The sequence below is a fragment of the Gordonia sp. NPDC003424 genome, assembly GCF_053588655.1.
Genome location: NZ_JBSFQJ010000001.1, coordinates 168,395 through 399,080, shown reverse-complemented (window position 1 = coordinate 399,080; position 230,686 = coordinate 168,395). Strand labels below are relative to the sequence as shown.

Below are 230,686 nucleotides of genomic sequence, written 5' to 3'. Positions count from 1 at the left end.
CGGGCACGATGGCCTCGGGGGCGAAATCGTTGCGTAGCCAGTCGCTGGACCGGACGTGGGAGAAGACGTAGGCGATCGACCATCCGGCGGCCGTCCCCACCAGAAACGGCCACAGCGTCTGCAGGACGCCGAAGATCGCGAAACCCTCGTCGTGACTCGACCGACCGATGAGCACGAAAACCGTGACCGCGATCACATCGATCAGCCCGGTGACAGCTGTCGGAATCCGGGTCTGCGACGTCGGGACGCCGGTGACATCAAGCGTTTGAGACCTCGCCATGACCTTCACGGTAGCGGGTCGTCGCGAGATCGGCCGTCGACGCCACCCGTGTCCGGGGTATTTTCGGTCCGCGCATCCGCCTCGCGTTCGGCCTCGAGGGTGTCGTGGCGCTTGATGCGGTGGCGGAACCTGGTGGCGACCACCACCCAACCGATCGTCGAGATCAGCACGTAACTGATCAACCGGTAGAGCAGCACGGCGGTGATCGCGTCCGCGGCCGGCATGCCGGCGCTGGTGAGCGCGGGCACGAGCACCGCGTCGACGACACCGATCCCGCCCGGCAACAACGGCAGTGCTGTGCCGACCGCCTTGCCGGCGGCGTAGGCCACCATCAGTCCGGCGATGCCGGGGTGGGCCCCGACGGCCCAGCAGGCGAACGCCAGGCATGCGACGTCGGCGACCCAGTTCCACATGCTCCACAGAAACGACACGGTCAGGTCGCGCTGACGCATCTGCACCGCTCGCAACTGTTCCAGCGTCGAGAGCACCCGGTCGCGGCCGGTGTCCTCGGCCTTGTTGCGAATCTGGTTGTACCAGGACAACATTCGTAGCAGGCTGCGCTGCAGGACCTCGGGGTGACCGGCCAGGTACTGGAACACGACGACGACCGCGATGAACCCGACCACCGAGAAGATCACCGAGAACGGGCTGGTCTTCGCGCCGGCGAGCACCGCACCACCGAACCCCAGCACCGCCAGACCGATTCCGGCGAGGAGCCCGGACATCACCAGCTGCCAGGAGGCCACCACGGGGGTCGCGCCCCATCGCCGGGTCTCCCGGTAGACGAACGCCGGTGACAGCACCGGACCGCCGGGCATGGTCTGGCTGACCGCATTGGACGCGAGAACCACCGACAGGGACTGCCATTGGCTGACCGGGACACCGGCCGACCGCAACAAGGTGCGCTGTACCTGCGCGAAACTGTCCATCGACAGCAGCGCCGCGACGATACTGGCCACCACCCACACCCAGTCGAGATCGCCGATCCGGTGCCACGCCTCCTCCAGGCTCGGCGCGATCAGGATCACCTCGACGGTCAGGACGACCACCACGACGGCGAGCAGCACCCAGCGAACCCACCAGAAGCGGGGCCGGGTGGCCGCGCGCTGGACGTTGGGCTCGTCCGACGACATAGCCCATACCCTAACGGCGATTACTCTGGCTGCCGTGAGCGATGCCGACACGGACCTGGCCACCCTCGACCGGGAAAAAGTCCATCCGTTGATTCGTGCGGCCGCCGAATGGACCTGGCGTCTCTTGGTCATCGCTGCCGGCGCCTACGTCCTGCTGACGGCGTTTCGCCACTTCGAGGAAGTGCTGGTGCCCGTGGCGCTGGCCATTCTGGCGGCGGCGATGCTGGTGCCGGTGGTCGACTTCATGGATCGCAACCGGATTCCCCGCTCGTTGGCCGTGTTGATCACCATCATCGTCGCGCTCGGATTACTGGCCTTGGTCATGACGTTCGTCGTGCAGGAGTTCATCCGCGGATTCCCGGAATTGACCAGACAGATCACGGTCACCGTCGACATCACGCGCGACTGGCTCGTCAACGGTCCGTTCGGCATCGACAAAGGCTCGGTCAGCAACCTCGGCAACGACATCACCGACTTCCTGCAACACAACCAGGACAAGGTGACCAGCGGGGCGCTGGCCACCGCGACGACCGCCACCGAGATCATCACCGGCGCACTGCTGACCCTCTTCCTGCTGATCTTCTTCCTGTACGGCGGCGGACAGATCTGGACGTTCGTCACCAAGGTGATCCCGCACCACACGCGGGGCCGGGTGCGGGCCGCGGGCACCGCCGGGTTCGGCACGCTCGTCGGCTATGTGCGGGCCACCGTCGCGGTCGCCTTCGTCGACGCCGCCGGCATCGGCATCGGCCTGGCGATCCTCGGTGTGCCACTCGCGCTTCCGTTGGCGTCGTTGGTGTTTCTCGGTGCGTTCATCCCGATCGTCGGAGCGCTGGTGACCGGGACACTGGCGGTGCTGGTGGCGCTGGTGACCCAGGGATGGCTCGCCGCAGTCATCGCGCTGGCCATCGTCATCGGTGTCATGCAGCTGGAAAGCCATGTGCTGCAGCCATTTCTGCTCGGACGGTCGGTGCGTCTGCACCCCGTGGCCGTGGTTTTGGGCATTGCGGCGGGGATCGTGACCGCCGGCATCGTCGGCGGCCTGCTCGCTGTTCCGTTGATCGCCTTCGGCAACACCGCGATACGGCACCTGTCGGGCAGCGCGCGCCGGCACGCGGCACGGACCGACACCCGCATGTATCCCGCCGATCCCGACGAGCCGCGTTGGGACCGGCTCGAGGCGGTCGACGACGCGCAGCGTGAACCCGATACGGACGAGGATGCCGCGCAAGCGGATTCCGATCACGACGGCGAGGCGCGCACAGAACCGGACGACCACGAGAACCCATGACCGATCGCACCGCACCGAGCGGCGCCACCGAACTCGCCCGCGAGGCCGACACCGACCCGGTCGGGCCGCTGTGGCGCGGCGCCCAGGTACTGCGGTTGCTGTCTTACCTGTACGCCTTGGGTTTTCAGATCGCGGTCAACAACGACCTGGTGCACCCCGAGATCACCTGGGCGCTCTTCGGATTCCTCTCGGCGTGGACGCTGGCCTGCGGTGTCGCCTACTACGTCGGCTTCGGTCGTAACCGATGGTGGGTGGGCGCCGAGATCGTGATCGCGTGCGCCCTCATGCTGTCGACGTCGTATGTCGCCAGCACGTCCTGGGCGGTGAACAATCAGTCCTGGCCCACCACCCTGTGGGCGACCAACGCCGTCATCTCGGCGGCGATCCTGGCCGGCCCGGTGTGGGGCGGCGCCATCGGTGTGTTGATCGGTGGCACAAGCACCTTCGTGAAAGGCGCCCTGAATCTCGACTTCGGACGCAACGCGACGATCATCGTCGTCGTCGCGACGGGCATGGCGGTGGGCCTGGCCGCCACCATCGCTCGTCGCGCACACGTCGCACTGACCCGGGCGGCCCGGATCGCCGCGGCCACCGAGGAACGCGAACGCCTCTCCCGTGAGGTGCACGACGGTGTGCTGCAGGTGCTTTCGATGATCGCCAAGCGCGGACGCGAGATCGGTGGCCCCACCACCGAACTCGCCGAGTTGGCCGGAGAACAGGAACGCGCGCTGCGCCGCCTGATCGCCGATTCGGGGACCGACATCGAGGTCGGGGGAGCGACCACGGACCTCGGCGCATTACTGCTCGCCTGCGCGGGCGACCAGGTATCGGTGAGCGCCCCCGCCACCCCGGTCGTCGTCGATTCGATTGTCGCGCAGGAGATCCGCTCTGCCGTCGGCAACGTCCTCGACAACGTCACCCAGCACGCGGGTCCCGAGGCGCAGGCATTCGTGCTCCTCGAGGACCTCGACGACACGGTGGTGGTGAGCATCCGCGACGACGGTGTCGGCATCCCGCCCGGCCGGCTCACGCAGGCGGAACGGCAGGGGCGGATGGGCATTTCGAAATCGATTCGCGGTCGGATCGAGGACCTCGGCGGGACCGCGGTGCTCGATTCCGGGCCCGGGTTGGGGACAGAATGGGAGCTGAGGGTGCCGGTGAAACGGGGAGGGATCATGACCAGCGACGAGGCGACGACCCGCGGACTCCGGGTGATGGTGGTCGACGACCATCCGATGTGGCGTGACGGAGTCGCACGCGACCTCGAGGAATCGGGGTTCGAGGTGGTCGCCACCGCCGACGGCGTCGGCAGTGCGGGGCGGCGGGCCGCAGCGGTGTTGCCCGACGTGGTGCTGATGGACATGCAACTGCCCGACGGCACCGGCGCCGAGGCCACCGCGACCGTCCTCGCGGCGTCGCCGTCGTCAAAGGTGTTGGTGCTGTCGGCCTCCGACGAACGCGACGACGTGCTGCAGGCGGTGAAGGCCGGCGCCTCCGGGTATCTGGTGAAGAGTTCGTCGAAGGCCGAGCTGGTGGCCGCGGTGCGTTCCACCGCGGACGGTCAGGCGGTGTTCACGCCCGGTCTGGCCGGACTGATCCTGGGCGAATACCGCCGCATGTCCGCCGAGCCCGACTCCGGTGCGGATCTGCCCAAACTCACCGAACGCGAGACCGAGGTGTTGCGCTACGTGGCAAAAGGATTGAGCGCCAAGCAGATCGCGTCGCGGCTGTCGCTCAGTCACCGCACCGTCGAGAACCATGTGCAGGCGACGCTGCGGAAACTGCAACTCGGCAACCGGGTGGAACTGACCCGGTACGCCATCGAGCACGGCCTCGACGACTGACCCACCCGCGATGACGGATTCGCCCCCACCGCTCCTCGGCGAAGCGGTGGGGGCGAAGCGGTGGGGGCGAATCCGTCGGCCGGGTTTTACTCCGCGGCGGCCAGCGCTCCGGTGGCGACCGGGCCGCTCACCGGCGTCGCCTGTCGCGACGGGACCAGCATGGTGGCCGTCGCGCCGGCCACTGCGATGGCCGCGAAGATGTAGAACGCCGCCGACGAGGAGATCCCGGCACCGATCAGCAGTCCACCGATCATCGGTCCGACGATGCCACCGAGGCGGCCGAACCCGGCGCACCAGGCCACACCGGCTGCCCGGGCGGTGGTGGGGTAGTAGTTCGAGGTGTAGCCGTAGATGAGGACCTGCGTGCCGATGGTGCCGGTGCCGGCCACCGCCACCGCGACCAGCAGCACCGGGAGGGGGAACCCGAAGGTCAGCAGCAGCAGCGCGAACGCGGCCAGGCAGAACGAGGTCGCGACGATGCGCTGCGGTCCGCGGCGGTCGGCCAGGCGGGCGGCGATCAGACCACCGACGATCGCGCCGCCGTTGAGCACCAGCAGGAACGCGAGCGAGCCCTTGGCGTTGAAGCCCGCGGACTTCATGATCTGCGGCAGCCAGGTGTTCAGGCCGTAGGTGAGGAGCAGGCCGGCGAAACTCATCATGCCCAGGAGCAGGGTCGGCACCAGGAACCGCTTGGAGGCGAGCGCGGCGAACCCGACCTTCTCCGCGGCGTCGTCGGCGTCGAGGACCGTCTGCGGGTAAACCGGATGCAGGTCGACCGGGATGCCGGTGCGGTCGCTGATCGCGCGGGCCTCGTCGATCCGGCCGCGCGAGACCAGCCACTGCGGCGACTCGGGCATCTTCGCCAGCGCCAACGGCAGCAGGACGACCAGCGGCAGGGCGCCGATCCAGAACATGCCGCGCCAGCCGATGTGATCGGCCAGCACCATCGCCAACACCGCGGCGAGAACACCGCCGGCGGGCACGCCGCTGTAGACGATGGCGTTGAACAGGTTGCGCTTGGCCGACGGGGCGAACTCCGCGACCATCGCGCCGGCGGTGGCGACCAGGCCGCCGATGCCGATCCCGGTGACACAGCGGAGGATGCCGAAGGTGAGCAGGTTGTGGGCCAGCGCCGTGGCACCCATGCCGACCGAGAACCACACGATGTTGAACAACATCATCCGTCGACGTCCCACCCGATCGCCGAACGATCCGGCGATGAACGCGCCGATCATCATCCCGACCAGCGCATACGATCCCAGCGCCCCGGCCGTGCCGGGCGTCAGGTGGCCCAGCTGGGTCGGGTCGGCCAGCAAGGTCGGCAGGACCGTGCCGTAGACGACGAGGTCGTATCCGTCGAAGACGATGGCGATGGTGGCGAGGGTGACGATCCAGAGCACACTTGCGCGGTGCTCGGGTCCGGCCCAGGTGGACGGGTTGCTCATAGGGGCTGCCTTCCGACAATTCCGACATTTGCGGTGTGGATGACAATCCTGCGGCACTGTGCGGGTGATCACATCGGGGCTTTGCCCAGTGTTGACCAAGCCGCCATTGATATCCGGAATGTCCGGATTGATCGCGGCCGTCGTGTGGTCAGGCCGTCAGTGGTCGCTGCGGCTGCGGCGCAGCAACTCCTGCACGCTGATCTGGGCACGCTCACCATCGGCATCCGTCCGCGCGTGGCGGTCCGAGCGCGACCGGGTCCGCGGTGCCGGATCGGGGTCGGCCGGGGGTGCGGGTGCGTCCGAGTTCGGGGCGGCGGGTGCGTCCGAGTTCGGGGCGGTGGGCGCGGGCGCGGGCGGTGATGCGGGCGCGGCCGAGTTCGGGGGAGTGGGCGCGCCCGACGGTCCTCCGTCGCCAGGCCCGTTGTCCTTCGGAGATGCCTCCGGGCGGGGCGCTTCCGGCGGTCTGGTCGGCTGCGCCTCCGGGGCCAGCGAGGCGGCCAGCGGCCGCTTCCCGGTGGTGTCCAGTGCCGGGCGACGCCCCATCAGGGGGGCGGCGTCGGGCGCCGGTCGCTGCGTCTGGCGTTCGGAATTGCTTGTGCCCAAACGGATTCCGCTGGCACCGAGCTTCCAGCCGCCGGTGTCGGGGCCGTCGGACCGGCTACGGCGCCCGGTGGGCGGACGCGGCGCCTGCCGAGGCGGATTCTGTTGCGGGCGTCCGGGGTTCGTGACCGGAGGATTCGGGGCGCGCGTGGCGGCCGGTTGGGGCGGCGCCGGGGGCTGTGGCGACCTCGGTTGCGGCGACCTCGGCTGTGGCGACATCGGTTGCGGCGCAGGCGGTTCGGAGGTTCGGGTTGGGATCGGTCCGGTGCGTTGGGCCATGCGGGACGGGCCGCGATCGGCGTCCGGGCGCAGCCCGGGACGTGCCGCACCCGGCATCGCCGCCATCGCCAATGTCGGGGCGTCGGCGGCCAGGCTGCCGGCAGATCGGGCGGCGTGTGCGCGCGAGGCGTCGCGGAGTTCGTCGGGTTCGTCGTCGAGCACCGTCTCGCCCAGGCCGATCTTGCGCTGCAGTCGCTGCGCCCAGCGAGGGGCCCACCAGCAGTCGTCGCCGAGGAGTTTCATCACCGACGGCACCAACAACATGCGGATGATGGTGGCGTCGAGGATGAGGGCGGCGATCATGCCGTACGCGATGTACTTCATCATCACGATCTCGGACAGACCGAACGCGCCGGTCACCACCACCAGGATCGCCGCGGCCGCGGTGATGATCCGGCCGGTGTGTGCGGTGCCGATCCGGATGGCGTCGGTGGTGCTCGCGCCCTTCTGCCGCGCTTCGACCATGCGGGACAGCAGGAATATCTCGTAGTCGGTCGACAGACCGAACACGATCGCGATGATCAGGACCAGCACCGCCGCGAACAACGGTCCGGGGGTGAAGTTGGCGATGCCCGCTCCGTGGCCGTCGACGAAGACCCAGGTGAGGATGCCCAGGGTGGCGCCCAGACCCAGCGCCGACATCAACGCCGCCTTGATCGGCAGCACCACCGAGCCGAATGCCAGGAACATGAGGAATCCGGTGATCAGCACCAGCATCACCGCCATCAGCGGCAGTCGCGACATCAGTCCGTCGATGGAGTCCTGCACGAGCGCGGGGGTGCCGGCCACCCACATGGTCAGGCCCTGCGTGTTGATCGCGCGGAGGTCCTTGATCGCCTCACCGGCGGTGTCGCGGTCGACCAGGCCGGCCGACATCTGCATGATCTGCGGGCCGTTGTCGCCGTACTGGCCGCCCAGCGCCCCGTCGTCGGACGACGTGCTGAACTTCTTGGTGAAGCCGGGGATCTTGTTCGCCTCGTCGGCGATGGCCTGCAGTTTGTCGCCGCTGTTGTTGTCGTTGGGGTCGTAGGCGATGACGAGCTTGACCTCTTCGGTGCGCTCGGCCGGGAAGATCGTGTCGAAGTTCTCCTGCGCGATGCGGCTGGCGTTGTTCGGGGGCAGGTATGCCTCGCTGATGCCGCCGAACTTGATGCCGCCGAAGGGGATGGTCAGGACGAGCAGCAACCCGACGGTCGGGACCGCGGTGGCCACCGGGTGCTTCATCACCCAGCCCGACAGGCGGCCCCAGAAACCGCTCTCGATCTCCTCGCGCGTGCGGGTGCGGCGCAGGAACTTGAAGCCCAGGGCGTCCACGCGGGGACCGAGGATGGACAGCACGGCCGGCAGGACGGTGATCGACAGCAGCGCGGCCAGCGACACCGACGCGATCGCGCCGTAGGCCACCGACTTGAGGAAGCCCTGCGGCATGATCAGCAGACAGGCGAGCGCGGCGACGATGATGGTCGCCGAGAAGACGACGGTCTGTCCCGACGTCATCACCGATCTTCGGACCGCGGCCTTCGTCGAGTAGCCCTCGGCGAGCTCTTCGCGGAACCGGCTGACGATGAACAGGCCGTAGTCGATCGCGATGCCGAGGCCGATCAGCGTGACCACCGACTGGGCGAAGATGTTGAGTTCGGTGACCTGCGCCAGGATCTTCATGATGCCCAGCGACCCGGCGATGGTCAGACCGCCGATGAACACGGGGAGGCAGGCGGCCACCACCCCGCCGAAGATGAAGAACAGCATGATCGCCACGAGCGGGAGCGCGATCACCTCGGCGCGCCGGATGTCGTCCTCCATGCCGCGGGCCATCGCCCCCGCGACCGGTTGCAGTCCGGCCAGCTCGAATGTCGTGCCCTGCAGGTCGAAGCGTCCGGGTATGTCGTCGAAGAACGGTTCGATGGTCTTGTAGTTGTTGAGGACGGTCGTGTCGTCGTCGCCCTTGATGCCGATACTGATGAACGCGTGTTTCTTGTCCGGGCTGAACGTGCGCGCGCGGATCGTGTCCAGGGCGGCCTTCCCGGCCGGTGAGGTGTCGCTCGCGTAGAACGGATCGATGATGCCCGGGTCCGCGCGGTTCACGACATCGCCGTGCTCGGAGAGCAGGGCGTCCATGAAGTTCTCGACCTTGGCGCCGAACTCGGTGTCGTCGACGGTGGTGCCGGCCGGCGGTGTGACGAGCAGGATCACGTCGGACTTGTGATCGCGGCCGAGCGCGGTGTCGGCGACCACCGATCCCTTCGACGACTGCGAGGTCGGGTCGAACCAACCGCTCTGACTCAGGTGCTTGCCGAGGTCCAGCCCGTACAGTCCCAGGCCGGCCATCAGTGCCACGAGCACTGCGATGACGGCAAAGCGCATTCGATAGACGAATGTGCCGATTGCTCCGAACACGCCTGTTCCTTCCTCGGTCGGCGGGCGACGGTTGATTCTTACAGCCCGTCCTGAGGGATCCCTAAGTCAAAGACCAGGTAGCCCCCGGTTGCGGGTCAGTCCAGCAATGCCCGCAGTGGCCGGAACGGTGTCAGCCACGCGCCGTCGTCGGGCAGCGAGTCGAGGCTGATCCGCGGCAGCGGCTCCCGGAACACTCCGGCGATGTCCTCGAGATCGATGAACTGCAGTTCCTCGGTGGACAGGGCCCAGCTGGCATGCTCCCGGAAACCGATCACGGTGACCGGCGTCCCTTCGCGTGCCACCTCGATCAGGGGCTCCCGGAACGCCTGCCCGTCCGCGGACGCGACGATGAGTCCCGCCAGTCCAACAGTGTGCCTGCGAAGTTCGATGTGGTCGAGCATGTCGGCGTCGACGTCGCTGTCCTCGGCCAGTTTCGGCTTCGCGAACACGGCGTACCCGACGTTACGGAGCGCATCCACCCACGGACGCACGACATCGGCGCTACCAGGCACGATGTTGGTGAACACGGTGGCTTCCGGCTCGATGGAGACCCCGGGATCCGCGTCACGTTCGACGGCCGTCGTGAGCTGCAACAACCAGTGCCCCAAAGCGTCGAATCGGGGCCGGTGCGCGGCCGTGGGGCGGCCTCCGAGCAGTGCGCCCAGACCCATGTCCATGTTCGGGGCGTCCCACACCAGCAGGACCCGCTTGGCACTGCTCTGCCCGGACACGACCTCGCCGAATCGTCCGTTCGCGTCGCTCACGCGTCGCCCCCTTCGTTCTCCGGCCCATCCGGTTTGACCCGGTCGGGTTTCACGTAGACGAACTCGTTCACCCCGCGGCCCTCGCGTTCGGCGCGGCCCTCGAACTTCGTCGTCGGACGATCGAGCAGGATCGGTGCGTCGCCGGTCGCCTGGATGACATGTGGCCGGTCGGGACGCTGCGTGGCCAGCCGCTCGGCGACCCACTCGGCGTATCCGGCGTGGTCGGTGGCGATGTGCAGCACGCCGCCGGGGACCAGACGATCGGCCATCAACTCAATGGTGCCGCTCTGCAGCAGCCGGCGCTTGTGATGGCGGGTCTTGGGCCACGGATCGGGGAAGAACACGCGGATGCCGGTCAGGCTCTCCGGACCGAGCAGCTCGCGCAGCACCACCACGGCATCGCCGCGGACCATCCGCACGTTGGTGAGCCCGTTGCGGTCGACGAGGCCGAGAAGCTGCGCGAGTCCCGGGCGGTAGACCTCGACGGCGACCACGTCGACGCCGGGCTCGGCCTCTGCCATCGCCGCCGTCGACACCCCGGTGCCGCTGCCGATCTCCAGCACGCGCGGCGCCCGCCGACCGAACCAGCCGTCGAGATCCAGGGGCGGTTCCTGTTCGGCCGAGCCGACCAGATCGCGTCCGAGCCGGGGCCACAAGGTCTCCCAGTTGCGCTCCTGGCCGGTGGTCAGCGTGCCCCGCCGGAACCGGAAACTCGTCACCCGCGGGTACAGGCGTGACTGATCGACACTCTCGCTCACTTGACCCATCGTTCCTCATGACACCGACTGAATGACAGGCGACACGGGTTTTCCGCCGGTCAGAGCGACGACACGGCACCCCGAACGCTACATTGCCCTCTATGTCGCACGCCCTCGCCAGCGCTCCGCCGAGCGTGCTGATCCGGGCCGCCGACGACGGTCGGCTCGGTGAGGTCGTCGCCGAGTCGTCGCCCGCCCGCGTCGACCTGGAGGCGGCCGCGCGGCGCTACGCCCGGCCGCTGCACGTGCAGGTGTGCGGGCGGCCGGGAACCGGTCGCGACACGCTCGCCCGAGCGCTGCGGGAACATCTGGCGGTGACCGCGATCGGCCCCGGCGAGGCCGCCGAGGGCCGCGCCGACGCCGACCTGTGGGTGTATCTGTTGACCGGCCCACCGCGCGCCGACGATCACCGGGCGCTCGTGGATCTGCCGAACGATCGGACGATCGCCGTGCTCGGCAAGGCCGACATCCACGACGACCCGGGGGTGGCGGCCGAGATCGCCGCCGGCTGCGCGGCCCGTCTCGGGCGGCCGGTGTACCCGGTCTCGCCGTTGCTGGCGTGCGCCGACCTGCGTGACGACGAGTTCGACTTCCTGCGCCGGCTCGTCGCGGCCGGTGAAGAGATGCCGTCGATGGCGGGACATTTCCTCACCGGCAGCCTCGCCGGGCGGCCCGCCCCGTCCGGTGCCGAACCATTTCTGGGTGACGAACGGGCGCTGCGGGCGGCGTTGTTGCGCCGCGTCGACCGGTCCGGTGTGGAACACGCGCTCGCGCTGATCGCCGACGGACATCCCGCCGGCGCCGATGTGGCCGGCGTGAACCGTGCGCTGCGTGCGCGTGGTGGGCTCGACGCGCTCGTCGCCCCGGTCCGCGACCGGATCGAGGTGGTACGGCATTGGCGTGCGGTGGAACTGCACGCCCAGGTGACGCGGATCGCCGCCCGCGGCGCCGAGCGGGACGCCATCGAGCACCTCCTGCAGAGCGAGGCCCAGTGAGCGAGACCCGATGAGCGAGGCAGCGCGATGACCGCCACGGCGGCGGGCACCGACATGGTGACCCGGGTGGCCGCACTGACCGGATTCGACGCACGCGCCGTCGACGGCACCGCCACCGGGGTCGCGGTGTTCGGGATCGGCGGCACGGGCGTCACGAGCCTCGTCGAGGCGTGCCACGTCGTCGACCCGTCCGTGCCCATCGTGGAGGGGCACTGGGGACGGCGAGATCCGCTGGGGATCGCGCTGATGGTGCTCGACCCGTCGTCGTCGATCGGCGAGGAGGAACGCCAGGCGGTCGAGGATCTGCGGTCGCGCTACGGCATCGTCGCGCTGGTCTGCACCAAGATCGACGCCTTCTGGGAATGGCCGCGCATCCTGCGGGCCCATCGTGGGGTGCTCGACCCGCGGGAACAGTTGCCGATCTTCGCGGTCTCGTCGGTGGCGGCGCTGTCCGGTGCGCCCGACGAATCCGGGGTGCCGGCGATTCTCGACTGGATCCGTGAGCATCTCGCCGCCCCGACCGACCTGCGCGTCCAACGGGCCCGGATCGCCGCGGCCCTCGGTGCCGTCGAACACACCGAGCGCCGGATCCTCGACGCCGCCGACCCCGACGTCACCGCGGACACCATCGACCGCCTGAGCGGACGGCGACGCATCCTGCTCGAGTCCCGGGACCGCGGCCGCGCCGATCGTCTGTCGGTGGCCCGGACCGGACTCGCCCGCGCGCGCAGCCAGTCGCTCGCCGAGGTCGCCGCGGGCTGCCGGGCGCTCGCCGCCGCGGCGACGACGCGCTGTGCGGCACTCACCGCGGGCGGGGTCGACGAGTACGTCCGGTGGCTCACCGATGAGACCGTCGGCCTGCGTCAGCGGACCGACCGTGCCGTCGACGACCGCATCGACGAGGTCCGATCCGTGACGACGGTCGGCGTCGACGGTTCCCCGGCGGACGCCGAGCTGCCGCCGCAGCCCGCCGACGCCGACTCGGTCCAGGCCTTGCGTCGACCCGTCCCCACCGGTCGGCGCGGTGCCGAGGACGCGCTGCTCGTCGTGATCGGTGCATCCACCGGCCTGGGTATCGGGCGGCTGATCGTGGCCCCGATGGCGTCGGTGCAGACCCTGCAGTGGGTGAGCATGCCGCTGACCCTGCTGCTCGGGGTGGCGGTCGCCGCCCTGGTCATCCGGGTGCGGCGGACCGCGGCGCTGCGCGGCGAGATGCGAGGCTGGACCACCGAAGTGCTCGGCGAGACCCGAGGCCTGCTCGATCAGCGGGTCGGGCTGCGGTTGGCGGCCGCGGAACCGCGTCTGGCCGGCCAGATCACCCGTTTCTACGAGCGCAGGGCCCGGCAGGCGGCCGCCGATGTCGCCGACATCGACAATCGGTTGCGCAAGCTGCGCGGATCCGGCGCCGATGACACCCGCGACCGACTGGCGAAGGTGCGTGCGGCCCATCGAGAGCTCGCCGCCCTGTCCACGGCACTGATGGGGGAGGATTGAACGGAACCGTCGGGGTTCGTCGTGCGTCTAACAGTCACGGCGACGTGTGACGCGAGCGTGGGTCATCCGACGTGCGCGAGCAGGTGGCCGGGACGCAGGTGACCGGGACGGTAGTGACCAGGACGTGGGGAGAGCAGGTGGACATGTCGTTTCTCGGTGGCGAGGCGCTCGATGGTCACTCGGGTGACGATTCGTTCGGCCCCGACGACCGGATCTCGATCGACGCCGCCTACATCACTCCCGACGACGCGTCCGGGGACACGTCACCGGCCGATCACCTCTGGATGCACACCGACGGGCGGGTGTGGGACCTCGGCCCGGCCGATGTGGACACCGACAACGACGGTGTCCGCGACTCGCTGACCCGCAGCGGACCCGACGGACTGACCGTCTACACCGATTCCGACCACGACGGTCAGGTGGACAAGATCACCGAGATCGACGCGCACGGAGCATTCTCCTCGCGCTCGCTCGACCCGCTCAGCGGTACCTGGGTGCCCACCGATTCCGGACGCCTCGGCTGAGCCCGCTCACCGTAAGCGCATCGTCGCCGCGCACACCAGGGTCCTAGGTTGCATCTTCACCGAGTGTGGGATATACCGCATCTCGATCACCTGGCTACCTCATGCGTGCACGGTGAAAGTATCCTGTGGTGACGACGACATCGCCGACGGCTTTGACCCGGCCGTCACCTCGGAGGAGATACCCACATGACCGCTGCCGCCATTCCTGGACTCGACCCGAACACCGCACCCACCAAACATGCCGCGCTGCTCGCCTGGGTGGCCGAGGTCGCGGAACTGACACAGCCGGATCGAGTGGTGTGGTCGGACGGCAGTGACGAGGAGTGGAGCCGGCTCACCGATGAGCTCGTCGAGGCCGGAACCCTGGTCAAGCTGAACGAGGAGAAGAAACCGAACTCGTTCCTGGCCAGCTCGGATCCCGCCGATGTCGCCCGCGTGGAGTCCCGGACCTACATCTGCTCGAAGAACGAGGCCGATGCCGGCCCCACCAACAACTGGGTCGATCCCGCCGAGATGCGGGCCACGATGACCGAGCTCTATCGCGGCAGCATGCGGGGCCGCACGATGTTCGTCATCCCGTTCTGCATGGGTCCCCTCGGCTCCGATGACCCGAAGCTGGGCGTCGAGATCACCGACTCCGAATACGTCGTCCTGTCCATGAAGATCATGACCCGCGTCGGCCCCAAGGTTCTCGAACTCCTCGGCGACGACGGCTTCTTCGTCAAGGCATTGCACTCGGTCGGTGCGCCGCTGGAGCCCGGTCAGGCGGATGTGCCGTGGCCGTGCAACCCGGACAAATACATCACCCACTTCCCCGAGGACCGCGAGATCTGGTCCTACGGCTCGGGGTACGGCGGCAACGCACTGCTCGGCAAGAAGTGCTATGCCCTGCGCATCGCTTCCGTGCTGGCGCGTGACGAGGGATGGATGGCCGAGCACATGCTCATCCTCAAGCTCACCAGCCCCGAACAGAAGGTCTACTACATCGCGGCCGCGTTCCCGAGCGCTTGCGGCAAGACCAATCTCGCGATGATCCAGCCGACGATCGAGGGCTGGAAGGCCGAGACCGTCGGTGACGACATCGCCTGGATGCGGTTCGGCCAGGACGGCCGCCTGTACGCGATCAACCCCGAGTTCGGCTTCTTCGGTGTCGCACCCGGCACCAGTGACGAGTCGAACCCGAACGCCATGCGCACCATCGAGGCCGGCAACACGCTGTACACGAACGTCGCACTGACCGACGACGGCGACATCTGGTGGGAGGGCATCGGCGGCGAAACCCCGGCGCACCTCACCGACTGGCTCGGCAACGAATGGACCCCCGAGTCCGATCACAAGGCGGCACACCCGAATTCGCGCTACTGCACCCCCATCTCGCAGTGCCCGTCGCTGGCCGACGAGTGGGACAACCCGCAGGGCGTGCCGATCTCGGCGATCCTCTTCGGCGGGCGCCGCAAGACCACCGTCCCGCTGGTCACCGAGGCCCGCGACTGGCAGCACGGCGTGTTCATGGGCGCCACCGTCGGCTCCGAGCAGACCGCCGCCGCCGAGGGCAAGGTCGGCACCGTGCGCCGCGACCCGATGGCGATGCTGCCCTTCCTCGGCTACCACGTCGGTGACTATTTCGCCCACTGGATCAACCTGGGCAAGAACGCGGACGCGACGAAGCTGCCGAAGGTGTTCTACGTCAACTGGTTCCGCCGTGGCGACGACGGCCGCTTCCTGTGGCCGGGCTTCGGCGAGAACAGCCGGGTGCTCGAGTGGATCGTCGGCCGGATCGAAGGGAAGAACGAGGGCATCGACACCCCGATCGGTATCGTCGCGAAGCCCGAGGAGATCGATGTCGACGGGCTCGACGTCCCGGCCGACGACGTCGCCGCCGCCCTTGCCGTCAACGAAGAGGAGTGGCGCACCGAGATCCCGTCGATCGAGGAGCTCTTCGAGTTCGTCGGTGACCGGCTGCCCAGCGGACTGCAGGACGAACTGGCAATCCTCAAGCAGCGTCTCGGCTGATCGTCTCGGAGCGGTCTCGATCTCGCTGCAGGACAATACCGCACGCCCCGGCACTTGCCGGGGCGTGCGGTATTGTTGTGGCCTATGAGACTTCGCTTGTGGGGGGCGGCGCTCGTGTCCGCTTGCGCCGTAGGACTTTCCGGAGCGAACGCAGGTGGCGCGGTTGCTGCGCCGGCAGCCAATCCCGCTGAGTCGCAGCAGGTGCAGTCTCGATACCTCGACAGCACCGTGGTCGGTGCGGTACCCACCTTCGGTGGTATCTCCGGCATGGATCGCATGGCGAATGGTACGTACGTCTTTCTCTCCACCGATGTCGGCCGGTACGGTCCCGCACGGTTCTTCACCGGCACGGTGCCGTTCAACTCGGCGGTCGGTTTCCTGGGACAACCGTCGATCACCGGTGGTGGCACCGTGTTGGGGCCCGGGATCCTGCCGATGCTTCCCGGCTCGGCCCAGTTCGAGGGCATCCGTCGACTCAGCTCCGGATACGTGGTGGCCAGTTGCGGTGCGCACGAGTTCGTACGGGTCATCGGTGATCTCGGCAACCAGGTACGCGATCTGCCGCTGCCCCGGGCCTACGTCCCCGCCGCGAAGACCGGTCTGTCCGGCCAGCTCGGGCTGACCGGTGTCGCCGTCGCGGCCGGTGACCGGATCAGCACGCTGACCGCCGGTGGCCTCAAACAGGATCCGCCGCATTCCGCACGACTGCTCACCTGGGCGGGACGCGGCACGTCGGAGTACGTGTACCGCACCGACGGAGACAAGGTTGCCGCAGATGTGTTGTCGGTGAACAACACCGACTATCTGGTTCTCGAACGGGGCCGGGGTCGGGTGACACGCATCTATTGGACGACCACACGTGGGGCGCAGCCGGTGACCGGCGCGATGAAGCTCCGTGGCACCGAGACCGCCATGCCCAAGCGGCTCATCTTTTCCACCGACCCACTCGTCGACCTGCCGACCGGCAACATGTCCGGACTGTCCTGGGGCAACTGGCTGGCCGACCTGCCGTGGCTGAACTACCGATCCCGGGTGCTGTTCATCGTGAGCAACAACGCGTTTGCCGGTCCCACCCGCATCCACGCGATCGAGATCCGCTTCCCGAAGCACTGACCCGTGATCAGGGTGGTGTCAGGGACAATCCCGATGGCGAACCCGCCGTGTTTTTGGCACCGTTGACACCATGACATCGGCTCAGACAGACAGCCTGCCTCCCGCGACGGCGATCGCAGCCGGGGCGGAGAACCTCATCAAGACCTACGGCACCGGCGACACGGTCGTGCACGCCCTTCGGGGCGTCACCGTCGATTTCCACGCCGGAGAGTTCACCGCGATCATGGGACCCTCCGGTTCCGGCAAATCGACGCTGATGCACTGTCTGGCCGGTCTCGACGTCGCCACCGGGGGAAGTGTGCACATCGGCGACGTCGATCTCACCGGGCTGTCGGACAAAGCGATGACGCTGCTCCGGCGCGACCGGATCGGCTTCGTCTTCCAGTCGTTCAATCTGGTCCCCACCCTGACCGCCGCCGAGAACATCACCCTGCCGGTCGACATCGCCGGTCGCGACATCGACCGCGAGTGGTTCGACACGGTCATCGCGCGCCTCGGCATCGCGGACCGGCTCAATCACCTGCCGAGCGAGCTCTCCGGTGGTCAGCAACAGCGGGTGGCGTGCGCCCGCGCGCTCGTCGGCAAGCCCGACATCATCTTCGGTGACGAACCCACCGGAAACCTGGACTCCCGGTCGTCGGGCGAGGTGCTGGCGATTCTGCGTGCGGCCACAGACGAATTCGGACAGACCGTGGTGATCGTGACGCACGATCCGCGGGCCGCGTCCTACGCCGACCGGGTCATCTTCCTCGCCGACGGGCAGATCGTCCGGGAACTCGCACATCCGAGTGCCGACGACGTCTTCGAGGTGATGCGCACCCTCGACCAGCCGGCGGAGGCCGAGCCGGTGCGCGGCGAGCAGGTTGGTGCCGAGCAGGTGCGCGGCGAGCAGGTGGGTGCCGAGCCGGTGCGCGGCGAACCGGTGCGCGGCGTGCAGGTGGGTGCCGAGCCACTCGACGAGAATCCCTACGAGGTGCGGTGAGGTCATGGCCTCCTCTGTGATGCGGCGTGTCTCGCTGCGTAACCTGCGGGCACACAAACTCCGACTGTTCCTCACCGTCTTCTCGATCGTCCTCGGCACCGCGTTCGTGGCCGGGTCGATCGTCTTCACCACGACCATCTCCAAGGCGTTCAACGACATCTTCTCCAGTGCGGCGCCCGGAGTCGCGGTCGAAGTCACGCCGGCGGACCGGCAGTCGCCCGGCGTGCCACAGAGCGTCGTCGACGAACTCACCACGCGCAAAACCGAACTGGGCATAGATCGCATCACCAGCGACTACTCCGGACTCGTCACCGTCGCCACCGCCGACGGCAAGGCGCTGCAGACCGGTGGCGCCCCGAGTATCGGAACCGCATACCTGCCACCGGACAAGGCGCTGTCCCCCGACACCAGCAAATTGCTGCCCGGCGGTCGCGGACCGGAGAGCGCCACCGAGATCGTGCTCAATTCGTCGGCCGCCGAGAAAGCCGGCCTGAAGGTGGGCTCGCCGACGAAAGTCGTTCTCGGGCAAGGGTCGGCGCGGCCGCGTGACGTCACGGTGGTCGGTCTGCTCGATCTTCCGGGGTCCACCGGCGGGTACGTCAATGTGCAGTTCGATCAGGCCACGGCGCGCGAATTGTTCTCGGACGGAACACATGTCGCACAGGTCGACATGTCCGCGGTGTCCGGGGTCAGTCCGGAGGAACTGCAGAGCCGGGTCGAGAAGGTCCTGCCCGCCGGTACCTACAAGGTGCGGACCGGCGATCAGGTCCGCCAGGATCAGAAGGATCAGGTCAACCAGTTCCTCACCATCTTCACCGGAATCCTGTTGGCGTTCGCGGCAATCGGGCTGATCGTCGGGACCTTCATCATCTACAACACCTTCTCGATGATCGTCGCGCAACGCAATCGCGAGTTGGCGCTGCTGCGTGCGGTCGGGGCGAGCAGGCGGCAGGTCTCGCGGTCGGTGTTGTTCGAGGCGCTCGTCGTCGGACTGATCGGCGGCGTCGTCGGATTGGGTATCGGCATCGGTCTGGCCGCCGCGCTCAAAGCCATCACCGCTTCGTCGTCGGGATTGCCGCAGGCCCCGCTGCAGGTGGGTGGCTCCGCCGTGCTGGCCGCGCTGTTCGTCGGTGTGGTGGTCACCATGATCAGCGCCTGGGTGCCGGCCGTCCGCGCGTCCCGGGTTCCGCCGGTCGAGGCGATGCGCGCCGGCATGGCCGAGGGATCGGCGTCGCTGGTGCCCCGGACCGTCGCCGGAGCGGTCATCGGTGTCGCGGGCGTGGTGATCATCGTCGTCGCCGCGATGGGGGTGGGAGTGGGACCCGCGGTCGCCGTCGGCGTCGGTGCCGCGGCCTGCATCATTGCGGTCGTCCTCGCCGGTCCCGCCCTGTCCCGGCCGGTCGTCGGGGCGTTGGGCACCGCGATCGGCGCGCCGTTCGGCAAGATCGGGCGACTCGCCCGCACCAACGCCGTGCGCAACCCCCGCCGCACGTCTGCCACGGCCTTCGCCCTGACCCTGGGGTTGATGCTGGTCGCGGTTATCGGGACGCTCGGCACCTCGTTCAAGGGGACCATCGACTCCACGATCGACGCCGGACTGAAGGCCGACTTCATCGTCGCCGGCAGCAACAACCTGCCGATCCCCGCCTCGGTCTACGACTCGGTGGCCAAGGCGGACGGCGTCGGAACGGCGGTGAGCCTGGGCATGGTGGCCGCCAAGGTCGGTGACGACGACGTCACCGGCTACGCGGCGGTCGGTGGTCAACCATCGGAGGTCGCCGTCCTGACGATGAAAGACGGCGCGTCCGACCAGCTTCCGGCAGACGGCATGCTGGTGAGCGAACGCGCGAGCACAAACCGGGGCTGGCATCGCGGCGACGTCGTCACCTTCACCGGCGCGACCGGTGAACAGGTCCCGGTGACGGTGGCGGGGGTCTACGCCGACAACGAGGCCCTGCAACCGTGGTTGGTGGGTCCGTCCGTCTACGACAAGCTCATTCCGCCGGCGGCGCGGGTCAGCGTCGGCATCTTCGTGACACCCAAGTCCGGCGTCGCCGCCGACGACCTGCGGCGCAGCCTGGAGGGCGCTACCGACTCGTATCTGACGGTGCAGGTGCAGGACCGCCAGCAGTTCAAGAACTCGGCGTCCAGTCAGATCGACCAGATGTTGGCCACCCTGTACGCGATGCTGGGTCTCGCGTTGCTGATCGCCGTGCTCGGGATCGTGAACACGCTCGCGCTGTCGGTGGTCGAGCGCACCCGCGAGATCGGGATGTTGCGCGCGGTCGGCATGCTGCGGTCACAGGTGCGGCGCAGCATCTATCTGGAGTCGGTGCTGATCGCGATCTTCGGCGCCATCATCGGCGTCGTCCTCGGCTGTCTGATCGGCTGGGCACTGGTGCGGACGCTGGCGAAGTGGGGGCTCGGCGAAGCGGTGTTGCCGTGGAACCTGATCGTCATCACGCTGATCGCGTCGGCCGTCGTCGGTGTCCTCGCCGCGCTGTGGCCAGCGGTCCGAGCGGCCCGCACTCGCCCGCTGGAGGCGATTGCGGAGGCGTGAGATGGGCGGATGACACAATCGGTCCCATGACCCGACCTCCTGACGACCGCTGGGACCCGAACCGCGAGAACCCGGAGACCCGCCGTTTCGATCCGGCCGACGACACGACCTACCAGTCCTCGCAGGAGCCGCCGGCAGCCCACCCACCGGCTGCCGGCGACCCGCCGCCCACGGCCGCCTACCCGGGTCCCTATGACGCCCCGCAGGCCTATACCGAGGCACAACGCGGCCAAGCCGACTACGGTCAAACCTCCTACGGCCAGACCTCCTACGGGCAGCCGGCGTACGGTGACCCCGCCTACGGGGAGCCGCCGCGGCCGCCTTCCAACAACGGTCGCACGATCGCGCTGGCGCTCACCGCCCTGGCCGCGCTCGTCGTGTTGGCACTGGTCGGGGTCCTGATCGCCCGCGGCAACGGCAACGACGACAATGGCACCGCTGCCGGAGCATCGTCGGCGACATCGGCCGCGACCACCACGACGAGGCCCAGCCCGACCACCACGACCACCACCGAGGAGACGCCCACCACGACGACACCGACGGTGCCCTCAGGCGCGGTGGTCTACCAGTTGACCGGCAACGGCGACATCGTCGGTATCCGGTACCGCAGCGGCGACTCGTTCACGCTTGTCGCGGCGGCGGGATCGCCGTGGTCGCAGGCGACCACCGTGACCGGCGGCACCGCCGAGATGACCGCGATCGTCCTCCGCGGTCCGGTCACCTGCAACATCCTGCACGGCGAACAGTTGCTGGCGTCGTCGACCAGCAACGGCGGGCCGTTGAGTTGCAGCGCGTCGGTGCCCTGATCGCGGCTGGAGGGATCGGCTGACTCGGCGCTGGGGGCGGGGCGGGTAGCTGAGCTGTTGCGGAGTTTCGGTGGCCCCTGGTGACACGCGCTCGTTTGCGGGCTCGTCGGCTGGTCAGGGGTGTTCGCCCGAGGCTCGCTGGCTCCTCCACGAGGTGGCGGGGGGATAGTCGACGCACGCTTTCGGAGGTGCGGGGCGCCGGCCGAGCGGTGCTTTCGGAGGTGCGCGGCGGCCGAGCCATGTTCGCTGAGGTGCGGGGCTTTAGCCGACCTGTGAAGGCCCGAACCCATCCAGCCCTTGCCTCTGGCCAGCGCACCCGATAGACTATCGAACATCAGTTCGAGTGACTTGGGGAGGGGGCTCGATGCCAGCGACACCGCAACTCGCGACTCGGAGATTGTCGGGCTCTACCGCGAACTCGACGATCTGCTCGATCGGATCGCCGCCGTCGATGCCACCCCGGCCTCCGCCGACGACATCGTGGCGGTCGCCGAAACCCATGAGCGTTCGGCGCGGCGGATGAGTTTCTTCGGGTTGCAGCGGCTGCTGGAGTGTTCGGACCGCAACGTGGTTGCCGAGGAAGGCTACCGCTCCCTCGGTGATTTCATGGTGGACCGGTTGCGGATCACCGACCCCGGCCGGCGCCGTAAGCAGATGGCCGCCCTGCTGGCCCTGCACTCCCTGAGCGGCGAGAAGCTCGACCCACCATGCCCGACCCTGGCCGAGGCGTACGCCGAGGGGGCGATCGGTGTCGATCACGCGGTCACGGTGATCACCGTGCTCGACAAACTCCCCACCACACTCGACGCCGAGCAACGCACCGCAGCCGAAGAGTTGATGGCCGACTACGCCCGCGTGCACACCCCGAAAGAATTGACCACCCTGGGTGCCCGCCTGCTGGCCCACCTCGACCCCGACGGCGCCCTGACCGACGAGAAGGATCGAGCCCGGCGACGCAGCCTGCACCTGTCCAAGCAGGACGCCCAACTGATGAGCACCCTCGAAGGGCAGCTCGATCCGGTGACACGCGCCCTGTTGGATGTGGTGCTCGACGCATGGGCGGCCCCCGGCATGAACAACCCGGCCGACGAACTGTCACCGCGGGGCAGCAAGGACGATGCCGACCTCGACGTGCTCAAGCAGGCGGCCGAGCGGGATATCCGCACGCCGGGGCAACGTAACCACGACGCTCTGCATGCCCTGCTGCAGACGGTCGCCGACGGCGGGCTGTTGGGCAAGAGTCACCGCGGCCTGCCGCCGCATCTGATCATCACCATCAGCGAAACCGAACTGCGCGAGCGTGCCGGGGTGGCGACTACCGCCGGTGGGGCCCTCCTGCCGATCGCCGATGTGATCGAGTTGGCGGCCGAGGCGCAGGAGCATCTGGCGGTGTTTGCCGACCACAGTGCCCAACCGTTGTATCTGGGGCGGGCCAATCGGTTCGCCAGTCAGGCCCAGCGGATGATGTTGCTGGCCCGTGACGGCGCCACCTGCACCTGCCCGGGTTGTAGTCAGCCGTTCACCCGCACCGAAGCGCATCACGCCGAACAAGATTGGGTCGACGGCGGGTTCACCGACATCCAGGATCTGGCTGCCGCGTGCCCGACCCACAATCGGATGGTCGGCGACCGGCCGGGCCAGTGGTCCACCCACATCATCACCGACGGGCCTGACGCCGGCCGGCCCGCCTGGACGCGTAATGGCCGACGTGGGAAGGGTCGGCCGCGGGTCCGCGTCGACCGCACCAGGGAGGTCGCTGAAGCCCTCGCCCGCCGCCACCCCGACCGGCTGCGGCCGCCCCAGAACCGTTCGGGCGCAACCCAACCCAAAACCCCGACCGGACCGCCCGGCCACCCTGAGGAACGCCGGCGAGTCGGCTGGCTGATCGCCTCGGGGTGGTCCGTGAACGTCGTCGAGCTGGGGTGACCCTTCGCGTCGCACGCGGTTGCTGAGCAAGCGGCCCTGCGGGCGTGTCATAGGGGCGCTACGCTCGCTCGCTCCTCCGGGAGCAGGACGAGACGTTCGCGGTTCCCTGAGTAAGTGAGCCCGCGAGCGCACCGAAGGGCGTTCCTTGCTCGCTCCTCAGGGAGCGGGCGTCACGCACGGCCGCCAACCGGACCCTTCGTGACTCGGCTGGCGCCTCAGGGGGCGAGAGTTCGCTGGCGCCTCGCACCCTGGGAACGGGCGCTCGCCCGCTACCCGGGGCCCACGACCTGCAGCACCATCAAGAGATTGGTGCCGAGAACCTCACGCAGGCCGGGCACCCGCATCACCCACCACAGTCGGTGCGGGAGATAGCGGGGGAATGCCGCGACCAGCCTCGCTCGACCGGAGACCGAATGCGCCCACCGGAGGCCGGCGGCCGCGGTGACCGGGAAAAGGGACGTCCCGAACAGGTTCTTCGGTGGGTGACCGTGCCGCCGTTCGTACCACCGCGCCGCCCGGCGACCTCCGAGGTAGTGGGTCAATCCCATCTCGTGTCCGCCGAACGGGCCCCACCACAGCGTGTAGCTGAGGATCACCACGCCGCCGGGCCGGGTCACCCGCAACATCTCGTCGGCCATGTCCCAGGGCGCTGCGGTGTGTTCGACGACGTTCGACGAGAAGGTCACGTCCATCGACCCGTCGGCAAACGGCAGGTGCTGTCCGGAGCCGCGGACCGTGGCGCGATGCTCGAGTCCGCCGGCGTGCATCTCGGTCGCGTCCGGCTCGACCGAGATGTAGTGGGCCCCTAGGTCGTCGAAGGCGTCGGCGAAGTAACCCGGGCCGCCCCCGACGTCGAGGATGACGGCGCCGTCGATCCGCGACGGATACCAGTCGGCCACCAGGCGGGCGGTGTCGTCGGCGATGGCGCCGTAGAAGCGCGCCGGATCACTTTGCTCATAACGAAAGTCGTTGAGCAGCTTGGCTGCTCGGGCCAGGGTGGCGTGACGGGCGAACGGGTGGCGGGATCGGGCCGACATCTCAGTTCGTCACCATCGCCCGGAGTCCGCGAATGAACGTGCGCACGGCGAAGTCGAACTCGTTCCGCAGGTCCGAGGGGTCCTCCGTGGCGGCATCCACCGGTATCTGGAGCGCGTACCCGACGATGAGCCGGGCCAGCGCGTGGTCGGCGGCGATCGCATCGCTCGGCGACAGCCCGGCATCCTCCATGATCCGGAGCGAGCGTCGATAACGAACCAGCCCCATGGGACCGAGCGAGACCTGCCCGACGAAGAGCGCGGCCGCGTTGGGGTGCCGACCGAGGACGTCGAGCGCGATGACTGCGGAGCGTTCGAGGACAAGGGCCCAGTCGGCGTCGTCGCGGGTCACGTCGGCCTCGCCGATGGCCTCGACGACCTCGCGCATGATCTGCTCGGCGAGCAGCGTGCGCAGTTCGTCCATGCCGCCCGGAAGTTGGCGGTACAGGGTGGAGGTCGAGCTGTGCAGGCGCCGGGCCAGTGCCCGAATGCCGAGTCCCTCGAGGCCGCCCTCGGCGAGCAGCGCCATCGACGCCGCGCTGATCTCCTCGAGCGGCAGTCGTGGACGGCCTCGCGGGTTACGTGGCCGGTCGGTGTCGGTCATGGTGTTCGTCGGCCATCCTCACGCCATTTACAACTCACGTTGTAAATTCTGAATGATACAACTATCGTTGTAGACATCCGGGTTATTTACGGCTACAGTGTAGCTGCAACGGGGTTTCCCGGATACGGAGAGGTCTCCGGAGGTCAGACGCGGTATGGAGGGGATACCACGTAGGAAATCCGGGGACCTTTCTTCTGTCATCGCCTACCCTGATCTGGCGATGCCCTCGACACCGAGCCACCCCACCCGAGTCCTGCTGCTGTGCTGGCGCGACACCGACCACCCGCAAGGTGGTGGCAGTGAACGCTATCTGGAGCGAGTCGGTGCCGAGTTGGCGCGCCACGGCATGCAGGTCGTCATGCTCACCGCCGACTACCCCGACGCACTCGGCACCGAAACTCGCGACGGTATCCGCGTGCTGCGCGCCGGCGGCCGTTTCTCGGTCTACCCGCGTGCACTGGCCACGATCCTCGCCGCGCGCATGGGCCGCGGCCGCCTGGCCGGCTTCCGGCCCGACGTCGTGGTGGACACGCAGAACGGCATCCCGTTCTTCGCGACGCTCGTGTCGTCGGCTCCGGTGGTGATCCTCGTGCACCACTGTCACCGCGAGCAATGGCCGGTGGCCGGACGGACGCTGGGCCGCCTCGGCTGGTTCCTGGAATCGCGGGTGTCGCCGTGGATTCATCGGCGTAACCGCTATGTCACGGTGTCCGGGCCGTCGGCCACCGAACTCGTCGGCCTCGGCGTCGACGCCCGGGCCGTCACGGTGATCCGCAACGGTGTCGACGCGTTGCCGGCGGGCATCGTGGACGCCGGGCACACCGACCAGACCGCGACCCGGCTGTGCGTGCTGTCGCGGTTGGTGCCGCACAAGCAGGTCGACGACGCACTGGCGGTGGTCGCCGAACTCCGGCACGCTCGCCCCGACATCCATCTCGACGTCATCGGGGGCGGCTGGTGGTCGGACGAATTGCGTCGTCGTGCAACCGAACTCGGGGTCTCCGAGCACGTCACCTTCCACGGGCACGTCGACGAGACGGAGAAACACCGACTGCTCGCGCGTGCACACGTGCACCTGATGCCGTCGCGAAAAGAGGGGTGGGGCCTCGCGGTGATGGAGGCCGGCCAGCATCAGGTGCCGACCATCGGCTACCGCAGCTCGGTTGGCCTCGTCGAATCGGTCGAACACGGCGAGACCGGTCTGTTGGTCGACGGGCTCGACGAATTGGTCAGTGCGACCAGGAAACTCGTCGACAACCCGGACGAGGCGGCGCGGCTGGGACGCAACGCGCAGCGCAAGGCCGCCGGATATTCGTGGTCGGCAACCGCCGCCGGCTTCATCGACGTGTTCGACGACGTGCGCCGATCAGGGCGATGAGTACGCCGGCGGCCAGCGCGGCCGCCCACGCCGCGTGCGCCGCGATCACCGTCACCCGCACCGTGGTCGACGACGGTTCGGCCGCGATGATTCCGGGAATCCGGTAGAGGGTCAGATCCGGGCCGCGATAGGCAACGGTCGCGGCGCGAGCCAGTTGCGTTGGCGGCGAATAATTTTCGACGACCACCCAGCCCACGCCGAGCCGGGCGAGATCCGACGGTACGCCGCCCGCGGTGAGAACGTCGTCGACCTGTGCTCCCCGGCCGGCGGGCGGGTCGACCTCGACGCCGTCGACGGTCAGCCGGCCCGAATCGGTGACGGTGGCGCGCACCATGCGGGGCAACGGATTCAGCGAGGGGGAGTCGGTGAATCGGTACTGGCGTACCGTGCCGACCGGCCAGACGGCGACGGACCCCTGATCGGGCGGGATACGCCCGGCCACCGCCGCCCAGTCCGCGGGATAGTCCACCGTGCGGATCTTTCCGCCGACACCCCACGCGAGGTCGGGCAGCGGCGCGATCACAAGGAGTGCGACCGCGGCAACGGCGAAACCCGCCGGTACCCAACGCCGCATCGCCACGACAGCGGCCGCGGCGGCCATCGTGAACGCCGGGAGCAGCAGCACCAGATATTTCTGGGTGTCGCGGAACAGACCCACGCCGGGAACGGACTGCGCGATGTCGGAGAGCCCGACGGCGACCGGCGGGATCGCGGCCACCGTCACCGCGACGACCGTGAGCACCGCGAGCGCGGCCAGCGATCCGACCATCGGGTCCAGCGCGGACCGTTGCCGGGCCAACCACCACGTCCCGATCGCGACCAGCAGCAGCAGTGCCGCGGTGGCGACCGCCGCCCACCCGATGGTGCGGCTCGACGGCACGGCGTCGGCGTTCCAGATGCCACCGAGGCCGAGTGCGGTGCCGAGAGTGCCCAGCCACGGTTCGGCGCGTAGCCCGAACACCGTGAATCCGGACTCCCCGCTCGTCGCGGCCGCGGAACCGAGGAGTGCCGCGGTGAGCCAGGGCAGGGCGCCCAGGATCCAGACGCCGACGACGACTCCGATGTCACGCACGCGGCGCGACAGGATCAACGGTGGCAGTAGGCAGGTCACCATCACCGCGGCCGCCAGCAGGGAACCGGTCGGGGTGAATCCGGCCGCACAGACCGCCGCCACCAGGGGCGCCCATCGTCGAGGGGCGGGATCGTCACGCAGGTCGAGTGCGGCCACCGCGACCCAGCCGAGCGCGGCGCAGGACACGAGGAGACTCCAGTGACCCTGCAGGAGGCGTTCTGCCACATACGGATTCCAGATGGACACGGTCGCTGCGGCAACCGCCCCGCTGGTGCCGGCGCCGGGCACCAGCCGTGCGGCCAGCCGGCCGTATCCGACACCAGTCAGGGTCAGTGCGCCGAACAGGACAACCGCGACGAGCCATCCGCCGTCGACCCACCGGCTGAGGACCGCGATCACCCAATCCTGGGGCACCGCACGGGGTGCCACGTCCCCGAGGCCGAGTGCGGGATCGGTCACGAACGACCGCGGCGTCGACACCGCGTCCCGATACAGCAGATACCCGGGCCGCAGGATCGTGGCGAGAATCAGCGCCGCCAAGCCGGCCGACACCACGGCCACGACGAGCAGCCGGACACGGGATTCGCCGACATCGGCGTCTTCACCCCGGGTCGGCAACTGTCGGCTCGGCTCAGTAGTGATAGGTGTCCGACGGCGCCTGCGCGTGGACCGGGTCGTCTTCGTAATCGGACGCCACGATCCCGTACGCCCGTGCCAGATCCAGGATCTTGGTCGCGCGGGCGATGCGGGGCAGATCCGAACCGTTGCGGATCTCGCCGCCATCACGTTCGAACTCGGCGAAGAACTCCTTGGCCCAACTGATCTCGTCCTGCGACGGCGACAGTCCCTCGTTGACCGGATGGCATTGGTCGGGGGTGAGGCAGATCTTGCCCGTCATCCCGAACTCCGCGCTCACCGCGGTCGCCTCCGACAGTTTGAGCGCACTGGATCCGACCGTCGGGCCGTCGATGGCGCTCGGCAGATGAGCGGCCTTGGCCGCGATGGTGAATCGGGAGCGGGCGTAGGCCAGCGTCGCCGGGTTGTCACCGAAGCCGGTGTCCCGCCGGAAGTCGCCGATACCGAACGCGAGACGGAAAGTGCCCTTGGCCGAAGCGATCTCACTGATCCGTTCCAGGCCCCGCGCGGTCTCCACCAGCGCCACGATCGGTACGTCGCGCAGACGCTTCGCCGTCTCGGTGACGTGATCGACCGACTCCACCATCGCCAGCATCACGCCACCCACCGGCGTTTCGGCGAGCGCGTCGAGGTCGTCGGCCCACCACGGTGTCCCGAACCCGTTGACCCGCACCCAGTCCCTGTGTCCGTCCGCGCCATCCGGTCCGCTCGCCGCGCTCCCGGCGGTCAGCCAGCTCACCACGTTGTCGCGGGCCGCGAGCTTGTCCTTCGGGGCGACGGCATCCTCGATGTCGAAGACGACGATGTCGGCGCGCGATCGGGACGCCGCGTCGAACTTGTTGCGCTGCGCACCGTTGACCAGCAGCCAGCTGCGGGCGAGCACCGGGTCGATGCGGAACCCGACGATGCCGTCGGATTCTTCTGGGCTGTCGTGGTCGTACATGCGGCTTTCTTCGGGGTCTTCGGTGATGGGCCTGTCCATCGTCGCCTATCGGCTCGGGGCGGTGCAAAGCGACCCTCCCGGGTTCCCGGCTCGATGACGTGCACACTTGATCGCATGGCACGGGCGGAGAGCGGCGCGCACGAACGCGTGGGCGTCTCGCTCGGCGCCGTGGCGGCGGGATCGATGATCGCCAACATCTGTTCCTACGCCATCCACCTGACGGCGACCCGATGGTGGTTGGACACCGCCGAGTACGGGGAGCTCGCGGTGGGGCTCTCCGTGATGCTCGTGCTCGGCGTGACCTCGTTGGCGGTGCAGGCGGTGGTCGCGCGGTCGGTGGTGCGCCATGTCGATCCCGCCCGGATTCTCCGGGTGACCTGCCAGACAACGGGTCTCGTGGCGGGGATCGCGGTGCTCGCCGCGCCGCTGGTCGCCTGGGTCACCTCGATCGGCGTGGGCACCGCGCTGGCGGCGCTGGCATCGGCACCGCTGCTGGTCCTGGTCGGCGCCGGTCAGGGGGTGCTGCAGGGGCGGTCCGCCTTCCGCCTGCTGGCCTGGGTGCTGGCGGCGGTTGGCGTGTTGCGGACCGTGCCGGTGATCGCGGCGCTCGCGGCGGGGGCGGGACCCACCGGCGCGTTGTTCGCCGCGGTGATCGGCACCGCCCTGGCGGCGGCGCTGGTGGGCGTGGTGCTGCGGTGGTCACGTGACAGCGCGACACCGCGATCGCAGTACGCCGGACTCGACGTCCTCGAGGTGCTCCGCGCGTCGGGTGTGCAGATGGTGCTCATCGTCGCCTCGTCGATCGATCTGCTGTTGGCGCGGACGGTTCTCCCGGCCGACGACGCGGGGATCTACGCGCTCGGCGCGATCGCGACCAAGGTCGCGTTCTGGCTGCCGCAGGCCGTCGGCGTCGTCGTCTACCCGAGGCTCGCCGACCCCGCGGAATCGGCCACAGCTCTGCGACAGGCGGTGCGTGTGGTGACGGGTATCGGGGTCGTACTCACCGCCGTCGCGGGTCTGTGCGGTCCGTTGGTTCCGGTCGTCATCGGCGATCAGTACCGCGCGCTGGTCCCGATTCTGTGGATCTTCGCCGCGACCGGCTCGGCCCTCGCCGTCCTGCAGGTCGTTCTGTTGTCGGCGATTGCCCGCGACCGGACCCGGGTGGCGCTGGCCACGTGGCTGCTGATCTCGGTGGAGGCGACGGTGATCGTGACCGTGGTGCACTCGATCATCGGTTTGGCGGTCACCGCCGCGGTGACCGCCGTCGTCGCCGCTACGGGTACCGGGTGGCTGTGCATGTCGGGCTACGGCGCGGCCCGTGCCCAGCGTTCCGGGTCTGTCTGATCCTGTATCGCGCGCAGTGTGGTGATCGCCTCGGCGACCTTCGCCGATCTCGCCCGGCCGCCGAGCGTGATGGCTATCGCCGGGTTGTTCACGTCGTCGGCGACCGGCCGATGGACCACCTCGAGACCTTCGAATGTCCGCACAGACGGATGCGGGACGGCGTTGACCAGGGAAAACCCCAATCCGCGCGCCACCAGGGACCGAATCGTCTCCGCGCTCGACGACCGCCACCGCACCTCGACGTCGAGCCCGTGCGCGCGGATTCGTTCGAGGAGCAGGTCGGCGACCGGGGGGATGTCGAGCAGGATCGCCGGCAGCCTGACCAGATCGGCCATGGCGACCTCGGGCTGCGCGGCCAACGGGGAATCCGCCGGCAGCACGGCATGCAGACGGACATCGCCGAGACGATGCGTCACGAGCTCATGCCGCACGAGCTGGCGGGTGTACACCATCGCGACGTCGAGGCGGCCGGTCGCGACGAGGTCCTGCAGGCGCGGGGACGTGTCCTCGACGAGGTGCAGATCGACCCGCGGCCACCGGTGCTCGAAGTGGGTGACCAGCCCGGGGAGCATCCGCGGACTGGCCGTGTGCAGACAGCCGACGGCGAGCGGACCACGCAGTTCCGCGGCACTCTCGTCGGCCGTCTCGACGGCGTCGTCGACCGCCGCCAGGATCGCCCGGGCCCGCGTGGCGAACTCTTCGCCCGCCGGGGTCGGACGCGCCCGGCGGGCGGGACCACGGGACAGGAGCGCCACACCGAGGCTCTTCTCGAGCTGGGACAGCGCCGCCGAGACGGTCGCCTGCGAGACGTGCACCGCCGCCGCTCCGGCGCTGACCGAGCCGTGGTCGAGCACGGCGATCAGGTACTCCATCTGACGGAGCGTGACGTCTTTCATAGTTACAGACTATGTTCTTCGACAATTATTCTTGCTTTTCCTGTCTTTATAGCTCGGAGCACACTCGTGGGCGATTGTTGATTCAGGTCACAGAGGAGGACCCACATGCTCTCGTCCAGCCCCACGATCACCGGTACCCGGGTTATCGCACTCGGTACCGCCGGCGGACCCCGCTGGTGGAAGGGCGACCGCAAGGACCGCGCCGGGATCGCCACCGCGGTGGCCGTCGGTGACCGGTTCTACCTGGTGGACGCCGGACACGGTGTCGGACGGCGGATCCGTCAGGCCGGCCTCGAGCTGGCCGATCTGGGCGGCATCTTCCTCACCCACCTGCACTCGGATCACACCATCGACCTCCCGTCGCTCGCCGTCGTCGGGATGCTCGAACTGCAGAACCGGGTGTCCGATCCGGTGAGGCTGTACGGGCCGGGGAACCGCGGCATGCTGCCGGCCGTGTCGCCGCACGCGACCGTCGCTCCGCAACCCGTGGCCCCGGACAACCCGACCCCGGGCACATCGGAGATGTTCGAGGCGATCGTGCGGGCCTTCGCCACCGACATCAACGACCGCGTGCTCGATTCGCTGCGCACGTCACCGCTCGACCTGTTCGACGCCCGTGACATCGTGATCCCCGAGGGCGTCGGCTACCACCCGAACACCAACACCACGCCCGCGATGGAACCCTTCGTCGTACACGAGGACGACCGGGTACGGGTGACCGCCATCCTGGTCGAGCACCCGCCGATCGCCCCGGCGTTCGCGTTCCGGTTCGACACCGACGGCGGGTCGGTGACCATCTCCGGCGATACCTGCGAGACCGACAACATGGTGACGCTCGCCCGCGACACGGACCTGCTGCTGCACGAGGCGATCGACTTCGCATGGGTCGAATCGCAATACGCCGGCACGACCGACGAGGCGGGCCGCGCATCCCGGGATCACCACTACAAGTCCCACACCTCGGTGGAAGGTGCGTGCCGCATCGCCGAGCGTGCGGGGGCCCGCCGGCTCGCGCTGCATCACCTCGTTCCGGGCTCGGCCGACGAAACGGTGTGGGCGCGTGGTGAACGACTGATGCCCGGACGCTTCCTCGTGCCCGAAGATCTCGACGTCATCGAGGCACGTCCTCATGGCAGCCGGATTCCGCTGGCCGACGACATGCTCGCGAGCTGAGGAGGGGACACCATGACCACCACCGATTCCACCCAACCTGCCCGCCAGACATCACTGAACACGTCGGAGATGCGCCGCATCCTGGCGTCGAGCTTCATCGGCTCGGCCATCTAGTTCTACGACTTCATGCTGTACGCGACCGCGTCGTCGATCGTGTTCCCGAAGCTCTATTTCGCCGGTCTGGGACCCGGCCTTTCCGTCGTCGCGGCGTTCGCGACGCTCGCCGCCGGCTACTTCGCCCGCCCGCTCGGCGGCGTGCTGTTCGGCCATTTCGGCGATCGCTACGGCCGCAAGAAGGCCCTGGTGGTGTCCATGGTCGTGATGGGCGCGGTCACCGTCGCGATCGGTCTGATGCCGACCACCGCGCAGATCGGGATCATCGCGCCGATCGCACTGCTTCTGCTGCGCGTGATCCAGGGCATCGCGGTCGGCGGTGAATGGGGTGGCGCCGCGCTGATGGCGGTCGAACACGCACCCAAGAACCGCCGAGGATTTGCCGCGGCATTCGCCAATGCGGGTGGACCCGCCGGTGCGGTGCTCGCCACCCTGGTGCTCTCGTTGATGACCGTGCTCACCGGCCCCGGGTTCCTCGTGTGGGGCTGGCGCGTCCCGTTCCTGCTGTCGGCGCTGCTGATCGTGGTCGGGCTGCTGATCCGCCTCAAGGTGTCCGAGACCCCGGCGTTCCAGGCGATGCAGGCGGCCAGCGACGCACGGCGACTGCCGATCGTCGCCGTGCTGCGACGTCACATGGGTGCGGTGGTCGCCGCGCTGCTGGTGACGATCAGCGTCTACACGACGCAGGCGATCGTCACGGTGTGGGGCGTGTCGGTGGCCGTCGCGGCCGGCGAGGACAAGACGGCCATCCTCAACTGGAAGGCGGCGGCGGCCGTGCTGACGATCGTGGTGACGTTTGTCTCCGCGCGCGTGGGCGACCGCGTCGGTCTGCGCCGCGCCCTGGTGTTCGGATGTCTCGCGACCGCGCTCTCCGCGTTTCCGCTCGTGTTCCTCGTGGGCAGCGGCGAGCTCGGTCCCTACGCGGTGGCCATCATGCTGGGCAACGGTGTGGTGCAAGGTCTGGTCTACGGTCCGATCGCCGGCTACGTCGTCGGACTGTTCCCGCCGGACGTGCGGTACACCGGGGCGTCGATCGGCTATCAGGGTGCCTCGGCGCTCGGTGCCGGCCTGACGCCGGTGATCGCCTCGGCGCTGGTCCTGCTCCCGGTAGGTGGCCTGTGGTGGGTCGGTGCCTACTGGGCGGGCCTGGCCCTGGTCAGCGCCGCGGTCGCCGCGTGGTACCGGCCGCGCACCGACCGGTCGTCGGGCACTACCCGGGCGCCGGGCGGCGTCGCCGTCGCCACGGTGTGAGTCCGATGACGATCGCCGCCACTCCGGCGACGGCTGCGATGATCGGGATCACCCGACCCCACACCGTCACCGGAGAGGCGAGCGCGGTGGCGCGGCGCACCTGGGCGCGCTGCGTCTTGTCGTCGTAGGCGAAGGTGGCCGACAGATAGGTCACGCGGTGGTCGGGCAGGGCGGTGTCGATGAACCGGTACTCCTCGACGACGGTGATGCGTTCGTCGAGGATGGTGCCGGTCGCGGTGTCCACCGCCAACACCCACCGGCCGCTGTGGTGCAGCGTGGCCGTGAGCATGCGCGCCGGGTCCACGCCGGGCACCCCGAACCACGACGCAGGACGGGTGATGATCGTCGGCGGCGTGGTCTGCGCGTCGCCGTTGCCGAGCGTGTGCAGATCGGTGTCGGGGACGTCGGCGGTGAATCGCGCGGCGTCGTGGCCGTGCACGGTGGTGTCACCGGTGAAGCGCAGCGGCACGGTACGGCGGGTCGTCACGTCGAAGAACAGGCGATCCGACGACGCCGTGTCGAACGGCAACAGGTAGGTGTACCCGCGGCGATCGGGTGCGGGGACCGGCGGGGACCCGCTGTCGTATTGGATCTCCGAACTGCCGGGTGTCCCCGACCCGCCGCCGGCGAGGGCGGGCAGCGCGGTGGTCCGGTCGAGGGTGACGCGGTCGCGGACCGCGCTGATCGTCGGATCGGTGCACGCGCCGTCGCCGTCGACCCGGACCGACGTGCCGGCCTGCAGGGTCACCCGGTTGGCGTCGGACGGCTGGACCGCGACAAACCGCTGCTGCCGCGTCAGTTCCGTCTGCACGACCCGCGCCGACGATTCCTTGAGTGAGCACCGGTCGAGGATGCGGGCCGGTGCGGCGTCGACCGTGGTGCTCGGCGCGGTGGTCGTCACGTCGGTGGACAGCGGGATGGTGCGCAACGTGTCGACGAACAGCGTCGGCAGCGCGATCGCCACCGCCAGCAGGAAACCGCCGAGAAAGATGAGCGCCGGGCCGATGAGGTCGGACGTCGACAGGCGCGGTGCGGACATAATCGGCGAGCGTACCGACCCCGGTACGCTGTCGAGCAGCATGACCACCCGTTTCTATCCCCAACTCGAGGGGATGCGCGCGCTCGCCGCCATCGGGGTGCTCACCACGCACGTCGCATTCCAGACCCGCGCGGTGCAGTTCCCGGTGCTGGGGCCGATGCTCGGGCGCCTCGACCTGGCCGTCGCGCTGTTCTTCGGGCTCTCCGGTTTCCTGCTCTGGCGGCCATGGGTCTCCGCCGCGCACGGCGCCGGTGACTCCGGTGGTCGGGCGCCGTCGGTCCGCCGCTACTTCGCGCACCGGATCATCCGGATCTGGCCGGCGTACGCGGTGGTCGTCGTCGTGGTCCTCAGCCTGTTGCCGGATGCACAGACCGCCGACCCGACGGTGTGGCTGGCCAACCTGACGTTGACGCAGGTGTTCGTGCCGCTGTCGCTGACCGCGGGGCTCACCCAGATGTGGAGTCTGTCGGTCGAGGTCGCGTTCTACGCGCTGCTGCCGCTGATCGGATATGCGCTGCTGCGGCTGCGTGGTCTGCGGGTCGGCTGGCGGATCCCGGCGCTCGGCACCCTCGGCGTGGTCAGTCTCGGGTGGGGTTGGCTCGCGGTGGTGGCGCCGCACGCCGAGGGGGTGGAGCCGAAGAACTGGGTGTTCGGGCACCTGCCCTGGTTCATCACCGGACTCCTGCTCGCCGAGATCGCCGGGGCGATCGAGATCGAGGAGCACCGTCCGGTCCCGCGGTGGATGCGAGCGGTCACCCGCGTGAGTTCCCGGCGCCGGCTGATGTTCGCGGTCCTCGTCGTCGCCTACGCCCTCGCGTGCACCCCGCTCGCCGGTCCGACCGGACTCGGTGACCTCGCCGCGTGGCAGTTCGCCGTCAAGATCCTGCTCGGCGCGGTGTGCGGCTACGCGATCCTCGCGCCGCTCGTGTGTGGCGACGGTCCGTTCCGGCTGCTCACCTCCCCGGTGATGCTGGCCCTGGGGCGCTGGTCGTACGGCATCTTCATCTGGCATCTGGCCGTCCTTGCGGTCGTCTTCCCGCTCTTCGGCATCGTCCCGTTCGACGGCGATTTCGTGCTCGTGTGGACCATCACGGTCGGTCTCACGATCGGCGTCGCGGCGGCCAGCTATGCGTTCGTCGAAGAACCGGCACGGCGGTGGCGGCGCAACCGCGAACGGTCCACGACCGAGAGCGTCGACGCCCACACGGTCAGCGACACCGCGACGAACGCGGGCAGCTGAACCCACCAGGCGAACCCGTGGTAGCCGCCCGACGCGTGCCACGGGCCGCTCGCCAGACCGACGGTTGCGCACAGCATCGCCACGAACACCACGACCACCACCGTCGGCGGCCGCAACCACCAGGCGATCGCCGCCAGCAGCACTGACACCATCAGTCCCCACCAACCGGTCAACAGCCATGATCCGGCCAGCCAGGCGACGCCGGTGCCGACGGTGGCCGCGAGCGGCAACTGGGCCTGATCGACGGCCGGGGCCGGCGGTGCGGGCCGGTCGGCGCGGGCGCGACGCGGCCACCACGCCAGGGCGAACAGAACCGCCACCAGCGCCAACCCCACACCGAGAGACCATCGATACAGCGAATCGAAACGATAGGTGAGAGTGAGGGTTCCGCCCGCGCCGACCGGTACCACCCATCCCTGCTGCCACCCGTTGACCACCACCGGCCGCAGATCGTGACCGTCGAGGGTGGCCCGCCAGCCCGGGTTGGTGCTTTCCGGCACCACCAGGACGCGTTCGTGCACAACGGGATCGATGCCGATGGACCGGTGGGTTGCCGACCAGTCGGACACCTCGGGCACGGTCATCGCGTCGGTCGACGACGCTGTCGGCGACGCCGTCAGCGACACCTGTTCGACGGAGAATGCGGAGCCAGGGTTGACCGACAGTTCCTGCTCGCCGGCCCCGAGCCGGACCGGCGTTGCCGAACACGGATGCGCCACCACGGGTTCGCCGCTACGGAGCGCGTCAGCGGTGGTGTCGACCGACAGTCCGACCACCTGGCCGGACACCGTCAGGCCGATACCCGCGTCGCAGCCGATCCGGACGGGCCGATCTGCTGCGGATGTCGTTGGCGCAGGCGTGATCTCGACCTCGCTGAGCCCCGCCGGTGCGGGCCGCGCGAACCCCAGACTGTTGACGTCGATGAGATCGGCGGTCTTGGTGACGGTCAGGGTGATCCGGTCGGTGACCGCGGGGTCGAGGGTGACGACACCGTCGCGCCCGACGTCGCGTGCCTGTCGTCCGGTACCGAGATCGACGGTCACCCGGCGCGCGGCGGCGGGATATCCGCGTGGCGCCACCAGTCGGAGGCGCTCCACGCGCTGGGCGCGGGGCAGGTGAATGATCAATTCGGGGTTGGACTTTCGTTTGCCCGCCACGGACTCGGGGGCGGTCCAGGTGGTGGCGACGTCGCCGTCGACGACGGCACCGGGATTGCCGCGGGGGTCGTCGACGGCAGTGGAACCGTCGGCCGTGATCCGACCGGGTGCCGACAACAGGGCGCGCAGCCCGTCGCCGGGTTGTGGTCGCAGGATCACCGTCGGCGCGACATCGACCGCGCCGGGCACCGACAGACTGCGCGTGAAGATCCCGGGCGTCTCCGGAGAGAGGCCGAGCCCCGGTGCACAGCGCACCCTGGTGTCGTCGTCCACACAGGCCGACCGGCCCGAGAGTTCCTGTGTGAGCAGCCATTCGGCGACGTTCGTGCCGGCCGGGAGTGTGGGGAGGGCAACGCGGTGGCGGATCGTCAGCGGACTGTGGGTCGCGAGGTCGGTCACCGACAGTTCGCCGATCGCGAACTGGTTGCCGCCCAACCCATCCGATGCCGAGATGGCACGGATCTGCACCCAGCGGGTGGGTCCGCTCGGTGCGGTGACCGTGACCGGCCGGCCGGGCCGCACACCCTGCGTGACGGCACTGCCGGCTTCGGTGGACACCAGGATTCCGGTGACGTCGGCCCCGATCGCCTTCGCGGTGGTGATGGTGAGCGCCAGATCCCTTCGGGGCTCGGTGAAGTCGAGACGCAGCCACTGTCCGACGGCGGAGTCCAATCCGCTGCTGACCCAGGCGGTGCCGGGATCGCCGTCGAAGGCGGCCGCCGGTGCGTTGGCCGGCGACGTCTGCCCCAACTGGGTTGCATCCGAGGCGGATCCGGATGCCGAGACGCGCACCTGGCCGGGCTGGTTGTTCAGCAGCCACTGGGCGGACACGAGGGGCTGACCGTCGACGGGGTAGTCGGCGGCGGCGTTCTGTGTGCGCCGGGGGTCGCCGGCCGCGCGGATGGCGGAACTGTGGTCGTCGACCCGACCGAAGTCGGTCTCCCGATCGGTGGGGGTGTCGGTGACGATGGTCGGCTGCTGGGCGAGTCCTGCGCGGCGTGCGTCGGCGTCGAGCACTGCCGGGCCCATGGGTGGGAGTCCGGCCCAACCACGTTGTGCCTGAACGTAGGCCAGCGCCTCGGGCCCACCGGCGATCCGCGGCATCGAATCCGTGTCTACGAGCGCCGGTCCGGTCCCGGGGAACCCGTTGACGGTGCGGACCGCATAGATCGTGATGGCCTGCATCGCGGGCCGTAATCCGTTGTCGCGCACCACTCCGGGTACCGTGGCCGGTCCGACGTCCGGCCCGAACCCGGCGACACGTACGAGTCCCGGGGAGGTGTCGAGCGCCTGCCGTGCGACCAGGGGCCGGGCGGATCGTGACGTGTCGGGATCGAGGTCGGCGCGCAGGACCACATACCCGATGCCCTGCTGCGCCAAAGTGGCAGCCAGACCGGGGGATCCGCGGCCGTCGGCGATGTCGCGCTGCACGGAGTCGAGGGCGCGGATCGCGCCGGGCGGCGTGAGCGGGATCGCGTCGCGCACCGCCCACGGCGTGTCGGCGAGGGGTTGGATGGGTTCGTCGCGGGTCAGCCCCCAGAGTTGATCGGCGAACGGCGCGCCCGGCACGACGATGCTGCGCACCGGCGCCGTGGCACCGGCCGGACGAGCATGCGCCGACAGCCATTTCGCCGTCGCCGACCAGTAGTCGGGCATTGCCCGGTAGGTACCGTTCGGCGCGATCTGGCCGGTCCACATCAGCGACCCCGCCCCGATCGCGGCGACGAGCACCACGATCGCCGCCGCCACCGGTCGCGATCGTTGCGGATGGGCGAACCCGCGCAGCGTGTCCGACACCGTCGCGCTGCCGGGCAACGGGACTCGCGCGAGCAGATGCGCGACGCCGAGCACCAGCGGGAGACGGATGAACGGTTCGAACTTGTGGATGTTGCGCAGCGCTGCGCCCGGGCCGTCGAGAAACACGCGTACCGATTCGGCGATCGGTGAACCGAGCTGGCCGGCGTACCCGAGGCACATGAGCAGCAGCCCGACCACCAGGATGGTGACGAAGCGTCCCCGAAACGGCATGTGCCGCATGCACAGACCGGCCAGGCCGGCGGCCGCCAGGACACCGGTCGCCAGCACGGCGGCCGGCTGGGTCACCAGCACCGCCCCCGCGACCCGTTCCGGGGAGACGAACGGCGTCCAGGAACTGGTGCCGCGCAACACCTCGGTCAGCGACGTCCATTCGGTCGTCACCCGCGACGACTCGATGAAGTCGAGGAACGGCGGCGACACCCGCGAAAGGATCAGCAGCGGCACCATCCACCACGCGCAGGCGAGCACGAGGCCCAGCGCCCACCATGCGCCGAACCGCCACCAGCGGCGCAGATCCTCGCCGGTGCGTCGTCGCAGCGGCAGAGCGAGGACCCACCACGCCACCGCCACCCCGAGCGCCGCCAGGGTGGCGACGGCATTGACCGCGCCCATCAGCGCCACCGCCGCAGCCGACTGTGCCGCACGGCGCCACACCGGATCGGCGTCGTCGCGCCGATCGAGTGCATACACCACCGGCAGCAGCACCCACGGGGCGAGCACCATCGGCAGTGTCTCCGACGAGATCGATCCGAGCGTGGTCAGCACGCGAGGACTCAGGACGAAGATCAGTGCGCCGATGACCCGGGAGCCGGGCGATCCGAGGCGTAACGCCTCGGCGAGGCGCACCACCCCGACGAAACCGATGACCAGCAACAACGCCCACCACAACCGCTGGGTGATCCACGGCGGGACGTGCAGGATGTGCCCGGCGGCGAAGAAGGTGCCGTGCGGGAAGAAGTAGCCATAGGCCTGGTTCTGGACCTGGCCCAGCGGCGCGTTCGGGCTCCAGAGGTGCGCCGCGCGTGCCAGGAAGCCGAGGGGATTGGCGGTGAGGTCGAGCTTGGTGTCGGCGGCGATGCGTCCCGGGGACTGCAGCAGCGCGACGATCAGGGCACAGGCGGCGACAACACAAACACCCCGACCGGACAGTCGCCGATCGAGATTCGGGTCAGTTGTTGGCTCCGGTGTCACCACGCGTGCCGTAGTCCACCGATCCCTGCACGAATCCGTTGTTCGCGTTGACGCTGTTGACATCGGTCGAGGGACTCGTCTCCGTGGACAGGAAGCCGCCGAGGAACACGGCGCCGAGACCCACCAGGACACCGGCAACACCGGCGATCGCTCCGGCCACGAGACGGTTGTTGGTCATGGCGACGAACGTACCATTCCGATCGGACTTTCCGATGTGGACGACCAGATCAGTGCGGCAGAACGGGTATCAGCAACCGCGACGAGCTGGCGATCGTGTTCCGGCTGGGTTCGCCGACGTCGGCGTGGCGGAAGCCGAGGATGGTCGGCGCGTCCTTGCCCTGGTCGGAACCGGCGACCACCAGTCGGAGGCGATGGCCCGACGCGAGGTGACGCGCGTTGGCGACCACCGGGATGCGATAGGTGACCTGTTCTCCGACGGGGATGGCCACCGGAGTGGTGCACGGAAGGACCGGCTTGCCGGGGCGACTGCGGTCCTCGTCGACGGTGCGCAGCGATGCCCGAAGCCAGCCGCCGGTGATGGGTGTGGCGGTGTCGTCGGGGGCGACGTCGTAGAGGATGGCGATCCAGGCGGTGTCCACACCGGTGATGGTGGCGTCGAGCCGCAGTTCGAAATCGCCGGCGAGGTCCAGTGGCGCGTCGGTGGCCGGGCTGTCCCAGACGAGTCGGTCGGCGGGGTTCTGATCGTGAGCCGGGTCCGCGGACCGCGGCATGCTCATGCCCAGCGGGACGTGGAAGTAGGTGCGCGTGCCGGGCTCTCCCTCGTCGGGGTCGAGGATCCCGTCGGCGCGCAGCGCATACTCGACGATCGTCGACTCGGCCGGCGGCCAGGTAGTCGCGGTGCGCCACTGATCGCTGCCGGGCATCGCATACCGGATGGGGTCGCCGTCCATGATGCCGGTGTCGGCGCCCTTGAGCCAGTGGTCGTACCAGGCCAGTGCCTCGATGTGCATGCTCTCCCACGGCCAGTTCAGGCCGCCCGCGGGCAGCAGGCTCATTCGCACATTTGGGTTGTGCGACAACGCTTCCCACGAGGTGAAGGTGCCGGGCAGGTGCATGATCACGTTGTCCCAGTCGCAGCCGAGATAGACCGGGATGTCGACGTCGGCCAGAGCCGCGCGGCAGTTGCGCTCCGCCCAGAAGTCGTCGTACGTCTGGTGCTCGACGGCCACGTCACGCCACAGCTGTCCGAACGGATCGTCGGGGTAGCGGGCCTCGAGCACCGGCTTCAGTGTGGCGGCAACCGCCTCGCCGTTCACGTTCGCGAGCCGATGATGGACGTGCTTCTCGCTGAGCACGCCGCTGAGCAGCTTGAGCGCCTTGCTGCGCCACAGTCGGTCGGTGCGCTGGCTGAGCAGCCCCACCGCGCTGATCCACGACCCCATGAACGACGACACGAACAGTCCGTGATGGGACACCAGGTCGAAGCAGTTCTCGTTGGTGCCAAGCGGGAGAATCGCTTTCAGTGACGGGGGCTTCTCGACGGCGGCCGAGATCTGCACCATCGCGAAGTAGCTGATGCCCAGCATCCCGACGTTCCCGTCGCACCACGGTTGTGCGGCCACCCACTCGATGAGGTCGTACAGGTCGTCGCGTTCCTGCTGATCGAAGAACGTCCATGTGCCGTCGGAGCCGCCGGTGCCACGCGCATTCGCGATCACATGGACGTAGCCGCGCGGGACGAAGAAGTCACTCGCGCCCGCCTCCACGAAACCCAGCGGGGCGCGGGTGTTCTGGATCTGGCGTGGGTAGGCGGAGAACGAGACGAGTGCGGGGGCCGGGCTCTCGGTGTCCGGCCGGAACAGGTCGGCGCGCAGATCGATCCCGTCGCGCATCGGCACCGCCACGTCGTCCGTCTCGGTCATCGTGTGGGTCGGTTCGCTGAGGTTTCGGAACTCGCGATCGGTGGTCTGGATGCCGTTGAGGCGGCGCTGGTCGGGGGCGATGCCGGATACCTGGGGCATGGCGGACTCCAAAGCTGAGGTGAGCATTTTAGTAGTGCAAAAAACAATTTAAGTGTCACTTAAAAGCATGGCATGATGGGTAGGACTTGGCAAGAGGGGAGAATGACCGGATGCCACGGACGACCCGGCAGCGAGAGGCCGGCGAACAGACTCGGCTGGAGACCCGGCGGCGGTTGCTGGTCGCCGCGCGAGAGGTGTTCGCGGAGCTCGGCTACGCCCGCGCGACGGTGGCGCGGATCGCCGAACGGGCGGGGGTCACCGTGCCCACCCTGTATTCCGCCTGGGGCAGCAAGCGCGAACTGCTGCGCGGGGTGATGGAGGCGGCGGTCAGCGGTTCGGACGACAAAGGGGTCGACGCGACCGCCCCACCGGTTCCGATGGCTCCGCCCGGTCCGACCGCCGAGCCCGAGGAGTTGCTCCGGTTTCTGGTACGGCAGTTCCGGATGCTGGCGCAACGATCGGCCTTCGGCTGGCGTACGTATCGCGACGCCGCGGCGATAGATCCCGAGGCGGCCGACGACTGGGCCACGCTGATGGAGATTCGCCGCACGAACTTCCGTCATCTCGTCGGCCAGTTCCCGGCCGAGGCGCTGCGTCCCGGACTGAGTCACGACGCGGCGGCCGATACGGCGTGGGTGATCGCGAGTCCCGACACCTACGACCAGCTGGTTCGGTTCGGCGGGTACTCGCTCGACGAGTTCGAGGAGTGGGTGGCGACCACGCTGGCCGCGGCCATCCTCGCTACAGGGTCACCGCCGGCTGCTTCTCGCAGCGCGCCGGAACGATGAACACCGGCCGGTGGCAGTGCTTGAGCACCCGCTCGGCGACGCTCGAGTGCAACAGCGCCTTGAGGCCGGATTCGCCGCGGGTTCCGGTCACCAGCAGGTCGACCTCCAGCGCGTCGGCCGCCGCCACCAGCGCCCCCCACACGGTCGACTCCACCTCGACGAGGTTGCCGCGCGCATCCAGGCCGACCGATCTGGCGAGTTCGACGCCCCGCGTGTTGATCTCGGTGGCCTCGGCCCGCAACTCGTCGTCGACGCCGGCTTCGAGGCGGGTGTCGATGAACGGCTGCATCCCACCGGTGAGCGAGGACAGTCGCGCCGGTGACATACCGCCGGGCTCCCATGCGGTGACGACGACGGCTTTCTCGGCGCGCAGGAATTGGCCGGCGTAGCGGATGGCGCGGTCGGCATTGGGGGAACCGTCGTAGGCGATCATCAAGACCTGTGTGGACCCCACGTCCATGCGCCAAGGGTACATGCCAGACTCGTGGCATGGGCTCATCTCGGCATCGTCTCTGGGTTCGTGGCGGCCTGACCCTCGTCACCGCGGTGACCACGCTGCTCGCGGCAGGCTGCACCAGTCCGCAGTCGGGCTCGACCTTCACCAGTTCGACATCGGCCTACGCCAGTCCGTCGAGCGCCGTGTCGTCGTCGAGCATGGTGCCCGCTGTTCCTGTATCGGCCTGTGGCGCACCGCAACTCGCGACCATGACGCTGCGCCAGAAGCTGGCGCAGATGATCGTCGTCGGAGTGACGGGAGCCGACGACGCCCAGGCCATCGTGGCGCGCGAACGCATCGGCGGGATCTTCGTCGGCAGTTGGACCGACAAGTCGATCCTGACCAGTGGCGCGGCGCGGCGGATCTCGGCCGGCAGCGCCATCCCGTTGATGGTCACCGTCGACCAGGAGGGTGGGCGGGTGTCGCGGCTGTCGTCGCTCGGCATCGACAGTCCGTCGGCCCGGCAGCTGGCGCAGACCCGGACGCCGGCTCAGGTGCGCGCGCTCGCCGCATCGATCGGTCGGCAACTGCGCGCCCTGGGCGTCACGGTCGACTTCGCGCCGGATGTCGACGTCAGCAACGAGCCCGACGACGAGGTCATCGGTGATCGGTCGTTCAGCAATGATCCGGCGGTCGTGACCGCCTACGCGGGAGCCTTCGCGGCGGGCCTCGCGTCGGCCGGCATCACGCCCGTCTACAAGCACTTCCCCGGCCACGGCCACGGATCGGGCGACTCGCATCTCGGCGTCGTCGTCACGCCGCCGCTGGCGTCGCTGCAGGGTAGCGACCTGGTCCCGTACCGCGCCCTGCTGCGGAATCCGGGGAACGCCGCGGTGATGGTGGGACATCTGATCGTGCCGGGGCTGACCGGACCCGAGACCCCCGCGAGCATCAGTCCCGCCGCCTACGGCATGCTGCGCACCGGCCGCGGCTACGGCGGTCCACCGTTCAACGGGGTGGTGTTCACCGACGATCTGTCCGGCATGGCCGCGATCAGCGCGCGCTACCCGATCACGCAGGCGGTGCCGATGGCCATCCGCGCCGGCGCCGACATCGCCCTGTGGCTGGCCACCGACCAGGTGTCGCCGGTGCTCGACGCACTGACGGCCGAGGTCCGATCCGGGAAGCTGTCGCAACAGCGGGTGGATCGCTCGGTGGTCCGCATCCTGCGGTCCAAAGGCGTGGTGCGCTGCTGATCCTCGCTGGCTGTTGATCCTCGAACGATCTTACTAGCTGGTAAGAACTGGTAAGCTCACACTCTGGCATACGCCAGGGTATGGGTCGAGGAGGTGTGTGATGGCCGGTGGCACCAAGCGGTTGCCGCGCGCGGTACGGGAGCAGCAGATGCTCGACGCGGCCGTCAAGGTCTTCTCCGAGAACGGTTTCCGCGAGGCATCGATGGACAACATCGCCGCGCAGGCGGAGATCAGCAAACCGATGCTGTACCTCTACTACGGCTCCAAGGACGAATTGTTCGCCGCCTGCATCGAACGGGAATCGGGCAAGTTCATCGACGCGATGAGCGCCGGATTCGATCCGACGCTGCGGCAGCGTGACCAGGCTCGCACCGTGGTCAAGGAGTTCCTGCGGTTCGTCGACGAGCATCGGCAGTCGTGGAAGGTGCTCTACCGCGTCGCCGTCGGCACCCAGTCGTTCTCGCATTTCGTGTCCGACAGCCGTGCGCGCGTGACCGAGATGGTCACCGACCTGATCCGCGCCGGCACCACCGTCGAGGGTGCCCGCGACATCGACTTCGAACTCACCGCCGTCGCCCTGGTCGGTGCGGGCGAGGCGGTGGCCGACCGGATCACCGAGGGCGACGTGGATCTGGAGACGGCCACCGACCTGCTGGTCGGCATCACCTGGCGCGGCCTGAAAGGCGTTGGCACCGGCGATCACTCGCTGCATACGGGGGATTAGGTGTCGCGCACCGCGCACCGCTCGGCCGGATCGCCGGGTGGCCGTCGGGTGCGCGACATCTGTTGCGCCGCAAGGCGTTCAACACTATTGAGTTCTCAAGGTACAGATGCGGTCCCGCGGACGGGTGCGTGGGAAGTGTGTGTCGGCAGCCGGGAAGTCCGTCGGTTCAGGCGGCTTCGTCGAGATGCATCGTTCGTCTATTATAGGCGGGCAACGGCTTTCGTTCAGGATCGACAGTCGCCGGCGGGATCAGCCACGGGTGTTTGTCCATGCCCATGACGACATCCCACCCGTTGTGGTGCACATCGGTATGACACGACGGGCACAACAGACAGCCGTTGGACAAGGAGGTCTCACCGCCCTGCGACCAATGGAGGATGTGGTGGCCGTGCGTGCGGCCGGCGGGTGCGCCGCACTTGATGCAGCACTGGTCGCGCACGTACAGCGCCTTGCGTTGAGGCCCAGAGAACAGCCGCTTGTTCTCCGCGATGTCCAGCGGCACCTTCTCGCCATCGACGATCATGACGGTAACTTCACAGTCGCAGGAGATGCGTTCCAGCGAGGCCTTGGTGATCGATCCCATGTGCTCCAGCGTGCCCAGATCGGGTGTGTCGAAGGGGGCTGTCACCAGCAGTTGCGTGCGTGGTGCTGAGGCTGTTTCCCCGCCGCGGGCGGCGATGTCGAGCAGGGCCTCCAGCGCATCGGCCTGCCTGCGTTCAGTCGACCGGACGTCGGCCGACCCATCGGGTTCCGGCCTGGGCGCGGCGAGTTCATCTATGGCGGCGCGGAACTTCTCGCCGACCTCAGAGTCGAGGTCGGCCCGCACCTGCAGCCGGCCGTCGCTGGTCGTCGTGTGCGTGAGCTCGTTGATGGACCGATCTTCGGCCGCGGGCAACCCACCCTCGGTCTCGGCGGCCATCTGATTGCCGAGTGCACGCGCCCGGTCGTTGATCTCCGCGGGAGTCGCACCAGAGAAGAAGTGACCGAGCAGGTCGGTGACCTGGTGGTAGCGATCTTCGTCGTCGACCGGCTCGGCCGAGCGCTGCGCAATGTGGTTGACGCCTCTGACAATTGCGTCGACATGCTCTCCCGAGACGGCTCCGTCGGCGGCGTGCGCGACCAGCGTGGGCAGTGACTCTGCGGCAGCTGCGATCCGCAGCAGTCGACTTGCGACCGCCGGCGCGAACCCCATCACGATCAACAACTCCCGGGTCTTGCGTCCCTGGGATGTCGCGACGCCGAGCCGCTCGAGGTGCCCGGCCAGGTCGGTCGCGAGATGGTGCGCCAGATTCAGCAGCGTCAACACCGCGCGCATCGCGTCGAACGTCTCGCGCCCCAGAGATGTCGTCTGGCGGGCGTAGTTCTCCGATGGCATCGCTGATTGTGGTGAGTTCCCCCGAAATGCTCATACCTCTCATTGTACTCGAACATATGTTCGAACACAAGGGCGAATATGGGTATTTACCTGCACGTTCCCCAACGAAGATGTGGACGACGTCGGTCGGCGACCAATGTCTGGGTTGACGTGGACACCGTCCCTATACAGTTCTGTTCGGGGTTCGTCAGCGACTGTGATGGAGTGCGATCAGTGATTACCGGTGAGCAGAAGAGCAAGGTCGACGCGGTCTGGGACGCATTCTGGTCGGGCGGGATCGCCAACCCGCTCTCGGTGATGGAACAGATCACCTACTTGCTGTTCATCAAGCGGCTCGACGACGAGCAGACTCGTGCGCTCAACAGAGCAAACCTCACCAAGAAGCCGATCGTGGACAACCCGTTTCCGGTGGAGCGGGAAGAGTTGCGATGGTCGGTGTTCAAGAATCGCTCTGCTGATGAGATGTTCGAGATCGTCGACAAGCAGGTGTTCCCGTTCATCCAGACGATGCGCGACGAGGATTCCACCTACGCGCACTTTATGAAGGACGCTCGTCTAGCCATTCCCGGCCCGGCACTGCTGGTGAAGGTCGTCGACCTCCTCGACAACATTAAGATGGATGACCTCGACACCAAAGGCGACATCTACGAGTACATGCTCGCCAAGATCGCCAGCGCCGGCCAGAACGGCCAGTTCCGTACACCGCGGCACATCATCAAGCTGATGGTCGAGATGATGGCACCGGAACCGGGCGACACCATAGTCGATCCCGCTTCGGGCACCTGCGGGTTCCTGGTCGCCGCGACCGAGTACATGCGCGACAATCATGCGGCCGAGATCAACTCAGGCAAGGGTGCCAAGCACTTTCACAATGAGATGTTCCACGGTTTCGACTTCGACACCACCATGCTGCGTATCGGGTCGATGAACATGCTGCTACACGGCGTGGAGCATCCCGACATCCGTTACCGGGATTCGCTGGCGGAGGCCAACACTGGTGACGCGGGGGCCTATTCGATGGTGTTGGCCAACCCGCCGTTCGCCGGCAGCCTCGACTACGAGAACACCGCCAGGGATCTGCAGCAGATCGTCAAGACCAAGAAGACCGAACTCTTGTTCCTTGCTCTGTTCATCCGGCTACTGAAACCGGGTGGCCGGGCCGCGGTGATCGTCCCCGACGGCGTGCTGTTCGGATCGTCCAAGGCGCACAAGACCTTACGCAAGATGCTGGTCGACGACCACAAGCTCGACGCGGTGGTCAAACTGCCGTCGGGAGTGTTCAAACCGTATGCCGGGGTGTCGACCGCGATCCTGTTCTTCACCAAGACCAACTCCGGCGGCACCGACAACGTCTGGTTCTACGACGTTCAGGCCGACGGCTTTTCGCTCGATGACAAGCGCACCCCACTCCTCGACGCCGACAAGCTCGGTCCGATCCTGGCTTCGTCCGCTGGTCGAGTCGCCTCTTCCGTTGATGGAGTCGCCCCTTCCGCTGGTCGAGTAGCGGCGACGAAGGAGCCGCGTATCGAGACCACTCCGCTCACCCCCGAAGAGCACGCCAAGAACAACCTCCCAGATGTCCTGCGTCGCTGGGCCGAACGCGATGGGTCCGAGCTCAAGCGCGAGCGCACAGAGCAGAGCTTCTGCGTTCCTCGGAACGCGATCGAGGAGCAGGGCTACGACCTGAGCCTCAACCGCTACAAGGAGATCGTGCACGAAGAGGTCGAACACCGGCCGCCGGCCGAGATCTTGGACGAACTCGAGAAGACCGAGCTGGACATACAGTCGGGGCTCGCGGAGTTGCGGCAGATGTTGGCTGGGGGTGGGGAGTGAGTTTCCAATCGGTGGACTTGGCTGAGGTGTGCGAGATCAATCCAAAGCTCAACGAGCGATTGGGGGACGATGAGATCGTGTCATTCCTTGGCATGGCGGATGTTTCGGAGGCCGGGACTACCACGGTCGGTGTGGACCGACCGTACACGGAAGTGAGAAAGGGGTATACGAGTTTTCGAGACTCCGACGTGCTGCTCGCCAAGATCACACCATGTTTCGAGAACGGAAAGATTGCACAGGCGCGGCTTGCACGCGCGCAAGGGTTCGGGTCGACTGAGTTTCACGTGCTGCGAGGGAATCAGGATGTACTAGACCAGCGGTACCTACTGCACTTCTTGCGGCGGATGCCCGTTCGGGTTGACGGTGAACGCAGGATGACTGGCAGTGGGGGTCAGCGTCGAGTGCCGGTTAACTTCCTTCAGTCACTGCAGATCCCACTTCCTCCCCTCCCCGAACAACGCCGCATCGCAGCCATCCTCGACCACGCCGACGCCCTCCGCGTTAAGCGCCGTGCGTCTGTTGTCGCGATTGAGTCGTTATGCCGAGCAGTATTTCGTGAGAGCTTCGGCCCGATGGAACCCGGCAAGTTTCGATGGCCAACTGTTCGCGTTGACGATATAGGCGATGTCCAGTTGGGTCGGCAGAGGGCGCCGAAGTATCAGACCGGGAACCATACGCGGCCCTACATGCGTGTGGCGAATGTGTACGAGGACAGGATCGACACAACGGACACACTGTCGATGGACTTCGACTCTAATGACTTTCGACGATACCGGCTCCACTACGGTGACATCCTCCTCAACGAAGGCCAGAGTACCGAGCTTGTGGGACGGCCAGCGATGTGGCGAAACGAGATTGACAACTGCTGCTTCCAGAATACGCTGCTTCGATTTCGAGTTGATCCTGAGAAGTGTTCGCCAGAGTTCGCGCTGGCTGTCTTTCTGGAGTACTTGAGGAATGGACAGTTTGCTCGGACGAGTAGTAAGACATCGAGCGTCGCGCACTTGGGTGCAGCAAGGTTTGCCGCGATGAGGTTCCCGCTGGTTCCACGCGAAGAGCAGCATCGTTACACAGATCTGCATCATGAGTTGGGCGTATTGAAGAGCGAGTCAGAAGTCAGCTTGTCCGCCCTCGATTGCCTCTTCGCCTCCCTCCAATCCCGCGCCTTTCGAGGTGAACTATGAGCCAACCTATTTCGTCGCTTCCCACGAAGATCGAGCTCAGTCGGCCACTGCTGCAACTGATGAGCGATGACCAGAGCTGGTCGCGTGCGGCCTTGCGAGATGCCGTCGCCGACGTTTTGGACTTGAGCCCGGACCAGTTTGCCGAAACAGTCAAGTCGGGTGGCACTCGGCTCGAGACCAGGGTGAGCTGGGCGCTGCACGATCTCAAACGTGCTGGCGCTGTTGCACCCGTTGGCCCGGGCCAGACGCAGATCACCAGCTACGGACATCAGTTACTGGTTGAACACACCGACCAGCTGACGCGCGCCGACCTGGAGGCATCACCCGAGTATCTCGACAGCTCTTCCGATGTTTCCGAGGATGATTCGGAAAGCCTTCCTGTGTACTGGTTTGTCGGCTCAGTGTTCGGTGACCATGAGGGAGACGAGCCGTACGACCATGTGGCCCAATTTCTTGACGACCGTCTGTGGCGCGCGGGCCGGCCGCACAACTACGGCGATCAGATCAAGACGATGAAGCCCGGCGATCGGATCGCTATCAAGGCTGCATTCACGCGAAAGAAGGATCTGCCTTTCGACATTGGCGGCAAGACGGCGTCGGTGATGTCGATCAAGGCAACCGGGACCATCACAAGCAACCCCGGTGATGGTGACAGCGTCGAGGTCGATTGGGACACCGACACACCTCTGCCCGAGGAGGACTGGTATTTCTGGACCAGTCGGAGCACCGTGTGGGCGCTGCGGCCAAGCACCTGGAAAGCCAAGGCGCTCATAGCATTCGCGTTTGACGGCGCGGAACAGGACTACGCACGCTTCCTCGCGGAGCCGTATTGGAAGAAGAAGTACGGTCTCGCCGATGCACCTACGCGCGACGACCACGATTCGAAGCGCCTTGACGAGGAAGTGCCGGACGAGCCCACCTACACCGTCGCCGACATCACCACAGATGGATGCTTCATCCCAGAACCGGAACTGAACGGCTACCTCCGAGCCCTCAAACGCAAGAAGAATCTCATTCTGCAGGGCCCACCGGGCACCGGAAAGACGTGGGTGGCCAAGCGACTCGCCTACGCCATCATCGAACGCAAGGATCGAAAGCTGATCCATGCGTTGCAGTTCCATCCGACGGTCTCTTACGAGGACTTCGTTCGCGGGTGGCGGCCGAGTGGCGACGGGAAGCTGACGCTCGTCGACGGGGTGTTCCTCGACGTGATCGACGCCGCGGTTAACGAGCCCGACAACAACCACGTGCTCGTCATCGAAGAGATCAACCGCGCCAATCTCGCCCAGGTGATGGGGGAGCTGTTGACTCTCCTCGAGGCAGACAAACGCAAACCATCGGAAGCGTTGCAGCTGGCCTACTCTCGCGACGGTGAGGACCCCATCTTCATCCCCGAGAACCTGTACATCATCGGGACCATGAACCTCGCCGACCGGTCGCTGGCCATCGTCGACTTCGCCCTACGCAGGCGCTTCGCCTTCGCCGACCTGTCACCACAGTTCAACGCCGCCTGGCGGACATTGGTCGGCATCCGAAACGGGATCCCTGACGCAACCCTTGTGGCACTCGGCATCCGGGTCGACGTATTGAACCAGAAGATCACCGACGACCGCTCACTCGGCGCCCAGTACTGCATCGGGCACAGCTTCTTCACCCCCGCGCACGACACACCGATCGACGACCCCGACACGTGGGTGCGAGGCGTGGTCGAGCAAGAGATTCGGCCGCTCCTGGCGGAGTACTGGTTCGACGACCCGGAGAAAGTGGCAGCCGAGACCGTGGCATTGATCGGCACTCCATGAGCGCACCGGGCGTCGTCGCCAGTGGAAAGAGCACCCTGATTCCGGTGCGCAATCTCTGGCTGCTGATGCTCTACGCCTCGGAGTTGTTCCAGCGCAACGAGAAGCTCCGCAACGGCAGCATCGAGGACAACCCGGACGACCTGTTCGATCTGGTTGCCGAGATCTTGGTCGTTGCCGTCGAACGTCGTCTGCAACGAAACCTCGGGCGCCAATACCGCGAGCGGTCCGCGATCCTCACCCGGGTCCGAGGCCAGATCGACCTACTGGGCACCGAGTCCAAACTGCTTCTCGCGCAGGGGCGGGTGGCATGCCGATTCGATGAACTCTCCGTCGATAACCTCCGCAATCGCGTCCTGCGCACGGCGCTGGTCGTAGCGTCTCGGCATACCACGCAGCGATCCGTCGAACGGCGGTCGCGGACGCTCGCCGAGATCCTCACCCAGTACGGTGTCGCGTCGACGCCAGTGACAAGTCGTGAGGCCGGTCAACTGACGCTTGGGCGTAACGAGCGCGACGATGCGGAGGCCGTCGACGCAGCCAGGCTGCTGTTGCAGATGGTGATACCCGCCGAGGAACAGGGCAAGTCGTCGTACCGCGATCCGGAACGTGAGGCCGCGGTGATCCGCGGACTCTACGAGGATGCCGTTCGTGGCTTCTACCGAGCCGTGCTCGGTCCTGAGTGGACCGTCGCTCCCGGTGAGACGCAGTATCATTGGCCGGTCGTCGAGCAGACTGCCGGCTTGTCGGACGTGCTGCCGATCATGAAGACCGACACCCTTCTCGAGTCCGCGACCCGGCGGATCATCGTCGAGACGAAGTTCGCCGATGCGCTCAAACCAAACCAGTACGGCGCCGCGAAACTCTCACGCAATCACATCTTCCAGCTGTACGCCTACGTGCAGTCCCAGCACGGCCGCGACGTTCTGTCGGAGACAGCGGAAGGTGTGCTGCTGTATCCGGTTGTCGGGCAACACCTCGATGAGTCGGCGATCATCCAAGGACATCGATACCGATTCATGACTGTTGACCTGGCCGGATCTGCATGGGAGATCCGGGAGAGGTTGCTGAGCGTTCCGCGGAACGCTCAGCAATCCGCGGTTTCCGCGGTTGTCTTCTGACAGGAGAAGCGGATCGGTTCTATCACCCCTTTCGACCGCTTCCGGGATGTCCGCTGGGAATCACCCCGCCACCTCGGCGAGGAGAGATGTCGTACTCCGCTCGACCGGCACTGGGCCCTCGCCGGCGACGACCAGTGACGGGTTTGATCAGTGGCAGATCCTGAGTGGTGCGCGAGGCCTGCACGCGGCGATCTATGGCGCAGCCGTGCGAGCGGTCTTTCGAGCGGAATTCCTGTCCGCACAGCTTGCAGGTGTGCCTGGATACCGCCTCGGTCCGTGGGCCTTTCGACCTGGTGACGTTGGGCGCGGTGGGTGGGCGTGTCGGTAGTGAATCGGCCCTGCCGGCGAACATGAGCTTGAGCTCACCGAGTTCTCGCCGCTCCTCGGCGGTCAGTCTGGTGCTGGACCATTTGCGCAACGTCGCGTACCGCGTCCGCAGATCGGCTGTCTCGGCGTCGGGGTAGTCCCGGCGGATTGCCTTCGCAGTAGCAGCGGAAATAGTGTTGCTCCGCCCGCCGACCGTCGAGCCTTGATACCTATCCGCGAGGGATCTGACGAAGTCGATGTGAAGTCCAAGGTCCTTGGCGAGTTCGGCGACGGTCACCGATGGACTGGATGCATCGAATTGCCCACGCTCCGGCTTGTTTGGCCTTTCACGCCGTCCCGTAGTGGCTTCAGCTGATGCGAATGCCGCATCCGTGGACGCACGTCCTTTACGGTTGCGCGGCTGCGGCCGCATGGGGGCTGCAGCGGGGCCGACCACTGAAATCAGTCCCTGCAACTCACGTTTCTCCGCTTTGGTGAGACGTCGCCCTGTCAACCGCGTGAGAGCGTCGCGCCGCTTTCGGAGCGCGTCAGACGATTTCCTGTCATGTGTCTGTCTGATCTGTTGCGCAACTGTGGATTGCACCAGACTGTGAGCGTCCTTCGCGCCGAGATCCCCGAATCGTCGAGCCAGCTTGACGATCGTTCGCGCGGGCAGGCCGATCTCCTTGCCATCGCGCTCACGCGATTGCGGTTACCCGACAACTCCACCTCGCTGTGTCATGCGTCCGGCCCGGGCTGATCCGCGGGCCCCACCAACTCCCGGCGATTAGATTACGCAAGTCGGACATTTGCCGGATATCGGAAGTCGACGGATGCTGGCAGCGTGCGGATTCAGCGTCTCGTTGCAGTCCCCGCGGTTGTCGTTTCGGCGTTCATCAACTGGGCAACGCGTTGATGACTGACACCGAGGATGGCACCAATGTCTCGGATCGGAATCCCCTGGGCGGACAGCCTGTCGGCCGTCGATACCGACAGAATGCTGGCGTCGTGCTCGAGTTGCGCCGCTGTTGTCTTGAGCTCGCGGACTCGATTGGCGGCGGCAGTCACGTCCAGGTCGTCGATGGCGACGTGAATGTCCAGTGAGACGTCGGACGGCTTGCAATCGGTAACGACGCAGATGTAGTCGGTGGCTTCCCGCGGGATGTCCGCGTACCGACGCGCCTGGGTCAGTGCTTCGCCAACTAGGCCGTGAGTGTTGTGGAGCGCCGGAATTCGTAGCATCCACCATCGGTCGTCTCGGGTGACATCTATGCGATAGAGCATCGGTTCATCCGTCCTGTGAGCACGTACATGCCGCGATGGTGGCAAGGACCTGCCGGTGCACCCCCGGCGAGATCGTCTTGTGCCCGTCCGGGATGCTCACCCGGTGTCGACCTGATCGACAGACCCATACCGTGTGGCTTCCCTTGCTGACTCGGCCGGTGAAACCGGCTGACTTGAGCAGCTTGACGACCGCGCGAGTTGGTGCGGGCGCTATCACGAAGGATAGTCCATCTGGCTAGACGAAAACAAGGCAAGCGGTATGGACAATCATAGCCTCCCGTCGGCGCAGGAATCAGCCGATCACTCACCAGCGACGCTAAACGATTGCACGGCGATCGCGGGCCCACCCTCCACAGGGCCATCAGCATGATGTGGACGGTTCCGGGCCGTCAGACATCCCCGCTACTCTGATCGGCTCGCCGACAGAACGGCACGCCTGTGCCAAGATCAGAAGCGGCGAAAGGAGGCATCGTGGCCGGCAACTTCGATTTCCTGCAGACAGAATGGCCGCAGCTCTACGCCAGCGCGAAGAGTGCCGAACGCGACGCGCTGTTCGACGCCCGCACCACCTGCTTCTACGCCCGCCGAACCCTCGAGGCGACGGTCAAATGGCTCTACACCGCCAACCAACTGCGCGAACCCTATAAGAGCGACCTATCGGCGCGGATCCACGACCCCGACTTCCAGTCGCTCCTCCCGCCCCACCTGCTACCCAAGATGAACCTGATCCGCAAGAGCGGCAATCATGCGGTGCACGACGACCGCCCGGTCAGCAAGGAGTTGGGCCTCCGAGTCCTCGACGAGTTGTTCCACATCCTGTCGTGGCTCGCGCGCGCCTACGCGTCTACCGCCGAATCCAAACCGGCGCCGGCCGAGCAGTTCGATCGTGCCCGCCTACCCAAGCCCGGCGGTGGGCCGGCCGTGGCCAAGACGATCGCCCAACTGCGCTCGCTCAACGAACAACTCGAACGCAAGGACGCGGAACTCGAACAGGCGGCGCTCCAACGTGCCGACCTCACCGAACAACTCCTCGCCCGCGACGATCAACTCAAGGCCGCCGACGCCGACAAAGCCACGCTCGAGGAGCTCGTCGCGCAATTGCAGGCCGAGGTTGCGGCCGCCAAAGCCGCGGTGGCCACCCAACAAGACACTCACGACTACAACGAAGCCCAGACCCGCGCCGACATCATCGACCTGCTGTTGCACGAGGCCGGCTGGCCGCTCGACCAGTCCCGCGACCGCGAGTTCCCGGTCACCGGAATGCCTGACGGCAAAACCGGATTCGTCGACTACGTACTCTGGGGACACGACGGCTTGCCGCTGGCGGTGGTGGAGGCCAAGCGCACCTCGAGGGATGCGGTGGCCGGCCAGCATCAGGCGCGGTTGTATGCGAACTGTCTCGAGCAGATGACCGGGCAGCGGCCGATCATCTTCTACACCAATGGCTTCGAGACCTATCTTTACGACGACCAGCGCTATCCGCCGAGGCTCGTCGAGGGCTTCTACACCCAGGATGAACTGCAACTCGAGATGCAGCGGCGCGGCAGCCGTAAGCAGCTCGCCGACATGGAGATCCCGACGTCCATCGTCGAACGTCACTATCAAACCCGGGCGATCCGGCGCGTCACTGACCGGTTCGAGAACGACCGCCAGCGCGCCGCACTGCTCGTGATGGCCACCGGCTCCGGCAAGACCCGCACCGTGATCGCCCTGTCGGACATGTTGATGCGAGCCAATTGGGCCAAACGTATCCTGTTCCTCGCCGACCGGGTCGCCCTCGTCAAGCAGGCCGTCAACGCGTACAAGACATTCCTGCCCGACGCGGCTCCGGTCAACCTGCTGACCGAGAAGAACACCGACGGCCGTATCTACGTCTCCACCTACCCGACCATGATGGGCCTGATCAACGAGGTCGACGACGGGTTACGCCGTTTCGGACCTGGCTATTTCGACCTTATCGTCATCGACGAGGCGCACCGTTCGGTGTACCAGAAGTATCGGCGCATCTTCGAATACTTCGACTCGCTGCTTCTCGGCCTGACCGCGACACCCAAGGACGAGGTCGACTACAACACCTTCGCGCTCTTCGGGCTGGAAACCGGTGTCCCCACAGACGATTATGAGCTCGACGAAGCGATCAAGGACGGCTATCTCGTGCCGCCGCGGGCGATCGAGGTGCCGTTGGGTTTCCAGCGACTGGGTATCAAGTACGACGACCTCACCGAGGACGAGAAGAAGCGGTGGGAGTCTCAGGACTGGGGCGACGACGACACCGGCGACGATGAGTATCCCGATGCGGTCGATGCCGAAGCAGTCAACAAATGGCTGTTCAACACCGACACCGTCGACAAAGCCCTCGAAGTACTGATGACCCGCGGGCATCGCGTCGCCGGCGGCGACCGACTCGGCAAGACCATCATCTTCGCCAAGAACCAGCACCATGCCGACTTCATCGCCCAGCGGTTCGACGCGAATTATCCTCAGTACAAAGGGAGTTTCGCCGCAGTGATCACTCATTCGGTGTCGCACGGCCAGGATCTCATCGACCGGTTTGCCCAACCCGACGCCGAGCCGCACATCGCCATCTCCGTGGACATGCTCGATACCGGCATCGACGTCCCCGATGTGGTGAATCTCGTGTTCTTCAAACCCGTTCGATCCAAGACGAAGTTCTGGCAGATGGTCGGTCGCGGGACCCGTCTGCGCCCCGACCTGTACGGGCCGGACCAGGACAAAACCGACTTCCTCATCTTCGACCTCTGCCGCAACATCGAGTTCTTCGGCGCCAACCCCGCGCCCGCCGACGGCGCACTGGCGAAGTCGCTGTCGCAGCGGCTGTTCGAGAAACGCACTGACATCATCTTCGCGCTCGACCGAGCCAATTCGCACCCCGAATTGCGTACCGAGGTCGCCGATGGCCTGCACACACAGGTGCAGGCCATGAATCTGGACAACTTCCTGGTGCGCCCGCGGCGCAGACACGTGGAGACTTACCGTGAGCGGTCGGCGTGGGAGTCGCTGAGCGAGCAGAAGTTGCGAGAGATCGTCGACAACCTTGCCGACCTACCCACCACCATCCGCGATACCGACGAAATGGCCAAGCGTTTCGATTTACTCGTGCTGAGCGGCGAACTCGCTGTTATCGAGGGAGACGACACCGAGCTGGGGCGCCGGCAGGAGCGGGTGCGGCAGATCGCCGACGGGCTGCTCGAACAGCTCACCATCCCGAAAATCAAAGCGCAGGAGGAACTTCTGCGTGAGGTTGCCTCCGACGAGTGGTGGACCGACATCACCCCGGAGATGCTCGATGATGCGCGCAAACGGCTCCGCTCCCTGGTCGGTCTGCTGGAGAAGACCAAGCAGCCCATCGTCTACACCGATTTCGCCGACTCCTTCGTCGGTGAGGTCGAAGAGGTCGACATGCCGCTCATGGCGACCGGCACCGACCGAGAACGGTTCACCGCCAAGATCCGCGACTACCTGCGTGGCCAACCCGACAACTTGGCGTTGCAGAAGCTGCGCACCGGGAAGCCGTTGACGGACAGCGATCTTGCCTCGCTCCAGGAACTACTTGCCCGCAGCGGCGCCGGGACAACCGAAGAACTGCAGCGCGCGATCGACGACGCCCACGGCCTCGGCCATTTCATCCGCTCGCTGGTCGGTCTCGACCGGCAGGCCGTCAACGAACGATTTGCCGACTTCCTCACCGACACCAACGCATCCGCCGACCAGATAGACTTCGTCGGCCTCATTGTCGATCACCTGACGCGCAACGGCACCATGGAACCCGGCCGGCTCTACGATCCGCCGTTCACCGACAGAGCACCGCATGGGCCGGATCAGGTCTTCGACATGGAGAAGTTGACCCGGCTCGTCGGGATCATCGAGGGTTTCGATGACATGGGTGACCAGACTGCCTGAGCCGCAACTCTGTTCTTCCCCCACAAACACAAGGATGGGGGAGGAACCCGGACCCTTCGAGACGCTCGCAAGCTCGCTCCTCAGGGATCGGGCAGGCTCAGCCCGCCCGCGTCGTCGCCGTCAGGTGCGGGAAGCCCTTGCGCCGGTCGCGGATCGACAGGTCGAAGCCGCCGGACGCATTGGGCCCGCTCGCTGCGCTCCCGGCGCCCGCGCCGTCGATCCGCCGCGTGTACAGGTTGACCTTGGCGGGCAACAGGATCGGCTTGCCGAACCGCACGGCGTAGGTGACGTCGTCGGGCAAGTGTGCCTCCACGTTCGCGACTGCTGCTGCGGCACTCCACATTCCGTGGGCGATGGCGCGCGGGAAGCCGAAGGCCTTGGCCGGCAGGTTGCCCATGTGGATGGGGTTGCGGTCGCCGGACGCATCCGCGTACGCGCGGATGCGGCCGAGATCCACCGACAACACCGCATCCGGTGGCGGGGGGGTCGCCGCCTTCGGCTCGGGGCCCCGCGGTTCGTCGGACAGACTGGTGCGCTGCTGCTTGAGGAAGGTGGCCACCTGCGTCGTGGCAAGTTCCGAACCGACGCTGATGTGCGAGATCATGTCGATCAGCAGCCCTTTGCGATGCTCGCGCAGATTCTCCGCGTGGGTGTCGATGGTCAGCGGTTCACCGATCCCGATCGGCCGGAGTCGGTGGATGCTGTTCTCCACGTGCACCGAGCCGACCGCGCCGAACGGAAAGTCGTTGTCGGTCATCACCTTCATGGCCAGCGGAAACTGCAGCACGAACGGATACGTGATCGGCAGCGTCCCGCCGAAGCGCTGGCCGGTCACCCGGGTGTAGGCATGCAGTCGCTCCGCGTCGACCCGGACGTCGTCGAGTCGGTAATGCCGGTCGGGGATCGACGCGTCGGCCGGAACCCGTGCCGGCTTGCCGATGACCGGCAGCATCGCACCGACGGCCTTGGAGTACACCTCGGTGGTGCTCGGTGCGCTGTCCAGGGTGATCGTCTTACTCATCGGCTCAGGCCCCCAGGAAGCCCTGGCCGCACACGCGGACGACGTTTCCGGTGATCGCGTTGGACGCCGGATTGGCAAAGTAGGCAACGGTTTCCGCGACGTCGACGGTCTGCCCGCCCTGCTGCAGCGAACTCATCAGGCGGCCGGCCTCGCGGGTCGCGAGGGGGATCGCGGCGGTCATCTTGGTCTCGATGAATCCCGGCGCGACGGCGTTGATGGTGATGCCCTGCTTCGCCAGGATCGGCGCGTACGCGTCGACGAGTCCGATCACCCCGGCCTTCGACGCCCCGTAGTTCGTCTGCCCGCGGTTGCCCGCGATACCCGCGATCGACGACACGTCGATCACCGCGCCGCCCTCGCGGAGTGCACCCTTCTCCAGCAGGTCGTTCACCAGCGATTGCGGCGCAATGAGATTCACGCCGATGACCGCATCCCAGCGGGCGTCGTCCATGTTGGCGAGCAGCTTGTCGCGGGTGATGCCGGCGTTGTTGACGATGATGTCGAGGCCGCCGTGGCGCTCGAGGACGTGCTCGGCGAGCTTGGTGCCGGCATCGTCGGCGGTGACGTCGAGCGGGAACGCGGTGCCATTGATCCGGTTCGCGGTCTCCGAGAGGGCTTCCCCCGCCTGCGGGACGTCGGCGGCGATCACGTGGGCGCCGTCGCGGGCGAGGACCTCGGCGATGGTGGCGCCGATGCCGCGGGCCGCACCGGTCACCACGGCGACCTTGCCGGCCAGCGGCTTGTCCCAGTCCTCGGGCGCCGCGGCATCCGCGGCCCCCACCCGGATCACCTGCGCGTCGACGAACGCGGACTTGGCCGACAGCACGAACCGCACCGTCGACTCGAGTCCGGTCAGGCCGGTCTTGGCGTCGGGCGAGACATAGACGAGTTGCACGGTCGCGCCCTTGAGCAGTTCCTTGCCCACCGAGCGGGTGAACCCTTCGAGGGCGCGCTGGGCGACGTGCTCGTTCGGGTCGTCGATCAGCGCGGGGGTGGTGCCGAGCACCAGCAGTCGCGCGCACGGCGCGAGGGAGCGCATGGCGGGCGCGAAGAACTCGAACAGGGCTCGCAGTTCACCGGGCGCGGAGATGCCGGTGGCGTCGAACACCAGGGCGCCGTACTTGTCGGCGCTGCGACCGGTCGTCGCATTGTGGATGAGGTCGTAGTCTGGCGTGGAGAGAATCTCGCGCACTGGCTCGATCAGACGACCGGCACCACCGAGCAGGACGGGGCCGGGCAGCGCGGGCTCCGACGGCTTGTAGCGGCGCAGCGTCGCCGGGACCGGGAGACCGGCCTGCTTGGCGATGAACGCGCCGGGCGCGGAATGGACGAAGTTCGAGTACAGGCCAGTGGCTGCCACGGAAGTTCTCCTCAGGTTCGACAACGAACTTACTGATGAGTAAGAATAGCGTACGGAACCCGAACTACACCCTGGGAGATCGAAGTGGCTCACACGCCCACCACCCGCAGCCTCCGTCCGGTCGCGATCCTCGGCGGCAACCGAATCCCGTTCGCCCGTCAGGACAAGGCCTATGCCCGGGTCAGCAACCAAGAGATGTTCACCGCCACCCTCGACGGCCTGGTCAGCCGCTTCAACCTGCAGGGAGAGCGGCTCGGCATGGTCGCCGGCGGCGCCGTGCTCAAGCACTCCCGTGATTTCAACCTGATCCGCGAGTGCGTGCTCGGCTCGGCGCTCTCGCCCTACACCCCGGCCTTCGACATCCAGCAGGCCTGCGGCACCGGACTGCAGGCGATCGTCGCGGTCGGTGACGGCATCGCGTCGGGTCGCTACGACGCGGCGATCGGGGGCGGCGTGGACACCACCTCGGACGCGCCGATCGGGGTCTCCGAGTCGATGCGTCGCCAGATGCTCGAGGTCAACCGGGCGCGGAGCACGAAGGACCAGTTGCTCGGCGCGGTCCGGCTGCTGCCGAAGCTGGGCATCGAGATCCCCCGCAACGGCGAACCGCGCACCGGCATGTCGATGGGTGAGCACGCCGCGATCACCGCGAAGGAGTTCGGCATCAACCGTGCCGACCAGGACGTGCTGGCCGCGGCCAGCCATCGCAACATGGCCGCCGCCTACGACGAGGGATTCTTCGACGACCTGATCACGCCCTTCCTGGGGCTCACCCGCGACGAGAACCTGCGTCCCGACTCGTCGGCGGAGAAGCTGGCCAAGCTCAGGCCGGTCTTCGGGGTCGCGCTCGGCGACGCGACGATGACCGCGGGCAACTCCACCCCGCTGACCGACGGTGCGTCGGCCGTGTTGTTGTCCAGCGAGGAGTGGGCCGACGCCAAGGGACTGCCGGTGCAGGCCTACCTCGTCGACAGCGAGACCGCGGCCGTCGACTACGTCAACGGACCCGACGGACTGCTGATGGCCCCGACGTACGCCGTGCCGCGCCTGCTGGAACGCAACGGGCTGACGTTGCAGGACTTCGACTTCTACGAGATCCACGAGGCGTTCGCGTCGGTCGTGCTCGCCACGCTGGCGGCCTGGGAGTCCGACGAGTACTGCAAGGAGCGACTCGGTCTGGACGGCGCGCTCGGCTCGATCGACCGCGCCAAGCTCAACGTCCACGGGTCGTCGCTGGCCGCGGGTCACCCGTTCGCGGCGACCGGCGGCCGCATCGTCGCGCAGGCCGCCAAGACGATCAAGGAGAACGGTGGCGGCCGGGCGCTGATCTCCATCTGTGCGGCCGGCGGGCAGGGCGTCACGGCCATCATCGAGGGATAACGATCTCAAATCGGCGCCGACTCGCCGCAAATATATTTCGGGGTTGGCTGTAACGGAGCCGGAAATAGCGTAGATATACGAGTAGCTCCGACTGAGCTGCCAGACCCCCGACCCGGCAGCTCGGTCGGAGCGCCTGCTTTCGTCCCCATAGGGTTGTCTCCGTGAGTGCTCATCTGTCCCCGCGTGTCTTCGCGCGCCTGGGTATCGGAGTGCTCGCCGTGCTCGGCATCATCCTGGCCGCCGATCTGCTGGCCACGTCGGGCAAATCCGCCCGGGGTGCCGTCATCGCCGGCCTGGCCGCCGGCAACCTCGGACCTGCCCGGACGCAGGCCGTCGTCGACGAACTCAGCGCCCGCGCCGCGCGGCCGGTCGCGATTCGCACACCCTCGGGAACGGTCACTCCCACCGCCGACGAACTGGGCCTGACCTTCGACGCCGACGCCACGACGGCACGCCTCATGGCCCAGCCGCGCAATCCGTTCGCGCGCCTCGCGGCCCTGTTCGGCCGATCCCACACCATCGATCCGGTGGTTCGGCTGGATCGCTCGGCGTTGCGCACCGCGCTCGACGACCATCGCGGCGTGCTGGAGAAGGCCGCCGTCGAGGGCGGCGTCCATTATCGCGAGGGTGCGCCGATCGGCGATTTCCCCGCCGCCGGGAAACGGGTGGCCCGCACGGCTGCGGAGGTGACACTGTCGCGGCACTGGCTCGACGGCAGGACCGTCGACCTCCCGACGGAAGACTTCGCGCCGACGGTCAGCGCGGACACCGTCCGGGCCACCGTCGAGGGGCCGGCGGCGCAGGCCGTGGCCGCTCCGCTCGTCGTCCGGGGCGCCGACAATGCGACAATCCGCATCACCCCGACCCAACTCGGCACGGTCCTGCACTTCGTCCCCGACGGCCGCGGGGGACTGCGTCTCCAGGTCGACGAGAAGCCGGCCGTCGCCCTGCTTCGCCCCGGGCTCGCACGCACCGAGCACGCCCCTCGCAACGCGACCTTCTCCCTGAGTTCCGGGACGCCGACCGTGGTCGCGTCCCGCGACGGCGCCCGGATCGACTGGCCCCGCACGTTCGACGCGATGATCACGGCGGCCGCGGCCGACGACGCGCCGCGCCGGACGGCCGACGTCGCCTACCGCATCACCAAACCGCGCCTCGACACCGCCGCCGCCCGCAAGCTCGGAGTCCGCGAAGTGGTCAGCGAGTTCGGCACCGGAGGCTTCTCGGCCGCCTCGGGCGAGAACATCCGGGTCGTCGCCGGAGAGGTCGACGGCGCGCTGGTGCTTCCGGGAAAGACGTTCTCGCTCAACGGCTACACCGGGCCGCGCGGCACCGCGCAGGGCTATGTCACCTCGACGATCATCGACCACGGGCACGCCGCCAAGGCGGTCGGCGGTGGCATCTCGCAGTTCGCCACGACGCTCTACAACGCGGCCTACTTCGCCGGACTCGAGGACGTCGACCACACCGAGCACTCGTACTACATCTCCCGCTATCCCGAGGCGCGGGAGGCGACGGTGTTCGAGGGGGCGATCGACCTCGTGTTCCGCAACAACACGCGCTACGGCATCTACATCGAGACGGCGTGGTCGGAATCGGCGGTCACGGTCCGCATGTGGAGCACCACGACCGTCGACGTCGAGTCGATCACCGGCGACCGCTACGCCTACACCGATCCCGAGACGATGAAACTGCCGGCGGGCGACGGCTGCATCGCGTCGTCGGGCAGTCGCGGCTTCACCACGTCGAACACTCGGGTGATCACCGATGCCCGGACCGGGAACGAGATCGGTCGCCACACGCGAACCGTGAAGTACGACCCGGAGCCCATCGTCACCTGTGGGTGACATCACCCCTCTGGACCGAGCGATAGAACGCTCGATAGGCTCGCGGTCGTGGATATCAATGGAGCAAGTGCAATCGTCACGGGCGGCGCGTCGGGAATCGGTGCGGCCGCGGTACGCCAGCTGGCGGCCAAGGGTGCCAAGGTCGTCGTCGCCGACCTGCAGGCCGACAAGGGTGAGGAGCTGGCCTCCGAGGTCGGCGGCATCTTCGTCCCCGTCGACGTCACCGACACCGCGCAGATCGAGGCGGCCGTCAACGCGGCCACCGAACTCGGCCCGTTGCGGGCACTGGTCAACTCGGCCGGCATCGGCTGGGCCCAGCGCACCATCGGCAGGGACGGCGAGTTCGGCTCGGCCCACAACCTGGATGCCTACAAGAAGGTGATCGCGATCAACCTGGTCGGCACCTTCGACTGCATCCGCCTGGCCGCCACCGCGATGAGCCGCAACGAACCGCTCGTGTCCGGCGAACGTGGCGCCATCGTCAACATGGCCAGCGTCGCCGCCTTCGACGGCCAGATCGGCCAGGCGTCGTACTCGTCGTCCAAGGGCGGCGTCGTCGGCATGACCCTGCCGGTGGCCCGTGACCTCGCCGCCGTCGGCGTGCGGGTCAACACCATCGCCCCGGGCCTCATCGACACCCCGATCTACGGCGAGGGCGAGGCCGCCGAGGCCTTCAAGGCGAAGCTCGGCGAGTCCGTGCTCTTCCCGCACCGCCTGGGCCAGCCGTCGGAACTCGCGTCGATGGTCGTCGAGCTCATCACCAACTCGTACATGAACGCCGAGGTCGTCCGCGTCGACGGCGGCATCCGGATGCCACCGAAGTAGGTTCGCGGACCTCGTCGTCGGGACCGGACCGTTCTTCCCCTGGCTTTGCAAGGACCCTCCGCCAGCTCGCGGAGAGTCCTTGCAAAGCCAGGGGAAGAACTACGTGTGGAGCAAGGGGAACCCGCGCTACGGGCCGCGGCCACTCAGGTAGCGGATGAATCCGCGCCGCCCCGACCACATCATGTACCGGTGGTTGAGATGCAGGACGGGTCGCAGGGTGCCGAGCAACCACGGTGGAATGGCCCGCTTCTCGAGACTGACCTCCTGGCTGAACTCGGCGATCGCGGCACCACCGTCAGCGCTGATGCGCCATTGACTCCACCCGACCAGATCGCCTGCCACCGACGCGCGCAGCATGCCCGCCGCCGGGTCGTGCAGCTGCTGGGTGACCGTCACATGCAGCGACATCGGGACCACCGAGCGCAGACGCGCGGTGCCGGACCGGTCGTCCACCCGCACCGCGTCGCGGATCTGCGGCCACCACCGGGGGTAGCCGTCGGCGTCGGCGAGGGCGGTGAACACCCGGCCGCTCGGAAACGGCAGACGCCAACGGCTCGTCATCCGAAAGAGCCGGGCGTCCGCCATGGGACCAGTGTCCACCCGCCCGCAAACAGTTCATCCCCCGGTTTTGCAAAGACTCTCCGCGAACTCGTAGCTCGCGGAGAATCTTCGCACCACCGGGGGAAGAACGGGTCGGCTGAGTGCAGCAGCGGTCAGAACACCGCTTCGTCGACCTCCATGACCTCGATGTCGAGGTTCTCGACGGTGCCGCGGACGGCGGTCAGCGGCGGCAGCATGTTCTTCGCGAAGAAGCTCGCGACCGCGACCTTGCCCTCGTAGAACGACTTGTCGTCGCCGGTGGCGCCGGCATCGAGGGCGGCGAGCGCCACCTCGGCCTGACGCAGCAGCAGCCAGCCGATGAGCAGGTCGCCGACCGACATCAGGAAACGCACCGAGCCGAGGCCCACCTTGTACAGTTCCTTCGGATCCTCCTGCGCATTCATCAGATACGTCGTGAGCGCGGCGGTCATCGCCTGGACGTCCTCGAACGCGGTCTTGAGCAGCGCGCGCTCGGCCTTCAGCCGGCCGTTGCCGCCCTCACTCTCGAGGAACTTCTGGATCTGACCGGCGACGTGGCCGAACGCCTGGCCCTTGTCGCGAATGATCTTGCGGAAGAAGAAGTCCTGCGCCTGGATGGCCGTGGTGCCCTCGTAGAGCGAGTCGATCTTGGAGTCGCGGATGTACTGCTCGAGCGGGTAGTCCTGCAGGAAGCCGGAGCCGCCGAGCGTCTGCAGCGACTCGTGGCTGAGCACACTGTAGGCGCGCTCGGAGCCCACGCCCTTTACGATCGGCAGCAGGAGGTCGTTGACCTTGTGCGCCAGGGCCGCATCGGCACCCGAGACAATCTGTGCCGCAACGGCATCCTGATGAGACGCGGTGTAGAGGTACACGGCGCGCAGGCCCTCGGCGTAGGCCTTCTGGGTCATCAGCGAACGACGCACATCGGGGTGATGCGTGATGGCGACACGCGGAGCGGCCTTGTCGGTCATCTGCACCATGTCGGCGCCCTGCACGCGCTCCTTGGCGTAGTCGAGCGCGTTGAGATAACCGGTGGACAGGGTCGAAATGGCCTTGGTACCCACCATCATCCGGGCGTGCTCGATGACGTCGAACATCTGCGCGATGCCGTTGTGCACCTCGCCGACGAGCCAGCCGACGGCCGGGGTGCCGTGCTGACCGAACGTCAGCTCACAGGTGGCCGACGCCTTGATGCCCATCTTGTGCTCGACGTTGGTCACGAAAACGCCGTTGCGCTCACCCAATTCGCCGGTTTCGTGATCGAAGTGGAACTTCGGGACGAAGAACAGCGACAGACCCTTGGTGCCCGGCATTGCGCCCTCGGGCCGTGCGAGCACGAGGTGGAAGATGTTCTCGGTCATGTCCTGGTCGGCGGAGGTGATGAAGCGCTTCACGCCGTCGATGTGCCAGGTGCCGTCCTCCTGCTTGACGGCCTTGGTGCGGGCGGCGCCCACGTCGGAGCCGGCGTCCGGCTCGGTGAGCACCATGGTTGCGCCCCAGCCCCGCTCGGAGCAGATGGCCGCCCACTTCTTCTGCTCGTTGGTGCCGTTGTCGAAGAAGATGTTGGCGAAGCCCGAGCCGGCGCCATACATGAAGACCGGCGGGTTCGCGCCCAGGATCATCTCGCCGATGGCCCAGTAGAGCGAGCGCGGTGCGGGCAGGCCGCCGAGCTCCTCGGCGACGCCGATCTTGTCCCAACCGCCTTCGACCAGCGCGTTGTAGGACTTCGCGAAACCCTCCGGAACGGTCACGCTGTGCTCGTCGGGGTCGAACACCGGCGGGTTGCGATCGGCGTCGGCGAACGATGCGGCGATGGGGCCTTCGGCCAGTGTCCTGACCTCGCGCAACATGTCGACGGCGGTCTCGTGGTCGAGGTCACCGAACTCGTCGCTTTCGAGCACCTTGTCGAGGTCGTACATCTCGAACAGGTTGAAGTGCAGGTCGCGCAGGTTGCTCTTGTAGTGGCCCATGCTGAGTTCCTCTCCCGACGGGGCTTTTCGGCTAGTGAGATGGCGAGTAAGTTACTCGCGAGTAACTACAGAATACTCTGAAACCTCGGGTGTCAACAACCCTTGTCGAATGTGACGCGCGCTAACTATTGCAAGCGGAGTGTTCGCGGTGATGACATACCGGTAAACGGCAGGTCACGGCGCGTCAGAGAGCGGAACGCAGGTACTCCAGATCGGCCGGAATGCCCTCGGCCGGGGTCTCCAGGATGACCGGAGCGCCGGCCGCTGCGGCCACCGCAACCAGCACATCGGCGTCGATGTGACCATCCGCGAGATTGGCGTGGCGGTCGCGGCCCGAATCGAACTCGTCGCGGGAGTTGTTCAGATGGACGAGGTCGATGCGGCCGGTGATCTCGCGGACCCGTTCGACGAGCCCGACCAGCTCCTCCCCGCCGGCCCAGGCGTGGCAGGTGTCGAGACAGAAGCCCGCCTGCTCGAAGTCGCCGACCGACGCCCACAGCCGATCGATCGACTCCAGGGTCCTGGCCATCGCATGGTCACCGCCGGCGGTGTTCTCGATGAGGATCGGGACGCCGAAGCCGCCCTTGTCGACCTGCCGGTCGAAAAGCTTGCGCCAGTTGGCCAATCCCTCCCCGGCATCCTCGCCGTCGCGGAGGTGCCCGCCGTGGACGACGAGACCGAAGGCGCCGAGCTCGGCTGCCGCGGCGGCCTGCTGTTCGACGGCCTTGCGCGACGGCATGCGCAACCGGTTGTTCAGGCTCGCGACGTTGATCTGGTAACTCGAGTGCACGACGACGTCGATCGGTGACTCACGGATCGCCGTGGCGTCGGCCCGGGTCTCGGGCTTCTTCCAGCTCTGCGGGTCGGTGACGAACATCTGGAAGACGTCGATGCCGAGATCGGCGGCGGTGGCCAGCGGGTTCGCGTCCTCACGCAGATGAGCTCCGATGCGCATGGCCCCCACCATAGTTGTGTGACCTGTATCACTGAATACCGGTCGATCTCCGTGATTGTTCCGGCCGCGCCGTCGGTAAACGCGCGGCCAACACCAATCGATCACTAGGGTGACGAAAGATGACAAATCAGCGGCGGGTGCCCCGGTGGGGCGTGGGTACTGCGAGGTTCCGTGAGCATTGACGAGGCGGTGGGCAAACCGACACCCGACGACCCTCCGTCGGTCGAACCGTTCCTCGATGACATCGGCGCCGCCGCGGAAATCGAGTCGGAGCCCGCGCAACGTCGTGACCTGACGGTCGTCCGGCGGATCGCCATCGGCACATGGGTGGCGTTCATGGCGTACGAGATCACCTCGGACGGCCTCGCCTTCGACCGCACCCGACTGCTGCTCCTGCTGTGTCTCGGTCTGCTCGCGGCGAGCATCGGCCGACGACGTGCGATCACCGTGTTCATCGACTGGTTGCCGTTCGCGCTGATCCTGCTGCTCTACGACTGGACCCGTAACGTCGCGGTCTGGCTCGGGATGCCGACGCAATGGCACCTCGCGCCGGACGTCGACCACGCGATGTTCGGGGTCAATCCGACGGTGTGGCTGCAGGGTCACCTCAAGATGGCGAACCCGCCCTGGTGGGAGATCATCACCAGCGTCGTCTACATGTCGTACTTCATCGTTCCGTATGCCGCGGCCGCCGTCCTGTGGCTGCGGGACCGGGCGGCCTGGCGCCGATACGCCGCGTGCTTCGTCGCGACGACGTTCATCGCCCTCGTCGGTTACAGCCTGGTGCCGGCCGCGCCACCCTGGGCGGCCGCCAGGTGCACGGCCGTCGAGGTCGCCGATCATCCGCATGATCCGCTGTGCATGTACTCGAGCACCCCGGGGTCGAACGGTGGTCTGCTGGGGCCGGTCACCTCCACACACCCGGGGGCCGAGCCGTACGTCGAGCGGATCTCGGCACGCGGCTGGGAGTACCTCAACATCCACGCGGCGTCCGACCTCGTGCAGATCGGGCAGGGCAAGGCGAATCTCGTCGCCGCGGTTCCGTCGCTGCACGCCGGCCTCACCATGCTGCTCGCCCTGTTCATGTGGCCGCGCGTGCGGGCGCTGGGGAAGGCGTTGTTTATGGGATACGCCTTCGCGATGGCCTTCACGCTCGTCTACACCGGCGAGCACTACGTCTTCGACGTCCTGCTCGGATGGGGGCTGGCGGCGATCGTGATCGTCGTCGCTCGCTGGATCGATCGGCGGTGGCTGATCCCTCGGCGTCGTCGTCGAGAAGCCGCCGCCGGGGTCGCCCAGGCGGCACCGACGGCCGTGGGTCGCGTCGACTGAACATGTTCCGACCGCCCCGCCGACGACCGACGGCGCCCACAAGTGTCTCCGTGGCACGCATCGTGCTCGTCCTGGCGATCTTGGCGATGCACTCCCTGGTTGCGCATTGCGGACCGAATCACGAAGCCGCAGTGGCGCATTCGACATCCTCGCCGATCCTGGCCGCGGCGCACGAGTCGAGCGGGCAGACGCATCTGTCGGCCACCCCGGATTGCGACGAACCCGGGCACGGATGCGTGTTCATCCGTGCCGGCGATCCGGTCCTTCCCTTCCTCGTGCTCCTTCTGTTCTGGTGGGGATTCCCCGACATCGGTGCTCTGCGTAGCCGTTTCCTGGGATGGGTGGTGCGACTCGGCCGGCCGCCGCCCTGGGCCATCCCGACCATCACACAGCTGCAGGTGATCCGCTGCTGAGGAGTCGACACGCGGGTATGACCCGCACCGACCACCTCGGCGGTGCAGTCGTTGCTGCACCGAATCACCTTCCACAGCAAGGAATTCTCATGCGTATCACCCATTCCACGAATGCTCTGCTGGCCTTGGCCGCGTCCGCGACCCTGCTGAGCGCCTGTTCCTCGGCCGACTCGCCGGCGGTGTCGTCGAGCCCCACTGCCGCCGCATCGATGCCTTCGGCATCGACCGCCGCGCACAATCAGGCCGACACGATGTTCCTGACGATGATGATCCCGCACCACCGACAGGCCATCGAGATGGCCGACATGGTCCCCGCACGCACCGACAACGCCGCCGTGCGGGATCTGGCCACCCGGATCAAGGCCGCCCAGCAACCCGAAATCGATCAGATGACAGCACAATTGCAGGCCTGGGGCGTCACGATGCCGGGGATGGCCGACGGTCACGGGATGTCGGGGCACGGGATGGGCGGTGCGATGGCGGGCATGATGTCCGACGACGAGATGACCGCGATTCGCAACGCACGGGGCGCGACCTTCGATCGTCTGTGGCTCGAGGGCATGATCCGCCACCACGAGGGGGCGGTCGACATGGCCGAGACCGAACTCGCCCAGGGTCGCGACAACGCGACCAGGGACCTGGCCACGCGGATCCGCGACGCCCAGCAGGCGGAGATCGCCGAGATGCAGAAACTGCTCGGGCAGTAGGGTTTACGGCTTCTGCAGCGTCAGGTGCATGAGGTACACCTGGTACCCCCACGAGATCGAGTAGGTGAAGTACAGGTCGCGACCGGTGGACCAGGGGTGGATGAACGGTGCGTAGCCGGTGTACGGGTTGTCCGCCGGAACCACCACCTCGCCGGGAGTCCAAGGGCCCCAAGGGTTGTCGGCGGTGCGGAGGATCGCGCCGCCGCCGCGGGAGGCCAGTGAGATGTACTTGCCGAGGTAGGCGTTCCAGCTGACCGACAGTTCGCCGATCGGCCCGGCCATCACGGGGGTCGCCGAGTCGGGGTTGTTGCGGACCCAGTTGCCCCACGAGAAGTACTCGTACCGGTTGAGGTTCTCGATGTCGCGGGCGTTGACGCGGGCGATGTACGCATTGCCCCAGCGACCGTCGGGGGTGCCGTAGGTGTAGATCGTGTCGCCGACCCTCATCAGGGCGTTCATCTGGAACTTGTGATTGCCGCCACCGTTGGGCCGGAAGGCGTTGACCGCGTGCCAGTTGTTGCCGTTGTCCGTCGACGCCACGAGACCGGACCAGTTGGTGTACCAGATGCCCGGATCGCCCCACTGGCGAATCGACATCACGTTCATGTACTGCTTGCCGTTGGCGGCGACGCCGGCCGTCGGCAGCACCGTGACCTCCTTGCGGAGATCCGGCTTGAGCAGTCGCTTGGCGAAGCCGGGTGGTCCGGCATGCCCGGTGAAGGTCATGCCGTCGGCGAGGTAATGGTCGGTGCTGCGCAGGAGGACATTCGAGCGCCAGTAGAACAGGTCGCCGTAGAGCAGCGACCACCCGTTGATCTGTTGCGTGTCACCGAACGCGGTCAGGATCTGGCCGTGCCCGTTGTCCCACATGATGCCGAGGTCGGTGCCGAACATGCCGTAGCGGCCGACCGTGTCGTTGATGGCTCCGGGTCCGGTCAGGCGCGCGACCAGGTTTGCCGGTCCGGCGGCGACGGGCGCGGCAACGGCCTGAGGTGCCGATGTCAGGCCGAGGACCAGGGTGATCGCGACCGAGCACACCGCGACACCGGCGGCCTTCCAACCTCGTGTGAAACGACGCATGCGCGAGACCTTATCAAGACCTGAGAGTTACCGGCGGACCTCTCGGGGCGTCTCAGGCCTCGCTGTAGCGGCCGGTTGTGTCGACACTGGTGAAGTCGATCTCTGCGGCGGCGTTGTTCACCCCCGTCACCGTGCCGACCCCGAAGACGCCGTGCATGTCGTACAGACGAGCCGCGCTGGTCGAGATGCCGTCGGATTCGGTGTGGGTGGCGGCTTCCACACCGATCCGCGGCCCGACCGGTAACCGGGAGAGGCCGACGGTCAGATCGCAGTTGATGAAGCCGATGCCGGTCGTCCCCCAGTTGCAGACGAGGCTCGTCGATTCGCCGCTGATCACCGCGCGCTCGAACGGTGAGGGCTGCTCCCCGGCAACCGTCGCAACCGCGCGGGTCCAGAGTCGCTTGCGTCGCCCGTGCTGATGGGCGCCCATGGACTGGTCCCAGTGCGGCCGGCCGTCCGGTGCATCGGATCCGAACCACGGAAAGGGGTCGTCGGGTGCGGCGGTCGGCGGACTGGAGTAGTCGTCGACGGGTGTCCAGCGCTCGCCGGGCGGATTGACCGTCTCCTTCACGAACACCGCCGTGCTGCGGGCGACGACGGTGTCGACGCCGTCGAGAACCTGGACGACGTCCACCTCGGCGACGGTGATCCGGCCGCCGGAGCGGATCAGTCGCCCGCGGGTGCACGTCGGGACCTCGCGAGCCGCCTTGAACAGATCGATCGTGAACCGCGCCGCCCGGAAACCGCGGGGCGCGAACTCGAGTTCGGCGGCGCGTGCCGCGATCGCACAGACCGGTGGTCCGCTGAGCGTCTTGGGCGCCCAGAGACTCCGCGCGAACCGGGTCGGCAGAAACGCTTCGGATTCGCGTTCGAAAAAGGCGATGGGCGACACGAATTTCCCTTCTGTTCGGTTCGTCAATGCGTGGTGAAACCCTCGGCGCGTACTAATCTCACTGCATGACATTTGGAGATTACGCACGGCAGATGCCGAACGAAGTCATCGGTGCGGTTCGGTCGATGATGATCGCGACGGCGGTAACCGGAATCGTGCTGGGCGTCGTTGCACTCGTCTGGCCCGAGGCAACGATGTTGGTCATCGCGATCCTGTTCGGCATCTCCCTGATCATCGCCGGATTGTTCCGAATCTACGAGGCGTTCGCCGCGAACCTGCTCCCCGGCGGGTGGCGCGTTCTGATCGGTCTGGCCGGGGTGATCGTTCTGGTGGCCGGCATCATCGCGTTGTTCAATCCGTCAAAGTCGCTGGTTCTGCTCGCGGTGTTCATCGGAATCGCCTGGATCTTTCAGGGGATCGGCGATCTCGCGCGCGCCTTCTCGGGATCGGCCCACGCTCCGCGCTGGCTGCTCATCCTGTCCGGCATCATCGCGATCGTCGCGGGCATCGTCATGATTGCGTTCTCCAGCCTGGCGCTGGCGACGCTCATCTGGGTCGCTGCCATCATGCTGATCATCGTCAGCATCGTCACGCTGTTCACCCTGCCGAAGAAGGTCGACACGACGGTCGTCTGATCGTCGGCACGGCAGGCCCGGCGGTCAGAGCGGCCTGGCGATCAGAATGGCCTGGCGATCAGGCGATCGCCAGGCCGTCGAACGTCACCGATGCGCGCATCGTGTCGGTATCCGGCGACAGTTGATCGACGAGCCGGTTCATCGTGACGAGCACGTCGTGGGCGTGGGCGAGTCGCGCCCCGTCGATCAGCGTGTCCTCATCGGCCGAGAACAGGGCCGCGGGATCGTTGTCGGTGCGATGGGCGAGCGCGGCGCCGAGCAGTCGCCGGGCCTGCTCCCGGTCCTCGTCCCACAACGCGTCGGCGGTGGTCAGGTAGAGGCGCACGGCCGGCGGATAGTCGTGCAGGTGCACCAACGCCCATGCCCAGTGCTTGGCGACGTCCACCGTGTCGGATTGGCCGCGACCGTGCGTCCGGACGTACTTGCCGTGCAACTCGCGGCACAACGGAGTGGAGTCGGCCCACAGCTCCAGGTGGGACATGCAGCGTACGCAGTCGTGGAGGTTGGACAGGTACATGGTGGAGTACGGTCCTTCCCGACGGCCCCGGATCTCGCGCAGCACCGAGAACTCGGCGAGGGCGTGCGAGTACTCGCCGGCATTCAACAGTGCGGTGGCCTCGTCCTGCATCTCCTCGATCATCTTCTGTATTGTCGCGGACCGAACTCGCTGGTGACGCGCATTTGCCCAAACACGTGAGACGGCCGCCATCTCCCTGGGGAGATGACGGCCGACTGGTCGCGCGGGCGAGAATCAGTACTGATTCGGCGGATACGACGGCGGATAGTTCGGCGGCGGTGGAGTCTGCGCGGGGCCGTCCACGGGCGCGATCTGCCCGCCGGTGAACAGCCGGTAGGCATAGGTGCTCGAGAGGATGACCAGCGGCACGGCGACGAGCAGTCCGATGAGGAGCAGGACCGCACCGACGATCATGATCAGTACGTTCACGATGGCCAACGGGAACAGCGTCCCGGCGTTCTTGCTGATCACCGAGAAGCTGGCCTTGATGGCGTCGACGGGGGACAGATCCCGGTCCACGGTGAATGCCAGGGACCAGAAGGCCAGGTAGGCGAAGGCCAGACCCGGCAGGATGCACAGGATCAGGCCGATGTCGGTGCCGATGGCGACGAGCAACGCGGTCAGGATGACCGCGCCGACGTTGGTGAAGCGGAAGAAACTCCCGACCTTGGGTTTGGTACCGCCCACCTCGTCGAGCGCTCCCCGGAACATCGCGCCGTGGAAGAAATAGCCCACGATCGCGGCGAGCAGGCTGAAGATCCATCGGATCACGAAAGAGTCGTGGCCGGCGTAATTACCCAGCCCGCTGATCACACCGGTGGCCAGTCCGGCGAGCAGCGTGACGACGATCCACGGGAGGGGATTGGCCGAGAACCGCTTCCACGCGTAGCCGAGTGCATCGCCCACCGAGAACTGCGGCGCGGCCACTGCGCCGTAGCCGGGGTCCGGGGCGGGAGCGCCGGCCGCGCCGTAACCGCCGGGCGGAGGCGGATACGACCCGGGAGGAGGCGGGTACGACCCGGAGGACGGTGGCGGCGGGTAGGACCCGGACCCCGGTGGCGGGGGATACGACCCGGATGACGGCGGCGGGTATGACCCGGACGACGGTGGCGGCGGGTAGGACCCGGACCCCGGCGGCGGGGGATACGACCCGGACGACGGCGGCGGGTATGACCCGGACGACGGAGGTGGCGGGTACGACCCGGACGACGGCGGTGGGTACGCGGGCGGCGGCGGGTAGCCGCCGGGCTCGGGGTTCTGGCCCGAAGGTGGGGTGCGGCCGGAATCCTGCCCGGAGTCGTCGGGCTCGGCGTTGTGCGGATCGGACGGATTGGTCATAGCGAGGAGAATACGGACACGAGCGGTCAGGACGACAGACTTCGCCCCGCCGTGTCGCGGGTCTGGCATCGTTGAAAGGGTGAGCGACGATATCGGCAGCATCTCGGAAGGCGCGGGCAACGAGTACAGCCTCGACGCCGACGACCAACTCCAGCCGGGTGACTCCCTCGACGACCGTGGCGTCGACGACGTCCTCGACGAGGGCTACTCGCCCCCCGATTACCGGCCGAGCGGCGCACGCCGCGGGCTGACCGCGCAGGAGCAGCGGGAAGGCGAGACCCTCGACGAGCGTCTCGCCGAGGAAGAGCCCGACCCGTGGAACGCGAACGATCCGCTCGACGACACCGATTCCGATTGGCGTTCACACGCATCCGATCGCGACGAGGACTACGACGACGGTGATCAGGCCGGTAGCGGCCGGGCCGGCCGGCTGGTCGCATACGACAACGGTTCGGACACCGAACCCGAGGCCGACACCTTTGCCTCCGATGCGGGCATCGACGGGGCGGGCGCGTCGGCCGAGGAAGCGGCCGTGCACTACATCGACGAAGACGAGGTCGAAGAGTCCGAGGACTTCGACGCCTGAGATCGCGAAGAGGTCACGTTGACAGCACCGTCGAGCGCGGTGACGATGGAAAGGGTTGCCCGTCCGACCACCAGGTTCGACCAACGGGAGGTACCGATGACCATCACCGAACGACCCACACACACGGCGACATCCGGCGATACGCAACGCTTTCTCGACGTCCGGGCCCTGACCGACCGGCTCACCGCCTCCCTGTCGGCCGAGGACCAGACGCCCCAATCGATGACCGACGCGAGCCCGACGAAATGGCATCGGGCACATGTCACCTGGTTCTTCGAGGAATTCATCCTGCGGACCGACCCCACCTACGTCGTGTACGACGAAACGTTCCGCTATCTGTTCAACAGCTATTACGAGGCGGTGGGGGCACGGCATCCCCGCCCGGAACGCGGGCTGGTCACCCGGCCCGGCATCGCCGATGTCGCCGCCTATCGTGAATACGTCGATGCCTCCATGGTCGACCGTCTCGATCGCGGTGCATTCGACGACGCCGCCCTCTCGCTCGTCGAATTGGGTTGCAATCATGAGCAACAACATCAGGAACTGATCCTGATGGATCTCAAACATCTGTTCTCCACCCATGCGTTCGCCCCGGTCTACGTCGACCGTCGCGCCGACGAGTCCCTCATGCCGGAACCGATGACGTGGCGGTCCGTGTCGGGCGGGATCACCGAGATCGGCGCGAACGGTCCGCGGTCGTTCGCCTACGACAACGAGGGCCCACGACATCGAGTGTTCCTGGAGGACTTCGAGATAGCCGAACGCGCGGTCACGAATGCCGACTGGTTGGAGTTCATCGCCGACGACGGATATCGGCGACCCGAGTTCTGGCTGTCCGACGGATGGGCCTGCATCCACGAAACCGGTTGGGGGGCACCGGCCTACTGGCACTTCGACGACGGCCCCGACGCCCTGCCCACCACGTTCACCCTCTCCGGACGGCGGCCCGTGGTGCCCGACGAACCGGTGATGCACGTGTCGTTCTACGAGGCGGATGCCTACGCGCGGTGGGCCGGAGCCCGGCTGCCCACCGAATTCGAGTGGGAGGCGGCAGCTGTCGGGTCCGGCGCGGCGCGCGGGCAGCTCCTCGACCCCGCCCGCTGCCATCCCGGACGGGCCGGCGCGGCGATGATCGGCGATGTCTGGGAGTGGACCGCGAGCGCGTACCTGCCCTACCCGGGGTTCGTGCCCGCCAACGGAGCCGTCGGTGAGTACAACGGAAAGTTCATGTCCGACCAACATGTACTGCGCGGGGCGAGCGCCGTGACCCCGCCGGGCCATGAGCGCCTCACCTATCGCAATTTCTTTCCCGCACAGAGTCGTTGGGTCTTCTCCGGGCTACGGTTGGCTCGATGACCCTGCGCACCGAGAACCCTCTGCTCGCCGACGCACTCGCGGGACTCTGGCAGACGCCGCCGACGCTGCCCACCAAGTGGCTCTACGATGCGCGTGGCAGCCTGCTGTTCGACGAGATCACCCGGCTGCCCGAGTACTATCCGACCCGTCGGGAAACCGAGATCCTCGCGACCCACAGCGCCGACATCGCGATCGCCACCGATGCGTCCATGATGGTCGAATTCGGTTCCGGAACCTCGACGAAGACGCGGATGCTGTTGTCCGCGTTCGCCGACCGCGCGACCGAGATGTCGAGGCGATTCACCTACGTGCCCGTCGACGTGAGCACCGAGATCCTCGAATCGTCCGCCGCGATCCTGGCGATCGACTACCCGTCGATCGAGGTCATGTCGGTGGTGGCCGACTTCACCGCACCCGATCTCGACCTGCCGCCCGCTCGTGGGCCGCGGATCGCGGTGTTCCTCGGCGGCACCATCGGCAACTTCGACGACGACCAGCGCGCCGTGTTCCTCCGCCGCCTGTCGTCGGCCCTGAGCCCCGGCGACTACTTCCTGCTGGGTGCCGACCTGATCAAGGACACCGGGCGACTCGTCGCCGCCTACAACGACAAGGCCGGCGTCACAGCCGATTTCAACCGCAACATGATCGAGGTCCTGCGGACCGGTCTGGATGCGAACGGGCTGTACGCCGACGACTTCGACCACGTCGCCCGATGGAACCCGGTGGCTCACCGGATCGAGATGTGGCTGCGCGCCCGCCGCCCGATCGACGTGTGGTTCGGTGCGCTGCAGCGTGCCTGGCGGCTCGGCCCCGGCGACGAGGTACTCACCGAGATCAGCACCAAGTTCGATCTGCACACCCTCGGCAAGGAACTCGGCGCCGCCGGATTCGACGTGGTGACCTCCTGGACCGATGACGCCGGCGACTTCTCGCTGACGCTGGGACGGTGCTGATCCAGAAGGATCCGAGGCGAACCGCCGGTCATCGCCGGAACGGTTCGTACACGCAGACGTTGCCCGTGTGCACCGAGGCGCTCAACAGTTCCCCGAGTTCGGCGTCCTGCCGCGTGATCCGTACCAGCGCCGAACGGATCGCCCGGGTCACGTTGAGCCGGTGACGTTCCGCGGCAGATCCGAGCCGGCGGGCCCGCCCGCCGAGGCCGGCCGCACCCGCGAGTTCGTCGATCAGGAAGTCGAGTTCCGTTCGGATCCGCGCGGATCGGGCGATGTCGTTGTCGCGTTCGGCGGACTCCAGCTCGGCTCGCAAATCTTCGACGCGAGAACGGTATTCGGCCTTGGCGCGGTCGTCGAGGACATCTTGCGCGCCGGTTCCGACCTCGGCGCCGGCGAGGTCGACGGCGCTCATCTCGCGTCCCGGGTTGACGACGAGTTGGTGCAGATACTGCAGTCCGAGAGAATCTCTCAGGATCAGTTCGCGATCCCGGTAGCGCATCCGCCACAGCTCGCCGTCACGTGACAGCGACAGCCGCGTGTCGGCGGACGGTGTCCGCATACCCAGTTGCCGGGCAAGGCTTTCGGCGGTCGCGTCGCCGCGCCCGCCGCGCAGGTCGCGAGCCGCGTGCACCGACCACGGTCGCGCCCCGATGTCGTCGTAGGTGGCCCGGGCCACGGTGAGCAACCGATGCGCCGACTCCGTATCCCCGTATGCCGCAGCGGCCAGACCGCGGTAGTGCCCGACGAGGCCCATCCACTGCACACCGCCGCCGACGACGACGGCCTGCCCCTCGTACGGGGCGAGCAACGCCGCGGCCTCGCGCGCCGATTCCGGTTCGTCGAGCGGACCGGCGAGCCAGCAGACCAACGCGAGCAGCCACAACCGATGCGGGTCCGGCGGAATCTCCCGCAGACCGCCGGACGTGGCGTCGCGGAAATGCCCGCGGGCGGAATCCATGGCGGCATCCTGAACGTCGAGCGCGGCGAGGGCGGCATGAAATACCCTGCGCACCGGTGAATCCAGGAAACCCTCGGCGACCTCGCGGAGAAATGTCCGGTCGGCGGCGGGGAGGTCGACATGCCAGCCGAGCGCAAACAGCCCGCCCCATCGAACGGCGTCGATCTCGGGTTCGCGGGCCAGCACGCCGGTCGCATACGCCGCGTCGCCCATCGCCCGCGCATGGTCGAAGTCGCCGGTGGCGGTGTCGACGGTGGCGCGCCGCGACCGCGCGTACAACGCGTGCTGTGACCATCCGGTGCGCGCCGCGATCTCGTCGATCGACCCGATTTCCTGTTGTGCCGCCACGATATTCGCTCCGGCGAGGTGATGGTAGAGCATCCAGAGCCGGGCTTGCATCAGGGTGTGCGGGGTGGTCGCGACCCGGACGAGCCGACGCGCGTCGGCGGTGCGGTCCCCGATGGCCGGGCTGCCCCACAGCGCGTGCAGTCGCGCCGCGAGGACCTCGAAACGGACGGCGTCCGCGCGATCGTCGACGAGTGCGACCGCTTCGGCGGTGTCGCGATCGCGCACGGCCAGATCGTCGCGTGAGGTGGCGAGGACGGCGCGGCGGGCCAACAGCAGAGCACGCTCGACCGGAAAATCCTCGTCGTGGTGGGCCAGCGACTCGTCCATGGCGGCGAGCAGTCGATCGTCCTCGTCGAGAAACGGGACGCTGCGCGCCGCGGCGAGCAGGGCCCGGGCTCGTCGCACCACATCGCCGGAGCGCTGCGCGATGGTGGCCGCGGCCAGCCCGGCCCGCTGTGCCTCGAGGTGATCGCCCGCCTGACCGCCGGCCCGGGCCAGGTCCGTCAGGAGGTCGCAGCGCTGCTGCGGGGTCGAGTGGGAGGCGAGTTCGGCCACCGCGACCGCGTCGCGGTAGTGCGCCGCCGCCGAGGAGAACGCGTACACCTTCTCGGCGCGTCGCGCGGCCGCCGTGACGAGGTCGACCGCCCGGTCCGCGGTACCCGCCGGGGCTCCGCGCACGGCGTGAAACGCGGCCTCGTCGGGCTCGAGCAGATCGTCGGCATCGAGGGCGGCGGCATGCATCGCGGCCCGGCGTCCGGGTGGGATATCGGCGTACACGGTCATCCGGACGACGGCGTGCGTGAACCGGAAGGACGCTATCGACGACGCGATCTCCTGGAACAGGCCGATACGTATGGCGACGTCGATCGCACCGTTGAGGTCGGGTGCGCCACAGAGCCGCCGTAGCAGGGACAGCCGGAATTCCCCGCCGATCACCGCGGCGGCATCGACCACCGCGGGCACCGACGCATGAAGCCGCGCCGCCAGCTGCACCTGCCGGCGAACCGCCTGGCGGATGCCGAACGGGACGGCCGCGTCGATCGAATCGGTCCCGGCGCGCAGCAGACGGATCGTCGTCGCCACGAACAGGGCATTTCCCGCGGTGCGCGACAGGATCGGGGCGGCGTCGTCGGCGTCCATGCCGGCGTCGACGAGCATGTCGCGCACCGCGGTCTCGTCGAGTGGGGGAAGCGATATCTCCAGAGCGTGCGCGAGGACCTCGGGGACGAGGTCGGCGATGGCCGATGCCAGTTGGGCGTCGACGGGCCGAAACGACACCACGACGAGCAGCCGGGATCGTGGCAGGTGCCCGGCGAGGTGTAGCAGCAAGGACACGGTCTCCCGGTCGGCGTTGTGCAGATCCTCGATGATCAGCACGATGTCCTGCCGGGCGGCGACGGTGGTGAACTCCCGGACGGCGTCGTCGAACAGCGCCGACTCGAACGCGTCGACGTCCTCGCGGATGGGGGCCGTGGCCGCGTCGATCGAACCGTCGTCGACCAGCGTCTGCTGGATGTGTCGCCACGGCTGGTATGCCGGGCGCCCGACCTCTTCGATGCAGTGACCGGTCGCGACGATCCCGCCCGCCTCACGCACGGACTCGGCGAAGCCGCCGAGCAGGGTGGTCTTGCCGATTCCGGGTTCGCCGCCCACCATCACCAGACCGCCCGCGCCGTCGAGCGCCGATGCGTGTGCCTCGGCCAGGATGCCCATCTCACGGTCGCGTCCGATGAGAGTCACACCGATCACCTCGGTTCGGTGGGTGAACGGAGGTGTTCACCCGGTTTGAACGCCTCTTGGTCGAGGCCACCTACCGATGGGGCCACTGATGGAGGAGACCGCCATGACTACAAATATAGAAGCCGCTCGCCCGGCGTCCGAGCCGTCGGCCGAAGCGGTCGACGCCTTCACCGGCCGAGTACTCGGTGACACCAGCGCCACCGCGACGTTGGCCCTCACGCTGATCGGGGATCGGCTGGGCTTGTTCCGTTCGCTGGCGATCGATGGTCCCGCGACCAGCGGTGTCCTCGCCGCGCGGACGGGCACTCAGGAGCGCTACGTTCGTGAGTGGCTCGCCGGCCTGCACGCGGCGGGGTACCTCACCTATGACGTGCCGACGACCGAATACACGCTGCCGGCCGCGCACCGGCCGACCTTGGTCGACGAGCCCGGCCCGTCGTTCCTGCCGGGAGTGCAGCAGGAACTCTTCGGCGCGCTCGGCCGTCTGCCCCAGGTGATCGAGGCATTCCGGCACGGGGGTGGGGTCGCGCACGCCGACTTCCCCGACGATCTGCACATCGGGGTGGACCGCTTCTCCTCGATGTGGCACACCCACCTCTTGACCCAGGTCTGGCTGCCCGCCGTTCCGGGTCTCGTCGAGAAGCTCGAACGGGGGTGCCGTGTCGCGGACGTCGGTTGCGGCAGTGGGCGCGCGCTCGTCCGGATCGCCCAGGAGTTCGCCGACACGGTTGCCGTGGGCTACGACAACCACCGGCCGAGCGTGGAACGTGCGCGCGCCCTGGCCGTCGAGAGCGGCGTCGCCGAGCGGGTTCGGTTCACCGAACGTGACGCCGGCCGCGGACTCGACGAATCCTTCGATGTCATCACCACTTTCGACGTCATCCACGATTCGGTCGATCCGCTGGGCATGTTGCGATCCATTCGCGAGGCGTTGCGTCCCGGAGGCGTCTACGTCTGCCTGGACATCAATTGCGCGGAGCGGGTCGAGGACAACGTCGGGCCGATCGCCGCTCTGCTCTACGGGTTCTCGGTCATGTACTGCATGACGACGTCGCTGGCGCACGGCGGTGAGGGTCTCGGGACCCTCGGTCTGACACCGAACACCCTGCGGGACTACGCGACCCGCGCGGGTTTCGCCTCGGTCACCCAGGCCGACCTCGGCGATCCGTTCAACAACCTGTATTTCCTGCAGGCGTGACGGTACCGGGCGTTACCCGTCGAGCAGTTCGCGCACCCGCGGGATCACTTGTGTCCCATAGAGTTCCACGCTGCGCATGAGCGCTGCGTGCGGCAGGGTGCCGTGCGAGTACTTCATGTCGAACCGGCTCAGTCCCAACGCCTTGGCGGTGTTGGCGATCTTGGTGGCGACGGTCTCCGGGGAGCCGACGTACAGCGCGCCCGACGGGCCGGCGGACCGCTCGAACTCGATGCGGGTCGGTGGCGGCCAGCCGCGTTCACGTCCGATCCGCTCGACGTAGCCGCGGTAGTGCGGCCAGAGTTCCTCGCGCGCTTGCTCATCCGTGTCGGCTACGTGGCCGGGTGAATGCACGCCGACCGGCAGTTCCGTCGGGTGCTCGAGTTGGGTCAGTGCCCGATGATAGAGGTCGACGTACGGCGCGAACCGCAGCGGATCGCCGCCGATGATCGCGAGCATCAACGGGAGCCGGTAGGTGGCGGCCCGGATCACCGATTCCGGGCTGCCGCCCACGGCGACCCACGTCGGCAGCGGCGGATGGTCGAGTGGCGGGTACACGGTCTGCTCGGACAGCGGAGTGCGTGTCGACCCCGACCAGGTCGCGGGTTCGCCGGTGCGCAACTGCGCGAACAGTGACAGTTTGTCGGCGAACAGTTCCTCGTAGTGGGCCAGGTCGTAGCCGAAGAGCGGAAAGGACTCGGTGAACGAGCCGCGGCCGAGGATGACCTCGGCCCGACCGTTCGAGAGCGCATCGACCGTCGAGAACCGTTCGAACACACGGATGGGGTCGTCGGAGCTGAGTACGGTCACCGCCGTGCCGAGTCGCATGCGGCGGGTACGTGCGGCGATCGCACCGAGGAGCACCTCGGGAGCGGAAATCGCGTAGTCGTCGCGGTGATGTTCGCCGACACCGAGGAAATCCACCCCCACCTGGTCCGCGAGCACCGCCTGTTCGAGAACGTTGCGGATGGTCTGCGCCGGGGTGACGGGGCCTCCCGCACCATCGACCGTGACATCGCCGAAGGTGTCGAGACCGAGCTCCATGGATGTGTCTTTCACAACCGTGACGATGCCGCGGGGCAACGCGTGTGGCAAGCTTTGTTCGCGGCAGCGATCAGCGCGGCCATCACTTCATATGCAAGGAGCACTCCCATGTGGGACTCGTTCTGGGACTTCATCTGGTACACGATCGTCATCTTCGCCTTCGTCGCGTATCTGATCGTCCTGTGGCACATCCTCATCGACCTGTTCCGTGACAAGACGTCCGGCTGGATCAAGGCGGTCTGGATCATCTTCCTGATCCTGATCCCGTATCTGACGGCGATTGTGTATCTGCTGGCAAAGGGCCGCGGCATGGCCGAGCGGCAGAACGAGGCGGTCGCCGAGGCCAAGCAGGCCACCGACCAGTACATCCAGTCGGTCGCCGTCAAGAGTCCGGCCGAACAGATCTCCGACGCCAAGGGCCTGCTGGACTCCGGCGCGATCACCCAGCAGGAATTCGACGCCCTGAAGGCCAAGGCGCTGAGCTGATTCGTCTCAGCCGAACGGTTCCTGCGTGCGCCCGACCAGATCGGCGACCGAGTTGATCACGCGGGTCGGGCGGTAGGGAAAGAGTTCGACCGACTCCGGGGTGGAGATGCCGGACAGGACCAGGATGGTCTGCAGCCCGGCCTCCAACCCGGAGATCACGTCGGTGTCCATGCGGTCACCGATCATCAGGGTGTTCTCCGAGTGAGCACCCATCTGCCGCAGCGCCGAACGCATCATCAGCGGATTCGGCTTGCCCACGTAGTACGGGTCGCGCCCGGTGGCGCGACTGATGAGCGCGGCCACCGCGCCGGTCGCCGGCAGGGAACCGCTCGACGACGGTCCGGTGGCGTCCGGGTTGGTCGCGATGAAGCGCGCCCCCCGTTCCACCAGCCGGATCGCGGTGGTGATGGCCTCGAACGAGTAGGTCCGGGTCTCGCCGAGCACCACATAGTCCGGGTCGGCATCGGTGATCACGTAGCCGATCTCGTGCAGTGCGGTGGTCAACCCGGATTCGCCGACGACATAGGCGGTTCCGCCGGGACGTTGCGAATCCAGGAACCGGGCGGTCGCCAGCGCCGACGTCCAGATCGACTCCTCGGGAATGTCCAGCCCCGTCCCCAACAGACGCGCGCGCAGGTCTCGCGCGGTGCGGATCGAGTTGTTGGTCAGCACCGTGAACGGTGTGCCGTTGTCCCGGAGCTCGGCGAGAAATGCATCAGCGCCGGGAATCAACTGCTCCTCGCGCACCAGCACGCCGTCCATGTCCATCAGGTAGTTCCAGGCCATGGGTTGATGATGTCAGGGTCGGGGTTGCTCCGGCGCGTACAACCGGCAAACTTCAGGTGGCGCTGACAGAATGAGGTGGCCCCGACACGCCCCACCCCATCAGCCCAGCAAAGGTCGCGAGTGATCGGTTATCTCTCCAAACGCATCGCGTCGTGGGCAGTGATGGTGTTCTTGGCGACCAACCTCACCTTCTTTCTCGCGTCCTGGTTCCTCGATCCACGCTCCAACTACGCGGACCGCAAGCCCCCGCTGCCGGAGAACGTCGTCGACAACACGCTGACCACCTACAACCTCAATGACAAGACCCCGATCCTGGACCGATGGTGGACGTGGTTGTCGGGCATCCTGTTCCACTGGGATTGGGGTTCCTCGCCGGTCGGGACGAGCGTGAACGCGCAGATCGCCTTCCGGGCCTGGACGTCGGTGCAGTTGCTCACCGCGGCCACCGTGCTCGCCACCGTCCTTGGCATCTCGCTCGGCGTCTTCACCGCGCTTCGGCACTACCGGTTCGCCGACCGCGCATGGCAATTCATCTCCATCGCGATGATCAACGTGCCGGTCGCCGTCGCCGGTCTCACCGTCGTGCTGGCCGCCATCGCGATCAACCAGCGCGTCGGCCACACGGTGTTCTACGTGGCGGGCTCGTCGAGCCTCGACGTGCACGGCTTCTTCCCGGTACTGATCGACCGCGTCAAACACCTGATCCTGCCGACCATCACCCTGGTGGTGGTGCAATACGCGGGCCTGCACATGATGCAGCGTTCCCTGTTGCTCGACACCATCAACGCCGACTACGTCCGGACCGCCCGCGCCAAGGGGTTGACCCGGGCAACCGCGGTACGGCGACATGCGTTGCGCACCGCGATCATCCCGGTGGCGGTCGGCGTCGCGTTCGCGATCCCGGCGGTGTTCACCGGCGCGGTGATCACCGAGACGATCTTCGGGTGGGAGGGGATGGGCCGCTACTTCGTGAACTCCATCAACACCAACGACGTGCACGGTGTGGTGGCGGTGGCCGCGTTCGGTGCGGTGGCCACCGCGGTCGGTGCGATCCTCGCGGATCTGGCCGTGGTGTACCTCGATCCTCGAGTGCGGGTGAACTGATCATGGTGATGCTGCCCCCGGAACCCACCCGGCCCGACAACGCGTCACCCGGGCGGGATTCCACGTCGACGGCCCCGTTGATGGGGGAGACCGGCGGGTTGCTCGCCGACGGCGTGGGGCCACAGCAGGACAGCCTGCAGACCCCGATCGCCCGTGGCCGTTCCGGACGGATGAAGCTTCTCGCAAAACGGTTCGCCCGCAGCAGGACCGCCCTCGCCGGTCTCGTCGTGTTCGTTCTGCTGGTCCTCTTCGCGATCTTCGGCGGGCTGTTCACGAGTTACTCCTACACCGACGTCGATTTCCTGGCGATCGGATTCCCGCCGACCACGGGACATTGGTTCGGCACCAACGACGTCGGCAACGACCTGTATGCGCAGGTGGTGCACGGTCTGCGACGGTCACTGGTGATCGCGCTGTCGGTGTCGTTGGGTACCACGGTGATCGCCGCGTTCGTCGGTGCGCTCGCCGCCTACTTCGGCGGCTGGGTGCAGCGCGTGGTTCTCGGCATCGTCTATCTGCTCCTCGTGGTGCCGAGCTTTCTGATCCTGGCGCTCGTCGCGAACGCGACCGGCGGCGACTGGCGCTGGCTGATCGTCGTTCTCACCCTGTTCGGCTGGATGATGCTGGCGCGCATCGTCTTCTCGATGACCCAGACCATCACCACCCGCGATTATGTACGCGCCGCACGGTATCTGGGTGAGCCGGCGCGAACCGTCGTTGCGCGCCATATCATCCCGAACCTCGCGTCGTTGCTGGTGATCAACTTCGCCCTGGGCGTGGTGGGTACGGTGCTGGCCGAGACGGGGCTCTCGTTCCTCGGTCTCGGTGTCAAGGTCCCGGATGTGTCGCTGGGTGCCCTGTTGCAGTCGGGCGTCGGGGCGCTCGCCGCATCGCCCTGGCTGTTCTGGTTCCCGGCGGCGGTGCTCACGTTGCTCACCGTGTCGATGGCACTGATCGCCGACGGCCTGCGCGACGCGCTCGACCCCACCTCCGGGGCGGGGGCCCGCACATGACCGCCCCCACCACCACAACCCCGGAACCCGTACTCGCGGTGCGGGATCTGCATGTCTCGTTCGGTACCGAGGCGGGCCGGCTCGACGCGGTGCGCGGGCTGACCTTCGACCTCGCCGCGGGCTCCACGATGGCCATCGTCGGCGAATCCGGTTCGGGCAAGTCGGTGTCGGCGGCAGCGATCATGCGGCTGTTGCCGGACACCGCATCCGTACGCGGATCGGTCGCGCTGCGCGGTCGAGAACTGACCGGGCTCGACGACGCCGAGATGTCGGCCATCCGTGGCAACGAGATCGCGATGATCTTCCAGGACCCCTTGTCGTCGCTGACGCCGGTGTTCACCGTCGGCGACCAGATCGTCGAAGCGCTGCAGGCACACGGAGACATCGGCAAGCGCGCGGCCACCGACCGTGCCGTGGAACTCCTTGATCTCGTGGGTATTCCCGATCCTCGGGGCCGGGCATCGGCGTTTCCGCACGAGTTGTCGGGTGGTATGCGGCAGCGGGTCATGATCGCCATGGCGATCGCGAACGATCCGGCAGTGCTCATCGCCGACGAACCCACCACCGCGCTGGACGTGACGATCCAGGCGCAGATCCTCGACGTGCTGGCCACTGCCCAACGCGAGACCGGTGCCGCGCTGCTGCTCATCACCCACGACCTCGGCGTCGTCGCCGGTACCGCCGACGACGTCACCGTCATGTACGCCGGCCGCGCCGTCGAACAGGCAGACGTCGCAACCCTTTTCGAGCATCCGAAGATGCCGTACACGATCGGTCTGCTCGGTGCGATACCGCGGGTGGACACCCGCGACACCGATCTCGTCCCGATCCCGGGGAGCCCCCCGATCCTGATCGGTCTCCCCGAGGCGTGCCCGTTCGCGCCGAGGTGCCCGATCGTGATCGCCGACTGTCGTGACACCGAGCCGGAGTTGCGCACTGTCGCCGGGGTATCCGATCATCGCGTTGCCTGCCTGCGGGCCGACGAGATCGACGGCGACCGGAGCGTCGACGGTACGCCGGTGTTCGCGCCGACGGGTCTCACGCGCCCGACGGAGCGGCCCGCCGACACGGGTGAACCGCCGGTGGTTCTCGAGGTCTCCGATCTGCGTAGGGAGTTCGCACTCACGAAGGGATTTCTGCGGCGCCGCGTCGCGACGGTCCGGGCGGTGACCGGGGTGTCCTTCGGCGTCCGGCGCGGCGAGACGATGGCCATCGTCGGCGAATCCGGCAGCGGGAAGTCCACCACCCTGCTCGAGGTGATGGACTTTGCGCAGCCTGCGGGTGTCGTCCGACTGTCGGGCACCGACCCGGCCACCGTGAACCGTCGCGCGTCCCGAGTGCTGCGCCGCGACATGTCGATCGTCTTCCAGGATCCGGCCGAGGCCCTCGACCCGAGGTTCACCGCCTTCGACATCGTCGCCGAACCGCTACGTGCCCTGGGACTCTCGAAGGACGACGCCGGTCGCCGGGTGACCGGGCTGCTGAGCCGGGTGGGACTCGATCCGGCCCACTCCGACCGATTCCCGTCCGCTTTCTCCGGTGGCCAGCGGCAGCGTCTGGCGATCGCCCGGGCGCTGGCCACCGACCCGAAACTCATCATTCTCGACGAACCCCTTTCCGCGCTCGACGTGTCCGTCCAGGCGGACATCGTGAATCTGCTGCGGCAGTTGCAGTACGAGACCGGCATCGCCTATCTCGTCGTCGCGCACGACCTTTCGGTGATCGCTCACATGGCCGACCGGGTCGCGGTGATGTACCTGGGGCGGTTCGTCGAGACCGGGCCCACCGCAACGGTGTTCGCCGCTCCCACCCACCCGTACACCGAGGCGCTGATCTCGGCGGTCCCCGTCCCCGACCCGCGTGTCGAGCGAGCCCGCACACCGATCATGCTGCACGGCGAACAGCCCAGCCCCACCGCCGACATCGAGGGCTGTGCCTTCGCGAGCCGCTGCCCGCTCTTCGCCGAGCTGGACGCCGACGACCAACACCGGTGCCGCACAATCGAACCGGAACTGCTCGGAGCCGGCGGCCACGCCGCGGCCTGCCACTTCCGGGAGGCGCGATGAAACGGGTCGTGATCATCCTCGCGACGCTGCTGCTCATCGTCGCCGGGGCGACCGGCTGCGGGGTGGCCATGGACGAATCGGCGGTCTCCACCAGTGGCGCCGACCTCAATCCGCAGCCGCGGGAGAACCTCCGGGACGGCGGCAGCCTGACCACCGCGCTCACCGAGGTCAGCCCGCAGTGGAACACCTTCCAGGCCGACGCCACGTCGTACACGTTGCTGATGTGGCGGTGGTACAACCCCGTATTGGCGTTCTTCTCGCCGGACGGCGAGTACTCGTTCAACCGCGACTACCTCACCGACGTGCGCAAGGAACTCGTGAACGGCAAAACCGTTGTCACGTACACGATCAACCCGAAGGCGCATTTCAACGACGGCACGCCGATCGACTACCGGGCCTTCGTCACCACGTGGCGCACCAGCAGCGGCGTGGACCCGAACTACATCACCAGCTCGACCGACGGCTACGACCAGATCGAGTCGGTGACCCGTGGCGTGGACGACCGGCAGGCCGTGGTGCGGTTCCAGGGTGTGTGGGCATGGCCCGACGGACTTTTCAATCTTCTCCTGCATCCCAAAGTGTCCACCGCGGATCTCTACAACAAGGCGTACCTGCAGAACCCGCACGCCGAATGGGGTGCCGGCCCGTACACCGTCGACACCTACGACCCCAACGCGGGGACCGTGACGTTCAAACGGAACCCACAGTGGTGGGGCAGGCCGGGCAAACTCGATCGGCGGGCATTCCGTCAGATGGAGGACCAGGCCGCGATCAACGCGTTCCGCAACGGTGAACTCGATGCGATCGGCGTGGGCAGCAAGGACTCCCGCGCGCAGGTGATCACCATGTCCGACATCGACATCCGTACCTCGGCGTCGCCACAGCAGGCACTGCTGGTGGTCAACCTCGCCACGCCGATCCTGTCCGACATCCGCGTCCGGCAGGCGGTCCTCGACGGGATCGACCGCGAGACCCTGGCGCGCATTCGGTTCACCGGCCTCAACTACACCGAGCCGCTGCCCGGGTCGCTGCAGTTGTATTCGTTCCAGCCCGGCTACGAGGACAACGTCAAGGGCGTCATCGGCTACGACCAGACCAAGGCCCGCGAACTCCTCGACACGGCGGGCTGGAGGCTCGGCGATGACGGGTACCGATACCGCGAGGGCAAGAAGCTGACCTTGGCGCTGCCCATTCTGGGCGACGCGACCGTGTCGCAGAACCTCGCCCGCGCGCTGCAGGCGATGCTCAAGCAGATCGGCGTCGACGTCGCCATCGGGCAACGCCCGAGCTCGGACTTCAGCCGCGTCGTCGTCAACAAGGAGTTCGACCTGTTCCCGATGGGCTTTGCGTCGAGCGATCCGTTCGGCATGGCCTACCTCTGCCAGACCTGGTGTGAGGGATCGCAGTTGAACAAGGCCGGTGCCGGCTCACCCGAACTCGACGCCAAGATCGCCGCCGTCGCCCGCATCCCGGACCCGATGACACAGATCGCCGCGGGCAACCGCGTCGAGCGCGAGGCCTTCGCCCAGTACTCGGACCTTCCGCTGTTCAACGGCCCGACGATGGTCGCCGTCAAGAAAGGCCTCGCGAATTACGGTGCGGGGCAGTTCTACATCGGCCCCATCGAGGACATCGGGTGGGAGAAGTAGGGGTCGGTTCGGCTTGACCACGGCGCTGGTCGACGCCGACCCCGATGATCGGGTAAGTAGCCTGGGCCGCCGCAGCCGGCCGGCGTGGGCTGGGAAGAGTCGCAGCCCTTTTCGCTGATCGATCTCGATGCGGTCGTCGCAAGCTCCTCCCTTACTCGATCAGCGGGGTGTGGCGGCTCTTTGGATCACGCTCCGAGCGCATCGAGATCACCGCGGCACGAGATCTCGATGCGCTCGCTCGCAAGCTCGCTCGCTTACTCGATCAGCGAAAAGGGCTGCCGCTCTTCCCAGCCCACGCCGGCCCGGGCTACTTACTCGATCAGCGCAGAGGCGATGCTTCGCTGATCGAATCCGTGGAGGGGCGGTGCCACTACGCAGATCACTCCCGAGCCACCCGCCACAACGGATTGACCGGCCCATGCCCGGCGCCGAGCGGGTAGGCGTTCTGCAGTCCGCGGGTGACCCACCGCTTCGCGAAGGCGACGGCGTCGGGGACGGTTAAGCCGTGCGCCAGCGCGCAGACGGTGGCGGCGGCGAGGGTGTCGCCGGCGCCGTGGTCGTGCGGGGTGTCGATGCGTTCGTGATCGAACTCGCGAAACCCGTTGCCGTCGAACAGCAGATCCGGACTGTGGTCACTCGACCGTAGGTGTCCGCCCTTGACCAAGGCCCACTTTGCTCCCAGGCCAACCAGCGAGACAGCTGCCGCGCGTTGGGAATCGGCGTCGACGACGTCGATCCCGGTGATCAGCCGCACCTCGTCGAGATTCGGCGTGACGACGGTGGCCAGCGGAATCAGCTTGGTGCGCAACGTATCGAGTGCCTCGGCCGCCAGCAGCGCGTCGCCGTGCATGGAGGCGCACACCGGATCGACGACGAGCGGGATGGGTCCGGCGCCGCCGATCCCGAGGTCGACACAGGTGTCGACGACGGACTCGATGATCGGCGCGGTGGCCAGCATGCCGGTCTTCACCGCACCGATCCCGATGTCGGTCACCACACTTCGTATCTGCGCGGCCACCGTTTCCGGATCGATCGGTTGAAAACCGCTCACGCCCAACGAGTTCTGCACCGTAACGGCGGTCACCGCCACGGTCCCGTGTACTCCGAGCAGCGCAAAGGTACGCAGGTCGGCCTGGATGCCCGCGCCGCCGCCGGAGTCGGAGCCGGCGATGGTCATCACGCGGACCGGGGTGACACCCGGTGCCGCGGTGGGCAATCCGAGATCATCGGTCATCCGGTGGTCTCCAGCGGCAGGTACACGCGGTTACCGGCCTCGGCGAACTCCTCCGACTTGCGGGCCATCTCCGCGGTGATCTTGCGGTCGATGTCCTCGGCGGTGACCAGCCCGTTCTCCTCGGCATAGGCACGGACGTCGGCGGAGATCCGCATCGAGCAGAACTTCGGGCCGCACATCGAGCAGAAGTGCGCTGTCTTCGCCGGTTCGGCGGGCAGGGTCTCGTCGTGGTACTCGCGAGCGGTGTCCGGATCGAGGGCGAGATTGAACTGATCGGTCCACCGGAACTCGAAACGCGCGGTGGACAATGCGTCGTCACGCTCCTGAGCGCGGGGATGTCCCTTGGCCAGATCGGCGGAATGCGCCGCGATCTTGTAGGTGATCACCCCGACCTTCACATCGTCGCGATTGGGCAGTCCCAGATGCTCCTTCGGCGTGACATAGCAGAGCATTGCAGTGCCGGCCTGCGCGATCATCGCGGCGCCGATCGCCGACGTGATGTGGTCGTAGGCGGGCGCGATGTCGGTGGCCAGCGGTCCGAGCGTATAGAACGGCGCTTGTTCGCACCACTGTTCCTCGAGGCGCACGTTCTCCGCGATCTTGTGCATCGGCACGTGACCGGGTCCCTCGATCATCACCTGTACGCCATGGGATTTCGCGATCCCGGTCAGCTCACCGAGGGTGCGGAGCTCGGCGAACTGCGCCTCGTCATTGGCGTCGGCGATGGACCCGGGACGCAGACCGTCGCCGAGGGAGAAGGTGATGTCGTAGCGGGCGAAGATCTCGCACAGTTCGTCGAAGTGGGTGTACAGGAACGATTCCCGGTGGTGGGCCAGGCACCAGGCCGCCATGATCGATCCGCCGCGCGACACGATGCCGGTGACGCGTCGGGCGGTGAGCGGGACATAGCGCAGCAGCACACCCGCATGCACCGTCATGTAGTCGACGCCCTGTTCGGCCTGTTCGATCACGGTGTCGCGGTAGATCTCCCACGTCAAGGCCGTCGGGTCGCCCTTGACCTTCTCCAGTGCCTGATAGATCGGTACCGTCCCGACCGGCACCGGGGAGTTGCGCAGAATCCATTCGCGGGTCTGGTGGATGTCCTTGCCGGTGGACAGGTCCATGATGGTGTCCGCACCCCACCGGGTGGCCCACACCATCTTCTCCACCTCCTCGGCGATCGAGCTGGTGACCGCCGAGTTGCCGATGTTCGCATTCACCTTGACCGCGAACGCTTTTCCGATGATCATCGGCTCCGATTCGGGGTGCCGGTGATTGACAGGGATGACCGCTCGGCCGGCCGCGACCTCGGCGCGCACCAGTTCGACGTCCACCCCTTCCCGGGCGGCCACGAAACGCATCTCGTCGGTGACCAGACCGGCACGCGCCCAAGCGAGTTGGGTCGACGCACCGTCGACGGGCGCCGGCCGCCGCCAGGAGTCGCGAGTGGCGTCGAGCCCGTTCTCGAGGTCGATGTGGGCGTCGGCGTCGGTATAGGGCCCGGAGGTGTCGTAGACGTCGAGGTGTTCTCCGTTGGTGAGCCCGATGCGCCGCTGGGGGACCCGCAGCTGATCGAGTTCGAGGTAGTGCTTGCGGCTGCCCTCGATCGGTCCGGTGGTGATCGAAGCGGCAGATGTGGATACAGGTGTTCCCATTGAGTGGCTCCCTACGCCGGCATTACCCGGACAGGTTCGGGCGGTCGGCGACCGCCTGTCGCCATCTCAGCCCCCGGTGATCGTGGGAGCCCCCGCGTATGGATTTGTGGATGCCCCGGCTGTGGGGCACTGCACACCATACGCCAAGGGCGGCGACCCCGTGCCTCCCCGGGGGATCCTTTGTGCCGCGAACGGAAATGTCGCGCACCACGCGACCGTGGGCTATCGTGTGACCGACATCACAACCGACCCGCGCCCGGTGTTGGGAAGGGGAGTCCACACATCGGGCGATCAAGCGAGCCTGCAGGAGGGATCGTGCAACGGAGACATCGACAGCAACCGCCACAATCGGCGCAGGCCATTCTGCAGCAGATCTCGCAGGTGGTGCACAACCCGGATCGTGACCGGTTCGAATTGTGGGTGGCCGGCGACCTCGTCGGCGTGCTCGGCTACGAGACGGACATCGTCGACGGGCAGAAGACCATCACCATCCTGCACACGGTCCTCTACGACGAGTACAGCGGACACGGACTCGGGACGATGCTGGCACGCAGTGCGATCGAGTACGTGAAGAATCAGCACGCACGTCTGCGGCCCGTCTGCTCGTTCACCAAGAGTTACGTCGACGCGCACCCGGGACTCGTGGCGCTGGCTCCCGTGGCCTGATCCCGTCCACGGGAGCGATCCTGAAGTTAGCGTAGGCTACCCTGATAACTGTTGTCGAGGGAAGGTCTCCGTGATGGTCGATGCGTCGACGAAGCCCAAGGGGCGCGGTATCCAGGGCGTCATCATGAAGCTCTGGGGCGCCGACGACTACGAGTTCACGGTGACCAGCACCGAGCAGATCACCGACGAGTACATCCGGCTCGGGTTCACCGGTGGTGGCCTCCTCGCCGACCGCCCGGTCCATCCCACGATGTGGGTGCGACTGTGGTTCGAGAACAAGCAGGGCAAACTGCACCAGCGCGGCTACACGCTCGTCGATCCCGACCCGGTGACCGATTCGTTCGCGATCGAGTTCGCCATCCACGAGGGTGCCGCCACGCGGTGGGCGCTGGCCGCCCAACCCGGCGACACCATCGGCGCGTCCTTCCTGGGCTCGAAGTTCGCCATCCCCGAACCCGCCCCGAAGGGCTGGATCATCGTCGGCGACCCGGCCGCGCTGCCGGCGATCAACTCGCTTCTCGACGCGATCTCCGAGTCGCCAGACTCGGATGCCCCAGCAACCGTCTGGTTCGAGTACGACCACGAGTCCGACAAGACACTGCCGATTCGGTTGCGGGACAACGACACCATCAACTGGGTGCGCCGCGAGCGGGACGGGGCGGGGCTGGTGGAGGCGGTGCAGGCGGCCGCGTTCGACGCCGACGACCACTTCGGATGGGTTGCCCTGGACGGCAAGAGCACGCGCGCGGTCACCGCCTCGTTCCGGAACGACTACCGGCTGCCCAAGACCGGCATCAAGTCACAGGCGTACTGGCGGGCCGGCGTCGAGGTGTCCTGAGGCCCGGCCCGAACATGCGAGAGGAATGTTCCTCCGCTGCCTCTTGACATCTCCGCGCGAAATCTCCCGCGGAGATGTCAAGACCACGCGGAAGAACCCCGCGACATCGGGATAGCCCGTTCGTTCTCGGACACGGTGACTCTCAGGCGAGAATCTCGGCGAGCTGTTCGCGACTGGTGATGCCGAGCTTGCGGAACGCCGAGTACAGGTGGGCACCGATGGTCCGTGGTGACAGGAAGAGTCGCTCGGCGATCGCCCGGTTGCCGAGCCCGGTGGCGGCGAGTTCGCAGATGCGGAGTTCCTGCGGTGTGAGGACGTGTTTTCCGGATGGCGTGGCACCGGGAAGGCGTTCGCCGGTGGCGCGCAGTTCCTCGCGACAACGTTGTGCCCAGGCGTCGGCGGGGAATGCCTCGAACAGGTCGAGCGCGCGATGCACGTGGCGCCGACTGTCGGCGACGCGACGCATGTGACGAAACCTCCTCCCGGCGTGCAGATGTGCGCGCGCGTCAAAGAATCGCGCCGGAAGCGGGTCGGCCGTGAGTCGCGCACACGCACCGCGGAACGCGGGTTCGTCGGCCAGTGCCAGATCGGCGAACCGCAGCACGGATTCCACAACCGGTGCATGCCATCGGCCATGCAGGAGAGTGAGCCGGTCGACCTGGGATTGGGCGATGTCCCGGTCATCGGTGACCAGTGCGGCCTCGACGAGGTCGGGAAGGGACACGACGGCGAACATCTCGACGAAAGCGGGGTCGTCGGGATCAGTCAGACGGCGAAGCGACCGAATGGCATCGTTGGGGCGGCCGCTGACCAGCGCGGCCATTCCGCCTGCGAGCGTGAGTGTGGCCCGGTTGTCGCGTGCGTCGAGCGCATGCATGACCAGGTCCGACGTCTGCGCGATCGTCGCGGGGTCGGGTTCGACACCGTCTATCGCCTGGTACCACGCCCGTGCGCAACGTGCCCCAGCGGCGAGCCCGGGACTGTTGAGATCGACGGCGAGGTCGCAGGCTTCCTCGACATGCGCGCGGCCTTCGGCAAGCTCGCCCGTCAGGTAACAGATCCAGGACAAACCGAGAAGTGCGTGTGGCAGCAGGTCGAGATTCGCGTGACGCCGGAGGCCCTCGACCGCACGCCGCAGGTGCGTCCCGGCCAGTTCCATCTCGCCACTCAGATTCAGTGCGTACCCCAGATACCACTCGGTCACCGGGTCGGCGGCTTCGCTGTCGTGGTGGTGCCGAATCTGTGTGATCACCTCTTCTGCACGGTTCGATCGCGCGGTGACGGCGGCGAGAAACAACATGCGGGGGTCGGTGACGTCGAGCGTGATCCTGTCCGCGGCCTCGGCCAGAGCGCGCCCGGGGTCGGCGGCCGGCGAGTGGTTCCAGGCCACTGACGCCAAATGCAGCAGCGCATCCAGTGCTGTGTCGACCTCCCCGGTCAATCGCATGTCGTCGATCGCGGCGAGCGCCGGTCCGAGGTCTCCGCGTGCGAGCGACGAGTATTCCTCGACGGGGAGTAACTCACGAATCCACCGGGCGTGCGCCCGGAGCCCCGGTGATCGCGTCTCGACGATCACCCGATCGGTCAACTGCGCGGCGAGTTCATAGGCGCCGGCAAGTCTCGCCGCATCGGCCGCCCGCACCACCCGCTCATCGCGCATCCGAGGGTCGACGGTCAGTGTCGCCGCACGGTGCATCGCGGCGGCCGCCCTCCCCGGGTCGCCCGATGAAAGAGCTTCCCGGGACAGGTCGTCGAGCTCGGCTGCGAGTTCGGCATCGGCGGTCAGCGCCAGCTCGGCCCGCCACCAGACGGTCCGTTCGGGCTCGGCGACCATGTCGACGAGCGTGCGCAGGAGAAGTGTTCGTTCGTCGGGGCGGCTCGCGCCACTGACCGCCGACCGGACGAGCGGATGCCGGAATCGTAGGTACGGGGTCGACCGTTCGATGAGTCCGCCGGCGATGGCCGGGGCGAGCCATTCCGGGTCGGGTGACAGGTCGAGCGCGTGGGCCACGATCGTCGTCGCCTCGCTGACCGATTCGGTATCGAGAAGGACTGCAGCGAGCAGCAGGAGGCGTGCGGGATCGGACAGGTCGGCGTACCGTCCGGCAAAGGCCAGCTGCAATCGCCGGGAAATGGCAAGGGTCTCAACCCGTGTGGTGATCTCGCCGGCCGACAACTCGAGGAGTGCCAGCGGGTTGCCGGCGGACACCTCCAGGATCGCCCGGCGGAACGCCCCACCGGGACGGTCGGGCCGCTGATCCAGCAACGCATTCGAGTCGATGAAGTTGAGTGGCTGCAGACGATGTTCCGTGATGCCCTGGGCCTCGATGGTGTCCATCGGACGTGTGGTGATGACCACCAGCACGGGATCGTGGGCCACACGCCTGGCCGCCATGACCAGAGCGGAACGCGATGCCGGATCGAACCAATGCAGGTCTTCCGCCAGCACCAACACAGGTTGTTGCCGGGCCGCATTGACGAGCAGGGTGAGTGTGGCGAGCCCGGTCATCAACCGTGGCGGTGGGTCTCCCGCGACCATACCGAAAGCGACCTCCAGAGCCTGGCGCTGAGGGCTCGGCAGTTCGCCGATCCCGGCTCGGAGCGGCTGCAGAAGCAGTTGCAGTGCGGAGTACGGAATCGCCGACTCGGAAGGTGCGGCAGAGGTACGGAGCACGAGGGGATGGTGGTGCGCTCCGGCACGCCGCGCGTACTCGTCGAGCAGGGCGGTCTTCCCGACACCCGGGTCGCCGGAGATCAGAATCGCCGACCCGCGTTCGTCGAGTCGATCGAGCAGGTCGTCGAACATCGACAACTCGTGCTGCCTACCGATGAGCTCGACGACCGGACGCACAAGACAAGTTTCCCACCCCGACCCCGTGAGTGATGCGGCTCCGAGATCTAGGTATCGATGACCGAAGCGCGCGGTACGGGGTGGGCCCTACGGTACGAACAGTCCTCGTCGAAGTCGATCACGGCGAGCTGTCCGGAAAGGTCAGGTGAGGTCAATGCCGTTGACACCGCACGAGAACGCCGAATTGGACCGCGCGAATCAGAGTGGCCTGCGTCCCGTGATGTTCATTCATGGACTGTGGTTGCTCTCGAGCAGCTGGGACCGATGGCGGGCGGTCTTCGAGGAGGCCGGCTACATCACGATCGCTCCCGGCTGGCCGGACGATCCCGAGACCGTTGCCGCGGCACGTGAGGACCCGGACGTCTTCGCCCGGAAGATGGTCGGGGAGGTCACCGATCACTATCTGGAGGCGGCGTCGGCTCTGCAACACACGCCCGCGGTGATCGGCCACTCGTTCGGCGGACTCATCGCCCAGAAGATTGCCGGCGTCGGTCACTCGGTGGCCACGGTGGCGATCGACCCGGCACCGTTTCAGGGCGTCCTGCCGATTCCCGCCGCGGCTCTCAAGAGTGCTCTTCCCGTGGTGGGCAATCCCGCCAACACCCGCCGGCCGGTGACGTTGACATTCGACCAGTTCAGTTACGGCTGGGCGAACGCGCTCGAGGAGGCGGAGGCCCGCGGCCTCTACGACACCTATCACGTCGCCGCGGCGGGCAACCCGGTGTTCCAGGCCGTCACGGCCAACCTCAATCCGTGGTCCGAGACGAAGGTCGACGCGAAGAACCCCGAGCGCGGTCCGCTGCTGATCATCTCCGGCGCCGAGGACCACACCGTGCCGCACGCCACCGCGCACAGCGCCTACGAGATCCAGGCCAAACGCAACGATGGGCTGACCGAGTTCACCGAGCTACCCGAACGCGGGCATTCACTCACGATCGATCACGGATGGCGCGAAGTTGCTTCCACTGCAATGGAGTTCATTGATCGAGCGGATGTGAAGCTGACACAGCCCGCCTAGTGGTGCTGTTCGTAAATTCGTCGCCCGGCGAATTTACGGACAGGACCACTAGGGTCAACAGGGACACCCGGCTTCTGCCGCCCCGCCAGGTCCTGGAGCGCCGACGGGCTTCCCGCGCAAGCACTCCAACGGTCTGTGCCCGCCACCGCCCGGTCGCCGGCGGATCACCCGGCCAACCCGCCGGCCGCCGCGACCACCCACGCGAGTTCGTCGTGGAAGATGTCGCTGTGCGCACCCGACGGTGACTTGTCCAGCTTGACGACCTGTGACGCGTCCAGGTTCAAGATCTGCGACTTCACGAACGGGTACGCGGTGTTCACCGCGCCCAGATCTCGGGTGTCCGCGCGGAACGCACCGTGCGAACCCATCGCACGCCACCGGGCTAGCGGGTCGTCGATGCCGGCGCTGTCCTGCCCGGCGGCTGCAGAGGCCAACGGATAGAAGGTCCCCAACGCGCGGTCGTGGCTCGAGAAGCACACGGTGCACGGCCCGTCGATCCGGTCGAGCATCCCGACGAGCGCTCCCGAGCGCTCGCCACCGGTATCGGGGTCGAACGGCAGCGGTCTGGTGAATGCGAAGCGCGAGTAGGCGCCTTGCAGCAGGGTGACGGACTTGACCGGTGACGGCTTCGCGGCCGGCACGTCGCGCAGCGCGAACGAGACCACCCGCGCCCCGAAGCTGTGCCCGATGAGGTGAAACCGCAACTCGGGGAACTCGGTGGCGAGCCGGGCGATCAGCGGACCCACTCCGCGCTCACCGACCACGCCGGCCCGGTTCTTCATCTTCCAGTAACTTGCCTGTCGCAGAGCCTCTTTGGCGCCCTGCCAGAGCTTCTTCGCGAAGTCGCCCAGCCCGGCTGCGCCCATTCCGTCGCCATCGAGGTCGGCGCCGGCATCGGAGAGTCGGGCCGCGTAGTCCTCGAAGACCTTCGTGGCGTTGCGGTCGGCCGACAGCATGCCCGGCCTGGCGTTGATCGGCGCCTCGCCGTCGAGGGTCCCTTCCGGCACGGCGTCGGAGAACTCCTGCAGCGCCGCGAAGAGTTCGCCCACTCGACTCTGGTCTGGTTGCGCCGCAAGGAGTTCGGACAATCGTGCCAACTGTGTGCGGGCCTCGGGGAACACGGCCTGCAGATCTGTCAGCTGATCGTCATCGACCGCGGGCGATCCGAGGTGGAAGTGCGGGGCCGCCTCCACCGCCGCCGCGCCGCCGCCACCACCGGGGGAGGGCGTCGGATCGAAGTCCGGGATGGGCTCGTCGCGCCACAGTGTCGAAGGCCACCGCACACCGACGAACCCGACCGTCTTCCCGGGGCCGATCTGCTTGCGCAACAGCTCGAACCAGCGGTCGTATAGACTCGTCGCCGCCTCCTCGTCGTTGTTCCAGCCGTGGGAGAACACCACCAGATCGGTCAGTCCCGCCGATCTGATGTGTGCGACCAGGTCGCGTTCGTCGTCGGGATTCACGTCGCCCTGTTCGTCGAAGTGCACGGGCCAGGATTCGACAGTCGTCGCGGGACTCATCGTCAATCACCTTTCGTTGATCATCGGGCTTGCAGAGCGCGCATGAGGTCGACCAATCCCGCCCCCTGACAGGTGGCGTCGCGTCGAAGCGATGTGGCGGACTCCATGAAGATGCGCTTGATCTCCTCGGGCTGCCCGATCATCTCGCGTTGCACAGACAAGTAGGCCGCGATCGCGCCAGACACATGCGGTGCGGCCATGCTGGTGCCGCTGTCCTCCACGTAGATCACGGCATTGTCGTCGTCGATGGACAAGGCGGCCTTGGCATCTGCCAGCCCCTTGCCGGCGGCGGCCGAGAAGATTCGTTCGCCGGGCGCCACCAGATCGGGCTTGGCACGCCCGTCCGCGGTCGGCCCGCGCGAGGAGAAGTAGGAGATCCCATTGGTGTGTGGCGACGTCCGATGGGTGGCTCCGACGGTGATCGCCCGCTCGGCATTTCCCGGATCGTTGATCGTCATACCGGAGCTGAATCGAGTGACGTCCGCGGTGAACGTCGGATTCAGCTTCACATATCCCGAGTTGCCGGCCGCCACGACGACAACCACCCCCGACCGCACCAGCTTGTCCACCTCGACACACAGCGGGCTCTGCCCGCAACCGAACCACTCGGCGAGGAACTCGTAGCCGAGGCTGAGGTTCACACCGTGAATGCGTTGCGCGGCACCGCCCTCTCCGTTGACCTTCCGGACGTATGCGAGGGCTTGCATCACCCGCCCGGTCCGGGCAAGCACCCCGCCCTCGTCCGCGAGCACCTTCAGACTGACCAGCTTGGTCAGCGGTGCCACACCGGTCAGCTCGGCCGGCGTGACCCCGGTGCGCTGCATGACGATCGGGAAGTCCCCGTCGGTCGAATCGGCATTGTTGGTCCGTTTCTCGGCGACGATGAGGGGATCCTGCCCGGCGGTCCACAGGTCCAGGCCGCCGGCGATGATCCCGGCGACGTGTGTGCCGTGCCCGTGCTCGTCGACCAGTGGGCTGTCGGCTGTGCCGTTCGGGGTGAAGTCCCTGTGCAGATCGTTGACCGACTCGTGGACGACGGTGTCATGCCCGATGAAATGCGCGTGCTTCTTGTCGATCCCGGAGTCGATCACCGCCCACACGATGCGTTCCCCGGTCGCGGCGAACACCCGCCGCGCCGGCAATGCCTTGACCGTGATGCCCGAGGCGTCGATCTGCGGGTGCATCCCGAAGTCCGGCCAGATCCGGTAGATCGCTCGCCCGGGCCACGCACCCGCCGTCGCATCGGCGGTGATGATCCCCTCGATCTGCGCCGGATAGAGGTCCCCCATCAGATACTGATCGGCGACCGGGGTCGGACGCCCGGCTCCGCCGACCATCTGCCAGAGATGGTCGACGACGCGCTCGGCCGCCTTCTCGATACCGCCGGTGAAACCACGGTTGAGCTCGATCATGATGGGCTCGGGTGCCGCGGCACCGGCGGGTTCGCCATTCTGCCCCGCACCGGCGGGTTCGCCATTCTGCCCAGAACCGGTCGGGTGAACGATCTTCTCCCGCAATGGCGGGGTCAGCACCCCTGCGAGCAGCATGGTCTGCGGCGTTCCGTCGTCGCGTCGGGGTTCCGGCCGTTCCGGTTCGTAGTGTGCGGCGCGTTCACACGCGGAGCCGACCTCCTGCGCGCCGCGAGCGGTCAGCCGGATGAGCGGGCCCTCGTTCGGCTCGGCGCCACGTCGCCGTCGTCGACTCACGAGTCGACCACGAACGAGCGCATCGACGGCGTCATCGACCTGGCCTTCCCAGCGAGGTCGGTCACCGACGTAGCGTCGCGATTCCGGATCGAACTGCGCCGCGAATCGTGCCCCGACCATCGCTTTGAGCAAGGCCGGGGCCACCGGTTTGTTCGTCCCATCCGGCGCGTCCGGCGTGTCCGGCGTGTCCGGCGTGTCCGGCGTGTCCGGCGCGTCCGGCGCGTCCGAGGCGGCCAGAGCGCCCAGGGCGCAAAGGACCCGGTCGGTCCACAGCGTCGCTACTGGTTCGTCTGCCACCACTTCACCATCCGGCCCGGCCGCAGCCGCCGTGCTGCGGTTCACCGCTGACAGTATGTTGTCTGACGCCGCTCAACCTGCGTATTCGACTACTCGAACGCACCGACCACGATCACACGACCCCGGCGTGCGTTCCGTTTCCGTCGGCGAGGACGCGTCGCGCAAGTCCGGGAGGGCCTCGCTCGCCGTCTACCCGGTCGCCGACAGGCCCGCGGCGTCGTCGACGGCGGACAACTGCTCACCCGAGGTGTCCTTCAGCGCCACTCCCGACGCTCCGAGTTTCCGTGCACCGCTGATCAATCCGCGCACGATCCGGGCGGCGTCCGAGTACGCCAGTCCGTCCGGTGGGTGGATGTTCGAGATGCAGTTGCGTTCGGAGTCACGGCGACCCGGTCGCGGACGGTAGGTGAGGTAGATGCCCAGACTGTCGGCCACCGACAGTCCGGGGCGCTCGCCGATGATCACCACCAGTGTCTCCACATCCAGCGCCTCACCGATGTGATCTCCCAGTGCCACACGGGCATTCGTGGCGATCACCGGCGGTGCGATCGAGTGGTCGGCGCCGAGCAGGTCGATCAGGGCGCCCACCAGATGCGCCGCGTGGGTGTCGACCGCGGTGGCCGAGAGTCCGTCGGCGACAACGATGCCGACATCGGCTCCGGTGGCGGCGATGTTCGACACGTCGGCCGGCAGGCGACCGAGATCGGGGCGTCGAAGGTAGTCGCCACGCGACGACGCCCGACTGGTGACCACGGCCGGTGCACCGAGCCCGAGCCCGGCGAGGCTCTCGGCCAGGACGTCGACCGACATCGGTGTGTGCACGGCGTCGCGGGCCGCGGCGTGCGCGCTCTGGAATTCCAGGACGTCCCGCGTGGACAGCGCACTTCCACTGCGCTGCAGCCCGATTCTGGCCTGGGTCGAGCGCCGCAGCGGGCTCCAGGGATCGTCGGCGGGGGTGATGTTCATGACGCAAGACTCCGGAGTGGTGAGGACATCGGGTCCATGGGCAGCACGCGGCCGGCCGGGTCGGCCATCCCGACCCGCTGCATCCAGGCCTCGAATTCGGGGGCGGCCCGCAGGCCGAGGACGTCGCGCAGATACAGGGCGTCGTGGAACGACAGGCTCTGATAACCGAGCATGATGTCGTCGGCGCCGGGAACGGTGATGACGAACGCGACACCGGCCATGCCCAGCAGGCTGAGCAGCGTGTCCATGTCGTTCTGGTCGGCCTCGGCGTGATTGGTGTAGCAGACATCGACGCCCATCGGCAGCCCGAGAAGCTTGCCGCAGAAGTGGTCTTCGAGTCCGGCGCGGATGATCTGCTTTCCGTCGTACAGGTATTCGGGGCCGATGAACCCGACCACCGTGTTCACCAGCAGCGGTTCCAGCACACGCGCCAGGCCGTAGGCGCGGGTCTCCAGGGTCTGCTGATCCACCGGCCGGCCGCCGGCGCCCAGGTGTTCGCCCGCCGAGAGTGCCGACCCCTGGCCGGTCTCCAGGTACATCACGTTGTCGCCCACCGTCCCTCGCTGCAGGGAGCGGCCGGCCTCGTTGGCCTCACGCAGCATCGACACGTCGACCCCGAAGCCGCGGTTGGCGCCCTCGGTGCCGGCGATCGACTGAAACACCAAGTCCACCGGCACATTCCGCTCGATGAGATCGACCGTGGTGGTCACGTGCGAGAGCACGCACGACTGCATCGGGATGTCGAAGCGCACGCGGACCTCGTCGAGCAGTTCGAGCAGGGTCGCGGTGGCCTGCGGTGAGTCGGTGGCCGGGTTGATCCCGACCACCGCGTCACCGGCGCCGAGCAACAAGCCGTCGAGCAGGCCCGCGGCGATGCCGCGCGGATCATCGGTCGGATGATTGGGCTGCAGGCGGGTCGCGAGCCGGCCGGGCAGGCCGATCGTGGTGCGGAACCCGGCCGTCACCTCGATCGACTCGGCGACCGCGATCAGATCCTGGTTGCGCATCACCTTGCTGACCGCGGCGACCATCTCGGGTGTCAGGCCCGGCGACACCTGGCGGATACGGTGTCCGCCAAGGGGTTCCGAAGCTCGTTCGAGCAGCCAGTCGCGGAACCCGCCGACCGTCAGGTGGGCGACGGGGCCGAACGCGGCCCGGTCATGGGTGTCGATGATCAGCCGGGTGATCTCGTCGGTCTCGTAGGGGACCACCATCTCCTCGAGGAACACCGTCAGCGGCAGGTCGGCGAGCACCCAGGCGGCGGCGGCCCGTTCGGCGTCGGATTCGGCTGCGCACCCGGCCAATTGGTCGCCGGACCGGGCCGGGGTGGCCTTGGCCAGCACGTCGACCAGATTCGCGAACTGGTAGGTGTGCCCGCGGACGGAGTGGGCGTAGGTCATGACAAACCACCTTCGGCGTCGGCGATCGCGGCGAACTCGTCGTCGGCGCTGGCGAAGACCAACCGCTTGCGGCTGTACAGACCGAAGTATGCCATGAACAGGGCGAATACGATGACGCAGCCGATCGCAGCCTTGACGTCCACCAGGAAGGTCGCGATCACCGCCAGCAGGGCGACGACCAACGCGAATCCGGTGGTGACGATCCCGCCCGGAGTCCGGTACGGACGTGCCATATCGGGCTCGCGGAAGCGTAGGACGATGTGGCTGATCATCATCAGCACGTAGGACAGCGCCGCGCCGAAGACCGCCATGTTGAGCAGCATCGCGCCCTGCCCGGTCAGCGACAGGATGAATCCGACGACGCCGGGCACGATCAGCGCGAGCGTCGGCGACTTGCGGGAGTTGGTCACCGACAACGCCTTCGGCAGGTAACCGGCGCGGGACAGGGCGAACAACTGGCGGGAGTACGCATAGATGATCGAGAAGAAGCTCGCGATCAGCCCGGCCAGACCGATGTAGTTGACGACGGTGGCCGCGGTACCCGACCCGAGTGCCTCCACGAGCGGATTGCCAGAGTCGGCCATCGCCGCCGCGCCGCCCGCGCCGGTGGTCAGGAACAGCACCAGCGCGCAGGTCAGCACCAGGACGGAGATCGCCGCGATGATCCCGCGCGGGACGTTGCGCGCCGGATCCTTGGCCTCCTCGGCGGCCAGCGGGACGCCCTCGACCGCGAGGAAGAACCAGATGGCGAACGGGATCGCGGCCCAGATGCCGAGGTAGCCGTGCGGCAGGAACGCGCTCGCGCCGGCGGCGTCGGTCGGGGCGATGTCCGTCAGATGTGCCCAGGAGAAGTCGCCGGCCGCGGCGACCCCGAAGATCAGCAGGCCGACCAGCGCGACCGCGGTGATCACGAACATCACCTTCAGCGCCTCGCCGACCCCGGCGAGGTGGATGCCGATGAACAGCGCGTACACGGCGAGGTAGACCCACCAGCCGTCGCGTATCCCGAACAAGCCGAGCGATTCGACATACGCGCCGATGAACGTGGCGATCGCGGCCGGGGCGATCGCGTACTCGATCAGCACCGCGGTGCCCGTCGCCATACCGCCCCAGGTCCCCAGCGCCCGGCGCGCGAAGGTGTAGCCGCCGCCCGCCGCGGGCAGTGCCGAGGACATCTCGGCCATGCCGAGCACCATCGCGATGTACATCGCCGCGATGACGATCGCGGCGATCGCCAGTCCGCCGAAGCCGCCCTGCGCGAGACCGAAGTTCCAGCCGGAGTAGTCGCCGCTGACGACGTAGCTCACGCCCAGGCCGGCCAGCAGCAGCCAGCCGGCGGTACCGGTCTTCAGACGGCGTTTGTCGAGGTAGTCGGATGCGGATGTCGGCGTAGCGGCACCGACGCCGGGATCAGTTGTGGTCATGAGCAGCGACGGTAGGCAGCGCAGATGACACTGTGATCGCCGTCACGTATCGGCGCCCGAGAATATCCGCGGCCGCGATTCTCATCGTGGTTAACACGGACGAAACACAAGGAGGTGGCGCCGAGTGCCGCCATCGGCCACTGTAGAACAGCCATGACATCGCACTCACCCCTCTATGTCGACGAGTCGTCGGTGGCCGGGCTGAGTCGACGGCAGCTACCGTTCATCCCCGTCTTCGCGCAGTCCGTCGCGGCGATCGCGCCGGCGGGGACGTCGGCGGTCACGCCGATGTTCGTGATCGGCGCGCTCGGCGGGTTCAGCGGTGTCGTGTCGTTTGCGGCGGCGATGGTCGTGGTGTTGCTGGTCGCCGCGTGCATCCGTCCGATGGCCCAGCGGCTCGCGGTGGTCGGCGGGTTGTACTCGTACGTCGCGCACGGTCTCGGGCCGCGTTCGGCACTGGTGACCGCGTGGTCGGCGGTCGTCGGTTACGGCTCGGTGGGGATGGCGTCGCTGCTCGCCGTCGGACTGTACCTGGCGCATATCGCGGTCAGTGTCGGGGTGGCCACGGTGGTGCCCCTCGTCTCGATGAGCGCGATCGTGATTGTCGCGGCGCTGGTCGCGTGTGTGTTGATGGTGCGCGGGATCAAGGTGTCCGCCGCGGCCACCCTCGCCGTCGAGGTCGTCGCGGTGCTGCTGATGGTCGGGTTGATGGTCGCCGTCGGCATCGCGCATCGCGACGTGCCGTGGTCGGAGGTGTTCGCCGCGCGCGCCGACCACGGTTTCTCGGGGATCGGCATCGTCGTCGCGGTCAGCGCATTTGTCGGATTCGAGAGTGCGACAACGCTGTCCGCCGAAGCCCGCAAGCCCTTTCTGAGCGTGCCGCGCACGCTGCGGTGGACGCCGGTGGCCGCCGGCGTCATCTACCTGCTGGCGGTGGTCGCACAATCGATGGCCATCTATCACGCTGACGAGACCGTCCAGTCGAGCAGCACACCACTGGCCGCGCTGTTCCTGGCCGAGGGATCGCGGGCCGCGTCGGTCGTCCTCGACGTCGGGATCGCCACCTCGTTCTTCGCGTGCGCGCTCGCGTCGGTGAATGCGCTTGTGCGGGTGCTGTTCTGTCTCGGCCGGGAGCGGGTCGCCCCGCCGGCCCTCGGGCGTGCGCACCCACGATTCCACACTCCGGCGATCGCCGCGGTGAGCGCGATGGTCGTCGTGACCGTGGTGCCGCTGATCTTCCTGTGGTGCGGCGGTGACCCGGAGGCCGGCATCCGGGACTTCCTGACGCTCTCCGCATTCGGGTACATGGGCAGCTACCTTGCCGCCTGCCTGGCCGCCCCCGCGCTGCTGCGGACCATCGGCGAGGCGAGCCGACGTATCACGGTGCTCGGGGTGGTGGGGGCACTCCTGTTGGCGGCGCTTCTGGTCGGTGCCGCGGTGACCGGCTTCGGGCACAGCACCGCACTGCTGATCGTCTATGCGGCCAGCATGGTGATCGCGATCGCCGTGGTGTGGGTCGTCGGCCGGGTCGCGCCCGAGCGACTGGGCCGGGTCGGGGTGTACGACGAGACGAGTCGCGACGACATCCTGACGGCGACACTGAGGTGAACCGTGACGGTGGGGTGCCGGCGTGGCGGTAGGGCGGGGGAGTAAACCCGACGCGGTCGCCCGATCGCTGCAGATCATCGAGGCGGTCGCCGATCTCGGTGTCGGCACCACCGGACAGGAGATCGCCCAACGGCTTTCGGTGCCACCGGCCACCACGTATCGGCTGTTGAATTCGCTTGTCGCGGAGGAGTATCTGGTGCGCACCGCCGACCTCCGCGGGTTCGCCCTCGGGACCCGATTGCGGTCGATGGTCGACGCCGCGACCGTCCCGACGGTGAATGCGCAAGCGGCCGAGCACATCGAGGACTTCCGTGGCGGAGTCCGTTTCGGCGTCCACATCCTCTACTACCGTCCGACGTCGGTACGGCTGCTCGACGCAGATCCTGATCATCCGTTCTACGGCGAGCGTGAACTCATGCGGTGTCCACACGCGTCGTCGGCGGGCAAGATCCTGCTGGCGTCGCGATCGCGGTGGCGGGACATGCTTCACCCGCCGTTGACCGCCCTCACCGTCCACACCGTCGTCGACCTGACGGTGCTCGCGGCGCAGATCGACGACGTCCGGCGCACCGAATTCGCCAGCGATGTCAGTGAACTCGTCGCCGAACAGGCGAGCATCGCGGTGCCCGTGTACGACGTGACCGGTGAGGTGCGCGGTGCGGTGATGGTCACCGGTGTGGCGTCGAGGATCGAGGCGCTCGTCGAACTGGCGCCCCGGTGCCGGGTGCTGGCGGCGACGCTGGGATCCCTGCTGTACTGACCGCGCAGAACTCGACCGGCTCCCTGGTACGTTGAACGCCAACGAGGCGGTCCAGGAGGGCGGATGCGATGGCGAGCGACACCGCACTGCCACGCGGTTCGACGCCCCGGGGAGCCCAGCGGCGACAGGAATTGCTCGATGCCGCCCTGCGCCTGATCGCGCGGGAGGGGCCGGGCGCGGTGACCTTCCGGTCGGTTGTGGAGGAGGCACACGCCAGCCATGGATCCATCCGCTACTACTTCGGCAGTAGAGAGGATCTGATCAGAGAAGCGCTGGCCCACACCGCAACCGCCAACATCAACGCGCTGGCCGCGGCCTGGCCGGACATCGACAGTGCCCAGACCGTCGACGACATGGCGCGACGGATCGCCGCGCACTGCGTCACGCAGATGATCGACAACGCCGACATGGGTATCACCATCGCCGAACTGCACCTCGCGGCGGCGCGGAGCGCGGAGTACCGGCCGGCGATCGTGGAATGGGGACGGGCGTTCGCCACGATCGCCGCACCCACGTTCGAGATGCTCGGCTCGGCCCACCCCGAGCACGACGCCGGTGTGCTGGTGAGCACGATCACCGGACTCGTGATCACCCAACTCGCTGTTCGCAGCGAGCAATTCGAGGACGACGTCCTCGCACCGACCATCGCGCAGCATCTGCGCGACATCGGAACGTCGACCGCCCTCACATAGCGGCCCGTTGACAACCTCTCGACCACACGCCTAGAGTTCTCCGCACGGAGAAGTTCTCCAAATGGAGCATTTTGTGCCGATCCTCGACCGATCGGATCGGCGTGAACCGTGAAAGGAACCCGATATGACCACGACAAACGCCGTCGACACCGCTCGATTCGAGCGCTTCGTCACCACCGAGCGCCAACGAGAGTTCCACCGCGACTTCCTCTCCGGATGGCGGGCGAACGAGTTCTGGGCCGACCTCGAGGTCGGCGTGTGGCAGGACCTGCCCGACGTCTTCGAGGTGCGCCAGGAAGACGTCCTGGCCTACAACCGGGCCGTCGGCGAAGAGCACCCGCTCTACGTCGATCCCGAGTACGCACGCGCCCATGCGCCCGGCGGGTCCGTGCTGGTGCATCCCATCTTTGCGACCACCGTCGTGTTCTGGTTCTCGCAACCCGGCCGTCAGGGCTCCTGGATCAGGACACCTGGCGCCCGAAACCCGTTTCAGCACTTCGTGATCCACGATCAGATCCGTGTGGGCGACAGGTTGTGGCTGCGGCAGGAGAACTCGGAACGCTTCCTGCGCCGGGGGAGCGCGTACGTGACGACCCACGGGCTGATCCGGGACGTCACCGGCAGAACCAAGGTCGAGACCTGGGGCACGCTGATCCTTCCCCGCACCCGCGAGGACGTCCGGGAATACGCCGAAGCGTGACCCGGTGCCACCAGAACCTATTCCACACAAGAGAATTGAGGAACCCATGACCGCCATCGCGACAACCCCCACGCCCTACCTCGACGACCTGACCACAGGCGATGCATTGCCGGAGGTGACCTACACCGTCGACCAGGACCGCATCGACCGGTACGGACTCGCCAGTCTCGACCTCAATCCGGTCCACATGGATCCGGTCTGGGCGGCCCGCGCCCAGGTGTTCGGCATGCCCGAGACGGTCCAACACGGGATGATGAGCATGTCCTACATGACCTCCACCGTCCTGCGTGCCTTCGGTCCGCTCACCGAGATCACCTCGGTGAAAAGCACGTTCACCAAGCCCGTCCCGGTCGGCACAACGATTCGGTGCCGCGGCGTGGTGCGCGACATCCACCTGCACGCCAACGGCACCGATCACGCGGTGATCAAGGTGACCGCCACCGACGACGCCGGGGACACGGTGGGCGTGAGTGAGATCTCCGCGAGGCTTCCGCGTAAGCCCTGACTCGGATCCCGGCTGACGTCGGCCGATCCGACGGTGTCACGACCGTCAGAACTCGACCACCACCGGCGCGTGATCGCTTGCGCCCTTGCCTTTTCGCGCATCCCGGTCGACGAACGCCCCACGCACCCGGTCGTCGAATGCCGGTGAGCACAGCAGAAAGTCGATGCGCACACCCTCGTTGCGGGGGAAGCGCAGTTGCTGGTAGTCCCAGAAGGTGTACCCGTCGGCATAGGGCGCCGCGGAGTCACGGAACCCGGCATCGGTGATCGCCGCCAGCGCCGCTCGTTCGGCCTCGGACACGTGGGTGCGTCCGTCGAAAAGTGCCGGGTCCCAGACGTCGTCGTCGGTGGGGATGATGTTCCAGTCGCCGGCGAGGACGATCTGTGCGGCCGGATCGTGGGCCAGCCACAGCGCGCCGATGTCGCGGAGGGCGCCGAGCCATTCGAGTTTGTAGGCGTAGTGCGGGTCGTCGAGGGCGCGCCCGTTGGGGACGTACAGGCTCCACACCCGAATGCCGTTGCAGAGTGCCGAGATCGCCCGGGCCTCGACGGCCGGCGGGGTGTCCCCGGAGCCGAACGTGGGCTGGCCCTCGAACCCGATCTCGATCTCGTCGAGACCGATACGCGAGGCGATGGCGACGCCGTTGTACCCGCCACCGCCACACAGTGCGACGTCGTAGCCGGACGCGAGGAAACTCATCAACGGGAACTCGTCGTCGCGGCACTTGGTTTCCTGCATGGCGAGCACGTCGATGTCGTTGCGTTCCATCCAGGCGACGACGAGTTCGGATCGGGCCCGGATCGAGTTCACGTTCCACGTGGCGAACCGCATGTCAGGCCTCGATCACGGCGATCGGTGATCCGGTGTCCCGCCAACGATTCTCGACCTCGTGTCGGTGAGAGGAGTCGGTGTGCAGCAGCACCGCGAACGTGGCGGGCGGATCGGCGACATCCCGGTAGTGGTCCCGATAGAACGCGAGAGAATCGGCGAACCAGCGCAATTCGTCGGGTGCCTCGCGTAACAGCTTCTCCGGGTGGGCGATCACGGTGAGATATCCGGCGGCGGGGGAGCCGTGGACATCCGAGTCGAGGTCACGCATGCAGTCGTCGAGGGCGTCCTTGTTGCGGCCGAAGTGATCCGGGAACTGCCACGCGCGCGCCAGCGAGTCGAGGAGGGTCGCCATGGTAGGCGCCGCGTCGGCGTCGAGGGTGCGGGTGCGGAAGTCGGCCGGGGGTGTGGGGAGCCGTTGCGCGACAATCACTCCCACACAGGCGCCGTCGCGCCCGGCATCCGAGAGGAATCGTCGTAGGGTCACGGCTCGATCTGCTCTGCTCATGTGCTGGGCCCTCGGATCATCACGAAACTCTGATAGTGGTCGTCGGTGTACCAGGCCGACCCGTCGCTGCCGGTCACGATGCGTTCGGCATCCCGGCTCTTCCCGGGCTTCTTCGGGTTGACGTCCCATTCCCGATACGTGATCGGGGAGCCGTTCTTGCCGGTCTTCGGGAGGTGGCCCTCGTTGTTGCGAAACACCGTGCCGCCCTTGGTGCCCGGTGCGTCGGCGGCGTCCGGCCACCGGCCGGCGTCGATCAGCGCCAGGGTCGCGGTGACCCGCGCCGGGACGGCGGCGGTGGTACTGGTGGTCGTCGCGGTGGTGGCCGGCATGGCGCCGCACGCGGCGAGCAGTCCCGCGACGGCGGTGACGAGCAGCCACGAGATCGTGCGGCGGTGCGGGTGCGTGGATGGGTGCATGCTCAGATCTCGACGTATCGCGACGTGTGGTGGAGCCCGAAACCCAGCCTGCGATACCAGGTTCCGGCCATCCGGTTGTCGGCCTCCACCTGCACATAGCAGCGATCCGCACCGCGGGCGGCACCCCAGCCGACCAACGCCGCGAGCACCGACGAGGCCAGTCCGCGTCGCCGTTCGTCGGGTGCGGTCCACAACGCGGTCACACCGAGCCACCGGATGCCGTCCGGCGCCTCGGTCACCGATGCCCGGCCGATCGCGACCGGGCGATCATCGTTGCCGACGGATGCCGCCGCCACCGGTCCGTGCGACGCGGCCACCACGTCGGCGGCCACCGCGACGTCGATGTCCGGACCGCGATATGCGCGCAGCCACGCGGCGCCGGGCCGGGCGTCCACACCCACGACCTCCGACGGATCCGGTATCCGGAGATCCGGGACGTCGGCGACGAGGACATGGATGTCGCCACTGGCCGGGCGCCCGTCGACCTGCCCGACGGGCAGCAGTCGGTCCGGCAGGGCGAGCAGGGTCGGCAGGCCCCGTTCGGTGTACCAGTCGCGGATCGCCTCGAGCGTCGATCCGTCTGCCCGCGCCCCGAACTCCACCGGCACCGCGGAGTTCGCCCGCCGGGTGAATCCGCCGCCGGCCCGCACCAGCCAGCCGTCGATCATCGTCGACACCAGGCCCGGCCACGCCGCCGCGGCGGCGGCCTCGAGGTTCCGGATCTCGGTGTTGCGCACCGTCAGTCGGGAGAGCAGCCGGATCGAGACGATCTCCGACCGCGGGATCGACGCCGGGGTGCCGTCGCGGTCGATCATCAGCGGGTCCCCGTCGTCGACGAGGATTCCGGTCACGTCCGACAGCGAGGGGCCGCGTGTCCCGGGGTTCGGTGTCGGCCGCCAGTCGGACGGCGTGGCCGCGCCGAGCCGATAACGCACCACCACCCGGTCCCCGGCAAATGGTTCGGTCATCGTCGATGCATGCCGTATCAGTCGTCGTCGTCGTGTCCGAACGGGTCCTCGACCTCGCCCGGCACCCACGTCAGGCCCGGTTCGCCCCAGCCGTTGCGTTTGATGGTCTTCTTCGCCGCGCGCGCGTTGCGGCCGATGAGCACGTCGACATAGAGGAAGCCGTCGAGATGGCCCACCTCGTGTTGCAGCATCCGGGCGAAGAAGTCGGAGCCCTCCAGCACCACTTCGTCGCCGTTGCGGTCGACGCCGGTCACCCGGGCCCACTCGGCCCGCCCGGTGGGGAACTGCTCGCCCGGCACGGACAGACACCCTTCGATGTCGTCGTCGGGATCGGGCATGGTCTCCGGGATCTCCGACGTCTCGAGGACCGGATTGATCACCTCGCCGCGGCGCCGCGTCGCGGTGCGATCGCCGTCGGGGCAGTCGTAGACGAACAGCCGCTTGCCCACCCCGACCTGATTGGCCGCCAAACCCACACCGTGGGCGGCATCCATCGTCTCGTACATGTCGTCGAGCAGCGTCACGATCTCCGGTGCGGGCCGGCGCTGCGCGTCGAGCTCCACGAGTTCGGTCGCATGATGCAGGACCGGTTCGCCGACAATGCAGATCGGGAGAATTGCCATGCGGCACAGATTACCGAGCGGGTGTCCCGTGCCCGCGAGTCACATCGCGAACCGTCGTCGGGATCGTGGTTAGATGTCTTCGAACCACATGGCTGTGATTTGCCGTTCGCGACGAGTGGCAGACCGACTCAGAATGTGACGTGCACGAGGCGATCTTGAGGGAGCGAGATGGACGGCGCAGCTGCGCGAAGCCAGAAGCCGGGCGAAGAACCCACACCCGCAGACCCTTCCGCCCACCAGCCGACCAACGCGACCGACCCGCATGAGGTCGGGGCCGACGGACTGTCCCGCCGCGAGCACGACATCCTGGCCTTCGAACGGCAGTGGTGGAAGTACGCCGGCGCCAAAGAAGAAGCGATCAAGGAGCTCTTCGGGTTGTCGGCCACCCGCTACTACCAGGTACTCAATGCGCTCGTCGACCGGCCCGAGGCACTCGCGGCCGACCCGATGCTGGTCAAGCGTCTGCGCCGGCTCCGGGCGTCGCGACAGAAGGCGCGCGCGGCCCGTCGTCTCGGGTTCGAGATCACCTGAACCACTGAGCTAAGGTTCTCGGTGATGAACCCAGATCGCGAACCGAGTCGACTCCCCCTGCGCGCCGGGGCGATGCTGTTGCTGGCCGTCGCCATCGTTTTCATCGGCCTCGGCTGGCACTCGGCCGCCACGAGCGGCGACAACCCGGAGAAGGCACTCGAGGCCGCGCAACGGCAGGTGACCACATCGGCGACGACGACCAGTGCGCCCGCCGCCTCGGCGTCGGCCGACAAGCCCACCCTGTGTGTGTTCAATGCGGGCACGATCGCCGGGCTCGCCGGTGACGTGACCGATCAACTGAAGGCCAAGGGCTATCAGACCGAGACCCCCGGAAACCTCTCCACGAGTTCGATCAGCGAGAACACGATCTTCTACGACGACGGCCAGAAGTCGGCCGCCGACGCCGTTGCCGCCGCACTGGGCGGCGATGCCAGCGTCGACCCCCGCCCGTCAGCGTTCACCGAGTGCGCCGACGGCATCCCGGTGATCGTGGTCACCCGATGACCCCGCGCCCGGACCTCTCGAGTTCGACAGTCCCACCCAGCACGGCCCGTTCAGATAGCAAGGAGTGACATGACCGCCAGTTCACACAAGCTCTCCACTGCCCGCCGCACGCTGGTGGTGCTCGCCGGCGCCGGCCTCGTCGGCGCCGCGCTGGCCGCATGTACCCCGGACGAGCAGGCCACCGACGTCCCCGGCACCACCCCTTCGGTGGTCACCGGCAACCAGGCACCCCCCGGTGAGGTCAAGGCGGAGGACGACATCGCCAAGTCCGCCAAGGGAGACGCCACCGCGGCGTTGATGAACAGCGCCGGAAAGGACATCGGCGAGGCCACCTTCACCCCGAGCGGATCGTCGGTGCAGGTGACCGTGCGGGTGAACGCTGCCAGCGGACTCAAGGCGGGCTTCCACGGCATGCACCTGCATCAGAACGGGGAGTGCCAGACCGGTGGCAGCGATGCGTTCAGCAGCGCCGGCGGCCACCTGCAGGTCGAGGGGCACACCGGGCATCCGGCCAGCGGCGACCTGATCTCGATCAACATCCTCAAGGACGGGACCGGCGAGACCGTCACGACGACCGATGCGGTCACGCTGTCGCAGATCACCGGCAAGTCGATCATCATCCACGAGAACCCCGACAACTTCGCCAACATCCCGTCGCGGTACTCACCGCCGGCTGACGAGCAGACGATGAACACCGGCGACGCCGGCCCCCGCGTGGCGTGTGGGGTCATCGAGGCACACGAGTGACCTCATCCGGGATCCGATGGTGATCTCCCCGATCGAGTTCACCGGATCGCCGACTCCGACCCTCGGTGTCGAATGGGAATTCGCGCTGACGGACAAGGAGTCCGGCGATCTCTCGAACTCGGCCGCGGCGCTGTTCGCGCTGGTGTCCGAGCGGTTCCCGGAGCGTGCCGGCAAGGTGCACAAGGAATTGCTGCGCAACACCGTCGAACTCGTCACCGACGTCTGCCGCACCACCGGTGAGGCCGTCGCCGACCTCGCCGCCACTCTCGACGCGGTGCGCGGACTGACCGACGAGGTCGGGGTGGACCTGTATGGGGCGGGGACCCATCCGTTCGCCGAATGGTCCACGCAGCTTCTGACCGAGGGGCATCGGTACGCCGAGCTGATCGAGCGAACCCAGTGGTGGGGGCGGCAGATGCTGATCTGGGGTGTGCACGTCCACGTCGGGATCAGCCACCGCGACAAGGTGCTGCCGATCCTCAGCTCGTTGCTCAACTACTATCCGCACCTGCTCGCACTGTCGGCGTCGTCGCCGATGTGGGCGGGCCAGGACACCAGCTATGCGAGCAACCGCGCCATGATGTTCCAGCAGTTGCCGACGGCCGGGCTGCCGTTCCAGTTCGGTACCTGGGGAGAGTTCGAGGCGTTCGTCGCCGACCAGAAGACGACCGGCATCATCGACCATCTCAACGAGATCCGGTGGGACATCAGGCCGTCCCCACACCTGGGCACCATCGAGGTCCGGGTCTGCGACGGCATGACCAACCTGACCGAACTGTCCGCGGTCGTCGCGCTGATCCACTGCCTCGTCGTCGATCTGGACCGGCGGTGGGAGGCCGGGGAGCGACTCCCGGAGATGGCGCCGTGGCTGGTGCAGGAGAACAAGTGGCGCGCAGCGCGATACGGTCTCGACGCCATCGTCATCCTCGACGCGGACTGCAATGAGCGACTGGTCACCGACGATCTCGCCGATCTGCTCGTCCGACTGGAACCCCTTGCGCGCGAACTGGATTGCGTGACCGAACTCGCGCGGGTGTCCGACATCATGGCCAACGGGGCCAGCTATCAGCGGCAGCGGGCGGTGTACGCGAAGGCGCACGACCTACGGGCGGTGGTGAGTTCGGTTGTCGCCGAACTGGATTGAGCCGTCGGCTCAGTCCCGGTTGCCCATCTCCATGTCCTCGCGATTCATCAGGCCGTCGCGGGCGCGCTGTTCCTGATAGACGAGCCGGCCGATGCGATGCGCGATCACCGGCGCGGTGATCAGCGCGAACAGCCCCGCCAGGATCAGCATGCCGACGTCGACGTTGTGGCCGAGTCGCAGCATTGCCCCGATCAACACCAGCAGCAGCCCGAAGGTCTGCGGTTTGGTCGCCGCGTGCATCCGGCTCAGCGTGTCCGGAAACCGCAGCATGCCGATCGACGTCGTCAATGCGGCCGTGGCGCCGAGGATCAACAGGATCGCGGAGATGATGTCGATGATCATGTCTGGTCATCCCGGACGCGGAAGCGGGCGATGGCCACCGACCCGACGAAACTCAGCAGCGACAGCGCGACGATCGCCGGCACCACCGTCGAATCGCGGCTGAACGCCGCCCAGGCGGCCAGGCCGCACATGCACACCGCGATGATGGTATCCAGGGCGACGAGGCGATCCAGCGTGGTCGGTCCGATCAGGAACCGAACCGTCGTCAGCACCGACGCCACCAGCAACATGCCGGTCACGATCACCCACACGTACGTCATCGGCGACTCCCGTCGATCTGAGCACGGTCGGTGTGGCGCACGCTGTGATAGTCGTCGTCGATACCGTGATACGGGCTCGGATGCCATTCGCTGTCACGCTCGAACGCCCGGATGAACGCACGCTCGACAAAGGCGATCTGCTTGTAGAACGCCTGCACCTGCTTCTCGGTCCGCACGTCGAACACGTGGATGTAGAGCATCCGACGACGATGGTCGATCTCGAGCACCATGGTGCCCGGCACCAGGTTGAGGTAGTCGACGGCCAGGGTGAGCACCATGTCGGACTTGATCGCCACCCGCACCCGGATCACCGCACCCAGCGGCGGCCGTCCCGGCCGGATCGCGGCCCACGCGACCTGCGCGCTCGACATGAAGAGATCGACGATCAACCGGCCGACCAGCACCAACAGCGCGAACACATGGATGCGGCCCTCGACCGGCACCCGCGGCAACGGCAGCACCGACACGACGAGGACGGCAAGCAGCAGACCGGCCAGCACGTTGGCCCAGGAGACGGTGCCCCACAACAGCACCCACACGAACGTCAACCACGCCAGCGTCCACAATCGCACGCCGACCTCACGGGCGTCGTTGCCGAACCAACGCGGTATCCGGACCCTCTCGCGCAGCCACACGAATCCGCGCACCACATTCCAGAAGATGAACAGCAACGTCACCCGCCAGGCGGTGATGATGCGTGACTTCATCGGCTCTCACCTCCCAACACGGCCTCGATGTAGACGCCGCGGTCACTGACGTCGGTCGCGGCCCGATCGGTGAAGCCGATGATCGGGCCGGCCCACACGGTGAGGACCAGCCCGGCGGCCACCATGATCCCGGTCGGCAGCACCATGCCCAGCGGCATCCGGCCGACGTCGGCGCGCTCGTCGAAGGCGACGTCGGAGCGCTCGTCGATCAACGCCGACGGTGCGCGGTCGGCGAGATCGCCCTCGGGCGCGTCGGCCCGCGGCCGCCAGAATCCCTTGGTCCAGATGCGGGCCATCACGTAGAGCGTCAGCAGGCTGGTCACCACCGAACCACCGACCAGCACCCACGCCAGCACCGAACCGTCCTGCACGCCCGCCTCGAGCAGCGCGACCTTGCCGATGAACCCGGAGAACGGCGGGATGCCGCCGAGATTGAGCGCGGGGATGAGGAACAGCGCGGCCAGCACCGGGCTGGCGATCAGCCCGCCGAGCCGCCGCAACGACGCCGACCCGGCCTGACGTTCGATCAGCCCGACCACCAGGAACAGCGTCGTCTGCACGAGGATGTGGTGGGCCACGTAGTAGATGGCCGCCGACAGACCGAACTGCGACGAGAGCGCGATCCCGAAGACCATGTAGCCGATGTGGCTGACCAGCGTGAACGACAGCAGACGTTTGATGTCGGACTGCGCGATCGCGCCGAAGATGCCGACGAGCATGGTGAGCAGACCCGCGATCATCAACACGGTGTCCATCGATCCACCGGGGAACAGCAGGGTGTGCGCACGCATGATCGCGTACACACCGACCTTGGTCAGCAGGCCGGCGAACACGGCGGTGACGGGCGCGGGCGCCGTCGGGTAGGAGTCCGGCAGCCAGGTGGACAGCGGGAACACCGCTGCCTTGATGCCGAAGGCCACCAGCAGCACGGCGAACAAGGCGGTGCGCGTGCCGTCCGGGACGTGGTCGAGTCGGGTGGCCATCTCGGCGAGGTTCAGGGTGCCGGTGGTGGCGTACGCGAAGGCGATGCCCGCCAGGAAGATCAGCGACGACACCATCGACACCATCACGTACGACGCGCCGGCCCGCACCCGGTCGGCGCTCGCGCCCAGCGTCAGCAGCACGAAGCTCGCGGCGAGCAGCACCTCGAACGAGACGTACAGGTTGAACAGGTCGCCGGCCAGGAAGGAGTTGCACACACCGGCGGTCAGGATCAGGTAGGTCGGCTGGAAGATCGACACCGGCTGCTGCTCGGAGCCGTCGCGGATACCCTGGCCGATCGCGTACACCACCACACACAGCAGCACGATCGTCGACACCACAAGCATCAGCGACGCCAACTGGTCGACGACCAGGGTGATGCCGAGCGGCCCGTTGGGGTAGCCCTTGTCGCCCCATCCGCCGATCTTCACCGCGAACGTGCCGTAGGCGTTGGTGAGGTAGAGCAGCATGCACGATGCCGCGAACGCCACCGCGATCGCACCGACCGTGACCAGCCGCTGCAACTGTGGGCTGCGGCCGAAGAGCAGCGAGAGGGCCGCGGCGACCAGCGGTACGAGGGTCGGCAGCGTGATCAGCACCGGAACCCACGACGGTTGCAGGATCATCGCGGGGCTCCTTCCGGGCTGTCTTCACGGTCGTCACCGATCTCGACGACGACGTCGTCGTCGGATTCCGGCATCAGGTCGGTCTCGATCATCGTCTGGTGGCGGGCCGCGTACTGCTCGGGTGTGAGCGGGTTGCCGTCGTCGTCGAAGAGGTCGCCGGCCACGGTGTCGGCCATGGTGACCGGGTCGTCGGTCCGGTCACGGTCGGGCGCATCGTGCAGCGAGCCCGACAGGATCTTCACGTCCTCGGTGTCGTCGTCGAGATCGTCGTCGTCGCGGTTGATCACGAACAGCCGGTAGACCAGCGACAGGACGAATGCGGCGACGCCCATCGTGATGACGATCGCGGTGAGGACCATCGCCTGCGCCAGCGGGTCGGCGTCGGCTTGTGCTTCCGACGAGGTCTGACCGACGATCGGTGGGTGTCCGGCGTGACCCGACACCACGAGGATCAGCAGGTTGATCGCGTTGCCACACAGCAACAGGCCGAGCAACATCCGGATGAGGCTGCGTTCCATCAGCAGGTAGGCGCCGCACGCGGCGAGCACGCCGACGACGATCAGCAGGCCGAGGTTGATGCTCATCGGCTCACCTGCCCGGCGGTCGGACTCTCCGGGGCCGGCGTGTTGTCGAACGCGGTCGATTCGACGTCGAGCCGTGCGCCGAGGCTGCGCAGGATGTCGAGGACGAGGCCGACGACGATCAGGTAGATCCCCAGGTCGAAGAACAGTGCCGTGACCAGCTTGATCTGCCCCAGGACGGGCAGCGTCACCGAGATCACCGCCGACGAGAGCGCGGGCGCACCCATCAGCATCGAGGTCACCGCGGTGAGAGTGGAGATCGTCAGCCCGGCACCCAGGATGCGGCCGGGTTCGATCGGCAACGCCTCACCGAGTTCATAGCGCCCGCCGGCGAGATAGCGGAGCACCAGCGCCAGCCCCATGGTGAGGCCGCCGGCGAAACCGCCGCCGGGTGCGTTGTGACCGGCGTAGAAGAAGTAGATCGACAACACCACCATGGTCGGGAAGATCAGGCGCGTCGTCGCCTCGAGGATCATCGACCGGTGGCGGGGGTCGCGGAAGTCGCTGCCCAGCAACCAGCGGGTGCGGTCCGGCGGGATCTGATCGTCCTCGTCGTCGGAACCGTTGCCGCTCAGTTCGGGATACAGGCGCGCGGCGTCGGCCACTCGTGGGGCCGCTCCGAACCGGCGGTTGCGGAAGACCATCGATGCGACACCGGTGGCCGCGACGATGAGCACCGATACCTCACCGAGGGTGTCCCACGCGCGGATGTCGACGAGCAGCACGTTGACCGCGTTGGCGCCGTGACCGTACTTGTAGGCGGCCTCCGGCAGGTCGACGTGCAGTGGTTGCGCGGAGCGGGCGGCCGCCGCGAACAGACCGATGATGACCAGGGATGCGCCGAACGCCGCGCCGATCAGCGCACGTAGCAGGCGGAAGCCGGTGGCATGGCGTGGTTCGGGTTCGGCGGGCAGTTTACGCAACACCAGCACGAAGATCACCAGCGTGAGGGTCTCCACCAGGAACTGGGTCAGCGCGAGGTCGGGTGCGCCGTAGAGCGCGAACAGCATGCCCGCGCCGTACCCGGTGAGGCCGACGACCAGGGTTCCCGCCAGGCGGTTGCGCATGACGGTGGCCGCGAGCGCGGAGGTGACCATGATGCCGGCGATCACCACCTGGGTGGCGGTGTCGAAGCCGCCGATCTCCAGACGGCTCCGCGACCCCAGGGCAAGGGCGACCAGCGGCAGCAGGATGGCCGTCGACAGGATCACGCTCTGGGTGATCGGCAGTGACCCGCGCTGCGTGTTCCGGGTCAGCATCAGCGACACGGTGTCCGCAGTGCGCAACGTCGCATCGTAGATGCGGTCCGCATTGAGGACGGGGCGATAGCGGAAGAGCAGGTCGCGCAGCTGGCGGGTCACCCAGAACAACAGCGAGCCGGCCACCACGACGACGATCGAGAACACCACCGGCAGGCCGAAGCCGTGCCACATCGCGAGATGCTCGATCGGATGCCCGTAGTCGGGCAACGACTCGGCATAGGGCTCGAACACGTCGCCGATCCACGGGCTGGCGAAGCCGGCCACCACACCGCCGACCGCCAGCACCGTCGGCGCGGCGAGGAACAACGAGGTGGGCGGATGCATCTTCGCGACCGCCGGGCTCGGCGTGGCGCGGACCTTGCGGCCGAACGCACCCCACAGGAACCGGCACGTGTACGCGAAGGTGATCACCGATCCGACGAGCAGCACGATGTCGATCGCATGAGCCTGCCACGGCAGGTAGGCCCCGGTGTCCCAGACGGATCCGAACGCCGTCTCCTTGCCGACGAAGCCGATGGTGAGTGGCAGGCCGGCCATGCTGGCGCCGGCGATGGCCGCGATCACCGCGAGCGACGGCAGACGATGGCCGAGTCGGGCCAGTTTGCGGATGTCGCGGGTTCCGGTCGCATGGTCGATGATGCCGACGACCATGAACAGCGACGCCTTGAACATGGCGTGGGCCAGCAGCATCGTGAGCCCGGCCATCGCGACGTTAGCGTCACCGATGCCCAGCAGGACCGCCATGAAACCGAGCTGGGAGACGGTGCCGAACGCCAGCACCAGTTTCAGGTCGAGTTCGCGCAGCGACCGCCAGCCGCCGATGACCATGGTGATCATGCCGAGCACGACGACGGAGATATGCCAGCTCGGGGTGGTCGAGAAGGCGGGGGAGAGCCGCGCGATCAGATAGATACCGGCCTTGACCATCGCCGCCGCGTGCAGGTAGGCGCTGACCGGAGTGGGCGCGGCCATCGCGCCCGGCAGCCAGAAGTGGAACGGCACGATCGCGGATTTGGACAAGGCGCCGATCAGCAGCAGCACCACCGCGCAGTCGACGTAGGAGCCGGAGGCGGGCGGATGGGCGATGATCTCCGACAGCAGATAGGTGCCGGTACGTTCGCCCAGCATGATGATGCCGACGAGCATCGCGAGGCCACCCAGCGTGGTGACCAGCAGCGCCTGGGTGGCGGCGCGGCGCGACGTCGCACGCACCGCGTAGAAGCCCACCAGCATGAACGACAGGACCGTCGTCAGTTCCCAGAAGACGTAGAGCACCAGCATGTTGTCGCTCGTGACGAGACCGAGCATGGCCGCGGCGAACGCGATCATCTCGCCGCCGAACACCTGCACGCGGGGCCGGGCGTCGTCGAAGTAGTGCGCGCAATAGCAGAGCACGAGGGCGCCGACACCCAGGATCAGCACCGACATGATCGCGGCCAGGGTGTCGAACCGGGTGACGATGTCCATGTGCAGCACCGGAACCCAGCTCAGCGTCTGCACCTCGGGCGGGTGTCCGGGTTCCGGCCAGTTCAGCAGCACCCAGACGAGCGCACCGGCCGGCGCCAGCGCGAGCACGTAGAAGCCGCGGGTACCGAGGGTCTTGATCACCGGGGGCGCGAGCAGCGCGCACAGCGCTAGCGCAGCCAACACAGTGATCAAAGGGCACTCCGTCTTTCGGTTCGGGCGGGGTGTCACGGGTGATGCCCGCGCGCTCTACCTTACCGTTACGGGCATGTTCGGATTCGGCTGGAGGTCGGCGCGGGCCGTCGTCGTGCTCGTCGGCGTCCTGGCAATTCTCGGGTTCCTGACCGGCTGCGGTGGCGACGAAACGCCTGCTCCACCGGGCGCCACCCTGCCGAAAGACTTTCCCACCGAGCAGGTTCCGCTGGTCTCCGGTGTGGTGCTGACCGCCGACGGCACACGCGCCGACGGATGGTCGATCACCGTGCAGGCGTCGGGGGAGGCGGGCAACGGCGTCGACGCCGCGGTGAGGACGCTCACGAAGAACGGTTACACCGAATCGCAGCGCACCGAGACCGGCGCACAGAAAACGATCCTGCTGTCGGCCGACAAGAACGGCACCACGTACTGGGTGCAGGTCGGGAGCACCCCCGGCGCGGCCGGGGGCGGATCGTCGGTGTTCTACCAGGTGACCGCGAAGTGAGGTCGGTGGTCTGTCGTCGTGGGGTTCGCCCAGTGCCGAGGTTCGTCCGCGGGGTCTTGACATCTCCGCGGTGAATTGACCGCGGACGTACCAAAACCCCGCGGAGGAACACTCCGAGGTCGCGGGTTCACCCGGCAAGGCCTGCGGTTCGCAGTGCCGCCACGACTCGCTTGTACAGGCGGTCGGGTCGCTGAAGGTCCGACCACGTCCATCGCACGACGACGAGTCCCTCGTTCCGCAGTGCATCCTCGCGGAGCTTCTCTCGGTAGATGACCTCTTCGGGCAGTCGTTCTCCGAATGGGCTGGTGCGGTGATACTTGAATCTCCCGTCGAACTCTCCGACGACGCGCAACCGACCTTTCGCATCTCGCCAGCCGAAGTCGCACCTCGCCTCCTCGGCGCCGTCCATGTCGATCCACACCACAACCTGGAGCTCGGGACGCGGGACGGCGGGGCACTCACCGAGTACAAGCCGGCTCAGTGATTCGCTCACGCTCTCCGAGTGGCCGTCGACGAGCGGGAGCGCGGAGCGCAACACGGCGATTCCTCGGTGTCGTTTCAGAACGTCGGCCTCGGCAACGATGTCATCCATCGATGCCCCCAGATGCAGCCCGGAGTCCAGCGCGCACACTGCCTGGCGCTGGTCCCCGACGCGTGCCACATTGCAGACCGTCCTGGCGACTGAGGTCACCCGGATTCCCTCGTGGAGCGCCACCGATTCGTCGCGAAGTCGAGCCTGGTGAACTATCCCGCGTTTGATACGCCGATCGGTGGTTTGCGACGTGAAGTGGACAAGGCCGATGTCGGGCCACAACAACGGCACGTCATGCACGGCAGCCGCTGATACATGGCTCACCACCCGAGCGTCGGTGCCCTGTTTGGCGACCTCGGTGACAATCGAGCGGTACCGGTCCGCGCGGGCCTGATGGGTGTCCGATGACTCCCGGTCTGCGGTCGGCAAGTAGACGCCGTGCCAGATGCGCACTCGCGTTCCCTGGCGGACATCTCGTGCGAGTTGACGGTCCGACAGCCCATTCGCGATCGCATCCGCGCGACGAAGTACAGGTTCATCCATGGAGCGATCATGGGTGGTGGGATGGTGTGCGCCGCCACAGATGGGGCCGTCATCCACAGCTCATGGGTGACATCGGGGAATGTGGACAGGTTCCTCCGCGGGGTCTCGACATCTCCGCGGTGAATTGACCGCGGACATACCAAAACCCCGCGGGAGGACACTCCGACGTCGCAGGATGACGGAGCGCTGTCCGGTTCGCCGGGTTTCACAGCGAACTGACAGTGACGCGGCAGCACCCGGGCAGGAGCCGTCGGGATCGTGGATCTCACTTCACCACTCGTCGAAAGTGAGAACACCGAACATGTCCACACCTCAGGGGGCACCCGCGGCCCAGCCCGACGCGCCGACCGCGGAGATCGAGTCGACCGGGCACGACCAAGAGCAGGGCGGTACCGCCCAGGAGCAGTACGCCAACATCCAGCAGCCGTACGGTCAGCCGCATACCGAACAGCCGTACACCCAGCAGCCGTACGGTCAGCAGCCGTACGGTCAGCAGCCGTTCGGCCCGCAGCAGCCTTTCACCGCTTCGCCGTACACCGCGCAACAGGGTGCTGCGCAGCAGGGTGCTGCGCAGCAGGGTGCCGCGCAGCCGGCGCAGGGTGTCACCGACAAGCTGCGTAACGCCATCATCGCCGGCGGAATCGGTCTCGCCGTGGTGTTCGGTCTCATCGGCTTCGGCGCCGGATACATCGTCGGAGACTCGTCCTCGTCGTCCAATCAGGGCCCGGGGATGAACATGCAGCGTGGCGGTCTGGGCGGGATGAATCAGATGCCCGGTGGCCAGGGTGGCATGGGTCAGGTGCCGGGTGGCCAAGGCGGCATGGGTCAGATGCCGGGTGGCCAGGGTGGCATGGGTCAGTTCCCGGGCCAGGGACAGCAGGGTCAGCAGCTGCCCGGCCAGACCACGACGCCCGGCCAGACCACCGTCCCGCAGACGGGGAGCGGTACCGGCACCGGAACCGGGACCGGCGCCTGAGTCACTCGATGCGACGCTCCGCGTAGGCCCGCAGGCTCTCCACCTGCGCCGCGTCGAGCGACGGACGCACCCGCGCCCTCGCCTCGACGACGTCGTCGGCGGTCACCGTCGCGGCATCGATGTCGCGACGCATCGCCGACAGCGCCGCCTCGCGTAACAGCGCCGAGCAGTCGGCGGCCGAATAGCCGTCGAGCTCGGCCGCCAGCACCCCCAGATCGACGTCCTCGGCCAATGGCACGGAACGGCCCGAGGTCCGCAGGATGTCGGCCCGGGCGGCCGCGTCCGGCGGCGGCACGAACACCAACCGTTCGAGCCGCCCCGGACGCAGTAGCGCGGGGTCGATCAGATCCGGTCGGTTGGTCGCACCCAGCACGACCACATCCTGCAGGGGTTCGACGCCATCGAGCTCGGTGAGCAATGCCGCCACCACGCGGTCGGCGACACCGGAGTCGGTCGACTGTCCCCGGCGCGGAGCAAGGGCGTCGATCTCGTCGAGGAAGATCAGCGACGGCGCCGACTCCCGCGCCCGCGCGAACAGGTCCCGCACCGCCTTCTCCGACGACCCCACCCACTTGTCCATCAGCTCGGCGCCCTTGACCGTGTGCACCGAGAGCCGTCCCGACGCCGCCAGGGCTCGCACCACGAACGTCTTGCCGCACCCGGGAGGCCCGAACAACAACACCCCGCGCGGCGGCTCGACGCCGAGCCGCGTGAATGTGTCCGGATGCTGCAGCGGCCACAACACCGCCTCGGTGAGCGACTGCTTGGTCTCCACCATGTCCCCGACGTCGTCGAGGGTGATCGATCCCACCGCGACCTCTGGTGAATCCATCCGCGACACCGGCCGGATCACGGTGAGCGCGCCGAGCAGATCGTCCGTGGTCAGCGCCGCGTCCAGCTTGTCACCGATGGCACGCGCCGCCGCCCGCAGTGCCGCCTCACGGCACAGCGCCGCGAGATCCGCAGCGACGAAGCCCGGTGCACGCGCGCCGATCAGGTCGAGATCGAGATGTCCGTCGGACGGCACATCGGTCAGGATGACGCCGAGCAGCCGGGCGCGGGTCGCCGCGTCGGGCAGTCCGATGATCAGTTCCCGATCGCACAGGGAAGGGTCGCGCAACCGGTTGTCGAGCCGCACCGCCTCGGCGGTCGTCGCGATCAACGCGACGTTGCCACCGACCGTGACCGAGCCGACCCCGGTGTCACTCGAGCCGCTCGCACCCCCGCCATCGGCAATCGCGCTGCGCAACTCGTCGAGGATCAGCGTGGACACCGGTTCCGGTGTGGCGGGTTCCCGCGCTGCCGGCAACAGTGCGTCGACGTCGGTGACGAGGAGGACGCCGCCCCGCCCGCGCACGGCCGCGATCGCCGACCGCACCGCGGCGAGCCGGGCCGATGCCTCCAGCGCACCGACGGTGGGGCCGTCGATCGCCGACACCGCGCGGTCGGCGCACACCGATCGGGCCACCGTCGCCTTGCCGACACCGGCCGGACCGGTGATCAGCACCCCGAGCCGCGCGGTGGCGCCGAGACGACGCAGCACCTCCGGTTCGTCGAGCGTGATGGACAGCCACTCGGTCAGCTTGGACACCTGCGCATCCACGCCGACCAGCGTCGATACCGGTCGGATCGGCATCGGCCGCGGCGCGGGCAGTGGAACGGAACCTGCCGGACCCGCCGGTGCGGCCGCGGCAAATCCGACGACGCTACCCGGCGGGGGCTCGGGCGGTGGGCTCGTCGATCTGCCGGCCCACAGCACCGCCGTGTTGGTCTGCACACTCACCGGACCCGACGGATCCGTGGCGGTGACCGTCAACAGTTCGTTGGTCCACGTGATGCCCACCGACAGCGTGAGCGCGCGGGTCGCGGTGCCGGCGGTCAGCTCGGGACCCAGGTCGCGCGGCAGCAGCGACACCGCGTCACCGACCGACACCACCTTGCCGAGCAACGCACGACGGAGGGTGGCCTCGTCGACCGACGCGGTCGCCAGCGCCGACCCGGAGACCGTGACCCGCGCCGCGCCGAACACCCGGACCGGAGCGAGAACCACCGACGCGTCCTCCTTCACCCCGGCGTTGGAGAACGTGATGTCGTCGAGCAGCGCCGTTCCGGTCGGGGTGCCGGGACCGGCCTCGGCCACCACGGCCGCGGTGACCCGCGCGCCGGTGATCGACACCGCATCCCACTCCCGTAGACCCAGCGCGGTCAGCACCTCGGAGTGCACCCGCACGATCCCCCGTCGTGAATCCGCCGCGGAAGGGTTCACCCGCGAGGTCAGCGAGAGGTGAACGGGCCGCGTCATGAGTGCGGCTCGTGCGTCGGGTCTGCCGCTTCCGCACTTCTCACCGGCCGTCGCAGACCCAGACGCGCCTGCGACCGGGCGGTCCCGCCACGCGCCCGACGACGCGTATGGGCACGGGCGATCGCCCGGCGTTCGGCGCGACGATCGGCCGGCCGGGTCTCCCACAGTTCGGGCCGCGATGCCACCCACCGTTGATTGCGCCAGGCGAACGGGATGTGCGCCAGATACGCGACGACCAGCACCATCATCAGGACATACGGGAAGGTGACGAGCAGGGCCGCACCGATCGCGACGAGGATCAGGACGCCGGCCAACGCACGGGGCGGTACCCGCGCGGTCTTCAGCGATGCGGTCGGCACCCGACTCACCGCGAGCAGAGCGACGAAGACCAACCAGCCGCCGACCACCGGCCACGACGTCCACCACCCGGAGCCGAACTGCTGCCAGACGGCGATCGGCAGAAGCGCGGACAGCGCGGCAGCGGGTGCGGGTACCCCGACGAAGAAGTCCTGGGTGTAGCCGGGCGCGTCATCGTCGTCGAGCAGGGTGTTGAACCGGGCGAGCCGCAACACGATGGCGCAGCAGTAGACCAGCGTCAGCACCCACCCGATACGATCCCCCGGCATGAGGCTGACGTAGACGATCATCGCCGGAACCACACCGAAATTGATGGCGTCGGCAAGGGAATCGATCTCCGCGCCCATCCGGCTCGTCGCCCCGATCATGCGCGCGACGCGGCCGTCGAGGCCGTCGAGCACCGCCGCGACGACCACCAGCGTCATCGCCAGATCGATCTTCTGGTCTCCGGCCATCCGGATCGCGGTCAGGCCGGCGCAGATCGCCAGGATGGTCAGCGCCGACGGCAGCACCATCCGGCCGGCGGCCGCCTGTTTGGACACCTGGGCGCCGAAGCGTGAGCGGTCGGGCACCGCCGTGGTGCGGCGGCGGGCATGGGCTCCGGGAATCCGGGGCGCACGTGGCCGATCGGGTTTGCGAGTGGTCGGCATCGGGTCAGGTCAGCGTCGCGAAGACGGTTTCGGCACCCACCGCGCGCTGACCGATCCGGACCATCGGGACGGTGCCGGCCGGCAGATAGACGTCGACGCGGGAGCCGAAGCGGATGAGGCCATACGTGTCTCCGACGTTGACCGTGTCGCCGACCCGGGGATCGCAGACGATGCGGCGCGCGAGCAGCCCGGCGATCTGTACGACCGCGACATCGTGTGTCGCGTTCGCGGACGGGCACCGCAGCGTCATCGTCGTGCGTTCGTTGACGCTGCTCGCCTCGGGGAGATCTGCCGAGACGAACGATCCGGGGGTGTGCGTCACCGCGGTGACCGTGCCGCTGATGGGCACTCGCTGCACGTGGACGTCGAAGATCGACAGGAAGGTCGAGATCCGCGGGCGTGGCGCATCGCCGAGCCCCGCTTCGGGTGGGGGCACCGCCTCGTCGATCAGCGAGATGGTCCCGTCGGCCGGCGCGACGACCGCACCGATCTCGGTGGGCGGAACCCGCTTCGGGTGGCGGAAGAACGCGGCCGATGCCGCGGCGGCCAGCGCCGCCGGGCGGGCGACCCAGGGGTGTCGGCGGCCGAGCACCGCGACGGCCGCGGGAACCGCGACGAACGGAATCCCTGCGCGATGCAGCGGCGGTATGGTCTCGCGGGCCAGGTCGACGAGGTGTCCGACTTCACTGGGCGAACCGTCCGGACGCGGGCGCCTGGCCACCATCAACCTCCTGATCACGCAAATCGTCCGGGATCTCCGGACACCTGTTTCAGCTTAGTTGGACCCACTCGGTGTGCGGGCCATTGCGGCGGACGCACCGGAGCGTGGTCTCGGTCTCGATACGCGTCGGGCTCGCTTCGCTCGCTCGTCGCAACTCGACCAGCGGTCGGTGGAGTGTCGGGCACCGGCTTGCTGGTTGCGGCTTGACCGGCGGTCGGAGATGGGTGTCGTGGCGGCTTGCTGGTTGCGGCTTGACCGGCGGTCGGTCTCGACACGCGTCGGGCTCGCTTCGCTCGCTCGTCGCTACTCGACCAGCGGTCGGTGGAATGTCGGGCGCCGGTTTGCTGGTTGCGGCTTGACCAGCGGTCGGTCTCGATACGCGTCGGGCTCGCTTCGCTCGCTCGTCGCTACTCGACCAGCGGTTGGTGGAGTGTCGGGCGCCAGTAGTCGGAGGCGTGTCGGCTCGCTTCGGCTTCAGCGAACCGGACCCAGAACGACGACGTCGACCGTGGTGCCGGCGGTGATCACTTCCGCGTCGACCGGAATGTCGATCAGCGCATTCGCCCCGGCGAGGTACCGCAGGTGGTGCGACGACGGTGGTCCGATCGGATCCACCGTCGGCTCGCCGCGTTCGTCGCGCCCGATGATCCCGCGCAGGAACTGCCGTTTACCCGCAGGCGAGCGGACGTCGGCGCGCAGCGTGGCGCCGAGCCGCTGCCGGTCGGGTCCCAGGCCCATCGCCGCGCGCAGCGGAGTCCGGATGAACACCTCGAACGAGACGAGCGAACTCACCGGATTGCCCGGCAGGGTGATGATCGGCACACGCCGGCCGGACGGGCTGACGTGGTGCCCGCATCCCTGTGGCATGCCGGGCTGCATCGCGACCTTCACGAACTCGACCGCACCACTGGTGGACAGTGCGTCCTTGACGACCTCGAATGCCCCGGCACTGACCCCGCCGGAGGTGATGATGAGGTCGGCGTCGTCGCTGATCTCGTCGAGCCGCGCACGGAACGCCGAGACGTCGTCGGTCACGAAATGCACGTGGGTCGCGTCCGCACCGGCCTCGATCGCCGCGGCGGTCAGCATGGGCCCGTTGGATTCGTAGATCTGCCCGTACCGCAACGGTTGTCCGGGTGTCACCAACTCCGAGCCGGTGGACAGCACCACCACCTTCAGGCGGGGCATGACCGCGATGTCGGTGATGCCGAGCGCGGCCAGCAGTCCCACCTGCGGTGCCCCGAGCCTGGTACCCGCACGCAGCGCCGTTTCTCCCGGTTCGATGTCGGAACCCGCGGACCGGATGTGCCGGCGGGCGGGCACCGACTCCCGGATCGTCACGAATTCGGTTCCGGCGTCGGTGATCTCCACCGGAATCACCGAATCCGCACCATCGGGGAGCGGGGCACCGGTCATGATTCGGTGGACCGTGCCCGGCGCCAGAGTGAGCCGGTCGGTCCGCCCGGCCGGAATGTCCTCGGCGACCGGCATCCGCACCGGCGAATCGTTGGTGGCAGAGGAGATCTCGGCGGATCGCACCGCGTAGCCGTCCATCGCCGAGTTGTCGAAACCCGGCAACCCGATGGGTGCGACCACGTCGTCGACCACCACACAGCCGAGCGCGTCGAAGACGGGGAGCCGCACAGGTGGTGGTTCGGAGAACAACGCCGAGACCGCGGCCTGATGGTCGGATACCGATCGCATGCGCTCAGCATGCCATCACCGGGTCCGCCGGATTCTCCGACCGTGCAGGTCGCGTGCCGCGCGACTAGATTCGATCAGCATGACGCTCGGTTTGCTGCTCGATATCGACGGGGTGATGGTCACCTCGTGGAAAGCGCTGCCCGGCGCCGTCGACGCCGTCAGCGCCCTCGCCGAACGGGCCTATCCCCGGATGTTCCTCACCAACACGACCTCGCGATCACGCGACCAGATCGCATCGGCACTCAACGATTGTGGATTCGACGTCGAGGCGTCGGAAATCCTCACCGCCGCCGCGCTGACCGCCCACTATCTGACCGCCAACCATCCCGGCAAACGGGTGTGGGTGCTCAACGAGGGTCCGATCGCCGAGGACATGACCGGCGTCGAGCTCGTCGACGACGCGGCTCGGGCCGAGGTCGTGGTGCTCGGTGGGGCGGGCCCGGTCTTCACACACGAATCGCTGTCGAAGGTGCTCGAACTGATGTTGGCCGGGGTGCCGGTCATCGCCATGCACCGGTCCATGACGTGGTCGACGGCGCAGGGGCTGTCGATCGACACCGGGGTTTACCTCGAGGGTCTGGAGAAGGCGTCGGGCCGCAAGATCCGCGCGATCGGCAAACCGTCCCCGCTCGGCTTCCGCGCCGCCGTCGATCGGATGCAGCTCGAGCCGACCCAGGTGGTGATGGTCGGCGACGACATGTACAACGACGTCCTCGGCGCGCAGGCGGCGGCGTTGATCGGGGTGTTGGTCCGGACCGGCAAGTTCCGCGAGGAGGCCCTGCGTGATCTGCAGCGGGACGAATTCGGCCCGGTGCCCGATCACGTCATCGACTCGATCGCGGATCTGCCGGCGTTGATGGAGAAGCTGTCGTCGTGAGCGGCTAGCTGCCCGACTGCTCCGCCTCGCGCTTGATCTTGCCGAGGGTCTCGGCCATACCCAGCTTGAGTTCGGCTTCGAAATCGGTGGTGCCGCCCATGAACTTGTCCACCAGGAACGCCGAGACCTTGGTGGTGCCGTCGCCGGCCTCACGACGCTCGGTGACCCGCACACCCGACTCCGACGGCTCGATGGTGTAGGACCACACGGTCCGGTTCTCGGCGATCCGGAACCCGAGTTCCTGATTGGGGGCGAAACGCACGACCTTGGCGGTCGTCGGCCAGACCAGCATGCCCCGGCGATTGATGTTGATCGATTTGGTGCCCAGCCCGACGGACCCACCCCGGATGATCATCTTGACGCACTGCGGGCTCCACTCGCTCATGCGCTTCAGGTCGGAGATCACCGCCCAGACGTCTTCGGCGGATGCGTTGATGTCGACGGATTCTTCGATCAATGGTGCGGCCACGGTGAGTTCCCCCTCGGTGATGTCCGATTCATGTGCGGCCCGAGGGTAACAGCATCGTGCGACGGTCAGGAAGCCGCCGGTTCAGAAGATGAGCGCGGTCCCCACGATCGCGCCGATCGCCAGGAACAGGGCGGCGCTGACGAAGCTGGCGGGGTGATCGTCGTCGAAGATGACCGTGTCCCCGAGTTTGCCGGGGGTGAGCCAGTCGACCAACACGAACGACCACATCATCACGGCGATCGCCAGGATCGTGTAGATCGCGGTGTAGAGCAGTCCGCGCCACAGCGCGAGACCGGCCGAGCTGTTGATGCCGCAGATGAAGACGATCGCGAGCCCGATGATCTCCGCGACGACGAGCAGCGTCGCGTTGCGCCGGTGCTCGGTCCAGAGCAGGACGCGCAGCCGCCCGGGAGTCACCAGATCCAGGGCGAAGAACCCGACGATGAACAGCACGATGCCGAGGATGCTGTAGGCCGCGGCGTGACCGAGGTTGTCGCGAAGCAGTTCCACGCAGTAACCATAAATGCCCGACGCGACCGACCGACGTCTTTGGCGCACACGGTGTCGCGGACGGATTCGGGTGCGAGTTCGCCACGTCGTCGAGTCGGCGGTCCCACCCTCGGTACGGACAGCCGGGTGCCCCGCACGCTTTCCTCGACGTCATCCGCCTAACCGCGCACGAGGAGCGATCAGGCGACAACTATTGACGCGTAACGACGCGTGGTGCGCGGTTAGGCGGGTGTGCGGTTGCGTGCCCCGAGCGGGGCCCGGCGTGCGGAACCGTCGATGGGGCATGGCATCTCCTCGGTCGAGGTGTCACATGCCGACAGCGGGGCCTGGTGTGCGAACCACTGATCTCGGCCCCGAAACGGCAACGCCGCGACGACCGTTGGGTCGTCGCGGCGTTGCGCGTGTTCGAAACGGGTCGGTCAGCCGACCGTCACCATGTCGTAGTTACCGACGTTGCGCGCCAGCACGGACAGATGATCGGTTGCGTCACCGAGGGTGTGCGAGATGCCGGTCAGCCGGGCGAGGTAATGCCCCACGGGATACTCGGCGGTGATGCCGATACCACCGTGCATCTGCACCGCTTCCTGGGCGATGTCGCGGCCCGAACGGTTGATCTGCAGCTTGGCGCGCGAAGCGATGGCCGGATCGCAGATCCCCGAGGCCAGTGCGGTCGTCGCGTACAGGCTCATGCTGCGGGCGAGCTCGAGCTGCACGTAGATGTCGGCCGCCCGCTGGGTCAGCGTCTGGAAGGTCGCCAGCGTGACGCCGAACTGCTTGCGTGTCTTGAGGTATTCGACGGTGAGGTCCAGCGCCCGCTCCATCGCGCCGACGGCCTCGGCGCACAGGGCGGTCTGCACGCCGACCTCTGCGTCGGCGATGACCTGAGACGCGTCGCCACTGCCGAGACGGGTTGCCGGTGTGTCGGAGAACACGATCTGGGCGCCGCGACGGCGGTCGCTGGTCCGGTACGACGTGCGGGTCACCCCACTGGCGTCGGCGTCGACGACGAACAGGCCGATGCCGTCGTCCGTGCGGGCCGACACGACGAACTTGTCGGCGCAATCACCATGGCCGACAAACGTTTTCGTGCCGTTCAGCGTGTCGCCGGCCGCCTTGGTGGCCACCGCGGCGCCCGGCCAGCGGTCGCCCTGCTCGAGGTGCGCGAACGCCATCAGGAGTTCACCCGAGGCGAGGCCACCGAGCAGCTCGGCGCGGGTCTCATCGTCGGCGGTCGCGGCGATCAGCGAACCCGGCAGCAGGACCGAGTCCAGGTACGGCTCCGGTGCCAGCGCGCGTCCCAGCTCGGTCATCACCGTGCTGAATTCGACCGGGCCGGCGCCCATCCCGCCGTCTTCCTCCGGGAAGGTCAGTCCGAGAATGCCGATGTCGGCCAACGACTTCCAGACTCCCTTGTCCCATCCGAGGTCGGTGTCGGTGACGGAGCGGAGTGTCTCGATGTCGTACTTGCGGGTGAGAACCTCGCGGACGGTGTCCCGCAACATCGTCTGTTCGTCGGTGAGTTCGAAATCCATGAATGATCCCTGTGTGTCCTAGGTCTGGTGAAAGGAGTTGTGGCGGTGCGGAATCAGAGTCCCAGCACAGCCTTGTCGATGATCTGGCGCTGGACCTCGGAGGAACCGCCGTAGATGGTGACCTTGCGGTAGTTGAGGTAGGTCGGAACACTGAGCTGCGCCCATTCCGGCGACAGCACATCGGCGCTGCCGTTGGCGCCACCGTCGATGGACGAGACCGGCAGGGAGTTCGGGCCGGCGATGTCGGCGATCAGCTCGGTCGCGGCCTGCTGCAGCTGGCTGCCCTTGAGCTTGAGCAGCGACGACGCCGGGTTCGGCTTGCCGTCGGCCGACGCGGCCGCGACGCGCAGCTGAGTGAGTTCCAGCGCGAGCAGCTCGTTCTCCACCTCGGCCAGGCGGGCGGCGAACAGCGGATCGTCGAGCAGGGTCTTGCCGTCTGCGGTGGCGGTCTCGCGGGCGAGTTCCTTCACCTTGGCGAGCTTGGTCTTGGTGTGGCCGACCCGGGCGATGCCGCTGCGCTCGTTGCCGAGCAGGAACTTGGCCTGCGTCCAGCCCTCGTTCTCCTTGCCGACGAGGTTCTCCACCGGGACGCGCACGTCGTTGAAGAAGACCTCGTTGACCTCGAAGCCACCGTCGATCAGCTGGATCGGGCGCAGCTCGACGCCGGGCGTGTCCATCGGGAACACCAGCATGCTGATGCCGGCCTGCTTCTTGGCCTCGGGATCGGTGCGCACCAGGCAGAAGATCCAGTCGGCGTACTGGCCGAGGGTGGTCCACGTCTTCTGGCCGTTGACCACGTAATGATCGCCGTCACGGACGGCGCGCGTCTTCAGCGAGGCGAGGTCGGAACCGGCCTCGGGCTCGGAAAAGCCCTGGCACCACCAGATGTCGAGGTTCGCGGTCTTGGCCAGGAACCGCTCCTTCATCTCCTGCGAGCCGAACTGCGCGATGACCGGGCCGATCATGCCCACGTTGAACGCCAGCAACTCGGGGATGTGCGCGAGGCTCATCTCCTCGCGGTAGATGTGGTGCTGGATCGGCGTCCAGTCCTTGCCGCCCCATGCGACCGGCCAGCCGGGGGTGGCGACTCCGTGCTCGTTGAGGATGCGGGTGACGTTCACCATGTCCTCGGGGTAACTGAGCTGACCTGCCTCCGCGCGCTCGCGCAGGTCCTCGGGAACCTTGGCGAAAATGCTGCGGACCTCGTCGCGGAATGCCTCTTCTTCAGGACTGAATTTCAGCTGCATGAGTTCTGTCTTACTCCTTGTCGCGATAACCGATGGACGTCGCCGAACCGTCGTGACGGACCCGGCTGTGCCCTCCGAACTGCACATGTAAGCAGTTGCTTAGGTAGCAATCTACCGTGTCCGCTCTCTTAATGCAACGATCTTTGCAGTAGCGTGGCTGCATGAGCACCGACGTGACAGCAGGGGACCGCCCCGTCCGGACGCGGCCGGGTGGCCGCACTGCGCGAGTGCGGTCGGCGGTCTACCGGGCGGTGGGCACGCTCGTCGACAGTGGTCGCGGCTCGACCATGACGATTCCGCAGATCGCCGAGGTGGCCGGCGTGAACCCGACGACCGTCTACCGCCGCTGGGGCACGGTCGACGCGCTCCTCGGTGAGGTGGCCGTGTACGTCCTGACCCGCGAAGAGCGCATCCCCGATCGGGGCGATCTCCGCGACGACCTTCTCGAATGGGCCGACGCGATGGCCGTCGACATCGACAAGCCGAATCGGCGCGCTCACCTGCGCGCCATGATCGCCGCCCGCGACGGGATCGTCGAGCTGTGTCCGAGCTGGGACTTCCGACGGCGCCAGGTCGAGGTGATGGTGGGACGTGCGCGTGACCGTGGCGAGGCGTCGCCGTCCGTCGCTCAGGTACTCGATCACATCGTCGCGCCGCTGTATGGAAAAGCGGTCTTCGGCCTCGCCATCGACGGCGGTTTCGGGGCTTCGCTCGTCGACGACGTGATGCGGCTGGCCCAGGAATGACGAAGGTCCATGCGTTCGGCGACGACTGTCTCGGTGAGCTCGATGCCACGGGTGTGGCCGCGTCGATCGCGGCCGGCGAGTTCTCCGCGGCAGAGGCGCTCGAGGCGGCGATCGCCCGCGTCGACGCCGTCGAACCGCGGCTGAACGGCATCTGTGTCGACGACCGTGATCGCGCTCGCCGCCGGGCGCGGGAAAATCATTTCCCGGCAGGATCTTTCGCCGGAGTACCGGCGGCGATCAAGAACAACACGTTGTTCACCGGCCTGCCCACGCGGCACGGATCGGCAGCGGTGCCGGCCCGTCCGGCAGTTGCCAACGAGCCCTTCACCGACCAGTTCCTGTCGACCGGCGTCAACATCCTCGGGGCCACCACGCTGCCTCCGTTCGGGCTCACGGCGACAACGGAGTTCGTCGACGACGAACCGACCAGAAACCCGTGGGACACCGACTACTCCAGCGGTGCCTCGTCGGGCGGGTCGGCGGTGCTCGTCGCCTCCGGGGCGGTGCCGATCGCCCACGGCAACGACGGCGGCGGGTCGATCCGGATCCCGGCGGCCGCCTGTGGACTGGTGGGCCTCAAGCCTTCTCGCGGTCGGCTGGCGCCGTCCCCGGAAGGCGAGGCGGCGCCGATCGACATCATCACCAACGGGGTGCTGTCCCGGTCGGTGCGCGACACCGCACGCTTCATCGCCGACGCCGAACGGTTCCGCCGCGCACCGGGCCTGCCGGAGGTCGGACTCGTCGAGGGTGCGTCGGTGCGCCGCCTCCGGGTCGGGGTCATCACCGACACCGTCACCGGGCAACCGATCGACGACGACACCGCCGCCGCGATGACGCAGGCCAGCGAGACGCTGACCGCACTCGGACACCACGTCGAACCGGCTCCGCTCCCCGTCGACGGGCGGTTCGTCGAGCAGTTCGCCGATTACTGGGCGCTGCTGGCATTCTCGCTGGAGTTTTTCGGAAAACGACTGATCGACAAGGGATTCGATCGCAGCATGATCGACCCGTTCACCCGCGGCCTGTCGCGGAAGTACGTGCGCGCGTTCTGGCGGACGCCGTCGTCGATCATGGGGCTCCGGCGGGCCGACGCCCGCTTTCGCGCCGTGTTCGACCGTTTCGACGTCGTCATGTCACCGACCCTCGGGCACACGACCCCGAAGATCGGATACCTTGATCCGGCAGGCGATTTCGACGTCATCTTCGACCGTCTGGTGCATTATGTGGCGTTCACGCCGGCCAACAACACCACCGGGACACCGGCGATCAGCGTCCCGATGGCGCAGACGTCGTCCGGACTGCCACTCGGCGTGCAGTTTGCCGCCGACCTCGGCCGAGAACGGACCCTGCTCGAGTTGGCCTTCGAAATCGAAGCGGCGCAACCGTTTGTGCGGATTCAGGATCGCTGAGCGACACCGCGTTCGATCGGGTGAGTGAAATGTGATGTCCACCATAACAATAAGGCGGGCCGAGATCTGATGATCTCGGCCCGCCCGTTGTCAGAGCTGCGAAAGGGTCAGTGCACCACAGCCTTCTCTGCTCCGACTCCGGTCAGCGAGCGGACCTCCATCTCGGCGTTGCGCTCCGGGGTCCCGCGCTCCGGCGACGTCAGGGTGCCGACGATGCCGAGGATGAAGCCCAGCGGGATCGAGATGATGCCGGGGTTTGCCAGTGGGAAGTAGGCGAAGTCGGCCGATGGGACCATCGAGGTGGCCGCACCGGACACGGCGGGCGAGAAGATGATCAGGACGATGGTCGAGATCAGGCCGCCGTAGATGCTCCACAGGGCGCCCCGCGTGTTGAACCGTTTCCAGTAGAGCGAGTACACGATGGTGGGCAGGTTCGCGGCCGCGGCGATGGCGAAGGCCAGCGCCACCAGGAAGGCGATGTTCTGGCCGTTGGCCAGGATGCCGAGGATGATGCCCATGATGCCGAGAACCACGACGGTGTAGCGGGATACGCGCACCTGGTCGGACTCGCTGGCCTGACCCCGCTTGATCACGCTGCCGTAGATGTCGTGGGCGAAGGACGCCGACGCGGTGATGGCCAGACCCGCGACCACCGCGAGGATCGTCGCGAAGGCCACCGCGGATATGACGCCCAGTAGCACCACGCCGCCGAGTTCGAACGCCAGCAGCGGTGCCGCGGAGTTCTGCTTGCCGGCTGCCGCCATGATCTTGTCCGGTCCGACGAGCGCCGCCGCACCGTAACCGAGCACCAGGGTGAAGAGGTAGAAGGCGCCGATCAGTGCGATCGCCCACACCACGGACTTACGGGCTTCCTTGGCGGTCGGCACCGTGTAGAAGCGCATCAGCACGTGCGGCAGACCCGCGGTGCCGAGCACCAGCGCGATGGCCAGGGACAGGAAGTTGATCTGTGACGTCAAGGACCCGCCGTACTGCGCGCCGGGCGCGAGAACGTCACGGGCGGCGATCTTTTCGTTCGACGAGCCCGAGATCGCATCCTGCGCCGAGCCGAGAATGCTCGACAGGTTCATGCCGAACTTGGCCAGCACGATCAACGTCATGATCGCGGCACCGGCGATCAGCAGTACCGCCTTGATGATCTGCACCCAGGTGGTGCCCTTCATGCCGCCGATGAGCACGTAGACGATCATCAGAGCTCCGACGACGGCGATCACGATCGACTGTCCCACGCGGCCCTCGATGTCGAGGAGCAGTGCCACGAGCCCGCCGGCGCCGGCCATCTGGGCCAGCAGGTAGAACAGCGACACCGCCAGAGTCGAGATGGCGGCCGCCAGACGCACCGGCCGCTGCCGCAGCCGGAAGCTCAGGACGTCGGCCATGGTGAACTTGCCGGTATTGCGCAGCAATTCGGCGACCAGCAGCAAGGCCACCAACCACGCCACGAGGAACCCGATCGAGTAGAGGAACCCGTCGTAGCCGTACACGGCGATGGCGCCGGCGATGCCGAGGAAGCTGGCCGCCGACAGATAGTCGCCGGCGATGGCGATGCCGTTCTGCGGCCCGGAGAAGCCGCGTCCACCGGTGAAGAAGTCGGCGGCCGACGAGTTGTTCTTGCTCGCGCGGATCACCACGTACATCGTCACGGCGACGAACGCGACGAAGATCGAGATGTTGGCGACGGGGTTACCGACGGCCGCGGCGACCACATACGTGTCGGTCATGCGTCCGGTCCTTCCAGTTGGGCGCGGATGGCGGATGCGCGCGGGTCGAGTTCACGATTGGCGAAGCGGACGTACAAGCCGGTGATGGTGAAGGTCGTGACGAACTGCAGCAGGCCCAGGATCAAGCCCATGTTGATGTTGCCCCACACCTTGGTCGCCATGAAGTCGTGCGCGAAGGCGCCGAGCAGAACGTAGACCGCGTACCAGATCAGGAAGAACGCGGTCATCGGGAAGACGAACTTGCGCAGCCGACGCCGCAGATCGGTGAACTCGGGACTCTGCTGCATTTCGATGAAGTCTTGCCCCGTCGGCGTATGCGGCGCCGAGCCGGGTGGATGTTCGATGGTGGACACACGACCTCCTGCGGTGACTGTGATGGCAACTCTGTCGCCGAGATTATTGAGGTGTGGGTCACAGGAGAATGGGGTGGTGCGGGTCACACGCCGAAGCCGGGCGGTTGTGCGCCGAACGGTCGATGCGGGCCGACGAACGGTGGCCGGTCAGCCCTTCGGCAGCCGCTCCACACCCATGCCGAGTCGCTCCGGCACGTGCATCCGGGCGAAGATCCGGGCTCGGTCCGGCGGCAGCCCGCTCGTGGTGGCCAGGCTGACCAGGACCATCGTCGCGAATGCCAGCGGTACCGTCAGCGCGGCGGGATATCCGATCAGCACGGCCGGCCAACCGCCGAGCGCCGTCTCGTCGACGGCGCCGGCGATCGCCAGGCTGGTCGCCAGGCCCGACGACACGCCGCCGACGATCAGACCCGCGATCGCTCCGGCCGGGGTCAGGCCGCGCCACCAGATGCCGAGCACGAGAAGCGGACACAACGTCGATGCGGCCACCGCGAACACCAGTCCGACGGTGCGCGACAACTCGAGTGACGCCGCCGCCAGGGAGAACAGGATCGGGATGATCCCGCCGATCACCGCGGCCACCCGGAAGTCGCGGACCCGGCCGCGCAGCACATCCGTGGACAGCGCACCGGCCACACTGACCAGCAGGCCCGACGACGTCGCCAGGAACGCGGCGATCGCACCCGCGGCGACCAGCGCGGCCAGCAGTTGTCCGGCGATCCCGCCGACGGCTGCGCTCGGCAGGAGCAGGACCGCGGCATCGGCGGTCCCGGTGATCAGGAGTTGCGGGACGTAGAGCCGCGCGAACACGCCGAGGATCGTCGGGAACAGATAGAACAACGAGAGCAGCGCGATGACCGCGAGAGCGGTGCGGCGCGCCGATCGGCCGTCGGGGTTGGTGTAGAAGCGCACGAGCACGTGCGGGAGTCCCATGGTGCCGAGGAAGGTGGCCACGATCAGCGAGAGCACCTGGAAGAGAGCATGATCGCCGCCCAGCCCGCCGCCCGAGGCGATCCAGTCGGCGCCGGTGGTGGGTGCGCCCTCCACGACCGGGGTCGCGGCGCCGGCGTCGAGGTGGATGACCGTGCCGGACGAGAGGGTGTGCGTTCCGGGGGCGGTGATGGGCCTCTCGTGGACCGGAACCCCGTCGAGCCGGCCGGTCACCGCGACTCCCGCCGTCTCCGTGACCGTCACGACCACGTCGGTGGTGACGTCGACGGTGGTGGCCACCGTGACGCGCGGCGGGACCGCGTCGCCCAGCGGAGATCGATCGGCGAAGAACACGCCGACCAGCACGAGCGCCGGAATCGCGATGGCGGTCAGCTTCAGCCAGTACTGGAACGCCTGCACGAAGGTGATCGACCGCATCCCGCCGCCGACCACGTTCACGATCACGATCGCTCCGACCGCGACGGCACCCACCCACACGGGCGCCCCGAGCAGGATGTGCAGCGTCAGCCCCGCGCCCTGGAACTGTGGGATGAGATAGAGCACGCAGACCACGACGACGACCATCATCGCGGCTCGCCGCGCCGCGCCGGACGCCAGGCGGAACTCGGCGAAGTCGGGGACCGTGTAGGCGCCCGATCGACGCAGTGGGGCGGCCACGAACAGCAGCAGACCCAGATAGCCCGCGGTGAATCCGACGGGGTACCACAGGGCATCGGCGCCGTACTTGGCCACCAAGCCGGCCACCCCGAGAAACGATGCCGCCGAGAGGTATTCACCGGAGATTGCCGCCGCGTTCCATCGGGACCCGACGCTGCGCGACGCCACCAGGAAATCAGAGGTGGTGCGGGCGAAGCGTCCACCGTAGGCGCCGACGGCGATCGTCGCCACGGCCGCGAGCGCCAGTGCCACCGCGGTGAGGGTGTCCACCGTGCCGCTCACCACGCCGCCCCGACCAGGTCAATGGTCATCGTCGACGACACCCATGAAGTCGCGTTCGGCCTGTTCGGCGAATCGGACGTAGAGGCGGCCGGTGACGTAGAGCAGTGGATACAGCAGCCCGCCCAGGACGATCCAGTTCAACCTCACGCCGCCCACCGCCACCGTGGTCAACCACGGAAACAGACTGCCCACCAAAGGAATCGCGACGATCACGGCAGTCACGCTGAGGCCGAGACGCAGCGCGAGCCCGAGTTGGGCGCGCATCAGTCCGCGGACGAGTGCATCGCCGACCTCGGTCTGCTCCTGCACCTCGACCCGGGTACGCACCATGCGAGCGCCCCGCCGCCGAGCCAGAACGACTCGTTCGCGCCGGGGCGGCTGGGCCGTCATCGGACGGTCCCGTCCTCGTCGTCGGGGATCGCGCCGGATCGGAACTGCCGCATCGGATCCCGGATCAGACGGTCTTTGAGTTCGCGGACCTGCCGCCGGCTCACCGGCAGCTCCACCGACTCCGATGCCCCGTTCTGCCGGACGCGGACCATCGTCGTCGACCCGTGCGTGCGCAGACCGGTGACCATCGGCAGCGCTATCAGATAGGAGCGATGCACTCGGTGGAAGCCGTGGTCGTTCCATCGGGAAGCCAAGGTGGACAACGGGATGCGCACCAGATGTGCGCCGGAGTGGGAGTGCAGGCGGGCGTAGTCGCCGACCGCCTCCACCCAGGAGATGCTGTCTCGCGGTATCAGTGACGTGACCCCGGACATCTCCACGGGTATGACGTCGTCGCCGGGTGTGTTCTGCGGCGACCCCGACTCGATTGGGCGCGAAGCGGTTTCGGTCGCGGCGAGGACTCGCGCGATGGCCTGGGTGAGTCGCTCGGCACGCAGCGGCTTGAGGAGGTAGTCCACGGCACCCACCTCGAATGCGTCGACCGCCTTGTCGTCGTGGGCCGTGACGAACACGATGGCGGGTGGGTCGGCGTACTTGGCGAGCACTCCGGCCAGCTCGAGCCCCGAGAGGCCGGGCATGTTGATGTCGAGGAAGATCGCGTCGATGCGCCGCTCGTTGAGTTCGCGGAGTGCATGGGTGGCGTCGGCGGCGCGGTACACCTCGGCGACCTCGGACTGCTCGCCGAGCAGATACGCGAGTTCGTCGAGTGCGGGACGCTCGTCGTCGACGGCGAGCACGGTCAGGGCCATCCCGGCTCGGTCACCTCCTCTCACGCCCGGATTCCGGCGCGGAACTTCGGGACCCGCATGCCGACCCGGGTGCCCGCGCCGACGCCCGTTTCGACCACTAGACCGTAGTCGTTGCCGAATGCGGCGCGCAGCCGATGATCGACATTGGTGAGTCCGACGTGCGCTCCGTCGGATTCGCTGCGCGCGCCGGGAACGGGGTCGAGGGCGTCGATGTCCCCGGACCGCAACAGCTCCGGGTCCATGCCGACGCCGTCGTCCTCGACGGTGATCACACAGTCGGAGCCTTCGTCGCGGGCGGTGATGGTGATGGTTCCGCCGCCCTTGCCGGCCAGGCCGTGCCGGACCGCGTTCTCCACCAACGGTTGCAGGGCGAGGAAGGGCAGCACCACGTTGAGCACCTCGGGTGCCACGTGCAGTTTGACGTCCAGCGACGGCCCGAACCGGGCGCGTTCGAGCGTGAGATAGCGGTCGATGTTGCGGAGTTCGTCGGCGAGCAGGGTGTACTCCCCGGCGGCCCGGAACGAGTACCGGGTGAAGTCGGCGAAGTCCAGGATCAGTTCGCGGGCCCGGTCGGGGTCGGTGCGGACGAACGACGCGATCGTGTTCAGCGCGTTGTAGATGAAGTGGGGGCTGATCTGGGCGCGGAGCGCGAGGACCTCGGCGCGGTCGAGACGGGCGCGAGAGGTCTCCAGGTCGGCTAGTTCGATCTGGCTCGACACGTAACGCGCCACCTCCGAGACCGCGCCGAGCATGCCCGGACTGGGCCGATGCGTCGTCGCCACGACGAGGACCCCCACCCCGGTGTCGGCGGCGATCAGGGGCTGCGCGATCAGCGCGCGCCACGGCGACTCGTCACCGCAGGGTTCGCTGACCATCACCCGCCGCTGATCGTGCTCGGCCGAGGAGGCCGCGCTGTCGGCCTGCTCGGCCACCTCGTCGGTCCAGAGCGCCTCGTCGGCGGATTCGTGGGCGAGGAGAGCCCCGTCGACGTCGTAGAGCGCGACCGCCTCGGCGGCGGTCAGTGCCCGCAGGTGCGGCAGGGCATCGCGGGCGGTTTCTGCCGACAGCCCCGGATGCAGTGACCGCGCGGCCTGCGACGCGGTCTGGAGCGCGAAGTGCACGGCCCGTTCGGTGGGTGTGGCCACCTGTCGGCGGGTCCGCAGCAGCACGACGAGCGTCCCGATGATGAGCACGATCAAGAGCGCGAACGCGATCGCGAGCTGTGCAGACATCAAACCTCCTGCGGTCATCTTTGCGCACCTGTGGATGGATTCGGGCGACGCTCGACGTATTCGCGGGCTGGATTCTCGCCTCCACATTGGGTCGTGACATTTCCGACGATCAGGCTGACGATGCCGAAACATCAGGAGGTGGCCGGTGAATGACGACGATTCCTTGGCGCCTGAGCGCTGGTCGCCCGAGGTACGACAGGCCGCCGCGCGCGTGGTCGTGACGATCAACAAACGGAACCGAATCCCACCGATCAGTGGCTGATCGACATCGCCGCCGGCAAGGAACTGCGCGATCACCGTCGTCGAATTACGAAGTCTCAGTAGACCGACCATTCGCCCTGCGCATAGCGGAGTATTCGCGGGTCCATCAGGGTCGACGGCGCCACGGGGATGGGTCGCCGATCCTGTGGGAAGACAGCGGCCGCCGAAAGTTCCGGAGCGGTCAGAAATCGCAGTGTCCCAGGGGCTTTCAACTCGAGCGGAGGAGCCTGTCGGCCGGCCAGCAGAAAGCCCCAGTCGCCGAACGACGGAACGTCGACATGGTATGGCCGCGTGCGGAATCCGGCCGACCTCAGCGTGGAATCGATGCACCAGAACGATTTCGGTGCGAAGTACGGTGACCCGGCCTGGACGACGGCGCGCCCGTCGGCGGCGAGGTGGGCCCGCACCAGCGCATAGAACTCGGTGGAATACAGCTTCGCCGTGGCCGATTCGTCGGGATCGGGCATGTCGACGACGATCACGTCGAACAGGTCCCGGTTGTCGCGCAGCCAATTGAAGGCGTCCGCGGTGATGACCGTTGCCCGTGGGTCGGTCATCGACCCGCGATTGAGCGCACGCAGCCGGGGCTGGGTACGCGCGATCCGCACCATTTCCGGGTCGAGCTCGACCAGCGTGGCCGCGACGCCAGGATAGGTGAGGACCTCGCGCAGCGCCAGCCCATCGCCGCCGCCGAGGATCAGCACGCGTGCATGGCTTCCCGCCATCGCCGGGTGCACCAGGGATTCGTGGTAGCGGTACTCGTCGATGGACGAGAACTGCAGATCCCCGTTCAGGTACAGCCGCGTGTCGGCGCCGAGCGGGGTGGACCGTTCGGTGATGACGATGTCCTGGTACGGCGTGTGCTCGGCCGCGATGATCGGGTCCCGGAACATGGCCTGCCGGGCGGTCACCTCGAATCGTCCGGCGAGCACCAGCCCGGCCACCAGCGCGGCGACCACACCCGCGGCGGCCACGCCGAGCACGATCCGCGCCGTGCCGGGCAGATCGCGCCGAAACACCGCGAACACCAGAAAGCAGCCGGCCACCGCATTCACCAGCCCGACGACCAACGCGCCCTTCAGCTGACCGAACAGCGGCAGCAGGAGAAACGGGAAGCACAGTCCGCCGATCAACGCGCCGATGTAGTCGACGGCGAACATGTCCGCGACGGCGCTGCCCGGATCCTGGCGCCGAATGCGTTGCAGGAGCACCATCAACAGCGGGATCTCGGCCCCGATGAGCACGCCCAGGACAAACGCGACCACCACGAGCGCCGGCGTGTACAGGGACAGGTACGCGAACGCCGCATACAGCGCCATCACCGACAGTCCGCCGAGCAGAGCCAGCGCCAATTCGATCGACGCGAACGCGATGATCGGTTGCGACTGGAGGGGTTTGGCCGCCAACGAGCCAACACCCATCGCGAAGACCATGACCGCCAGCACGATGGACGCCTGTGTGGCGGTGTTGCCGATCAGGAACGAACCGAGCGAGACCAGGGCCAACTCGTAGACGAGACCGCATGCGGCACAGACGAAGACCACCGCGAGCAAGGCGGTCCGCGACCAGCGTGCGTGCCGTTGGTCGACGGTGGAGCGATCGGCGTCCGTCGTCGCCGGCTCCTCGGTCATCGTCATCGGCCCGGCGCGGTCAGAGAACCGATACCGCGACGATGAGCGCGATGCCGATGTGTGCGACGCCGTGGACCCACACGGCGGGATGGCTCTCGGGCTGGATCACCAACTCGCCCAGCTTGCCCGGCGTGAAGAGGTCGATGACGAAGAACGTCAGCACCATGATGACGATGCCGATGATCGTGTACACGATGGTGTAGGTGAGTCCTTCGAGCAGTCGGCCCTGGCTGGCGACGATCGACGCCGCGACGATGATCGCGACCGCCCCCAGGTTCGAGCCGACGAGGATGCCCGCGTTGCGATTCCGGTCCGCCCACAGTTGCTGACGCAGATTACCGGGCGTCAGGACATCGACGACGGCGAAGGCCAGCAACATCAGGATCATTCCGGTCACACCGTAAGCAGCTGCCGCGTAGGCATTTTCGATCATTCTGGTGAGCATCGTGTCCTCACTGTGGTCGTCGGATGGTGGTCATGGTCATTTGCCTCCGCTGCCCGAGCCGCCGCCGCGGTATCCGCTGCCCGTGCCCGCGTAGTTCGGGGTGGGAACCCAGAAGCCGCCGACGTAGGAGTGGTAGTGCTGATACCCGGATGGATAGTCGCGGCTGAGCATCACGCGGGTTTGATTGGCGCCGTACGGGAACAGGCCGACCAGGTAGTCGGGATACTGGAGGAACTCGGCACCGGCGACGGCGTTCGCGCCGCTGACGTCGCCGGTCCGTTGATCGGTGGGCTGTTCGGCGCCGCTCACGTCGGCGGCGACGGTGCTCGGCGATCCGTCGGCGATGTAGGCAGACACATCACCCTCGTCGAGGCCGGCGTCGCGCTGATAGTGCGAGCTGATGTAGTTGCGCGCACCCGCGTCGCCGCTGATGCCACGAAAGGCATGCACCGAGTACACGATGACGATGGCCACCAATGCGGCCACGACGACGCCGAGGATCAGCAGGTTGCGGGTGCGCCGCAGACCCCGCCGTGGGTCCTCGCCGGAAGGGTATCCCCACTGCTGTCCGCCGGGCGGCTGACTCATCGGTCCGCCCTCCGCGGCAGCCGCAGTTCGCCGGTCGTCACGACGAGTTCAGCCGACTGCGGATAGGTGTGCCAGGTCTGCCAGGTGACGGTGTCGCCGAGCCGGTCGCCGATCACCGCGGTGACGGCCAGCGGTGAGCCGGGGAAGTGGCCGAGGACGGCCGGTCGCCCGCTGCCGGCATGCGCATCGATGCGGCGGGTCAGGTCGGCGACGGTCGCCGAGATGCGGTCGGGTTCGCACGCCTCGACGTGTGCGGTGAATGCGTAGTCGTCGTCGACGAACGACGCCGGCAGCGGAGTCGTGATGTCGGGCAGGCACGCAACGGTCTCGCAGAGCCGCCGCGACCCGTCGTCGACGACGACCTGATGGCTGGCGCCGAGGAGGCGCAGCGAGACCGCCACACGCCCGAAGCGGTGGTCACACGAGGCCAGCGGCTCCTGCAGCGCCGTCGTGAGCGAGAACCGCAGATGCTGCGACCGCGTGTCCGCGTAGGGCACCGCGAGATGGGTCTGCACGCTCACCGATCTGGGGTCGAGGAGGTCGGGTAGATGCGATAGTCGCTGCGCCCGAGCACGTCGCCGCGCGCACATTCCCAGCCGGAACCGAAGTCCTCGAACGACAGCCGGGCGGCGCCCGCCTCGTAGTCGTGATAGCGCATCGCACCCGCTCCGGCCAGCCCGGTCGTGCCCGCCGACGTGAACTGTGCCGACCCCGCCTCGTCCGAGGCGTAGCGGTGTCCGTCGAGTTCCACCGTGGCCGGCCCCGGCGCCAGCGTCACCCCGGACAGTTCCTGCCAGAGCACGACCTCGAGATCGGGGTCGTCCTCCACCGAGATCCACGCCTTGTGGCCGCTCCCCGTATCGAGGAAGTTCTCGGTCCACACGTAGCCGGACTGAGTGAGCCGCAGCGTCCCGCGCACCGCGTATGTCTCACCGCGGATTTCGACGAGGTCACCTGGTTTGAGGTTGCGCGGGTCACCCCGGACGGCGTCGTCGTCGGCGGTGGAGAACGGGTCACCCGGCTGGTAGGCGCGCTGACGGACGGCGTCGGTCTCGGCCTGGCGTAGCTTGCGGTTCCCCAGGAAGTTGAACACGACGACGATCGCGATGATCAGGAGCAGCGCGACGATGATGATCAGCAGGATCTCCACGCGCCGACCCTATCGTCTGACACGCAAATGGCACATACCGGGCGATCGGGCAAATGACCCGGTCGGTGACCCCGACGTGCGAATACCCCGCTCGCCGAGTTGTTCGTCGGCGAGCGGGGTATTCGTCAGCGCTTTGTGAACCTCCCGGGCGTCATCGCCGGGAGGTGACTCACGTGGTCAGTCGCCCTTGGTCAGTCGCCCTCGGAGGGAGACTCCGAAGCCTTCTCGGTGATCTCGATCGTGCGTGCCTTGACCGGTGCGGCCTTGGCGAGCTCGAGACGGAGGACGCCGTCGGCGAGCGATGCGTCGACCTTGTCGACATCGACCTCACCAGGCAGCGACACCCGGTAGTCGAACTTGCCGGTGCGACGGGTCTGATGACGTACCTCGCCCTTGCGTTCGACTTCGGTGGTCTCGCCGTGGACGTGCAGGACATTGTCGTCGAGCTCGACGTGGATGTCCTCGCGCTTGATGCCGGGCAGTTCGGCCTCGACGATGTAGGCGTTCTCGGTCTCCTCGATGGTGATCGCCGGGGTCCACCCGGAGGTGGTGCGGGCCGGTTCGACGCCGGCGAACGCCGCGTCGAACAGGTCGAGCAGGCTGCGTCCGTCGTCGAACGCGCGGAACGGCGTGAAGAACCCGAGGTCAGAACGACGCCGGACGGGGACGGGAGCGGTGGTGCGTGGCATGAGGAACCTCCTCGTTGAGGGTTGCTGTTACACATAGTTGAGCGCACCACGCTCAAGTTCTATTCCCGGCGTCGATCCGACCGTCGTCCTCGTTCAGGACCGGCAGGAGATCTCGATGCGGACCCTCGCAAGCTCGGGGCCTTACTCGATCAGCGGGGTGTGGCGACTCTTGGCGCAAGGCTCCGAGCACGGCGACGCGCCCCCCTTCGCTGATCGAGTAAGGCTCCGAGCGCGGCGACGCGCCCCGTTCGCTGATCGAGTAAGGCTCCGAGCGAAGCGAGGCGCCGCATCGAGATCACCCGGCGTGCCATCGGTCGCGATGGGTAGCTCGGCCGGCATCTCGAACAAGCTGCTGTGCGATGCACTCCTCAAACTCGACACCTGGGTCCACCCCCACCCGTCCACCAAACGCGATCCGCTCCCTCGATCCGAACCTGCTCCTTCGATCGGGGGAGCGGATCCGGATCGGGGGAGCGGATTCGGATCTCGGGAACGGTGACCGCCCGGGAGCCCACCCCCGGAGCACTGGCTGGTCGGGGTCGACCCGAACCTTGCACTCACCTCGGTCGAGTGCTAAAAACGACTTTGGCACTCACGGACCGTGAGTGCTAGGTCGGGACGGTGAGACCGGTACCGAATGACACACCGGTCGTCCGTCGCGGGCACCGAGTTCCGGCCATAGAAACCTAGTGTCACCCCCTATCGGAGGATCACTTACCCATGGCCAAGCAAATCGCGTTCGACGAAGAGGCCCGCCGCGGCCTCGAGCGGGGCCTCAACAGCCTCGCCGACGCAGTCAAGGTGACGTTGGGCCCCAAGGGTCGCAACGTCGTTCTGGAGAAGAAGTGGGGCGCCCCCACGATCACCAACGATGGTGTGTCCATCGCCAAGGAGATCGAGCTCGAGGATCCCTACGAGAAGATCGGCGCCGAGCTCGTCAAGGAAGTCGCCAAGAAGACCGACGACGTCGCGGGCGACGGCACCACCACCGCAACCGTTCTGGCCCAGGCTCTCGTCCGTGAGGGTCTGCGCAACGTCGCTGCCGGCGCCAACCCGCTGGGTCTGAAGCGCGGCATCGAGAAGGCCGTCGAGGCCGTCACCGAGTCCCTCCTCAAGAGCGCCAAGGAGGTCGAGACCAAGGAGCAGATCGCTGCCACCGCGGGCATCTCGGCCGGCGACTCGTCCATCGGCGAGCTCATCGCCGAGGCCATGGACAAGGTCGGCAAGGAAGGCGTCATCACCGTCGAGGAGTCCAACACCTTCGGGCTGCAGCTGGAGCTCACCGAGGGCATGCGCTTCGACAAGGGCTACATCTCGGGCTACTTCGTGACCGACGCCGATCGTCAGGAAGCCGTCCTCGAGGACCCCTACATCCTGCTCGTGTCGGGCAAGGTCTCGACCGTCAAGGATCTGCTGCCGCTGCTGGAGAAGGTCATCCAGGCCGGCAAGCCGCTGCTGATCATCGCCGAGGACGTCGAGGGCGAAGCCCTGTCGACCCTGGTCGTCAACAAGATCCGTGGCACCTTCAAGTCCGTCGCCGTCAAGGCTCCGGGCTTCGGTGACCGTCGCAAGGCCATGCTGGCCGACATCGCCATCCTCACCGGCGGCGAGGTCATCAGCGAAGAGGTCGGCCTGTCCCTCGAGGGCGCCGGCGTCGAGCTGCTCGGCACCGCCCGCAAGGTCGTCGTGACCAAGGACGAGACCACCATCGTCGACGGCGCCGGCGATGCCGACGCGATCGCCGGCCGTGTGGCCCAGATCCGCAGCGAGATCGAGAACAGCGACTCCGACTACGACCGTGAGAAGCTGCAGGAGCGTCTGGCCAAGCTGGCAGGCGGTGTTGCGGTCATCAAGGCGGGCGCGGCCACCGAGGTCGAGCTCAAGGAGCGCAAGCACCGCATCGAGGACGCCGTCCGCAACGCGAAGGCTGCCGTCGAAGAGGGCATCGTCGCCGGCGGCGGCGTGGCCCTGCTGCAGTCCGAGGGAGCCATCGACGCGCTCTCGCTCGAGGGTGACGAGGCCACCGGCGCGAACATCGTCAAGGTTGCGCTCTCGGCTCCGGCCAAGCAGATCGCCGTCAACGCGGGCCTCGAGCCCGGCGTCGTCGCCGACAAGGTGCTGAACTCCAAGAAGGGCACCGGCCTCAATGCCGCCACCGGCGTGTACGAGGACCTGCTCAAGGCCGGCATCAACGACCCGGTGAAGGTCACCCGCTCGGCGCTGCAGAACGCAGCCTCGATCGCGGCGCTGTTCCTCACCACCGAGGCCGTCGTCGCCGACAAGCCGGAGAAGAACCCGGCCCCGGCCATGCCGGGTGGCGACGAGATGGGCGGCATGGGATTCTGATCTCGTCTCCGACGAGGATGGGATTCTGAGTTAGTCTCAGGCTCAACGCTTTACCGACCGAAGGCCGGTCATCCCATGCGGGTGGCCGGCCTTCGGCGTTGTCCCGGCCAGCACTCCCCGGATCGTCCGCCAGCTCAGGATCGACAGCACCGAACCAGCCGAGAGCACACTGAACACCGACATCCACGAGCCGACCGAGCCGATCGAGAACGACGACCCCACGGAGCCGATCGATCCGAACGAGCCGATCGATCCGACGCTCAGCGCGGAATTGCGCGACCACAGACTCAGCACGGAATCGGTCGATCCGATCGACCACAGGCACCCATCGTCGTCGCGCTGGACTTCTTCCACGTCACACCTCTCACGCCCGGCCCACCGTCAAATCTGGCACCTCGACGACACCGTGGCAATGCCCCGCACCGCGCAGATCAGTGCTACGGATTTCCCAGTTTCCTGGGATGGGCCGCACGGCGCCGGGCGGCGACACTTGAGATATGGCGTCGACCAGCTTCGTGTGCGTGTGCGCTGAGGCATCCCTGCGCCGGGCACTTCTCGACGCGCTGAGTTCGCCCGACGTCGTCTACACGACGTTTCCCGACGAGCCACACGTGATCGTCGTCTGCGCGTCCACTCAAGCCGCGGCATCGTGGGTGCGCCACGTCCTCGCATCGGCGGAATCCATGATGTGCGCCTTCGTCGAGCAGCCGGGCACCGATGTCCGCCCGCCGCGCGGCCGGCCCGGACCGTTTGGTGAACAATCCAACTCACCGCAAGACCACTGAGCAGCCCACCACCGCGAAGTGGTGTGATGCGCGCGACAAGCGTGTCCTCAGATGTCCAACCTCTGTCTTCTACTGTCAAGCCACGAGCGGATATGGAGGGCAAGCTGGGTCACACCACGTCAATGCATATGGTGCAGCCCACAAAGGAGAACCATGACCACACCCGATCAGCGCCCATCCCCGTCCCTGGCCGGCCGCAAGATCTTCATCACCGGCGCGAACGGCTTCATCGGCCGCGCCATGTCCGAGCGTTTCCGTGCGCTCGGGGCGCAGGTCAGCGGCGTCGATCTGATTGCCGACGCGGACAACGGCATCGTCGCCGGTGACACCACCAAGCCCGAGCAGTGGTCGGAAGCGCTCGCCGGTGTCGACACCGTCATCCACACCGCGGCGATCCTGGGTTCGTCGCAGTCCCTCGAAAAGACCTGGAACGTCAACGTCCTGGGCACCAGCCGGGTGCTGCGCGCCGCGATCGACGCCGGAGTGGCCCGATTCATCCACTTCTCGTCGGTGGCCGCCTTCGGCTACGAGTTCCCCGACAACGTCGACGAGACCTACCCGGTCGCCGTCTGTGGCGACGTCTACACCGACACCAAGGTGAACTCCGAGGCCGTCGTCCTCGCCGCGCACGCCGCCAAGGAGATCGACGTGACCGTCATCCGCCCCGGCGACGTCTGGGGACCGGGCTCGGTCTGGGTTCGTTCGCCGATCGCCGAGATGCGCAAGCCCACCGGGTTCCCGCTGCCCGACGGTGGCCGCGGCATCTTCTCGCCCGTCTACATCGACAACTTCGTCGACGGCATGGTGCTCGCCACGGATTCCGACGACGCGATCGGACAGGTCTTCGTCATCTCCGACGGCGTCGGTGTGCCGTGCAGCGAGTTCTTCGGCCACATGGCGAAGATGAGCAAGGGCACCATCCGCACGCTGCCGATGAGCGTCGCGGTGCCGCTCGCCGAGGCCCTCGGCGGCCTCATGCGGCGACTCGGCCAGAAGACCGACCTGTGCGAGGGCACCATGCTGCTCCTCAACCGTCCCGGCACCTACTCGATCGAGAAGGCCGGCAAGATCCTCGGCTACCAGCCGCGTGTCTCCCTCGAAGAGGGCATGAAGCGCGTCGAGGAGTGGGCGCGTGCCGAGGGCGTCATCGACTGATGAACTCCTGAATCAGCGCAGAAGATTCAACCGCATGCCGGTCACCGTTGGGTGGCCGGCATGCGGCGTTCGGCGAGCCCGCGAGGTCGTGCGGTGGGTGGGGGCTCGTGTGCGCCGCCGTGCCACAGCGCACGCCACGCGATCGTGGGGCGCATCAGCGAGCTCGCGGGCTGCAGCAGGTTGGTGACCTCCATGAACGCGCGTGCGGCCACCGTGTCGCGGCGTGCCGCGACCTGCACCCGCCGGACGTATCGCCGGATCGGTGCGGGCGCGGGTGTCATCGACCCGGTGACACCGGGCAGTTGCAGGTCGGCGCCGGTCACGACGGTCCACGCCAGATCGGTCACCGCCGCCGCCTCCGGGTACCAGTGCCGTGCCAGATCGGGGTCGGTCAGACCATGCTCGGCGATGACGGCGTCGAGCCGCAGACTCTGCAGCGCGGCCACACTCATCCCCTGCCCGAAGACCGGATTGAAGCTGCAGATCGCATCCGCGATCGCCAGATGACCGGCCGGGGGGTGTGACAACGCCTCGAACCGTCGGCGCCGGCTGGACGGCATGCTGAAGGCGTGCGGTCGCTCGACGCAGTCGCGCTCGGCGATCAGCGTCGTCAGGTCGGGGCTCACGATCGTGGTGGCGAAGGCCCGGATGCCGTCGGGATCCACCGGCGGACGGTCACCGTAGTTGAACACCGTCACCTTCCAGGTCCCGGTTTCCTGCTGGATCGCCACACCGCCCCGGGGAATCTCCGGCGTGGCCGCGGACACGACGACGCGTCGGCCGTCGAGGTCACCCGTCCGGTGCGGCACCTCCATCGTGGAGTACCAGACGTTGATCCGGATCTCCTCGGACTCCGGGACAGGCAGGTCGAGCGCCGCGAGCCATTTCATCGCGTGTGCCTGGCGTCCGGAGGAGTCGATCACCAGGTCGGCGTCGATGACGTCATCGGCACCGGTACGCGGCCGATCGGACGGATCGACAGAGCGGAGGCGGCGCACCCGCAGGCCGGACACCCGGCCGCGGTCGCCCGTCAGACCGGTGACGACGAGCTGGTCCCGGATCTCGACCTGGGGGAGTCCGCGTACCCGGCGTCGAACCGCGGCCTCGAGGGCCGGTCGGGACACCGCGATGCCACGGCATCCGAGATGGCAGTCGGCCAGCAGGCCGCCGCCGAGGTACCACCGCCCGGTGCTGCCCATGTCGCCACTGCCGTGGCCGCCCTGGGAGATCAGTTCGGTCGTGATCCCGGGGAACAGCGCCTCGAGGGCATCACGCCCGGAGGCGAGCAGCCCGTGGGGGTGGGTGGCCTGCGGAGTGCCGGGACGCGGGCGCGCGTCGTCGGGGAGGCGATCGCGTTCGACGAGCGTGATCCGCCCGGTGTGCCTGGCCAGGACGGCAGCGGAGAGCAGTCCACCGATGCCGGCGCCGATGACGACGACATGCGGACCGGTGCCGGGCGTGGCGGGTGGTCGGGCAGCGAGGGTGCGGGGTGCGACGGTGGACATCGAGACCTCCGGTGGCGAGTGGGGCCGGACAGGACTCGCTCACGATCCCGCCGCGCTCTGCTCACTCTCCAGTCCGGACGCTGCCCGATCACTGCCCATCTGCCGGTCGACCGTCACCGGATGTGTCGGCGACACCATGGAGTTCCCATTTCCACAGCACCTCGGTCAACCGCTCCGTGCCCGCCGCCAGGTGACGACGGTAGGTACTGAACGGCATGCCGAGCACCTCGGCGGCACGTTCCTGGGTCGTCGCCGGCTGCACGTAGGTGCGATGCAGGGCGCGCGCGGCGCGGTCGAGTGCGGGATCGGCGGCGACGACGTCGAGGGCCGCTCGGGTGACCTCGGCGAGTCTCGCGGCGGCCGCGGCCGGCGATGGCGCGGGTGGCGCACACCCCGGAGGTGCAGCCAGACGGGAACCGGCGAGTGGTCCGGCGGCCAAGCGGTCGGGGCGATGCAAGTCGCGCAGCATCGTCCGCACAGCCGTGCCGAAGTCGGTGCGCGACAGCGCAACCGGCGACATCGTGCGCTGGGCCGCAGGCGCATTTCCCATCTCCACCGCGGCCAGCGACTGCAGCCACTCGTCGTAGGGGCTGCGCAGGAAGTCGCGCGCGTAGACGGTCAGGGTGGTTCCATCGCTCTGCGTGAGTCGGCCGAGCGGCTCGAATCCGATGTAGTCCCAGACCGGGATCCACTTCGGGCCGTGGGTCGAGCTCACGGCCACCCACCCCAGGCCTGGCGCCATCCACTCGCGCAACGAGAGGCCGGCCACCATGTCGGAGACCGGGCCCAGGCCGTCGAGGTCGTGGGAGTCGGCGATGAACTCGTGCAACACCCGCTCGCCGGGTTCCGGTGGTCGACGGTCCGCGAGCATCTCGAGTACGGTCGCCGTCGCCCGATCGGGACCCAGGTCGCCGGCATGATGCGGGTCCCACGCGAAAACAGCTGCCCCGCACGATTTCTCATCGGAATCGAGAATCATGTGCACCGAGTCGGGCGAACGTTCGGCCCAGAAGGCCGCGGTCGCCGTCCGCGCCGGCCCCTCCGACGTCAGCATGATCGCCCGCAGGTCGTCGGCGTCGGCGGGGCGGTAGGGGTGGGTGGACATGGACCCGAGTTCCTCGAACGAGTACAGCGAGGCGGCCGCCGGGTTGCCGCGGTGCAGATAGAGCAGATCCGCTGTCGCACGCTGTAATTCGACCCCGTCGAGGCGGTGCATGCGGTCCACGATCACTGTTCGGATGCGTTGGTGCAGGTGGGTGAACGACTCCTGGTCACGCCAGCGGAGATCGGCGTCGAGGGCGTCGGCGACGATGTCGTGTACCGACAGGCCGTCCGGGTGCGACACGGCATACGGGCGTTCCCGGAGCCAGGCCAACACGTCGTCGGCCGTCGTGTCGTCGACATCCAGGACGTGACGGAGCATGGCGCGATCGACACGGCGGGCATGCCCGCAGACGTGGAGTGCCTCGCGGTGTGCCGGTCGATCGACGTCGTCGACGAAACGTCCGAGCAACCGGGTGGCGGCGTCGGGGCAGTCCCGCAGCATCGACGACGCGGCAGCCTCCGCGCGCGTCCTGTCCGGCGCGGTGACCCCGGTTGCGGCTCCGGAATCCCGCCCGTCGGCGCCGTAGTGGTCGACCGCGATGACCAGGGCGAGCGGGTGACCGTGGGTCTCCGCGACGAGATCGGGCACCGAGATCGGTGGCACGCCACGACCGAGCAACAGTGCCGTGGCGTCCTCGGGGCGCAGGTTCCGCAGGGACAACACGGTCAACAGGTCACGCCAGCCCGGGTCGGTGCGCCACTCGTTCGACGGGGGATGACGACCTGCCAGGATCACGCGGTTCCGGTCGGACAGGTGGGCGATGAGGTCGTCGCGCATCCACCGTTCGAGCGGACGCAATGTCTCGGCGGTGTCGATCACCAGGACCGCGTCGGGGGTCAGTGCCTCGGCCGGCGGTCCGTCGTCGCCGGCACTCGCGGCGATGCGCAGTGCGGCGGCGAAGCCTGCCCGGTCGGCCGGGGTATCGGCGCCGTCGAGCCGGATGCAGGGTCGGTCGCGGTCGACGACGAGCTGCTCGACCGCGTCGAGCAGACAGCTCTTGCCGACGCCTCCGGGACCGTGGACGAACATCACGACCGCACCGTCGGGGTCGTCCAGAAAGGTGGCGATCCGAGCGAGTTCGCGGTCGCGCCCGACGGGCGCATGTCGTCGAGCAGCGCGCAGGCGAGCCGAGATGGTGTGACGTTCGTGGGGACCGGCCATCGTGACTCCCGTCGCTGCGGGCCGACGATCCGGCCCGACCGCTGACCTGAATTCCAGCACAGGACATCGGCCCGTGGAAGCTGTTCGAACGGACGAATGACTGCGGACCGAGTGCAATCGCGGACGGGAAATGAGTAGTCTCACCGGGTTCTGGGCCGACCGCGGCCGATAGTGTCGGCCACATGTTCGTGACCACCGCCGCCGTTCACCGCCCGGGGAGGACCAGATGACCTACCCACCGCCGGGCTCGCCGATGTACCCCGACATGCCACCGTCGGGCATGGCATATCCGCCGGGTCCGCCGCGCGCGCCGGCGGCACAACGCTCGACCGTCGATCTCGTCATCGCGTCGCTACTCGCGCTCGTCTACCTGGCGGGCACGGCCTTGATCCTGTTCTTCAGCCTGTTCGCGGTCATGGCCACCGATGCCTGCAGCGACGTGCGACCGTGTGACTACGACATGCTCACCTACGGTTACCTAGTCCTCTGGGGCGGCTCGGCGGGGATCGTGCTCGCCTTGGTGGCGGGGATGATCTGGATGTTCGTCAGGCGGCAGTGGATGTCCTGGATTCCGTTGTCGGCCATCGTGCTCGAGGTGGCGGTCGTCGTCGTGGCGGTCGCCCTGGCCCAACAGATGCAGTGACGGGCGCGAGCTCGGCACAGCGCCGGCTCGTCGTCGACCGACCTTGGCCGCGTCCTCCTGGTAGGTTCCCGTTCTACCGGAGTACGGAACGGCCAACCGGGGGTGGTGAGGGGTGCAACCGAACGCTCGACCAGGCGATGGCGTCGATCCGCTCCCGGCACCGCAGGCACTCGGACGTCTCGGCCACTGCGCACGTGAAACGGCGCGCTTGATGGTCGGGAGGAAGGTACATCTCTCCGAGCGCAACCTGGACAGGCGAATCGCGTTCACGGACGGCTCGATCGGCCGTGTCTATCGGGAAACGACGGCCGATGTCGACACCGTGGGCGATCCGGTCACGCTGGTGGTCGGATTCCGGTTGCGCTGGGTCGGCGGTCAGCGAATGGCACACACCCTCTTTCGTGCTGAAAGCATCTGCAATACACCACTTTTCGTGGGATTCCCCGGATTCGTGTCGAAATTGTGGCTGGCGCACGATCAGCACAACCTCTATCGGGGCGTCTACGAATGGGACGGGGCGCGGCGCGCGAACGACTACGTACGTGCCCTGTGGTGGGCGCTGGCGGTGGTCAGCGACACGTCGAGCATCCGGTACCACATCGTGGCGGGATCGCACCGGGATCAGACCCTGTCGGACCCGCCGGACACCGCCGCGGGGCAGTGGTGGCGCCCGATGCCGGCCGGCGGTGACGGACCGAAATAACTCGATTCGGATGAGGGCGGCCGGACGCCGGTCATGTCACCATGCGTGCCATGACGCTGACCGATCCGGGTGCCCCGAGCCCGATCAAGACCATTCTCAACCTGCGCGACCTCGGTGGGTGGATCGGTGTCGACGGCCGACCGGTCCGCGGTGGCCTCCTGTTCCGATCCGCCGGGCTGCGCCCGCTGCACGCCCCGGACCGCGAACGATTCGACGAACTCGGCATCCGGACGATCTACGACCTCCGGTCCGCCGCCGAACGCCGGGCACTGCCGGACCCGGAGTTCCCCGACGTGTCCGACATTCATCTCGACGTCCTCGCCGACGCTCCGAGCGCGCTGCCCGGCAACCTCGACGCCTACCTCTCGGACCCCACCAAGGTGGCCGAGGCCACCCGCGAGTTCACCGGCGACAACGCGAAGGCGCTGATCGCGCAGACGTATCGGGAGCTGGTCACGATGGGCAGCGCGACCGACTCCTATCGCATGTTCTTCCTCGGACTGCTGGGTGGGCGACCGGTTCCCGCGCTCTTCCACTGCACCACCGGCAAGGACCGAACCGGTTGGGCTGCTGCATCTTTCCTGACCCTGATGGGTGTTGATCGCGATGACGTCTACCGCGACTACCTCCTCACCAACGATCGTCTGGTCCCGGCTCTCAAGCCGGTGTTCGACGAGTTCGCGAGGGCCGGCGGCGACCCGGACCTGCTGCACCCGGTCCTGGGTGTCGACCGGTCCTATCTCGATGCGTCGTTCACCGAGATGGAGCGCACCTACGGAACGATCGACGGATACTTCACCGACGCCCTCGGCATCGGCCCCGCACAGCAGCAGGAGATGCGCCGGATGTACCTCGCCACCGAGTGAGTGCCGTCTGCCACCATGAATCCATGACCGAACCCTCCGTCGCGCACCCCCACCTCCCTACCGTGAACAACCTGCGCGACGTCGGCGGCCACGCCGCCCGGGACGGCCGCACCGTCCGGCGCGGCGCCGTGTACCGATCGGCCGCGCTCGACAAGATCTCCGACGACGACGGCCGCGTGCTGCTCGATCTCGGTGTCCGCACCATCTACGACCTGCGGTCGGCGGCAGAGGTCGACGCCGCACCCGACCCCCGCCTCGACGGTGTCGCCGGCGTGCACCTCGACGTCCTCGCCGATGCCGAATCGATCTCGGCCCCGGCGAGTCTCGACAAGGTGCTCAGCGACCCGGAAACGGTCGCCATCGCCAACGAACGACTCGCCGACGGTGGCGGAATCACGGCACTCACCGCGTCCTATCGCGAACTCGTGCAGCTGCCCAGCGCCCAGGCGTCCTATGCGACCCTGTTTCGCGGACTGCTCGACGGATCGGGCGCCGTGCTGTTCCACTGCACGGCGGGCAAGGACCGGACCGGTTGGGCCGCAGGAGCATTCCTCACGCTGCTCGGTGTCGAGCGGGACGCCGTGTACCACGACTATCTGCTGACCAACGACCTCTTCCTGCCGGCCATCGCGTCGGTGTTCGACGGCTTCGCAGCCGCCGGCGGCAACCCGGATCTGCTCCGACCCGTACTCGGTGTGCAGGAGCAGTACCTCGATGCGGCATTCGCCACCATGGCAACCGAATTCGGTACCATCGACCGCTACTTCGCCGACGCCCTCGGGATCACCGTGGATCAGCAGGAAGCACTCCGCGACAAGTATCTCGAGGGCTGAGTCACCGCCCGCGCAGCGAGTTCCTCGCCGTCCGGACACCGTCCGCATCGTCGACGAACCGCCCGTCGCAATGGCCGCGCAATGCGCGCGAGACAGATTGGATGACAGCGGGATTGAACGCCTCGGCGGTGTGCTCGACGCCCCCGTCGGGGGCGATGAACGCTGGCAGCGGAGTGAACCGGCACTGTCCGCCGTCGAGATCCCCGGTGACCCATTCGTAGGTGCTCCGAATGCCGTAATACCGTGCCGCGCCAGGAGTGTCGTCTCCTCGGTTGAGCGCGCGGAGATACGGGCTTCCCGGGCAACTCATCTCGTCGGTGCCGGACTGGCCGCATCCGCCCGGTGAACCGTATTGTGGTGTGCCGATGGCGATCACGTTGCTCACGTTCGGTGCGCCACCGAGCATCTTGGCGTAGTAGCGGATGGTCAGTCCGCCGATGCTGTGCCCGACGAGCGATATCGGCGAGGCCGGATGCGCCGTCTTCGCCTCCGCCACCATGGCGGCCAGGGCGCGCGCGTCGCCACGCAGATCGGTGCCACGCAGATCCGTCAGCCGAACCCGGTATCCCTCGCGACGCAGCGATTCGGCCATCGGGGTGTACAGCGTCCCGCCGAGCAGCTGGCCGGGGACGATGATCACGGTGCCGCGATCGGTCGGTGCCGCGTGGGCCACCGCGGGCGCGACAGCAGATGTCGCCAACGCGAAGGCCGCCCCGACGGTCATGGCGATGCGGTGCAGGAGTTTCATGCCCGCATGCTAACCCCTGGGTTAGGTTTGCCTAACCACGCCTATCGGAACACCGCGCACGTCGTGGTGCCGTGTGCGACCAGTTTGCCGTCGGCGGAGTAGACCCTGCCCTCGGCGGTGGCGGTGCGGCCACCGACGTGGATGACGGAGCCCTCGCCGGTCAGCTCGTCCGCGTCGGTGGCGACCGGGCGGATGTAGTTCACCTTCAGCTCGAGGGTGGTGTAGCCGACCCCGGCGGGCAGTGTCGTGTGTACCGCGCAGCCCATCACCGAGTCCAGCAGGGTGGCACAGATGCCCCCGTGCACGATGCCCAAAGGGTTCGCGAAGTCGGGTTGGGGTGTCACGGCAAAGGTCACCGCCCCTTCGTCGACGCGCACCGGCCGCATGCCGAGCAACCGGCCGATGCTCGGGTGGTTGTCGCGGTGCGGGTCGTCCTTCCAGGCGCGCAGCAGGTCGAGACCCGACATGGAGAGCGGGTCGACGGAATCGGCGGGAGTCGATCGCAGGGTCGTCATGATTATGTATGGTTGCATAGAACGACCCGAATATGAAACCCTGCATAGAACCCGAGGTGGAAAGGGTGATCGGCGATGGCTGCGGACTCGACCGTGACGAGCGGTGCGCTGGGCGCCGGCGGTCCGCGCGACCGGATGGTGGTGCATGCCGCCGACTTGATCGGGCGGGACGGCGTCGCGGCCACGTCGATCGGTGATGTCATCGCGGCGAGCAACGCACCCCGCGGCTCGATCTACCACCATTTCCCGGGCGGCAAGACCCAGCTCATGACCGAGGCGGTCCACTACGCCGGCGACTTCATCTCGACGCGGATCGCCCGTGAACATTCGGGCACGCCGGCGGAGGCGGTCGTTGCGATCGGCGGAGTGTGGCGTCGCCTCCTGGTCAACACCGACTACGAGTTCGGGTGTCCGGTCCTCGCCGGGGGGCTCGCCCGACGGTCCGAGCCGGCGGTTGCCGACGTGGCCGAAGAGGTCTTCGAGGGCTGGACCGCGCAGATCGCGTCGCGCCTCATCCACGAGGGGGTCGACGGGGAGCGTGCCGACTCGCTCGCCCACCTGATCATCGCGTCCATCGAGGGCGCCGTCGGGTTGTGTCAGACCCAGCGCAGCGTCGCGCCGCTGGACCGGGTCATCGATGAGCTTGCTCGGCTGTGCGCGGCGGCCGCGGAGTAGCGGGATCCGAATTGACCAGCCTTGAATAGCCGAAACGTCCCGAAACGTACTCGGCCCCGACCTACGCTGTGGCAATGAAATCTGTCGGGATCAGCCTCGTCACCGCGATTGTTTGCGCTCTTGCCATCTTCGTCGCTGCACCGGGACCCGCAGCCACTGCGGCTCCGTTGGACCTCGGGTCCTCATCGTTGGGAAGTTCCGACCCGAACAGCGTTCACCTGAGGGCCATCGGAACCCTGGGTCACATCAAGTACACCGTCACCAATGTTCCGGTGCCCCCGAGACCCTTGGTGACCCCGCGAGCCTGCAACACCGTGGCCATTGCCCTGGTTGCCTCTGCGCTCGCCGTGGTCCCGTCGTTGTTCGAGTACCTCAGCACCGGGTCGATCAGCGTCGCCCAACTCATCGCCAGGCTCAAGCAACTCGGAGCGTTCGGCGGTGCCGACCTTCTGAAGAAGGCCGACGACGCGGGAACGGTCACAGGCACCTTCGACGTTCGCGCGGGAAGCTATGCCCTGGTCACCATCTGTAACATCAACCCGCTCTCTCCGGTCGGCAGTGTGAGCAAGTCGCTGATGGGTATCGCCTTCGCGACGGCCGGCCCGGATCTGGGTTCCAGTTCGGGTTCGGGTTCCTGACCGCCGGCAGGCGCTGCCGTTCACGCAACCTACGCGATCATCGGTCACGACGATCGCGTAGGTTCTTCTCCCACAAGCATTGAGTGCGTTGCGGCGGTTGACCCGCGGCAACGCACTCGGATGTCGCGGGGGAGGTCGACGTCATGACGCCGGTGTATCGACAGTTGCTGGGGTCGGATTTCGATCGCCTGCATCCCAACGTCGCGTGGCGCTACGGCGTCGACTCGACGTCGAACGTGGCCCAGGTGGCCACCGGCATCTACGAATCCGTCTACGTCACCGCTGCGCTGCCGCCACCGTTCTTCTGGTACTACGCCAAACGCAACGCACTGCCCGCCAAGTCCAGCCGGATGGTGCCGTTCACCCAGCGTCACTATTGCTACGTCGACGAACTGCAACGCGAATGTCTCGCGGTGCTGCGCACCTTCGGCTACACCTCCGGCCCCCGCGACCTCAACTCGCTCCTCGTCTCCGGACGCGACGGCCTCGTCGACTACTTCGGTGACGGCCCCGAACTGCTCTACCCGATCGAACCGTCGGTCACCAAGTCCGGCGAGCTGCTCCTCGAGAGCGGACCCATGCGGTGGCTCGGACGCGGGCCCAAGGTCGGGATGAAGGGCATGTTCGCCGCCCAGCTCAAGTACATCGAGGGATGGGACGAGTCCCGGCAGCGGTTCCGCTGCGACGCCACGGTCCGCAACCCGGTCATCGGTGAGATCCTGCACTTCCGCGGGTGGTTCACCGCCGTCGACCAGGCCTGCGCACTGCGCGAGATCCCCGACGAGGCGTGGCCGTTCCGGCTGGTCGACCGCGAAGCCTGATCCGGCCACACCGCGAACACATGGTTCATCTCGTCGTCGTCGGGTGCGCAGAGTAGGTTCTGTCGCATGGCTGTAACCGCGAGTATTGAGTTCGATGTCGCCGCACCACCGTCGGTCGTGATGGAAGTGCTGATGGATGTGGAGTCCCTCCCTGACTGGTCCGGTCCCCACAAGGAGGCCCAGATCCTCAGTGAACACGCGGACGGCACTCCGCAGCAGGTCCGCGTCGTGGTCAACGCCATCGGTATCTCGGACGAACAGACCCTCACCTACACCTGGACAGAGAACACCTGCAGGTGGACCTTGATCGAGGCCAAGCAGCTGAGCGAGCAGCACGGCGTCTACACCGTGACCGAGAACCCCGACGGCGGGTCGCACATCGAGTTCGTTCTCGACATCGACCTCAAGATCAAGATGCCCGGCATGATCGTCAAGCGCGGGCAGAAGATGGCCGTCGACACCGCCAAGAAGGGGCTCACGGCCGAGGCCGAACGCCGAGCTCAGGGCTGACGTAACGGCGGCGTTTCGCCTGCCACCCGCTGCGCCCGACGTCAGGGGTAGTGGGTACGCTGGTCGCCAAGTGTGGGGGAAGTCCATGCGCGTGGCGATCCAGGAGGCCAAAAGTAATGCGTATCAACAAGTTTGGGGCTAGAAGCGCAGCTCTGTTGGCCGGTGGTGCGGCGGCGGCGTCGTGGATGATCGCGGTCGGCGGCGGCTCGGCGCACGCGACCGACTGTGTCGCCACCAACGGGCAGCAGGTGCAGCACATCGTCGGACTCGGTGGCTGCGGCGCCAAGGCCGGCGCCGGCAGCACCGCCCGCGCCGTGGATTCCAGTGGCGCGGGCACCGCCGTGGCCGTGGCCGACAAGGGCGGCAACGCCAACGCCCGCAACCTGCAGCCGGGTTCCACCGCGCTGGCCGGCGCCAACTCCGGCGGGACCGCCTACTCGGTCACCACCGGCCCCGGTGCCTTCTCGGTGGCGCAGGCCCGACAGGGCGGCGTCACGGTGTCGGTCGGTGGCTGGGGCGGTCAGGCGGTCGCCGGACCGACGGGTGCGGCATGCCAGGGCAGCTTCGCGACGGCGTTCGACAGCACCACCGGCAAGGCCTGCCTCGGCGCGGGCGTCATCGACCTGCACAACTGACCTCTGATGGCGAGGTGAACCGGGTCAAAGGGCCCGGTTCACCCGCAAGCAACACGCCGTTTGCCTGCTGCGCATATCGTTGAGACGTGACCGAGTTACACGATCATGCCATCGACTCCTCTCCCGAGATCGGACCTGATTTCAGCGTCCTGAACGGGAGAGAGGCCCTCCAACATCTCGTCGACCTGCACAACACGACGCAGTTCACCGTCAACGACGACGATGACGACGACCCGGTGCTCCTGACGTTGCCCGAGCGCAACGTCGTCGACACCTGGCGTCAGGACTACCCGTACGAGGAGCGGATGAGCCGCCGCGAGTACGAGGTGACCAAGCGGCGGCTGCAGATCGAGCTGCTGAAGCTGCAGAAGTGGTCGAAGCAGACCGGACAGCGACACCTACTGGTATTCGAGGGCCGCGACGCCGCGGGCAAGGGCGGCACCATCAAGCGCTTCAACGAGCATCTCAACCCCCGCGGTGCGCGCACCATCGCCCTCGAGAAGCCCAGCGAGCGCGAATCCACCGAGTGGTACTTCCAGCGCTACGTCCAGCACCTGCCCGCGGGCGGCGAGATGGTTTTCTTCGACCGCTCCTGGTACAACCGCGCGGGTGTGGAACGCGTCATGGGATTCTGCACGCCCGAGCAGTACACGCAATTCGTCGAGCAGGTGCCGTCGTTCGAGAAGATGCTCGTCGACGACGGCATCAACCTCGTCAAGTTCTGGTTCTCCGTCACGCCCCTCGAACAGCGGACGCGCTTCGCCATCCGGCAGATCGACCCGGTGCGGCAATGGAAACTGTCCCCGATGGATCTGGCGTCGCTGGACAAGTGGGATTCGTACACCTCGGCGAAGAATGCGATGTTCGCTGCCACCGACACCGACCATGCGCCGTGGACCGTGGTCAAGAGCAACGACAAGAAACGTGCCCGCGTCAACGCGATGCGCCACGTGCTGAGCCTTTTCGACTACGCCGGCAAGAACGAGGAGCTGGTGGGTCAGCCCGATCCGCTGATCGTCGGGCGGGCGCGAGATCTGGTCGGGGAGTAGTCACTTCGCATTCGGTCGGCGATCGCCGGTAGCCTCGTCGCCGTGCGGACTTTCCTCAGCGGACTCCTGACCCTGATCGCCATGGCGGCCATCGTGCTGGCCCTGCCGTCGCTCTGGGCGCAGCAACGGCTGGTCGACCAGGACGGCTTCGTGGCGACGGTGTCGCCGGTGGCCGCCGACGATCAGGTCAAGGACTACCTCGCCGGCCAGGTGGCGGCGGCCGTGGAGAATCGGACCGGGCTGCCGCTCGTTGCGCAGGTCGTCGAATCCGCGACCCGCGCCTACATGAACACCGACCAGTACGAAGCGGACTTCGTCGATCTCGTTTCGCAGCAGCATGCCTGGCTGTTCAATCCACCGCCCGCCGGCGCCAGCACCACCGAGATGCAGCTCGACATCACCGCCATGGTCAATCGGGTCATCGCCCAGACCGGGCTGGGCGCCAAGATCTCCGGTCCGATCCTGGTGCCGCTGAACACCAGCGGGTCCGGTCTCGAGGCGGGCCGGTATCACGACGTGGGCCTGCAGATCACCACCATCGCCCTGTGGTCGACGGTCATCGGGGTCGCGGCGTCGCTGCTCGCGCTGATCGTCGCGCGCCACCGCGGCACCGTGTTGGCGTGGCTGGGGATCGGCCTGATGCTGTCGGCGGCCTTCGCCTGGGTCATCGGCTGGTACTTCTCCTACCGGGCCAAGCAGGAAGTCGACGGCACCGACGACGCCAGCCGTAAGGTGACCGGGATCATCATCGACTCCGCCGTCGACGACCTCCACCACGCGGCCGTGATCGTCGGCTGTGCAGGCGCCGTGGTCGTGCTCGTCGGGGTACTCGTCCGGCTGTTCGCGAGGCGGTGATCCGGTGGCCGTGTTGATCTCTTCCACTGATCGACGGTCATCTTCCCGCTGATCGGGGGGTCGGCGGAGCTGATTCGACGGTCATCTTCGCCCTGATCGAGGGGCTGGCCGAGCTGATTCGACGGTCATCCTTCCGCTGATCGAGTAAACGAGGAGCGATAGCGACGAAGTGCATCGAGATCGCCCGCGCAGTGATCTCGACTCCGACGAGCTCAACCCGGCGAAATCGGGCGGTTATTGCGGAATCGGGTGGGGCGATCGGCGGAATCGGGTGATGATCGGCAGAATTGGGTGAGAACCAACGGTTCGGTGGACACTCTTCGAGTCAGTCAGGATGACGAATGACGAACAGGCTGCATCGCGGGGCCGCATCGGTGGTGCATTTCGTCGCCGGCGCCCCGGCGACATTCATCTGGCTGGCCATCCTGCTGATGACCACCCTCATCCAGCACAACCTGAGCCCCCACGAGCTCGATCGGGTCCTCGGCGCGCGCTCGACGAACATCCACCATCTGACCACCGACCCACTCCATGTGCTCGTCACGAGCCTGTTCTGGATCGACGGCGCCTACTGGTTGCCGTACCTGGTGATGTTCCTGGTGTTCCACGTGCCGGCCGAACGGTGGCTCGGCACGCTGCGGTGGCTGGTCGTCGGCCTCTCGGCGCACGTGATCGCCACCTACATCAGTGAAGGCATCCTGGGGCTGGCGATCCGCGACGGCCTCGCCAAGACCGACATGATCAACACCCTCGACGTCGGGGTCAGCTACTTCCTGGCCGCGATCGTCGGCGTGCTGACCTATCGCATCGCCTACCCGTGGCGCTGGATATATCTGGTCGGCATCATCGTCGTCTATGGTGCGCCGCTCATCTCCGACCTGACCTTCACGGCCGTCGGCCATTTCACCTCACTGATGATCGGTCTCGCGTGGTATCCGATCACCCGCGGGATCGATGTACAGCCATGGAATCCGCTCGACACCGTGCGCGGGCTTCGGCCGGGCAACGGCCGTCCCGCGACGATTCACGACTCGGCCAGTGCACGCCACAGGAACTCGTAGGCCAGCGCCGACATGAAGGCCGCCTGTTTGTTGTCGGCGGCACCGCCGTGCCCGCCTTCGATGTTCTCGTAGTACTGCACCGGGTGACCCAGTTCTTCCAGTCGCGCAACCAGTTTGCGTGCATGCGCGGGATGGACACGATCGTCGCGGGTCGAGGTGGTGACCAGGAGCGCCGGGTAGTCGAGGTCGGCGCGCAAGTTCTGATACGGCGACCACGGCTCCATGAACGCCCACTGCTCGGGATCGTCGGGGTCGCCGTACTCGGCCATCCATGATGCTCCGGCGAGAAGGAGGTGGTAGCGCCGCATGTCGATCAACGGAACCTGACACACCAAGGCGCCGAACAGGTCCGGATAGCGGGTGAGCATCACGCCCATCAGCAGGCCCCCGTTGGACCCGCCCTGCGCTCCGAGTTGCCGCGGCGTCGTCAGACCCTCGGCCACCAATGCCTTTGCGACGCTGGAGAAATCCTCGTAGACGAGGTGACGGCCCGACTTCTGTGCCTGGGTGTGCCACGACGGCCCGTACTCGCCGCCGCCGCGGATGTTCGCGATCACGTAGATGCCGCCCCGGGTGATCCAGCTGCGCCCGGCGATCGCCGCATAGCCCGGGGTGAGCGAGTTCTCGAATCCGCCGTAGCCGTACAGCAGGGTCGGCCCGGACTCGATATCCTTGCGCCGCACCACGAAATAGGGGATCGCGGTGCCGTCGTCGGAGGTGGCGAACCGCTGCTCGGCGATGACGTCGTCCCCGTCGAAGAACGACGGCGACTGCTTGACGACCTCGGCGGCGACACCGCTGTCGCCGTGCAGCAGGGTCGGGGGCGTGGTGAACGAGCTGGCCGACCAGAACACCTCATCGGTGTCGTCCGGGTCCGTGTCGAGTACCGAGATCGTTGCCAGCGCCGGTAATCCGGGTTGCTCGACGGCCTCCCAGGAACCGAGCACCCGAACCGACACCTCGGTGTGCACGTCGTGCAGCGTCGTGAGGATCAGATGGGACCGCGTGAAGCTGTAGTCGGCCAGGCTCGTGTGTGCGTCGGGTGTGAACAGGGCGACGGCGTCACGCCCGCCGGTCAGGTAGTCGTTGTAGTCGAACACCAGCAGCGTGCCCGTCGCATGGGTGATGTCACCGATCGTCCAGTCCGAGCGCGGCATCACGAAGAGCCAGTCGTGGCGCACCGACGAGTGGGCGTCGGTCGGCACGTCGATCTGCACCAGGTCGCCGCCGCGGATCTCGTACCGCAGGGCATTGAAGAAGTCCGTTGCGCGGCTGGCGAAGTGACGTTCGTAGCCTGGTGTGTTGTCGTAACCTGCACCGGCGGAGACGTCGTCGACCTCGCCCGCGAACACGGTCACCGCTTCGTCGAGGGGTGTGCCGCGGGTCCAGCGCTTCGCGATCCGGGGGTAGCCGGACGTGGTCAGTGCGCTCGTTCCGTCCGGCTGCTCACCGAAATCCGTTCCGACATAGATGGTGTCGTGATCGATCCAGCCGACACTCGACTTGTTCTCCGGCAGGATGAACCCGTCGGTCACCCATTCACGGGTGGCGATGTCGAACTCGCGGATCACCGAGGCGTCCGCGCCACCTCGCGACAACGAGACCAATGCATGCCGGTACTCGGGGCGGAGCACGGTCGCCCCTGACCACACCCAGTTCTCGTCCTCGGCCTCGGCGAGTGCGTCGACGTCGATGATCACGTCCCACTCGGGGTCGGCGGTGCGATAGGACTCGAGGGTCGTGCGGCGCCACAGGCCCTTCGGATGTGCGGCGTCACGCCAGAAGTTGTAGAGATACTCGCCACGCCGCGTGACATACGGGATGCGGTCATCGGTGTCGAGCACTTCCAGGGCACCGGCCTCGAGGCCGTGGAAACGCTCGGTGGAGGTCAGCGCGTCGACGGTCGGTTCGTTGTGCGATCGCACCCAGTCCAGCGCCTGCTCGCCGGTGACATCTTCCAGCCAGAGATAGGGATCGTCGGCGATGTTCGCGTCATTGTCGGCCACCCGATCAGTCTGCCATCGGTGTCCGGGGTCGGCGACAAGAACGTCGGTTGGCGGGATGACCGGCAAAACGGTCTCCCAGCAGGAGTCTTACCGATAGCCTTGCTGCGGGTCGGTCGTCGTGCCATGGGCACGCCTCGAGGAAGCGGGTGTTGCCGATGCCACCGATTCGATCGCGCCGGGCCTTGTTCGGCCGTACGACTCTGGCCGCGGTGTCAGTCCTCACGGTCACCGCGATGGTCGCCGGTTGTGACAGCGGGACGGAGCCGACGACGAGCAGCGGCACCTCCTCGTCGTCGGCGGCGCCGTCCGAGGACGCCGGGCAACTCCGCAATCCGAACGGTGAGGTCGCGATGCCGCTGCCCGACAACGCCGTCGACGACGCCGTCGGCAAACTCGACGGACTCGTCGAGTCGATGATGAACGACACCAAGATCCCCGGCATGGCCGTGGCCGTCGTGCACGGGGGTAAGACCGTCTACGCGAAAGGGTTTGGTGTCGCCGAGGTCGGCACGGACCGAAAGGTGGACGCCGACACGGTGTTCCCGCTGGCGTCGGTCTCGAAGTCCATCGGCTCCACCGTTCTCGCCAAGCTCATCGCCGACAAGACGATCGCCTGGGACACGCCGGTGACGCAGAACCTGCCGGCGTTCGCGCTCGGGGACCCGTGGGTCACCCAGCACGTCACCATCGCCGACATGTACACGCACCGATCGGGGCTGCCCGACCACGCCGGGGACAAGCTCGAGGAGTTGGGCTACTCGCGCGCGGAGATCCTCGCCCGGCTGCGCTACATGCCGCTCGAACCGTTCCGCATCACGTCCAACTACACGAACTTCGGTATCACCGCCGCCGCCGAATCCGCCGCCCGCAAGGCCGGGACCGACTGGGAGACGCTGTCGCAGAACACGATCTACGGACCACTCGGCATGACGAACACCAGCTCCCGATTCAGCGACTTCGAGGCCCGTCCCGACCGCGTGGTGGGCCACGTCCAGGTCGACGGCAAGTGGGTGAAGACGCCCGAGCAGCGCGACCCGGACGCGCAGTCACCCGCAGGCGGGGTGTCGTCGTCGGTGAACGACATGACCCGCTGGCTGACGATGGTGCTCGCCGGAGGCAAGTACGACGGCAACCAGGTCGTCGGCGAGGAGGCGCTGACCGAAGCGACCACCCCGCAGATGATCTCGGATCCCGCCGCATCCCCGGAGGCGCGCGCCGGTTTCTACGGTTACGGGTTCAATGTGTCGGTGACCTCCGCCGGCCGCACCACCTTCAGTCATGCCGGCGCGTTCTCGCTGGGTGCCGGAACCGACTTCCTGGTCATGCCGTCCGCGGATGTCGGAATCGTCGTGCTGTCCAACGCCGCACCGATCGGCGCCGTGGACGCGTTGTGCGGCGAGTTCATCGACACCGTCCAGTTCTCCAAGGTCACCCATGACTGGCGCGCCCTGTACGGGGCCGCCTACGCGTCGCAGGCGAAGCCGTCGGGCAGTCTGGTCGGACAACAGCCGCCGGCAAATCCCGCTCCGCCGCAACCACTGTCGACATATGCCGGCACCTATCAGAACCGGGTGTACGGCCCGGTCGCGGTCCGCGAGGAGAACGGGAAGCTCGTGCTGGCCCTCGGTCCGGGCGGAATGACCACACACGAGCTGACGCACTGGGACGGCAACACCTTCACCTACCCGATCCGGACGGAGAACGCCGAACTGGGGTCGATCGCCAAGGTGACCTTCACCGGTCCACGGATGACGATCGACTACTACGCCGACGAGACGTCGGATGGGGTGTTCACGCGGTCGTGATCGCGAGCGGATCCGCCACCTCGCCGACCCGGATCGGGCACCGCGTCCGCGTATAGATCGTCGGCATGCAGAGATTGCAGTGCACGCAGCGTGAGGTGACCGCGGGGTCGGCCGCGATGCGCAGCGGCAGGTCGGGTTCGCGGAGCAGCGCGCGGCCCATCGCGACGAAGTCGAAACCCTCGTCGAGCGCGGTCTGCATCGATGCTCGATCGGTGATGCCGCCCAACAGGATCAACGGCATCCGCACCGCCGCCCGCAGGTGTCGGGCCAGCGGCAGCAGGTATCCGGGGTGATAGTCGTACTCCTTGAGGAAGACCGGCGCTGCGAGCTTCAGGCCGGTGCGCATCGCGCCGTGGAACGCATCCGCGAACTCCCGGCGTGGCGCCTGCCCGTGGAACAGGTACATCGGATTGAGCAGCGAGCTACCCGCGGTGGGCTCGATCGCGTCGAGGTGGCCGTCCGACTCGAAAAGCTGTGCCACCGCACACGCCTCGTCGACGTTGAATCCGGTCAGGCGACCGCCGTGTCCGAGTCCGGGCAGACGCCGGGAGCGCAGTGAGCGGGCCGAATCGATGCGGCCGACACCGTCGTACATGTTGAGCTTCGCCCACACGGCCGCCTCGCCGCCGACCTCGTCGCGCACCACCTCGAGCACCTCGCGTGCCAGTCGGGCCCGGTTGACGAGCGAGCCGCCGTAGGCATCGCGCCGGTGGTTCAGGGCCGGAGACAGGAAGCAACTGATGAGATAGTTGTGGCCGCAGTGGATTTCGAGGCCGTCGAACCCGGAGTCGACGGCGATGCGCGCGGCGCGGCGGAAGGTGGCCAGCATCTCGCCGATGTCGTCGCGGCTCATCTTGTGAGTCAGCGACATCCCCATCGGCGCCGGAATACGTGACGGGCCGAGGGCCTTCGCGCGGTTGGACACCGAATTGGCGACCGGACCGGCATGCCCGAGCTGTGCCGCGGCGAGCGCACCTTCGGCATGGATCGCATCGGTCAGCCGCCGCAATCCGGGCATGGCCTCCTCGCGCAGCCAGATCTGGTGGCGGTCGGTGCGACCTTCGGGCGATACGGCGCAGTAGGCGACGGTGCTCATCGCCACGCCGCCGGCCGCGACCTCGCGATGGAAGGCGATCAGGTCGTCGGTGACCAGCGCATCGGGCGTCGCGCCCTCGAAAGTGGCGCACTTGATGAGGCGGTTGCGCAGGGTGAGCGGGCCGAGACGGGCGGGGCCGAACGGGTCGGGCAGGTTCATCGATCGTCCTCCGGGGTCGTGCGGGCTGCGGGTGCCGAGAGTCCGGCGACGACAAACTCGACGAGCGCCGCGACGGCGCCCGGGTTCAGCGGCTCGGCGGTCGCGAACCGCACGAGGATGAGATCGAACGCGAGCCCCCAGCGCCGGGCGGCCGCCGATCGGCTCAGGTCGGGGATCGTCGCCGTCAGGAAGTCGGTCCACGACTCCAGGCGGAACCACGTCCCGCTCCAGCCGGCGTCGGGATGGGCGCGAACGAATCGGCTCAGGAGTTGCAGATGGAGGTGGCCGAGCGGGTCGCGTTGGAGTTGCACCAGGGGTGTCACGACGACGTCGACGACGTGCGCCACGGTGTCGACGCCCGGCGCCAATGCACCGAGAGGTTCGGTCCACAAGGGACCGAGCCGGTCCTGGAGAAGTGCGACCGTCAGATCGTCCTTCGAGCCGAAGTGATAGTGGACGGCGGCCGGATTCGCGTGGGCGGCGGCGCAGATCGAGCGGACCGACACCTTGTCGTAGCCCTCGGCGAGGAACAGGCGGTCGGCCGCGGCCAGCAGCGCGTTTCGGGTATCGGTGGTGACGCCGACGGCGGCTCGCGCCGACCCTCCGGTCCGTTCCGTGACCATGGAGAGATCGAAACACATTTCAATCACTGTTTCAATCACTGATTGAAACTCGCCCGAGCATGCGATCGGTTACCACGGAGTAGCGGGACGCCCTGCGGCGACCAACCAACCCAAAGTAGGGTGAACGCCGTGGCTGAACACTTTCAAACAGTTGTATTGGGTGCAGGTCCAGGTGGGTATGTGGCCGCGATCCGGTCCGCCCAGTTGGGTATGAAAACCGCCGTCATCGAGGAAAAATATTGGGGCGGTGTGTGTCTGAACGTTGGATGTATCCCATCCAAGGCGTTGCTGCGTAACGCCGAGCTGGCCCACATCTTCAACCACCAGGCGAAGACCTTCGGCATGTCCGGTGACGTCTCGTTCGACTTCGGTGCGGCGTTCGACCGCAGCCGCAAGGTGTCCGACGGGATCGTCAAGGGCGTTCACTTCCTGATGAAGAAGAACAAGATCACCGAGATCGACGGCTACGGGACCTTCAAGGACGCCAAGACCATCGTGGTCGGCGACCGGGAGATCACCTTCGACAACGTCATCATCGACACCGGATCGACCGTGAAGCTCCTTCCCGGTGTCGAGCTCTCCGACAACGTCGTCACCTACGAGACCCAGATCCTGACCCGGGAACTGCCGGAGTCGATCGTCATCGTCGGCGCCGGCGCCATCGGCATGGAGTTCGGTTATGTGCTGGCCAACTACGGCGTCGAGGTCACCATCATCGAGTTCCTCGACCGCGTGCTGCCCAACGAGGACGCCGACGTCTCCAAGGAGATCGCCAAGCAGTACAAGAAGCTCGGCGTCACGGTGCTCACCTCCACCAAGGTGCAGACCGTGAAGGACAACGGCGACAGCGTCACGGTCAGCTACAAGGACGCGAAGGACGCCGACGGCGAGATCACCGTCGACAAGGTCCTCACGTCGGTCGGCTTCGCCCCGCGTGTCGAGGGCTTCGGACTCGAGAAGACCGGCGTCGAACTCACCGACCGCGGCGCCATCGCGATCGACGACTTCATGCGCACCAACGTCGACGGCATCTACGCCATCGGCGACGTGACCATGAAGCTGCAACTCGCGCACGTGGCCGAGGCGCAGGGCGTCGTGGCCGCCGAGACCATGGCCGGCGCGGAGACGATGACTCTGGGCGACTACCGGTTCATGCCGCGCGCCACCTTCTGCCAGCCGCAGGTCGCGTCGTTCGGTCTCACCGAGGCGCAGGCCAAGGACGAGGGCTACAACGTCAAGGCCACGACGTTCCCGTTCTCGGCGAACGGCAAGGCGCAGGGACTGGCCGAGACCTCAGGCTTCGCCAAGCTCATCACCAACGCCGACACCGACGAACTCCTCGGCGGACATCTGGTGGGCGACAACGTCTCCGAAATGCTCCCGGAGATGACGCTGGCCCACAAATGGGACCTCACCGCCAAGGAACTCGCCCGCAATGTGCACACCCACCCGACCATGTCGGAGGCGCTGCAGGAAACCTTCCACGGCGCGATCGGGCACATGATCAACCTCTGATCACAAATACCGCAAACAGGGGCCGCGGGTTCACCCGCGGCCCCTGTTTGCGTGTTGGGATCGGTTGAACTCCGGTCGCCGCACTCAAGTCGGCTGAGATCTGTCCCGTCATGAGCATCCGAGGGGCATATATTGCCCTCGGAGGTCCCTGAGGGGGAGCATCTCAGCAGCCGAGTGAACCTGCGTCAGTTACCGTGCACGATCATCAGCGGCGCCTTGGCGGTGTGCAGCAGGCGCTGGCTGGTCGAGCCGAGGAGCAATCCGGCGAACCCGCCGCGCCCGCGACTGCCGACGACCAGCAGCGACGCGCCCACGGATGCCTGTGTCAGCGCCGACTGCGGGGACTCGTCGAGCACCCGCGTGGTGACCGTGAGGTCCGGCATCCGCTTGCGGATGGCGCCGACGGGTTCGGCCAGCGCGGTGTCGACAGCGGCCCGCGCCGCGGTGAATCCGGTGTCGGTGGGGTCGAAACCCTTGGTGTCCCAGGCCGAAACCACCAGGAGGTCGGCGCTGCGGGCGGCGGCCTCGTCGGCGGCGACATCAAGGGCATGCAGCGAGACGGGTGACCCGTCGATACCGACGACAACCGGGCCGGTCACGTCGGCGGCCTGACTGTCGTCGCGGAGGATGACCACCGGGCATTGGGCGTGCGAGGCCACACCGCTGGCCACCGAACCGACCACGGCGGCGGCGACCCGGCCGAATCCGGACGCCCCGACCACCAGCAGCGACGAATCCGCGGACTTCGCGATGAGCGCACTGCGCGCGGAGTCCAACATGACCTCGGAGTGGATGTCGACATCGGGACTCGCCGCCCGCGCGGTGCCGGTCGCCTCGTCGAGGATCTTCTCCGACACCGTCTTCAGATCGGTGAAATACAGTGCTGGAATGGCGTATTCGACCATCGGCGGGGACACCGCCTCGAGGGCGGAGACGATGGTCAGGGACGTCTGGTGGAGCATCGCGGCCTTCGCCGCCCACTCGACCGCAGCGGTGGCCACCGACGACCCGTCGACCCCGACGGTGACCGGCTTGGAATACCTCATGGCACCATTGTGACCACAGCAGTGTCGGCGGATGGGGATTTTGGCGATGACGGTGGAATTCAGCCGCCGGTGGACGCCCCCGTGGCCGCTCGACATTCGGGCGACGGTCGGCCTGCACCGACGCGGCACCGGAGATCCCGCGTTCACCTTCGGCCGCGACGGCTCGGTGTGGCGCGCGGTGCACACGCCCGACGGACCCGGCACGTTGACGGTGGCGTCGGACGGGACCACGGTGACCGGCCGCGCGTGGGGGCCGGGAGCGCCGTGGTTACTCGAACACATGCCGGATTTTCTTGGTGCGCAGGATGTTCCGCAAGAACTGAAGTCCGACGACCCGGTCGTGTCGCGACTGATCGGGGCATCGTACGGCTTGCGCATCGGCCGCACCGACCGTGTGTGGGAGGCCCTGGTGCCGGCCATCCTCGAACAGAAGGTCGTCGGCGCGGAGGCGTGGCGGGCGTGGCGGTACCTGGTGCGGCGCTACGGGGAACGCGCCCCCGGCCCCGTTCCCGACAGCATGCGGGTGCCGCCGCCACAGGCGGCGTGGGCGCAGATCCCGTCCTGGGAATGGCACCGCAGCGGCATCGAGCCGGTGCGGATGCGCACCATCCGCGGAGCGACCGCCCTCGACGTCGAGCGCCATCCGGACCGGTTGCGTCTGCTGCGCGGTGTCGGACGGTGGACGGAGGCGGAGACCCGCGCCCGGGCGGTCGGCGACGCGGACGCTGTCCCGGTCGGTGACTATCACATCCCGGCGCTCGTCGGGCAGACGCTGATCGGGCGGCCGGTCGACGACGCCGAGATGCTCGACCTGCTCGAACCCTATGCGGGACAGCGCTATCGGGTGATCAAGATGATCGAGCTCCACGGTGTGCGGCGGGAGCGCCGCGGTGCGCGGATGTCGGTTCGCGATTACCGTTCGATGTGACCCGACGCGCCGCGGTCACCGCTTGGTGGCGAGGACGTACTGGCCGAGACCGGTGATCGTCTGCTCGACGTGGTCGGCGCCGGCGGACCGCAACCGCTCGACGATGTCGTGCCGACCGAAGATGTGATAGCCGGAGCGTTCGGCAACGGCCTGCACACCGGGGAGCGAGGTCAGATGCGAGGTCACCGAGGTGAAGATGACCACCTCGCCGTCGCGCTTCGTGACGCGCAACAACTCGTCGATCACGGGCAGGGGATCGGGGATGAGATAGAGCGCAGCCAAGCAGGTGACGGTGTCGAAGGTGTTGTCCGCGAACGGAAGTGCATGCGCATCCGCCCGGATGTACGACGCGCGCTCCACCGCGTTCGTGCGGACCGCGCGGGCGAGCATGGACGGAGAGAAATCGACACCGATACACCGGCCGTCCCCGTCGAGGGCGTCCGCGAACCGGCCCGTGTAATTGCCCGGCCCACAGGCGACATCGAGCATGAGGCGCTCGCCGGGCCGTGACAGGTAGGCGGTCAATGCCCGGTCGACATCGGCGGTCGCGCTGCCGCCGAGGCTGAACAGTCGCGTGAACGTCGGCCGCCAAAGGTGTTCGTAGACAGCCGAGAACACCGGATTACGCATCGCCCGGTGTGCGATCGGTTCCATCAGCCCCCCAGGGTTGTCGTCGGCCGGTCAGGCCTTGAGGTCGTCGCGTTGAATGCGCAGGGTGCCGATCGTGGTCGCCAGCATGTCGTACTGCCCGACCAGCAACACGAATGCGACCAGCTTCGCCGGATCGAGATGCCGGCTCAACTCGGTCCACGTCTCATCGCCGATCTCCTTGGTGGCGACCAGTTCGTCGGTCGCGGCGAGCAACGCCCGGTCGCGCTCTCCCCATCCGGCGTCGGGTCCTTGCAGAACCTTGTCCAGCACATCGCCTTTGATGCCCACACGCGCCCCGAGACGACGATGGTGATCGAGCTCGTACGCGCAGTCCCGCAGGTGCGCGACCCGGATGATGATCATCTCGGATTCCTTGCGCGACAACGCGCCAAAGGGCATCAGTCGTGCACTGAAATGCAGCCAACCGCGGAACAGGCCCTTGGCGCGGCCCAGTGTCGAGAAGATGTGGGCGTCGTCGACGCCAATGGCGAGAGCGGCGCCGCGCGCCACCACCCAGTTGACCGGCCCGAGGGCGGTGAAACCTCCGGGAGAAACGCGAGGTGTGCTCATGTGGCCACGGTAGACTACCGAAACTATGACCAGCACCACACAGCGAACGTTCACCAGCGTCGATGAACTGAAAGCGGCGATCGGCGAGGATCTCGGCTCCGGCGAGTGGCTCGAGATCACCCAGGACCGCGTCAACCAGTTCGCCGACGCGACCGGTGACCACCAGTGGATTCACATCGATCCGGAACGCGCGAAGTCCGGTCCGTTCGGCGCACCGATCGCGCACGGCTACCTGACGCTGTCGTTGCTGCCCATGTTGGCCGGCAGCATCTTCACCGTCGAGGGGCCGAAGCTGATCATCAATTACGGACTCAACAAGGTGCGGTTCCCCAATCCGGTCCCCGTCGGATCGCGCGTCCGGGCCAACGCGGTCATCACTGCGGTCGAGGAGACCGGCGCCGGCGTGAACATGATCGTCAAGAACACCATAGAGATCGAAGGCGTCGACAAGCCGGCGTGCGTGGCGGAAAATGTCCGCGTCATGGTGTATTGACGCTACCTGCCCGGGCAATTTTCTTTGTCTTGTCGTAGTGTCACTTCGACAGCGCGAAAGTGGGTGCTGCGGGTCGACCGCGGCGGGGTGGACCCGGTATCGCAGTAAGAGTTGAGGAGTCTGCGTTGCCGGAGCCGGGAATGTCTTGGGTTCGTCGTGGCCTGCTGGTCGTGACGGCGATGGTCGTGTCGCTCTCGGGCGCGGCGACGGCGCTCGCCGATCCGCCCAACATGATGCCGGTGCCGGCATCCGTGCCGGAGGGGATCGACGCCGCTGTTCCCGCACCACCGGTGCCGCGACTGGCCCGCATTCCGGCACGATCGGTCACACCCGGCGCCCCCCGTTCGCTGGAGGAGTTGCGCGAGGCGATGATGCCCTCGCCGAGCGGCGACCCCTTCTTCGACCGGTGGCCGGCCGATCTGGCGGCCCACCGTCCGGGCAACATCCTCTTCCGCCGCGACGTCACACCCGTGGCCGGACCGTTGATGATGACCCCGATCCGGTACGCCCGGCAGATCAAGTTCCGCACGGTCGACGCATCCGGCCGACCGCTGTTCGGCACCGCGACGGTCTTCGTGCCGCGGGCACCGTGGCGTGGAAAGGGCGCGCGGCCGGTGGTGGTCAACAACGTGCCGATCGTCGCGCTGGGCACCAAATGCACTCCCGGATACACGCTTTCGCACGGGTACGACAGCAACGCGAACAGCACCGACATCTTTCCCCCGTTGGCGCAGTTGGCCTTGCAGAAGGGGTACGCGGTGATCGTCCCGGATCACACCGGTGCTCGCATGGCGTATGCCGAGCCCTTCGTCGCGGCGCATGTCATCCTCGACGCCATCCGTGCGGCCTCGGCCGACGACCCGGCCAACTTCGCGCACGGACCGATCGCGATGCTCGGCTACTCCGGTGGCGCCATCGCCACGAACGCCACCGCGCGACTCGTCCCGCAATATGCACCCGAACTCCAGGACCGGTTCGTCGGCGCGGCGATCGGCGGTGTCCCGGCCGACTACCGGGCACTCGTCGGTGCCATGAACGCCAACCTGGCCAGCGGCGTCTTTCTCTCCGCGGTCATGGGGATCTCGCGCGAGCACCCGGACATGCTGCCGATGGCCAACAATCTCGCTCGCTGGCTCGCGACCTCCCCGCTCAAAGACATCTGTACCGGCACGATGGGCTATCTGGGCCTGACGATGCTCCCGGCGCAGTTGCTCTCGAACAATCCGGACCCGTTCCATTCGCCCGTGGCCGAACGCCTCTACGAGCTCACCTCGATGCCCGGCACCAAGTCGCCGATGCCGCTCTTCATCTATCACGGGGCGCAGGAGTGGTGGATTCCGGCGAGCCAGGCACAGGCCCTGTTCCGCGATCAGTGCCGACTCGGCGCCAACGTGACCTTCCGCGAGTACCCCGGCGAGCACATGCTCGTCGTGTTCACCGGATTCCCCGATGCTGCCGCATGGCTCGACCAACGGCTGCAAGGGATTCCGGCTCCGAACGGGTGCCCGCGTTGAGCTGAGGCGTCAGCCGTCACCGGGGACACCCGTTGGGCGCGGGGATTCCACGCAGCCGTTCGTCGAGCCACGCCACGGCATCCGGATAGCCGACGAACATGCCCAGCACGTGTTCGCCGAACACCTCTCGGTACACGGCCCGCGCGCCCAGCCGGCACTGCGCCCGATACAGCTCCCGAGCACCCGCCGCCGGGATCCACCACTCGTAGGTTCCCTGATAGATGTACAGGGGGACAATCGATTTCCGGCCGGCCATCTGGGTGATCCGAAAGATCCGCGCGGCCACCGGCGAATGGAACGGATCCGGGTCGCTCGACATCAGCTGCAACGGCCAGAACAACTGACCCATCACCGCGGCCGGGATCGTGCACACGTTCTTCAGCGGCGACGTCGCGAACCACTGCGCGAAATCGTTGGCCATCGCGAGCATCTCGGGATGTTCCCGCGCGATGCCGAACGTGGCGGCATGGAAGATGCCGGTCGCCAGGTTGGCGTTCATCGAGCCGACGAGCATCCGGAAGTCCGCGGGAACCCCACCCAGCGCGGCACCGACCACGTACCGTGTGAGTTCCGGCGCGTAGGTGCTGATCAGCTTGGTCGCCCCATTGGTCGCGATGGCTCCACCGGAGTAGCCCGTCATCGCAATTCGGCTCGCGCCGAACATCTGCGGATCGAGACTCCGCACCGCTCGAATGGCATCGAGGACGATGTGTCCGGCGACCGTCGGTTCGGCATAGGCCATCCGCGGGCCCTGGTGGTCGGGCACCAGGACCGCGTATCCGTGGGTGAGTGCCAGTGCAGTGGTGGGCGGGATCAGGTCGGTGACGTTGGTGGCGATCGAAAAGCCATGAGCCAGACTATATCCCGGGTTGCACGCAGTGCCGAGCGAGTCGATCGGCAAGTTGTTCACCACGATCGGGCGTGGTCCGCGACTCGGTGTGCGGGGAATCAGGATCGTGGCGGTGCCGAAGAACGGGGTCCCCGATGCGTCGGTGCTCCGGAACTTGATCAGTCGGGCGGAGCTGATCGGTGCGGTGACCACCGGGGCGGCGGTGGCCGTGACATTGCGGGCGGCGATGATGTGGCCCGGTGGCATCGATGCGAGATCGGTCGGCCATCGGTCGAACATCGGATCCCCGGTCGGCGTCGGCAGGACCGCCTCACGCAGCTCGAGCAATCGATGGGGAAAGCCGTCGGCCCGTGCTCGCAGCGGAATCCGGTCGAGCCGGGGGTACGGCGGTGGCGGCAGCACGCCGTTGATGGCCTGCGGAATCTGGGCGGGGATACCCATCATGTTCGGCGGTTCCGCGACCGCGCGTCCCGCGGTCAGCGCTCCCACCGCGAGCCATCCGACGACTATGACCGAGAACATCCGCACCATGGCGTACTCCCTGTCGGGTCGCGACGGGATCGCCGTTGATCCCACCACTGAGCCGACGGTAACCGGGGCAAACGACTGGGACACACGTCCCGACAACGAGTGTTATCAGATTGAGACGTCTGACGCCATTCGGCTCACACCCCAGGTCAATTCATCATGTAGGGCGAGACCGTACTGCGATGTTCGTCGATCTTCAGCGGCGTCCCGAGTGCCGGGAATGCGCGTTGCGCGCAGTCGGGTCGATCGCACACGCGGCAGCCCGCGCCGATCGGGGTGACACTGGCCTGCGGCCCGATCTCGAGGCCGTCGGAGTAGATCACCCGCGCCGCGTGCCGGAGCTCGCAGCCGAGTCCGATCGCGAACGTCTTTCCCGGCTGACCGTAGCGGGCGGCCCGTCGCTCGACGGTCCGCGCGACCCAGAAATACTCACGGCCGTCCGGCATCTCGGCGATCTGGGTGAGGATCTTGCCCGGCGAGGCGAACGTCTCGTAGACCGCCCACAGCGGACACGTGCCACCGCTGGACGAGAAATGGAAACCGGTGGCGGACTGTCGTTTCGACATGTTTCCGGCGCGGTCGACCCGGACGAACGACCACGGGATGCCGCGCAGGTTGGGGCGTTGCAGGGTGGACAGCCGATGGCAGATGGTCTCGTAGGAGACCGCGTAGAAGGCCGACAGCCGCTCGATGTCGTAACGGAAATCCTCTGCGGCACCATGAAATTGGCCGTACGGCAGAACGGCTGCGGCGGCAAAGTAGTTGGCGAGACCGAGTAACGCGAGTTTGCGTGCGTCGTCGCTGGTGAAGTTGCCGTCGTCGACGAGTTTGTCGAGCAGATCGCGGTACTCGAGGTAGCCGAGTTCGGCCGCGAGCCTCATCGTGCGCTGGCCGGCCGACAGCGCCGCCGAGAACTCGAGGCGCCGGGTCTCGGCGTCGAAGCGGTGCAGCGTGGTGTCGCCGAGGTCGACGCGCCGGACGATCTGCACGCCGTGCTTGGTCTCGAGCCGGTCGGCGATGCCCCGCCGGATGTCCGCGGAGTGCATCCGCATCCGCATCGTCATCTCCTCGGCCGCCACGTCGAGTTCATGGATGTAGTTGCGGCGCTGATAGAAGTAGTCGCGCACCTCCTCGTGCGGCGCCGTGATCGAGCCGCGCATGCTGCGGTCGCCGCGCTCGTCGGTGGCCGCGGCGAGCTGATCGGTGGCGATCCGGTATCTGCGGTGCAGGTTGACCATCGCCTGCGCGATCGCCGGATGCTCGGCGACCATCGCGCTGATCTCCTGCGCCTCGGCCGCCGACGGGGCCGCCTCGACGTCGTCGTCGAGCAGCGCCTCCCGCAACTCGGCCACCAGGCGCACGTTGTCCTGCGAGTCGAAGAAACCCTCGTCGATGCCGAACACCTCGGCGATCTTCGACAGGACCGGCACGGTCAAGGGTCGCGCGTCGTGCTCGATCTGGTTCAGGTACGACGGCGAGATGGCCAGCGAGTGGGCGAGGGCGACCTGCGACAGGCCACGTTCGGACCGCAGCGCGCGTAGTCGCGAACCCACGTAGGTCTTGGTCATGCGAACCTCCTGCCTGCACGTTCAGGGTACGGTGGCCGCGTGCTTCCGCCCCGATACCGCCAGTCGTCGATCGGCCTGGCAGTTCTGGTGTCGGCCGTCGTGACGCTCGCCGGATGCGGTGGATCCACCGCCCCGGCAACACCGGTGGTCCCTGCCGACCTCCTGATGAAACCCGATGCGCTACCCGCCGGCTTCACTCCGACGCCGCTGAGCGTCACCGACCTCGTCGCCGGCAACCGGGACCGCATCGATGCCGCGAAGTCGGCGCAGATCACCCCGCCCGACTGCCGTCCCACGGCCGACGCGGAACTCAACAAGGAATTGTCCCAGGACAACTCGGCCGTCCTTGCCGCACGCGGTGAGGGGGCGACGTTGCTCGAACTCGTCACCACGGTGCGTCGCGACATCGACGCGGACATCCGCTCGACGACCGGGGGATGCGCGACGACCACCACACTGATCGACGCCGGCACCTTGCGGGGTGCCCGCATCGTCTCCCGATACGAGCAGATCGACCCGGACCTCGGGCCGCATGCGGCGTCGGTGCAGGAGTCCCTCGCCCTGCGGTCGGAGGTCGGCACCACGTTGTCCGACGGGACGGTGAGCAACCAGGTCGGATACGCCGGATACGCGACCGTCGCGCGGCCGGGCACCGAGCCGGTGACCGTGCAACTGACCATCACCGGTGAACGAACGCCCGCCTCGCGGGTTCCTGCGCCGGCGCCCGAGCCGATGAGTCGGGCGGAGTTCACCGCAGCGTTTCGCGACGCAGTCACCGCAGCCGCCGCACGGTGACGGTCTCGCCTCATCGTCACGGGTTTGTGGGCCGCGAACGCCGCCGGGTGGTGATCTCGGTCACACATCGGTCGTTGTCTCGGTCCGCGATCGACGGCGGATGAGTGCCGGCGATTGGTCGTGCTCGACCTGTCCGTCCGGGTGAAAACGCAGTACGCGCGTACTTTTTGGCGGGACGGCCGACTATCTTTCACACACCCAGTTTCGCAAACTTTGCAAAACTGCGCCAAATGCTAGCCCGATTTTGCAGCCGTAGGGGGTTGGACCTGCGGGTTTGTTGTATGGCACTCTTGTGTCAGGCACCGCCGGAGAGCGTCGAAACTTTCGCAAGATCACGGATGTTCGACACCTTTCGGTCTGTCGGTCAGCACCCCGGCCCGGGAGATGCACCGGGTCGAGGCAGGACAACGAAAGCGAAGAAGGCAATGAGCAACGTCGGAAAGCCACGTACCGCCGCCGAGATCCAGCAGGACTGGGACACCAACTCCCGCTGGGACAACGTCAAGCGCGACTACACCGCAGAGCAGGTCGCCGAGCTGCAGGGTTCGGTCGTCGAGGAGCAGACCCTCGCCCGCCGCGGCGCGGAGATCCTCTGGGAAGGTGTCACCCGGGGCGACGGCAGCTACATCAACGCGCTCGGCGCGCTGACCGGTAACCAGGCCGTGCAGCAGGTCCGCGCCGGCCTGAAGGCCGTGTACCTGTCGGGTTGGCAGGTCGCCGGTGACGCGAACCTGTCCGGCCACACCTACCCCGACCAGTCGCTCTACCCGGCGAACTCGGTGCCCAACGTGGTGCGCCGCATCAACAACGCGCTGATGCGCGCCGACGAGATCGCCCGCGTCGAGGGCGACGACACCGTGGACAACTGGGTTGTGCCGATCGTGGCCGACGGCGAGGCCGGCTTCGGTGGCGCCCTCAACGTCTACGAACTGCAGAAGGCCATGATCGCCGCGGGTGCCGCCGGTACCCACTGGGAGGACCAGCTCGCGTCGGAGAAGAAGTGCGGTCACCTCGGTGGCAAGGTGCTCATCCCGACCCAGCAGCACATCCGCACCCTGAACTCGGCGCGCCTGGCCGCCGACGTCGCCGGTGTCCCGACCGTCGTCATCGCCCGTACCGATGCCGAGGCCGCCACCCTCATCACCTCCGATGTCGATGACCGCGACAAGGAGTTCGTGACCGGCGAGCGCACCGCCGAGGGCTACTACCACGTCAAGAACGGCATCGAGCCCTGCATCGCCCGTGCGAAGTCCTACGCTCCGTACGCCGACATGATCTGGATGGAGACCGGCACCCCCGATCTCGAGCTGGCTCGCAAGTTCGCCGAGGCCGTCAAGAGCGAGTACCCCGACCAGCTGCTGTCCTACAACTGCAGCCCGTCGTTCAACTGGAGCAAGCACCTCGACGACAGCACCATCGCCAAGTTCCAGAACGAGCTCGGCGCCATGGGCTTCACCTTCCAGTTCATCACCCTGGCCGGCTTCCACTCGCTCAACTACGGCATGTTCGACCTGGCCTACGGTTACGCCCGCGAGCAGATGACCGCCTTCGTCGACCTGCAGAACCGCGAGTTCGACGCCGCCGAGAAGCGCGGCTTCACCGCCGTCAAGCACCAGCGTGAGGTCGGTGCCGGCTACTTCGACAGCATCGCCACCACCGTCGACCCGAACACCTCCACCGCTGCGCTGAAGGGTTCGACCGAAGAAGGCCAGTTCCACTAGGAGCTCGGCTGTTCCGCCTCCCGGAACTCTGGCGAACCAGTCAGGCGGTCCGCAACCTCCGTTGCGGACCGCCTGCTGGCATATCGGGGGCTTTGTCCATACCGGGCCGGCTCCCCATGTGTGCTTGCAAAATCGTTTTCGCGGGAGTCGTCGGGCCAACCACTGCTTCGTGCGGAGCCCGCGAGGCGCGAGCCGAGGGCGCGCCTCGAAGGGTCAACCTTGGGGCGAAATCTGTTGTTGCGCAATTCTTTAGTGCGAGGTTGAGGTAATGAGTGAACGTATCTCGCGGGTTGGTGTCGTCGGGGCGGGGCAGATGGGGGCCGGCATCGCCGAGGTGTGTGCGCGTGCGCGTACCGATGTCCTCGTCTACGAGTCCACACGCGAACTCGCGACCGCGGGGCGGGCGCGCGTCCTCCGCTCGCTCGACCGCGGAGTGTCCAGCGGCAAGCTGACCGAGCGCGAGCGTGATCAGGCCGCCGAACGGTTGCGTTTCACCGCCGACATCGGGGATTTCGCCGACCGGCAGTTCGTGTGCGAGGCGATCGTCGAGGACGAGTCGGTCAAGACCGAGGTCTTCGCCGCGCTCGACAAGGTGGTCATCGATCCCACCGCCGTACTGGCGTCGAACACCTCGTCCATCCCGATCATGAAGCTGGGCATGGCCACGCAGAACGCCGGCCGCGTGATCGGCATGCATTTCTTCAACCCGGTGCCGGTCCTGCCGCTGGTCGAACTCGTCACGACCCTGATGACCTCCTCCGACGTCAGCGAGCGTGCCGAGGATTTCGCCCACGACGTGCTGGGCAAGCAGGTCATCCGCTCCGCGGACCGGTCCGGCTTCATCGTCAATTCGCTGCTCGTGCCGTACCTCCTGTCCGCCATCCGGATGGTGGAGAGCGGTTTCGCGTCCGCCGACGACGTCGACAAGGGCATGGTGCTCGGCTGCGCCCATCCGATGGGTCCGCTCAAGCTCGCCGATCTGGTCGGTCTCGACACGGTGAAGGCGATCGCGGACAAGATGTACGAGGAGTTCAAGGAACCGCTCTATTCACCGCCACCGCTGCTGCTGCGGATGGTCGAGGCGGGTCGCCTGGGTAAGAAGTCCGGACGCGGGTTCTACGTGTACGAGGCGGTTGCCCCCCACGGGTGAGCGGTCCGCGAAGGAACCGCCATAGGGCGTTCATGTTGACGGCAGATCAACGGATTGTGACATCTACCACGAGCGTTAGCAGATTGCTTGCATTTGTTAGCGGAGCGTGGATACTGGGTTGTGGGTACGAAAAACCTGGCCCGATGCGCCATCGACATACCGGCATCATCGGTGATCGACGAAGGACGTTGACCATCTGAAAAGCCTGGTGCCACAGCGCAATTGGTGACCACACAACGCTACTAAGGAGTCTGCCGTGAGTGAATCCACCCGCACGCTCGCCAATCCCTTCTACGCCGCTGTCGGCGCCGGAGATCTGGCTGTCGCGCAGTTCAATGACATCGTCGCGCAGCTGCGCGAACGCACCGAGTCGGTCAGCGAGACCGCTCAGACCCGGTTCGAGGAGACCCGTTCGGCCGCTCAGACTCGGCTCGAGGAGACTCGTTCGGCCGCTCAGACCCGGCTCGAGGAGACCCGTTCGGCCGCCGAAACCCGTTTCGAGAAGGCCGTCGAGGACGCCAAGACCTCCTTCGAGGAGGCCAAGACCCGCCTGAACTCGCTGCCCGAGGATCTGCCCGGCGAGTTCGAAGAGTTCCGCGGCAAGTTCACCACCGACGAGCTGCGCAAGGTTGCCGAGGGTTACCTCGACGCCGCCACCGAGTTCTACAACTCCCTCGCCGAGCGTGGCGAGGAAGCTGTCGAGCGTCTGCGTCAGCAGCCGGTCGTCCAGGAGAACCTCGACCGCGCGGGCAAGGTCTACAACGACGCCGTCGACATGACCGAGGACGCTCTCGGTGTGGTCTCCTCGCAGACCCGGGGTGTCGGTGAGCGCGCCGCCAAGCTGGCCGGCCGCGTGAGCTCGAAGGTCGAAGAGGTCGCCGAGGACGCCGCGGTCGCCATCGAAGAGGTCGCCGGCGAGGCCGCCGAAGCGATTTCGGATGCCGGCGAGGCCATCAAGGAGCAGTCCGCCGACGCTGCAGAGCAGATCGGTGGCGCTGCCGGAACTGTCGAGGCCAAGGGGCGTACCGCCAATTCGTCGCCGGCCAAGAAGATCGCCGCCGCCAAGAAGGCTCCGGCCAAGAAGGCTCCGGCGAAGAAGGCTCCGGCCAAGCCTGCCGACAGCTGATCATGATTCGACGGTGACGTCGACATCTGCTCACCCCCGAGACGATTGTCTCGGGGGTGAGTTGCGTCCGGGGGAGTGGATTGTCAGCACGGCCTCGGCGCCGTCGCGGGTCTCGTAGGTGTGTGGCGCATCGCTCACCCACTGCAGCGAATCACCCTGGGAAGCAGAACTTTCCGATCCGGCACGGCCGGCCCGTAGGTCGCCGGTCACGACATGAACATGCTCGATGACGCCCGGTCCGTGCGCGGGCGAGGTGCGGATTCCGCCGGGGAGTACACGCAGCCAGAAGACCTCGGTGGTGGCGCCGTCGGGATGATGCTCGACATGCAGGATCTGCGCATGCAGAAAGTCGCCGCTGCCCTCGGTGCCGGACGTCTCGCCGAGCAGTGCGGTCAGCGGTACGCCGAGTGGTCCGGCCACCGCGTACAACGTGTCGAGAGTCGGATTCCGTTGTCCCGATTCGATTTCTGACAACGATCCCTTGCCGATGCCGGCCTGGCGGGCCAGTTCGGACAGCGAGAGTCCGGCGTCGGCGCGCAGGGTGGCGATGCGCGCACCCACCGCGCGTCTGCGGTCGGCGGCGGTCATCGAAGTATCGGCGGCATGTGGACTCCCGGGTGTTCTGTTTACAGAACGATAGCGCTATTCTCGGGGCATGACCACCACTAACGAGCGTGATCTCCAGCAGCCCGTGGTCGCCGGGGTCATCACTGCGCTTGTCGGGTTCACGTCGTCGTTCGTCGTGGTGGTGGCCGGTCTGCGGGCGGTCGGTGCCGACGCACGGCAGGCCGCGTCCGGATTGCTGGTGCTCACCGTCGTGTTCGCGATCGGGATCATCGTGCTCTGTCTGCGGACGCGGATGCCGATCACCCTCGCCTGGTCGACACCGGGCGCGGCGATGTTGGTGGCGGCCGGGTCGTCGTATCACGCGGGTTGGCCCGCGGCCGTCGGTGCGTTTCTGGTGTGCGGCGTGCTGATCATCGCGACCGGGCTGATCCCCGCGCTCGGTGAGCTGATCGGGCGGATACCGACCCCGATCGCACAGGCGATGCTGGCCGGTGTGCTCCTCACACTGTGCCTTGCGCCGATGAAATCGCTTGCCGCGCAGCCGCTGCTGACGCTGCCGATCCTCCTCGTCTGGCTGGTGGCACTGCGCTGGCTGTCCCGGTGGGCGCTGCCGCTGGCGCTGGTCACGGCGCTGGTCGTCATCGGTGTCTATCTGGCCGTTCACGGTGTGCGCGGGTGGGGCGAGACCCCGTGGTGGCCGGTGCTGACCTGGACGACACCGGCATTCGACGTCCGGGCGCTGATCGGTATCGCGGTCCCGCTGTTCATCGTCACCATGGCGTCGCAGAATGTGCCCGGCGTCGCGGTGCTGAATTCCTTTGGCTATCAACCACCATGGCGGCTGTCGATGACCGTCACCGGCGTGGGTACCGTCCTGTGCGCGCCGTTCGGCGGACACGCCGTCAACCTGGCCGCGCTGTCCGCGGCACTGGCCGCCGGTGACGAGGCCGGGCCGGATCGGTCCCGACGTTGGATCGCCGGCATCTCGGGCGGCGTGAGTTACCTTGTCCTTGCGGTGTTTTCCGGACTCCTCGTCGCGGTCACCGCCGTCGCTCCGGCCGGACTGCTGGAAACCGTTGCGGGACTGGCGCTATTGGCCACCTTCGCGAATGCGCTCCTCGGCGCGTTCTCCCATGAGGAGCTCCGGATTCCGGCGGCACTCACCTTCGTGACGGCGGCGTCGGGAGTCACCTTCGGCGGCATCAGCGGTGCGTTCTGGGCACTCGTCGTCGGGCTGGTGGCGCAGTCGGTGCTGCGAATTGGCCGACAGCCCAACCGATGACGCTCCCACCCGTTCGGTTCCCACGCTGCCACCTCGATCCCAGGGTGCAGACCGGGAGCTTGGTTGCACGGTGGGATCGAATCGCAGCGGGAGTTCGGCGCGGCAGGTGCTTCGTTGGCTGCTTCGGTCATGGCAGGAACCGAGTTGGTGCAACAATTGGTTCCGTATCACCAGGTGCGGGAACGCTCGTCGGCGCCGCGGCGGGTGCTGTTGCTGGTGCCGCAGCCTCCTACATCGCTTCACAGGGTATTGATTGGCTTTGGAAGTAGGTCGGTAGTGCAGTCCGTTACCTTCGCATGGCGGCGTTACACGGAGTATCAACCCCCGCGACTGATACGCGCTGCCATCGCAGCGGTGGTCATCGGTATTGCCGGAGCAGTCGTCGGATTTCTGGTCGGCACCTCTGCGCTGGCGCTGGTGATGGTGGCGCTCGCACTCATGCCCGTGTGCGTGATCCTGCCGCCGAGGACCAAACTCGAGATCGAGAAAGATAGCGTGCTGGTCTTCAGGCAACCGATTCACACCAACGGTCTGGTGTGGCTCACATTGATCTTCGCCGTCATGTCGATTGGCATCTGCGGCCAGATGGTTCTTGGGTCCTGGCAGGTTTGGCGATTGGGAGTCGTTCTCCCCGTGGCAATTCTGGCAACTGTCTTTCTGGCGACCATGGCATTCAAGTTCCGTGGGCCACTCAGGGTTTCGTCAGTGGGCGTGACGTTCGGCAACGGAAGCCATTTCCCTTTCGAAAGCTCCTCGGTGACCATGACCAAAGGAGCGCAAGGAGTTCCGGCAATTGTCTTGTCGAGCAATGGCGGTCATAAGCGGCCGGTGCCGCTGGCTCCACGTCAGTACAATCTCGATTTCAACACATTGCTGTCGACGCTCTCCCAATTGCAGGAGTGGAACATGCAGGGCAACAACAGCACGCCCGCTGAGATCAAGGCGATGTTGACGGCCACCCCGCCCGGCGGCGTCGAAGTCGGCGACACTGTTCAACTGACGGTTCCGGCAGGGGTGAAGAGTGGGTCTGCCTGACGCGCCGGGGAATGATCCGGGCGCGTCATTTGGTTCGGTCCCCGGCCCGCTGGAGTTCGGGTTCCGCCCCTACGGGCTTCCCGGTGCCTGGCGTCGTATCCGCGCCGGAATGGCCAGTGGGCAGCCGGCGGCCATGTGGTTGGACCCGGAGGCAGTCGAAAGTGACGCTCAGGTGGGCGGCGACCTCAGCGAATCGTCCGAGTTGCCGGGGTTCGTGTCGACCGCCGTCGTCATGGCGTGGGTCGTTGCCGGTATGTCGAACTCGCCGGCCCGACTGGCGGTCGAGGTGGGCGAGGTCACTCAGGTCACGCCGGGCTGGAGTGCTCGTGGGCAGAGCGCGGAAGCCCTTCCTGGTCAGGGTTTTCCCTTCACTTGCTCGGCACGCTCGAGTCGCCGTTCGGGCCTCTCGTCTCCGATGTGCACAACGTCGTCTGTCCGATCGGGGCGGGGCGGGTGATCGTCGTGCAACTCGCGGTCACGGCCACGGACGGCTCGAGATCGCCGACTCCATCGTCCTCGACGGTCGGCCGGTGAACCGATAAGCGACTCCGTGTGCAGGTTCCCATGGTGCTACCACACGCCCAGGTTGCATCATGGGAACAAGGTGGCAACCCGGGATCGAACGCCGGGACTCAATTCTCCAGCGCGGCAACCCGTTTCTTCTCGATCGCGACGTCGTAATCGGCGGCGGGCCAGTCGAGGTCCATGCGCTCGAGGGCGTCGATCAGCAACTCGCACACCGCGAGCCGGGAGAACCACTTCTTGTCCGAGGGAATGAGGTACCAGGGCGCCGAGTCGCTGTCGCAGCGGTCGAAGATCGCCTGGTAGGCCTCGAGATAGGCATCCCAATAGCCGCGTTCGTCGACGTCGCTGGGGTTGTACTTCCAGTACTTCTCAGGACGTTCGAGACGTGCGCCGAGCCGGGCCTTCTGCTCGGACTTCGATATCACCATGGCGCACTTGATGATTGTGGTCCCTCCCGCGACCAGCTCGCGTTCGAACTCGTTGATCAGGTCGTAACGCTTCTCCCATTCCGTCTGTGGCACAAGGTTGTGCACGCGGACCGGGAGCACATCCTCGTAGTGGGAGCGATCGAAGATGCCGATCCGTCCGCCGGCCGGGAGCTCCTTGTGGATGCGCCAGAGGAAGTCGTGCTCGAGCTCCTCCTCGGTCGGTTTGTTGAAGCCTTTGATCGCCAGGCCCTGTGGGTCGACGAGACCGCCGACGTGGCGTACGACCCCACCCTTGCCCGCGGTGTCCATTCCTTGCAGCACAAGGAGAACCGACCGTAGATCGCCGGTACGAGAGTTGGCGAACAGCAGTTCCTGCAGGCCGGCGAGAACCACGCCGCGCTCGGCCAGCAACTTCTCGCCCAGCTCCCTGTTCCCGGTGAATCCCGGGGTGCTCGACGTGTCGAAGGAGGCGATCGGACCGGTGGTGGTGGCCCGAAGACCCTCGGTCACCGGGATCTTCCAGCCGGTGTGGTTGTTCTTGCCCATTGCGATCGTGTCCTCTCGTCGTGACGATCATCCGGCGGCGGGCGGGAACAGTGGCCCCCCGCCGAAGGCGCTGCGGTGCGAATCCGGTGGTGTGCCATCGTTGTTCGTGATGCCGTAGTCGGCACCGAGCTCGGCGGTCACCAGGGTGTGTCCGTTGCGATCGGCGAGGGAGGGATCGTCGGCGAGCGCCGCGATGACGCGGCCGACGAATTCGGGGTCCTCGCCGCGCTGCACCGAGAAACCGGCGAACTCGTCGATTCCGAGCGACAGCATCAGCTCGGTGCGGATGAGGCCGAGCCACAACGACACCGCCGTCACGCCGGTGTCGGCGAGTTCGGTGCCCATGTCGAACGACATCTTGTCCAGTGCGGCCTTGCTCATCCCGTACAGCACCGAATGCAGGTGTCCGCGGGTGCCGAACGACGAGATGGTCGCGATCAGCCCGCTGCCGCGTGCCACCATCGACCGGGCCGCATATACCGACGCCACGTAGTGGGCGCGGACGCCGACACCGATCAACGTGTCCCAATCGTCGACCGGCCGTTCCCAGAACCGGTCGGAGAACCCGCCGAATCCCGGTGGTGCGGCCCACGCGTTGTTCACCAGCAGGTCGAGGCCGGCGGTCTCGTTCTCGATGCGCGAGAACACCTGGGCCACGGCGTCGTCGTCGGTGTGGTCGCAGGCCAGTTGGACAGACCCCTCGGGCCCCTCTCCCTTGCGTGACGTGACGTACACGGCCCAGCCGCCGTCGATCAGTGCGGCGGCCACACCACGACCGACACCGCGACTGCCGCCGGTCACCAGTGCGGTCTTCGTCATGCAATGTCCTCGTCGTCGTTGGCGGGATGTGGGTCGACGACATCCGACGATAGAGCTCGCGGCGTGCAGCGTCAGGCAGTCGATCAGATCGGCGGCGACCAACGTCGTGGCCGCTGTCGTGGGCTGCGGGTAAAACTGGTCAGATGACGCCAACAGTCATTTCGGACGTCCCCGGGGGGAGACACCGTGCGCCGAGTGTGGATACACCGCCACCGTCACTCGGTTTCGGTGCAAGCGGGACCGGCGACGAACAGCGGCGTAAAGATCTCCGCAAGATGAAGGTGGTGGCGACCGGGTTCCTGGTGGTCGCCGCCATCGTCTACCTCTTCACCCGATACCTCGAGCACCGCGACGGCGCCGAAGTCGCTGCGTGGGTGGGATACGTGCGGGCCGCGGCCGAAGCCGGCATGGTAGGTGCGTTGGCCGACTGGTTCGCGGTCACCGCACTCTTCCGCCACCCGTTGGGCCTGCCGATCCCGCACACCGCACTGATCCGCAAGAAGAAGGACGACATCGGCGATCAGCTCGGTGGGTTCATCGAAGAGAACTTCATGACCCCCGATGTGATCGTGGAGCGGGCGACCAGCCTCGAGATGCCGCGTCGTCTGTCGACGTGGCTCGCCGACCCGGCCAACGCGCCGCGGGTGTCGGACGAAGCCGCACGGATGATCGCCCTCGCCGCGGAAATGCTGCGCGACGAGGACATCGAGAACCTCATCCAGCACGCCATCAAATGGGCGGGCGAGCCGGAATGGGCTCAGCCGCTTGGTCGCATCCTCGAGCAACTCATCGCCGAGGACCGGTTGGAGCCGGTGTTCCAGCTGGCATGCGATCGCGCGCACGAGTGGGCTCTGGGCAGCCAAGACCTGATCGACCGCGTCGTCGACCAGGACGTCGGTCCGTCGTGGAAACCCAAGTTCGTCAACACCCTGTTGGGCGACAAGATCTATCGCGAACTCGTCGACTTCACGTACAAGGTGCGCATCGACCCGAACCACCAACTGCGACGGTCCATGCACGAGTTCGTGGAGAAGTTCGCCGATGACCTGCAGCACGATCCGGTCATGATCGCCAAGTTCGAGGAGATCAAGCAGGAACTGATCGGCCGCGACGAGGTGACCAACGCCGCGTCGACCGCCTGGAAGACCGGGAAGGCCGTCATCGAGCAGATGCTGACCGACCCGAACAGCACGCTGCGGAACTCGTTGTCGAACTCCGTCATTCAGCTCGCCACCCGCATCCGCGACGACCGTCCGCTGCAGCAGAAGATGAACGGCTGGATCGCCCGGGCGGCGCACCACATCGCGGCGAACTACTCGCAGGAGATCATCTCGGTCATCACCGAGACGGTCCGCGGCTGGGACGCCGACGAGACGAGCCGCAAGATCGAACTACAGGTGGGACGCGACCTGCAGTTCATCCGGATCAACGGGACCGTCGTCGGTTCGCTGGCGGGCCTGGCGATCTACACGATCTCGGTACTGATCTTCCACTGACCCACAGACATCAGGCTTGCTGCCTGCTTGCACGTGCTAGCACGCGCGTCGATACTGGTGGTCGGGGACCGAACGGAGACCGATGACACCCGACGACAACGACGTGCCCGACCAAGCTCACGCCACCGCCGAACCGACGACGCCCGACGACGATGGCGGAGCGAGCAACCCGGTAGAGGCAGTCGCCAGTGCCGCGCAGGACATCGGGGCGTTCATCCGTTCCCAACGAATGGCGGCCGAGGTGTCGCTGCGACAGTTGGCCGAACGGGCCGGGGTGAGCAACCCGTACCTGAGCCAGATCGAACGCGGATTGCGCAAACCATCGGCCGACGTGCTCGCGCAGATCGCGAAGGGTCTGCGGTTGTCGGCCGAGGTGTTATACGTTCGCGCCGGGATACTCGAAGAACGCCCGGCCAGTCCCGTTCGCGACGCCCTGCTCGTGGACGACTCGATCAGCGAACGCCAGAAGCAGATGCTGCTCGAGATCTACGAGTCATTCCGCAAAGAGAACAAAGAGAACAGCGACAACGACGCCGCCGAAATCAGCAAGACCACCGACGCCAAGGAGTGACCCATGCCGGAGAATCCGTTGACCACCGCGATCGGCCAGGTGAGCGCATTGCTGACCGAACTGCACGAGCGTCGGGAGGCAGCCGGCGAACAAGCGCAACAACGCATCGCCGACACCGTCGGCAGTGCGCAGGCGATGCTCGACGGTGCGCGGGAGCAGGCGTCGAGCCGGGTCGACGAGACGCGGGAGAGCGCACTCGCCGTGTTCGAAGAGGCGCGGTCGAAACTGTCGTCGCTGCAGGTCGAGTTGCCGACCGAAATCGAGGATCTGCTCTCCCGGTTCAGTCCGGACGAGCTGCGCAAGGTGGCCGAGGCGTATCTCGCGGTGGCCGCGGGCCTCCTGTCCGCCCTGTCCGAACGCGGCGAGGAAGTCGTCGACCGGTTGCGTGCGCAGCCGCTCGTCGAGCAGAACCTGCCGAAGCTGGAGAAGGTCTACAACGACGCCGTCGGACTGACCGAAGACGCGCTCGGCACCATCTCCGGGCAGACCCGTGCGGTCGGCGAACGGGCTGTGGCGCTGGCCGGGCTGACCACCGGCAAGGCCGACGAGGTCGTGCTCACGCCCGCGAAGAAGGCCATCAAGGGCGCGGCACCGGCCAAGAAGTCACCTGCGAAGAAGTCACCCGCGAAGAAGGCGGCGGCGAAGAAGACGACGGCGAAGAAGGCCCCCGCGAAGAAGGCCCCGGCCAAGAAGGCCGCGGCGACCAAGACCCCGGCCAAGAAGGCGGCGGCCAAGAAGACCGCGGCCAAGAAGACGGTCGCCAAGAAGACCCCGGCCAAGAAGACGGCGGCCAAGAAAGCCCCGGCGAAGAAGGCCGGTCCGGCGTAGGGCCGGCACCGCACGCGGCGCCGCCCGTGCCGGGAATGTCTAGAGTGGTGGCGTGGATCTTCTGAGCGTGATGGCCTACGGGCAAAATCTCATCCTGTTGGCCCTGACCGTGATCGCCGGTGTCGCGTCGGCGGTGGCGCTCGTCCATGCGGCGATCCAGCGACCCGACGCATTCCCGGCCGTCGACCGGCAGACCAAGGTCATCTGGGTGTCGATCCTGGCGGCCGCGACCATCTTCATCTGGCTGTTCGGTGCGGTGAACTTCCTCGGCCTGATCGGCGTGGTCGCGATGCTGGTCTACATCGTCGACGTGCGACCTCGGGTCGACAGCATCCAGGGCAGGTCGTGGTTCAGCAAGAAGGGCTGATCGTCCGCGAGGCTGATTGGGTCGCCGTTGGCTTCGCAATAGACTGACCGAGTGGCTGAGTATCGGATCAACGACCTGGCACAGGCGTCCGGGGTCAGCGTGCGCAACATCCGTGTCTACCAGGACCGCGGGCTGTTGCCGCCGCCGACCATCCGCGGCCGCACCGGGTGGTACTCCGATGAGCACCTGGTGCGGCTCAATCTGATCTCCCGCATGCTCGAACGTGGCTACACCTTCGCCACGATCAGTGAATTGCTGCAGGCCGCGCACCACGGGATGAAGGTCGAGCACGTGCTGCGGGCCTCGCCGAAAGGCGGTCGTTTCCGCAACTTCAAACGCGCCGCGACCATCACGATCACCGAACTGCGCAAGACGCTCAACGCCACCGATCGATCCATCGCGCTGAGTCAGAAACTCGGGCTGCTCGCCAAGGAGGGCGCGCACTATGCGATCCGCAACCCTGAGGTCCTCGAGGGCGCCGAAACGCTCGTGAAGGCCGGCATCGACATCGATGTGCTGCTCGACCGGTGGGTGCGGGTGCAGGACGACCTCGAAGACGTCGCGAAGAGTTTCGTCTCGATCATCACCGACAAGTACTTCGACGAAAACCTGCCGCATCTGGGTGAGAAAGGCGTCAGCAAGATGGCCGAACTCATCCAGACCGTGCGGCCGATGGCACACGAGATCGTCGAAACGACCTTCCGAAAGGCCCTTGACCAGCAGATTTCGCAGGCGATCGGCCAGGCGAGCACCTACTTCGATGCGGCACTCGCGACCGGTGACGCAGTAGACAACAATGCTCCGGTTGATCCAGACCTCACCCGGACAAACGGAACGACCGGCGGGGGCACGGTCGTTGACAACGTGGACGTAGTTGAGAACACCGCCGCCGAGGGTGGCGCCACGTCGACGCCGGTCGACCGGCTCGACTGAACGCAACGACAGTGGCCCGCCCAGCGGCCAGAACCAGGGGACACATCATGAACAAGCGATCGCTCGCGATTGCCGGCGGCACCGCCGCGGCACTCGGCGTCGGCGTCGCCGCACTCGGTCTCGGGACCATCGCGGTCAGCCTGGTGCGGGCGGCGCTGGGCACGGATCTCGCCGTCGACGACGGTCCCGACGAACTGCTGTCCGTGCCGACGGCCCAGCCCGCACGGTCGGTGGTCGCCACCCGCGACGACACCCTCCTCAACGTCGAGCGCTACGGACCTGCCGTCGAGGACACCGACGGCGACATCGTCGTGTTGGTCCACGGCTGGACCTGCAGCACCACGTTCTGGTACCCCCAGATCAACCATCTCGCCGCCACCCGACCCGTCGTCGCCTACGACCAGCGTGGACACGGGGCCAGTGAACTCGGCCGTTTGCGTCCGACGATCGCCCTGCTGGGCCAGGACCTCGACGCGGTCCTTCGGGAGGTCGTCCCGGAGGGGCGGCGCGCGGTGCTCGTCGGCCACAGCATGGGCGGGATGACCATCATGTCGTGGGCCGCGCAGTTCCCCGACCGCGTGGTTTCGACCGTGTCCGGAGTCGTGCTGACCTCGACCGCGGCCCGCGCGGTGACGAGCAACCATCTGCTGATCCCGGTGGATCTGCCGCGCTACACCAAGCCGTTCGAACCGACCGTCGCGAAACTGTTCACGTCGACTCCGGTGCCGTTGCCGCACAACGCCTACAGTTCGCGGCTGTCGCAGTACATCGCGCTGGGGCCGCACGCGCGCAAGGCGCACGTCGACTTCGTCGACGGGCTGATCGCCACCTGCCCGCCCCGATCGCGTGCCGGATGGGGAGCGGCGATGGGCAAACTCGACGTCGTCGCCGGACTCGAGGCCCTACAGGTGCCGACCACCGTCGTCGTCGGCACTGCCGATCGGCTCACGCCGTGCAGTCATGCCGAGCAGATGGCAGAGGTGTTGCAGCGCAACGGAAATCTGCGCGACCTCGTCATCTACGACGGTGTGGGCCACATGTCGACGATCGAGGCGGCCGTCGAGTACAACAAGCTGCTCGACGACGTCCTCGCAGATTCCGCCCGGCCGGCGGACGAGCTGAGCCCCACCCATTCGCTGGTCGAGTGAGCGATCTGGGCAGCGACCCGACGCCCGCGGTCGGGCGGGGCGGCGCACCATCGGATTCCTGTAGGCCGTCGACGACGAGTCGCTACAGCTCGCAGTTCACCAGCACCGGCTCCGGGTGCAGTGACACCCCGAAGGCATCCCGCACACCGTCGCGGACGTCGCGGGCGAGGTCGAGCAGTTCGTCGGTGGTCGCGTCACCCCGATTGGTCAGTGCCAGTGTATGTTTCGTCGACAACCGGACCGGCGAGTCCGGACCGGGGTAGCCGCGGGCGAATCCGGCACGTTCGATCAGCCAGCCCGCCGACAACTTGACGCCCCCGTCCGCAGGATATGTCGGCACCGTGACGTCGTCGCCGACCCGCTCATGAACACGACTCAGGACACCTTGCGCGGCGTCGCCGTCGATGATCGGGTTGGTGAAAAATGAACCGGCACTCCAGGTGTCGTGATCGTCGGCGTCGAGCACCATGCCCTTGCCGCGGCGCAGGGCCAACACCTTCTCCCGCACGGTCGCGGCCGGTGCCCGCTCGCCCGGCTCAGCACCGAGCGACGCCGCGAGTTCCCGGTACCGCAACGGCTGACTCTGCTGATTCTCGTTGAGCCAGAACGACACCGCCACGACGAGGAAGTCGTCGCGATGCTTCAGGGTGCTGGTGCGGTAGCCCAGTCCGAGCTCGCCGGGGGACACCCAACGCAGGGTGCCGGCGCGGCGGTCGAGGAGCTGCACGCTGCGCAGCAGATCCGACACCTCGACGCCGTAGGCGCCGACGTTCTGCACCGGGGTCGCGCCGGCCGCCCCGGGGATGCCGGACAGGCATTCCAGACCGCCGAAACCCGCGTCGATGGTGGCCGCCACCAGTTCGTCCCAGTTGACACCGGCATCGGCGGTCACGTGGGTGCGGCCGGACTCCCGGCCGGACCCGAACTCGACGCGTCCACTCTGGATGACCACCGCGGTACCGTCGAACCCTTCATCGGCGATCACCAGATTGGAGCCGCCGCCGATCACCAGGGTGCGTTCCCCCGCACGATCGAAGGTGGTGATCTGCTCGACGAGGTCGCGGGTGTCGCCGCACCGCACGATCGCGCGGGCGGGGCCGCCGAGGCGCAGTGTGGTCAGTTCGGCGAGACGGGGCGTGGTCACCGGGGTAACGGTAGTCGTAGCCGATCCTGGCGGGCGTGATCCCGGCGTCGGCCGGTAATCTCAGTGACCATGGCGACCACGATGACCCACCGCGTCTCCCATTCCTTCTCGACGCAGCGTCTGTGGGAGATCATCTCGACCGAGAAGTATTGGCATGACCTGCTCGAGGCCATCAACTCCAGCCACGGCAGACTCGACTCCTTCGAGTCGTCGGGCGGCACCATCACGGTCGCGTTGCAGCAGGGTGTGCCAGAGGACAGACTGCCCTCGGCTGTGACCAGGATCCGGCCCGGCGATCTCGACATCCCCCGGCGATCCACGTTCAAACTGGTCGGCGACACCATCACCGGCACCATCGAGGCGAGCGTGTCCGGGGCGCCGGCCAAGATCAACGGCAGCGTCGTGACCAGCGGTGATCCCGCGATAACGACGTACGAGGCCGAGGTGAAGGTCAGCGTGCCGTTCGTCGGCGGCAAGATCGAGGTCGCCGTCATCGAGCAGCTCGAGAGCCTCCTCGACCGCGAGGGCGAGCAGACCGAGACCTGGGACGCAGCTCACCGCCCCTGACCCGAACTCCTTACCCAACGGTAGGAAAACTTGGGTTGGCGACACCCCCTCACGTAACCTGATCGTCATGGCACGACGGCTCAGCTATTCGGCGCGCTTCACCGAACCTGCGGAGAAGCTCTATCAGGCGCAGAGCAACAAGCAGTATTGGGACGACATGATGGCGGGATTCCAGATGATCTCGCCGCATTGCTCGGTCGACTCCTTCGTCTCCGACGAAACGGGCTTGCGGGTGGTCCTCAAGCAGACAATCGGTCGCCACCAGCTGCCCGCGATCGCCCAGACCGTGATGATGAAGGACATGGTCATCACGCGCGAGGAGTCGTTCGGCGCGTTCGATCCCGACCTCACCAAGGGCAACTACAACGCATCGATCCCGGCCGGGCCGGGCAGCCTCAACGGCTGGCAGGAGTTGTTCCCCACCGACACCGGCTGCACCATCCGCAAGACCACCGAGGTCAAGGTCTTCATCCCGTTCGTCAACGGCAAGCTCGAACAGCTGATGCTGGTCAACCTCGTCGACCTGTTCCGCGCCGAGGCGGAGTACGCGGCGGACTGGATCAAGAAGAACCTCTGAGCTGATGCCGCCGGGCCCGCTCTCGCTGCGATCCTCCTCGCTGCGTTCGTCCCTCACCCCACTCGTCGATTCTCGCTCGGCGACCCGACGGTGATCTCCGGCCGCATCACGCGCGGCACCACCAATCTCAACCGGCTCCGCCGCGTCGACCGGTGGATGAGCACCAGCCCCGACATCCGCGCGGCGCTCGACAGCACGCCGGCGCCGCTCATCGTGGATCTCGGCTACGGCGCCCGCCCGGACACCACCCTCGAGATGGCCGCGCGCCTGCGGTCCGTCGTCCCCGATATCGACGTCGTCGGGATGGAGATCGACCCGGACCGGATCGCCGAACCGCGAGACGGGGTCAGCTTTGCGCTCGGCGGGTTCGAACTCGCCGGACTCACCCCCCAACTCGTCCGTGCTTTCAACGTCCTGCGGCAGTACGACGAGCACGAGGTCGCCGGCGCGTGGGCGCAGATGCAGTCCGCGCTCGGGCCGGGCGGACTGATCGTCGAGGGCACCTGCGACGAGATCGGCCGTCGCAGCAGCTGGATTCTGCTCGATGCCGACGGGCCTCGCACCCTCACGCTGTGCTGGGCGCCCGAACACACCGGTCGCCCGTCCGAACTGGCCGAACGTCTGCCCAAGGCGCTCATCCACCGCAACGTGCCCGGTGAGCCGATTCACCACCTGCTGCAGACGGCCGATCGGTGCTGGGACATCGCCGCCACCCACGCGGCCTTCGGCCCGCGGGTGCGATGGCGACAGGCACTGACGTTGCTGGCCGACCAGGGAGTCGACTGCGTCGTGCCACGCGGCCGGTCCGTCGACAACCTGCTCACCGTCGGCTGGTCGACGGTGGCCCCCAACCCCTGAACCGGTCCTTCGACCGACTGACCCCGCACGTGGTCCGACTACCCTGGACGCATGCGAATTGCCATGGCGCAGATCACCTCGGGCACCGATCCCGAGGCCAATCTCGACCTTGTCGACGCCAACACCGCACAGGCTGCGGCCGGCGGCGCGGACCTTGTCGTGTTCCCCGAGGCGACGATGTGCCGGTTCGGTGTCCCACTCGCACCCGTCGCCCAGCCACTCGACGGCCCCTGGGCGACTCGGGTCTCCGAGATCGCCGCCACGCACGACGTCACCGTGGTGGCGGGCATGTTCACGCCCGACGGTGATCGTGTCCGCAACACCGTGGTGATCGCCCCGGCCCGAGGGGAACGGATCGGCTACGACAAGATCCACCTGTACGACGCGTTCGGCTTCGCCGAGTCGCGCACCGTCGCGCCCGGCACCGAGCCGGTCACCTTCGAGGTCGCGGGGGTCACGGTGGGGGTCGCCACCTGCTACGACATCCGCTTCCCCGCGTTGTTCACCGAACTCGCGGCACGAGGCGCCCAGCTGATCGTCGTGCCGACATCGTGGGGCGCCGGGGCGGGGAAACTCCACCAGTGGGAGATCCTCGCCACCGCGCGTGCACTGGACACCGCCTGCTTCGTCGCCGCCGTCGGACAGGCGCTGCCGGCCGATCCCGAGCTGGCAGCTTCCTCAGCGCCCACCGGAATAGGACACAGTCAACTCACAGATCCCTTCGGTAGCGTGGTCGCCGCATACGACGACGGTGCACGGGTGGACGTCTTCGACATCGACCCCGCCGTCGTCGACAAGGCTCGTGCCGCATTGGGGGTTCTGGCCAACCGGCGTCCGATTGCCGCAGCGGCGGCACCGATCACGAACTGAGGCCTCGATGACCGACAGCGAGAACAATCCGCCCCCGCAGCCGGCCGACCACGACGACACCACCCGGTTCGAGCCGGTGCCCACCGACCCGGCGCCACGCGCCTGGTCGCAGCCCGGGCGCACCCAGACCGCACAGTTCGGTGACACGCCCGACACCACCCAGTTCGACGACTTCGAACCCATCCCGAACGCCGTGCCGCCGGAGGTCGTCGCCACCTCGCCGGCCAAACGCAACACGGGCAAGATCATCGCCGGGTTGTCCGCCGCCCTGATATTGCTCGTGCTGATCGCCGGGGTCGGCACCGAACTGTACGTCCGCGGCAAGACCAAGGACTGCTTGCAGAGCGCGTTCACGCAGCTGACCGGCACCGACACCACTGTCGCGTTGAGCAGCAAACCCATTCTGCTGCAACGAATCAGCGGTGAGGTTCCGTACGTCCAAGTGGACACCGCGGACAAACCGGATGCGATCAGCCTGCACGCCCGGGCCGAGGGCATCACCGGGCTAGACGGCAACCCCACCGCCCAATCGATCACCGGCACCGGGTCGGCGCCGTTCTCGCGTGTCATCGCGATGAGCAAGGAAGGCTCGTCCACCGGCGGCTCCACGGGTACCGACCCGAACAGCACGAGCCCCGGCGGCGGATCGCTCCTGTCGGGACTCGTCCAGGGCGCAAGGATCGAGTCGCTCACCGGCAATGCCGACGAAGGCACGATCACCGTCGACTCGACCGTGCAGGTCGCGATCCTGCCGATCCCGATCAGCACCACCCTCAAGCCGGTCATGGACAACGGACATATCCGCTTCGACGTCGTCAGTGCGCAGGCCTTCATCTTCGGCGTGCCGAAGGACTATGCGCAGACCATCGTGGACGGCGTCACGAAGTCGATGTTCGGATCGCTCGCCGACGACCTGACGATCACCAATCTCAAGGTCACCGACAAGGGCGTCGACTTCGCGTTCGACGGCAAGAACGTGGAACTCGGCGGCGAGGGCTCCAACACCGGTAACTCGGTGACCTGTTCCTGATCCCGCCGCCGTTACCTGCGACGACGCACCATCCCGGCCAGGCCCGGTACGCTCGGGAATGTCCGATTTGCCGCTCTGGAGGAGAAGATGAGCGCCCTGATCCTGATCGCCCTCGTGGTGCTGATCGTCGTCGGCATCGTCGTGATGTCGCAACAACGGTCGGGCGCCAACGCCGCACGATCGCTCGATGACGCCAAGGCCGACGCGCGTCAGTCCATCGAACGCCTCGGTGGGCAGGTGTTCATGCTCGTCGGCGACGGCCCCGCGTCCAAACAGGCGCTCGCCGACGCGGGCGAACGCTACAACGCGGCCGGCTCGCAGATCGACCAGGCCTCCACCGTCGCGCAGGCCCGACTCGCCAAGCAGACCGCCATCGAGGGGCTCTACTACGTCCGGGCCGCGCGTACCGCGATGAATCTCGATCCCGGCCCACCGGTGCCGGAGCTCGACGGTCAGCGCAGCGCCGGGTCGGTCACCGAGGACCGCACCGTCGACTTCGAGGGACGCCGGATCGAGGCCTCACCCACGCCGACGTCGCGGACACCCAACTACTACCCGGGTGGTCGTGTCGCGGGGCGCCCCGTGCCGGCCGGCTGGTACTCCGAACCGTGGTGGAAGCCCGCCCTGATCGGTGGTGCGTGGGGCATCGGCTCGGCGCTGCTGTTCACGTCGCTGTTCTCGGGGATGTACGGGGTTCCCTACGACGCCAACGCCTTTGAGAGTGGCGCGGGCGACGGCGCCGACATGGGCGCGATCGACGGCGGAGACGCCGGCGGCGACTACGGTGATGGCGGCGGTGACTACGGCGGCGGGGGCGACTTCGGTAGCAGCGGCGACGCCGGCGGCGACTGGGGCGGCGGCGATTTCGGCGGGGGCGACTTCGGCGGATTCGACTTCTAGGACATGTCTCTCAATCCCACTGCCAAGACCCGCAAAGGGAATTGGGAGACATGCCCTCTCTAGTCCGTCTCGCGGGGAGCCGTGCACAGATGCGGTGTGAGCGGGTCGCTCGCGACAACAGTTGTCGCCGAGTCGCTCCCACACTGCATCCATATATGCGGTCAGTTGAACACCACGGTCTTGCGGCCGTGCACCAGCACCCGGTCCTCGAGGTGCCACCGCAGCCCCCGCGCCAGGACGAGGGTCTCGATGTCACGGCCCTGACGCACCATGTCGGGCACGGTGTCGCCGTGGTCGACACGGATCACGTCCTGCTCGATGATCGGTCCGGCGTCGAGGTCGGCGGTCACGTAGTGGCAGGTCGCGCCGATCAGTTTCACCCCACGCGCGAAGGCCTGATGGTAGGGGCGCGCGCCGATGAAGCTGGGCAGGAAGCTGTGGTGGATGTTGATCGCCCGCCCGGTCCACGCGTCGCAGAGCTGCGGCGGAAGAATCTGCATGAATCGTGCCAGTACCACCGCGTCGGGTTCGTATCCCTTCACGATGGACGCGACCTCGGCGAACGCCTCCGACTTGCCGTTCGCCGGGAACGGCACGTGATGGAACGGCACACCGAAGCGCTCGGTGAGTTCCTCGAGGTCCCGGTGATTGCCGACCACGGCCGACACCGACGCGGGCAGTTCCCCTCGATGCGCCCGCCCCAGCAGGTCGACCAGGCAATGTGACTCCTTGCTGACCAGCAGCACCACCGACTTCGTCGAGCCGGTGTCGGTCAGGCGCCAATCCGTCGACGGACCGAGCTCGGCCGCGACCTCGGATGCGAAGCGTGACCGCAGTTCGTCGAGGGTCATCGTCACCGACCCCGCCCGCACCGTCTGCCGGGTGAAGAACCAGCCGGTCTCGGCATCCGAGTGGTAGCCGGCCTCCACGATCCACCCGCCGACCTCGGCGAGGAATCCAGAGATCCGGGCAACGATTCCGGTCCGGTCAGGGCAACCGAGCGTCAGTACGTACTGACGGTCGGTCTCGATGGCGGATTGGCTCGTCTCAGGCGCAGTCACAGACCTCAGTGTGCCAAGCTCGTCTGTGTGATCACCACCGACCTGACGAGGCGCGACGTCGCGGCCATCATCGACCACACCCTGCTCAAACCCGAGGCGACACGAGCAGCGGCCGAGGCGACCGTCGCCGAGGCCGCCGAGCTCGGGGTCTACGCGGTGTGTCTGTCGCCGTCGATGCTGCCGATCGACACCGGCGAGCAGAAGTCGTGCGTGGTGGCCGGATTCCCGTCGGGCAAACATCACTCGCTGGTCAAGGCGGCCGAAGCGCGCCTGGCGGTCGACTCCGGGGCGGACGAGGTCGACATGGTGATCGACATCGGGGCCGCGGTCGAAGGGCGATTCGACGAGGTGTTCGCCGACGTGCTGGTCGTCCGTGAAGCCGTCGGCGAGTTCGTCGTCCTGAAGGTCATCGTCGAGTCGGCCGCGCTCCTGGAGTTCGCCGGGCCGGACACCCTCACCGAGGTCTGCCGCCGGGCGGTGCAGGCCGGCGCATCAATGGTGAAGACCTCCACCGGGTTCCATCCGTCCGGCGGAGCGAGTGTCGAGGCGGTGTCGGTGATGCGCGCGGCCGTCGGCGATCGTGTCGGCGTCAAGGCCAGCGGCGGCATCCGCACCGCGGAGTTCGCCGCGGAACTCATCGCGGCCGGCGCGACGCGGCTGGGGCTCTCCAATTCGCGGGCCGTGCTCGACGGATTTCCGGCGTAGACCGGGTCGAGGGGCAGACGTGACCGGTACCGACGGCATCCAACCCGGTCCGGAGAAACCATCGGGGGAGACCGGTCTGGAACCCCTGCAACTCATCGCCCGATCCGATGCGGTGACCCGGATGGGTGCGCTGATGCTGGGGTCCGGTGCCGGGTCGTACCGCGTCAAGGAGGCGATGGGCCGGGTGGGGCGGGCTCTCGGTATCGACGAGATCGACTCGCAGGTGAACCTCACCGAGATCGTCACGACCACCAAGAAGGGCCGGATCTTCCGGACCCAGATCATCGAGGTGCCGGTGCTCGGGGTGAACTCCGACCGCATCGCCGCTCTCGAATCGATCTCACGCACCGCCGAACCCGGGCTGACCGTCCAAAACCTGCATGCCCAACTCGACGAGGTCGAGCATCGGCGTCCCCGCTACAACAAGGCGCTCGTGGCACTCGCCGCGGCGGTGGCGTGTGGTGCATTCGCATTCCTCAACAACGGGACCTGGCAGGAATGCCTGGCCGCGGGGGTGGCAGCCGGTGTCGGCAAGTTCGTCCAGACGGTGCTTGGGCGCGCCCGGATCAACCAGCTAGCCGTCGTCTGTGTCTCGGCGGCAGTGGCGTGCCTGTGCTTCGTCCTCGGGTCACTGCTCCTCGGCGTGATCGTGCACTCGCCGAACCTGTTGCAGAGCTCGGCGTTCACCTCCGCCGTCCTGTTCCTCGTGCCGGGGTTCGCCCTGATGACCGCGGCGCTCGACATCGCACGGTTCGACTTCAATGCCGGCATCTCCAGGCTCGTCTACGCGAGCACCATCATTCTCTCGGCAGCGATCGGCGCGTGGGCGATCGCCACCGTCAGCGGGCTGACACCCGAAACCGAACCCGCGGCGCCCTTGCCGGCCGCTTCGCTGATCGGATTGCGCATCCTGGCGAGTTTCATCGGGGTTCTCGGATTCGCGGTCACCTTCAACACGCCGCTGCGCATCGCGCTGTGTGCCGCGTCGTTCGGTGCGGTGGCCAACCCGATCCGGCTGGCCCTTGTCGACGCCGACCTGGCGGCGCAGGTGGCGGCGGCACTCGCCACGCTCATCGTGGGCTTGTTCGCCGCTTTCTTCGCCGAGCGCATCCAGGCGCCGCGCATCACCTTGTCGGTGCCGTCGATGCTGATCATGGTGCCGGGCGCAGCCGCCTACCGGGCCCTGGTCTACTTCAACAACGAGCAGATCGTGCAGGCCGTGGGCAACGCGGTGCAGGCGATGATCGTCGTCATCGGGCTGGCGGTCGGGCTGGCCGCCGCACGGATCCTGACCGACAAGGAATGGTCGTTGGAGAAGCCATCGTGGACGTCGCTACCGGGTGGCCGCCGGCACTGACCCGGGCATCTCGGTGGTGCGCGTCCGGTGCGCCGACGTCACGCAACGGTGCGGCTGCGCCCGACGGCGGCCGCGGCCTCCTCCGCGATGAGGTCCGCGTTGATCGCCGCACCCGCCATCACACCGGCCCCCATCGACACGGCGACGATCGCGGACAGGTCGGCGCTGTTGCCGGCCGCCCACACACCAGGGATGTCGGTGGCCCCCAGCGGCCCCGTCGGGATGACCGGTCCTCCCGGGTGGTCGGCAAGGGTGCCGCCGAGTCGCGTGTAGAGGTCGGCGCGGACGACGAACCGCGGCGCGACGACCACGGCGTCGCGTTCGATCGCGGTTCCGTCGGCGAGTACGACGGAACGTACTGTGCCGTCGACGATGTCGAGACGTTCCACCGGGCCGTCCACGATGTGCACATCGAGCGCCGAGAGTTGTTGTGACTCTTCGTCGGACAACGGCGGCATGGTGTGCGTGAACAGGGTGACGTCCTCGGAGAGCTGCCGGAACAGGAGCGTCTGGTGCACCGACATCGGATTCGTGCCCAGCACCCCGATCCGCCGGCCGCGGACCTCGTACCCATGGCAGTAGGGGCAGTGCAGCACCGATGACCCCCACAGTTCGGTGACACCGGGGAGATCGGGCAGCTCGTCGACGAGGCCGGTGGCCAGCAGCAGGCGGCGGGCCGTCGTGGTGTCGCCATCGGAGGTCTGAATCTCGAAGTCGCCGTGGGGGTTTCGCGTGACATCGAGGACCTCGGCGGAGACGATGTCCACGCCGTAGCCGGTGGCCTCCGCCCGACCCTTCGCGAGCAGGTCCAGTGGTGAGATGCCCTCGTTGCCGAGCAGGTTGTGCGCGCCGGCGGCCGGCGCATTGCGTGGCCGGCCGGCGTCGAACACGACCACCGAGCGCAACGAACGGCCGAGCGCGACCGCCGCGCTGAGTCCGGCGGCCCCGCCGCCCACGATGGCGACGTCGAAGTGATTGGTATGCATGGTCTTTCCTTTCATCAGTGGTTTCCCCGGGAGCCTGAGAGCCTCACGTCGCACGACCAACGAGATGGACGCCCACCGGTCTCCGGCGGGCAGTCTGAACCGGTGACGTCGGAGATCCGGACCGACCACGCGCAGCGCTCTCGCCGAAACGCGCTCTGTGCGCCGCTACGAGACAATAATTGTCGCCTGTTCACTGAGGATGCTCACTTGGGCGGACGGCGGCATCGATGGCAGAAGCCGCGCGCGAGAGTGTCGCTCACGCGGTCGGGAAAGCGGCTGTTCCGAGCACCCGCGTCAGTCGGGTCGCTTCGCGATCCACGCGGTCCGGCGGGCCCGGAGGCTCAGGTCGTCACGTCGTCGCAGCGACGACGGATCTTCCTCGGACAGCAGCAGATCGAGGGTCGTGCGGTCCTGCTCGGACAGCTCGTCGGCGAGGCTCGACCGCAGATGCGAGAGCCACATGGTGGCGTAGTCGCGGATCCCTGCCGCCGATTCCGTTGTTACGGTGACGATCTCGACAGTTTCGACGATCTCGAAACCGGCGGCCGTGATCGCCGGTCGCCAGTCGAGGTCCTTGTTCCACCCGCCCGCGGACATGGCGGGTTGGATGTGGGACTCCACCTCGCCCTCGGGAGACCCGGGCGGCAGAAAGGTTGGGGTCTCGACGATCTCCAGCACGACCAGAACACCGCCTGGTCGCAGGGCGGAGAACGTGGAGCGCAGCAGAGCGTCCGGGTCCGCGAAGTGATGCAGCGTCGACGACGCCCAGGCCACGTCGACGTCGGTGACGGTGGCGGGCAGGGTCGTGTCGAGGTCGGCGACCCGTGTGAGAACGCGATCACCCACCCCGGCGGCGGCAGCGCGCTGCGTCGCCCGCGCGAGCAGGTCGGCGGAATTGTCGAGAGCGAGGATCTGTCCGGTCGGGAACCGTTGCGCAAGGGCGACGGTGCCGACACCGGTGCCGGCACCGAGGTCGACGATGGTCTGCGGATCGCTGACCAGCGCGGCGATGTGGTCGGGGACGTCTGTCAGGTACTCCCCGCAGAACGTCGCGTCGAGGTCGAGGAGCGCGGCCATGGTGTCGGCGTCGGGGTGGAGGTGACCATTGTGCTCGCCGTGCTGGTGACCGCCGTGATGGTGATGGTGATGGTGGGTCGTATCGGTCATGCTGTCCACGGTAGCGCGATCATGCGCTTGGGGCATAGCATCTTGCGTATGGAGCAAGAAATCGATGCGGTGGTCCGTCAACGTATCCGTGGGCTGCGGTTGGCCAAGGGCTGGACCCTCGACGCGTTGGCCGCGCGGTGCTACCTCAGCCCGTCGACGCTGAGCCGGATCGAGACGGGCCATCGGCGGGTGGCACTCGACCAGCTGGTGCCGATCGCGCGGGCGCTAGGCACCACGCTCGACCAGCTCGTCGAACCGGCCAACGACGAGGACGTCGTCATCCGTCCCGAACCGCACACCGCGCCGGGCATGGTCATCTGGAAACTCTCCCGGGATTCGACGCCTGGTGGCGTCACCGTCGCCAAGATGCGAATCACTCCCGAGCACGTCGTCGACCCGGCCAATCTCGGTGTTCACCCAGGTCGGGAGTGGTTTACGGTTCTGTCCGGAGATGTCCGGATCCACCTCGGTGACCGGGTGATCGACGTCCCCACCGGGGAGGCCGCGGAGTTCTCCACGATGATTCCGCATGGCATGGCGTCGGTGGGTGGCGTCGCCGAGGTCCTGTCGATCTTCGACCACGATGGTGAGCGCGCCCACATGCCAGGGTGAACAAGGGTTTTCACAGCTCAGCTCGGTAGGCTGGACGGTGCTATGAGCGCGAATCACTCACTCACCCGCCGCACGGTGCTGACCGCCGCGGGCCTCGGTGCCGTCGGCCTTGCCGTGGCGGCCTGTTCCCGCGACGAGTCGGCCACGCAGGACGCCAAGCCGAAGTCGCCCACCGTGACCGTGGCGTTCACCCCCGCGCTCGACGAGGCCGCGCCCAACCCGACCGTGACGTACTCCGTGAAGGCCGAGAACGGCGTGCTCAACCCCGACGTCAAGCTGCTCAATCCGCGCGGCAAGGCGGTCGCCGGCACGCTCTCGGACGACCGCACGACCTTCACGGTCAGCGAACCCCTCGGCTACGACACCAAGTACACGTGGAGCGGTAGTGCCGTCGGCTACGACCGCGTCACCGCGCCGATCGCCGGTGACTTCACCACTCTCGTGCCGCAGTCGCAGCTCAATGTCGTCGTCAACATCGGTGACGGGCAGGAGGTCGGCATCGCGGCCCCGATCATCCTCAAGTTCGATGGCACGGTCGAGGACAAGGCGGCCGTCGAGAAGGCGCTCACCGTGAAGACCGAGCCGCCGACCGAGGGCGCGTGGGCGTGGCTGGGCGAGGACAACGGTTCCCGCGTGCACTGGCGGCCCAAGGAGTACTTCGCACCCGGAACCAAGGTGCACATGGGGGCCAAGCTCTATGGTGTCGACCACGGTGAGGGCGCTTACGGAGCGGCCGACGTCACCGTCGACTACACGATCGGTCGCTCTCAGATCGTGAAGGCGGAGGCGTCGTCGCATCAGATCGTCGTGGTCCGGGACGGCGGTGTCCTCATGACGCTGCCCTGCAGCTATGGCGAGGGCGACCTCGACCGCAACGTCACGCGCTCGGGCATCCACGTGGTGACCGAGAAGTACGAGGACTTCTACATGAGCAACCCGGCCGCCGGGTACTTCAACGCGCACGAGCAGTTCGCGGTTCGTATCTCCAACAACGGCGAGTTCATCCATGCCAACCCGCAAACCGTTGGCGTGCAAGGGTCGTCGAATGTGACCAACGGTTGCATCAACTTGTCGCTGGCCAATGCCCAGCAGTACTACGCCACCGCCGTCTACGGCGATCCGGTCGAGGTCACCGGCACCCGGATCGCGCTGTCCGAGGCCGACGGCGACATCTTCGACTGGGCCATCGACTGGCCGACGTGGAAGAGCATGTCGGCGATCAAGGGCGAGCCGGCAAAGATGAGCGCCCCGGCGACTCCGTCGGGCGCACCCACGCTGAACACTCCGGCGTCGACGTCGGCACCGGCACCGGCACCGGCCGGCTGACCGCGGATCAGCCGGGATTCTTGATGTTTCGGCGCGCGGAGGCCTGATCTCGGGGCTTGAGGATGATCTGATCCAGGTCGACATGCGGCGGCCGCGATGCGACGAACCCGACGACCTCGGCGACGTCCTCCGCCGTGAGCGGGGTCAGACCCTGGTAGACGGCGTCGGCGCGGTCCTGGTCACCCTCGAAACGCACCAACGAGAAGTCCGTCTCCACCATGCCGGGTGCGATCTCGGTGAGCCGCACCGGTTTTCCGAGCAACTCGAAGCGCAGGGTGCGATGCATGACGGCCTGGGCGTGCTTGGCCGAGGTGTAGCCGGCGCCGTTGTCGTACGGTTCGAACGCCGCGATCGAGGTGATCGTCACGATCAGCCCGTCACCCGAGGCGATCAGTGCCGGGATGAGCGCCTTGGTCATCCGCAGGGTGCCCAGCACGTTGGTCTCCCACATCCAGCGCCAGTCGTCCAGATCGGAGGTGGCCACCGGGTCCAGACCCTTTGCGCCACCGGCGTTGTTGACCAAGACGTGCACGACGTCCAACCCCGCGACGAACGCGTCGACCGAGGCGTCGTCGGTCACGTCCAGCGCCCGGCCGGTACCCCCGATCTCCGCGGCCAGCTCGTCGACGAGCTCGGTGCGGCGCGCGCCGAGCACCACGTGATAGCCCTGGCCGGCGAGCTGGCGGGCGGTCGCCGCGCCGATGCCCGAACTCGCGCCGGTGACCACGGCGATCTTCCGATCGTCGGGCAGGGCCGAACCCGTTGTCGCTGATTCCGTGTCACTGCTCATGAGTCCAGCCTATTCGCCGAGCGCTGCGCTAGATTCATCGCATGCCAGCGCCCGGAGTCGTGCCCGCCGCATTGCAGGTGGGCGCGACGCCGGCGGCAGCGGTGCTGCAGGCGGTGCGCGTGCACGCCCCGGTCACCCGCGATCAACTGGCCGCGGCCACCACCCTCTCGCCGGCCACCATCAACCGCCAGGTCACCCTGCTGTCCGGGCGCGGGCTGATCGTCGAACGGCCCGATCTGGTCGACCCGGGCGGGATCGGCCGGCCGAAGAACCCTCTCACCCTCGACAGCGACAAACTGTGCGTCGCCGGCATGCACATCGGCGCGCGGCGGACGCTGCTCACCATCGCCGATCTCGGAGGCCGGCCGCTCTACAGCCATGCCGTGCCGACGCAGCGGGACGGCACCCCACCCGACGACCTGTGCGCCCAGTTGCGTGATCTGGCAGCACGATTCAGCGGACGCCGACTCCTCTGGGCGGGAATCGCGTCGGGCGGCGTGGTCGACGCGCGCGGTGGCGTCGTCGATCATCCGGTGCTCGGATGGCGCCGCGTGCCGATCGGCCCCATGCTCGCCGACGCGCTCGGCGTCCCGGTGTCGGTGTGTGAACACGTCCAGGCGATGGCCGCCGCCGAACTGCTCTTGACCTCGTCACAGCAACTCGACGGAACGGGTCTGTTCTTCTACGCCCGTGAGACTGTCGGCATGGCGTTGACCATCGACGGGAAGGTGCACATGCCGCGTCACGGCGCCGGTTCCATCGCGCACCTGCCGGTGCGGGCGCCGGCCGTGGCGGCGGGCGGCGACGCGACTCTGCAGGACGTCATCGGCAGTGCCGCGGAACGTCGTTTCGCCGCGGCGCTCGGGGTGGATGTCGACGCGTCGGTGATCGCCGACCAGCGGGCCGAGGTCCTCGGCGCCGTCGTCGCGATGATGCGGGACGTGATCAACCCCGATGCGGTCGTGGTGGCCGGTGACGCGTTTGCCGCGCACCCCCACGGACTCGCCCCGGTGCAGGCGGCGTTCGACGCCGCCACCACCAACCGCCGCCCGCTCGAACTGAGCCCCTCGCGGTTCGGTGTCCGAGTCCAGGAGAGCGCGGCAATCGTGGTGGCGCTCAGCGTGATCTACGCCGACCCGGCAGCCGCCACCGCCGTGGCCTGAACTGGGCGCGACCACCCGTGCTGAGCCTCCGCGCCCGATGCCTTACCGTGGGGGGCATGACCACAGCCCCCCGCGATGTCAGCGCCAATCTCGAGGTGTTCGTCTCGGGCGCCACCGAACTCGAGATGCAGATCGCCGTCGCCAAGTTGCCGGGCCTGACCATGACCGAACAGTTGACGATCACCGTCGACGGCAAGGAGGTCACGCCCGAGGAGATCATCGACGACCACGGCGCACGCATCCATCGGTTGCAGGTCGAATCCGGACTCGTCGCCGTCGACTACACGGCCAGCATCGAAACACCCGCCGACCCGATCCCGGTCGAGTCAACCGATCGGTCGGTGTACCTCCGTCCCAGTCGATATGCGGAGTGCGACAAGTTCTTCGGGTTCGCCGCCGGGCAGTTCGACGCCGATCTCCCGCCGGGAGAGCTGCTGAATCAGGTGACGTCCTTCGTCGAGGACCGATTGAGTTACATCCCGGGTGCCAGCGATCCCATCGACGGCGCCGCCGACACGTTGCTGGCGGGCGCCGGCGTGTGCCGTGACTACGCCCACCTCGTCGTCGCCCTGTTGCGGGCGTTGAACATTCCGGCGCGACTGGTCGCCGTGTACGCTCCCGGCTGCGATCCGATGGACTTCCATGCGGTTGCCGAGGCGATCATCGACGACGAATGGGTGGTGGTCGATGCCACGCGGCTGGCTCCCCGGCAAAGTCTGGTGCGTATCGCGACGGGGCGCGACGCCGCCGACACCGCATTCCTGGACAACCACCGCGGTTCGATCAACCTGAACAACTACAAGGTGACCGCCACCGTGCGGGGAGATCTGCCTGTCGACACCGGAGCGGAGCGAATCCGCATAGGCTGAGTGCATGCATGCGCTCACGTGCCCGATCTGCAACGCGCTCTCGGGATTTCTGAATCAGCAGTGCCCGCAGTGCGGCACGACCGTCGGCGTCCACCTTCCGTCCCGCTCGCTGGTCGTGGCCTCCGAGGACGGCGTCGACATCGACGGTCAACGCTGGGTCCGGTGCTCCAACTGGACTCACCCGGGATGCAACTGGATGACGCTCGCCGAGGTCGACGAGCATTCGATCGGCCTGCGTGGCAGGTGTTTTCCCGACTCGCTGGTGCGTAAGCGGCCGGACAACGACGACACGATTGCCCTGGACAAGCTGCGCACCACGCTGCCCGACCTGCGCATGCTGATCTACCAACTCGCCGACCTCGGACTGCCCGTGGAGCCGTTCTGGCGCAGCGACGGTGGTCTCGCCTTCGACCTGTTGTCGAGCGTGACCACCGGCAAGCCGGTCATGATCGGTCACGCCGACGGGGTCATCACCATCGATCTCGCCGAGAGCATGGACGCCTACCGGGAACGTCTGCGGGTGCAGCTCGGGGAACCCTATCGGACGGTGCTCGGACACTTCCGGCACGAAGTGGGTCACTACTACGAACACATCCTGGTGGAAACAGGGGCGGGCGCAAGGGAATATCTCGACAGATGTCGCGAGATCTTCGGTGACGAACGCGCCAGCTATGCCGATGCACTGGAGCGGCACTACAAGTTCGGCCCACCCGCGGACTGGCAGGACTCCTACATCTCGGAATACGCGACGATGCACCCGTGGGAGGATTTCGCCGAGTGCTTCGCCCACTACCTGCACATCACCGGCACCATCGACACCGCCCGTGAATCGGGCGTGATGCTCGAAAGCGATCAGGTGCGATTCAGCATGGACCGCGACATCGTGCCGCTGCAGTCGTACGCCGATCAACCGATCGAGCGACTGCTCTACGACTGGAAGTGGTTGGCCACCATGTTCAATCGCGTCAACACCGCAATGGGCCGTCGACCGCTGTACCCGTTCGAGATCCCGCGCCCGGTCGTCCGCAAACTCGGCTTCGTACACCGGGTGATCCGCGAGACCGCGAAACGCTCTGCGGGTGAAGCGGATCCGCTGGTGGCTGCGGCCGGCTTGCAGGCCGATCCGAACGGGCCGTCCCGCTGATCGAGAAAAGCTCGACCTCGGGCAGGGTTGCGGTGCCGCTGTTTCTTCGCTGATCGAGTAAGGCTCCGAGCGTGGACAGGGTTGCGGCGCCGCGGCTTCTTCGTTGATCGAGTAAGGCTCCGAGCGTAGCGAGGCGCCGCATCGAGATCGGCTGTGTGGCAGGGGGAGTGGGGTCTCGATGCGCTCCCTCGCTGGCGCTCGGTCGCTTACTCGACCAGCGGGGGTGGATTGCGGACGTCGGGAAGGGTTGCGGCACCACTGCTTCTTCGTTGATCGAGTAAGGCTCGACCTCGGGCAGGGTTGCGGCACCGCTGTTTCTTCGTTGATCGAGTAAGGCTCCGAGCGAAGCGAGGCGCCGCATCGAGATCGGCTGTTTGACAACGGAAGTCGCTCACCGAGACGAGCGGAGGGACCGTTGCGCCCCACGCACGCGCGAACCGGTCGGTGCTGTCAGCCCAGCCACTCTCTACGCAGCTCCAGCACCAACTCCAACACCGACGCGACATCGTCGGGGTCGCCGATCCGGTACTGCGCCACGGTGTCTCCGGAGCCGACCTTGATGCCGATGTCGCCCGACTCCGGGCGCAGGTGCGCGAAGGCCTTCTCGTCGGTCACGTCGTCGCCGAGGTAGATCACCGCGTCGGCGTGGTCGCGCTCGCGCAGGACGTCGAGGGCGTGTCCTTTGCTGGTCTCGATCACCGCCAGCTCGATGATGGACTTGCCCTCGGTCACCTCGACGCCCGGCCACGACGCCGGACCCGACCGTGCCCGCGTCAACGCGCCGTCGGCGTCGTCGACGACGTTGCGGACATGCAAGGTGGTGCTCGCCGGCTTGGTCTCCACCATCGCTCCGGGATAATCGGCAGCGATGGAACGTAATTCGGTGATCAGTCGATCCAGCAGCGCTTGCCGCTCAGGAGTGATCTCTTCGGCGAAGCCGCTGGCGAACTCGCTGCCGTGGCTGCCGACGAGGGTCACGGGCGACCGGAGTCCGGACAGACCGGCCAGTACCGCGAGCTCGCGTCCCGACACCGCGGCAACCGGGGTGTCATCGAGGGCGGCGAGGGCGTCGAGCGCGGCGATCGATGCCGGATTGGGGACGGCATCTTCGGGCCGGGAGACGATCGGCGAGACGCAGCCGTCGTAGTCGGAGGCCACCAGCAGGACCCGCACCTGTGCGGCGACGGCCAACGCGTCACGTAGGTCGGCGGGAATACCGTTGGCGCTCACGCGTCGTGGTCCACGGTGACGAGATGCACGCCGCGGTTGGCGTCGGACGCGGTTTCCGTCGACGCGGACAAGGTGGTCAAGAAGCTGTCTGCCCACTTCGCGACGTCATGGGTGAGGACCTGCCGGCGCAGCGCCCGCATGCGTCGTCGTCCCTCGGTCGGCGTCTGGGTGATGGCGGCCTCGATGGCATCCTTGACCCCGTCGAGATCGTACGGATTGCACAGATATGCGGTCCGTAATTCGGCTGCCGCGCCGGTGAATTCGCTGAGGACCAGTGACCCGCCCAAGTCGCTGCGACACGCGACGTACTCCTTGGCGACCAGGTTCATGCCGTCGCGCATCGGGGTCACCAGCATGACGTCGGCCGCGACGAAGAACGCGATGAGATCGTCGCGGGGGACCGGACGATGCAGGTATTGCACCACCGGTTGGCCGACGGCACCGTAGTTGCCGTTGATGTTGCCGACGAGTTGTTCGATCCCGGCCCGCATCTTCACGTACGAGTCCACGCGTTCGCGGCTCGGCGTCGCGAGTTGCACCATGACCGTCTCGGTCGGGTCGATCCGCTTCTCGGCCAACAATTCCGAAAGCGCTTCGAGACGGACGTCGATGCCCTTCGTGTAGTCGAGGCGGTCGACACCGAGCAGGATGGTCTTCGGGTTGCCGAGCTCTTTGCGAATCTCGGTGGCGCGTTTGCGGATCTCGCGCGACCGCGCCTTGGTGTCGAGTTCCCCGGAGGCGATCGAGATGGGGAATGCGCCCACCCGGACGGTGCGGAACCCCACCTGCACCACACCGAATCGCGAACGCACACCGACGGTGCCCTTGCTGGTGGCCTGGCCGGCGAGTCGTCGTGCGAGATAAAGGAAATTCTGGGCGCCGCCCGGCAGGTGGAAGCCGATCAGGTCGGCACCGAGCAGACCCTCGACGATCTCGGTGCGCCACGGATTCTGCATGAACAACTCGACCGGCGGGAACGGGATGTGCAGGAAGAAGCCGATTTTCAGATCCGGCCGCAGCATCCGCAGCATCTTCGGCACGAGTTGCAGCTGATAATCCTGCACCCAGACGACTGCGCCGGGTCCCGCCGCCTTCGCGGTGGCCTCGGCGAAGCGGCGGTTGACCTCGACGTAGGTGTTCCACCAGTCGCGGTGATATTCGGGCTTGACGATGACGTCGTGGTAGAGCGGCCACAGTGTGGCGTTGGAGAAACCCTCGTAGTACTCGGCGATCTCTCGCGTCGAGAGGGGTACGGCGAAGATCTCGATACCTGGGATGTCCGGGTTGTCGTCGGAGTCGGCGATCCCGGACCAGCCCACCCACGCGCCGGTCTTGGTGCGCAGCAGCGGCTCGAGGGCGGTCACGAGTCCGCCCGGGCTGCGTTTCCATTGCACCGTCCCGTCCGGCAGAACGGCTTTGTCCACCGGGAGACGATTGGCTACGACGACGAACTGTGCGTCGCCCTGGATGTCGGCGGTAGTCCCGCCGTCTTCAACGTGCCCGGACTCCGCCATCGCCTCAGGCGTTCTCGCCCGGGGCGATCCCCAACATGGAGAGCAGCATTCGGCACTCGTCGGCGTCGGTGGCGTATGCGGCGACGACCCGGCGGGCCGAACTGGCGGTTTCGTCGGCTACCGGCTCCAGCTCTTCGTCGGTGAGGTCGGTGGTCTTCGCAGGCATGGTGTCCTCTGTGTTCACAATCGTCTTCCGGCGGCGGTGGCTGCCGGGCAGTCCCACGCGCGGTCGCGCGCGACATCCGATTCTACCTGTTCGGTCGGCTCTTTCCGGGCAGTACCTGGCGACGTCCTGGCGCGCCGGTGGCGGTGTACGCGCGATCGCGGCGGAGCATGGCCATCCACTCGGGGCGCCGCGGCAGATGCGGTCGGCGCAGTAGGCGGGCAATGAACTCGCCGAGCGTGACACCCGCCGCGAGTGCCACGCCGGTGGCGAATGCACTGGTCATCCAGGTGAAGCCGACGAGCGTCTGATCGTTGAGGATGCCGTACAGCCCTCGGTACACCGCCAGACCGGGCAGCAGCGGGGTGATGCCCGCGACGGCGACGACGAGCGGTGGGGTGAGCGCGCGACGTGCCATCAGGCCGCCGACGAGACCCACCGCGGACGCGGCGACACCGTTCGCGATGACATCCCCGATCGGGACGAACGAGCCGGAGGCGACGATCGCCGCACCGATCACGCCGCCCATGAAGGCGACGGGCAGGGCGCGTTTCTCGGCATAACTGGCCAGGGCGTAGGCGGCCGCCGCGACCGCGCCGGCGAGGATGCGAACCGGAAGCTCGACGGCCGGAAAGGTGGTGTCGGTGGTGATCGACGGCAGATAGATCCCGAACCACTGCAGCAGCTGGATCGCGATGCCGACACCGGCGACGAGCCCGCCGGTCATCAGCAGGACCTCGAAGAACCGGGCGACGCCGGTGATCGGTGCCCCGGTGATCGCGTCCTGGACCGAACCGACCAGCGACAGCCCGGACAGCAGCACGACGATGCCGGCGGCGATCGTCAGTGACGGCGTGAGGTCGATGCCGAGGTGTTCGGTGGAGCCGAACACCACCGCCGCCGGGACGACGGCGATGAACCCGCCGGTGATCTGCTGGAAGAACACCGGCGTCCCGACCCGGTTGAGCCGCCGGTTGACGACGATGATGACGACGGTGCTGAGAAATGCGATCAACGAGCCGATCGCACCCGCACCGAGCAGGACCGCGACCGCCGACGCCATCAGCCCCCACGCCGTGGTGGCCACCCGATGGCGATAGGGATGCGGGGCGGTGATGATCTGATCGACCATCCGGTGCGCGGTCTCCGGCGTGATCGCCATGTCGCGGATACGCCGCACCAGACGATCGATCTGTGCGAGCCGGGTGAAGTCCATCGAGCGGTAGTACACCTGCTCCATCGTGGTGATGGGCGGCAACGTGGCACCGCGACGTGCACTGACGACGATCGTGTTGTAGGTGACGTCGACGTCGACGTCCTCGAGTCCGTACACGCCGGCGACGAATTCGATCTGGTGTTGGGTATCGACGGCGGCAGTACCCGAATCGAGCAGGACCGCACCGATCTTGGTGGCGAGATCGAGCACCTCGGTGATCGCGCCGACGTCGAACCGATCGATCGGTTTGCGCGGCGACACCTGGATGCTGCCCGGCTCGATGGTGTCGATCGTCGCCTGAGAGTCACCGATCAGGCGGACGGGGTTCAAGTACCCCAGCGCTTGGCCGATATACTCGCGCACGCAGGCCTCCTTAGCTCAGTGGTAGAGCACTCGCCTTGTAAGCGAGCGGTCGTCAGTTCAATCCTGACAGGGGGCTCCAAACATTCGACATCGACTCCGGGGCCCAGATGTGAACGGGCCCCGGAAGTGACGCGTTCCGACCTGTGATGCGCCTCATGCGACCGAGACGTGTCCATGCGGCACCATCGAAGGTATGTCGTCGGAAACCCTCGTCGTCCACCCCACCTCCGGCCCGGTCCGCGGAACCTCGGGCAACGGCGTCGACGTGTGGAAAGGCATCCGGTACGCCGAGCCGCCCATCGGCGATCTGCGCTGGCGGCGGGCCCGCCCGGTGAAACCGCACACCGACATCCTCGACGCCGACAGGTTCGGCGCCGTGAGTCCGCAGGCCCAGATGCCCGGCTTCAGCCTCGGGGTCGACGTCGCTTTGGACGAGGACTGTCTCTTCCTGAACGTGTGGACGCCGTTGGGTGCGTCGACCGGATCCCGCCCGCGCCCGGTGATGGTGTGGATACACGGCGGCGCCTACATCCTGGGCAGCGGGAGCCAGCCGCTCTACGACGCCACCCGGCTCGTCGTCGACGGCGACGTCGTGGTGGTCACCATCAACTACCGGCTCGGAGCGTTCGGTTTCGCCGACTTCTCGTCACTGAACGACGATCGCGAGGCGCGCTTCGAGTCCAATCCCGCGCTCAGCGACGTCCTGTGCGCGCTGCAGTGGGTGCACGACAACATCGCGGCGTTCGGCGGAAACCCGGCGAACGTCACCGTGTTCGGCGAGTCGGCCGGTGCGGGGATCGTGACCACGCTGCTGACCGTGCCCGCCGCCCACGGCCTGTTCCAGAAGGCCATCGCGGAGAGTTCGCCCGCCACATCCATGTACGACCAGGCCCGGGCCGCCCGGGTGGCCAAGCAGTTCCTCGCAGCGGCCGATGCGTCAGGAAAAGATCTGGCCGACCTTTCGGTGGACCGGGCGGTCAAGGCGACGATGGCCCTCATGGACCAGGTGCCGACGGCCACCCCGGGAACGATTCCGTTCGCGCCGGTGATCGACGGAGATCTGTTGCCGCGCAACCCGATGGACGTGTTCCGTGACGGCGCGTCGCATCCGGTGCCACTGCTGATCGGTACCAACAAGGACGAGGCGGCGCTGTTCAAGTGGATGCGCTCGCCGATGATGCCGATCGCACCGGCCGACATCGAGCGGATGTTCGCGACCCTGGCCGCCGAGCATCCCGAGGTGACGCTGCCACCACGCGCACAGATCACCTCCGCCTATCAGGGGATGAGCCCCAAGATCGCCGGACTCGGTGTCGCCCGCGACATCGCATTCCGGATGCCCACCGTGTGGATCGCCGACGCGCACAGCCGACGAGCACCGGTCTTCCTGTACCGATTTGATTGGGCGACAAGGATGTTGCGGGTTCTCACCCTCGGTGCCACGCACGCCACCGAGCTGCCGTATGTGTTCGGCAACCTCACTCTCGGGCCGACGGACGTCACATTCCGGCTCGGTGGCCGCAAGACCGGTGAGGCGGTGTCGAATCGCATGCAGCGGCGATGGACCTCGTTCGCGCACCGCGGCGATCCGGCGCGCGACCCGACCTTGCCGTGGCCGGCCTTCGACGTCGAGGACCGCGCGACCCTCGTCATCGATGCCGAGGACCGGATCGTCGCCGATCTCGACGCGGATCTCCGGAAGGCATGGGGCGACGAGGTTCTCGGCTTCCGCTGACGGATCCCGTGCCGAGATGCACGGATGAGACCTGTTCGGCATACGGCAGACGCTGAACCGGCTCGCCACCCGTCTCCCGGCTGACTGGCCGGTCCGTCGTCGGTCACCGTCAGCCGCACTCGGGGGGAATGTCGGTGTGCGGCAGATACATGACGCGTTGCGCCGGTGTCAGCTCTGCGGTGGTGCCACAGATCCATTGTTGTGCCACAACGGGATCAGTGGTCTTTTCCTGGATGCTCCCGGTGGTGTCGCCGCCGGTGACGATCTCGTGGTCGGATGTCATCCGGCGCGGCAGCTGCCACGTGGTCGTGGTGTCGGTCGTGGAGATCAGTGGCGCGATCGCCTGCTCGTCGGTCAGCCGATGCTCACCGGTGAGCGTGTAGGAGATCAAATGGTGTGTGGCAGTACCGACGATGAGCCGCGTCGGCGACAACGACAGTGTGGCGGCATGGACGTCGGGCCGACGTGACACCATCCGCGGAGACGCGGCGGTGATGTCCCAGGTGGTCAGATCGCGGGATGCGACGACCACGGTGCTCCCGTCGGCGCTGAAGATGGCTGCCACGGCGGGCGTGTCGATGTCGATCACCGTCGGGGAGTCCCGACGGCCGTTCAGATCGTAGAGGTACACACGTTTGTCGTCGGACGCCACCGCCAGCCGGGTGCCGTCCGGACTGAACGCGATACTGCGGATCAGGTCGCCGGGCCCGGTCAGCGGGCCACCGAGCGGCGACGGATGGCGCGGATCGGTGGTGTCCCACAGCTGCACCGTGGTGTCGGTGAGGCCGGTCGCCAGGATGTCGGACGACGGTGCGAACGCCGTCGCGTTGGTGTAGCGGGTGTTGACCGAGAGCTCCGCGGCAAGTGCGGGGGCGGCCGGATCGGCGATGTCCCACAGTTGGATCTGCCCGCCGTTGTTGTTCGCGGTTGCCGCCGTGGTGCCCGCCGCGTTCATCGAAACCGTCGGGTGATCGTTGACCCGCCGCTGGATCGGCATGCGCGCGTGCTGAATCCAGCCGCCGGTGCCGTCGGTCCAGACGTCGAGGGTGGTGTCGGTGCCGACCGAGGCGAGCACCTCGCCGCCGTTGCTGCGGGCCAGCCCGGTGATGACTCCGCCTCGGTCGGGGATGACCGTCGACGGCAGGCTCCACAGATCAAGGGTCCCGTCGGAGCGTCCGACGACGAGGCTCGAACCGTCCGGGCTGAACGCGGTGGAGAAGGTGCGGACCGATCCCTGTTCGGACACGCCTTGGGCGCTGGCCGATGGCAGGGACCACTGGGTCACCGGCGCCGACGGATCGACGGTGTTCCACACCGTGACAGCGCCGTCGGCGCGTGCCGATGCCACCTGCTTACCGTTGGGGCCGAACGTGATCGACCACGAGCCGGCGGTGGTCGTGGGCATCGAGGTGGTCCACGGCACGGGCCGTGCGGGGTCGGAGACATTCCACAATTGGGCGTTGGGGCTGTCGCCGGTCACCGCGAGGGAACGGCTGTCGGCGCTGAACGCCACCGAGTGGGTGATGCTCGGGAATCCGGTGATGGGCGCCCCGAGCGGCGTGGGGTGATCGGGGAAACTGTTGTCCCACAACCGAACCACGCGGTCGTCGCCGCCGGTCGCCAGTAGCCGCCCGTCGGGACTGTATGCGAGGGTGCGGGTGGCACCGATATGTGCGTCGAGAACGACTGTCTCGCTGAGGGTTCCGTTGCCGTCGATGCGGAAGACGGTCACCGAGCCGTCATCCGAGGAGGCCGCGAGATGACGGCCGTCGGGCGCGAACCGCACCAGATACACCGTGCCGTGACCGGGGGACACCGCGGTGACCTGACGAGGGGTGGCCGGTGATCGGATGTCCCATATCCGCACCGTGCCATCGCCGCTGCCCGTAGCCAGCAACGGTTGGGATGGATGAAAACTGTTGGAGGTCAGGTAGTTTCCGTAGCCGCCGAGGGTGGCGACGGATCGGAAGGACCCGCCGTCGGTGTGCTGCCACAGGCGTGCGGTGCGGTCGCCGCTGGCCGACGCGAGCAGCGTGCCGTCGGTGTTGAATGCGACGTCGTAGATCGGCCCGGTGTGTCCGTGCAGGGGGCGGGCCAGTGGGCTGGTGGTGGCGCCGAGGACACGTTGGCTCACCGTCGGATCGTCGGGGTAGAGGCTCTCGGCGACGAGAAGCAGCCGCGCCGCCAGCGACGGGTTGCTCTGCTGCAGGCTGTCGATGTGCGAGAGCAGCGCCGCCCGTTCCGCGCTGTTGCGCTGCTGGGTCAGGGCGTGCGCCTGACGCAATGCGATCGCGGCGGTGATCGACGACGCGACCGCGAGGATCACCACCGTCGCGATCGACAACAACCGCACGACACGTCGTCGTCGCTGAAGGGTGACGGCCGCGTCGAGGAACTCCTCGTTCTCGGCCGACAACAGGTGTTGATAGTTCTGCCGTAGCGCCGCCCGATGCTGGCGGGCCGTGTCGAGCCGCGAACCCGTATAGAGGAACGATCGGCTGTGCTCGGTGTCGATCCACGACGCGGTGTCGGTGTCGAGTTGTTGCCGCCACAGGTGCACGGTGGAGTCCGCGGCGATCCACTCGGCCAGCCGCGGCCACGACGTCAGGATGACGTCGTGCACGAGCATCACCGACTCCGACGACATGATGAGCAGCCGGGCGTGGGCGAAGATGTCGATCACCCGGGAGATCCGCGACGGGAACCGGTCGGCGATCGTGTCGGTGGCCAGCGGCACGCGCAGCGCGATACCGGCGGGGCCGACGTGCACCAGCGCGAGCAGCAGCGCACGCGCGAGGTTGCGGTCACCGGGATCGACCGCCGACCATGCCGCTTCGGCGGTATCGGCGACGGCCCGGGCGATGCCACCGGTGGCGCGGTAACCGCTGATCGTCATGCGATTGCCGGATCGGCGCGCCCAGGTCGCCGCCAGCACGTGCGCGAGCAGCGGCAGTCGTCCGGCGCGGTCACCGATCGGTGATGCCGAGTGCAGGTCGCTGATCATCACGTCCGCCAGCCCGGACTCGATCCGCCCGCCCGCCAGCTTGACCGGCCCGGTGATCACTTCCCGCAGTTGCGACCCGGTCATCTCCGACACGATGACGCACCGCTGCTGCCACGCCTGCGCGAGGAGTGGGAACTCCACGCACTGGCCGAAGAAGTCGGCGCGGACCCCGAGCACCACCACCGAGTCACCGGCGAGTTCCTCGATCCGGCCGACCGCCGCGACGAGGATGTCGTCGGGAAGGGCGAACACGTCCTCGAACTGGTCGACGACGATCACCGGCGAGTCGGGTCCGTCGTCGACGTGGATGCCGTCCGGCGTGATCGCGGCGCGCCGGGGCGCGGTCAACCGGGCGTCGCGGGCCAGTCCGGCGCCGAGTAGCGACGACTTCCCCGACCCGGACACACCGGCGACGATGATCAGCCGCGGCCCGCTCGGGGCGGCTGCGGTGTCCAGGATCGTGTCGACGAGCGTTTCGACGAGGTCGTCGCGGCCGAAGAACACGGCGCTGTCGGCGGCGGTGAGGGTCGCCAGCCCGGCGTACGGGCGGGCGACGGGCGGGCCGTCCGGGACCGGCGTCGCCGACTCCGCGTCCCGGCCGTGTTCGGTCAGATGCTGATCCCAGAGTTCCTTCCACTTCGGGATCGTGAGAACGTCGGGCTCGCCGGCGGCGACGGCCCGGGACGTGAGCCACACCAACAGGGGCTCGACGGTGCCGAAGTCGCGCGGCAGATGCCGCCCGTTGCGCCAGTCGCTGATCCGCTGCGCCGATACCGTCGACCGCGCCGCGGCAGCACGCAGCGTCGGCCGCCCGGCCTGCACGAACAACCGGGCCAATGCCTCCCCGAAATCCACTCGCCCCCACTGAAGTCCCCGACCGACAAGTTCGCCTCAATGATGCGCCGAACCGGGCCGTGCTGGCCAACCGAGCGGCCCCGGCGTCGGTTCTCCGGTGTTCCGGAGGTGGGTCCGGTGTCCGGTCCGGAAAGTCGGATCCGGCGCTGACCAGCGTGTTTGAGCCCATTCCGGCGACGGTGATGGATTCGTGTCCGCAGGTGGGGTCAACTGGTCCCGGCGAGTTCGAGGGCCATCGGACACGCAGCTGCTGCCGTTGCACGACATGTGGCGGTGCGACGGACACCGCCCGGTCGGGGGTGCATGTCGCGCAACGGCGCAGCAGACTTTCGCCGACGTAGGATCGGGCGCATGACCCGAGTTCGCCTGAACGGTTCGGCCGCCCTGCACGACGGCGGGTTCGCGTACAGCGCGACGGTCGCGCCCGGACCGCTGATCTTCACCGCCGGCATCAGCCCGCTCGATGCGGACGGCCAGATCGTCGCCCCCGGCGATGTCGTCGGGCAGACCCGGGTGTGCCTGGCGAACCTCTCCACCGTGCTGGGTGAACAGGGCGCCGCACTGTCGGACGTCGTCAAACTCACCATCTACGTCGCCGAGCACCTGCAGGCCGATCTCTACGTCGCATGGCAGGAGGTGCTGGCCGAGTTCGGCACCCCGGTGCCGCCCGCGATGATGCACGGCGTCACCGTGCTCGCCTACGACGACCAACTCGTCGAGATCGAGGCGGTCGCCGCACCGAACACCGCGTGACGGCGCGCCCCGTCGTCGGCGACGCGCAACGTCGCGCCCGGCTGATGCGCCGGCACCTGCTGGCCGACGAGGTGCGGGCCGATGCGGTCACCGCGGTGGCCGACGCGATGGTCGGCTTGCACGCGACCACCCCGTCGACGGTCTACCTGTCGGCGCGGGCCCGGATGACCGATGTCGCACCCGAGGCGATCAGCGATGCCCTCTACCGCGATCGCACCCTCGTCAAGCAGCTGGCGATGCGACGCACCTTGTTTGTCGTCACCCGACCCGTGCTGGCCGAGGCGATCGGCGCGGTCGGCCCCCGGGTGGCCGCGTCGGAACGCACCAACATGCTGCGCGACCTTCGGCGCAGTCCGGCATTCGACGACCCGGAGCGCTGGATCGACACGGCACGGCAGGCAGTGCTCGACGACCTCGCCGACGGCGCGGCGCGCACCTCGACCGAACTGCGGGAGCGGCTGCCCGCGCTGGACGGCCATGTCGAGGTCTCGCCGGGCAAGTCGTGGGGCGGGCGGGTGCCGATGGGCCCGCGGGTGCTCAACATGATGAGTGCGGCGGGCGAGATCGTGCGGGGCCCCAACACCACCCCCAACTGGCATCAGTCCCGTCCGGCGTGGGCGTCGATGACGCTCTGGCTGGGTGAGCCGGTCCCCGAGGTGTCGGTCGCCGACGGGCACCGTGCGCTCGTCCAGCGGTGGCTTCGCTCGTTCGGCCCCGGCACCGAGGCCGATCTCGTGTGGTGGCTGGGCACCACGAAACGCGCGGTTCGGGCGGCACTCGCCGACCTCGACGTCGTCGAGGTGGCGCTGGAGCGAGGACAGACCGGCTACCTGATGGCCGACGACCTCGACGATGACGACGACGTCGAACCCCGGGCGTTGCTCCTGCCCGAACTCGATCCGACGACGATGGGCTGGGCCGACCGCGGGTTCTACCTCGACCCGCACGCCGCGCACATCTTCGACCGCACCGGCAACGGCGGGCAGACCGCCTGGTGGGACGGCCGCATTGTCGGTGGCTGGCGGCAGAATCGCGAGGACGGGACGATCGTCGTGCATCCGCTGGAGAAACTGTCGCGAGCCGCGTCGCGGGCATTGGCGGCCGAAGCCGAGCGCCTGACCGCCTGGCTCGGCGACGTGCGGCCGACGCCCGGCTATCCGGCGCCGTTCATGCGTCGGTGAGCCCGTTGCCGGCGGCATGGGCGATCGATGACTTCTGGCGCGTGGCCTGGTCTACCCAACCGACGTCGACATTCGAAGGAGGTCCACCATGACCGAAGGCATTCCGGACGCGGTCGATCGCGGCACCTGGCAGGCGGCGCTCGCCGACCTGCGCACACGGGAGAAAGCGGCCACCCGCGAACTCGACGCGATCGCCGCCCAGCGTCGGCGCCTGCCCGTCGTGGCGCTACCCGACTACACGTTGATCGGACCCGACGGCGAGATTCGGCTCATCGACATCTTCGACGGCCGATCCCAGCTCATCGTCTACCACCACATGTGGAACGACGGTGCGGAGTTCCAGTGCGGCGGCTGCACCAGCTTCACGTCACAGTTCACGCGCCTCGACTTCCTCGACAACTACGACGCCCGCTTCGTCATCGTCACCAACGGACCCATCGACGAGGCGTTGGCGTACCGGCGCAAGGTGGGCAATCAGATGGACTGGTACTCGTCGTCGGACAGCAGCTTCGGCGCCGACATGGACGCCGGACCCGGCGAGGGATTCGGCATCAACACCTTCGTGCGCGACGCCGACACCGTGTACCGCTCCTGGCATACGAACGGTCGCGGCGTCGAACAACTCGGCCACACCTTCGGCCTGGTCGATGCGTTGCCGTGGGGGCGGCAAGAGGTCTGGCAGGACTCGCCGACCGGCTGGCCCCAGCGGCCCACGTACTCCGGCTGGCTCGATTCGCCGGATGTCGCACGTTTGTACGGACCCTGACCCCCCGACGCCGACCCGACGAAACCGCAGGTCACACCTCACAGCCAGCTCCCAGACAATATCCAGTGAAAGGTGAGCTTCCTGGGAGATAGTGATGGCATGAACGAAACTGCGAGGGACAACGGCGCGAAGATCCTGGTCGTCGACGACGAGGCCAACATCCGAGAACTGCTCTCGGTGTCGCTCAAGTTTCAGGGCTATGAGGTCGAGACTTCCGAGAACGGTCCGGCTGCCATCGACCGGTGCCGCAACTTCAAGCCCGACGCGTTGATCCTCGACGTGATGATGCCGGGCATGGACGGCTTCGGTCTGCTGCGCCGACTCCGCGCCGACGGCGTCGAGGCACCCGCGCTGTTCCTGTCGGCCCGGGATTCGGTCGAGGACAAGATCAACGGCCTGACCATCGGCGGCGACGACTACGTGACCAAACCGTTCTCCCTCGAGGAGGTCGTGGCCCGACTGCAGGTGCTGTTGCGGCGCAGCGGTTTCGACGAACAGGCCAAGGACACGTCCCGAATCCGCTTCGCGGACATCGAACTCGACGACGAAACCCACGAGGTCTTCAAGGCCGGCAGACTGGTGTCGCTCTCGCCGACCGAGTTCACCCTGTTGCGCTACTTCATGGTGAACGCGGGCACGGTGCTGTCCAAGCCCCGCATCCTCGATCATGTCTGGAACTACGATTTCGGTGGTGAGGTCAACGTGGTCGAGTCGTACGTTTCCTATCTGCGCCGCAAGCTGGACTACGGCGAGAAGCCACTCATCCACACCTTGCGCGGTGTCGGTTACGTGATGCGAGAGCCACGCGGGTGACCGCAACCCGACACCACGCCGAGCCGGCCCCGACCAGGTCCGAGCCGGCCGCGTTGTTGTCCCGGCTGGACCAGACGCGAAAGCGTGGTGTACCACTCCGGATTTCGTTGGTGGCCCTGACCCTCGTGCTCGTCGTACTCGGTCTGCTCGCATCCGGTCTGGCAGTCACCTCGGCGATGAAGCAGGACCTGATATCGCGTGTCGATGCGAACCTGATCAACGCCGTGCAGACCTGGGCCAAACCACGCGACCCGTCCACCATGCCGCAGCAGGGACCGGCCCCGGGTCCACGTCGCCCTCCGTCGCAATACTTTTCGATGATCACCATCGGCACCGGCGACACCATCACCAACAACGACTTCGCCGACGAGCCCGACATCGACGCCATCCCGGCCGACGCGGCGGGCCCGGTGACCGTCGGTTCGGCCGACGGCGACGGACCCGACTGGCGGGTCGTCCGAGCGTCCACCCCGTACGGCGAGTCCGTCGTGGCCACACCCCTGACCGACGTGCAGGCCACCCTCACGCGTCTGATGTGGTTGCAGCTCGGTATCGGCGCTGTCGTGGTGATCGCCATCGGTCTGCTGAGTTATGGACTTGTCCGCAACAGTCTGAAACCGCTGCGCCGCGTGGAGGAGACGGCGCACGCCATCGCGGCCGGAAACCTCAACATGCGGGTCCCGCCGGCGCCGGTGAACACCGAGGTCGGCAGTCTGTCGTTGTCGTTGAACACGATGCTGGGGCAGATCCAGCGGGCCTTCGCCGCGACCGCCGCGTCCGAGCAGCAGGCACGGAACTCCGAGGAGAAGATGCGGCGGTTCGTCGCCGACGCGAGCCATGAACTGCGCACACCGCTGACGTCGATCAAGGGGTTTGCCGAACTCTACAAGCAGGGCGCGGTCCCCGACGTGGAAGACGCGATGGGCCGGATCGACACCGAGGCCGGCCGCATGGGGCTGCTCGTCGAGGATCTGCTGATGCTGGCACGCCTCGACGCCCATCGACCCGTGGAATCGGCCCCCGTCGACGTGCTCGCACTGGCCGCCGACGCGGTGCTCGGCGCCCGAGCCGCTGCCCCGCAGCGTGACATCGAGATCGTCATCGGCGACTCCGACGAACCACCGATGGTGTCGGGAGACGCGCCGCGACTGCTGCAGGTGCTGCGCAACCTGATCAACAACGCGGTTGCCCATACCCCCGACGACGCGTCGATCACCGTCGGTATCACCCTCGACCAGTCCGGCGGCCGTGACGATGTGGTGCTGACCGTCACCGACACGGGGCAGGGGCTGACCCCCGACGAGGCCTCGCACGTCTTCGAGCGGTTCTACCGCGGGGATTCGTCGCGGAGCCGCGGGGACAAGGGTGGCGGCAGCGGTCTGGGCCTGTCCATCGTCGCGGCGCTCGTCGACGCACACAATGGCACCGTCGGTGTCGACTCGGTACCCGGCGAAGGCGCCACCTTCTGGGTCCGCCTCCCGCGTCTGGCGAGCTGAGCCCGTTCCCGGCGGCCGCTTCTTTCGCGGATGGAGTGAGGCCTGGCGTGGGCGACCGCTTCTTTCGCGGATGGAGTGAGGCCTGGCGTGGGCGACCGCTTCTTTCGCGGATGGAGTGAGGCCTGGCGTGGGCGACCGCTTCTTTCGCGGA

General features: G+C 67.4%; 204 protein-coding genes, 1 tRNA gene, 2 pseudogenes and 1 riboswitch (1 of these 208 only partly in view). Of the genes and pseudogenes, 110 read left to right on the top strand and 97 right to left on the bottom strand.

Annotated elements, in window-relative coordinates:
- Both ACWDTI_RS01765 and ACWDTI_RS01760 read right to left on the bottom strand, forming a co-directional pair.
- On the bottom strand, positions 1-280 hold the 5' portion of the coding sequence (locus ACWDTI_RS01765; protein WP_449736306.1) for a DUF3054 domain-containing protein. 173 nt of this gene lie to the left of the window's left edge; the window shows 280 of its 453 coding nt (coding positions 1-280); the start codon lies at positions 278-280; the stop codon falls past the left edge of the window.
- A gap of 5 nt (positions 281-285) precedes the next feature.
- On the bottom strand, positions 286-1,413 hold the full coding sequence (locus ACWDTI_RS01760; protein ID WP_449736305.1) for a lysylphosphatidylglycerol synthase transmembrane domain-containing protein: 1,128 nt from the start codon (positions 1,411-1,413) through the stop codon (positions 286-288).
- Between the two features lie 34 nt (positions 1,414-1,447).
- On the opposite strand from ACWDTI_RS01760, the gene ACWDTI_RS01755 reads away from it, so the two are divergent.
- The 3 genes and pseudogenes from ACWDTI_RS01755 to ACWDTI_RS01745 all read left to right on the top strand — a co-directional run bounded on the left by ACWDTI_RS01755 (position 1,448) and on the right by ACWDTI_RS01745 (position 4,548).
- Entirely contained in the window at positions 1,448-2,704 is a 1,257-nt protein-coding gene (locus ACWDTI_RS01755) for an AI-2E family transporter (protein WP_449736304.1), read from the top strand.
- Positions 2,701-3,870: pseudogene (gene macS / locus ACWDTI_RS01750) on the top strand (MacS family sensor histidine kinase); the annotation flags it as partial. The gene ACWDTI_RS01755 and the pseudogene macS, both read left to right, overlap by 4 nt.
- A 9-nt stretch (positions 3,871-3,879) precedes the next feature.
- The gene (locus ACWDTI_RS01745; protein WP_449736500.1) at positions 3,880-4,548 is read left to right on the top strand and encodes a response regulator; all 669 of its coding nucleotides are present in this window, start codon (positions 3,880-3,882) and stop codon (positions 4,546-4,548) included.
- Between the two features lie 86 nt (positions 4,549-4,634).
- Here the strand turns inward: ACWDTI_RS01745 and ACWDTI_RS01740 are convergent, their stop codons facing one another.
- The 4 genes from ACWDTI_RS01740 to trmB all read right to left on the bottom strand — a co-directional run bounded on the left by ACWDTI_RS01740 (position 4,635) and on the right by trmB (position 10,800).
- Positions 4,635-5,993 carry an MFS transporter gene (locus ACWDTI_RS01740; RefSeq protein WP_449736303.1) on the bottom strand — a complete coding sequence of 453 codons (1,359 nt, stop codon included), beginning with the start codon at positions 5,991-5,993 and terminating at the stop codon, positions 4,635-4,637.
- A 156-nt stretch (positions 5,994-6,149) separates the two neighbouring features.
- Complete coding sequence (locus ACWDTI_RS01735) at positions 6,150-9,269, bottom strand: MMPL family transporter (RefSeq protein WP_449736302.1); 3,120 nt, start codon at positions 9,267-9,269, stop codon at positions 6,150-6,152.
- 95 nt (positions 9,270-9,364) lie between these two features.
- On the bottom strand, positions 9,365-10,033 hold the full coding sequence (locus tag ACWDTI_RS01730; protein ID WP_449736301.1) for an NYN domain-containing protein: 669 nt from the start codon (positions 10,031-10,033) through the stop codon (positions 9,365-9,367).
- On the bottom strand, positions 10,030-10,800 hold the full coding sequence (gene trmB / locus ACWDTI_RS01725) for a tRNA (guanosine(46)-N7)-methyltransferase TrmB (RefSeq protein ID WP_449736300.1): 771 nt from the start codon (positions 10,798-10,800) through the stop codon (positions 10,030-10,032). The genes ACWDTI_RS01730 and trmB overlap by 4 nt, the downstream gene beginning before the upstream one ends.
- 92 nt (positions 10,801-10,892) lie before the next feature.
- On the opposite strand from trmB, the gene ACWDTI_RS01720 reads away from it, so the two are divergent.
- The 9 genes from ACWDTI_RS01720 to ACWDTI_RS01680 all read left to right on the top strand — a co-directional run bounded on the left by ACWDTI_RS01720 (position 10,893) and on the right by ACWDTI_RS01680 (position 23,204).
- Positions 10,893-11,786, top strand: coding sequence for a hypothetical protein (locus ACWDTI_RS01720; protein ID WP_449736299.1), 894 nt, complete (start codon positions 10,893-10,895; stop codon positions 11,784-11,786).
- Positions 11,787-11,813: 27 nt separating this feature from the next.
- Positions 11,814-13,280 (top strand): hypothetical protein, encoded by a 1,467-nt coding sequence (locus tag ACWDTI_RS01715; RefSeq protein WP_449736298.1) that lies wholly within the window; start codon positions 11,814-11,816, stop codon positions 13,278-13,280.
- Between the two features lie 113 nt (positions 13,281-13,393).
- Positions 13,394-13,804, top strand: a complete 411-nt coding sequence (locus ACWDTI_RS01710) for a DUF6802 family protein (protein WP_449736297.1) — start codon at positions 13,394-13,396, stop codon at positions 13,802-13,804.
- 186 nt (positions 13,805-13,990) lie between these two features.
- A complete protein-coding gene (locus ACWDTI_RS01705) occupies positions 13,991-15,817 on the top strand; it encodes a phosphoenolpyruvate carboxykinase (GTP) (protein ID WP_449736296.1) in 1,827 nt (608 codons plus the stop codon).
- Between the two features lie 84 nt (positions 15,818-15,901).
- Complete coding sequence (locus ACWDTI_RS01700; protein ID WP_449736295.1) at positions 15,902-16,930, top strand: esterase-like activity of phytase family protein; 1,029 nt, start codon at positions 15,902-15,904, stop codon at positions 16,928-16,930.
- Positions 16,931-17,000: 70 nt separating this feature from the next.
- A complete protein-coding gene (locus ACWDTI_RS01695; protein WP_449736294.1) occupies positions 17,001-17,912 on the top strand; it encodes an ABC transporter ATP-binding protein in 912 nt (303 codons plus the stop codon).
- Between the two features lie 19 nt (positions 17,913-17,931).
- Positions 17,932-20,472, top strand: coding sequence for an ABC transporter permease (locus tag ACWDTI_RS01690; RefSeq protein WP_449736499.1), 2,541 nt, complete (start codon positions 17,932-17,934; stop codon positions 20,470-20,472).
- 26 nt (positions 20,473-20,498) lie between these two features.
- Positions 20,499-21,278 carry a hypothetical protein gene (locus ACWDTI_RS01685; protein WP_449736293.1) on the top strand — a complete coding sequence of 260 codons (780 nt, stop codon included), beginning with the start codon at positions 20,499-20,501 and terminating at the stop codon, positions 21,276-21,278.
- Positions 21,279-21,626: 348 nt separating this feature from the next.
- Entirely contained in the window at positions 21,627-23,204 is a 1,578-nt protein-coding gene (locus tag ACWDTI_RS01680; RefSeq protein ID WP_449736292.1) for a DUF222 domain-containing protein, read from the top strand.
- A gap of 269 nt (positions 23,205-23,473) precedes the next feature.
- Here the strand turns inward: ACWDTI_RS01680 and ACWDTI_RS01675 are convergent, their stop codons facing one another.
- Together ACWDTI_RS01675 and ACWDTI_RS01670 are read right to left on the bottom strand one after the other, a co-directional pair.
- Positions 23,474-24,241: a class I SAM-dependent methyltransferase gene (locus ACWDTI_RS01675; protein ID WP_449736291.1), complete on the bottom strand. Its 768-nt coding sequence runs from the start codon at positions 24,239-24,241 to the stop codon at positions 23,474-23,476.
- Position 24,242: 1 nt separating this feature from the next.
- Positions 24,243-24,842 carry a TetR/AcrR family transcriptional regulator gene (locus ACWDTI_RS01670; RefSeq protein WP_449736290.1) on the bottom strand — a complete coding sequence of 200 codons (600 nt, stop codon included), beginning with the start codon at positions 24,840-24,842 and terminating at the stop codon, positions 24,243-24,245.
- A gap of 220 nt (positions 24,843-25,062) precedes the next feature.
- Here ACWDTI_RS01670 and ACWDTI_RS01665 point away from each other — a divergent pair, with 220 nt between their 5' ends.
- A complete protein-coding gene (locus ACWDTI_RS01665) occupies positions 25,063-26,220 on the top strand; it encodes a glycosyltransferase family 4 protein (protein ID WP_449736289.1) in 1,158 nt (385 codons plus the stop codon).
- Here ACWDTI_RS01665 and ACWDTI_RS01660 read toward each other — a convergent pair.
- Positions 26,180-27,910: a hypothetical protein gene (locus tag ACWDTI_RS01660; RefSeq protein WP_449736288.1), complete on the bottom strand. Its 1,731-nt coding sequence runs from the start codon at positions 27,908-27,910 to the stop codon at positions 26,180-26,182. The genes ACWDTI_RS01665 and ACWDTI_RS01660 overlap by 41 nt on opposite strands.
- Before the next feature lie 13 nt (positions 27,911-27,923).
- The gene (locus ACWDTI_RS01655) at positions 27,924-28,871 is read right to left on the bottom strand and encodes an HpcH/HpaI aldolase/citrate lyase family protein (RefSeq protein ID WP_449736498.1); all 948 of its coding nucleotides are present in this window, start codon (positions 28,869-28,871) and stop codon (positions 27,924-27,926) included.
- 114 nt (positions 28,872-28,985) lie between these two features.
- Here ACWDTI_RS01655 and ACWDTI_RS01650 point away from each other — a divergent pair, with 114 nt between their 5' ends.
- A complete protein-coding gene (locus tag ACWDTI_RS01650) occupies positions 28,986-30,215 on the top strand; it encodes a lipopolysaccharide biosynthesis protein (RefSeq protein WP_449736287.1) in 1,230 nt (409 codons plus the stop codon).
- Here the strand turns inward: ACWDTI_RS01650 and ACWDTI_RS01645 are convergent.
- Positions 30,176-31,111, bottom strand: a complete 936-nt coding sequence (locus tag ACWDTI_RS01645; RefSeq protein ID WP_449736286.1) for a LysR family transcriptional regulator — start codon at positions 31,109-31,111, stop codon at positions 30,176-30,178. The genes ACWDTI_RS01650 and ACWDTI_RS01645 overlap by 40 nt on opposite strands.
- A gap of 105 nt (positions 31,112-31,216) precedes the next feature.
- Here ACWDTI_RS01645 and ACWDTI_RS01640 point away from each other — a divergent pair, with 105 nt between their 5' ends.
- A complete protein-coding gene (locus ACWDTI_RS01640; RefSeq protein WP_449736285.1) occupies positions 31,217-32,284 on the top strand; it encodes an MBL fold metallo-hydrolase in 1,068 nt (355 codons plus the stop codon).
- A 126-nt stretch (positions 32,285-32,410) separates the two neighbouring features.
- The gene (locus ACWDTI_RS01635) at positions 32,411-33,649 is read left to right on the top strand and encodes an MFS transporter (protein WP_449736284.1); all 1,239 of its coding nucleotides are present in this window, start codon (positions 32,411-32,413) and stop codon (positions 33,647-33,649) included.
- Here the strand turns inward: ACWDTI_RS01635 and ACWDTI_RS01630 are convergent.
- Positions 33,609-34,688 carry a DUF3068 domain-containing protein gene (locus ACWDTI_RS01630; protein WP_449736283.1) on the bottom strand — a complete coding sequence of 360 codons (1,080 nt, stop codon included), beginning with the start codon at positions 34,686-34,688 and terminating at the stop codon, positions 33,609-33,611. The two genes, ACWDTI_RS01635 and ACWDTI_RS01630, sit on opposite strands and share 41 nt — an antisense overlap.
- A 40-nt stretch (positions 34,689-34,728) precedes the next feature.
- On the opposite strand from ACWDTI_RS01630, the gene ACWDTI_RS01625 reads away from it, so the two are divergent.
- Positions 34,729-35,928, top strand: coding sequence for an acyltransferase family protein (locus ACWDTI_RS01625; RefSeq protein WP_449736282.1), 1,200 nt, complete (start codon positions 34,729-34,731; stop codon positions 35,926-35,928).
- On the opposite strand, the gene ACWDTI_RS01620 is transcribed toward ACWDTI_RS01625, so the two are convergent.
- From ACWDTI_RS01620 to ACWDTI_RS01610, 3 genes are read right to left on the bottom strand one after another with little or no spacing between them, the layout of a single operon-like run.
- On the bottom strand, positions 35,814-40,052 hold the full coding sequence (locus ACWDTI_RS01620) for an alpha-(1->3)-arabinofuranosyltransferase domain-containing protein (RefSeq protein ID WP_449736497.1): 4,239 nt from the start codon (positions 40,050-40,052) through the stop codon (positions 35,814-35,816). The genes ACWDTI_RS01625 and ACWDTI_RS01620 overlap by 115 nt on opposite strands.
- A gap of 19 nt (positions 40,053-40,071) precedes the next feature.
- The gene (locus ACWDTI_RS01615; RefSeq protein ID WP_449736281.1) at positions 40,072-40,272 is read right to left on the bottom strand and encodes a DUF2613 domain-containing protein; all 201 of its coding nucleotides are present in this window, start codon (positions 40,270-40,272) and stop codon (positions 40,072-40,074) included.
- Between the two features lie 49 nt (positions 40,273-40,321).
- Positions 40,322-42,076 (bottom strand): CocE/NonD family hydrolase, encoded by a 1,755-nt coding sequence (locus tag ACWDTI_RS01610; RefSeq protein ID WP_449736280.1) that lies wholly within the window; start codon positions 42,074-42,076, stop codon positions 40,322-40,324.
- 110 nt (positions 42,077-42,186) lie between these two features.
- Here ACWDTI_RS01610 and ACWDTI_RS01605 point away from each other — a divergent pair, with 110 nt between their 5' ends.
- The gene (locus ACWDTI_RS01605) at positions 42,187-42,864 is read left to right on the top strand and encodes a TetR/AcrR family transcriptional regulator (protein WP_449736279.1); all 678 of its coding nucleotides are present in this window, start codon (positions 42,187-42,189) and stop codon (positions 42,862-42,864) included.
- Here the strand turns inward: ACWDTI_RS01605 and ACWDTI_RS01600 are convergent.
- Positions 42,818-43,324: a universal stress protein gene (locus ACWDTI_RS01600; RefSeq protein WP_449736278.1), complete on the bottom strand. Its 507-nt coding sequence runs from the start codon at positions 43,322-43,324 to the stop codon at positions 42,818-42,820. The genes ACWDTI_RS01605 and ACWDTI_RS01600 overlap by 47 nt on opposite strands.
- Positions 43,325-43,353: 29 nt before the next feature.
- Here ACWDTI_RS01600 and ACWDTI_RS01595 point away from each other — a divergent pair, with 29 nt between their 5' ends.
- Both ACWDTI_RS01595 and ACWDTI_RS01590 read left to right on the top strand, forming a co-directional pair.
- On the top strand, positions 43,354-44,556 hold the full coding sequence (locus tag ACWDTI_RS01595) for a glycoside hydrolase family 3 N-terminal domain-containing protein (RefSeq protein ID WP_449736277.1): 1,203 nt from the start codon (positions 43,354-43,356) through the stop codon (positions 44,554-44,556).
- Positions 44,557-44,656: 100 nt separating this feature from the next.
- Positions 44,657-45,280, top strand: coding sequence for a TetR/AcrR family transcriptional regulator (locus ACWDTI_RS01590; RefSeq protein WP_449736276.1), 624 nt, complete (start codon positions 44,657-44,659; stop codon positions 45,278-45,280).
- Between the two features lie 166 nt (positions 45,281-45,446).
- On the opposite strand, the gene ACWDTI_RS01585 is transcribed toward ACWDTI_RS01590, so the two are convergent.
- Positions 45,447-46,655: a DUF222 domain-containing protein gene (locus tag ACWDTI_RS01585; RefSeq protein WP_449736275.1), complete on the bottom strand. Its 1,209-nt coding sequence runs from the start codon at positions 46,653-46,655 to the stop codon at positions 45,447-45,449.
- A gap of 213 nt (positions 46,656-46,868) precedes the next feature.
- Between ACWDTI_RS01585 and ACWDTI_RS01580 the strand changes: the two genes are divergently transcribed.
- The 4 genes from ACWDTI_RS01580 to mcrC are packed head-to-tail and all read left to right on the top strand — an operon-like array spanning position 46,869 to position 52,592.
- A complete protein-coding gene (locus ACWDTI_RS01580; protein ID WP_449736496.1) occupies positions 46,869-48,488 on the top strand; it encodes a type I restriction-modification system subunit M in 1,620 nt (539 codons plus the stop codon).
- On the top strand, positions 48,485-49,672 hold the full coding sequence (locus tag ACWDTI_RS01575) for a restriction endonuclease subunit S (protein ID WP_449736274.1): 1,188 nt from the start codon (positions 48,485-48,487) through the stop codon (positions 49,670-49,672). Before ACWDTI_RS01580 ends, ACWDTI_RS01575 begins: the two co-directional genes overlap by 4 nt.
- Complete coding sequence (locus tag ACWDTI_RS01570) at positions 49,669-51,474, top strand: AAA family ATPase (RefSeq protein ID WP_449736273.1); 1,806 nt, start codon at positions 49,669-49,671, stop codon at positions 51,472-51,474. Before ACWDTI_RS01575 ends, ACWDTI_RS01570 begins: the two co-directional genes overlap by 4 nt.
- Positions 51,471-52,592: a 5-methylcytosine-specific restriction endonuclease system specificity protein McrC gene (mcrC, locus tag ACWDTI_RS01565; protein ID WP_449736272.1), complete on the top strand. Its 1,122-nt coding sequence runs from the start codon at positions 51,471-51,473 to the stop codon at positions 52,590-52,592. Before ACWDTI_RS01570 ends, mcrC begins: the two co-directional genes overlap by 4 nt.
- Positions 52,593-53,750: 1,158 nt before the next feature.
- Here mcrC and ACWDTI_RS01560 read toward each other — a convergent pair.
- On the bottom strand, positions 53,751-54,182 hold the full coding sequence (locus ACWDTI_RS01560) for a HicB family toxin-antitoxin system (RefSeq protein WP_449736271.1): 432 nt from the start codon (positions 54,180-54,182) through the stop codon (positions 53,751-53,753).
- Between the two features lie 4 nt (positions 54,183-54,186).
- Entirely contained in the window at positions 54,187-54,399 is a 213-nt protein-coding gene (locus ACWDTI_RS01555) for a type II toxin-antitoxin system HicA family toxin (protein WP_449736270.1), read from the bottom strand.
- A gap of 254 nt (positions 54,400-54,653) precedes the next feature.
- On the opposite strand from ACWDTI_RS01555, the gene ACWDTI_RS01550 reads away from it, so the two are divergent.
- Complete coding sequence (locus tag ACWDTI_RS01550; protein ID WP_449736269.1) at positions 54,654-58,103, top strand: DEAD/DEAH box helicase family protein; 3,450 nt, start codon at positions 54,654-54,656, stop codon at positions 58,101-58,103.
- A 97-nt stretch (positions 58,104-58,200) separates the two neighbouring features.
- Here ACWDTI_RS01550 and ACWDTI_RS01545 read toward each other — a convergent pair whose 3' ends face one another.
- Both ACWDTI_RS01545 and ACWDTI_RS01540 read right to left on the bottom strand, forming a co-directional pair.
- The gene (locus ACWDTI_RS01545) at positions 58,201-59,124 is read right to left on the bottom strand and encodes a MaoC family dehydratase (protein ID WP_449736268.1); all 924 of its coding nucleotides are present in this window, start codon (positions 59,122-59,124) and stop codon (positions 58,201-58,203) included.
- Between the two features lie 4 nt (positions 59,125-59,128).
- Positions 59,129-60,484, bottom strand: coding sequence for a 3-oxoacyl-ACP reductase (locus ACWDTI_RS01540; RefSeq protein ID WP_449736267.1), 1,356 nt, complete (start codon positions 60,482-60,484; stop codon positions 59,129-59,131).
- An 84-nt stretch (positions 60,485-60,568) separates the two neighbouring features.
- On the opposite strand from ACWDTI_RS01540, the gene ACWDTI_RS01535 reads away from it, so the two are divergent.
- The 3 genes from ACWDTI_RS01535 (at position 60,569) to ACWDTI_RS01525 (ending at position 64,536) form a co-directional block, all read left to right on the top strand.
- Positions 60,569-61,864, top strand: coding sequence for an acetyl-CoA C-acetyltransferase (locus tag ACWDTI_RS01535; RefSeq protein ID WP_449736266.1), 1,296 nt, complete (start codon positions 60,569-60,571; stop codon positions 61,862-61,864).
- Between the two features lie 161 nt (positions 61,865-62,025).
- Positions 62,026-63,711, top strand: a complete 1,686-nt coding sequence (locus ACWDTI_RS01530) for a VanW family protein (protein ID WP_449736265.1) — start codon at positions 62,026-62,028, stop codon at positions 63,709-63,711.
- 48 nt (positions 63,712-63,759) lie between these two features.
- Positions 63,760-64,536, top strand: a complete 777-nt coding sequence (locus ACWDTI_RS01525) for an SDR family NAD(P)-dependent oxidoreductase (RefSeq protein WP_449736264.1) — start codon at positions 63,760-63,762, stop codon at positions 64,534-64,536.
- A 126-nt stretch (positions 64,537-64,662) separates the two neighbouring features.
- Here ACWDTI_RS01525 and ACWDTI_RS01520 read toward each other — a convergent pair whose 3' ends face one another.
- From ACWDTI_RS01520 to ACWDTI_RS01510, 3 genes are all read right to left on the bottom strand, one after another.
- The gene (locus ACWDTI_RS01520) at positions 64,663-65,121 is read right to left on the bottom strand and encodes an SRPBCC family protein (protein ID WP_449736263.1); all 459 of its coding nucleotides are present in this window, start codon (positions 65,119-65,121) and stop codon (positions 64,663-64,665) included.
- A 128-nt stretch (positions 65,122-65,249) separates the two neighbouring features.
- Positions 65,250-67,085 carry an acyl-CoA dehydrogenase gene (locus ACWDTI_RS01515; protein WP_449736262.1) on the bottom strand — a complete coding sequence of 612 codons (1,836 nt, stop codon included), beginning with the start codon at positions 67,083-67,085 and terminating at the stop codon, positions 65,250-65,252.
- A 184-nt stretch (positions 67,086-67,269) separates the two neighbouring features.
- The gene (locus ACWDTI_RS01510) at positions 67,270-68,040 is read right to left on the bottom strand and encodes a deoxyribonuclease IV (RefSeq protein ID WP_449736261.1); all 771 of its coding nucleotides are present in this window, start codon (positions 68,038-68,040) and stop codon (positions 67,270-67,272) included.
- 171 nt (positions 68,041-68,211) lie between these two features.
- On the opposite strand from ACWDTI_RS01510, the gene ACWDTI_RS01505 reads away from it, so the two are divergent.
- From ACWDTI_RS01505 to ACWDTI_RS01495, 3 genes are all read left to right on the top strand, one after another.
- Positions 68,212-69,372: a phosphatase PAP2 family protein gene (locus tag ACWDTI_RS01505; RefSeq protein ID WP_449736260.1), complete on the top strand. Its 1,161-nt coding sequence runs from the start codon at positions 68,212-68,214 to the stop codon at positions 69,370-69,372.
- A 50-nt stretch (positions 69,373-69,422) separates the two neighbouring features.
- A complete protein-coding gene (locus ACWDTI_RS01500) occupies positions 69,423-69,785 on the top strand; it encodes a hypothetical protein (protein ID WP_449736259.1) in 363 nt (120 codons plus the stop codon).
- A gap of 89 nt (positions 69,786-69,874) precedes the next feature.
- Positions 69,875-70,492, top strand: coding sequence for a DUF305 domain-containing protein (locus tag ACWDTI_RS01495; protein ID WP_449736258.1), 618 nt, complete (start codon positions 69,875-69,877; stop codon positions 70,490-70,492).
- Positions 70,493-70,495: 3 nt separating this feature from the next.
- Here the strand turns inward: ACWDTI_RS01495 and ACWDTI_RS01490 are convergent, their stop codons facing one another.
- Positions 70,496-71,572, bottom strand: a complete 1,077-nt coding sequence (locus ACWDTI_RS01490) for a DUF4185 domain-containing protein (RefSeq protein ID WP_449736257.1) — start codon at positions 71,570-71,572, stop codon at positions 70,496-70,498.
- A gap of 52 nt (positions 71,573-71,624) precedes the next feature.
- Positions 71,625-72,464, bottom strand: coding sequence for an acyl-CoA thioesterase domain-containing protein (locus ACWDTI_RS01485; RefSeq protein ID WP_449736256.1), 840 nt, complete (start codon positions 72,462-72,464; stop codon positions 71,625-71,627).
- Between the two features lie 65 nt (positions 72,465-72,529).
- On the opposite strand from ACWDTI_RS01485, the gene ACWDTI_RS01480 reads away from it, so the two are divergent.
- A complete protein-coding gene (locus tag ACWDTI_RS01480) occupies positions 72,530-73,099 on the top strand; it encodes an HdeD family acid-resistance protein (RefSeq protein ID WP_449736255.1) in 570 nt (189 codons plus the stop codon).
- A gap of 58 nt (positions 73,100-73,157) precedes the next feature.
- Here ACWDTI_RS01480 and ACWDTI_RS01475 read toward each other — a convergent pair whose 3' ends face one another.
- Together ACWDTI_RS01475 and ACWDTI_RS01470 are read right to left on the bottom strand one after the other, a co-directional pair.
- The gene (locus ACWDTI_RS01475) at positions 73,158-73,739 is read right to left on the bottom strand and encodes a hypothetical protein (RefSeq protein WP_449736254.1); all 582 of its coding nucleotides are present in this window, start codon (positions 73,737-73,739) and stop codon (positions 73,158-73,160) included.
- Between the two features lie 111 nt (positions 73,740-73,850).
- The gene (locus tag ACWDTI_RS01470) at positions 73,851-74,954 is read right to left on the bottom strand and encodes a hypothetical protein (protein ID WP_449736253.1); all 1,104 of its coding nucleotides are present in this window, start codon (positions 74,952-74,954) and stop codon (positions 73,851-73,853) included.
- 79 nt (positions 74,955-75,033) lie between these two features.
- Here ACWDTI_RS01470 and ACWDTI_RS01465 point away from each other — a divergent pair, with 79 nt between their 5' ends.
- From ACWDTI_RS01465 to egtD, 3 genes are all read left to right on the top strand, one after another.
- On the top strand, positions 75,034-75,540 hold the full coding sequence (locus ACWDTI_RS01465) for a DUF5709 domain-containing protein (RefSeq protein WP_449736252.1): 507 nt from the start codon (positions 75,034-75,036) through the stop codon (positions 75,538-75,540).
- Between the two features lie 96 nt (positions 75,541-75,636).
- Entirely contained in the window at positions 75,637-76,896 is a 1,260-nt protein-coding gene (gene egtB / locus ACWDTI_RS01460) for an ergothioneine biosynthesis protein EgtB (RefSeq protein WP_449736251.1), read from the top strand.
- Positions 76,893-77,849, top strand: coding sequence for an L-histidine N(alpha)-methyltransferase (gene egtD, locus ACWDTI_RS01455; RefSeq protein WP_449736250.1), 957 nt, complete (start codon positions 76,893-76,895; stop codon positions 77,847-77,849). The genes egtB and egtD overlap by 4 nt, the downstream gene beginning before the upstream one ends.
- Before the next feature lie 28 nt (positions 77,850-77,877).
- On the opposite strand, the gene ACWDTI_RS01450 is transcribed toward egtD, so the two are convergent.
- Positions 77,878-80,895 (bottom strand): ATP-binding protein, encoded by a 3,018-nt coding sequence (locus ACWDTI_RS01450; protein WP_449736249.1) that lies wholly within the window; start codon positions 80,893-80,895, stop codon positions 77,878-77,880.
- Positions 80,896-80,998: 103 nt separating this feature from the next.
- Between ACWDTI_RS01450 and ACWDTI_RS01445 the strand changes: the two genes are divergently transcribed.
- Entirely contained in the window at positions 80,999-82,093 is a 1,095-nt protein-coding gene (locus ACWDTI_RS01445; protein WP_449736248.1) for a class I SAM-dependent methyltransferase, read from the top strand.
- Between the two features lie 12 nt (positions 82,094-82,105).
- Here ACWDTI_RS01445 and ACWDTI_RS01440 read toward each other — a convergent pair whose 3' ends face one another.
- A complete protein-coding gene (locus tag ACWDTI_RS01440; protein WP_449736495.1) occupies positions 82,106-83,134 on the bottom strand; it encodes an LLM class flavin-dependent oxidoreductase in 1,029 nt (342 codons plus the stop codon).
- A gap of 108 nt (positions 83,135-83,242) precedes the next feature.
- On the opposite strand from ACWDTI_RS01440, the gene ACWDTI_RS01435 reads away from it, so the two are divergent.
- Positions 83,243-83,620 (top strand): SHOCT domain-containing protein, encoded by a 378-nt coding sequence (locus ACWDTI_RS01435; protein WP_449736247.1) that lies wholly within the window; start codon positions 83,243-83,245, stop codon positions 83,618-83,620.
- 6 nt (positions 83,621-83,626) lie between these two features.
- On the opposite strand, the gene ACWDTI_RS01430 is transcribed toward ACWDTI_RS01435, so the two are convergent.
- The gene (locus tag ACWDTI_RS01430) at positions 83,627-84,406 is read right to left on the bottom strand and encodes an HAD-IIA family hydrolase (RefSeq protein ID WP_449736246.1); all 780 of its coding nucleotides are present in this window, start codon (positions 84,404-84,406) and stop codon (positions 83,627-83,629) included.
- Positions 84,407-84,526: 120 nt separating this feature from the next.
- On the opposite strand from ACWDTI_RS01430, the gene ACWDTI_RS01425 reads away from it, so the two are divergent.
- Genes ACWDTI_RS01425 through ACWDTI_RS01410 form a run of 4 tightly spaced genes read left to right on the top strand, consistent with a single transcriptional unit; the run spans position 84,527 to position 90,238 of the window.
- A complete protein-coding gene (locus tag ACWDTI_RS01425) occupies positions 84,527-85,510 on the top strand; it encodes an ABC transporter permease (RefSeq protein ID WP_449736245.1) in 984 nt (327 codons plus the stop codon).
- 2 nt (positions 85,511-85,512) lie between these two features.
- On the top strand, positions 85,513-86,523 hold the full coding sequence (locus ACWDTI_RS01420; RefSeq protein ID WP_449736244.1) for an ABC transporter permease: 1,011 nt from the start codon (positions 85,513-85,515) through the stop codon (positions 86,521-86,523).
- Entirely contained in the window at positions 86,520-88,589 is a 2,070-nt protein-coding gene (locus tag ACWDTI_RS01415) for a dipeptide ABC transporter ATP-binding protein (RefSeq protein ID WP_449736243.1), read from the top strand. Before ACWDTI_RS01420 ends, ACWDTI_RS01415 begins: the two co-directional genes overlap by 4 nt.
- Entirely contained in the window at positions 88,586-90,238 is a 1,653-nt protein-coding gene (locus ACWDTI_RS01410) for an ABC transporter family substrate-binding protein (protein WP_449736242.1), read from the top strand. Before ACWDTI_RS01415 ends, ACWDTI_RS01410 begins: the two co-directional genes overlap by 4 nt.
- Before the next feature lie 379 nt (positions 90,239-90,617).
- On the opposite strand, the gene thiD is transcribed toward ACWDTI_RS01410, so the two are convergent.
- Both thiD and thiC read right to left on the bottom strand, forming a co-directional pair.
- Positions 90,618-91,472 (bottom strand): bifunctional hydroxymethylpyrimidine kinase/phosphomethylpyrimidine kinase, encoded by an 855-nt coding sequence (gene thiD, locus ACWDTI_RS01405; protein ID WP_449736241.1) that lies wholly within the window; start codon positions 91,470-91,472, stop codon positions 90,618-90,620.
- Entirely contained in the window at positions 91,469-93,127 is a 1,659-nt protein-coding gene (gene thiC / locus ACWDTI_RS01400) for a phosphomethylpyrimidine synthase ThiC (RefSeq protein WP_449736240.1), read from the bottom strand. Before thiC ends, thiD begins: the two co-directional genes overlap by 4 nt.
- Positions 93,119-93,233: riboswitch (TPP riboswitch) on the bottom strand. (Overlaps the previous gene by 9 nt.)
- Positions 93,234-93,442: 209 nt before the next feature.
- On the opposite strand from thiC, the gene ACWDTI_RS01395 reads away from it, so the two are divergent.
- Together ACWDTI_RS01395 and ACWDTI_RS01390 are read left to right on the top strand one after the other, a co-directional pair.
- Entirely contained in the window at positions 93,443-93,793 is a 351-nt protein-coding gene (locus tag ACWDTI_RS01395; protein ID WP_449736239.1) for a GNAT family N-acetyltransferase, read from the top strand.
- A gap of 73 nt (positions 93,794-93,866) precedes the next feature.
- Entirely contained in the window at positions 93,867-94,631 is a 765-nt protein-coding gene (locus ACWDTI_RS01390) for a siderophore-interacting protein (protein WP_449736238.1), read from the top strand.
- A gap of 142 nt (positions 94,632-94,773) precedes the next feature.
- On the opposite strand, the gene ACWDTI_RS01385 is transcribed toward ACWDTI_RS01390, so the two are convergent.
- Complete coding sequence (locus ACWDTI_RS01385) at positions 94,774-97,482, bottom strand: AAA family ATPase (RefSeq protein ID WP_449736237.1); 2,709 nt, start codon at positions 97,480-97,482, stop codon at positions 94,774-94,776.
- A gap of 154 nt (positions 97,483-97,636) precedes the next feature.
- Here ACWDTI_RS01385 and ACWDTI_RS01380 point away from each other — a divergent pair, with 154 nt between their 5' ends.
- On the top strand, positions 97,637-98,500 hold the full coding sequence (locus tag ACWDTI_RS01380) for an alpha/beta hydrolase (protein WP_449736236.1): 864 nt from the start codon (positions 97,637-97,639) through the stop codon (positions 98,498-98,500).
- Between the two features lie 164 nt (positions 98,501-98,664).
- Here the strand turns inward: ACWDTI_RS01380 and ACWDTI_RS01375 are convergent, their stop codons facing one another.
- The 5 genes from ACWDTI_RS01375 to eat all read right to left on the bottom strand — a co-directional run bounded on the left by ACWDTI_RS01375 (position 98,665) and on the right by eat (position 105,813).
- Positions 98,665-100,020: a serine-threonine protein kinase gene (locus ACWDTI_RS01375; RefSeq protein ID WP_449736235.1), complete on the bottom strand. Its 1,356-nt coding sequence runs from the start codon at positions 100,018-100,020 to the stop codon at positions 98,665-98,667.
- 20 nt (positions 100,021-100,040) lie between these two features.
- Complete coding sequence (locus ACWDTI_RS01370) at positions 100,041-102,068, bottom strand: S8 family peptidase (RefSeq protein WP_449736234.1); 2,028 nt, start codon at positions 102,066-102,068, stop codon at positions 100,041-100,043.
- Between the two features lie 144 nt (positions 102,069-102,212).
- Positions 102,213-102,989 carry an ethanolamine ammonia-lyase subunit EutC gene (gene eutC, locus ACWDTI_RS01365; protein WP_449736233.1) on the bottom strand — a complete coding sequence of 259 codons (777 nt, stop codon included), beginning with the start codon at positions 102,987-102,989 and terminating at the stop codon, positions 102,213-102,215.
- Positions 102,986-104,389: an ethanolamine ammonia-lyase subunit EutB gene (locus ACWDTI_RS01360; protein ID WP_449736232.1), complete on the bottom strand. Its 1,404-nt coding sequence runs from the start codon at positions 104,387-104,389 to the stop codon at positions 102,986-102,988. The genes eutC and ACWDTI_RS01360 overlap by 4 nt, the downstream gene beginning before the upstream one ends.
- Complete coding sequence (gene eat, locus ACWDTI_RS01355) at positions 104,386-105,813, bottom strand: ethanolamine permease (RefSeq protein WP_449736231.1); 1,428 nt, start codon at positions 105,811-105,813, stop codon at positions 104,386-104,388. The genes ACWDTI_RS01360 and eat overlap by 4 nt, the downstream gene beginning before the upstream one ends.
- Before the next feature lie 153 nt (positions 105,814-105,966).
- Here eat and ACWDTI_RS01350 point away from each other — a divergent pair, with 153 nt between their 5' ends.
- From ACWDTI_RS01350 to ACWDTI_RS01330, 5 genes are all read left to right on the top strand, one after another.
- Complete coding sequence (locus tag ACWDTI_RS01350; protein WP_449736230.1) at positions 105,967-107,421, top strand: APC family permease; 1,455 nt, start codon at positions 105,967-105,969, stop codon at positions 107,419-107,421.
- 22 nt (positions 107,422-107,443) lie between these two features.
- Positions 107,444-108,181, top strand: a complete 738-nt coding sequence (locus tag ACWDTI_RS01345; RefSeq protein WP_449736229.1) for an IclR family transcriptional regulator — start codon at positions 107,444-107,446, stop codon at positions 108,179-108,181.
- Positions 108,182-108,249: 68 nt separating this feature from the next.
- Positions 108,250-108,873 (top strand): TetR/AcrR family transcriptional regulator, encoded by a 624-nt coding sequence (locus ACWDTI_RS01340; protein WP_449736228.1) that lies wholly within the window; start codon positions 108,250-108,252, stop codon positions 108,871-108,873.
- 124 nt (positions 108,874-108,997) lie between these two features.
- Positions 108,998-109,573: a MaoC family dehydratase gene (locus ACWDTI_RS01335; RefSeq protein WP_449736227.1), complete on the top strand. Its 576-nt coding sequence runs from the start codon at positions 108,998-109,000 to the stop codon at positions 109,571-109,573.
- 46 nt (positions 109,574-109,619) lie between these two features.
- Positions 109,620-110,078, top strand: a complete 459-nt coding sequence (locus tag ACWDTI_RS01330; protein WP_449736226.1) for a MaoC family dehydratase — start codon at positions 109,620-109,622, stop codon at positions 110,076-110,078.
- A gap of 45 nt (positions 110,079-110,123) precedes the next feature.
- On the opposite strand, the gene ACWDTI_RS01325 is transcribed toward ACWDTI_RS01330, so the two are convergent.
- Genes ACWDTI_RS01325 through ACWDTI_RS01305 form a run of 5 tightly spaced genes read right to left on the bottom strand, consistent with a single transcriptional unit; the run spans position 110,124 to position 113,421 of the window.
- Positions 110,124-110,909 carry an exodeoxyribonuclease III gene (locus ACWDTI_RS01325; protein WP_449736225.1) on the bottom strand — a complete coding sequence of 262 codons (786 nt, stop codon included), beginning with the start codon at positions 110,907-110,909 and terminating at the stop codon, positions 110,124-110,126.
- 1 nt (position 110,910) lies between these two features.
- Complete coding sequence (locus ACWDTI_RS01320) at positions 110,911-111,393, bottom strand: barstar family protein (RefSeq protein ID WP_449736224.1); 483 nt, start codon at positions 111,391-111,393, stop codon at positions 110,911-110,913.
- A gap of 17 nt (positions 111,394-111,410) precedes the next feature.
- The gene (locus ACWDTI_RS01315) at positions 111,411-111,830 is read right to left on the bottom strand and encodes a ribonuclease domain-containing protein (protein ID WP_449736223.1); all 420 of its coding nucleotides are present in this window, start codon (positions 111,828-111,830) and stop codon (positions 111,411-111,413) included.
- Positions 111,831-111,832: 2 nt separating this feature from the next.
- The gene (locus ACWDTI_RS01310) at positions 111,833-112,798 is read right to left on the bottom strand and encodes an N-acetylglutamate synthase, CG3035 family (protein WP_449736222.1); all 966 of its coding nucleotides are present in this window, start codon (positions 112,796-112,798) and stop codon (positions 111,833-111,835) included.
- Between the two features lie 17 nt (positions 112,799-112,815).
- Complete coding sequence (locus tag ACWDTI_RS01305) at positions 112,816-113,421, bottom strand: peptide deformylase (RefSeq protein WP_449736221.1); 606 nt, start codon at positions 113,419-113,421, stop codon at positions 112,816-112,818.
- A 168-nt stretch (positions 113,422-113,589) separates the two neighbouring features.
- On the opposite strand from ACWDTI_RS01305, the gene ACWDTI_RS01300 reads away from it, so the two are divergent.
- From ACWDTI_RS01300 to ACWDTI_RS01285, 4 genes are all read left to right on the top strand, one after another.
- Positions 113,590-113,952, top strand: coding sequence for a DUF3263 domain-containing protein (locus tag ACWDTI_RS01300; RefSeq protein WP_449736220.1), 363 nt, complete (start codon positions 113,590-113,592; stop codon positions 113,950-113,952).
- Positions 113,953-113,976: 24 nt separating this feature from the next.
- Complete coding sequence (locus ACWDTI_RS01295) at positions 113,977-114,456, top strand: LytR C-terminal domain-containing protein (protein WP_449736219.1); 480 nt, start codon at positions 113,977-113,979, stop codon at positions 114,454-114,456.
- A 69-nt stretch (positions 114,457-114,525) separates the two neighbouring features.
- A complete protein-coding gene (gene sodC / locus ACWDTI_RS01290) occupies positions 114,526-115,203 on the top strand; it encodes a superoxide dismutase[Cu-Zn] (protein ID WP_449736218.1) in 678 nt (225 codons plus the stop codon).
- Between the two features lie 22 nt (positions 115,204-115,225).
- Positions 115,226-116,347, top strand: coding sequence for a glutamate--cysteine ligase (locus ACWDTI_RS01285; RefSeq protein ID WP_449736494.1), 1,122 nt, complete (start codon positions 115,226-115,228; stop codon positions 116,345-116,347).
- 9 nt (positions 116,348-116,356) lie between these two features.
- On the opposite strand, the gene mnhG is transcribed toward ACWDTI_RS01285, so the two are convergent.
- The 6 genes from mnhG to ACWDTI_RS01255 are packed head-to-tail and all read right to left on the bottom strand — an operon-like array spanning position 116,357 to position 122,765.
- Positions 116,357-116,689 carry a monovalent cation/H(+) antiporter subunit G gene (gene mnhG, locus ACWDTI_RS01280; RefSeq protein WP_449736217.1) on the bottom strand — a complete coding sequence of 111 codons (333 nt, stop codon included), beginning with the start codon at positions 116,687-116,689 and terminating at the stop codon, positions 116,357-116,359.
- Positions 116,686-116,949: a monovalent cation/H+ antiporter complex subunit F gene (locus tag ACWDTI_RS01275; protein ID WP_449736216.1), complete on the bottom strand. Its 264-nt coding sequence runs from the start codon at positions 116,947-116,949 to the stop codon at positions 116,686-116,688. Before ACWDTI_RS01275 ends, mnhG begins: the two co-directional genes overlap by 4 nt.
- Complete coding sequence (locus ACWDTI_RS01270; protein ID WP_449736215.1) at positions 116,946-117,656, bottom strand: Na+/H+ antiporter subunit E; 711 nt, start codon at positions 117,654-117,656, stop codon at positions 116,946-116,948. The genes ACWDTI_RS01275 and ACWDTI_RS01270 overlap by 4 nt, the downstream gene beginning before the upstream one ends.
- Entirely contained in the window at positions 117,653-119,263 is a 1,611-nt protein-coding gene (locus ACWDTI_RS01265; protein ID WP_449736214.1) for a Na+/H+ antiporter subunit D, read from the bottom strand. The genes ACWDTI_RS01270 and ACWDTI_RS01265 overlap by 4 nt, the downstream gene beginning before the upstream one ends.
- The gene (locus tag ACWDTI_RS01260) at positions 119,260-119,847 is read right to left on the bottom strand and encodes a Na(+)/H(+) antiporter subunit C (RefSeq protein ID WP_449736213.1); all 588 of its coding nucleotides are present in this window, start codon (positions 119,845-119,847) and stop codon (positions 119,260-119,262) included. The genes ACWDTI_RS01265 and ACWDTI_RS01260 overlap by 4 nt, the downstream gene beginning before the upstream one ends.
- Positions 119,844-122,765 carry a Na+/H+ antiporter subunit A gene (locus tag ACWDTI_RS01255; RefSeq protein ID WP_449736212.1) on the bottom strand — a complete coding sequence of 974 codons (2,922 nt, stop codon included), beginning with the start codon at positions 122,763-122,765 and terminating at the stop codon, positions 119,844-119,846. The genes ACWDTI_RS01260 and ACWDTI_RS01255 overlap by 4 nt, the downstream gene beginning before the upstream one ends.
- A gap of 73 nt (positions 122,766-122,838) precedes the next feature.
- On the opposite strand from ACWDTI_RS01255, the gene ACWDTI_RS01250 reads away from it, so the two are divergent.
- Complete coding sequence (locus ACWDTI_RS01250) at positions 122,839-123,270, top strand: hypothetical protein (protein WP_449736211.1); 432 nt, start codon at positions 122,839-122,841, stop codon at positions 123,268-123,270.
- 127 nt (positions 123,271-123,397) lie between these two features.
- Here the strand turns inward: ACWDTI_RS01250 and ACWDTI_RS01245 are convergent, their stop codons facing one another.
- Positions 123,398-124,345, bottom strand: a complete 948-nt coding sequence (locus ACWDTI_RS01245) for a type IV toxin-antitoxin system AbiEi family antitoxin domain-containing protein (protein WP_449736210.1) — start codon at positions 124,343-124,345, stop codon at positions 123,398-123,400.
- Positions 124,346-124,646: 301 nt separating this feature from the next.
- Between ACWDTI_RS01245 and ACWDTI_RS01240 the strand changes: the two genes are divergently transcribed.
- Entirely contained in the window at positions 124,647-125,321 is a 675-nt protein-coding gene (locus tag ACWDTI_RS01240) for a hypothetical protein (protein WP_449736209.1), read from the top strand.
- Position 125,322: 1 nt separating this feature from the next.
- Here the strand turns inward: ACWDTI_RS01240 and ACWDTI_RS01235 are convergent, their stop codons facing one another.
- From ACWDTI_RS01235 to moeA, 4 genes are all read right to left on the bottom strand, one after another.
- Positions 125,323-127,623 (bottom strand): AAA family ATPase, encoded by a 2,301-nt coding sequence (locus ACWDTI_RS01235; RefSeq protein ID WP_449736208.1) that lies wholly within the window; start codon positions 127,621-127,623, stop codon positions 125,323-125,325.
- Entirely contained in the window at positions 127,620-128,630 is a 1,011-nt protein-coding gene (locus ACWDTI_RS01230) for a CDP-alcohol phosphatidyltransferase family protein (protein WP_449736207.1), read from the bottom strand. The genes ACWDTI_RS01235 and ACWDTI_RS01230 overlap by 4 nt, the downstream gene beginning before the upstream one ends.
- 4 nt (positions 128,631-128,634) lie before the next feature.
- Positions 128,635-129,351, bottom strand: coding sequence for a phosphatidylserine decarboxylase (locus ACWDTI_RS01225; protein WP_449736493.1), 717 nt, complete (start codon positions 129,349-129,351; stop codon positions 128,635-128,637).
- Positions 129,352-129,825: 474 nt separating this feature from the next.
- Positions 129,826-131,055 carry a molybdopterin molybdotransferase MoeA gene (gene moeA, locus ACWDTI_RS01220; RefSeq protein WP_449736206.1) on the bottom strand — a complete coding sequence of 410 codons (1,230 nt, stop codon included), beginning with the start codon at positions 131,053-131,055 and terminating at the stop codon, positions 129,826-129,828.
- A gap of 79 nt (positions 131,056-131,134) precedes the next feature.
- On the opposite strand from moeA, the gene ACWDTI_RS01215 reads away from it, so the two are divergent.
- On the top strand, positions 131,135-131,932 hold the full coding sequence (locus ACWDTI_RS01215) for an HAD-IIA family hydrolase (protein WP_449736205.1): 798 nt from the start codon (positions 131,135-131,137) through the stop codon (positions 131,930-131,932).
- A 4-nt stretch (positions 131,933-131,936) separates the two neighbouring features.
- Here ACWDTI_RS01215 and ACWDTI_RS01210 read toward each other — a convergent pair whose 3' ends face one another.
- The 4 genes from ACWDTI_RS01210 to ACWDTI_RS01195 all read right to left on the bottom strand — a co-directional run bounded on the left by ACWDTI_RS01210 (position 131,937) and on the right by ACWDTI_RS01195 (position 135,690).
- Positions 131,937-132,401 (bottom strand): SRPBCC family protein, encoded by a 465-nt coding sequence (locus ACWDTI_RS01210; RefSeq protein ID WP_449736204.1) that lies wholly within the window; start codon positions 132,399-132,401, stop codon positions 131,937-131,939.
- Positions 132,402-132,482: 81 nt separating this feature from the next.
- The gene (locus ACWDTI_RS01205; RefSeq protein ID WP_449736203.1) at positions 132,483-132,911 is read right to left on the bottom strand and encodes a DUF350 domain-containing protein; all 429 of its coding nucleotides are present in this window, start codon (positions 132,909-132,911) and stop codon (positions 132,483-132,485) included.
- A 419-nt stretch (positions 132,912-133,330) separates the two neighbouring features.
- A complete protein-coding gene (locus tag ACWDTI_RS01200) occupies positions 133,331-134,443 on the bottom strand; it encodes an acyl-CoA dehydrogenase family protein (RefSeq protein WP_449736202.1) in 1,113 nt (370 codons plus the stop codon).
- A 53-nt stretch (positions 134,444-134,496) separates the two neighbouring features.
- Positions 134,497-135,690 carry an acyl-CoA dehydrogenase family protein gene (locus ACWDTI_RS01195; RefSeq protein ID WP_449736201.1) on the bottom strand — a complete coding sequence of 398 codons (1,194 nt, stop codon included), beginning with the start codon at positions 135,688-135,690 and terminating at the stop codon, positions 134,497-134,499.
- Positions 135,691-135,851: 161 nt separating this feature from the next.
- Here ACWDTI_RS01195 and ACWDTI_RS01190 point away from each other — a divergent pair, with 161 nt between their 5' ends.
- Positions 135,852-136,436 (top strand): TetR/AcrR family transcriptional regulator C-terminal ligand-binding domain-containing protein, encoded by a 585-nt coding sequence (locus tag ACWDTI_RS01190; protein ID WP_449736200.1) that lies wholly within the window; start codon positions 135,852-135,854, stop codon positions 136,434-136,436.
- Positions 136,433-137,845 (top strand): amidase, encoded by a 1,413-nt coding sequence (locus ACWDTI_RS01185; protein WP_449736199.1) that lies wholly within the window; start codon positions 136,433-136,435, stop codon positions 137,843-137,845. The genes ACWDTI_RS01190 and ACWDTI_RS01185 overlap by 4 nt, the downstream gene beginning before the upstream one ends.
- 107 nt (positions 137,846-137,952) lie before the next feature.
- Here the strand turns inward: ACWDTI_RS01185 and ACWDTI_RS01180 are convergent, their stop codons facing one another.
- The 12 genes from ACWDTI_RS01180 to ACWDTI_RS01125 form a co-directional block, all read right to left on the bottom strand.
- A complete protein-coding gene (locus ACWDTI_RS01180) occupies positions 137,953-139,584 on the bottom strand; it encodes a solute symporter family protein (protein WP_449736198.1) in 1,632 nt (543 codons plus the stop codon).
- On the bottom strand, positions 139,581-139,937 hold the full coding sequence (locus ACWDTI_RS01175; RefSeq protein WP_449736197.1) for a DUF485 domain-containing protein: 357 nt from the start codon (positions 139,935-139,937) through the stop codon (positions 139,581-139,583). Before ACWDTI_RS01175 ends, ACWDTI_RS01180 begins: the two co-directional genes overlap by 4 nt.
- Before the next feature lie 147 nt (positions 139,938-140,084).
- A complete protein-coding gene (locus ACWDTI_RS01170) occupies positions 140,085-141,827 on the bottom strand; it encodes a sodium/solute symporter (protein ID WP_449736196.1) in 1,743 nt (580 codons plus the stop codon).
- 18 nt (positions 141,828-141,845) lie between these two features.
- Complete coding sequence (locus tag ACWDTI_RS01165) at positions 141,846-142,217, bottom strand: hypothetical protein (RefSeq protein WP_449736195.1); 372 nt, start codon at positions 142,215-142,217, stop codon at positions 141,846-141,848.
- Positions 142,214-143,026, bottom strand: a complete 813-nt coding sequence (locus tag ACWDTI_RS01160; RefSeq protein ID WP_449736194.1) for a LytR/AlgR family response regulator transcription factor — start codon at positions 143,024-143,026, stop codon at positions 142,214-142,216. Before ACWDTI_RS01160 ends, ACWDTI_RS01165 begins: the two co-directional genes overlap by 4 nt.
- A gap of 20 nt (positions 143,027-143,046) precedes the next feature.
- On the bottom strand, positions 143,047-144,258 hold the full coding sequence (locus tag ACWDTI_RS01155; protein ID WP_449736193.1) for a histidine kinase: 1,212 nt from the start codon (positions 144,256-144,258) through the stop codon (positions 143,047-143,049).
- 317 nt (positions 144,259-144,575) lie between these two features.
- Positions 144,576-146,156: a polyamine aminopropyltransferase gene (locus ACWDTI_RS01150; protein ID WP_449736192.1), complete on the bottom strand. Its 1,581-nt coding sequence runs from the start codon at positions 146,154-146,156 to the stop codon at positions 144,576-144,578.
- A 13-nt stretch (positions 146,157-146,169) separates the two neighbouring features.
- Positions 146,170-146,595: a DUF350 domain-containing protein gene (locus tag ACWDTI_RS01145; protein WP_449736191.1), complete on the bottom strand. Its 426-nt coding sequence runs from the start codon at positions 146,593-146,595 to the stop codon at positions 146,170-146,172.
- A 36-nt stretch (positions 146,596-146,631) separates the two neighbouring features.
- Positions 146,632-147,183 (bottom strand): DUF4247 domain-containing protein, encoded by a 552-nt coding sequence (locus ACWDTI_RS01140; protein WP_449736190.1) that lies wholly within the window; start codon positions 147,181-147,183, stop codon positions 146,632-146,634.
- Complete coding sequence (locus ACWDTI_RS01135) at positions 147,180-147,704, bottom strand: DUF2617 family protein (RefSeq protein ID WP_449736189.1); 525 nt, start codon at positions 147,702-147,704, stop codon at positions 147,180-147,182. The genes ACWDTI_RS01140 and ACWDTI_RS01135 overlap by 4 nt, the downstream gene beginning before the upstream one ends.
- Positions 147,701-148,333, bottom strand: a complete 633-nt coding sequence (locus ACWDTI_RS01130) for a DUF4178 domain-containing protein (RefSeq protein WP_449736188.1) — start codon at positions 148,331-148,333, stop codon at positions 147,701-147,703. The genes ACWDTI_RS01135 and ACWDTI_RS01130 overlap by 4 nt, the downstream gene beginning before the upstream one ends.
- Positions 148,334-148,524: 191 nt before the next feature.
- Positions 148,525-149,022: an Hsp20/alpha crystallin family protein gene (locus ACWDTI_RS01125; protein WP_449736187.1), complete on the bottom strand. Its 498-nt coding sequence runs from the start codon at positions 149,020-149,022 to the stop codon at positions 148,525-148,527.
- A 720-nt stretch (positions 149,023-149,742) separates the two neighbouring features.
- On the opposite strand from ACWDTI_RS01125, the gene groL reads away from it, so the two are divergent.
- Positions 149,743-151,368: a chaperonin GroEL gene (gene groL / locus ACWDTI_RS01120; RefSeq protein ID WP_449736186.1), complete on the top strand. Its 1,626-nt coding sequence runs from the start codon at positions 149,743-149,745 to the stop codon at positions 151,366-151,368.
- A gap of 42 nt (positions 151,369-151,410) precedes the next feature.
- On the opposite strand, the gene ACWDTI_RS01115 is transcribed toward groL, so the two are convergent.
- Positions 151,411-151,722 carry a hypothetical protein gene (locus ACWDTI_RS01115; protein ID WP_449736185.1) on the bottom strand — a complete coding sequence of 104 codons (312 nt, stop codon included), beginning with the start codon at positions 151,720-151,722 and terminating at the stop codon, positions 151,411-151,413.
- 143 nt (positions 151,723-151,865) lie between these two features.
- Between ACWDTI_RS01115 and ACWDTI_RS01110 the strand changes: the two genes are divergently transcribed.
- Positions 151,866-152,153, top strand: a complete 288-nt coding sequence (locus tag ACWDTI_RS01110) for a hypothetical protein (RefSeq protein WP_449736184.1) — start codon at positions 151,866-151,868, stop codon at positions 152,151-152,153.
- 153 nt (positions 152,154-152,306) lie between these two features.
- Complete coding sequence (locus ACWDTI_RS01105) at positions 152,307-153,308, top strand: NAD-dependent epimerase/dehydratase family protein (RefSeq protein WP_449736183.1); 1,002 nt, start codon at positions 152,307-152,309, stop codon at positions 153,306-153,308.
- A 41-nt stretch (positions 153,309-153,349) separates the two neighbouring features.
- On the opposite strand, the gene ACWDTI_RS01100 is transcribed toward ACWDTI_RS01105, so the two are convergent.
- Positions 153,350-154,813: an FAD-dependent oxidoreductase gene (locus ACWDTI_RS01100; RefSeq protein ID WP_449736182.1), complete on the bottom strand. Its 1,464-nt coding sequence runs from the start codon at positions 154,811-154,813 to the stop codon at positions 153,350-153,352.
- A gap of 88 nt (positions 154,814-154,901) precedes the next feature.
- Positions 154,902-157,079 (bottom strand): hypothetical protein, encoded by a 2,178-nt coding sequence (locus ACWDTI_RS01095; RefSeq protein ID WP_449736181.1) that lies wholly within the window; start codon positions 157,077-157,079, stop codon positions 154,902-154,904.
- A gap of 226 nt (positions 157,080-157,305) precedes the next feature.
- Between ACWDTI_RS01095 and ACWDTI_RS01090 the strand changes: the two genes are divergently transcribed.
- The 4 genes from ACWDTI_RS01090 (at position 157,306) to ACWDTI_RS01075 (ending at position 160,124) form a co-directional block, all read left to right on the top strand.
- Positions 157,306-157,722 (top strand): hypothetical protein, encoded by a 417-nt coding sequence (locus tag ACWDTI_RS01090; protein ID WP_449736180.1) that lies wholly within the window; start codon positions 157,306-157,308, stop codon positions 157,720-157,722.
- Positions 157,723-158,155: 433 nt separating this feature from the next.
- Positions 158,156-158,425: a hypothetical protein gene (locus ACWDTI_RS01085; RefSeq protein WP_449736179.1), complete on the top strand. Its 270-nt coding sequence runs from the start codon at positions 158,156-158,158 to the stop codon at positions 158,423-158,425.
- Between the two features lie 50 nt (positions 158,426-158,475).
- Positions 158,476-159,291 (top strand): tyrosine-protein phosphatase, encoded by an 816-nt coding sequence (locus ACWDTI_RS01080; protein WP_449736178.1) that lies wholly within the window; start codon positions 158,476-158,478, stop codon positions 159,289-159,291.
- Between the two features lie 23 nt (positions 159,292-159,314).
- Positions 159,315-160,124 (top strand): tyrosine-protein phosphatase, encoded by an 810-nt coding sequence (locus tag ACWDTI_RS01075; protein ID WP_449736177.1) that lies wholly within the window; start codon positions 159,315-159,317, stop codon positions 160,122-160,124.
- 1 nt (position 160,125) lies between these two features.
- Here the strand turns inward: ACWDTI_RS01075 and ACWDTI_RS01070 are convergent, their stop codons facing one another.
- Both ACWDTI_RS01070 and ACWDTI_RS01065 read right to left on the bottom strand, forming a co-directional pair.
- Entirely contained in the window at positions 160,126-160,872 is a 747-nt protein-coding gene (locus tag ACWDTI_RS01070; RefSeq protein WP_449736176.1) for an esterase/lipase family protein, read from the bottom strand.
- A 41-nt stretch (positions 160,873-160,913) separates the two neighbouring features.
- The gene (locus ACWDTI_RS01065) at positions 160,914-161,405 is read right to left on the bottom strand and encodes a PaaI family thioesterase (RefSeq protein WP_449736175.1); all 492 of its coding nucleotides are present in this window, start codon (positions 161,403-161,405) and stop codon (positions 160,914-160,916) included.
- A gap of 57 nt (positions 161,406-161,462) precedes the next feature.
- Here ACWDTI_RS01065 and ACWDTI_RS01060 point away from each other — a divergent pair, with 57 nt between their 5' ends.
- From ACWDTI_RS01060 to ACWDTI_RS01025, 8 genes are all read left to right on the top strand, one after another.
- Positions 161,463-162,062, top strand: a complete 600-nt coding sequence (locus ACWDTI_RS01060) for a TetR/AcrR family transcriptional regulator (RefSeq protein ID WP_449736174.1) — start codon at positions 161,463-161,465, stop codon at positions 162,060-162,062.
- A gap of 314 nt (positions 162,063-162,376) precedes the next feature.
- Positions 162,377-162,700, top strand: coding sequence for a hypothetical protein (locus tag ACWDTI_RS01055; protein ID WP_449736173.1), 324 nt, complete (start codon positions 162,377-162,379; stop codon positions 162,698-162,700).
- 143 nt (positions 162,701-162,843) lie between these two features.
- Complete coding sequence (locus ACWDTI_RS01050; protein ID WP_449736172.1) at positions 162,844-163,521, top strand: DUF4166 domain-containing protein; 678 nt, start codon at positions 162,844-162,846, stop codon at positions 163,519-163,521.
- Positions 163,522-163,587: 66 nt separating this feature from the next.
- Entirely contained in the window at positions 163,588-164,031 is a 444-nt protein-coding gene (locus tag ACWDTI_RS01045) for an SRPBCC family protein (protein WP_449736171.1), read from the top strand.
- Positions 164,032-164,147: 116 nt separating this feature from the next.
- Positions 164,148-164,666, top strand: a complete 519-nt coding sequence (locus ACWDTI_RS01040) for a DUF6764 family protein (RefSeq protein ID WP_449736170.1) — start codon at positions 164,148-164,150, stop codon at positions 164,664-164,666.
- Between the two features lie 86 nt (positions 164,667-164,752).
- The gene (ppk2, locus tag ACWDTI_RS01035; protein ID WP_449736169.1) at positions 164,753-165,715 is read left to right on the top strand and encodes a polyphosphate kinase 2; all 963 of its coding nucleotides are present in this window, start codon (positions 164,753-164,755) and stop codon (positions 165,713-165,715) included.
- 42 nt (positions 165,716-165,757) lie between these two features.
- Positions 165,758-166,570: a hypothetical protein gene (locus tag ACWDTI_RS01030; protein ID WP_449736168.1), complete on the top strand. Its 813-nt coding sequence runs from the start codon at positions 165,758-165,760 to the stop codon at positions 166,568-166,570.
- Between the two features lie 341 nt (positions 166,571-166,911).
- Entirely contained in the window at positions 166,912-167,631 is a 720-nt protein-coding gene (locus tag ACWDTI_RS01025; protein ID WP_449736167.1) for a rhomboid-like protein, read from the top strand.
- Here the strand turns inward: ACWDTI_RS01025 and ACWDTI_RS01020 are convergent.
- A complete protein-coding gene (locus tag ACWDTI_RS01020; RefSeq protein WP_449736166.1) occupies positions 167,595-169,637 on the bottom strand; it encodes a prolyl oligopeptidase family serine peptidase in 2,043 nt (680 codons plus the stop codon). The genes ACWDTI_RS01025 and ACWDTI_RS01020 overlap by 37 nt on opposite strands.
- Positions 169,638-169,792: 155 nt before the next feature.
- Here ACWDTI_RS01020 and ACWDTI_RS01015 point away from each other — a divergent pair, with 155 nt between their 5' ends.
- Positions 169,793-171,442, top strand: a complete 1,650-nt coding sequence (locus ACWDTI_RS01015) for a serine hydrolase (protein WP_449736165.1) — start codon at positions 169,793-169,795, stop codon at positions 171,440-171,442.
- Here the strand turns inward: ACWDTI_RS01015 and ACWDTI_RS01010 are convergent.
- Positions 171,429-172,697 carry an oxidoreductase gene (locus ACWDTI_RS01010; RefSeq protein ID WP_449736164.1) on the bottom strand — a complete coding sequence of 423 codons (1,269 nt, stop codon included), beginning with the start codon at positions 172,695-172,697 and terminating at the stop codon, positions 171,429-171,431. The two genes, ACWDTI_RS01015 and ACWDTI_RS01010, sit on opposite strands and share 14 nt — an antisense overlap.
- Positions 172,694-173,320, bottom strand: a complete 627-nt coding sequence (locus ACWDTI_RS01005) for a TetR/AcrR family transcriptional regulator (protein ID WP_449736163.1) — start codon at positions 173,318-173,320, stop codon at positions 172,694-172,696. The genes ACWDTI_RS01010 and ACWDTI_RS01005 overlap by 4 nt, the downstream gene beginning before the upstream one ends.
- Positions 173,321-173,449: 129 nt before the next feature.
- Between ACWDTI_RS01005 and lpdA the strand changes: the two genes are divergently transcribed.
- On the top strand, positions 173,450-174,835 hold the full coding sequence (lpdA, locus tag ACWDTI_RS01000; RefSeq protein ID WP_449736162.1) for a dihydrolipoyl dehydrogenase: 1,386 nt from the start codon (positions 173,450-173,452) through the stop codon (positions 174,833-174,835).
- Between the two features lie 185 nt (positions 174,836-175,020).
- Here lpdA and ACWDTI_RS00995 read toward each other — a convergent pair whose 3' ends face one another.
- Positions 175,021-175,881: a universal stress protein gene (locus ACWDTI_RS00995; RefSeq protein ID WP_449736161.1), complete on the bottom strand. Its 861-nt coding sequence runs from the start codon at positions 175,879-175,881 to the stop codon at positions 175,021-175,023.
- A 46-nt stretch (positions 175,882-175,927) separates the two neighbouring features.
- Here ACWDTI_RS00995 and ACWDTI_RS00990 point away from each other — a divergent pair, with 46 nt between their 5' ends.
- Positions 175,928-176,809: a DNA-3-methyladenine glycosylase family protein gene (locus tag ACWDTI_RS00990; RefSeq protein ID WP_449736160.1), complete on the top strand. Its 882-nt coding sequence runs from the start codon at positions 175,928-175,930 to the stop codon at positions 176,807-176,809.
- Between the two features lie 15 nt (positions 176,810-176,824).
- On the opposite strand, the gene ACWDTI_RS00985 is transcribed toward ACWDTI_RS00990, so the two are convergent.
- Together ACWDTI_RS00985 and ACWDTI_RS00980 are read right to left on the bottom strand one after the other, a co-directional pair.
- Positions 176,825-177,463, bottom strand: coding sequence for a class I SAM-dependent methyltransferase (locus tag ACWDTI_RS00985; protein WP_449736159.1), 639 nt, complete (start codon positions 177,461-177,463; stop codon positions 176,825-176,827).
- Positions 177,464-177,490: 27 nt separating this feature from the next.
- Positions 177,491-178,030 (bottom strand): carboxymuconolactone decarboxylase family protein, encoded by a 540-nt coding sequence (locus ACWDTI_RS00980; RefSeq protein WP_449736158.1) that lies wholly within the window; start codon positions 178,028-178,030, stop codon positions 177,491-177,493.
- Between the two features lie 25 nt (positions 178,031-178,055).
- Between ACWDTI_RS00980 and ACWDTI_RS00975 the strand changes: the two genes are divergently transcribed.
- Both ACWDTI_RS00975 and ACWDTI_RS00970 read left to right on the top strand, forming a co-directional pair.
- On the top strand, positions 178,056-178,523 hold the full coding sequence (locus ACWDTI_RS00975; protein WP_449736157.1) for a MaoC family dehydratase: 468 nt from the start codon (positions 178,056-178,058) through the stop codon (positions 178,521-178,523).
- A gap of 140 nt (positions 178,524-178,663) precedes the next feature.
- Positions 178,664-180,037 (top strand): lipase family protein, encoded by a 1,374-nt coding sequence (locus tag ACWDTI_RS00970; RefSeq protein ID WP_449736156.1) that lies wholly within the window; start codon positions 178,664-178,666, stop codon positions 180,035-180,037.
- A 16-nt stretch (positions 180,038-180,053) separates the two neighbouring features.
- Here the strand turns inward: ACWDTI_RS00970 and ACWDTI_RS00965 are convergent, their stop codons facing one another.
- Both ACWDTI_RS00965 and ramB read right to left on the bottom strand, forming a co-directional pair.
- Positions 180,054-181,409, bottom strand: coding sequence for a lipase family protein (locus ACWDTI_RS00965; RefSeq protein ID WP_449736492.1), 1,356 nt, complete (start codon positions 181,407-181,409; stop codon positions 180,054-180,056).
- A 155-nt stretch (positions 181,410-181,564) separates the two neighbouring features.
- Entirely contained in the window at positions 181,565-182,983 is a 1,419-nt protein-coding gene (gene ramB / locus ACWDTI_RS00960; protein ID WP_449736155.1) for an acetate metabolism transcriptional regulator RamB, read from the bottom strand.
- Between the two features lie 39 nt (positions 182,984-183,022).
- Here ramB and ACWDTI_RS00955 point away from each other — a divergent pair, with 39 nt between their 5' ends.
- From ACWDTI_RS00955 to ACWDTI_RS00940, 4 genes are all read left to right on the top strand, one after another.
- Entirely contained in the window at positions 183,023-183,778 is a 756-nt protein-coding gene (locus ACWDTI_RS00955) for a hypothetical protein (RefSeq protein WP_449736154.1), read from the top strand.
- Between the two features lie 425 nt (positions 183,779-184,203).
- On the top strand, positions 184,204-185,499 hold the full coding sequence (gene aceA, locus ACWDTI_RS00950) for an isocitrate lyase (protein ID WP_449736153.1): 1,296 nt from the start codon (positions 184,204-184,206) through the stop codon (positions 185,497-185,499).
- Between the two features lie 268 nt (positions 185,500-185,767).
- Entirely contained in the window at positions 185,768-186,649 is an 882-nt protein-coding gene (locus ACWDTI_RS00945; RefSeq protein ID WP_449736152.1) for a 3-hydroxybutyryl-CoA dehydrogenase, read from the top strand.
- Between the two features lie 256 nt (positions 186,650-186,905).
- Positions 186,906-187,775 (top strand): heparin-binding hemagglutinin, encoded by an 870-nt coding sequence (locus tag ACWDTI_RS00940; protein ID WP_449736151.1) that lies wholly within the window; start codon positions 186,906-186,908, stop codon positions 187,773-187,775.
- 30 nt (positions 187,776-187,805) lie between these two features.
- On the opposite strand, the gene ACWDTI_RS00935 is transcribed toward ACWDTI_RS00940, so the two are convergent.
- Positions 187,806-188,363 (bottom strand): helix-turn-helix domain-containing protein, encoded by a 558-nt coding sequence (locus ACWDTI_RS00935; RefSeq protein ID WP_449736150.1) that lies wholly within the window; start codon positions 188,361-188,363, stop codon positions 187,806-187,808.
- A 67-nt stretch (positions 188,364-188,430) separates the two neighbouring features.
- On the opposite strand from ACWDTI_RS00935, the gene ACWDTI_RS00930 reads away from it, so the two are divergent.
- Together ACWDTI_RS00930 and ACWDTI_RS00925 are read left to right on the top strand one after the other, a co-directional pair.
- Complete coding sequence (locus ACWDTI_RS00930) at positions 188,431-189,624, top strand: benzoate/H(+) symporter BenE family transporter (protein ID WP_449736149.1); 1,194 nt, start codon at positions 188,431-188,433, stop codon at positions 189,622-189,624.
- Between the two features lie 114 nt (positions 189,625-189,738).
- Positions 189,739-190,659 carry a hypothetical protein gene (locus tag ACWDTI_RS00925; RefSeq protein ID WP_449736148.1) on the top strand — a complete coding sequence of 307 codons (921 nt, stop codon included), beginning with the start codon at positions 189,739-189,741 and terminating at the stop codon, positions 190,657-190,659.
- A gap of 632 nt (positions 190,660-191,291) precedes the next feature.
- On the opposite strand, the gene ACWDTI_RS00920 is transcribed toward ACWDTI_RS00925, so the two are convergent.
- Positions 191,292-192,158: a PPK2 family polyphosphate kinase gene (locus ACWDTI_RS00920; protein ID WP_449736147.1), complete on the bottom strand. Its 867-nt coding sequence runs from the start codon at positions 192,156-192,158 to the stop codon at positions 191,292-191,294.
- 27 nt (positions 192,159-192,185) lie between these two features.
- Positions 192,186-192,977, bottom strand: a complete 792-nt coding sequence (locus tag ACWDTI_RS00915) for an SDR family NAD(P)-dependent oxidoreductase (RefSeq protein WP_449736146.1) — start codon at positions 192,975-192,977, stop codon at positions 192,186-192,188.
- Positions 192,978-193,120: 143 nt separating this feature from the next.
- Here ACWDTI_RS00915 and ACWDTI_RS00910 point away from each other — a divergent pair, with 143 nt between their 5' ends.
- From ACWDTI_RS00910 to ACWDTI_RS00885, 6 genes are all read left to right on the top strand, one after another.
- Entirely contained in the window at positions 193,121-194,473 is a 1,353-nt protein-coding gene (locus ACWDTI_RS00910) for a DUF445 domain-containing protein (protein WP_449736145.1), read from the top strand.
- 82 nt (positions 194,474-194,555) lie between these two features.
- Positions 194,556-195,044, top strand: coding sequence for a helix-turn-helix domain-containing protein (locus ACWDTI_RS00905; RefSeq protein WP_449736144.1), 489 nt, complete (start codon positions 194,556-194,558; stop codon positions 195,042-195,044).
- A 3-nt stretch (positions 195,045-195,047) separates the two neighbouring features.
- Positions 195,048-195,872, top strand: a complete 825-nt coding sequence (locus ACWDTI_RS00900) for a histone H1-like repetitive region-containing protein (RefSeq protein WP_449736143.1) — start codon at positions 195,048-195,050, stop codon at positions 195,870-195,872.
- 70 nt (positions 195,873-195,942) lie between these two features.
- Positions 195,943-196,239, top strand: a complete 297-nt coding sequence (locus ACWDTI_RS00895; protein ID WP_449736491.1) for a DUF2516 family protein — start codon at positions 195,943-195,945, stop codon at positions 196,237-196,239.
- Between the two features lie 51 nt (positions 196,240-196,290).
- A complete protein-coding gene (locus ACWDTI_RS00890; protein WP_449736142.1) occupies positions 196,291-197,172 on the top strand; it encodes a MerR family transcriptional regulator in 882 nt (293 codons plus the stop codon).
- A 47-nt stretch (positions 197,173-197,219) separates the two neighbouring features.
- On the top strand, positions 197,220-198,320 hold the full coding sequence (locus ACWDTI_RS00885; RefSeq protein ID WP_449736141.1) for an alpha/beta fold hydrolase: 1,101 nt from the start codon (positions 197,220-197,222) through the stop codon (positions 198,318-198,320).
- Between the two features lie 82 nt (positions 198,321-198,402).
- On the opposite strand, the pseudogene ACWDTI_RS00880 reads toward ACWDTI_RS00885, so the two are convergent.
- A pseudogene (locus tag ACWDTI_RS00880) lies at positions 198,403-199,482 on the bottom strand (UDP-N-acetylmuramate dehydrogenase); the annotation flags it as partial.
- Between the two features lie 51 nt (positions 199,483-199,533).
- Here ACWDTI_RS00880 and ACWDTI_RS00875 point away from each other — a divergent pair.
- The 6 genes from ACWDTI_RS00875 to ACWDTI_RS00850 all read left to right on the top strand — a co-directional run bounded on the left by ACWDTI_RS00875 (position 199,534) and on the right by ACWDTI_RS00850 (position 204,266).
- Positions 199,534-200,031, top strand: coding sequence for a DUF2505 domain-containing protein (locus ACWDTI_RS00875; RefSeq protein ID WP_449736140.1), 498 nt, complete (start codon positions 199,534-199,536; stop codon positions 200,029-200,031).
- Positions 200,032-200,098: 67 nt separating this feature from the next.
- Positions 200,099-200,608 (top strand): DUF2505 domain-containing protein, encoded by a 510-nt coding sequence (locus ACWDTI_RS00870; protein WP_449736139.1) that lies wholly within the window; start codon positions 200,099-200,101, stop codon positions 200,606-200,608.
- A 156-nt stretch (positions 200,609-200,764) separates the two neighbouring features.
- The gene (locus tag ACWDTI_RS00865) at positions 200,765-201,466 is read left to right on the top strand and encodes a class I SAM-dependent methyltransferase (protein WP_449736138.1); all 702 of its coding nucleotides are present in this window, start codon (positions 200,765-200,767) and stop codon (positions 201,464-201,466) included.
- A gap of 51 nt (positions 201,467-201,517) precedes the next feature.
- A complete protein-coding gene (locus ACWDTI_RS00860; RefSeq protein ID WP_449736137.1) occupies positions 201,518-202,336 on the top strand; it encodes a carbon-nitrogen hydrolase family protein in 819 nt (272 codons plus the stop codon).
- Between the two features lie 7 nt (positions 202,337-202,343).
- On the top strand, positions 202,344-203,366 hold the full coding sequence (locus tag ACWDTI_RS00855) for an LmeA family phospholipid-binding protein (RefSeq protein WP_449736136.1): 1,023 nt from the start codon (positions 202,344-202,346) through the stop codon (positions 203,364-203,366).
- Positions 203,367-203,453: 87 nt separating this feature from the next.
- Positions 203,454-204,266, top strand: coding sequence for a DUF1542 domain-containing protein (locus ACWDTI_RS00850; protein ID WP_449736135.1), 813 nt, complete (start codon positions 203,454-203,456; stop codon positions 204,264-204,266).
- A 161-nt stretch (positions 204,267-204,427) separates the two neighbouring features.
- Here ACWDTI_RS00850 and purU read toward each other — a convergent pair whose 3' ends face one another.
- Complete coding sequence (gene purU, locus ACWDTI_RS00845) at positions 204,428-205,327, bottom strand: formyltetrahydrofolate deformylase (protein ID WP_449736134.1); 900 nt, start codon at positions 205,325-205,327, stop codon at positions 204,428-204,430.
- A 27-nt stretch (positions 205,328-205,354) separates the two neighbouring features.
- Between purU and deoC the strand changes: the two genes are divergently transcribed.
- Together deoC and ACWDTI_RS00835 are read left to right on the top strand one after the other, a co-directional pair.
- Positions 205,355-206,032, top strand: coding sequence for a deoxyribose-phosphate aldolase (deoC, locus tag ACWDTI_RS00840; protein ID WP_449736133.1), 678 nt, complete (start codon positions 205,355-205,357; stop codon positions 206,030-206,032).
- A gap of 19 nt (positions 206,033-206,051) precedes the next feature.
- Entirely contained in the window at positions 206,052-207,389 is a 1,338-nt protein-coding gene (locus tag ACWDTI_RS00835; RefSeq protein WP_449736132.1) for a threonine/serine ThrE exporter family protein, read from the top strand.
- Between the two features lie 38 nt (positions 207,390-207,427).
- Here the strand turns inward: ACWDTI_RS00835 and ACWDTI_RS00830 are convergent, their stop codons facing one another.
- Both ACWDTI_RS00830 and ACWDTI_RS00825 read right to left on the bottom strand, forming a co-directional pair.
- The gene (locus ACWDTI_RS00830; protein ID WP_449736131.1) at positions 207,428-208,375 is read right to left on the bottom strand and encodes an NAD(P)/FAD-dependent oxidoreductase; all 948 of its coding nucleotides are present in this window, start codon (positions 208,373-208,375) and stop codon (positions 207,428-207,430) included.
- Positions 208,376-208,669: 294 nt separating this feature from the next.
- The gene (locus tag ACWDTI_RS00825) at positions 208,670-209,542 is read right to left on the bottom strand and encodes a class I SAM-dependent methyltransferase (protein ID WP_449736130.1); all 873 of its coding nucleotides are present in this window, start codon (positions 209,540-209,542) and stop codon (positions 208,670-208,672) included.
- Positions 209,543-209,590: 48 nt separating this feature from the next.
- Between ACWDTI_RS00825 and ACWDTI_RS00820 the strand changes: the two genes are divergently transcribed.
- Both ACWDTI_RS00820 and ACWDTI_RS00815 read left to right on the top strand, forming a co-directional pair.
- Positions 209,591-210,154: a helix-turn-helix domain-containing protein gene (locus tag ACWDTI_RS00820; protein WP_449736129.1), complete on the top strand. Its 564-nt coding sequence runs from the start codon at positions 209,591-209,593 to the stop codon at positions 210,152-210,154.
- A 42-nt stretch (positions 210,155-210,196) separates the two neighbouring features.
- Complete coding sequence (locus ACWDTI_RS00815; RefSeq protein ID WP_449736128.1) at positions 210,197-211,480, top strand: L,D-transpeptidase; 1,284 nt, start codon at positions 210,197-210,199, stop codon at positions 211,478-211,480.
- A gap of 7 nt (positions 211,481-211,487) precedes the next feature.
- On the opposite strand, the gene ACWDTI_RS00810 is transcribed toward ACWDTI_RS00815, so the two are convergent.
- Positions 211,488-212,270 (bottom strand): SDR family NAD(P)-dependent oxidoreductase, encoded by a 783-nt coding sequence (locus tag ACWDTI_RS00810; RefSeq protein WP_449736127.1) that lies wholly within the window; start codon positions 212,268-212,270, stop codon positions 211,488-211,490.
- Between the two features lie 41 nt (positions 212,271-212,311).
- On the opposite strand from ACWDTI_RS00810, the gene ACWDTI_RS00805 reads away from it, so the two are divergent.
- From ACWDTI_RS00805 to ACWDTI_RS00795, 3 genes are read left to right on the top strand one after another with little or no spacing between them, the layout of a single operon-like run.
- Entirely contained in the window at positions 212,312-213,433 is a 1,122-nt protein-coding gene (locus tag ACWDTI_RS00805) for an ROK family protein (protein WP_449736126.1), read from the top strand.
- A 56-nt stretch (positions 213,434-213,489) separates the two neighbouring features.
- Positions 213,490-214,302, top strand: a complete 813-nt coding sequence (locus ACWDTI_RS00800) for a transglutaminase-like domain-containing protein (protein ID WP_449736125.1) — start codon at positions 213,490-213,492, stop codon at positions 214,300-214,302.
- 4 nt (positions 214,303-214,306) lie between these two features.
- The gene (locus tag ACWDTI_RS00795; protein ID WP_449736124.1) at positions 214,307-215,446 is read left to right on the top strand and encodes a zinc-binding metallopeptidase family protein; all 1,140 of its coding nucleotides are present in this window, start codon (positions 214,307-214,309) and stop codon (positions 215,444-215,446) included.
- A 450-nt stretch (positions 215,447-215,896) separates the two neighbouring features.
- Here ACWDTI_RS00795 and otsB read toward each other — a convergent pair whose 3' ends face one another.
- The 4 genes from otsB to ACWDTI_RS00775 form a co-directional block, all read right to left on the bottom strand.
- Positions 215,897-216,676, bottom strand: coding sequence for a trehalose-phosphatase (otsB, locus tag ACWDTI_RS00790; RefSeq protein WP_449736123.1), 780 nt, complete (start codon positions 216,674-216,676; stop codon positions 215,897-215,899).
- A complete protein-coding gene (locus tag ACWDTI_RS00785; RefSeq protein WP_449736122.1) occupies positions 216,673-218,190 on the bottom strand; it encodes an alpha,alpha-trehalose-phosphate synthase (UDP-forming) in 1,518 nt (505 codons plus the stop codon). Before ACWDTI_RS00785 ends, otsB begins: the two co-directional genes overlap by 4 nt.
- A 4-nt stretch (positions 218,191-218,194) precedes the next feature.
- Complete coding sequence (locus tag ACWDTI_RS00780; protein WP_449736121.1) at positions 218,195-218,356, bottom strand: hypothetical protein; 162 nt, start codon at positions 218,354-218,356, stop codon at positions 218,195-218,197.
- A gap of 82 nt (positions 218,357-218,438) precedes the next feature.
- Positions 218,439-219,932: a threonine/serine ThrE exporter family protein gene (locus tag ACWDTI_RS00775; protein ID WP_449736120.1), complete on the bottom strand. Its 1,494-nt coding sequence runs from the start codon at positions 219,930-219,932 to the stop codon at positions 218,439-218,441.
- 4 nt (positions 219,933-219,936) lie between these two features.
- Here ACWDTI_RS00775 and ACWDTI_RS00770 point away from each other — a divergent pair.
- A tRNA-Thr gene (locus ACWDTI_RS00770) sits at positions 219,937-220,011 on the top strand.
- A gap of 114 nt (positions 220,012-220,125) precedes the next feature.
- Positions 220,126-221,667, top strand: coding sequence for a carboxylesterase/lipase family protein (locus ACWDTI_RS00765; protein ID WP_449736119.1), 1,542 nt, complete (start codon positions 220,126-220,128; stop codon positions 221,665-221,667).
- A 109-nt stretch (positions 221,668-221,776) separates the two neighbouring features.
- On the opposite strand, the gene ACWDTI_RS00760 is transcribed toward ACWDTI_RS00765, so the two are convergent.
- Positions 221,777-225,526 carry an NACHT and WD repeat domain-containing protein gene (locus ACWDTI_RS00760; protein WP_449736118.1) on the bottom strand — a complete coding sequence of 1,250 codons (3,750 nt, stop codon included), beginning with the start codon at positions 225,524-225,526 and terminating at the stop codon, positions 221,777-221,779.
- A 351-nt stretch (positions 225,527-225,877) separates the two neighbouring features.
- Between ACWDTI_RS00760 and ACWDTI_RS00755 the strand changes: the two genes are divergently transcribed.
- The 5 genes from ACWDTI_RS00755 (at position 225,878) to ACWDTI_RS00735 (ending at position 230,535) form a co-directional block, all read left to right on the top strand.
- Positions 225,878-226,279: a RidA family protein gene (locus ACWDTI_RS00755; RefSeq protein WP_449736117.1), complete on the top strand. Its 402-nt coding sequence runs from the start codon at positions 225,878-225,880 to the stop codon at positions 226,277-226,279.
- Positions 226,276-227,460, top strand: coding sequence for a winged helix DNA-binding domain-containing protein (locus ACWDTI_RS00750; protein ID WP_449736116.1), 1,185 nt, complete (start codon positions 226,276-226,278; stop codon positions 227,458-227,460). Before ACWDTI_RS00755 ends, ACWDTI_RS00750 begins: the two co-directional genes overlap by 4 nt.
- A gap of 88 nt (positions 227,461-227,548) precedes the next feature.
- A complete protein-coding gene (locus ACWDTI_RS00745; RefSeq protein WP_449736115.1) occupies positions 227,549-228,226 on the top strand; it encodes a DUF899 domain-containing protein in 678 nt (225 codons plus the stop codon).
- 99 nt (positions 228,227-228,325) lie between these two features.
- Complete coding sequence (locus ACWDTI_RS00740; RefSeq protein WP_449736114.1) at positions 228,326-229,039, top strand: response regulator transcription factor; 714 nt, start codon at positions 228,326-228,328, stop codon at positions 229,037-229,039.
- A gap of 53 nt (positions 229,040-229,092) precedes the next feature.
- A complete protein-coding gene (locus ACWDTI_RS00735; protein WP_449736490.1) occupies positions 229,093-230,535 on the top strand; it encodes a HAMP domain-containing sensor histidine kinase in 1,443 nt (480 codons plus the stop codon).
- Positions 230,536-230,686 lie beyond the last annotated feature (151 nt).

Coding starts and splice junctions, on each gene's coding strand:
- ACWDTI_RS01125 (WP_449736187.1), bottom strand. CDS start 149,022: ATGCCACGCACCACCGCTCCCGTCCCCGTCCGGCGTCGTTCTGACCTC.
- ACWDTI_RS00910 (WP_449736145.1), top strand. CDS start 193,121: ATGACGCCAACAGTCATTTCGGACGTCCCCGGGGGGAGACACCGTGCG.
- ACWDTI_RS01515 (WP_449736262.1), bottom strand. CDS start 67,085: ATGGGCCACTACAAGAGCAACCTGCGCGACCTGCACTTCAACCTGTTC.
- ACWDTI_RS01420 (WP_449736244.1), top strand. CDS start 85,513: ATGGTGATGCTGCCCCCGGAACCCACCCGGCCCGACAACGCGTCACCC.
- ACWDTI_RS01275 (WP_449736216.1), bottom strand. CDS start 116,949: ATGACGTACGTGTGGGTGATCGTGACCGGCATGTTGCTGGTGGCGTCG.
- ACWDTI_RS01445 (WP_449736248.1), top strand. CDS start 80,999: ATGACTACAAATATAGAAGCCGCTCGCCCGGCGTCCGAGCCGTCGGCC.
- ACWDTI_RS00975 (WP_449736157.1), top strand. CDS start 178,056: ATGACCAGCACCACACAGCGAACGTTCACCAGCGTCGATGAACTGAAA.
- ACWDTI_RS01645 (WP_449736286.1), bottom strand. CDS start 31,111: ATGAAAGACGTCACGCTCCGTCAGATGGAGTACCTGATCGCCGTGCTC.
- ACWDTI_RS01010 (WP_449736164.1), bottom strand. CDS start 172,697: ATGAACCTGCCCGACCCGTTCGGCCCCGCCCGTCTCGGCCCGCTCACC.
- ACWDTI_RS01060 (WP_449736174.1), top strand. CDS start 161,463: ATGGCTGCGGACTCGACCGTGACGAGCGGTGCGCTGGGCGCCGGCGGT.
- ACWDTI_RS01625 (WP_449736282.1), top strand. CDS start 34,729: ATGACCACCCGTTTCTATCCCCAACTCGAGGGGATGCGCGCGCTCGCC.
- ACWDTI_RS00900 (WP_449736143.1), top strand. CDS start 195,048: ATGCCGGAGAATCCGTTGACCACCGCGATCGGCCAGGTGAGCGCATTG.
- ACWDTI_RS01050 (WP_449736172.1), top strand. CDS start 162,844: ATGACGCCGGTGTATCGACAGTTGCTGGGGTCGGATTTCGATCGCCTG.
- ACWDTI_RS00865 (WP_449736138.1), top strand. CDS start 200,765: ATGAGCACCAGCCCCGACATCCGCGCGGCGCTCGACAGCACGCCGGCG.
- ACWDTI_RS01715 (WP_449736298.1), top strand. CDS start 11,814: ATGACCGCCACGGCGGCGGGCACCGACATGGTGACCCGGGTGGCCGCA.
- eat (WP_449736231.1), bottom strand. CDS start 105,813: ATGACCACAACTGATCCCGGCGTCGGTGCCGCTACGCCGACATCCGCA.
- ACWDTI_RS01545 (WP_449736268.1), bottom strand. CDS start 59,124: ATGAGTAAGACGATCACCCTGGACAGCGCACCGAGCACCACCGAGGTG.
- ACWDTI_RS00755 (WP_449736117.1), top strand. CDS start 225,878: ATGACCCGAGTTCGCCTGAACGGTTCGGCCGCCCTGCACGACGGCGGG.
- ACWDTI_RS01180 (WP_449736198.1), bottom strand. CDS start 139,584: ATGACCGACACGTATGTGGTCGCCGCGGCCGTCGGTAACCCCGTCGCC.
- ACWDTI_RS01005 (WP_449736163.1), bottom strand. CDS start 173,320: ATGGTCACGGAACGGACCGGAGGGTCGGCGCGAGCCGCCGTCGGCGTC.
- ACWDTI_RS01250 (WP_449736211.1), top strand. CDS start 122,839: ATGTTCGGATTCGGCTGGAGGTCGGCGCGGGCCGTCGTCGTGCTCGTC.
- ACWDTI_RS01700 (WP_449736295.1), top strand. CDS start 15,902: ATGAGACTTCGCTTGTGGGGGGCGGCGCTCGTGTCCGCTTGCGCCGTA.
- ACWDTI_RS00795 (WP_449736124.1), top strand. CDS start 214,307: ATGCATGCGCTCACGTGCCCGATCTGCAACGCGCTCTCGGGATTTCTG.
- ACWDTI_RS01230 (WP_449736207.1), bottom strand. CDS start 128,630: ATGCCGACCACTCGCAAACCCGATCGGCCACGTGCGCCCCGGATTCCC.
- ACWDTI_RS01315 (WP_449736223.1), bottom strand. CDS start 111,830: ATGCACCCATCCACGCACCCGCACCGCCGCACGATCTCGTGGCTGCTC.
- ACWDTI_RS01705 (WP_449736296.1), top strand. CDS start 13,991: ATGACCGCTGCCGCCATTCCTGGACTCGACCCGAACACCGCACCCACC.
- eutC (WP_449736233.1), bottom strand. CDS start 102,989: ATGAACATCACCCCCGCCGACGATCCCTGGAGCCCGCTGCGGCGCTCG.
- ACWDTI_RS00905 (WP_449736144.1), top strand. CDS start 194,556: ATGACACCCGACGACAACGACGTGCCCGACCAAGCTCACGCCACCGCC.
- ACWDTI_RS01415 (WP_449736243.1), top strand. CDS start 86,520: ATGACCGCCCCCACCACCACAACCCCGGAACCCGTACTCGCGGTGCGG.
- ACWDTI_RS01760 (WP_449736305.1), bottom strand. CDS start 1,413: ATGTCGTCGGACGAGCCCAACGTCCAGCGCGCGGCCACCCGGCCCCGC.
- ACWDTI_RS01165 (WP_449736195.1), bottom strand. CDS start 142,217: ATGACGGCCCAGCCGCCCCGGCGCGAACGAGTCGTTCTGGCTCGGCGG.
- ACWDTI_RS00805 (WP_449736126.1), top strand. CDS start 212,312: ATGCCAGCGCCCGGAGTCGTGCCCGCCGCATTGCAGGTGGGCGCGACG.
- moeA (WP_449736206.1), bottom strand. CDS start 131,055: ATGCGATCGGTATCCGACCATCAGGCCGCGGTCTCGGCGTTGTTCTCC.
- ACWDTI_RS00895 (WP_449736491.1), top strand. CDS start 195,943: ATGGCCTACGGGCAAAATCTCATCCTGTTGGCCCTGACCGTGATCGCC.
- ACWDTI_RS01440 (WP_449736495.1), bottom strand. CDS start 83,134: ATGGAGCTCGGTCTCGACACCTTCGGCGATGTCACGGTCGATGGTGCG.
- ACWDTI_RS00920 (WP_449736147.1), bottom strand. CDS start 192,158: ATGGGCAAGAACAACCACACCGGCTGGAAGATCCCGGTGACCGAGGGT.
- ACWDTI_RS00935 (WP_449736150.1), bottom strand. CDS start 188,363: ATGACCGCCGCCGACCGCAGACGCGCGGTGGGTGCGCGCATCGCCACC.
- ACWDTI_RS01630 (WP_449736283.1), bottom strand. CDS start 34,688: ATGTCCGCACCGCGCCTGTCGACGTCCGACCTCATCGGCCCGGCGCTC.
- ACWDTI_RS01665 (WP_449736289.1), top strand. CDS start 25,063: ATGCCCTCGACACCGAGCCACCCCACCCGAGTCCTGCTGCTGTGCTGG.
- ACWDTI_RS01375 (WP_449736235.1), bottom strand. CDS start 100,020: ATGAGTCCCGCGACGACTGTCGAATCCTGGCCCGTGCACTTCGACGAA.
- ACWDTI_RS01435 (WP_449736247.1), top strand. CDS start 83,243: ATGTGGGACTCGTTCTGGGACTTCATCTGGTACACGATCGTCATCTTC.
- ACWDTI_RS01430 (WP_449736246.1), bottom strand. CDS start 84,406: ATGGCCTGGAACTACCTGATGGACATGGACGGCGTGCTGGTGCGCGAG.
- ACWDTI_RS01745 (WP_449736500.1), top strand. CDS start 3,880: ATGACCAGCGACGAGGCGACGACCCGCGGACTCCGGGTGATGGTGGTC.
- ACWDTI_RS01015 (WP_449736165.1), top strand. CDS start 169,793: ATGCCACCGATTCGATCGCGCCGGGCCTTGTTCGGCCGTACGACTCTG.
- ACWDTI_RS00980 (WP_449736158.1), bottom strand. CDS start 178,030: ATGAGCACACCTCGCGTTTCTCCCGGAGGTTTCACCGCCCTCGGGCCG.
- ACWDTI_RS00740 (WP_449736114.1), top strand. CDS start 228,326: ATGAACGAAACTGCGAGGGACAACGGCGCGAAGATCCTGGTCGTCGAC.
- ACWDTI_RS01245 (WP_449736210.1), bottom strand. CDS start 124,345: ATGGATGAACCTGTACTTCGTCGCGCGGATGCGATCGCGAATGGGCTG.
- ACWDTI_RS00855 (WP_449736136.1), top strand. CDS start 202,344: ATGACCGACAGCGAGAACAATCCGCCCCCGCAGCCGGCCGACCACGAC.
- ACWDTI_RS01410 (WP_449736242.1), top strand. CDS start 88,586: ATGAAACGGGTCGTGATCATCCTCGCGACGCTGCTGCTCATCGTCGCC.
- ACWDTI_RS01240 (WP_449736209.1), top strand. CDS start 124,647: ATGTCCACACCTCAGGGGGCACCCGCGGCCCAGCCCGACGCGCCGACC.
- ACWDTI_RS01145 (WP_449736191.1), bottom strand. CDS start 146,595: ATGCTCACCAGAATGATCGAAAATGCCTACGCGGCAGCTGCTTACGGT.
- ACWDTI_RS01140 (WP_449736190.1), bottom strand. CDS start 147,183: ATGAGTCAGCCGCCCGGCGGACAGCAGTGGGGATACCCTTCCGGCGAG.
- ACWDTI_RS00885 (WP_449736141.1), top strand. CDS start 197,220: ATGAACAAGCGATCGCTCGCGATTGCCGGCGGCACCGCCGCGGCACTC.
- ACWDTI_RS01300 (WP_449736220.1), top strand. CDS start 113,590: ATGGACGGCGCAGCTGCGCGAAGCCAGAAGCCGGGCGAAGAACCCACA.
- ACWDTI_RS01475 (WP_449736254.1), bottom strand. CDS start 73,739: ATGATCGAGGAGATGCAGGACGAGGCCACCGCACTGTTGAATGCCGGC.
- ACWDTI_RS01200 (WP_449736202.1), bottom strand. CDS start 134,443: ATGGATTTCGAACTCACCGACGAACAGACGATGTTGCGGGACACCGTC.
- ACWDTI_RS00830 (WP_449736131.1), bottom strand. CDS start 208,375: ATGCATACCAATCACTTCGACGTCGCCATCGTGGGCGGCGGGGCCGCC.
- ACWDTI_RS01025 (WP_449736167.1), top strand. CDS start 166,912: ATGACGAACAGGCTGCATCGCGGGGCCGCATCGGTGGTGCATTTCGTC.
- ACWDTI_RS01070 (WP_449736176.1), bottom strand. CDS start 160,872: ATGAAACTCCTGCACCGCATCGCCATGACCGTCGGGGCGGCCTTCGCG.
- ACWDTI_RS01185 (WP_449736199.1), top strand. CDS start 136,433: ATGACGAAGGTCCATGCGTTCGGCGACGACTGTCTCGGTGAGCTCGAT.
- ACWDTI_RS00810 (WP_449736127.1), bottom strand. CDS start 212,270: ATGAGCAGTGACACGGAATCAGCGACAACGGGTTCGGCCCTGCCCGAC.
- ACWDTI_RS01110 (WP_449736184.1), top strand. CDS start 151,866: ATGGCGTCGACCAGCTTCGTGTGCGTGTGCGCTGAGGCATCCCTGCGC.
- ACWDTI_RS01340 (WP_449736228.1), top strand. CDS start 108,250: ATGGCGAGCGACACCGCACTGCCACGCGGTTCGACGCCCCGGGGAGCC.
- ACWDTI_RS01380 (WP_449736236.1), top strand. CDS start 97,637: ATGCCGTTGACACCGCACGAGAACGCCGAATTGGACCGCGCGAATCAG.
- ACWDTI_RS01360 (WP_449736232.1), bottom strand. CDS start 104,389: ATGACCTACGCCCACTCCGTCCGCGGGCACACCTACCAGTTCGCGAAT.
- ACWDTI_RS00815 (WP_449736128.1), top strand. CDS start 210,197: ATGAGCGCGAATCACTCACTCACCCGCCGCACGGTGCTGACCGCCGCG.
- ACWDTI_RS01305 (WP_449736221.1), bottom strand. CDS start 113,421: ATGGCAATTCTCCCGATCTGCATTGTCGGCGAACCGGTCCTGCATCAT.
- ACWDTI_RS00765 (WP_449736119.1), top strand. CDS start 220,126: ATGTCGTCGGAAACCCTCGTCGTCCACCCCACCTCCGGCCCGGTCCGC.
- ACWDTI_RS00995 (WP_449736161.1), bottom strand. CDS start 175,881: ATGAGGTATTCCAAGCCGGTCACCGTCGGGGTCGACGGGTCGTCGGTG.
- ACWDTI_RS01190 (WP_449736200.1), top strand. CDS start 135,852: ATGAGCACCGACGTGACAGCAGGGGACCGCCCCGTCCGGACGCGGCCG.
- ACWDTI_RS01605 (WP_449736279.1), top strand. CDS start 42,187: ATGCCACGGACGACCCGGCAGCGAGAGGCCGGCGAACAGACTCGGCTG.
- ACWDTI_RS01325 (WP_449736225.1), bottom strand. CDS start 110,909: ATGCGGTTCGCCACGTGGAACGTGAACTCGATCCGGGCCCGATCCGAA.
- ACWDTI_RS00875 (WP_449736140.1), top strand. CDS start 199,534: ATGGCGACCACGATGACCCACCGCGTCTCCCATTCCTTCTCGACGCAG.
- ACWDTI_RS01090 (WP_449736180.1), top strand. CDS start 157,306: ATGACCTACCCACCGCCGGGCTCGCCGATGTACCCCGACATGCCACCG.
- ACWDTI_RS01295 (WP_449736219.1), top strand. CDS start 113,977: ATGAACCCAGATCGCGAACCGAGTCGACTCCCCCTGCGCGCCGGGGCG.
- ACWDTI_RS01490 (WP_449736257.1), bottom strand. CDS start 71,572: ATGCGTCGTTTCACACGAGGTTGGAAGGCCGCCGGTGTCGCGGTGTGC.
- ACWDTI_RS00990 (WP_449736160.1), top strand. CDS start 175,928: ATGACGGTGGAATTCAGCCGCCGGTGGACGCCCCCGTGGCCGCTCGAC.
- mcrC (WP_449736272.1), top strand. CDS start 51,471: ATGAGCGCACCGGGCGTCGTCGCCAGTGGAAAGAGCACCCTGATTCCG.
- ACWDTI_RS01480 (WP_449736255.1), top strand. CDS start 72,530: ATGACATTTGGAGATTACGCACGGCAGATGCCGAACGAAGTCATCGGT.
- ACWDTI_RS01260 (WP_449736213.1), bottom strand. CDS start 119,847: ATGAGCATCAACCTCGGCCTGCTGATCGTCGTCGGCGTGCTCGCCGCG.
- ACWDTI_RS00860 (WP_449736137.1), top strand. CDS start 201,518: ATGCGAATTGCCATGGCGCAGATCACCTCGGGCACCGATCCCGAGGCC.
- ACWDTI_RS01330 (WP_449736226.1), top strand. CDS start 109,620: ATGACCGCCATCGCGACAACCCCCACGCCCTACCTCGACGACCTGACC.
- sodC (WP_449736218.1), top strand. CDS start 114,526: ATGACCGCCAGTTCACACAAGCTCTCCACTGCCCGCCGCACGCTGGTG.
- groL (WP_449736186.1), top strand. CDS start 149,743: ATGGCCAAGCAAATCGCGTTCGACGAAGAGGCCCGCCGCGGCCTCGAG.
- ACWDTI_RS01040 (WP_449736170.1), top strand. CDS start 164,148: ATGCGTATCAACAAGTTTGGGGCTAGAAGCGCAGCTCTGTTGGCCGGT.
- ACWDTI_RS01195 (WP_449736201.1), bottom strand. CDS start 135,690: ATGCAGCTGAAATTCAGTCCTGAAGAAGAGGCATTCCGCGACGAGGTC.
- ACWDTI_RS01105 (WP_449736183.1), top strand. CDS start 152,307: ATGACCACACCCGATCAGCGCCCATCCCCGTCCCTGGCCGGCCGCAAG.
- ACWDTI_RS00850 (WP_449736135.1), top strand. CDS start 203,454: ATGAGCGCCCTGATCCTGATCGCCCTCGTGGTGCTGATCGTCGTCGGC.
- ACWDTI_RS01470 (WP_449736253.1), bottom strand. CDS start 74,954: ATGACCAATCCGTCCGATCCGCACAACGCCGAGCCCGACGACTCCGGG.
- ACWDTI_RS01650 (WP_449736287.1), top strand. CDS start 28,986: ATGGCACGGGCGGAGAGCGGCGCGCACGAACGCGTGGGCGTCTCGCTC.
- egtD (WP_449736250.1), top strand. CDS start 76,893: ATGACCCTGCGCACCGAGAACCCTCTGCTCGCCGACGCACTCGCGGGA.
- ACWDTI_RS01685 (WP_449736293.1), top strand. CDS start 20,499: ATGACCCGACCTCCTGACGACCGCTGGGACCCGAACCGCGAGAACCCG.
- ACWDTI_RS01610 (WP_449736280.1), bottom strand. CDS start 42,076: ATGCCCCAGGTATCCGGCATCGCCCCCGACCAGCGCCGCCTCAACGGC.
- ACWDTI_RS01080 (WP_449736178.1), top strand. CDS start 158,476: ATGACGCTGACCGATCCGGGTGCCCCGAGCCCGATCAAGACCATTCTC.
- ACWDTI_RS01270 (WP_449736215.1), bottom strand. CDS start 117,656: ATGAAGTCACGCATCATCACCGCCTGGCGGGTGACGTTGCTGTTCATC.
- thiD (WP_449736241.1), bottom strand. CDS start 91,472: ATGACCGATGATCTCGGATTGCCCACCGCGGCACCGGGTGTCACCCCG.
- ACWDTI_RS00930 (WP_449736149.1), top strand. CDS start 188,431: ATGACCACCACTAACGAGCGTGATCTCCAGCAGCCCGTGGTCGCCGGG.
- ACWDTI_RS00870 (WP_449736139.1), top strand. CDS start 200,099: ATGGCACGACGGCTCAGCTATTCGGCGCGCTTCACCGAACCTGCGGAG.
- ACWDTI_RS01065 (WP_449736175.1), bottom strand. CDS start 161,405: ATGCAACCATACATAATCATGACGACCCTGCGATCGACTCCCGCCGAT.
- aceA (WP_449736153.1), top strand. CDS start 184,204: ATGAGCAACGTCGGAAAGCCACGTACCGCCGCCGAGATCCAGCAGGAC.
- ACWDTI_RS01670 (WP_449736290.1), bottom strand. CDS start 24,842: ATGACCGACACCGACCGGCCACGTAACCCGCGAGGCCGTCCACGACTG.
- ACWDTI_RS01100 (WP_449736182.1), bottom strand. CDS start 154,813: ATGTCCACCGTCGCACCCCGCACCCTCGCTGCCCGACCACCCGCCACG.
- ACWDTI_RS01520 (WP_449736263.1), bottom strand. CDS start 65,121: ATGGCGGACGCCCGGCTCTTTCGGATGACGAGCCGTTGGCGTCTGCCG.
- ACWDTI_RS00985 (WP_449736159.1), bottom strand. CDS start 177,463: ATGGAACCGATCGCACACCGGGCGATGCGTAATCCGGTGTTCTCGGCT.
- ACWDTI_RS00800 (WP_449736125.1), top strand. CDS start 213,490: ATGACCACAGCCCCCCGCGATGTCAGCGCCAATCTCGAGGTGTTCGTC.
- ACWDTI_RS01335 (WP_449736227.1), top strand. CDS start 108,998: ATGACCACGACAAACGCCGTCGACACCGCTCGATTCGAGCGCTTCGTC.
- ACWDTI_RS01390 (WP_449736238.1), top strand. CDS start 93,867: ATGGTCGATGCGTCGACGAAGCCCAAGGGGCGCGGTATCCAGGGCGTC.
- ACWDTI_RS01215 (WP_449736205.1), top strand. CDS start 131,135: ATGACGCTCGGTTTGCTGCTCGATATCGACGGGGTGATGGTCACCTCG.
- ACWDTI_RS01155 (WP_449736193.1), bottom strand. CDS start 144,258: ATGTCTGCACAGCTCGCGATCGCGTTCGCGCTCTTGATCGTGCTCATC.
- ACWDTI_RS00965 (WP_449736492.1), bottom strand. CDS start 181,409: ATGTTCTCGGTCATAGTCGTCGGATGGCTCGCGGTGGGAGCGCTGACC.
- ACWDTI_RS00825 (WP_449736130.1), bottom strand. CDS start 209,542: ATGACCGATACGACCCACCATCACCATCACCATCACGGCGGTCACCAG.
- ACWDTI_RS01235 (WP_449736208.1), bottom strand. CDS start 127,623: ATGACGCGGCCCGTTCACCTCTCGCTGACCTCGCGGGTGAACCCTTCC.
- ACWDTI_RS01560 (WP_449736271.1), bottom strand. CDS start 54,182: ATGCTCTATCGCATAGATGTCACCCGAGACGACCGATGGTGGATGCTA.
- thiC (WP_449736240.1), bottom strand. CDS start 93,127: ATGGGAACACCTGTATCCACATCTGCCGCTTCGATCACCACCGGACCG.
- ramB (WP_449736155.1), bottom strand. CDS start 182,983: ATGACCAAGACCTACGTGGGTTCGCGACTACGCGCGCTGCGGTCCGAA.
- ACWDTI_RS01655 (WP_449736498.1), bottom strand. CDS start 28,871: ATGTACGACCACGACAGCCCAGAAGAATCCGACGGCATCGTCGGGTTC.
- ACWDTI_RS01265 (WP_449736214.1), bottom strand. CDS start 119,263: ATGATCCTGCAACCGTCGTGGGTTCCGGTGCTGATCACGCTGCCGACC.
- ACWDTI_RS01740 (WP_449736303.1), bottom strand. CDS start 5,993: ATGAGCAACCCGTCCACCTGGGCCGGACCCGAGCACCGCGCAAGTGTG.
- ACWDTI_RS01720 (WP_449736299.1), top strand. CDS start 10,893: ATGTCGCACGCCCTCGCCAGCGCTCCGCCGAGCGTGCTGATCCGGGCC.
- ACWDTI_RS01570 (WP_449736273.1), top strand. CDS start 49,669: ATGAGCCAACCTATTTCGTCGCTTCCCACGAAGATCGAGCTCAGTCGG.
- ACWDTI_RS01690 (WP_449736499.1), top strand. CDS start 17,932: ATGCGGCGTGTCTCGCTGCGTAACCTGCGGGCACACAAACTCCGACTG.
- ACWDTI_RS01095 (WP_449736181.1), bottom strand. CDS start 157,079: ATGGCCGGTCCCCACGAACGTCACACCATCTCGGCTCGCCTGCGCGCT.
- ACWDTI_RS01695 (WP_449736294.1), top strand. CDS start 17,001: ATGACATCGGCTCAGACAGACAGCCTGCCTCCCGCGACGGCGATCGCA.
- ACWDTI_RS01045 (WP_449736171.1), top strand. CDS start 163,588: ATGGCTGTAACCGCGAGTATTGAGTTCGATGTCGCCGCACCACCGTCG.
- ACWDTI_RS00785 (WP_449736122.1), bottom strand. CDS start 218,190: ATGGCGGAGTCCGGGCACGTTGAAGACGGCGGGACTACCGCCGACATC.
- ACWDTI_RS01510 (WP_449736261.1), bottom strand. CDS start 68,040: ATGCGCATCGGAGCTCATCTGCGTGAGGACGCGAACCCGCTGGCCACC.
- ACWDTI_RS01590 (WP_449736276.1), top strand. CDS start 44,657: ATGGCCGGTGGCACCAAGCGGTTGCCGCGCGCGGTACGGGAGCAGCAG.
- ACWDTI_RS00745 (WP_449736115.1), top strand. CDS start 227,549: ATGACCGAAGGCATTCCGGACGCGGTCGATCGCGGCACCTGGCAGGCG.
- ACWDTI_RS00945 (WP_449736152.1), top strand. CDS start 185,768: ATGAGTGAACGTATCTCGCGGGTTGGTGTCGTCGGGGCGGGGCAGATG.
- ACWDTI_RS01635 (WP_449736284.1), top strand. CDS start 32,411: ATGCTGTACGCGACCGCGTCGTCGATCGTGTTCCCGAAGCTCTATTTC.
- ACWDTI_RS00970 (WP_449736156.1), top strand. CDS start 178,664: ATGTCTTGGGTTCGTCGTGGCCTGCTGGTCGTGACGGCGATGGTCGTG.
- ACWDTI_RS00820 (WP_449736129.1), top strand. CDS start 209,591: ATGGAGCAAGAAATCGATGCGGTGGTCCGTCAACGTATCCGTGGGCTG.
- ACWDTI_RS01495 (WP_449736258.1), top strand. CDS start 69,875: ATGCGTATCACCCATTCCACGAATGCTCTGCTGGCCTTGGCCGCGTCC.
- ACWDTI_RS00780 (WP_449736121.1), bottom strand. CDS start 218,356: ATGCCTGCGAAGACCACCGACCTCACCGACGAAGAGCTGGAGCCGGTA.
- ACWDTI_RS01615 (WP_449736281.1), bottom strand. CDS start 40,272: ATGACCAACAACCGTCTCGTGGCCGGAGCGATCGCCGGTGTTGCCGGT.
- ACWDTI_RS01160 (WP_449736194.1), bottom strand. CDS start 143,026: ATGGCCCTGACCGTGCTCGCCGTCGACGACGAGCGTCCCGCACTCGAC.
- ACWDTI_RS01350 (WP_449736230.1), top strand. CDS start 105,967: ATGACATCGCACTCACCCCTCTATGTCGACGAGTCGTCGGTGGCCGGG.
- ACWDTI_RS01585 (WP_449736275.1), bottom strand. CDS start 46,655: ATGCCATCGGAGAACTACGCCCGCCAGACGACATCTCTGGGGCGCGAG.
- egtB (WP_449736251.1), top strand. CDS start 75,637: ATGACCATCACCGAACGACCCACACACACGGCGACATCCGGCGATACG.
- trmB (WP_449736300.1), bottom strand. CDS start 10,800: ATGGGTCAAGTGAGCGAGAGTGTCGATCAGTCACGCCTGTACCCGCGG.
- mnhG (WP_449736217.1), bottom strand. CDS start 116,689: ATGATCATCGACATCATCTCCGCGATCCTGTTGATCCTCGGCGCCACG.
- ACWDTI_RS01600 (WP_449736278.1), bottom strand. CDS start 43,324: ATGGACGTGGGGTCCACACAGGTCTTGATGATCGCCTACGACGGTTCC.
- ACWDTI_RS01640 (WP_449736285.1), top strand. CDS start 31,217: ATGCTCTCGTCCAGCCCCACGATCACCGGTACCCGGGTTATCGCACTC.
- ACWDTI_RS01150 (WP_449736192.1), bottom strand. CDS start 146,156: ATGACGATGACCGAGGAGCCGGCGACGACGGACGCCGATCGCTCCACC.
- ACWDTI_RS01075 (WP_449736177.1), top strand. CDS start 159,315: ATGACCGAACCCTCCGTCGCGCACCCCCACCTCCCTACCGTGAACAAC.
- ACWDTI_RS01675 (WP_449736291.1), bottom strand. CDS start 24,241: ATGTCGGCCCGATCCCGCCACCCGTTCGCCCGTCACGCCACCCTGGCC.
- ACWDTI_RS01595 (WP_449736277.1), top strand. CDS start 43,354: ATGGGCTCATCTCGGCATCGTCTCTGGGTTCGTGGCGGCCTGACCCTC.
- ACWDTI_RS01310 (WP_449736222.1), bottom strand. CDS start 112,798: ATGACCGAACCATTTGCCGGGGACCGGGTGGTGGTGCGTTATCGGCTC.
- ACWDTI_RS00915 (WP_449736146.1), bottom strand. CDS start 192,977: ATGACGAAGACCGCACTGGTGACCGGCGGCAGTCGCGGTGTCGGTCGT.